The 230,686-nt window shown below is 39.6% G+C and carries 179 protein-coding genes, 8 tRNA genes, 3 rRNA genes, 2 other RNA genes and 47 pseudogenes (2 of these 239 running past the window's edge); 136 read left to right on the plus strand and 103 right to left on the minus strand.

Annotated elements, in window-relative coordinates; all coding sequences use genetic code 11:
- On the plus strand, positions 1-465 hold the 3' portion of the coding sequence (gene ruvA / locus E3U36_RS03435) for a Holliday junction branch migration protein RuvA (RefSeq protein ID WP_180817110.1). Its footprint begins 150 nt before the window's first position; only the last 465 of its 615 coding nucleotides appear in the window; its start codon lies off the left edge, out of view; the stop codon is at positions 463-465.
- Between the two features lie 22 nt (positions 466-487).
- Positions 488-1,504, plus strand: coding sequence for a Holliday junction branch migration DNA helicase RuvB (gene ruvB / locus E3U36_RS03440; RefSeq protein WP_180817111.1), 1,017 nt, complete (start codon positions 488-490; stop codon positions 1,502-1,504).
- A gap of 520 nt (positions 1,505-2,024) precedes the next feature.
- Here ruvB and E3U36_RS03445 read toward each other — a convergent pair.
- Complete coding sequence (locus E3U36_RS03445; RefSeq protein WP_180817112.1) at positions 2,025-2,948, minus strand: IS5 family transposase; 924 nt, start codon at positions 2,946-2,948, stop codon at positions 2,025-2,027.
- A 159-nt stretch (positions 2,949-3,107) separates the two neighbouring features.
- On the minus strand, positions 3,108-3,212 hold the full coding sequence (gene kdpF, locus E3U36_RS13160; RefSeq protein ID WP_148305596.1) for a K(+)-transporting ATPase subunit F: 105 nt from the start codon (positions 3,210-3,212) through the stop codon (positions 3,108-3,110).
- A 359-nt stretch (positions 3,213-3,571) separates the two neighbouring features.
- Here kdpF and E3U36_RS03455 point away from each other — a divergent pair, with 359 nt between their 5' ends.
- Positions 3,572-3,775 carry a YbfA family protein gene (locus E3U36_RS03455; protein ID WP_180817113.1) on the plus strand — a complete coding sequence of 68 codons (204 nt, stop codon included), beginning with the start codon at positions 3,572-3,574 and terminating at the stop codon, positions 3,773-3,775.
- 132 nt (positions 3,776-3,907) lie between these two features.
- Positions 3,908-4,651 (plus strand): type 2 GTP cyclohydrolase I, encoded by a 744-nt coding sequence (locus E3U36_RS03460; protein ID WP_180817114.1) that lies wholly within the window; start codon positions 3,908-3,910, stop codon positions 4,649-4,651.
- Positions 4,652-4,791: 140 nt separating this feature from the next.
- On the opposite strand, the pseudogene E3U36_RS03465 reads toward E3U36_RS03460, so the two are convergent.
- A pseudogene (locus E3U36_RS03465) lies at positions 4,792-6,075 on the minus strand (citrate synthase).
- 648 nt (positions 6,076-6,723) lie between these two features.
- On the opposite strand from E3U36_RS03465, the gene sdhC reads away from it, so the two are divergent.
- The 25 genes and pseudogenes from sdhC (at position 6,724) to aroG (ending at position 30,256) form a co-directional block, all read left to right on the plus strand.
- The gene (gene sdhC / locus E3U36_RS03470; protein ID WP_238337501.1) at positions 6,724-7,071 is read left to right on the plus strand and encodes a succinate dehydrogenase cytochrome b556 subunit; all 348 of its coding nucleotides are present in this window, start codon (positions 6,724-6,726) and stop codon (positions 7,069-7,071) included.
- Entirely contained in the window at positions 7,065-7,409 is a 345-nt protein-coding gene (gene sdhD / locus E3U36_RS03475) for a succinate dehydrogenase, hydrophobic membrane anchor protein (RefSeq protein ID WP_180817115.1), read from the plus strand. The genes sdhC and sdhD overlap by 7 nt, the downstream gene beginning before the upstream one ends.
- A pseudogene (gene sdhA / locus E3U36_RS03480) lies at positions 7,410-9,177 on the plus strand (succinate dehydrogenase flavoprotein subunit). It abuts the gene before it with no gap.
- Between the two features lie 36 nt (positions 9,178-9,213).
- Positions 9,214-9,930 carry a succinate dehydrogenase iron-sulfur subunit gene (locus E3U36_RS03485; RefSeq protein WP_180817116.1) on the plus strand — a complete coding sequence of 239 codons (717 nt, stop codon included), beginning with the start codon at positions 9,214-9,216 and terminating at the stop codon, positions 9,928-9,930.
- A 282-nt stretch (positions 9,931-10,212) separates the two neighbouring features.
- The gene (sucA, locus tag E3U36_RS03490) at positions 10,213-13,041 is read left to right on the plus strand and encodes a 2-oxoglutarate dehydrogenase E1 component (protein WP_180817117.1); all 2,829 of its coding nucleotides are present in this window, start codon (positions 10,213-10,215) and stop codon (positions 13,039-13,041) included.
- Positions 13,038-14,267 (plus strand): 2-oxoglutarate dehydrogenase complex dihydrolipoyllysine-residue succinyltransferase, encoded by a 1,230-nt coding sequence (gene odhB, locus E3U36_RS03495; RefSeq protein WP_180817118.1) that lies wholly within the window; start codon positions 13,038-13,040, stop codon positions 14,265-14,267. Before sucA ends, odhB begins: the two co-directional genes overlap by 4 nt.
- Before the next feature lie 133 nt (positions 14,268-14,400).
- Positions 14,401-15,567 carry an ADP-forming succinate--CoA ligase subunit beta gene (gene sucC / locus E3U36_RS03500; RefSeq protein ID WP_180817119.1) on the plus strand — a complete coding sequence of 389 codons (1,167 nt, stop codon included), beginning with the start codon at positions 14,401-14,403 and terminating at the stop codon, positions 15,565-15,567.
- 3 nt (positions 15,568-15,570) lie between these two features.
- Complete coding sequence (sucD, locus tag E3U36_RS03505; RefSeq protein WP_180817120.1) at positions 15,571-16,446, plus strand: succinate--CoA ligase subunit alpha; 876 nt, start codon at positions 15,571-15,573, stop codon at positions 16,444-16,446.
- 585 nt (positions 16,447-17,031) lie between these two features.
- The gene (gene cydA / locus E3U36_RS03510) at positions 17,032-18,597 is read left to right on the plus strand and encodes a cytochrome ubiquinol oxidase subunit I (protein WP_180817121.1); all 1,566 of its coding nucleotides are present in this window, start codon (positions 17,032-17,034) and stop codon (positions 18,595-18,597) included.
- Positions 18,598-18,614: 17 nt separating this feature from the next.
- Positions 18,615-19,754 carry a cytochrome d ubiquinol oxidase subunit II gene (cydB, locus tag E3U36_RS03515; RefSeq protein ID WP_180817122.1) on the plus strand — a complete coding sequence of 380 codons (1,140 nt, stop codon included), beginning with the start codon at positions 18,615-18,617 and terminating at the stop codon, positions 19,752-19,754.
- Positions 19,755-19,766: 12 nt separating this feature from the next.
- The gene (cydX, locus tag E3U36_RS03520) at positions 19,767-19,886 is read left to right on the plus strand and encodes a cytochrome bd-I oxidase subunit CydX (RefSeq protein ID WP_180817123.1); all 120 of its coding nucleotides are present in this window, start codon (positions 19,767-19,769) and stop codon (positions 19,884-19,886) included.
- 5 nt (positions 19,887-19,891) lie between these two features.
- Complete coding sequence (gene ybgE, locus E3U36_RS03525) at positions 19,892-20,191, plus strand: cyd operon protein YbgE (RefSeq protein WP_180817124.1); 300 nt, start codon at positions 19,892-19,894, stop codon at positions 20,189-20,191.
- Between the two features lie 112 nt (positions 20,192-20,303).
- Positions 20,304-20,700: pseudogene (gene ybgC, locus E3U36_RS03530) on the plus strand (tol-pal system-associated acyl-CoA thioesterase).
- Positions 20,697-21,383 carry a Tol-Pal system protein TolQ gene (gene tolQ, locus E3U36_RS03535; RefSeq protein WP_180817125.1) on the plus strand — a complete coding sequence of 229 codons (687 nt, stop codon included), beginning with the start codon at positions 20,697-20,699 and terminating at the stop codon, positions 21,381-21,383. The pseudogene ybgC and the gene tolQ overlap by 4 nt, the downstream one beginning before the upstream one ends.
- 17 nt (positions 21,384-21,400) lie before the next feature.
- The gene (tolR, locus tag E3U36_RS03540) at positions 21,401-21,823 is read left to right on the plus strand and encodes a colicin uptake protein TolR (protein ID WP_180817126.1); all 423 of its coding nucleotides are present in this window, start codon (positions 21,401-21,403) and stop codon (positions 21,821-21,823) included.
- 34 nt (positions 21,824-21,857) lie between these two features.
- Complete coding sequence (gene tolA, locus E3U36_RS03545) at positions 21,858-22,913, plus strand: cell envelope integrity protein TolA (RefSeq protein ID WP_180817127.1); 1,056 nt, start codon at positions 21,858-21,860, stop codon at positions 22,911-22,913.
- 13 nt (positions 22,914-22,926) lie between these two features.
- Positions 22,927-24,219, plus strand: a complete 1,293-nt coding sequence (gene tolB, locus E3U36_RS03550; protein WP_180817128.1) for a Tol-Pal system beta propeller repeat protein TolB — start codon at positions 22,927-22,929, stop codon at positions 24,217-24,219.
- A 45-nt stretch (positions 24,220-24,264) separates the two neighbouring features.
- On the plus strand, positions 24,265-24,762 hold the full coding sequence (pal, locus tag E3U36_RS03555) for a peptidoglycan-associated lipoprotein Pal (RefSeq protein ID WP_180817129.1): 498 nt from the start codon (positions 24,265-24,267) through the stop codon (positions 24,760-24,762).
- Between the two features lie 9 nt (positions 24,763-24,771).
- On the plus strand, positions 24,772-25,533 hold the full coding sequence (gene ybgF, locus E3U36_RS03560; protein ID WP_180817130.1) for a tol-pal system protein YbgF: 762 nt from the start codon (positions 24,772-24,774) through the stop codon (positions 25,531-25,533).
- Positions 25,534-25,678: 145 nt separating this feature from the next.
- Positions 25,679-25,754, plus strand: a tRNA-Lys gene (locus E3U36_RS03565).
- Positions 25,755-25,795: 41 nt separating this feature from the next.
- A non-coding RNA gene (locus E3U36_RS03570) (RtT sRNA) lies at positions 25,796-25,923 on the plus strand.
- Between the two features lie 276 nt (positions 25,924-26,199).
- Positions 26,200-27,239: pseudogene (gene nadA, locus E3U36_RS03575) on the plus strand (quinolinate synthase NadA).
- Positions 27,240-27,270: 31 nt separating this feature from the next.
- Positions 27,271-27,990 (plus strand): nicotinamide riboside transporter PnuC, encoded by a 720-nt coding sequence (pnuC, locus tag E3U36_RS03580; protein ID WP_180817131.1) that lies wholly within the window; start codon positions 27,271-27,273, stop codon positions 27,988-27,990.
- Positions 27,991-28,178: 188 nt separating this feature from the next.
- Positions 28,179-29,031: pseudogene (locus E3U36_RS03585) on the plus strand (IS5 family transposase).
- Between the two features lie 147 nt (positions 29,032-29,178).
- Positions 29,179-30,256: pseudogene (aroG, locus tag E3U36_RS03590) on the plus strand (3-deoxy-7-phosphoheptulonate synthase AroG).
- A gap of 7 nt (positions 30,257-30,263) precedes the next feature.
- Here the strand turns inward: aroG and gpmA are convergent.
- Both gpmA and E3U36_RS03600 read right to left on the minus strand, forming a co-directional pair.
- The gene (gpmA, locus tag E3U36_RS03595) at positions 30,264-31,061 is read right to left on the minus strand and encodes a 2,3-diphosphoglycerate-dependent phosphoglycerate mutase (protein WP_180817132.1); all 798 of its coding nucleotides are present in this window, start codon (positions 31,059-31,061) and stop codon (positions 30,264-30,266) included.
- Positions 31,062-31,422: 361 nt separating this feature from the next.
- Positions 31,423-32,346 (minus strand): annotated as a pseudogene (locus E3U36_RS03600) (IS5 family transposase).
- A 1,403-nt stretch (positions 32,347-33,749) separates the two neighbouring features.
- On the opposite strand from E3U36_RS03600, the gene E3U36_RS03605 reads away from it, so the two are divergent.
- Entirely contained in the window at positions 33,750-34,673 is a 924-nt protein-coding gene (locus tag E3U36_RS03605) for an IS5 family transposase (protein ID WP_180817133.1), read from the plus strand.
- Positions 34,674-35,056: 383 nt separating this feature from the next.
- Here the strand turns inward: E3U36_RS03605 and E3U36_RS03610 are convergent, their stop codons facing one another.
- Positions 35,057-35,230: a hypothetical protein gene (locus tag E3U36_RS03610; RefSeq protein WP_180817134.1), complete on the minus strand. Its 174-nt coding sequence runs from the start codon at positions 35,228-35,230 to the stop codon at positions 35,057-35,059.
- Here E3U36_RS03610 and E3U36_RS03615 point away from each other — a divergent pair.
- Positions 35,224-36,147, plus strand: a complete 924-nt coding sequence (locus tag E3U36_RS03615; RefSeq protein WP_180817135.1) for an IS5 family transposase — start codon at positions 35,224-35,226, stop codon at positions 36,145-36,147. The genes E3U36_RS03610 and E3U36_RS03615 overlap by 7 nt on opposite strands.
- Before the next feature lie 45 nt (positions 36,148-36,192).
- Here E3U36_RS03615 and E3U36_RS03620 read toward each other — a convergent pair whose 3' ends face one another.
- The 7 genes from E3U36_RS03620 to E3U36_RS12480 form a co-directional block, all read right to left on the minus strand.
- Entirely contained in the window at positions 36,193-36,384 is a 192-nt protein-coding gene (locus E3U36_RS03620; RefSeq protein ID WP_180817136.1) for a hypothetical protein, read from the minus strand.
- A 437-nt stretch (positions 36,385-36,821) separates the two neighbouring features.
- The gene (dolP, locus tag E3U36_RS03625; RefSeq protein WP_180817137.1) at positions 36,822-37,397 is read right to left on the minus strand and encodes a division/outer membrane stress-associated lipid-binding lipoprotein; all 576 of its coding nucleotides are present in this window, start codon (positions 37,395-37,397) and stop codon (positions 36,822-36,824) included.
- A 19-nt stretch (positions 37,398-37,416) separates the two neighbouring features.
- Complete coding sequence (gene diaA / locus E3U36_RS03630; protein WP_180817138.1) at positions 37,417-38,007, minus strand: DnaA initiator-associating protein DiaA; 591 nt, start codon at positions 38,005-38,007, stop codon at positions 37,417-37,419.
- Between the two features lie 22 nt (positions 38,008-38,029).
- Positions 38,030-38,410 (minus strand): YraN family protein, encoded by a 381-nt coding sequence (locus E3U36_RS03635; protein ID WP_032115682.1) that lies wholly within the window; start codon positions 38,408-38,410, stop codon positions 38,030-38,032.
- A gap of 297 nt (positions 38,411-38,707) precedes the next feature.
- Complete coding sequence (locus E3U36_RS12470) at positions 38,708-39,682, minus strand: penicillin-binding protein activator (protein WP_439647276.1); 975 nt, start codon at positions 39,680-39,682, stop codon at positions 38,708-38,710.
- A complete protein-coding gene (locus E3U36_RS12475) occupies positions 39,673-40,002 on the minus strand; it encodes a penicillin-binding protein activator (protein WP_369412964.1) in 330 nt (109 codons plus the stop codon). Before E3U36_RS12475 ends, E3U36_RS12470 begins: the two co-directional genes overlap by 10 nt.
- Positions 39,981-40,205, minus strand: coding sequence for a hypothetical protein (locus tag E3U36_RS12480; RefSeq protein ID WP_238337502.1), 225 nt, complete (start codon positions 40,203-40,205; stop codon positions 39,981-39,983). Before E3U36_RS12480 ends, E3U36_RS12475 begins: the two co-directional genes overlap by 22 nt.
- A 59-nt stretch (positions 40,206-40,264) precedes the next feature.
- On the opposite strand from E3U36_RS12480, the gene rsmI reads away from it, so the two are divergent.
- Both rsmI and rnpB read left to right on the plus strand, forming a co-directional pair.
- Positions 40,265-41,161, plus strand: coding sequence for a 16S rRNA (cytidine(1402)-2'-O)-methyltransferase (gene rsmI / locus E3U36_RS03645; protein ID WP_439647289.1), 897 nt, complete (start codon positions 40,265-40,267; stop codon positions 41,159-41,161).
- 67 nt (positions 41,162-41,228) lie between these two features.
- An RNA gene (gene rnpB / locus E3U36_RS03650) (RNase P RNA component class A) lies at positions 41,229-41,602 on the plus strand.
- A gap of 102 nt (positions 41,603-41,704) precedes the next feature.
- Here the strand turns inward: rnpB and dagF are convergent.
- The 13 genes and pseudogenes from dagF to E3U36_RS03700 all read right to left on the minus strand — a co-directional run bounded on the left by dagF (position 41,705) and on the right by E3U36_RS03700 (position 50,499).
- Positions 41,705-42,448, minus strand: a pseudogene (dagF, locus tag E3U36_RS03655) (2-dehydro-3-deoxy-phosphogluconate aldolase).
- Positions 42,448-43,551: pseudogene (locus tag E3U36_RS03660) on the minus strand (DgaE family pyridoxal phosphate-dependent ammonia lyase). Before E3U36_RS03660 ends, dagF begins: the two co-directional pseudogenes overlap by 1 nt.
- Positions 43,535-44,673, minus strand: a pseudogene (locus E3U36_RS03665) (amidohydrolase/deacetylase family metallohydrolase). Before E3U36_RS03665 ends, E3U36_RS03660 begins: the two co-directional pseudogenes overlap by 17 nt.
- A 27-nt stretch (positions 44,674-44,700) precedes the next feature.
- Positions 44,701-45,351 (minus strand): DUF4310 family protein, encoded by a 651-nt coding sequence (locus E3U36_RS03670; RefSeq protein ID WP_180817517.1) that lies wholly within the window; start codon positions 45,349-45,351, stop codon positions 44,701-44,703.
- Between the two features lie 2 nt (positions 45,352-45,353).
- Positions 45,354-46,142 (minus strand): DUF4311 domain-containing protein, encoded by a 789-nt coding sequence (locus E3U36_RS03675; protein ID WP_180817140.1) that lies wholly within the window; start codon positions 46,140-46,142, stop codon positions 45,354-45,356.
- Positions 46,143-46,229: 87 nt separating this feature from the next.
- A complete protein-coding gene (locus E3U36_RS03680; protein WP_238337503.1) occupies positions 46,230-46,469 on the minus strand; it encodes a DUF4312 family protein in 240 nt (79 codons plus the stop codon).
- On the minus strand, positions 46,466-46,831 hold the full coding sequence (locus E3U36_RS03685) for an SFCGS family glycine-rich protein (protein WP_180817142.1): 366 nt from the start codon (positions 46,829-46,831) through the stop codon (positions 46,466-46,468). Before E3U36_RS03685 ends, E3U36_RS03680 begins: the two co-directional genes overlap by 4 nt.
- Before the next feature lie 20 nt (positions 46,832-46,851).
- A complete protein-coding gene (locus tag E3U36_RS03690; RefSeq protein ID WP_180817143.1) occupies positions 46,852-47,190 on the minus strand; it encodes a transcriptional antiterminator in 339 nt (112 codons plus the stop codon).
- A gap of 372 nt (positions 47,191-47,562) precedes the next feature.
- A complete protein-coding gene (locus E3U36_RS12485) occupies positions 47,563-47,733 on the minus strand; it encodes a hypothetical protein (RefSeq protein WP_238337504.1) in 171 nt (56 codons plus the stop codon).
- A 16-nt stretch (positions 47,734-47,749) separates the two neighbouring features.
- Complete coding sequence (locus E3U36_RS12490) at positions 47,750-48,286, minus strand: PTS sugar transporter subunit IIA (RefSeq protein ID WP_238337505.1); 537 nt, start codon at positions 48,284-48,286, stop codon at positions 47,750-47,752.
- Between the two features lie 17 nt (positions 48,287-48,303).
- The gene (locus tag E3U36_RS12495; protein WP_238337506.1) at positions 48,304-48,585 is read right to left on the minus strand and encodes a hypothetical protein; all 282 of its coding nucleotides are present in this window, start codon (positions 48,583-48,585) and stop codon (positions 48,304-48,306) included.
- Positions 48,551-49,717 (minus strand): BglG family transcription antiterminator, encoded by a 1,167-nt coding sequence (locus E3U36_RS12500; RefSeq protein ID WP_238337507.1) that lies wholly within the window; start codon positions 49,715-49,717, stop codon positions 48,551-48,553. Before E3U36_RS12500 ends, E3U36_RS12495 begins: the two co-directional genes overlap by 35 nt.
- A gap of 197 nt (positions 49,718-49,914) precedes the next feature.
- Positions 49,915-50,499 (minus strand): pirin family protein, encoded by a 585-nt coding sequence (locus E3U36_RS03700; RefSeq protein WP_238337508.1) that lies wholly within the window; start codon positions 50,497-50,499, stop codon positions 49,915-49,917.
- A 229-nt stretch (positions 50,500-50,728) separates the two neighbouring features.
- Here E3U36_RS03700 and E3U36_RS03705 point away from each other — a divergent pair.
- Positions 50,729-51,646 (plus strand): annotated as a pseudogene (locus E3U36_RS03705) (LysR family transcriptional regulator).
- A 60-nt stretch (positions 51,647-51,706) separates the two neighbouring features.
- Here the strand turns inward: E3U36_RS03705 and E3U36_RS03710 are convergent.
- From E3U36_RS03710 to E3U36_RS03730, 5 genes and pseudogenes are all read right to left on the minus strand, one after another.
- Positions 51,707-52,102, minus strand: a complete 396-nt coding sequence (locus tag E3U36_RS03710; RefSeq protein ID WP_180817144.1) for a DoxX family protein — start codon at positions 52,100-52,102, stop codon at positions 51,707-51,709.
- A 229-nt stretch (positions 52,103-52,331) separates the two neighbouring features.
- Entirely contained in the window at positions 52,332-52,583 is a 252-nt protein-coding gene (locus tag E3U36_RS03715; RefSeq protein WP_180817145.1) for a YqjK-like family protein, read from the minus strand.
- Positions 52,584-52,746: 163 nt separating this feature from the next.
- Positions 52,747-53,022, minus strand: coding sequence for a phage holin family protein (locus E3U36_RS03720; protein ID WP_439647277.1), 276 nt, complete (start codon positions 53,020-53,022; stop codon positions 52,747-52,749).
- A gap of 1 nt (position 53,023) precedes the next feature.
- Positions 53,024-53,314: pseudogene (locus E3U36_RS03725) on the minus strand (ElaB/YgaM/YqjD family protein).
- A 223-nt stretch (positions 53,315-53,537) separates the two neighbouring features.
- Positions 53,538-54,203, minus strand: coding sequence for a DedA family protein (locus E3U36_RS03730; protein WP_180817518.1), 666 nt, complete (start codon positions 54,201-54,203; stop codon positions 53,538-53,540).
- A 532-nt stretch (positions 54,204-54,735) separates the two neighbouring features.
- On the opposite strand from E3U36_RS03730, the gene E3U36_RS03735 reads away from it, so the two are divergent.
- Together E3U36_RS03735 and E3U36_RS03740 are read left to right on the plus strand one after the other, a co-directional pair.
- A complete protein-coding gene (locus tag E3U36_RS03735; protein WP_180817146.1) occupies positions 54,736-55,692 on the plus strand; it encodes a TerC family protein in 957 nt (318 codons plus the stop codon).
- Between the two features lie 29 nt (positions 55,693-55,721).
- Positions 55,722-56,378: pseudogene (locus E3U36_RS03740) on the plus strand (site-specific integrase); the annotation flags it as partial.
- 31 nt (positions 56,379-56,409) lie between these two features.
- Here the strand turns inward: E3U36_RS03740 and E3U36_RS03745 are convergent.
- Positions 56,410-56,486: transfer RNA gene (locus E3U36_RS03745), tRNA-Arg, on the minus strand.
- Positions 56,487-56,673: 187 nt separating this feature from the next.
- Between E3U36_RS03745 and folD the strand changes: the two genes are divergently transcribed.
- Positions 56,674-57,546 carry a bifunctional methylenetetrahydrofolate dehydrogenase/methenyltetrahydrofolate cyclohydrolase FolD gene (folD, locus tag E3U36_RS03750; RefSeq protein WP_180817147.1) on the plus strand — a complete coding sequence of 291 codons (873 nt, stop codon included), beginning with the start codon at positions 56,674-56,676 and terminating at the stop codon, positions 57,544-57,546.
- A gap of 8 nt (positions 57,547-57,554) precedes the next feature.
- Positions 57,555-57,768, plus strand: a pseudogene (locus tag E3U36_RS03755) (RNA-binding S4 domain-containing protein).
- 135 nt (positions 57,769-57,903) lie between these two features.
- On the opposite strand, the pseudogene E3U36_RS13385 reads toward E3U36_RS03755, so the two are convergent.
- Positions 57,904-58,091: pseudogene (locus E3U36_RS13385) on the minus strand (ogr/Delta-like zinc finger family protein).
- Between the two features lie 372 nt (positions 58,092-58,463).
- Here E3U36_RS13385 and E3U36_RS03765 point away from each other — a divergent pair.
- The 4 genes and pseudogenes from E3U36_RS03765 to E3U36_RS13165 all read left to right on the plus strand — a co-directional run bounded on the left by E3U36_RS03765 (position 58,464) and on the right by E3U36_RS13165 (position 61,519).
- A pseudogene (locus tag E3U36_RS03765) lies at positions 58,464-59,711 on the plus strand (glycoside hydrolase family 68 protein).
- A gap of 200 nt (positions 59,712-59,911) precedes the next feature.
- Entirely contained in the window at positions 59,912-60,118 is a 207-nt protein-coding gene (locus E3U36_RS03770) for a hypothetical protein (RefSeq protein ID WP_180817148.1), read from the plus strand.
- A 64-nt stretch (positions 60,119-60,182) separates the two neighbouring features.
- On the plus strand, positions 60,183-61,106 hold the full coding sequence (locus E3U36_RS03775) for an IS5 family transposase (RefSeq protein ID WP_180817149.1): 924 nt from the start codon (positions 60,183-60,185) through the stop codon (positions 61,104-61,106).
- 161 nt (positions 61,107-61,267) lie between these two features.
- Complete coding sequence (locus E3U36_RS13165) at positions 61,268-61,519, plus strand: peptide deformylase (protein WP_369412965.1); 252 nt, start codon at positions 61,268-61,270, stop codon at positions 61,517-61,519.
- Here the strand turns inward: E3U36_RS13165 and E3U36_RS12915 are convergent.
- Positions 61,468-61,590: a hypothetical protein gene (locus E3U36_RS12915; RefSeq protein WP_255479089.1), complete on the minus strand. Its 123-nt coding sequence runs from the start codon at positions 61,588-61,590 to the stop codon at positions 61,468-61,470. The genes E3U36_RS13165 and E3U36_RS12915 overlap by 52 nt on opposite strands.
- Between E3U36_RS12915 and E3U36_RS03785 the strand changes: the two genes are divergently transcribed.
- The gene (locus E3U36_RS03785) at positions 61,584-62,507 is read left to right on the plus strand and encodes an IS5 family transposase (protein WP_180817150.1); all 924 of its coding nucleotides are present in this window, start codon (positions 61,584-61,586) and stop codon (positions 62,505-62,507) included. The two genes, E3U36_RS12915 and E3U36_RS03785, sit on opposite strands and share 7 nt — an antisense overlap.
- Before the next feature lie 652 nt (positions 62,508-63,159).
- Here the strand turns inward: E3U36_RS03785 and cysS are convergent.
- Positions 63,160-64,551, minus strand: a complete 1,392-nt coding sequence (gene cysS, locus E3U36_RS03790; protein WP_180817520.1) for a cysteine--tRNA ligase — start codon at positions 64,549-64,551, stop codon at positions 63,160-63,162.
- A 270-nt stretch (positions 64,552-64,821) separates the two neighbouring features.
- Here cysS and ppiB point away from each other — a divergent pair, with 270 nt between their 5' ends.
- The 9 genes and pseudogenes from ppiB to E3U36_RS03835 all read left to right on the plus strand — a co-directional run bounded on the left by ppiB (position 64,822) and on the right by E3U36_RS03835 (position 72,405).
- Positions 64,822-65,316 carry a peptidylprolyl isomerase B gene (gene ppiB / locus E3U36_RS03795; protein WP_180817151.1) on the plus strand — a complete coding sequence of 165 codons (495 nt, stop codon included), beginning with the start codon at positions 64,822-64,824 and terminating at the stop codon, positions 65,314-65,316.
- 9 nt (positions 65,317-65,325) lie between these two features.
- Entirely contained in the window at positions 65,326-66,051 is a 726-nt protein-coding gene (locus tag E3U36_RS03800) for a UDP-2,3-diacylglucosamine diphosphatase (RefSeq protein WP_180817152.1), read from the plus strand.
- Between the two features lie 127 nt (positions 66,052-66,178).
- Positions 66,179-66,707, plus strand: a pseudogene (gene purE / locus E3U36_RS03805) (5-(carboxyamino)imidazole ribonucleotide mutase).
- Positions 66,704-67,792 (plus strand): annotated as a pseudogene (gene purK, locus E3U36_RS03810) (5-(carboxyamino)imidazole ribonucleotide synthase). Before purE ends, purK begins: the two co-directional pseudogenes overlap by 4 nt.
- Positions 67,793-67,878: 86 nt before the next feature.
- Positions 67,879-69,140: pseudogene (locus E3U36_RS03815) on the plus strand (MFS transporter).
- Between the two features lie 98 nt (positions 69,141-69,238).
- Positions 69,239-70,006, plus strand: a pseudogene (locus E3U36_RS03820) (SDR family oxidoreductase).
- Positions 70,007-70,086: 80 nt separating this feature from the next.
- Entirely contained in the window at positions 70,087-70,944 is an 858-nt protein-coding gene (locus tag E3U36_RS03825) for a co-chaperone YbbN (protein ID WP_180817154.1), read from the plus strand.
- A gap of 20 nt (positions 70,945-70,964) precedes the next feature.
- Positions 70,965-71,906: pseudogene (locus E3U36_RS03830) on the plus strand (SPFH domain-containing protein).
- A 16-nt stretch (positions 71,907-71,922) separates the two neighbouring features.
- Positions 71,923-72,405, plus strand: a pseudogene (locus E3U36_RS03835) (NfeD family protein).
- Here E3U36_RS03835 and cueR read toward each other — a convergent pair.
- Positions 72,371-72,769, minus strand: coding sequence for a Cu(I)-responsive transcriptional regulator (gene cueR, locus E3U36_RS03840; RefSeq protein ID WP_032115154.1), 399 nt, complete (start codon positions 72,767-72,769; stop codon positions 72,371-72,373). The pseudogene E3U36_RS03835 and the gene cueR overlap by 35 nt on opposite strands.
- A gap of 130 nt (positions 72,770-72,899) precedes the next feature.
- Between cueR and copA the strand changes: the two genes are divergently transcribed.
- The 3 genes from copA (at position 72,900) to ybaK (ending at position 77,158) form a co-directional block, all read left to right on the plus strand.
- Positions 72,900-75,617 (plus strand): copper-exporting P-type ATPase CopA, encoded by a 2,718-nt coding sequence (gene copA, locus E3U36_RS03845; RefSeq protein WP_180817521.1) that lies wholly within the window; start codon positions 72,900-72,902, stop codon positions 75,615-75,617.
- 148 nt (positions 75,618-75,765) lie between these two features.
- Positions 75,766-76,581, plus strand: coding sequence for a TraB/GumN family protein (locus E3U36_RS03850; RefSeq protein WP_180817155.1), 816 nt, complete (start codon positions 75,766-75,768; stop codon positions 76,579-76,581).
- A gap of 97 nt (positions 76,582-76,678) precedes the next feature.
- On the plus strand, positions 76,679-77,158 hold the full coding sequence (gene ybaK, locus E3U36_RS03855) for a Cys-tRNA(Pro)/Cys-tRNA(Cys) deacylase YbaK (protein ID WP_180817156.1): 480 nt from the start codon (positions 76,679-76,681) through the stop codon (positions 77,156-77,158).
- An 11-nt stretch (positions 77,159-77,169) separates the two neighbouring features.
- Here the strand turns inward: ybaK and ushA are convergent.
- The 5 genes and pseudogenes from ushA to aspA all read right to left on the minus strand — a co-directional run bounded on the left by ushA (position 77,170) and on the right by aspA (position 83,876).
- Positions 77,170-78,833 (minus strand): annotated as a pseudogene (ushA, locus tag E3U36_RS03860) (bifunctional UDP-sugar hydrolase/5'-nucleotidase UshA).
- 502 nt (positions 78,834-79,335) lie between these two features.
- Positions 79,336-80,259: pseudogene (locus E3U36_RS03865) on the minus strand (IS5 family transposase).
- Positions 80,260-80,323: 64 nt separating this feature from the next.
- Complete coding sequence (locus tag E3U36_RS03870) at positions 80,324-80,845, minus strand: protein-disulfide reductase DsbD domain-containing protein (RefSeq protein ID WP_180817157.1); 522 nt, start codon at positions 80,843-80,845, stop codon at positions 80,324-80,326.
- Positions 80,846-81,009: 164 nt separating this feature from the next.
- Entirely contained in the window at positions 81,010-82,317 is a 1,308-nt protein-coding gene (locus E3U36_RS03875; RefSeq protein ID WP_180817158.1) for an anaerobic C4-dicarboxylate transporter, read from the minus strand.
- Between the two features lie 134 nt (positions 82,318-82,451).
- Entirely contained in the window at positions 82,452-83,876 is a 1,425-nt protein-coding gene (gene aspA, locus E3U36_RS03880) for an aspartate ammonia-lyase (protein ID WP_180817159.1), read from the minus strand.
- A 383-nt stretch (positions 83,877-84,259) separates the two neighbouring features.
- Between aspA and E3U36_RS03885 the strand changes: the two genes are divergently transcribed.
- The 4 genes and pseudogenes from E3U36_RS03885 (at position 84,260) to E3U36_RS03900 (ending at position 87,644) form a co-directional block, all read left to right on the plus strand.
- Positions 84,260-84,745 (plus strand): FxsA family protein, encoded by a 486-nt coding sequence (locus E3U36_RS03885; RefSeq protein WP_180817160.1) that lies wholly within the window; start codon positions 84,260-84,262, stop codon positions 84,743-84,745.
- Between the two features lie 188 nt (positions 84,746-84,933).
- On the plus strand, positions 84,934-85,227 hold the full coding sequence (locus E3U36_RS03890) for a co-chaperone GroES (protein ID WP_032116137.1): 294 nt from the start codon (positions 84,934-84,936) through the stop codon (positions 85,225-85,227).
- Between the two features lie 47 nt (positions 85,228-85,274).
- On the plus strand, positions 85,275-86,930 hold the full coding sequence (groL, locus tag E3U36_RS03895; RefSeq protein ID WP_180817161.1) for a chaperonin GroEL: 1,656 nt from the start codon (positions 85,275-85,277) through the stop codon (positions 86,928-86,930).
- Positions 86,931-87,301: 371 nt separating this feature from the next.
- Positions 87,302-87,644: pseudogene (locus E3U36_RS03900) on the plus strand (DUF4156 domain-containing protein).
- Between the two features lie 61 nt (positions 87,645-87,705).
- On the opposite strand, the gene epmB reads toward E3U36_RS03900, so the two are convergent.
- Positions 87,706-88,728, minus strand: coding sequence for an EF-P beta-lysylation protein EpmB (gene epmB / locus E3U36_RS03905; RefSeq protein ID WP_180817162.1), 1,023 nt, complete (start codon positions 88,726-88,728; stop codon positions 87,706-87,708).
- 44 nt (positions 88,729-88,772) lie between these two features.
- On the opposite strand from epmB, the gene efp reads away from it, so the two are divergent.
- On the plus strand, positions 88,773-89,339 hold the full coding sequence (gene efp / locus E3U36_RS03910) for an elongation factor P (RefSeq protein WP_180817163.1): 567 nt from the start codon (positions 88,773-88,775) through the stop codon (positions 89,337-89,339).
- 184 nt (positions 89,340-89,523) lie between these two features.
- Here the strand turns inward: efp and cstA are convergent.
- Positions 89,524-91,634, minus strand: a pseudogene (gene cstA / locus E3U36_RS03915) (pyruvate/proton symporter CstA).
- 390 nt (positions 91,635-92,024) lie between these two features.
- Between cstA and E3U36_RS03920 the strand changes: the two are divergent.
- The 5 genes and pseudogenes from E3U36_RS03920 to E3U36_RS03935 all read left to right on the plus strand — a co-directional run bounded on the left by E3U36_RS03920 (position 92,025) and on the right by E3U36_RS03935 (position 95,279).
- Positions 92,025-92,420, plus strand: coding sequence for a CesT family type III secretion system chaperone (locus E3U36_RS03920; protein WP_180817164.1), 396 nt, complete (start codon positions 92,025-92,027; stop codon positions 92,418-92,420).
- A gap of 62 nt (positions 92,421-92,482) precedes the next feature.
- A complete protein-coding gene (locus E3U36_RS03925) occupies positions 92,483-93,004 on the plus strand; it encodes a hypothetical protein (RefSeq protein ID WP_180817165.1) in 522 nt (173 codons plus the stop codon).
- 18 nt (positions 93,005-93,022) lie between these two features.
- Positions 93,023-93,484: pseudogene (locus E3U36_RS13525) on the plus strand (protein-tyrosine phosphatase family protein); the annotation flags it as partial.
- 249 nt (positions 93,485-93,733) lie between these two features.
- A complete protein-coding gene (locus E3U36_RS13530) occupies positions 93,734-94,291 on the plus strand; it encodes a protein-tyrosine phosphatase family protein (RefSeq protein ID WP_255479099.1) in 558 nt (185 codons plus the stop codon).
- Between the two features lie 64 nt (positions 94,292-94,355).
- Complete coding sequence (locus E3U36_RS03935; protein ID WP_180816040.1) at positions 94,356-95,279, plus strand: IS5 family transposase; 924 nt, start codon at positions 94,356-94,358, stop codon at positions 95,277-95,279.
- 541 nt (positions 95,280-95,820) lie between these two features.
- Here the strand turns inward: E3U36_RS03935 and E3U36_RS03940 are convergent.
- Entirely contained in the window at positions 95,821-96,744 is a 924-nt protein-coding gene (locus E3U36_RS03940) for an IS5 family transposase (RefSeq protein WP_180817167.1), read from the minus strand.
- A 79-nt stretch (positions 96,745-96,823) separates the two neighbouring features.
- On the opposite strand from E3U36_RS03940, the pseudogene E3U36_RS03945 reads away from it, so the two are divergent.
- A pseudogene (locus E3U36_RS03945) lies at positions 96,824-97,165 on the plus strand (TIGR00645 family protein); the annotation flags it as partial.
- 340 nt (positions 97,166-97,505) lie between these two features.
- Here E3U36_RS03945 and mnmE read toward each other — a convergent pair.
- From mnmE to rpmH, 5 genes are all read right to left on the minus strand, one after another.
- Positions 97,506-98,870: a tRNA uridine-5-carboxymethylaminomethyl(34) synthesis GTPase MnmE gene (gene mnmE, locus E3U36_RS03950; protein ID WP_180817522.1), complete on the minus strand. Its 1,365-nt coding sequence runs from the start codon at positions 98,868-98,870 to the stop codon at positions 97,506-97,508.
- A 113-nt stretch (positions 98,871-98,983) separates the two neighbouring features.
- Positions 98,984-100,621: a membrane protein insertase YidC gene (gene yidC, locus E3U36_RS03955; protein WP_180817168.1), complete on the minus strand. Its 1,638-nt coding sequence runs from the start codon at positions 100,619-100,621 to the stop codon at positions 98,984-98,986.
- A gap of 2 nt (positions 100,622-100,623) precedes the next feature.
- A complete protein-coding gene (yidD, locus tag E3U36_RS03960) occupies positions 100,624-100,884 on the minus strand; it encodes a membrane protein insertion efficiency factor YidD (protein WP_180817169.1) in 261 nt (86 codons plus the stop codon).
- Positions 100,848-101,207, minus strand: a complete 360-nt coding sequence (gene rnpA, locus E3U36_RS03965; RefSeq protein WP_180817170.1) for a ribonuclease P protein component — start codon at positions 101,205-101,207, stop codon at positions 100,848-100,850. The genes yidD and rnpA overlap by 37 nt, the downstream gene beginning before the upstream one ends.
- A 13-nt stretch (positions 101,208-101,220) precedes the next feature.
- Positions 101,221-101,364 (minus strand): 50S ribosomal protein L34, encoded by a 144-nt coding sequence (rpmH, locus tag E3U36_RS03970; protein WP_180817171.1) that lies wholly within the window; start codon positions 101,362-101,364, stop codon positions 101,221-101,223.
- Positions 101,365-102,050: 686 nt separating this feature from the next.
- Between rpmH and dnaA the strand changes: the two genes are divergently transcribed.
- The 4 genes and pseudogenes from dnaA (at position 102,051) to gyrB (ending at position 108,088) form a co-directional block, all read left to right on the plus strand.
- Positions 102,051-103,436, plus strand: coding sequence for a chromosomal replication initiator protein DnaA (gene dnaA, locus E3U36_RS03975; protein WP_180817172.1), 1,386 nt, complete (start codon positions 102,051-102,053; stop codon positions 103,434-103,436).
- 4 nt (positions 103,437-103,440) lie between these two features.
- On the plus strand, positions 103,441-104,547 hold the full coding sequence (gene dnaN / locus E3U36_RS03980) for a DNA polymerase III subunit beta (protein ID WP_180817173.1): 1,107 nt from the start codon (positions 103,441-103,443) through the stop codon (positions 104,545-104,547).
- 12 nt (positions 104,548-104,559) lie between these two features.
- Positions 104,560-105,648, plus strand: a pseudogene (gene recF, locus E3U36_RS03985) (DNA replication/repair protein RecF).
- A 25-nt stretch (positions 105,649-105,673) separates the two neighbouring features.
- Positions 105,674-108,088, plus strand: a complete 2,415-nt coding sequence (gene gyrB / locus E3U36_RS03990; RefSeq protein WP_180817523.1) for a DNA topoisomerase (ATP-hydrolyzing) subunit B — start codon at positions 105,674-105,676, stop codon at positions 108,086-108,088.
- A 47-nt stretch (positions 108,089-108,135) separates the two neighbouring features.
- Here the strand turns inward: gyrB and asd are convergent, their stop codons facing one another.
- The 15 genes and pseudogenes from asd to E3U36_RS04065 all read right to left on the minus strand — a co-directional run bounded on the left by asd (position 108,136) and on the right by E3U36_RS04065 (position 123,527).
- The gene (gene asd, locus E3U36_RS03995) at positions 108,136-109,251 is read right to left on the minus strand and encodes an aspartate-semialdehyde dehydrogenase (protein WP_180817174.1); all 1,116 of its coding nucleotides are present in this window, start codon (positions 109,249-109,251) and stop codon (positions 108,136-108,138) included.
- A gap of 189 nt (positions 109,252-109,440) precedes the next feature.
- On the minus strand, positions 109,441-110,733 hold the full coding sequence (locus tag E3U36_RS04000) for a glycoside hydrolase family 10-like protein (protein WP_180817175.1): 1,293 nt from the start codon (positions 110,731-110,733) through the stop codon (positions 109,441-109,443).
- Positions 110,734-111,045: 312 nt separating this feature from the next.
- The gene (gene glmS, locus E3U36_RS04005; protein ID WP_180817176.1) at positions 111,046-112,878 is read right to left on the minus strand and encodes a glutamine--fructose-6-phosphate transaminase (isomerizing); all 1,833 of its coding nucleotides are present in this window, start codon (positions 112,876-112,878) and stop codon (positions 111,046-111,048) included.
- A 147-nt stretch (positions 112,879-113,025) separates the two neighbouring features.
- Entirely contained in the window at positions 113,026-114,396 is a 1,371-nt protein-coding gene (glmU, locus tag E3U36_RS04010; protein ID WP_180817524.1) for a bifunctional UDP-N-acetylglucosamine diphosphorylase/glucosamine-1-phosphate N-acetyltransferase GlmU, read from the minus strand.
- Between the two features lie 197 nt (positions 114,397-114,593).
- On the minus strand, positions 114,594-115,010 hold the full coding sequence (locus E3U36_RS04015) for a F0F1 ATP synthase subunit epsilon (RefSeq protein WP_032115578.1): 417 nt from the start codon (positions 115,008-115,010) through the stop codon (positions 114,594-114,596).
- A 21-nt stretch (positions 115,011-115,031) separates the two neighbouring features.
- The gene (gene atpD / locus E3U36_RS04020; RefSeq protein ID WP_180817177.1) at positions 115,032-116,414 is read right to left on the minus strand and encodes a F0F1 ATP synthase subunit beta; all 1,383 of its coding nucleotides are present in this window, start codon (positions 116,412-116,414) and stop codon (positions 115,032-115,034) included.
- Positions 116,415-116,448: 34 nt separating this feature from the next.
- On the minus strand, positions 116,449-117,312 hold the full coding sequence (gene atpG, locus E3U36_RS04025; RefSeq protein WP_180817178.1) for a F0F1 ATP synthase subunit gamma: 864 nt from the start codon (positions 117,310-117,312) through the stop codon (positions 116,449-116,451).
- A 49-nt stretch (positions 117,313-117,361) separates the two neighbouring features.
- The gene (gene atpA, locus E3U36_RS04030; protein WP_180817179.1) at positions 117,362-118,903 is read right to left on the minus strand and encodes a F0F1 ATP synthase subunit alpha; all 1,542 of its coding nucleotides are present in this window, start codon (positions 118,901-118,903) and stop codon (positions 117,362-117,364) included.
- A gap of 14 nt (positions 118,904-118,917) precedes the next feature.
- Positions 118,918-119,451: a F0F1 ATP synthase subunit delta gene (gene atpH, locus E3U36_RS04035; protein WP_180817180.1), complete on the minus strand. Its 534-nt coding sequence runs from the start codon at positions 119,449-119,451 to the stop codon at positions 118,918-118,920.
- A 14-nt stretch (positions 119,452-119,465) separates the two neighbouring features.
- On the minus strand, positions 119,466-119,936 hold the full coding sequence (gene atpF / locus E3U36_RS04040) for a F0F1 ATP synthase subunit B (RefSeq protein ID WP_180817181.1): 471 nt from the start codon (positions 119,934-119,936) through the stop codon (positions 119,466-119,468).
- A gap of 59 nt (positions 119,937-119,995) precedes the next feature.
- On the minus strand, positions 119,996-120,235 hold the full coding sequence (atpE, locus tag E3U36_RS04045) for a F0F1 ATP synthase subunit C (RefSeq protein WP_000429386.1): 240 nt from the start codon (positions 120,233-120,235) through the stop codon (positions 119,996-119,998).
- 51 nt (positions 120,236-120,286) lie between these two features.
- Positions 120,287-121,111, minus strand: coding sequence for a F0F1 ATP synthase subunit A (atpB, locus tag E3U36_RS04050; protein WP_180817182.1), 825 nt, complete (start codon positions 121,109-121,111; stop codon positions 120,287-120,289).
- Between the two features lie 36 nt (positions 121,112-121,147).
- Positions 121,148-121,522, minus strand: coding sequence for a F0F1 ATP synthase subunit I (gene atpI / locus E3U36_RS04055; RefSeq protein ID WP_180817183.1), 375 nt, complete (start codon positions 121,520-121,522; stop codon positions 121,148-121,150).
- A gap of 564 nt (positions 121,523-122,086) precedes the next feature.
- Positions 122,087-122,607: pseudogene (rsmG, locus tag E3U36_RS04060) on the minus strand (16S rRNA (guanine(527)-N(7))-methyltransferase RsmG).
- Positions 122,604-123,527: pseudogene (locus E3U36_RS04065) on the minus strand (IS5 family transposase). Before E3U36_RS04065 ends, rsmG begins: the two co-directional pseudogenes overlap by 4 nt.
- Here E3U36_RS04065 and E3U36_RS12930 point away from each other — a divergent pair.
- The gene (locus tag E3U36_RS12930; protein WP_255479090.1) at positions 123,521-123,643 is read left to right on the plus strand and encodes a hypothetical protein; all 123 of its coding nucleotides are present in this window, start codon (positions 123,521-123,523) and stop codon (positions 123,641-123,643) included. The pseudogene E3U36_RS04065 and the gene E3U36_RS12930 overlap by 7 nt on opposite strands.
- On the opposite strand, the gene E3U36_RS04070 is transcribed toward E3U36_RS12930, so the two are convergent.
- The gene (locus tag E3U36_RS04070; protein ID WP_439647278.1) at positions 123,588-123,848 is read right to left on the minus strand and encodes an RsmG family class I SAM-dependent methyltransferase; all 261 of its coding nucleotides are present in this window, start codon (positions 123,846-123,848) and stop codon (positions 123,588-123,590) included. The genes E3U36_RS12930 and E3U36_RS04070 overlap by 56 nt on opposite strands.
- Here E3U36_RS04070 and E3U36_RS04075 point away from each other — a divergent pair.
- Complete coding sequence (locus E3U36_RS04075) at positions 123,842-124,765, plus strand: IS5 family transposase (RefSeq protein WP_180817184.1); 924 nt, start codon at positions 123,842-123,844, stop codon at positions 124,763-124,765. The two genes, E3U36_RS04070 and E3U36_RS04075, sit on opposite strands and share 7 nt — an antisense overlap.
- A 76-nt stretch (positions 124,766-124,841) precedes the next feature.
- Here the strand turns inward: E3U36_RS04075 and mnmG are convergent, their stop codons facing one another.
- From mnmG to asnC, 3 genes are all read right to left on the minus strand, one after another.
- On the minus strand, positions 124,842-126,731 hold the full coding sequence (gene mnmG, locus E3U36_RS04080; protein WP_180817185.1) for a tRNA uridine-5-carboxymethylaminomethyl(34) synthesis enzyme MnmG: 1,890 nt from the start codon (positions 126,729-126,731) through the stop codon (positions 124,842-124,844).
- A gap of 350 nt (positions 126,732-127,081) precedes the next feature.
- The gene (gene mioC / locus E3U36_RS04085) at positions 127,082-127,537 is read right to left on the minus strand and encodes an FMN-binding protein MioC (protein WP_180817186.1); all 456 of its coding nucleotides are present in this window, start codon (positions 127,535-127,537) and stop codon (positions 127,082-127,084) included.
- Positions 127,538-127,622: 85 nt separating this feature from the next.
- The gene (asnC, locus tag E3U36_RS04090; RefSeq protein WP_180817187.1) at positions 127,623-128,084 is read right to left on the minus strand and encodes a transcriptional regulator AsnC; all 462 of its coding nucleotides are present in this window, start codon (positions 128,082-128,084) and stop codon (positions 127,623-127,625) included.
- A gap of 163 nt (positions 128,085-128,247) precedes the next feature.
- On the opposite strand from asnC, the gene asnA reads away from it, so the two are divergent.
- Complete coding sequence (gene asnA, locus E3U36_RS04095) at positions 128,248-129,240, plus strand: aspartate--ammonia ligase (protein WP_180817526.1); 993 nt, start codon at positions 128,248-128,250, stop codon at positions 129,238-129,240.
- Here the strand turns inward: asnA and viaA are convergent.
- Positions 129,241-130,380 (minus strand): annotated as a pseudogene (gene viaA / locus E3U36_RS04100) (ATPase RavA stimulator ViaA); the annotation flags it as partial. It lies immediately after the preceding gene.
- A gap of 71 nt (positions 130,381-130,451) precedes the next feature.
- Between viaA and E3U36_RS04105 the strand changes: the two are divergent.
- Positions 130,452-131,375, plus strand: a complete 924-nt coding sequence (locus E3U36_RS04105) for an IS5 family transposase (RefSeq protein ID WP_180817188.1) — start codon at positions 130,452-130,454, stop codon at positions 131,373-131,375.
- Here the strand turns inward: E3U36_RS04105 and E3U36_RS04110 are convergent.
- Positions 131,362-132,369 (minus strand): annotated as a pseudogene (locus tag E3U36_RS04110) (IS1595 family transposase). The gene E3U36_RS04105 and the pseudogene E3U36_RS04110 sit on opposite strands and share 14 nt — an antisense overlap.
- A 529-nt stretch (positions 132,370-132,898) precedes the next feature.
- Here E3U36_RS04110 and E3U36_RS04115 point away from each other — a divergent pair.
- From E3U36_RS04115 to E3U36_RS04135, 5 genes are all read left to right on the plus strand, one after another.
- A 16S ribosomal RNA gene (locus tag E3U36_RS04115) occupies positions 132,899-134,443 on the plus strand.
- 87 nt (positions 134,444-134,530) lie between these two features.
- Positions 134,531-134,606: transfer RNA gene (locus tag E3U36_RS04120), tRNA-Glu, on the plus strand.
- A gap of 373 nt (positions 134,607-134,979) precedes the next feature.
- Positions 134,980-137,883: ribosomal RNA gene (locus E3U36_RS04125) — 23S ribosomal RNA — on the plus strand.
- Positions 137,884-138,037: 154 nt separating this feature from the next.
- Positions 138,038-138,153: ribosomal RNA gene (gene rrf / locus E3U36_RS04130) — 5S ribosomal RNA — on the plus strand.
- The 16S, 23S and 5S rRNA genes sit together here with 2 tRNA genes alongside, the layout of an rRNA operon.
- A 129-nt stretch (positions 138,154-138,282) precedes the next feature.
- Positions 138,283-138,358: transfer RNA gene (locus E3U36_RS04135), tRNA-Trp, on the plus strand.
- A gap of 250 nt (positions 138,359-138,608) precedes the next feature.
- On the opposite strand, the gene hdfR is transcribed toward E3U36_RS04135, so the two are convergent.
- Positions 138,609-139,427, minus strand: a complete 819-nt coding sequence (hdfR, locus tag E3U36_RS04140; RefSeq protein WP_180817189.1) for an HTH-type transcriptional regulator HdfR — start codon at positions 139,425-139,427, stop codon at positions 138,609-138,611.
- A gap of 118 nt (positions 139,428-139,545) precedes the next feature.
- On the opposite strand from hdfR, the gene E3U36_RS04145 reads away from it, so the two are divergent.
- Positions 139,546-139,884 carry a MaoP family protein gene (locus E3U36_RS04145; protein ID WP_032114311.1) on the plus strand — a complete coding sequence of 113 codons (339 nt, stop codon included), beginning with the start codon at positions 139,546-139,548 and terminating at the stop codon, positions 139,882-139,884.
- 45 nt (positions 139,885-139,929) lie between these two features.
- Here E3U36_RS04145 and E3U36_RS04150 read toward each other — a convergent pair.
- Positions 139,930-141,376 (minus strand): annotated as a pseudogene (locus tag E3U36_RS04150) (YifB family Mg chelatase-like AAA ATPase); the annotation flags it as partial.
- A 442-nt stretch (positions 141,377-141,818) separates the two neighbouring features.
- Here E3U36_RS04150 and E3U36_RS04155 point away from each other — a divergent pair.
- From E3U36_RS04155 to ilvA, 6 genes and pseudogenes are all read left to right on the plus strand, one after another.
- Positions 141,819-141,920, plus strand: a complete 102-nt coding sequence (locus tag E3U36_RS04155) for an IlvGEDA operon leader peptide (protein ID WP_129109149.1) — start codon at positions 141,819-141,821, stop codon at positions 141,918-141,920.
- A 121-nt stretch (positions 141,921-142,041) separates the two neighbouring features.
- On the plus strand, positions 142,042-143,685 hold the full coding sequence (gene ilvG / locus E3U36_RS04160; protein ID WP_180817190.1) for an acetolactate synthase 2 catalytic subunit: 1,644 nt from the start codon (positions 142,042-142,044) through the stop codon (positions 143,683-143,685).
- On the plus strand, positions 143,685-143,945 hold the full coding sequence (ilvM, locus tag E3U36_RS04165) for an acetolactate synthase 2 small subunit (protein ID WP_180817191.1): 261 nt from the start codon (positions 143,685-143,687) through the stop codon (positions 143,943-143,945). The genes ilvG and ilvM overlap by 1 nt, the downstream gene beginning before the upstream one ends.
- Before the next feature lie 48 nt (positions 143,946-143,993).
- Positions 143,994-144,881 (plus strand): branched-chain-amino-acid transaminase, encoded by an 888-nt coding sequence (gene ilvE, locus E3U36_RS04170; RefSeq protein WP_238337510.1) that lies wholly within the window; start codon positions 143,994-143,996, stop codon positions 144,879-144,881.
- A 63-nt stretch (positions 144,882-144,944) separates the two neighbouring features.
- A pseudogene (gene ilvD, locus E3U36_RS04175) lies at positions 144,945-146,485 on the plus strand (dihydroxy-acid dehydratase).
- 1 nt (position 146,486) lies between these two features.
- Positions 146,487-148,095 (plus strand): annotated as a pseudogene (gene ilvA / locus E3U36_RS04180) (threonine ammonia-lyase, biosynthetic).
- Here ilvA and ilvY read toward each other — a convergent pair.
- Positions 148,042-148,947 (minus strand): annotated as a pseudogene (gene ilvY / locus E3U36_RS04185) (HTH-type transcriptional activator IlvY). The pseudogenes ilvA and ilvY overlap by 54 nt on opposite strands.
- A gap of 191 nt (positions 148,948-149,138) precedes the next feature.
- Here ilvY and ilvC point away from each other — a divergent pair.
- The gene (gene ilvC / locus E3U36_RS04190) at positions 149,139-150,614 is read left to right on the plus strand and encodes a ketol-acid reductoisomerase (RefSeq protein ID WP_180817192.1); all 1,476 of its coding nucleotides are present in this window, start codon (positions 149,139-149,141) and stop codon (positions 150,612-150,614) included.
- Between the two features lie 421 nt (positions 150,615-151,035).
- On the opposite strand, the pseudogene E3U36_RS04195 reads toward ilvC, so the two are convergent.
- From E3U36_RS04195 to E3U36_RS04200, 3 genes and pseudogenes are all read right to left on the minus strand, one after another.
- Positions 151,036-151,428, minus strand: a pseudogene (locus tag E3U36_RS04195) (M10 family metallopeptidase C-terminal domain-containing protein); the annotation flags it as partial.
- Between the two features lie 12 nt (positions 151,429-151,440).
- Positions 151,441-151,491: pseudogene (locus E3U36_RS13170) on the minus strand (hypothetical protein); the annotation flags it as partial.
- Positions 151,492-151,494: 3 nt separating this feature from the next.
- Positions 151,495-151,677 (minus strand): calcium-binding protein, encoded by a 183-nt coding sequence (locus tag E3U36_RS04200; RefSeq protein ID WP_180817193.1) that lies wholly within the window; start codon positions 151,675-151,677, stop codon positions 151,495-151,497.
- Between the two features lie 471 nt (positions 151,678-152,148).
- On the opposite strand from E3U36_RS04200, the gene rep reads away from it, so the two are divergent.
- Positions 152,149-154,167, plus strand: a complete 2,019-nt coding sequence (gene rep, locus E3U36_RS04205; protein WP_180817194.1) for a DNA helicase Rep — start codon at positions 152,149-152,151, stop codon at positions 154,165-154,167.
- Positions 154,168-154,193: 26 nt separating this feature from the next.
- Here the strand turns inward: rep and gppA are convergent, their stop codons facing one another.
- Positions 154,194-155,699, minus strand: a complete 1,506-nt coding sequence (gene gppA / locus E3U36_RS04210) for a guanosine-5'-triphosphate,3'-diphosphate diphosphatase (RefSeq protein WP_180817195.1) — start codon at positions 155,697-155,699, stop codon at positions 154,194-154,196.
- A gap of 8 nt (positions 155,700-155,707) precedes the next feature.
- A complete protein-coding gene (gene rhlB / locus E3U36_RS04215; protein ID WP_180817196.1) occupies positions 155,708-156,994 on the minus strand; it encodes an ATP-dependent RNA helicase RhlB in 1,287 nt (428 codons plus the stop codon).
- 121 nt (positions 156,995-157,115) lie between these two features.
- Between rhlB and trxA the strand changes: the two genes are divergently transcribed.
- The 19 genes from trxA (at position 157,116) to E3U36_RS04310 (ending at position 174,682) form a co-directional block, all read left to right on the plus strand.
- A complete protein-coding gene (gene trxA, locus E3U36_RS04220) occupies positions 157,116-157,442 on the plus strand; it encodes a thioredoxin TrxA (protein WP_032114322.1) in 327 nt (108 codons plus the stop codon).
- 579 nt (positions 157,443-158,021) lie between these two features.
- Positions 158,022-159,281 carry a transcription termination factor Rho gene (gene rho / locus E3U36_RS04225; RefSeq protein ID WP_180817197.1) on the plus strand — a complete coding sequence of 420 codons (1,260 nt, stop codon included), beginning with the start codon at positions 158,022-158,024 and terminating at the stop codon, positions 159,279-159,281.
- A gap of 241 nt (positions 159,282-159,522) precedes the next feature.
- On the plus strand, positions 159,523-160,605 hold the full coding sequence (gene wecA / locus E3U36_RS04230; protein WP_180817198.1) for a UDP-N-acetylglucosamine--undecaprenyl-phosphate N-acetylglucosaminephosphotransferase: 1,083 nt from the start codon (positions 159,523-159,525) through the stop codon (positions 160,603-160,605).
- Positions 160,606-160,636: 31 nt separating this feature from the next.
- Positions 160,637-161,695: an ECA polysaccharide chain length modulation protein gene (gene wzzE / locus E3U36_RS04235; protein WP_180817199.1), complete on the plus strand. Its 1,059-nt coding sequence runs from the start codon at positions 160,637-160,639 to the stop codon at positions 161,693-161,695.
- Between the two features lie 119 nt (positions 161,696-161,814).
- The gene (wecB, locus tag E3U36_RS04240) at positions 161,815-162,945 is read left to right on the plus strand and encodes a non-hydrolyzing UDP-N-acetylglucosamine 2-epimerase (RefSeq protein WP_180817200.1); all 1,131 of its coding nucleotides are present in this window, start codon (positions 161,815-161,817) and stop codon (positions 162,943-162,945) included.
- Positions 162,942-164,204, plus strand: coding sequence for a UDP-N-acetyl-D-mannosamine dehydrogenase (gene wecC / locus E3U36_RS04245; protein WP_180817201.1), 1,263 nt, complete (start codon positions 162,942-162,944; stop codon positions 164,202-164,204). The genes wecB and wecC overlap by 4 nt, the downstream gene beginning before the upstream one ends.
- Positions 164,195-165,271: a dTDP-glucose 4,6-dehydratase gene (rfbB, locus tag E3U36_RS04250; protein WP_180817202.1), complete on the plus strand. Its 1,077-nt coding sequence runs from the start codon at positions 164,195-164,197 to the stop codon at positions 165,269-165,271. Before wecC ends, rfbB begins: the two co-directional genes overlap by 10 nt.
- 16 nt (positions 165,272-165,287) lie before the next feature.
- Positions 165,288-166,169 (plus strand): glucose-1-phosphate thymidylyltransferase RfbA, encoded by an 882-nt coding sequence (gene rfbA / locus E3U36_RS04255; protein WP_180817203.1) that lies wholly within the window; start codon positions 165,288-165,290, stop codon positions 166,167-166,169.
- Complete coding sequence (rffC, locus tag E3U36_RS04260) at positions 166,120-166,869, plus strand: dTDP-4-amino-4,6-dideoxy-D-galactose acyltransferase (protein WP_369412953.1); 750 nt, start codon at positions 166,120-166,122, stop codon at positions 166,867-166,869. Before rfbA ends, rffC begins: the two co-directional genes overlap by 50 nt.
- The gene (gene rffA / locus E3U36_RS04265; protein WP_180817528.1) at positions 166,856-168,001 is read left to right on the plus strand and encodes a dTDP-4-amino-4,6-dideoxygalactose transaminase; all 1,146 of its coding nucleotides are present in this window, start codon (positions 166,856-166,858) and stop codon (positions 167,999-168,001) included. The genes rffC and rffA overlap by 14 nt, the downstream gene beginning before the upstream one ends.
- Positions 167,988-169,238 carry a lipid III flippase WzxE gene (gene wzxE / locus E3U36_RS04270; protein ID WP_180817204.1) on the plus strand — a complete coding sequence of 417 codons (1,251 nt, stop codon included), beginning with the start codon at positions 167,988-167,990 and terminating at the stop codon, positions 169,236-169,238. The genes rffA and wzxE overlap by 14 nt, the downstream gene beginning before the upstream one ends.
- Complete coding sequence (locus tag E3U36_RS04275) at positions 169,235-170,317, plus strand: TDP-N-acetylfucosamine:lipid II N-acetylfucosaminyltransferase (RefSeq protein WP_180817205.1); 1,083 nt, start codon at positions 169,235-169,237, stop codon at positions 170,315-170,317. The genes wzxE and E3U36_RS04275 overlap by 4 nt, the downstream gene beginning before the upstream one ends.
- Positions 170,317-171,654 (plus strand): ECA oligosaccharide polymerase, encoded by a 1,338-nt coding sequence (gene wzyE / locus E3U36_RS04280; protein ID WP_180817206.1) that lies wholly within the window; start codon positions 170,317-170,319, stop codon positions 171,652-171,654. Before E3U36_RS04275 ends, wzyE begins: the two co-directional genes overlap by 1 nt.
- A gap of 28 nt (positions 171,655-171,682) precedes the next feature.
- On the plus strand, positions 171,683-172,420 hold the full coding sequence (gene wecG / locus E3U36_RS04285; protein WP_180817207.1) for a lipopolysaccharide N-acetylmannosaminouronosyltransferase: 738 nt from the start codon (positions 171,683-171,685) through the stop codon (positions 172,418-172,420).
- A gap of 266 nt (positions 172,421-172,686) precedes the next feature.
- On the plus strand, positions 172,687-174,063 hold the full coding sequence (gene thrP, locus E3U36_RS04290; protein WP_180817208.1) for a bifunctional threonine/serine APC transporter ThrP: 1,377 nt from the start codon (positions 172,687-172,689) through the stop codon (positions 174,061-174,063).
- Positions 174,064-174,216: 153 nt separating this feature from the next.
- Positions 174,217-174,293: transfer RNA gene (locus E3U36_RS04295), tRNA-Arg, on the plus strand.
- Positions 174,294-174,366: 73 nt separating this feature from the next.
- Positions 174,367-174,442: transfer RNA gene (locus E3U36_RS04300), tRNA-His, on the plus strand.
- Between the two features lie 19 nt (positions 174,443-174,461).
- A tRNA-Leu gene (locus E3U36_RS04305) sits at positions 174,462-174,548 on the plus strand.
- Between the two features lie 57 nt (positions 174,549-174,605).
- Positions 174,606-174,682, plus strand: a tRNA-Pro gene (locus tag E3U36_RS04310).
- A gap of 1,187 nt (positions 174,683-175,869) precedes the next feature.
- On the opposite strand, the gene hemY is transcribed toward E3U36_RS04310, so the two are convergent.
- Genes hemY through hemC form a run of 4 tightly spaced genes read right to left on the minus strand, consistent with a single transcriptional unit; the run spans position 175,870 to position 180,001 of the window.
- Positions 175,870-177,063 carry a protoheme IX biogenesis protein HemY gene (gene hemY / locus E3U36_RS04315; RefSeq protein WP_180817209.1) on the minus strand — a complete coding sequence of 398 codons (1,194 nt, stop codon included), beginning with the start codon at positions 177,061-177,063 and terminating at the stop codon, positions 175,870-175,872.
- A complete protein-coding gene (hemX, locus tag E3U36_RS04320; protein WP_180817210.1) occupies positions 177,060-178,304 on the minus strand; it encodes a uroporphyrinogen-III C-methyltransferase in 1,245 nt (414 codons plus the stop codon). The genes hemY and hemX overlap by 4 nt, the downstream gene beginning before the upstream one ends.
- A gap of 21 nt (positions 178,305-178,325) precedes the next feature.
- Positions 178,326-179,063 carry a uroporphyrinogen-III synthase gene (gene hemD / locus E3U36_RS04325; RefSeq protein WP_180817211.1) on the minus strand — a complete coding sequence of 246 codons (738 nt, stop codon included), beginning with the start codon at positions 179,061-179,063 and terminating at the stop codon, positions 178,326-178,328.
- An 11-nt stretch (positions 179,064-179,074) separates the two neighbouring features.
- Complete coding sequence (hemC, locus tag E3U36_RS04330; RefSeq protein ID WP_180817212.1) at positions 179,075-180,001, minus strand: hydroxymethylbilane synthase; 927 nt, start codon at positions 179,999-180,001, stop codon at positions 179,075-179,077.
- 555 nt (positions 180,002-180,556) lie between these two features.
- On the opposite strand from hemC, the gene E3U36_RS04335 reads away from it, so the two are divergent.
- Positions 180,557-183,124, plus strand: coding sequence for a class I adenylate cyclase (locus tag E3U36_RS04335; RefSeq protein ID WP_180817213.1), 2,568 nt, complete (start codon positions 180,557-180,559; stop codon positions 183,122-183,124).
- A gap of 30 nt (positions 183,125-183,154) precedes the next feature.
- Here E3U36_RS04335 and cyaY read toward each other — a convergent pair whose 3' ends face one another.
- Complete coding sequence (gene cyaY, locus E3U36_RS04340; protein WP_180817214.1) at positions 183,155-183,478, minus strand: iron donor protein CyaY; 324 nt, start codon at positions 183,476-183,478, stop codon at positions 183,155-183,157.
- An 85-nt stretch (positions 183,479-183,563) separates the two neighbouring features.
- On the opposite strand from cyaY, the gene lptM reads away from it, so the two are divergent.
- The 7 genes and pseudogenes from lptM to corA all read left to right on the plus strand — a co-directional run.
- Positions 183,564-183,767 (plus strand): LPS translocon maturation chaperone LptM, encoded by a 204-nt coding sequence (lptM, locus tag E3U36_RS04345; RefSeq protein WP_180817215.1) that lies wholly within the window; start codon positions 183,564-183,566, stop codon positions 183,765-183,767.
- Between the two features lie 17 nt (positions 183,768-183,784).
- Complete coding sequence (dapF, locus tag E3U36_RS04350; RefSeq protein ID WP_180817216.1) at positions 183,785-184,609, plus strand: diaminopimelate epimerase; 825 nt, start codon at positions 183,785-183,787, stop codon at positions 184,607-184,609.
- A gap of 28 nt (positions 184,610-184,637) precedes the next feature.
- On the plus strand, positions 184,638-185,330 hold the full coding sequence (locus tag E3U36_RS04355) for a DUF484 domain-containing protein (protein ID WP_180817217.1): 693 nt from the start codon (positions 184,638-184,640) through the stop codon (positions 185,328-185,330).
- Positions 185,327-186,241 (plus strand): tyrosine recombinase XerC, encoded by a 915-nt coding sequence (gene xerC, locus E3U36_RS04360; protein ID WP_180817218.1) that lies wholly within the window; start codon positions 185,327-185,329, stop codon positions 186,239-186,241. Before E3U36_RS04355 ends, xerC begins: the two co-directional genes overlap by 4 nt.
- Entirely contained in the window at positions 186,242-186,958 is a 717-nt protein-coding gene (yigB, locus tag E3U36_RS04365) for a 5-amino-6-(5-phospho-D-ribitylamino)uracil phosphatase YigB (protein ID WP_180817219.1), read from the plus strand.
- A gap of 64 nt (positions 186,959-187,022) precedes the next feature.
- The gene (gene uvrD / locus E3U36_RS04370; RefSeq protein ID WP_500784358.1) at positions 187,023-189,185 is read left to right on the plus strand and encodes a DNA helicase II; all 2,163 of its coding nucleotides are present in this window, start codon (positions 187,023-187,025) and stop codon (positions 189,183-189,185) included.
- Between the two features lie 84 nt (positions 189,186-189,269).
- Positions 189,270-190,112: pseudogene (gene corA, locus E3U36_RS04375) on the plus strand (magnesium/cobalt transporter CorA); the annotation flags it as partial.
- Positions 190,113-190,168: 56 nt separating this feature from the next.
- Here corA and E3U36_RS04380 read toward each other — a convergent pair.
- Positions 190,169-191,092 carry an IS5 family transposase gene (locus tag E3U36_RS04380; protein WP_180816122.1) on the minus strand — a complete coding sequence of 308 codons (924 nt, stop codon included), beginning with the start codon at positions 191,090-191,092 and terminating at the stop codon, positions 190,169-190,171.
- 75 nt (positions 191,093-191,167) lie between these two features.
- On the opposite strand from E3U36_RS04380, the pseudogene E3U36_RS04385 reads away from it, so the two are divergent.
- Positions 191,168-191,284 (plus strand): annotated as a pseudogene (locus E3U36_RS04385) (CorA family divalent cation transporter); the annotation flags it as partial.
- Between the two features lie 120 nt (positions 191,285-191,404).
- Here the strand turns inward: E3U36_RS04385 and E3U36_RS12515 are convergent.
- A complete protein-coding gene (locus E3U36_RS12515; protein WP_238337511.1) occupies positions 191,405-191,548 on the minus strand; it encodes a hotdog family protein in 144 nt (47 codons plus the stop codon).
- Positions 191,549-192,125: 577 nt separating this feature from the next.
- Here E3U36_RS12515 and E3U36_RS04395 point away from each other — a divergent pair.
- From E3U36_RS04395 to E3U36_RS04425, 7 genes and pseudogenes are all read left to right on the plus strand, one after another.
- Positions 192,126-192,380: pseudogene (locus E3U36_RS04395) on the plus strand (DEAD/DEAH box helicase); the annotation flags it as partial.
- Positions 192,381-192,507: 127 nt separating this feature from the next.
- The gene (locus E3U36_RS04400; protein WP_180817222.1) at positions 192,508-193,431 is read left to right on the plus strand and encodes an IS5 family transposase; all 924 of its coding nucleotides are present in this window, start codon (positions 192,508-192,510) and stop codon (positions 193,429-193,431) included.
- Positions 193,432-193,483: 52 nt separating this feature from the next.
- Positions 193,484-195,022, plus strand: a pseudogene (gene recQ / locus E3U36_RS04405) (DNA helicase RecQ); the annotation flags it as partial.
- A gap of 14 nt (positions 195,023-195,036) precedes the next feature.
- Positions 195,037-196,032, plus strand: coding sequence for a lysophospholipase L2 (gene pldB / locus E3U36_RS04410; protein ID WP_180817531.1), 996 nt, complete (start codon positions 195,037-195,039; stop codon positions 196,030-196,032).
- A 17-nt stretch (positions 196,033-196,049) separates the two neighbouring features.
- Positions 196,050-196,355: pseudogene (locus tag E3U36_RS04415) on the plus strand (HAD-IIB family hydrolase); the annotation flags it as partial.
- Positions 196,356-196,430: 75 nt separating this feature from the next.
- Entirely contained in the window at positions 196,431-197,354 is a 924-nt protein-coding gene (locus tag E3U36_RS04420; protein WP_180817224.1) for an IS5 family transposase, read from the plus strand.
- A 65-nt stretch (positions 197,355-197,419) separates the two neighbouring features.
- A complete protein-coding gene (locus E3U36_RS04425; protein WP_180817225.1) occupies positions 197,420-197,815 on the plus strand; it encodes a fimbrial biogenesis chaperone in 396 nt (131 codons plus the stop codon).
- Between the two features lie 105 nt (positions 197,816-197,920).
- Here E3U36_RS04425 and E3U36_RS04430 read toward each other — a convergent pair whose 3' ends face one another.
- Complete coding sequence (locus E3U36_RS04430) at positions 197,921-198,937, minus strand: DNA-3-methyladenine glycosylase family protein (RefSeq protein ID WP_238337512.1); 1,017 nt, start codon at positions 198,935-198,937, stop codon at positions 197,921-197,923.
- A 21-nt stretch (positions 198,938-198,958) separates the two neighbouring features.
- Between E3U36_RS04430 and E3U36_RS04435 the strand changes: the two genes are divergently transcribed.
- The gene (locus tag E3U36_RS04435) at positions 198,959-200,431 is read left to right on the plus strand and encodes an Ig-like domain-containing protein (protein ID WP_238337513.1); all 1,473 of its coding nucleotides are present in this window, start codon (positions 198,959-198,961) and stop codon (positions 200,429-200,431) included.
- A 21-nt stretch (positions 200,432-200,452) separates the two neighbouring features.
- Complete coding sequence (locus tag E3U36_RS04440) at positions 200,453-202,567, plus strand: Ig-like domain-containing protein (protein ID WP_180817227.1); 2,115 nt, start codon at positions 200,453-200,455, stop codon at positions 202,565-202,567.
- 312 nt (positions 202,568-202,879) lie between these two features.
- On the opposite strand, the gene tpiA is transcribed toward E3U36_RS04440, so the two are convergent.
- The gene (tpiA, locus tag E3U36_RS04445; protein ID WP_180817228.1) at positions 202,880-203,650 is read right to left on the minus strand and encodes a triose-phosphate isomerase; all 771 of its coding nucleotides are present in this window, start codon (positions 203,648-203,650) and stop codon (positions 202,880-202,882) included.
- 115 nt (positions 203,651-203,765) lie between these two features.
- Positions 203,766-204,395 (minus strand): DUF1454 family protein, encoded by a 630-nt coding sequence (locus tag E3U36_RS04450; protein WP_238337514.1) that lies wholly within the window; start codon positions 204,393-204,395, stop codon positions 203,766-203,768.
- A gap of 52 nt (positions 204,396-204,447) precedes the next feature.
- On the opposite strand from E3U36_RS04450, the gene E3U36_RS04455 reads away from it, so the two are divergent.
- Positions 204,448-204,822, plus strand: a complete 375-nt coding sequence (locus tag E3U36_RS04455) for a DUF805 domain-containing protein (protein WP_180817229.1) — start codon at positions 204,448-204,450, stop codon at positions 204,820-204,822.
- 98 nt (positions 204,823-204,920) lie between these two features.
- Here the strand turns inward: E3U36_RS04455 and fpr are convergent, their stop codons facing one another.
- Positions 204,921-205,667: a ferredoxin--NADP(+) reductase gene (gene fpr, locus E3U36_RS04460; RefSeq protein WP_180817230.1), complete on the minus strand. Its 747-nt coding sequence runs from the start codon at positions 205,665-205,667 to the stop codon at positions 204,921-204,923.
- Between the two features lie 320 nt (positions 205,668-205,987).
- Between fpr and emrD the strand changes: the two genes are divergently transcribed.
- Positions 205,988-207,139 carry a multidrug efflux MFS transporter EmrD gene (emrD, locus tag E3U36_RS04465; protein WP_180817231.1) on the plus strand — a complete coding sequence of 384 codons (1,152 nt, stop codon included), beginning with the start codon at positions 205,988-205,990 and terminating at the stop codon, positions 207,137-207,139.
- Positions 207,140-207,262: 123 nt separating this feature from the next.
- Here emrD and E3U36_RS04470 read toward each other — a convergent pair whose 3' ends face one another.
- The 4 genes from E3U36_RS04470 to E3U36_RS04485 form a co-directional block, all read right to left on the minus strand.
- Positions 207,263-209,335 (minus strand): PA14 domain-containing protein, encoded by a 2,073-nt coding sequence (locus E3U36_RS04470; RefSeq protein WP_180817232.1) that lies wholly within the window; start codon positions 209,333-209,335, stop codon positions 207,263-207,265.
- A 45-nt stretch (positions 209,336-209,380) separates the two neighbouring features.
- Entirely contained in the window at positions 209,381-210,436 is a 1,056-nt protein-coding gene (locus E3U36_RS04475; RefSeq protein ID WP_180817233.1) for a M66 family metalloprotease, read from the minus strand.
- Positions 210,396-210,869 carry a hypothetical protein gene (locus tag E3U36_RS04480; protein ID WP_180817234.1) on the minus strand — a complete coding sequence of 158 codons (474 nt, stop codon included), beginning with the start codon at positions 210,867-210,869 and terminating at the stop codon, positions 210,396-210,398. Before E3U36_RS04480 ends, E3U36_RS04475 begins: the two co-directional genes overlap by 41 nt.
- A gap of 129 nt (positions 210,870-210,998) precedes the next feature.
- Positions 210,999-211,724, minus strand: a complete 726-nt coding sequence (locus tag E3U36_RS04485) for a hypothetical protein (RefSeq protein WP_180817235.1) — start codon at positions 211,722-211,724, stop codon at positions 210,999-211,001.
- Positions 211,725-212,051: 327 nt separating this feature from the next.
- On the opposite strand from E3U36_RS04485, the gene E3U36_RS04490 reads away from it, so the two are divergent.
- Together E3U36_RS04490 and mutM are read left to right on the plus strand one after the other, a co-directional pair.
- Positions 212,052-212,975 (plus strand): IS5 family transposase, encoded by a 924-nt coding sequence (locus E3U36_RS04490; RefSeq protein ID WP_180817236.1) that lies wholly within the window; start codon positions 212,052-212,054, stop codon positions 212,973-212,975.
- Between the two features lie 152 nt (positions 212,976-213,127).
- Positions 213,128-213,937: a bifunctional DNA-formamidopyrimidine glycosylase/DNA-(apurinic or apyrimidinic site) lyase gene (mutM, locus tag E3U36_RS04495; RefSeq protein WP_180817237.1), complete on the plus strand. Its 810-nt coding sequence runs from the start codon at positions 213,128-213,130 to the stop codon at positions 213,935-213,937.
- Positions 213,938-213,956: 19 nt separating this feature from the next.
- Here mutM and coaD read toward each other — a convergent pair whose 3' ends face one another.
- Complete coding sequence (coaD, locus tag E3U36_RS04500) at positions 213,957-214,439, minus strand: pantetheine-phosphate adenylyltransferase (RefSeq protein WP_032115794.1); 483 nt, start codon at positions 214,437-214,439, stop codon at positions 213,957-213,959.
- Positions 214,440-214,751: 312 nt separating this feature from the next.
- Here coaD and waaA point away from each other — a divergent pair, with 312 nt between their 5' ends.
- Together waaA and E3U36_RS04510 are read left to right on the plus strand one after the other, a co-directional pair.
- A complete protein-coding gene (waaA, locus tag E3U36_RS04505; protein ID WP_180817238.1) occupies positions 214,752-216,029 on the plus strand; it encodes a lipid IV(A) 3-deoxy-D-manno-octulosonic acid transferase in 1,278 nt (425 codons plus the stop codon).
- Between the two features lie 181 nt (positions 216,030-216,210).
- Positions 216,211-217,676, plus strand: a pseudogene (locus E3U36_RS04510) (glycosyltransferase family 39 protein).
- A gap of 167 nt (positions 217,677-217,843) precedes the next feature.
- Here E3U36_RS04510 and rfaC read toward each other — a convergent pair.
- The 5 genes from rfaC to envC form a co-directional block, all read right to left on the minus strand.
- A complete protein-coding gene (gene rfaC / locus E3U36_RS04515) occupies positions 217,844-218,818 on the minus strand; it encodes a lipopolysaccharide heptosyltransferase RfaC (protein ID WP_180817239.1) in 975 nt (324 codons plus the stop codon).
- Positions 218,819-218,820: 2 nt separating this feature from the next.
- Positions 218,821-219,867, minus strand: a complete 1,047-nt coding sequence (gene rfaF / locus E3U36_RS04520) for an ADP-heptose--LPS heptosyltransferase RfaF (protein ID WP_180817240.1) — start codon at positions 219,865-219,867, stop codon at positions 218,821-218,823.
- 11 nt (positions 219,868-219,878) lie between these two features.
- Positions 219,879-220,817 (minus strand): ADP-glyceromanno-heptose 6-epimerase, encoded by a 939-nt coding sequence (rfaD, locus tag E3U36_RS04525; protein WP_180817241.1) that lies wholly within the window; start codon positions 220,815-220,817, stop codon positions 219,879-219,881.
- A gap of 312 nt (positions 220,818-221,129) precedes the next feature.
- Positions 221,130-222,059, minus strand: a complete 930-nt coding sequence (locus tag E3U36_RS04530) for a divergent polysaccharide deacetylase family protein (protein ID WP_180817534.1) — start codon at positions 222,057-222,059, stop codon at positions 221,130-221,132.
- A gap of 14 nt (positions 222,060-222,073) precedes the next feature.
- Positions 222,074-223,363 (minus strand): murein hydrolase activator EnvC, encoded by a 1,290-nt coding sequence (gene envC, locus E3U36_RS04535; protein ID WP_180817242.1) that lies wholly within the window; start codon positions 223,361-223,363, stop codon positions 222,074-222,076.
- A 341-nt stretch (positions 223,364-223,704) separates the two neighbouring features.
- On the opposite strand from envC, the gene E3U36_RS04540 reads away from it, so the two are divergent.
- The 4 genes and pseudogenes from E3U36_RS04540 to cysE all read left to right on the plus strand — a co-directional run bounded on the left by E3U36_RS04540 (position 223,705) and on the right by cysE (position 226,553).
- Positions 223,705-224,142, plus strand: coding sequence for a rhodanese-like domain-containing protein (locus E3U36_RS04540; protein ID WP_180817243.1), 438 nt, complete (start codon positions 223,705-223,707; stop codon positions 224,140-224,142).
- A gap of 72 nt (positions 224,143-224,214) precedes the next feature.
- On the plus strand, positions 224,215-224,691 hold the full coding sequence (secB, locus tag E3U36_RS04545) for a protein-export chaperone SecB (RefSeq protein WP_180817244.1): 477 nt from the start codon (positions 224,215-224,217) through the stop codon (positions 224,689-224,691).
- Positions 224,691-225,713 (plus strand): NAD(P)H-dependent glycerol-3-phosphate dehydrogenase, encoded by a 1,023-nt coding sequence (gene gpsA / locus E3U36_RS04550; RefSeq protein ID WP_180817245.1) that lies wholly within the window; start codon positions 224,691-224,693, stop codon positions 225,711-225,713. Before secB ends, gpsA begins: the two co-directional genes overlap by 1 nt.
- 25 nt (positions 225,714-225,738) lie before the next feature.
- A pseudogene (cysE, locus tag E3U36_RS04555) lies at positions 225,739-226,553 on the plus strand (serine O-acetyltransferase).
- Between the two features lie 28 nt (positions 226,554-226,581).
- Here cysE and trmL read toward each other — a convergent pair.
- The 3 genes and pseudogenes from trmL to E3U36_RS04570 all read right to left on the minus strand — a co-directional run bounded on the left by trmL (position 226,582) and on the right by E3U36_RS04570 (position 228,960).
- Positions 226,582-227,085, minus strand: coding sequence for a tRNA (uridine(34)/cytosine(34)/5-carboxymethylaminomethyluridine(34)-2'-O)-methyltransferase TrmL (gene trmL / locus E3U36_RS04560; protein ID WP_180817246.1), 504 nt, complete (start codon positions 227,083-227,085; stop codon positions 226,582-226,584).
- 92 nt (positions 227,086-227,177) lie between these two features.
- Positions 227,178-227,981: pseudogene (locus E3U36_RS04565) on the minus strand (NAD-dependent epimerase/dehydratase family protein); the annotation flags it as partial.
- A gap of 55 nt (positions 227,982-228,036) precedes the next feature.
- Positions 228,037-228,960: an IS5 family transposase gene (locus E3U36_RS04570; RefSeq protein ID WP_180817247.1), complete on the minus strand. Its 924-nt coding sequence runs from the start codon at positions 228,958-228,960 to the stop codon at positions 228,037-228,039.
- Here E3U36_RS04570 and E3U36_RS04575 point away from each other — a divergent pair.
- Positions 228,954-229,139 carry a hypothetical protein gene (locus E3U36_RS04575; protein WP_180817248.1) on the plus strand — a complete coding sequence of 62 codons (186 nt, stop codon included), beginning with the start codon at positions 228,954-228,956 and terminating at the stop codon, positions 229,137-229,139. The genes E3U36_RS04570 and E3U36_RS04575 overlap by 7 nt on opposite strands.
- A gap of 262 nt (positions 229,140-229,401) precedes the next feature.
- Here E3U36_RS04575 and cpxA read toward each other — a convergent pair whose 3' ends face one another.
- A protein-coding gene (cpxA, locus tag E3U36_RS04580; protein WP_180817249.1) for an envelope stress sensor histidine kinase CpxA crosses the window boundary here: on the minus strand, positions 229,402-230,686 show its 3' portion. It continues 86 nt past the right edge of the window; 1,285 of the gene's 1,371 nt are visible here — the last part of the coding sequence; the start codon falls outside the window, past its right edge; its stop codon occupies positions 229,402-229,404.

Raw genomic sequence — 230,686 nt, forward strand, 5'->3', positions numbered from 1 at the left:
TTTATCGTGCGTGAAGATGCGCAGCTACTATATGGCTTCAATGATAAGCAAGAAAGGGCATTATTTCGTGAGTTAATTAAGGTTAATGGGGTAGGTCCTAAATTAGCGCTGGCCATTTTATCCGGTATGTCAGCTTATCAATTTGTTTCTGCGATAGAACAAGAAGCGATTTCTAGCTTGGTAAAATTACCGGGTGTTGGCAAAAAAACCGCAGAACGGCTGGTGGTTGAAATGAAAGACCGCTTTAAAGGACTTAATGGCGATCTATTTAATAATAGTGTGATAGATTTACCTGGCTCATCAGCGGCAAAACAAAATAGTCATGATATTGAAGCAGAGGCAGTTTCGGCATTAATTTCTTTAGGCTATAAACCACAAGATGCGAGCCGTATGATCGGCAGAGTTGCTAATGGAGCTACTAACTGTGAAGCATTGATCCGCGAAGCATTGCGAGCTGCATTATAAATAATAAGTAAGGACCAAACCTATGATTGAGGCTGATCGTTTAGTTTCTGCTGAGAATTTACCTGATGAAGACGTGATTGATCGCGCTATTCGACCAAAACTCCTTACTGAATATGTCGGGCAACCTCAGGTTTGCCAACAGATGGAAATCTTTATCCAGGCAGCTAAATTACGAGCTGAAGCACTTGATCACTTGCTGATTTTTGGTCCACCTGGGCTTGGTAAAACGACATTAGCGGGTATTGTGGCGAATGAATTGGGCGCAAATTTACGTACCATCTCCGGCCCAGTGTTAGAAAAGGCAGGGGATTTAGCGGCAATGCTAACTAATTTAGAACCGCATGATGTACTCTTTATTGATGAAATACATCGTTTATCGCCAGTTGTAGAAGAGATCCTTTATCCGGCAATGGAAGATTACCAACTGGATATAATGATAGGAGAAGGGCCTGCTGCGCGTTCAATTAAAATTGATCTACCTCCTTTTACTCTAGTTGGTGCAACAACCAGAGCCGGCTCACTGACATCCCCGCTTAGAGATCGTTTTGGTATTGTTCAGCGTCTTGAATTTTATAATGTCGATGATTTACAGACGATTGTATTACGTAGTGCTTACTTTATGGGGTTAGAAATTTCTGATGCCGGTGCGAGACAAATTGCGATGCGCTCACGGGGAACGCCGCGGATAACTAATCGTTTATTACGGCGAGTAAGAGATTTTGCCCAAGTTAAAGGCGATGGTATTATTGATGGCGACATCGCTTCACAGGCATTAGATATGCTTAATGTTGATTCAGCCGGTTTTGACTATCTGGATCGTAAGTTATTGATCGCTATTATTGATAAATTTATGGGGGGACCGGTAGGATTAGACAATGTGGCTGCTGCAATTGGTGAAGAAAGGGAAACCATAGAGGATGTTCTTGAACCTTTCCTGATTCAACAAGGCTTTATTCAGCGTACTCCCCGTGGTCGAATTGCGACTGATCATGCCTACCGCCATTTTGGGGTTAATAAAGATCATGATGATGCTAATTAAGTTTATTAATGGGGTTAAATTTATTGCTTGTAATTCGCTAACATAATCATGCTAATTATTTTCAATGCAGCTTAATACCGGGTTAGGTTGCTATTTATAATATATGAATAAATAATAATTTATTTATGATTCTTGTTTGTTATTTTTATTAACCATTTTTATTATCAATGAACTTCTTATTTAATTAATACATTATTATTTTTATTGATGTTTTTGCCGTGGTTAAATAATAATTTTACGGTAGTTTTCATTATGTCTACTAACTATTTTTTAATAAATAAAATTAGCTAATTACGGAATAAAATGAATGAAAATAACATTATTATTATCAATGTTATCATTAGCAATGTTAGTATTGATTAGTATTATAAGTTTTGCCAGAGCAAATACTCTCCTCAATCCTATGCATGGTTATATCGATTTTCCTACTAGTCGAGCTTATCTGTGTTCGTTAGGTAAAAATGGGCTTTGTTGAATAAATCAGAATTAGCCGCCAGGATGGCTCCCTCTGCTACAGCTGTTATCCGATCCTGACGCTGTGTGGCATACCCAACAACGTCATACGGTTCAGCGCTTTGACCATCGCCATTGCTTCACCTACCTGAGCCTCATAGTCACGCAGGCTCAGATGGCCACCCAGCAAAGTTTTTATGCGGAACATCGCTGTTTCTGCCACTGAACGCCGGTGATAACCCACTTTCTTTTTCCACATATCATTACTCCTGCTCAGACGCTGATTCGCCACCGCATGGTTACGTTCATGGTAATTGTCCGGCCAGTATTTCGCTCCGCTTCGCGGCGGGATAAGGGGCCTGACTTTCTTTCTTAGCAACGCGTCGTGGCAGTAACAGGCGTCATAAGCACCGTCTGCTGACACTTCCCTGATTTTCCGGTGGGTTTGGTTAATCAGGCCCGGCAGTGCCTGCGCATCTGTCGTTCCGCTGAGCGATAAGTCGGCACAGATAATCTCATGAGTCACACTGTCTGCTGCCAGATGAAGCTTGCGCCACACTCTTCGTCTGTCAGCCCCATGCTGCCTGACTTTCCATTCACCTTCGCCAAAGACCTTCAGACCGGTACTGTCGATGACCAGATGCGAGATTTCACCACGCGTTGGCGTTTTTATGCTGATGTTGACGCTCTTTGCTCGTCTGCTGACCAGCGAGTAGTCCGGACAGCACAGCGGCAAAGACATGAGTTTAAAAATCGAATCAACGAAGCCCTGTAATGCCCGTAGCGACAGGTTAAACACACGCTTCATCATCAGGACAGTGGTAACAGCCATATCGCTGTAGTAAAGCGGCCGGCCACGACCTTCAGGCGAAGAACTGTCAGTCCATCCAGCGATGGCCGACTCATCAAGCCAGACCGTCAGGGAACCGCGTTGTCTGAGTGCCTTGTTGTACGCGGGCCAGTTGGTAATTTTAAACTTTTGCTTTGCCATGGGGACCTGATGTTAAAACGAATTTAGCGATCAGCTCCGCCAATCACCTAAAAGTTCGATTTATTCAACAAAGCCTAAAGCGATATAATTTCCTACAAATTTAGCGATAACAAGCAGGAGAATTAAAAAACTGGCAATTAATAAAGCACTACTTACCATTTAAAAATCCTCCGCATGAGTAAGCGCATAAATCAAATAGAGAAATAATATTCCAATTAGAATGATCCCTGTGATAGAAAAGATGGACACAGTTTGTCTCCTCATGATTTTAATGTACTAAGCTTAAGTCTTTCAATGCAAAGAATCTGATAAAAAGTCTACTCATAGTGTAAAAATAGTATAAAAATACCAATATAATAGTTTGTCTGTTATTACTATTATCGCTATTTTTTGTTACAATAAATAAACCATAGTTAATATAATGTTTATTTATTGTAATAATGACTGCTTTTTTATTGTTTAATAAGCAAATAAATTACGATATAAAGACAAGTGCTGATAAAAACAGCAAAAAAGTGGTCTGATGAGTAGTAATACTGGTTTTTATCAGATAAAATTTTCATTCATTACATAATATATCTCAATTGTTTATATCAATTGATAACTTTATAAGGAGGATCTTTATGTCTGAGTATCGTCAATACCCTTGGCATCAAGTTCTCATGCGTCGTGTTGGTGTTGTATTATTAGGCATTGTGGCTTTTCCTATCATGATTTTTCGACATGATCGTAGCCGCTTTTATAGTTACCTACACCGCATGTGGCTAAAGACTAGTTATAAACCCGTTTGGTTGGCCAGCGCTGAAGATACCGAATTGATGAAGTAATTAATTGATTAAAAAATAAAACGTCCTATTACTGGTTGTGATAGGGCGTTTTTGTTTTAAGTCGTTGTGAAACATCTTTTTAAGTTTAATATTTAATAAAATAAATCAGTTTTACAAATAGGATAGTAAGTAATGCATAATATTGAATTAGAACAACTAATCAATACGCACTTGAATATTTATGAATATCAAGATTATGGGCCCAATGGGCTTCAGGTGGAAGGGCGCTCAGAGGTAAAAAAAATCGTGACCGGTGTGACTGCATCGCAAGCGTTACTTGATGAAGCGGTAAAATTAGCTGCAGATGCGATTATTGTTCATCATGGTTATTTTTGGAAAAATGAAGCCGCTATTATTCTTAATATGAAGCGTCATCGATTAAAAACATTGCTTTGCAATGATATTAACCTTTATGGTTATCATTTGCCCCTTGATGCCCATCCCATTTTGGGAAATAACGCGCAGTTGGGGAATATCATGGGGGTTCGGTTTGAAAAGCTTATTTCGCCTTTATTGCCAATGGGTAGTTTTGCTCAACCGATAACGGCTGATGATTTAATGTCGCGTTTAACCAATAAGTTAGCTCGTCAACCCTTGTATTGTGGTGATAATGGCCCAAAAGAGATCAGTACCATTGCCTGGTGTACAGGGGGCGGACAAAATTTTATTCAACAAGCCGCCGAGGCAGGTGTTGATGCTTTTGTGACAGGTGAAGTTTCTGAGCAAACGATCCATATTGCCAGAGAAATGGGGATCCATTTTTATGCCGCAGGTCATCATGCAACGGAGCGATTTGGCGTTAAACTGTTAGGTGAATGGCTGCAAAAAGATTATGGATTTGAGGTGACTTTTATCGATATAGCCAATCCTGCCTAATTTTTGTAAGGATAAACACCAAGCCAGCTAAAAAGTATTAAAACCAAGGGTTATCACCAAACTGTGTCTTGTATTCTATATGATGATTGTTTATGCAAAATAAAATAGTAAGACATAGTTTATTTATCAATAATAATTAACTATTTTTTGGTGAAATCGCTATGAAAATCTCTTTGTTTATAGCAGGTATATAATTGACGGTGACGTGCTATTTTTAATTCTTCATCATGCATTTCGTTCCAGTGAGCAATCCAACCAATTGTACGAGCAATAGCAAAAATAACCGTAAACATGGTTGTTGGGATCCCTATTGCTTTTAAAATGATGCCAGAATAGAAATCTACATTGGGATAAAGTTTTTTCTCAATAAAATATGGGTCATTTAGGGCTATATGTTCTAACTGCTTGGCGACTTCTAATATATTATCATTTAATTTAAGTTCTTTAAGTATTTCATCGCAGGTCTGTTTCATCACAGTGGCGCGGGGATCATAATTTTTATAAACCCGATGGCCAAATCCCATTAAACGGAAGGGATCATCTTTGTCTTTTGCCCGTTTGATAAATTTAGGAATATTTTCGACAGTTTGAATCTCTTCTAGCATTCGTAAACAGGCTTCATTGGCACCACCGTGAGCCGGTCCCCAAAGAGAGGCGATTCCAGCAGCAATACAAGCAAATGGAGTATCGCCAGAAGAACCAGAAGTTCTTACTGTTGAAGTTGATGCATTTTGTTCATGATCAGCATGCAGAATAAAAATGCGATCCATGGCCCGTTCTATGATTGGATTAACCTGATATTTTTCACAAGGTGTAGCAAACATCATATGAAGGAAATTCGCAGAATAAGAGAGGGAATTTTTTGGGTAAATAAAAGGTTGACCAATAGAGTATTTATAACACATTGCTGCAACGGTAGGCATTTTTGATAGTACCCTAAATGCCGCTATTTCACGATGACGCGGATTATTAACATCCAATGAGTCGTGATAGAAAGCCGCTTACACCACAAAGGATTGCCATTGGATTATAATCACGACGGAAACCTTGCAAAAGCCGAGTAATTTGATCGTGTATCATTGTATGTTCAGTGACAATTTTTTTAAAGTTGTCATAGTAGTTTTGTGAAGGTTTTTCACCGTAAAGTAGTATATAACAAACTTCTAAATAAGTAGAATTGGTAGCCAATTGATCATAGGATATCCGCGGTGCAAAAGAATACCTTTATCTCCATCTATATAGGTAATTTTAGACTCGCAGGATGCGGTTGAGGTAAAGCCAGGATCTTAGGTAAAATAACCTTTGGAGCCTAATCCTCGGACATCAATTACATCGATCCCAAGTGTAGGGTTTAGTACTTCAAGCTCTATTTTTTCTGCATCTTTATCGACTAATTCTATAGTCTTTTTTGCTTTGCCTGCCATTACGGGTCTCCTTAGCGCTAAAACGCAATTTCCGACAACCATGAAAGCATGATAAAACGCTTAGAAATTGCATGATATTTAATTTATTAAAAGGCTTGAATCATGTTTTTAACGAAGTTTTTATCTAATAAAATTTTTTATTAACAATTCATAATCTATTCTGTTCCTTATATATTTTAAATTATACCAACAATAACATTAGGTTTTTTATGGATAACAATCTAGCATGTTTATTTTACATAATTTCTTCTTTTGTGTGGCGATAATCACTAATTAATTCAACTTAATCATATGTAAGATAAATGTTTGTTTCTTGTCAAATTACATTATCAATTTAATGACCGATGTTTAAATCGTGATCACACTCACTGTTCAAGCTAAATCTCTCCAAACCTAATGTGTTGTAATTGTAATGGGCATGTGAAGGTCATATACTGCAAATGAGGTCTCCGGATTACCTTGTGGTAGGAGTACCCAGCGTTAATGAGTAACAACTTTTGCCAATATGTTAGGGATTAATTTATAAGCTGAGTTGTGCTTTGTTATCACGATCGCTGTTTGATTTCTGCTCCAGGTCCCGAGGTAGGAAAACAATAAAGAGCTGTGTGGGCATAAATTGTGAAAAAACAAAGACCTATCAATCTTTAATTGCAAACAATTCATTTTCCGATTACTGCAATAGCTTCAATTTTACATCGTGTCTCTGGCGTTATTACCTTTATTGCGGTCGGTATTTTGTTATGGCTGCTGGGATTATCGCTTTCTTCACTGGAAGGTTTTCAATATGCTACTGAAATTATGGGTAGCTTTTTTATAAAATTCATTATTTGGGGTGTCTTGACTGCACTAATATATCATATTTGTGGCGGTATTCGTCATATGCTAATGGATTTTGGTTTTATCGATGAGAGTTTGTCTGTGGGACGTATTTCAGCGATAGTTGCGTTTATTATCACCGCTATTTTGTCGATCTTAGCGGGGATTTTTGTATGGTAGTTCATGCATCAACATTAGGCCGCACTGGCACACAAGATTGGCTACTACTTCGTGCGTCTGCCATTATTATTGCCCTTTATACGTTTTATATTGTTAGTTTTATAGTCACAACTGATTTAAATTATACTGTTTGGCGGACTTTTTTTGCTTTTCCAATAACAAAAATTTTTACTATTTTAACGCTCATTTCCATATTAGTACATGCCTGGATAGGTTTATGGCAAGTATTAACCGATTATGTTAAGTCAATCGCCTTGCGATTATCATTACAACTATTTTTTATTGTTATATTAATGACTTATTTAATTTATGGAACAATAGTAGTGTGGGGAGCGTAAATGAAATCACCAGTAAGAGAGTTTGATGCCGTTGTTATTGGTGCTGGTGGCGCTGGGATGCGAGCTGCGTTGCAAATTTCTCAGTTAGGTTTGTCATGTGCATTAATTTCTAAAGTTTTCCTGACACGTTCACACACCGTATCTGCTCAGGGAGAGATCACCGTTGCGTTAGGTAATACGCATGAAGATGATTGGCAATGGCATATGTATGATACTGTCAAGGGCTCTGATTATATAGGTGATCAAAATGCCATCGAATACATGTGCAAAACCGGACCTGAGGCCATACTAGAACTTGAGCATATGGGGTTACCATTTTCACGTTTAGACGACGGTCGTATTTATCAACGTCCATTTGGTGGCCAGTCAAAAAATTTTGGTGGTGAGCAAGCCGCTCAAACCGCGGCGGCGGCAGATAGAACTGGCCATGCCCTTTTGCATACTCTTTATCAACAGAATTTAAAAAACCATACCAAGATTTTCTCCGAATGGTATTCACTTGACTTAGTTAAAAATCAGAATGGTGACATAGTCGGTTGTACCGCATTATGTATGGAATCCGGTGAGGTCGTTTACTTTAAAGCTAAAGCTACTATTCTTGCGACAGGTGGAGCGGGAAGAATTTATCAATCAACATCTAATGCCCATATTAATACCGGTGACGGTGTTGGCATGGCTGTCAGGGCAGGTGTGCCATTGCAGGATATGGAAATGTGGCAATTTCATCCAACTGGAATTGCTGGTGCGGGTGTATTAGTGACAGATGGATGTCGGGGAGAGGGCGGCTATTTACTTAATAAAGATGGCGAGCGCTTTATGGAGCCGTTATGCGCCTAATGCAAAAGATTTGGCTGGCCGCGATGTTGTTGCTCGCTCAATTATGATAGAGATCCTTGAAGGAAGGGGATGTGATGGCCCCTGGAGACCACATGTTAAATTAAAACTGGATAATTTAGGTAAAGAAGTGTTGGAATCACGATTACCCGGTATTCTCGAATTATCCAGGACTTTTGCTCATGTTGATCCGGTTAAAGAACCGATTCCTGTTATCCCTACTTGTCATTATATGATGGGTGGGATCACAACTAAAGTAACCGGACAGGCATTGATGATTAATGAAAAAGGTGAAGATGTTGTGATCCCGGGATTATTTTCTGTTGGTGAAATAGCTTGTGTTTCCGTTCATGGAGCAAACCGTTTGGGCGGAAATTCATTGCTTGATTTTGTGGTATTCGGGCGTTCTGCCGGTTTACATCTGAAAGAATCTTTACTGGAACAAGGCTCAATGCGTGATGCTAGCGAATCTGATATTGATGCGGCCTTAATGCGTTTAAATCGCTGGGATAATACACAAAGCGGTGAGGATCCGGTAGAAATTCGCAAAGCATTACAAGCCTGTATGCAACATAATTTTTCCGTTTTTCGTGAGGGCGATGCGATGGCTAAGGGCTTAGAAGAATTAAAGGTAATTCGTGAACGTTTGAAAAATGCCCGTTTGGATGATACTTCACGCGAATTTAATACCCAACGCATTGAATGTTTAGAGCTGGATAATTTGGTAGAAACAGCGTTTGCAACGGCAGAAGCGGCAAATTTTCGTACTGAAAGTCGGGGAGCACATAGTCGTTTTGACCACCCTGGTCGTGATGATACAAATTGGTTATGTCATACGCTATATTTACCACAGTCTGGAACTATGACTCGCCTAGCAGTCAATATGCAACCTGAGTTACGTGATCCCTTCCCACCTAAAATACGTACTTATTAATGCGTGGCGTTAATAGTGTTGCGGAGAAAGTAGATTATGAAAATTGAATTTTCCATTTATCGTTACAATCCAGACGTCGATAATATGCCACGTATGCAATACTACAGTTTGGAGATCGCTAAAGGGCGTGACATGATGTTGCTGGATGCTTTAATCCAACTAAAAGAAAAAGATCCTACTTTAGCATTTCGTCGTTCTTGTCGTGAAGGCGTTTGTGGTTCTGATGGATTAAATATGAATGGTAAAAATGGCTTGGCCTGCATTACTCCACTATCAGCTTTGTGTCGTGATAAAAAAAAGGTTGTTGTGCGCCAATTGCCAGGCTTACCGGTTGTTCGAGATTTAATTGTTGATATGGCTCAATTTTATACTCAATATGAAAAAATTCGGCCTTACCTTATCAATGATGGCAAGAATTCACCAGCTCGTGAGTATTTACAGACTCCTGCACAACGAGAAAAATTGGATAGCTTATATGAGTGTATTCTTTGTGCTTGCTGTTCAACCTCATGTCCATCATTTTGGTGGAATCCGGATAAATTTATTGGTCATGCCGGTTTATTAGCTGCTTATCGTTTTTTAATCGATAGTCGGGATACCGAAACCGATAACAGATTAGATAATTTAAATGACGCTTTTAGTGTATTTCGCTGTCATAGCATTATGAATTGTGTCAGTGTTTGCCCAAAAGGTTTAAATCCAACTAAAGCTATTGGGCACATTAAATCGATGTTATTAAAGCGTAGTGCATAGCTTTGGCAAAAATTACCGTAATCAAAATGTTACGGGAAATAAAAAATGGAAAACTATTATTTAAAATTGATATTTATTTTATGTGGTAAATGACAGAAGAACCTGTAAAAACCGGTTGCGGTTTTTACAGGTTCTTATAAATAAGGGGAATTTAATTAAGCGCTCCTTTATTAATAATCGTGCATAGAACACGTTCAAAGAATCTTTATTGAAACCGTCTATATAAAAAGCGGTACTGTTAACTACGACGAAAACTAAAGCCTATAAGCTTAAGGGATCACAATGCACAACGGCGTAATGAAGGACTGGCTAGATTCAAGTTTTCTAGTTGGTGCAAATCAGTCTTATATCGAACAGCTTTATGAAGACTACTTAATTGACCCTAATTCCGTTAATGCAGACTGGCGAGACTTTTTTAATAAACTACCAGGTGCAAGCTCCAACGGTGAATACTCCCATTCTCAAACACGTGAATATTTTCGTTCATTGGCGAAAGATTCTACACGTTATCAAACTTCGGTTAGTGATCCTTCTTTGGATGAGAAGCAAGTTAAAGTCCTCCAATTAATAAACGCCTTTCGTTTTAGAGGACATCAAAATGCCAATCTTGATCCATTAGAGCTTTGGAAACAAGAAACTGTACCTGATTTAGATCCTTCATTTCATGATTTAATCAATGCTGATTTTGAAAAAACGTTCAATGTTGGTTCTTTTGCTATTTGCCAGGAAACAATGAAATTAAGTGAGCTGTATACTGCACTGAAGCGTATTTATTGCACTTCAATTGGTGCCGAATACATGCATATTACTAATACTGAAGAAAAACGTTGGATCCAACAGCACCTAGAACTGGCAACGCCAGTTAGTCAACAATTTAGCAAACAAGAAAAGATCCGCTTCTTATCAGAATTAACTTCAGCTGAAGGATTAGAGCGCTATCTTGGGGCAAAATTTCCTGGCGCAAAACGTTTTTCCCTTGAAGGGGGTGATTCTCTCATTCCCATGTTAAAAGATTTGATCCGTTATGCAGGTCATCAGGATACGCGTGAAGTCGTATTGGGAATGGCGCATCGTGGGCGATTAAATGTTTTAGTTAACATTTTAGGTAAGCAACCAAAAGAGCTGTTTGATGAGTTTGCAGGTAAGCATAAAGATCATTTAGGTACTGGTGATGTTAAATATCATCAGGGCTTTTCTGCTGATTTTAAAACAGAAGGTGCTTTGGTTCATTTAGCCTTGGCTTTTAATCCATCACATTTAGAAATAGTTAGTCCAGTAGTCATCGGTTCTGTTCGTGCTCGTCGTGATCGTTTAGATGAAGTTCGTAGTAATATGGTACTGCCCATTACTATCCATGGTGATGCAGCGGTAACAGGCCAGGGAGTTGTTCAGGAAATGCTGAACATGTCTCAGGCTCGTGGTTATGAGGTTGGCGGTACATTGCGGATCGTGGTTAATAATCAGATAGGTTTTACCACATCCAATCCGAAAGATGCACGTTCAACACAATATTGCACTGATATCATGAAAATGGTGCAAGCACCTATTTTTCATGTTAATGCCGATGATCCAGAAGCGGGTGCTTTTGTTACTCGATTGGCATTAGATTTTCGCAATAAATTTAAACGCGATGTGGTCATTGATTTAGTTTGCTATCGTCGCCATGGTCATAATGAGGCGGATGAGCCGAGTGCTACCCAACCAATAATGTATCAAAAAATTAAAAAACATGCGACACCGCGTAAAATTTATGCGGATAAATTGATAGCGGAAAAGACAGTTACTAGCGACGAAGTAACAGAAATGGTTAATCTTTACCGTGATAAGTTAGATCACGGTGATTGTGTTGTTGATGAATGGCGTCCAATGGGAACTGACTATTCGGTCTGGAAACCCTATTTAAATCATGAATGGAATGATGCTTACCCTGCTAAAGTTAAGAAGAAACGACTACAAGACTTAGCTAAACGTTTAAGTACTATTCCGGCAGAGATTGTCATGCATCCTCGGGTTGAAAAAATTTACAGTGATCGCCTGGCAATGGCGAACGGTAAAAAATTGCTCGATTGGGGAGCAGCAGAAACTTTGGCTTATGCAACATTAGTTGATGAAGGGATACAAGTTCGTTTATCAGGTGAAGATGCCGGCCGAGGTACTTTTTTTCATCGTCATGCCGTTATTCATAATCAAACTAATGGTTCAGTTTACGTCCCTCTGGCTAATATACGTGAAAATCAAGGAATATTTGACGTCTGGGATTCCGTGTTGTCTGAAGAAGCGGTACTTGCTTTTGAATATGGTTATGCATCAGCCGAGCCACAGGTTTTGACTATTTGGGAAGCTCAGTTTGGTGATTTTGCTAATGTAGCGCAAGTAGTTATCGATCAGTTTATTAGTTCTGGTGAACAGAAATGGGGGCGATTGTGTGGATTGGTGATGCTGTTACCCCATGGTTATGAAGGACAAGGTCCGGAGCACTCCTCAGCCCGTTTAGAGCGTTATTTACAATTATGTGCGGAACAAAATATGCAAGTCTGTGTTCCGTCTACTCCAGCTCAGGTCTATCATATGCTCCGTCGTCAGATACTTAGTAATATGCGACGTCCATTGATTGTTATGTCACCCAAATCATTACTGCGTCATCCTCTTGCGGTTTCTAGTTTGGAAGAGTTAGCAAATGGTGAATTCCAGCCGATAATTAATGAAATTGATCCCATAGATGCGAAAAAGGTCAAACGTGTCGTTTTATGTTCAGGTAAAGTTTATTATGATCTACTTGAACAACGTCGTGAAAACAAACAAAAAAATATCGCTATCGTTCGTATTGAACAATTATATCCATTTCCCCATAAAGATTTAGAAACTACGCTCAAGCCTTATGCGCATGTTCGCGATTTTGTCTGGTGTCAAGAGGAACCTCTCAATCAGGGGGCATGGTACTGTAGTCAGCATAATATTCGGGAAGCAATTCCAAAAGGTTCATTATTAAGTTATGCGGGAAGATCCGCATCTGCTTCACCAGCCGTAGGCTACGCGTCTGTTCATCAAGAACAGCAAAAAGCATTGGTTGATGATGCACTAAAAATAAATAAATTAAAGGATAGAAAATGAGTAACATAGAAATTCTTGTTCCTGATCTTCCTGAATCTGTTGCAGATGCTACAGTTGCACCTTGGCACAAGAAACCAGGTGATCGGGTAGAGCGTGATGAAGTGTTAGTGGAAATTGAAACGGATAAAGTTGTACTTGAAGTACCAGCAGCAGATTCAGGTATTCTGGAATCAATTTTAGAAGAAGAGGGAGCTACTGTTTTATCAAAACAGCTATTGGGTCGCATACATCTTAGTGATAGTACCGGGATTCCGGCTGAGGTAAAAGAGACTACTGAGTCGGCACCAGCCAAACGCCAGACTGCTAGCCTTGAGGAAGAGAGTCATAGTGCACTAACACCGGCTGTCCGTCGTTTAATTGCAGAACATGATTTAAACCCGAGCAATATCAAAGGTAGCGGCGTAGGTGGGCGTATAACGCGTGATGATGTTGAGAAATATATTCAAAACCAATCAACAGCAAGCGAAAATAGACCGATTAAGCAACAGAATGACGCATCTACAACGCCATCATCAACTTCTTCTCATCGAAGTAAAAAACGGGTACCAATGACGCGTTTGCGTAAGCGTATAGCAGAGCGTTTACTGGAGTCAAAAAATAATGCTGCCATGTTGACTACCTTTAATGAAGTTAACATGAAGCCTGTTTTTGATTTGCGTAAACATTATGGTGAAAGCTTTGAAAAGCGGCATGGTGTGCGTTTGGGTTTTATGTCTTTCTATGTGAAAGCAGTTGTTGAAGTCTTAAAGCGTTATCCTGAAGTGAACGCATCGATTGATGGTTCAGATGTGCTTTATCATAGTTATTTTGACATTAGTATTGCTGTTTCCACACCTAGGGGTTTAGTTACACCAGTATTACGTGATGCAGATGCGCTTAGCATGGCAGAAATTGAAAAGCGTATTAAAGAGTTGGCAGTTAAGGGGCGTGACGGCAAATTAACGGTTGAAGAATTGACCGGTGGAAACTTCACTATTACTAACGGTGGTGTTTTTGGCTCTTTAATGTCAACTCCGATCATTAATCCGCCGCAAAGTGCAATTTTAGGTATGCACGCAATCAAAGATCGGCCGATGGCAGTTGATGGTAAAATCGAAATCTTGCCAATGATGTATTTAGCACTTTCTTATGATCACCGTTTAATTGATGGACGTGAGTCTGTTAGCTTCTTGGTGACAATAAAGGACATGTTGGAAGATCCGGCTCGTTTATTGTTAGACGTCTAGATAACCAATTTAGAGTGAAGTTATTTACTCAGTCTGGAGCAAAGCTTGGTTAATTTTTTATTGACCAATGTTTAAATAAAAATATATAGAGAATTGTGAACTCTCTGTCAGGCTAAATTATGGATAGTGCATCATGAACTTACACGAATATCAGGCAAAACAACTGCTTGCGCATTATGGTTTGCCAGTACCGACAGGTTATGCTTGTGAAACAGCAAAAGAGGCAGAAGAAGCAACAACAAAATTGGGTAATAGTCCTTGGGTTGTAAAGTGCCAGGTACATGCTGGTGGTCGAGGCAAAGCGGGTGGCGTAAAAGTTGTTAATAATCGCGACGAAATCAGGTTATTTGCTGAAAAGTGGTTAGGAAAACGCTTAGTGACTTACCAAACCGATTCCCATGGACAGCCCGTTAATCAAATTTTGGGAGAAGAAGCAACGGATATTGATAAAGAGCTTTATTTAGGTGCGGTGATAGATCGCGCCTCTAGTCGAATTGTCTTTATGGCATCGACTGAAGGTGGGGTCGAAATTGAAAAAGTTGCAGCAGAGACACCAGAACTTATTCATAAGGCTATTATTGATCCATTAACCGGCCCTATGCCTTATCAAGGACGCGAGCTTGCTTTTAAGCTAGGTTTGAGCGGCAAACAAGTCCAGCAGTTTACCCAAATATTTATCGGATTAGCGACAATTTTTCTCGAGCGTGATCTGGCTTTAATCGAGATTAATCCTCTCGTGATAACTAAGCAAGGGGATTTAATCTGTCTGGATGGCAAGCTTAGTGTGGATAGCAATGCACTATATCGCCAAGTAGAATTAAAGGAGATGCGTGATATTTCTCAGGAAGATCCCCGTGAAGCCCATGCGTCGGAGTGGGAATTAAACTATGTTGCTTTAGATGGCAATATTGGTTGTATGGTTAATGGTGCCGGTTTAGCTATGGGAACCATGGACATTGTGAAGTTACATGGCGGTTCTCCAGCTAATTTTCTTGATGTGGGTGGTGGTGCAACTAAAGAACGTGTAGCAGAAGCATTTAAAATTATCTTATCTGATGAAAATGTTAAAGCTGTTTTGGTCAATATTTTTGGTGGTATTGTTCGCTGCGATTTGATTGCTGAAGGTATTATTGGAGCAGTTAAAGAAATTGGGGTAACAGTCCCGGTCATTGTTCGTCTTGAAGGCAATAATGCTGAGCTTGGTGCGCAAAAGTTAGCGGATAGTGGCCTAAAAATTACTGCTGCAACCAGCTTGACCGATGCGGCAGAAAAAGCAGTAGCAGCAGCGGAGGCGAAATAAGTAATGTCTATTTTAATTGATAAAAATACTAAAGTTATCTGCCAGGGATTTACAGGTATCCAAGGAACTTTTCATTCAGAGCAGGCAATTGCTTATGGGACAAAAATGGTCGGTGGTGTAACGCCAGGTAAAGGTGGAACAACACATTTAGGATTACCTGTTTTCAATACAGTCCGTGAAGCTGTACAAGCAACAGGTGCAACCGCATCGGTTATTTATGTTCCTGCTCCATTTTGTAAAGATTCGATTCTTGAAGCTATCAATAGTGGTATCAAACTGATTATTACCATTACCGAAGGGATCCCCACGTTAGATATGCTAACGGTGAAAGCAAAGCTAGATGAAACTGGGGTAAAAATGATAGGACCGAACTGTCCAGGTATTATTACCCCGGGTGAATGTAAGATTGGTATCCAACCTGGACATATTCATAAACCGGGTAAAGTAGGTATTGTATCGCGCTCTGGTACATTAACTTATGAAGCCGTTAAGCAGACAACTGATGCAGGATTAGGGCAATCTACTTGTGTTGGTATTGGTGGTGATCCTATTCCGGGTTCAAATTTTATTGATATATTGAAACTATTCCAGGCAGATCCCCAAACTGAAGCTATCGTTATGATTGGTGAAATTGGTGGTACAGCGGAGGAAGAAGCGGCCACTTATATTAAACAACATATAACAAAACCAGTTGTTGCTTATATTGCCGGCGTAACAGCACCAAAAGGTAAGCGTATGGGGCATGCTGGCGCCATCATTGCTGGTGGCAAAGGTACTGCGGATGAAAAGTTTGATGCATTAGAAGCAGCAAGTGTAAAAACTGTTCGTAGCTTAGCTGAGATTGGTGAAGCTATTAAGCAATTAGTGACTAGTAAATAACCTGATTTCGACTATGATTAGTAAAATCCACTCATAGATAGTGGCTTTTTTTATGTTTAGGCAGTGAGTAATGCTGGTAAACTTGATTTTTTCGATATTAAAAGTGGCATTATGTGGATTAAAAATATCCTGTTGATGGTTTTTTTAATAGCGTTTTGGCGAGTTTTCCCAAGTCAACAACAAGTACATGGTTAAAATGAATTATTGCCTATTTTCTTGGCATGAACAAAACAATAAACAGCTATTTAATATATTGATGACTTTAATAAAAATTGATTTAAATCAAACAATAAAATAGGTTTTATTTATTTTTTCGATGAAATTGATCGTTGAGCAAATTTAGTCAGTATTTAAATGTAGCGGTATGTTGATTTAATTGCAAAATTTCAATCTTAATCGTATTAAATCTATTTATTATAAGTGTATATAAGCGTACTATTATTAAGATGTTTGTTGTATTTTGATAAATTTTTTATCGTTATTTTAAGATGTATAAAGCTGGTAGTTATGAGGCTTTCATCTTTTGCATTATGAAAGTCAGGTCGCCGCAAGTCGGTGTCTTCCTGCTAGGAGCAAGGAGTCAAGATGTTTGATATTGTCGAACTGTCCCGGTTACAGTTTGCCTTAACTGCAATGTATCATTTCCTGTTTGTACCATTAACACTTGGTATGTCGTTTTTACTAGCGATAATGGAAACGGTGTATGTCATTTCAGGTAAACAGATATATAAAGATATGACAAAATTCTGGGGTAAGTTATTTGCTATTAACTTTGCCTTAGGTGTTGCAACGGGTTTGACCATGGAGTTCCAATTCGGGACTAACTGGTCATATTATTCACATTATGTTGGTGATATTTTTGGTGCGCCATTGGCAATTGAAGGATTAATGGCGTTCTTCCTGGAGTCAACATTTGTTGGTTTATTTCTTTTTGGCTGGGATCGTTTCAGTAAAACCCAACATTTAGCTAGCACATGGTTGGTTGCGTTAGGTTCTAATTTCTCTGCGCTGTGGATCTTAGTTGCTAATGGTTGGATGCAAAACCCGATTGCGTCTGATTTTAACTTTGAAAGCATGCGGATGGAAATGCTCAGTTTTTCAGAATTAGTTTTAAATCCCGTGGCACAAGTTAAATTTGTTCATACTGTTGCCGCTGGCTATTGTACAGGTGCCATGTTCGTCTTAGGTATCAGTGCTTATTACTTACTTAGAGGCCGTGATCGACCTTTTGCTAAACGCTCTTTCGCAATAGCGGCAAGCTTTGGTATTGCTTCAGTACTATCTGTTATTGTTTTGGGTGATGAATCTGGCTATGAAATGGGTGATGTTCAGAAGACCAAGTTAGCCGCCATTGAAGCTGAATGGAAAACCCAACCGCCGCCGGCTTCATTTAATCTTATTGCTGTGCCAAATATCGAAAAAATGAAAAATGAATTCGCAGTAGAAATTCCATGGTTAATGGGAATTATCACTACCCGTTCTATTGATACCCCGGTTTTGGGTTTAAAAGATTTAATGGCGCAACATGAAGTTAGTATCCGCAATGGTATGAATGCCTATGCTCTGTTAAAAAAATTACAAGCTGGTGATAATGATCCTGCTATACGAAAAGCATTTGATGCGAATAAAAAAGATCTTGGTTATGGATTGTTGTTAAAACGCTATACACCTAATGTTATTGATGCCAGCGAAGAACATATTAAAGCGGCCGCTAAAGATAGTATTCCTAAAGTCTGGCCTCTATTCTGGGCATTTCGCATTATGGTGGCTTGCGGTTTATTAATGTTACTTATTTTTGCTTTATCATTCTGGTCTGTTATTCGTAACCGCATTGGTGAGAAAAAATGGCTTTTACGTTTAGCCATGTTTGGTATTCCATTACCATGGATTGCCGTTGAAGCAGGTTGGTTTGTTGCTGAATATGGTCGTCAACCGTGGGCAATTGGTGAAATTTTACCGACAGCGGTTGCACATTCATCATTAAGTAGTGCAGATCTACTTTTCTCGATGGGGCTAATATGTGGTCTGTATACTTTGTTCTTGGTTATTGAATTGTTCCTAATGTTCAAATTTGCACGTAAAGGGCCGAGTAGTCTTAAAACAGGTCGTTATCATTATGAGCAACAAAATATTTCAGCCCAAGACGCTTAGTAAACAGGAGTCCATTCATGTTTGATTATGAAGTTCTAAGATTTATATGGTGGCTACTGATTGGTGTGTTGCTGATCGGTTTTGCCGTGACCGATGGTTTTGATATGGGTGTTGGTATCTTATTGCCATTTATGGGAAAAACTGATACTGAGCGTCGGATCATGATCAATTCAATCGCACCTCATTGGGATGGTAATCAGGTTTGGTTAGTAACTGCTGGTGGTGCACTATTTGCGGCTTGGCCGATGGTTTACGCTGCGGCATTCTCAGGTTTTTATGTTGCCATGATATTAGTCTTGGCTGCACTATTTTTCAGACCGGTAGGTTTTGATTATCGTTCTAAGCTTGAAAATTCCAAATGGCGCAATATGTGGGATCGTGGCATATTTATTGGTAGCTTTGTTCCTCCGTTGATCATTGGTGTTGCTTTTGGTAATTTGCTACAGGGCGTTCCTTTTACAGTTAATGACCTATTGTATTTGAATTATACCGGGACTTTCTTTGGTTTACTCAATCTTTATGGCTTATTAGCAGGCATTATTTCTATTATGATGATAATCACCCAGGGCACGACTTATCTCCAAATGCGCACGCTAGGTGAATTACATCTACGTTCACGTAATATCACTTATATCACCGCCTTTTTCACATTAATTACTTTTGCTGGAGCTGGTTTTTGGTTGATATATGGAATTGATGGTTATGCGATTAAAAGTACAATCGATACCTACGCTGTTTCTAATCAGTTACACAAAGAAGTAGCAAAAGAAGCAGGGGCATGGTTGGTTAATTTTAATAATAATCCAGGACTATGGTCATTACCGGCACTTGGCTTATTTTTTCCAATACTGACTATCCTATTCACCAAGCTTGATAAAGCAGGATGGGCATTTTTATTTTCATCACTGACAATTGCTTGTATTATTTTAACTTTCGGTATTAGTATGTTCCCATTCATTATGCCTTCAAATATACAGCCTAATGCCAGTTTGACTATTTGGGATGCCACGTCGAGCTTATTTACATTGCAAGTGATGACAGTTGTTGCTATCATTTTTGTGCCAATTATATTGGTGTATACTACCTGGTGTTATTACAAAATGTTTGGTCGAATTGACAAAGCGCATATTGAAAATAACAAACATTCATTATATTAAGGAGCGAATGGCATGTGGTATTTTGCTTGGATTTTAGGAACGCTTCTTGCCTGTAGTTTCGCTGTCATTGCAGCTCTGGCTATCGAACAGGTTGAGGCTAATGCGGCCAACAAAGCTAAACATACTGGATAATGATAATGGTAGATAAAATCTACTCATCAATGCATAAGGGTCCGTTTCGGATCCTTATTCTCTTTATGGCATTTGCCATGGCTTTTTGTGTGATCTGGGATCCAACCTTATTTGCCTCAAATACCAGTTCTATTGCTATATGGCAGGGGTTATTGCTTATTTTGGCAACATGTAGTGGGATAATTTTTGGTATTGGGTTTTTACCTAAAAATGCGTTTTGGCGTTATCTTTTTCATCCTTTACCTGCTGTTTTAATCCTAGCTTGTGGACTATTTTATTTCTTTCGTATTAGTTTCATTTCATAAGATAAGTTTATATTTCACTATTTTTTTGTAACTTTATTTATAAATCATTCCAATAGATGATTCACTTAAGTATAGTGACGGGTAATTTATTGATAGCAAGGGGAGTAAAAATATGCTGTTTTGCTGGCCTATCCGTATTTATTATGAGGATACTGATGCGGGAGGTGTAGTTTATCATGCTCGTTATGCGCATTTTTTTGAACGTGCGAGAACGGAAATGTTGCGAGAAAAAGGATTTAAACAGCAGAAATTACGAAAAGAAAATTTAGCTTTTGTCTTACGTAAAATGACAATTGACTATTTACACCCCGCTAAATTGGATAATTTATTGACCGTTGAAACCACAATTAGCTATGTTCAACTTACATCATTGGCTTTTTTTCAACGGTTAATTAATCAGCAAGGGAAAGAAATTTGCACAGCAGAAATAGTTATTGTTTCAATTGATACATTTAAAATGAAGCCAACTAGGCTTCCTGGAGTCTATTGTCGCGGAGTTTAAGCAGTGACTGACATGAATATATTAGATTTATTCTTAAAAGCGAGTTTTTTGGTTCAACTTATCATGTTGATTCTAATAGGATTCTCTATTGCTTCTTGGGCAATTATTATTCAACGAAGCAAAATTTTAAATGCCGCAACCCGAGAAACGGAAGCTTTTGAGGATCGTTTTTGGTCTGGTATTGAGCTATCGCGTCTCTATAAAGAATGTCAGGATCGGCGTGATGCATTAACTGGAGCAGAACAGATTTTCTATTCTGGATTTAAAGAGTTTGCTCGTTTACGTCAAGCCAATCTTCATACACCAGAAGCGGTAATGAATGGTGCTTCTAGAGCTATGCGAATATCGATGAATCGTGAGTTAGAATCATTAGAGACGCATATTCCCTTGTTAGGTACTGTAGGATCAATAAGCCCCTATATTGGATTATTTGGTACCGTTTGGGGAATTATGCATGCTTTCATTGCATTAGTAGGCTCGGTTAAACAGGCAACATTACAAATGGTAGCCCCGGGTATTGCTGAAGCGTTAATTGCAACGTCAATCGGCTTGTTTGCTGCAATTCCAGCTGTGATGGCATATAACCGACTAAACCAGCGGGTCAATAAATTGGATCAAAGTTATGACAATTTTATGGAAGAATTTTTAGCCATCCTGCATCGTCAAGCTTTTGCTTCTGAAAAGCAATAAATACGGAGAACAGAAAGATGGCACGGACTCGACATAGGCGTGAACTGAAATCTGAAATTAACATCGTTCCTTTATTGGATGTACTGTTAGTATTGTTATTGATTTTTATGGTAACGGCGCCGATTATCTCACAAAGTGTGAAAGTGGAATTACCCGATGCGACTCAATCAAAAATTGTGTCAGGTAGTGATAATCCACCGATTATTCTTGAAGTCTCTGGAGTAGGGCAATACAGTGTCATTATTGATGGTCATCGAGAAGAGCTTTTACCGCCAGAACAGATTGCAGCAATAACAAAAGCCGCATTGGCAAAAAATCCGCAGGCCATTTTTGTAATTGGTGGCGCTAAAGATGTACCATACGAAGAAGTTATTAAAGCGCTGAATATACTTCATCAAGCTGGCATCAAATCGGTTGGTTTTATGACTCAGCCTATTTGATGTAATTGCATAATTACGTGTTTGGAAATCTGTTGTGATAAAGACAAAAGAGCAAAAAAATAAATTGAGTTGCTCTGTGGTACTCTCTATTATATTCCACGTTTTGTTATTTGGTTTTATTATTTTGGGTTCATTGGATGAAATTATTAAGCTTGGTGGCGGTGGTCAAGGCGGTGAAGTGGTTGATGCGATCATGGTTGATCCCAGCGTAGTAATAGAACAGTATAACCAGCTACAACGGCAGCAAAATAGTGCCAAACACGCCGATACTGAGCGAAAAAAACGTCTTCAACAGCAAGAAGAAGAACTCCGAAAACAGCAGGAAGAAGAACAAAAACGCTTAAAAATGGTTGAAGAGGAGCGTATAAAAATAGCAAGAGAAGCCGAGCAGCAACGCAAGCAAGCAGAAGACGCGGCGCAGAAAGCCAAGAAGCAACAGAAAATTGCTGAAGAAGCGGCGGCTAAAGCTAAAGCAGAACAAGAACGGCTAATAAAAGAGCAGGCAGAGGCAAAAGAAAAAGCCGAAAAAGCCGCTAAGGCGCTGGCAGCTAAGAAAAAAGCAGATGCGGCTAAACAGGCTGCTACGGTTGACTCTCTGCTTGGTGGATTAACTGCCCAACAACCAACTCAGCAAATGGGAGGTGCAGCAGCAGCGGGTCAAGGAGGAAATAGAAAAAGCGGGGCATCCAGTTCGGATGTGGCTAATTATGCAGGTAAGATCAAAGCCGCAATTGAAAGCAAATTTTATGATGCTGATATTTATCGTGGTAAAACATGCGAATTAAGCATAAAACTCGCTCCTGACGGCATGTTAATTAGTATTGCAGCTAAAAGTAATACAGCAAATGATCAACCACTCTGTGAAGCAGCGATACGTGCAGCCAAAACAGCGACAATGCCTAAACCGCCTAGTCGTAGTATTTATGATGCATTTAATGAACAGGGAAGTACTTTAGTATTCCAGCCTTCGTTAATGAATGTTATGAATAGCATAAGGCTAGTAAAATTAACAAAAGTTTTTCAGTTATCTGGTTTTGTGCATTCACCTTTGTTAATATTCAAATTAATTATTACGGACGTGAATACGTGATAAGGGAGAAAAAATGAAGCAGGCATTTAAATTATTGTTAGGCTTTCTAATATTATGGGCGGTATCTGCTCAGGCAGAAATTCGGATTGAAATTACCCGAGGTATCAATACTGCACAGCCTATTGCTATTGTGCCTTTTAAATGGACTGGAACTGGTACTTTACCAGATGATGTAGGACAAATTGTTGCTGCAGATTTACGCAATAGCGGTAAATTTAATCCTATTGATCCCAGTCATATGCCTCAACAACCAACTACCGCATCGGAAGTCACACCGAATGTTTGGACGGCATTAGGTATTAATGCAGTTGTTGTTGGTCAGTTACAACCGGCTGCTGATGGTCAGTACATTATTAGTTATCAACTGGTTGATGTGGTGAATTCTCCTGGCGCAGTATTGACGCAAAACCAATTAAAAGTGGCATCCACATGGCTACGCTATGCGGCACATACTATTAGTGATGAAGTCTTTGCCAAATTAACCGGTATTCGAGGTGCATTTCGTACACGTATCGCTTACGTGGTTAAAACTAATGGTGGAAAGTTTCCTTATGAATTAAGGGTATCAGATTATGATGGTTATAATCAATTCACTGTCCACCGCTCGCCTGAACCGCTGATGTCGCCAGCTTGGTCGGCTAATGGTGAAAAATTAGCTTATGTAACCTTTGAAAGTGGTAGTTCAGCATTAGTTATGCAAACGTTAGCGACAGGCGAAGTCCGCCAGATTGCTGCTTTCCCGCGTCATAATGGTGCTCCTACCTTTTCCCCCGATGGAAGTAAGCTTGCTTTTGCCCTGTCAAAGAGCGGAAGTTTAAATCTTTATGTAATGGACTTGGCCAGTGGTCAAACTCGCCAAATAACAGATGGTCGTAGTAACAATACTGAACCTAGTTGGATGCCAGACAGCCAAACACTGATTTATACTTCTGATCAAGCCGGGCGTCCACAAATATACAAACTAAATATTCATGGTGGTGTGCCAGAGCGTATTACTTGGGAAGGCAACCAAAACCAGGATCCAAGCGTCAGCCCTGATGGTAAATTTATGGTAATGGTCAACTCTAGTAATGGTAAACAGCACATTGCTAAACAGGATCTGGCAACGGGTAACGTTGAATATTTGACGGATACGTTTCTAGATGAAACGCCGAGTATCGCACTTAATGGTACTATGGTAATTTATAGTGCCTCACAAGGGTTAGGTACTGTATTACACTTGGTGTCAACGGATGGGCGTTTCAAAGCGCGTTTGCCGGAGACTAATGGAAAGGTTAAATTTCCTGCCTGGTCGCCGTATTTGTGATGCATAATAATCAGTATGGCAATAATAATTAAAGGATCGAACAAGATGCAATTGAATACAGTGCTTAAAGGGCTAATGTTAGTGTTACCTATGATAGCTGTTGCAGCATGTAGCTCAAAAAAGGGCAATGACAAAACGGGTGCTGAAAACAATGTAGCATATAGCAATTCTAGCTTGAGAGCTGAGCAACTTGCTAGTCAGCAAATGCAAGAATTGCAAAGTAACAACATTGTTTACTTTGGTTTTGATAAGTATGATGTTACCCCAGAATATGCACAGCTGTTAGATCAACATGCAACATTCCTACGCGGTAACCCTTCAGTGAAGATTACTGTGGAAGGGCATACCGATGAAAAGGGTACACCAGAGTATAATATTGCACTTGGTGAGCGCCGTGCTAATGCTGTGAAAATATATTTGCAGAGTAAAGGCGTAAACGGTGAGCAAATTGCTATCGTATCTTATGGTAAGGAAAAAACGGCTATACAAGGTAATGACGAATCGGCATATGCCAAAAACCGTCGTGCGATACTTGTGTATTAAGAGTATTATATGAACAGTAACTTCAGACATCTTTATTTGAGTCTGTCGTTCTTGGTTGGCGTAGCGGCTCCAGTAGTCGCTACCGCCCAAGCGCCAATCATTAATGTCGGCTCAGGCTCTACAAGTGATCGTCTAATGCAAATTGAGACAGCGGTCAATTCTCAAGGGCAGTTATTATATCAAATTCAGCAGCAGTTATCTGATGCTCAGCGTGACATTGATACATTGCGTGGTCAAATTCAGGAAAACCAATATCAATTAAGTCAAGTTATTGAGCGGCAAAAAGATCTCTATACGCAGTTGGATGCATTGACGACTGGTGCAAATAAAGTCAAGGCAAGTACAGACAGTAGTAATAGTAATAATGCTGTTGTCACTGCTAAACCAGCAAATGAAAAAGCTGAGTATGATGAAGCCGTTGCGCTTGCAATAAAGAGCAAATCTAAACAGCAGATTGCACAGGCAATTAGTTCTTTTCAGCATTTTATCAAAACTGACCCTAAATCTAATTATCAGCCTAATGCGAATTATTGGCTTGGACAATTAAATTATAATCAGGGAAACAAAGATGATGCGGTTTTTTATTTTGCTACCGTTGTTAAAAATTACCCTAATTCAGCCAAAGGGGCAGAATCCCTTTATAAAGTAGGGTTACTGATGCAAGAAAAAGGGCAAAATGATACAGCACGTGTTGTTTATCAACAGGTGATTAAAGCGTATCCTAGTAGCCCTAGCGCGAAATTGGCAGAAAAGAAATTAGCGTCACTCTAATGAATAACCACGAAGTATTTATTACTATCTATTTCGGGGATAATTGTATGATTAATAAACATTTAAATGCTTTCGGTAAAAAAAACATTGCACCCTTAGCAAAAATAAGTAATATACTCCGCCATCACCTCAGGTAACTTCAGATGGGTCGTTAGCTCAGTCGGTAGAGCAGTTGACTTTTAATCAATTGGTCACAGGTTCGAATCCTGTACGACCCACCATCTAACAATATCTTGTTACTTTCCAAAGAAACAGAAATAACATATAGCACTGTGAGTACAGGATGAGAAGCTGTGTAGGTTCGAGCCGAGCGAAGCGAGACAGCGTTGTGCTAAGTACAACGACCCACATGGCGAGGCCGTAGGCCGAGTTATTCTGTACGACCCACCATCGAAAGATATTTGGACTATTTCTGTCAAAAGCTAATTTCATGTTATCTGTCTTATTTTACTGTACATACAGAATATAGATGAAAAATAGTATTCTTCTTTATTACAACCAAATGGAAAAATAGGTTATTGAGAACAATTTGATAGTAAAAATTAAGCGACAAAATTTTAAATATTGATTATCTTGTTTAGTATGCGAAACAAAATTAGCAAATACATAGTTGTTTTGCTAAAAAATATCATTTAAAACATTAAATACTAAACATAAGAGTGCAAAATGCCTAATTTTATCGATTTCAATTTAGCTAGCTACTCATTTCCTGTTAAATCAGTGCCTTTGACGGATAATGAAAAAAACATTGTAAACGGTCTATTAAGCTATTGTTGGAAAAAAGAAATGCGGTTATAGTCGCGCATTATTATACCGATCCTGATGTTCAAGCTCTGGCCGAAGAAACTGGTGGGTGTGTAGCAGATTCACTGGAAATGGCACGTTTTGGCTCACGACATTCTGCATCGACTTTAATTGTCGCTGGCGTTAGATTTATGGGTGAAACGGCTAAGATCTTAAATCCTGAAAAGACAATATTAATGCCTACATTGAAAGCGGAGTGCTCATTAGACTTAGGTTGTCCTGCAAAGCCTTTTGCTGAATTTTGTGATCAACACCCAGAGCGAACGGTGGTTGTTTATGCCAATACTTATGCGGCGGTTAAGGCTAGAGCTGACTGGGTTGTAACTTCCAGTATTGCAGTTGAATTAATTGACTATTTAGATAGTCAATGGCAAAAAATTATCTGGGCGCCGGATCGTCATTTAGGTAATTATGTACAAAGAAAAACCGGGGCAGATATGCTTTGCTGGCAAGCTGCTTGTATTGTACATGATGAATTAAAAATTCAAGCCTTGCAGAAAATGAAAATGTTGTATCCTAATGCGGCAATATTAGCGCATCCAGAATCCCCTGCAGCGGTTGTTGATTTAGCGGATGCAGTTGGCTCAACCGGTCAATTGATTCAAGCTGCACAAAACTTGCCTAATCAGCAAATAATTGTGGCAACGGATAAAAGTATTTTTTATAAAATGCAGCAAGCATGTCCAGAGAAATCATTTTATATTGCACCAATGGCAGGTGAAGGTGCGTCCTGCCGGACTTGTGCACATTGTCCTTGGATGGCAATGAATAGCTTAAAAACTATAGAACAAGGACTAAAAAAAGAGGGTAAATTACATGAAATATCGATTAATGATGAATTAAGAGAGAGAGCATTAAAGCCTTTAGAGCGGATGTTGTCGTTTGCTGCTAACATTAAGTAGCTGAATTATAAGTGTTAATAGGGTAATAGGAATGGACTTTTTCAATACTAGTAATACTATGGTACATATTGCTCTTGGCAGCAATGGTTATAATTTATCTTATATTGAAGCCGTGGCAACAGTAGCTGGATTTTTATGTATCTGGCTTGCCAGTCAGGAAAAAATTATCAATTATCTTTTTGGTCTAATAAACGTTACATTATTTGCGGTTATCTTTTTTCAAATACAATTGTATGCAAGCTTGTTGTTACAAATTTTCTTTTTCGCAGCGAATACCTATGGTTGGTACGCTTGGAGTCGAGTAGATGCTTATCATGAAGCAAGTCTTAAGATCCGCTGGATGAGTTTTTCTAAAGTAGTGGTAACTCTATTTATCGCCATTATTTTAACGCTGCTATTAAGTTTTAACATTGATAAAGTGTTTATTTTTCTTGCCCACGTCACTTGGGACATTGCTCATTTATTAGGTTTTTATCTTGAACCTGTACAAATAGAACCCAATGCATTCCCTTTTTGGGATTCAACCATGATGGTATTATCAAGTATGTCGATGATATTAATGACACGAAAGTATGCTGAAAGCTGGTTACTGTGGATTATTATCAATGTTATTAGTGTTGTTATTTTCTACTTACAAGGTGTTTTAGCAATGTCATTTGAATATTTGATGCTACTTGGTATTTCAATCAATGGTTTTCGCCTTTGGGCTCGGTCAGCTAAAGAAAATGGTTCAATATTTTTAGCAGGTTAATAGTTATTTACATTGGTGTAACAGTATGATTTTAAAAATATTAACAATTTTTATATCATATTATATATTGCCATTAAATATTTATAATATAAGTATGAGTACATATTTACACTGGCTTTGTTGAATAAATCGAACTTTTAGGTGATTGGCGGAGCTGATCGCTAAATTCTTTTCAACATCAGGTCCCCATGGCAAAGCAAAAGTTTAAAATTACCAACTGGCCAGCGTACAACAAGGCACTCAGACAACGCGGTTCCCTGACGGTCTGGCTTGATGAGTCGGCCATCGCTGGATGGACTGACAGTTCTTCGCCTGAAGGTCGTGGCCGGCCGCTTTACTACAGCGATATGGCTGTTACCACTGTCCTGATGATGAAGCGTGTGTTTAACCTGTCGCTCCGGGCATTACAGGGCTTCGTTGATTCGATTTTTAAACTCATGTCTTTGCCGCTGTGCTGTCCGGACTACTCGCTGGTCAGCAGACGAGCAAAGAGCGTCAACATCAGCATAAAAACGCCAACGCGTGGTGAAATCTCGCATCTGGTCATCGACAGTACCGGTCTGAAGGTCTTTGGCGAAGGTGAATGGAAAGTCAGGCAGCATGGGGCTGACAGACGAAGAGTGTGGCGCAAGCTTCATCTGGCAGCAGACAGTGTGACTCATGAGATTATCTGTGCCGACTTATCGCTCAGCGGAACGACAGATGCGCAGGCACTGCCGGGCCTGATTAACCAAACCCACTGGAAAATCAGGCCTTATCCCGCCGCGAAGCGGAGCGAAATACTGGCCGGACAAGTACCATGAACGTAACCATGCGGTGGCGAATCAGCGTCTGAGCAGGAGTGATGATATGTGGAAAAAGAAAGTGGGTTATCACGGGCGTTCAGTGGCAGAAACAGCGATGTTCCGCATAAAAACTTTGCTGGGTGGCCATCTGAGGCTGCGTGACTATGAGGCTCAGGTAGGTGAAGCAATGGCGATGGTCAAAGCGCTGAACCGTATGACGTTGTTGGGTATGCCACACAGCGTCAGGATCGGATAACAGCTGTAGCAGAGGGAGCCATCCTGGCGGCTAATTCTGATTTATTCAACAAAGCCATTTACACTTTTATCACTAGAGGTTAAATTGAGTTCATCTTTTATTTTTAGAGAATATACTGGCTAAAGAGCTATACATTGAGTAGAAAAGATGACTTATAAGAATGATGACATCAGAATTAAACAGATTAAAGAGTTATTACCTCCAGTTGCCTTATTAGAAAAATTTCCGGCAACAGATAAAGCCGCTTTGACAGTTCAAACAGCTCGTGAATCAATACATCAAATTCTAACTGGTAAGGATGATAGACTTTTGGTCGTTATTGGCCCATGTTCAATTCATGACCATAAAGCAGCCATTGAATATGCCCAAAAACTAAAAAAAATTCATGATGAATTGAAGAATGAGTTAGAAATTGTCATGCGTGTTTATTTTGAAAAACCGCGTACTACTGTTGGCTGGAAAGGTTTAATTAATGATCCTTTTATGGATAACAGTTTTGATATTAATCAAGGATTGCGTATTGCACGTAATTTATTGGTAACTATTAATGATTTAGCTTTACCAACTGCCGGTGAATTTCTTGATATGATCACTCCGCAATATGTTGCAGATCTTACTAGTTGGGGAGCAATTGGTGCACGTACTACTGAATCTCAGGTACATCGTGAATTAGCATCTGGTCTTTCTTGCCCGGTAGGTTTTAAAAATGGTACCGACGGAACAATAAAAGTGGCTATTGATGCAATTAATGCTGCTAAAGCTGCTCACTGTTTTTTATCGGTTACCAAATGGGGCAAATGGGGCAAATGGGGCATTCAGCAATTGTAAATACTACCGGTAATGACGATTGCCATATTATTTTGCGCGGCGGTAAAAAGCCTAACTATAGTGAATCAGATATACAAGACGTTAAAGATAATTTGCAAAAATCAGGCTTATCAGCCCAAATTATGATTGATTTTAGTCATGCAAATTGTTGTAAGCAATATAAAAAGCAGCTTGAAGTGGCTGAAAATGTTGCTAATCAAATACTTCAAGGTGAAAAAGCAATCATTGGAGTGATGATTGAAAGTCATCTTTTAGAGGAAATCAAGATATAACTACCGATAAACCGCTAGCGTATGGCAAAAGTGTGACAGACGCTTGTATTGGTTGGCAAGATAGTGAAAAATTATTATATCATTTAGCAGACGCGGTTCGGATCCGTCGTGAAAAGAGCAACTAATTAATGCTTAATAAGGCCACAAAGTGGCCTTATACTTATAAAGTTTAATTTGATTATTTCGTTGACATTGATTAGCAACCGCGGCTGCTTTAGCGGCTATTTCAGCTTGATCACCAAGATAGTAATGCTTAATCGGTTGCATATTTTCATCAAATTCATAGACCAATGGAACGGCGGTTGGAATATTAAGTTCAAGGATCTCGTCTGCACTCATCTTGTCCAGATGTTTGACTAATGCTCGTAATGAGTTACCGTGAGCAGCAATGATGACTTTTTCACCTTTAGCAACTCTTGGTTTAATCACCTCTTCCCAATAGGGGACAACACGTTCAATTGTGGTAGAGAGACTTTCAGTGACAGGGAGCTCTGAAGGGTTCAAATTTGCATAACGAGGATCATTACCGGGGTAACGAGGGTCATCTTTGGTTAATTCTGGTGGTGTAATTTCAAAACCACGGCGCCATAGTTTAACTTGATCGTCACCATATTTTGCTGCAGTTTCTGCTTTATCTAAACCTTGCAGAGCACCATAATGACGTTCATTGAGCCGCCAATTTTTTTCGACGGTTAGCCATTGTTGATCTATTTGGTCTAGAATATTCCACAAGGTGTGAATAGCGCGTTTTAAAACGGATGTATAAGCATAATCAAAAACAAAACCTTCTTTTTTTAATAGCTGGCCTGCATCTGTTGCTTCTTCGCGGCCCTTATCGGAAAGTTCAACATCAGTCCAACCAGTGAATCGGTTTTCTTTATTCCATTCGCTTTCGCCGTGTCTTACTAGAACCAGCTTAGTTACTGCCATAGTTTAAACTCCTATTAGTACATTCATTAAAATCGATCTGAATTATTATATTATCCGTGCAACTGAATACCAATACAACTGATGGTAGTTTTTAAATTGCTGGGTAAGATCTATACTGATTTAACCTGTCTGTCATTAGATTAGCGGCTTAACACCGCAAAATAGCCTATTTTGCTATTATATAAATAAACATTATTTAAGTATCTTGATATTCAACTAATATTAGCTGGATAATTTTGAAATTAAAGAATGAATGCTAATTACATAGGTAAATAATAGAATTGTCTTGATATTAAGGTTTCTTAGGCTTTGTTGAATAAATCAGAATTAGCCGCCAGGATGGCTCCCTCTGCTACAGCTGTTATCCGATCCTGACGCTGTGTGGCATACCCAACAACGTCATACGGTTCAGCGCTTTGACCATCGCCATTGCTTCACCTACCTGAGCCTCATAGTCACGCAGCCTCAGATGGCCACCCAGCAAAGTTTTTATGCGGAACATCGCTGTTTCTGCCACTGAACGCCGGTGATAACCCACTTTCTTTTTCCACATATCATTACTCCTGCTCAGACGCTGATTCGCCACCGCATGGTTACGTTCATGGTACTTGTCCGGCTAGTATTTCGCTCCGCTTCGCGGCGGGATAAGGGGCCTGATTTTCTTTCTTAGCAACGCATCGTGGCAGTAACAGGCGTCATAAGCACCGTCTGCTGACACTTCCCTGATTTTCCGGTGGGTTTGGTTAATCAGGCCCGGCAGTGCCTGCGCATCTGTCGTTCCGCTGAGCGATAAGTCGGCACAGATAATCTCATGAGTCACACTGTCTGCTGCCAGATGAAGCTTGCGCCACACTCTTCGTCTGTCAGCCCCATGCTGCCTGACTTTCCATTCACCTTCGCCAAAGACCTTCAGACCGGTACTGTCGATGACCAGATGCGAGATTTCACCACGCGTTGGCGTTTTTATGCTGATGTTGACGCTCTTTGCTCGTCTGCTGACCAGCGAGTAGTCCGGACAGCACAGCGGCTAAGACATGAGTTTAAAAATCGAATCAACGAAGCCCTGTAATGCCCGGAGCGACAGGTTAAACACACGCTTCATCATCAGGACAGTGGTAACAGCCATATCGCTGTAGTAAAGCGGCCGGCCACGACCTTCAGGCGAAGAACTGTCAGTCCATCCAGCGATGGCCGACTCATCAAGCCAGACCGTCAGGGAACCGCGTTGTCTGAGTGCCTTGTTGTACGCGGGCCAGTTGGTAATTTTAAACTTTTGCTTTGACATGGGGACCTGATGTTGAAACGAATTTAGCGATCAGCTCCGCCAATCACCTAAAAGTTCGATTTATTCAACAAAGCCGAAAAAAGTAGTACTAGTTTTTTAATAAAAAAAGATAATCGTTTCGACATATAAAAGTGAATCCTTAACATTGTATTAATAATAAAGTTAAGTAAAAATGTTCACTTTTAATAAAGTAAAATATCGAATAACTATTAGCCATAGATAAACTATATTTATAAATAATATGACAGTGGTTAAATTACATTCAAATACAAATTATTTAAAAGTTCCAACAACAAGTATTCTCATCATATAGATGATTAGATTAAAGTATGAACTAAAACAAAAAAAAGAATAAATTCTATAAGTTAAGCTTGTAGTGAGTGAAATGATATATATAAATATTAAAACAGCAAATCGTTTCAACCGATCATAAATCAAACATTAATAGATATTGGCTATCAATTATCAACTTATGATCGTTTTCTCCAATGAATTAAATTAATAAAAATCAATGAGATATAAAAAATGAAAACATTTAGATACATATTTAATTATAGTTTAACTATACAGAGATTATAAAATTACATATTATGTGCTTTAAAACTAATATAGAAAATAAAATTAAATGATATTGCAAAATAACTCATTATAAATACAAACAAATAAAAACAACTTAATAACAAATTGACTTTGAATATTCTCTACAGCTAGCAGATATTGAATATAAAGATTTACACTCTAAACCTTGATAATTGTTAAACGAATATTCGATTTAATTGATTTGGAAACATACTTAATATATGGAAATATAACATATCAATTGGTATTTCTTATTATACTAATTGCTTTATTCTATTTTGTGCCTGAAACTAACGGAGAAGTTTCTCTTATAAAAGGAAAATTGGAGCCAAATGGCTCCATTTTTTTATCTATTGTTACAAATATAAATATACCCACATAATTTAAAAATAGTTATATATTATTCCTGGAATCTATTATTAATAATTTATTTACCTCTATATTTATATATAAACCACCAAATTAAATAATTGATTTATTTACGTTCATCTTTTTTATTAATTAATTATATAAATAATTAACATATATTTTACTTATTTTACTTATTTTACTTATTTTACTTATTTTACTTATTTTACTTATTTTACTTATTTTACTTATTTTACTTATTTTACTTATTTTACTTATTTTACTTATTTTACTTATTTTACTTATTTTACCAAATAATTTTATTTTAACGAAAAGTAATAATTATTATAACTTAATATTTTGTCATCATAGATAAAAAACAATTTCTTTAATAAGAAACCGGCTTTGTTGAATAAATCGAACTTTTAGGTGATTGGCGGATCTGATCGCTAAATTCGTTTCAACATCAGGTCCCCATGTCAAAGCAAAAGTTTAAAATTACCAACTGGCCCGCGTACAACAAGGCACTCAGACAACGCGGTTCCCTGACGGTCTGGCTTGATGAGTCGGCCATCGCTGGATGGACTGACAGTTCTTCGCCTGAAGGTCGTGGCCGGCCGCTTTACTACAGCGATATGGCTGTTACCACTGTCCTGATGATGAAGCGTGTGTTTAACCTGTCGCTCCGGGCATTACAGGGCTTCGTTGATTCGATTTTTAAACTCATGTCTTTGCCGCTGTGCTGTCCGGACTACTCGCTGGTCAGCAGACGAGCAAAGAGCGTCAACATCAGCATAAAAACGCCAACGCGTGGTGAAATCTCGCATCTGGTCATCGACAGTACCGGTCTGAAGGTCTTTGGCGAAGGTGAAAGGAAAGTCAGGCAGCATGGGGCTGACAGACGAAGAGTGTGGAGCAAGCTTCATCTGGCAGCAGACAGTGTGACTCATGAGATTATCTGTGCCGACTTATCGCTCAGCGGAACGACAGATGCGCAGGCACTGCCGGGCCTGATTAACCAAACCCACCGGAAAATCAGGGAAGTGTCAGCAGACGGTGCTTATGACGCCTGTTACTGCCACGACGCGTTGCTAAGAAAGAAAATCAGGCCCCTTATCCCGCCGCGAAGCGGAGCGAAATACTGGCCGGACAAGTACCATGAACGTAACCATGCGGTGGCGAATCAGCGTCTGAGCAGGAGTAATGATATGTGGAAAAAGAAAGTGGGTTATCACCGGCGTTCAGTGGCAGAAACAGCGATGTTCCGCATAAAAACTTTGCTGGGTGGCCATCTGAGGCTGCGTGACTATGAGGCTCAGGTAGGTGAAGTAATGGCGATGGTCAAAGCGCTGAACCGTATGACGTTGTTGGGTATGCCACACAGCGTCAGGATCGGATAACAGCTGTAGCAGAGGGAGCCATCCTGTCGGCTAATTCTGATTTATTCAACAAAGCCGAATAATACTACTAAATATTCTAACTATTTATTCAATCAACATATTGATATCAAAGAAACTGTATTAATTAAATTTTTTTAATTATTTTAGATATTTTGAAAAATTAAGGATATTTTTAATATCAACTCTATCAATCGTTTTCACTGAAAACCATTAATGTTATTTATAATAAAATTGTTATGTTCTTAACTGTTAGATTGAATATTAATTCATTTATATTGATTAATAATTTAATTAAAGGTAAATAGTAACGTTTCAGTTGATTAATTATATGTATAAAAAAATTAACATCGTTGCTAAAAACAAATTAAAACTATCATTTATTTTTAATTTTTAAAAATCTTTATCAAAAAATGCGACTTTCTTAAGGTTAAATATAAGCTCTTATGGACAGTTGGTGAATACTTTGTTACTTTATGGCTTTGTTGAATAAATCGAACTTTTAGGTGATTGGCGGAGCTGATCGCTAAATTCGTTTCAACATCAGGTCCCCATGTCAAAGCAAAAGTTTAAAATTACCAACTGGCCCGCGTACAACAAGGCACTCAGACAACGCGGTTTCCTGACGGTCTGGCTTGATGAGTCGGCCATCGTTGGATGGACTGACAGTTCTTCGCCTGAAGGTCGTGGCCGGCCGCTTTACTACAGCGATATGGCTGTTACCACTGTCCTGATGATGAAGCGTGTGTTTAACCTGTCGCTACGGGCATTACAGGGCTTCGTTGATTCGATTTTTAAACTCATGTCTTTGCCGCTGTGCTGTCCGGACTACTCGCTGGTCAGCAGACAAGCAAAGAGCGTCAACATCAGCATAAAAACGCCAACGCGTGGTGAAATCTCGCATCTGGTCATCGACAGTACCGGTCTGAAGGTCTTTGGCGAAGGTGAATGGAAAGTCAGGCAGCATGGGGCTGACAGACGAAGAGTGTGGCGCAAGCTTCATCTGGCAGCAGACAGTGTGACTCATGAGATTATCTGTGCCGACTTATCGCTCAGCGGAACGACAGATGCGCAGGCACTGCCGGGCCTGATTAACCAAACCCACCGGAAAATCAGGGAAGTGTCAGCAGACGGTGCTTATGACGCCTGTTACTGCCACGATGCGTTGCTAAGAAAGAAAATCAGGCCCCTTATCCCGCCGCGAAGCGGAGCGAAATACTGGCCGGACAAGTACCATGAACGTAACCATACGGTGGCGAATCATCGTCTGAGCAGGAGTAATGATATGTGGAAAAAGAAAGTGGGTTATCACCGGCGTTCAGTGGCAGAAACAGCGATGTTCCGCATAAAAACTTTGCTGGGTGGCCATCTGAGGCTGCGTGACTATGAGGCTCAGGTAGGTGAAGCAATGGCGATGGTCAAAGCGCTGAACCGTATGACGTTGTTGGGTATGCCACACAGCGTCAGGATCGGATAACAGCTGTAGCAGAGGGAGCCATCCTGTCGGCTAATTCTGATTTATTCAACAAAGCCTACTTTTTATTAATAAACCATGCGCATTATATTGATGACGGGTAATGCGTTCATTAGTGATATTGGGGCTATCTGGATGGCGATGATAATCGATTTCTCTTACGGTTAAACCTCGGTTATCAACTATTTTAATGGTCGGCTTTCCTTTCAATAATGACGATGATTGCATATTTTTCTCCATGTTTATTCACTATTATTTAGTTGCAAAAGAGAAATAAATTTTTCAGATACTTTTGTGATTAATAATCGATTGTTGTATAACAGGTTATATTTTCAGCAAATAGCGATTTAATATTATTAAGTTAACAAATATTATTTAATGGAATTATTATTTGGATGTAAAGTAATTGTTTTTGTCAATATATTAACTTCAGGTAATAACACAAGCGATTAAATCTCGAAGAAAGTTGCTTAATTGGTTGATGTAGGTTTTTTAGGATTGGGCTATTTTAGAAAATAGTACTAAAAATATTTTATTTTCGTTAAAGATAGCAAAGGTTATTGAGCGTCGTGAAATATAGCAGCTAAAGTGCGTACCCTAAAATTAGCTACCCGGCCTTGTGGCTGCCGGGTAACAAATTAGAAAGATAATTACTTTTTATATTGAATGAGAAAATATTAATTAAGGTAGTTAAATGCGGTAGTTACGCGTTTAACGCCATCTGTCTCACTGGCAATTTGCGCTGCAGCAGCTCCTTCCTGTTGAGTTAGAATACCAAGTAAAAATACCTCTCCACCTTCGGTAATAACTTTGACGGTTGATGATTTAACCGAATCACTGGTAAGAATTTGTGATTTTATTTTGGTGGTTATCCAGGTATCTTTAGAAGCCGTACCAAGATCAACCGGTGTTGCCTGACGGATCTCATTATAAACTGCTTCAACACCTTCTACTTTGGTTGCTATCTGTTTTGCTCTTTCAGCTAATGCAATATCGTGCGCTTGGCCGGTAAGCAGTATCTTACCTTCATAAGCTGTAGTAATAACACGTGCATTGCGGGTAATTTCTTGATCTTTGCTAATAGCAGCACTAACGCGGGCTTCTAATATTCCATCATCGACCTGGCGACCGACACTTCTTGGATCCGTCGCACTTTTTGTGGCGACCGCCGCTGAGCCTATTACAGCAGCCCCAATGCATCCTTGTAATAAAAGGGTACTGCATATTATGGTAATTAGAGGAAATAGTCTCATTATTACTCCTTATTACTCCTTAGTCATCTTGATGCGGAAAAAGTGTATTATCGATTAGATCACATAAACAGTTAACTGTTAATAGGTGAACTTCTTGAATTCTGATGCTTCTTTGCGAAGGTATTCGAATTTCTACATCCTGTGTGCCTAATAAACCGGCTAATTCTCCGCCATCATGGCCGGTTAAGGCCACAATCGTCATATCACGAGCGAGTGAATCTTCAACCGCTTTTATCACAAAACGACTATTGCCTTTGGTGGCAATTGTAAGAAGTACGTCACCAGATTGGCCTAATGCATGCACTTGTTTTGCATATACCTCTTCGGGTTTTTGGCCATTAGCGATCGAGATTATAATCGCATTGTCTGTGTTAAGACATAAAGCGGGCAGACTCGGACGTTCCGCTTCAAATTGATTGATCATACTGGTCGCAAAGCGTTGTGCAATAACTGCTGATCCGCCACTGCCGCAACATAAGATTTTATTACCATTTAGCAAGTCGTGAACGATCATAATCGCTGCACGAGAAATAGCATCGGGTAATGCTTCAGCAGCGGCAATTTGTGTTTGAATACTTTCGGTAAAACAGGCTTTAATTTTCTCCAACACGTTAAGACCTACTTACATATAATTAGTGGATGGCATCATAGTCACTAAAGGCATTTGGTAACCATTCAAATTGATTGCCGGTAGTAGCACAAATATCAAAACGACATAAAGCGGTTTCTATGTTTTCATTTTGTTTAAGCAGCCATAATTTTGCGGCTGCAAGTAATTTTTTTCGTTTGTTTAAAGTTACTGACATCAATGCATTACCGAAGTTATCATGGCGGCGAAAGCGTACTTCAACAAACACCCAAGTGTTTTGATCTTTCATAACTAAATCAATTTCTCCAACCGGGAAACTCACATTGCGGCTAATAAATTGCAGTCCTTGTTGTTGTAAGAATTGTTTGGCTTTATATTCGAAGTGACGTCCTTGTATCCAAGATAAATTTGGCGATTTTAGCATAGCGGATATACTTATCTATAAGCTGATGGTGTCGTTAAAATGACACTTTAGTCACTATTTTACTCTATTTTTATCTATTGGCTGATAAATTTTACTTTTAACTTACAATTTATTAAATCAATTGAACTTTGCCTTGTTTAAATTTCAACCACGGTAGGGTACGAAAAATTACGCAATTGTTACTATTTACACTTAGTTTGCTGTGGCTCCATTTAGTTCTATCTCATGTTGTTGTAATTGATTGAAATAATTGGCTAATAACCAGGCATCAATTCCCATAGCGTAAAGACGAATTAGCTAGTAATCAGCAGAGAGTCGTTGATTAGCTTGAGTTAGTAAAGTGGAATTAGCGCCGGCCAGTAAAGGGATTTCACTAAATTGTAAGCCTTCCATTTCCAGATAATAATCGGTGCTTAAATCTGTTTGATGACTACGAGAACTGGCATAAAGCGTTGGACATGTGCGACTGTCGGTTGCGATATCTATCATCGGTTTAATCAATGACAATTCATCACTTGTGGCGACAATATACACCGCATCAATCGCCTCTGCCGTATCGTTGGTATTTTGTTGTTCGGCAATTACTATTGGCGTGCCTATCATCTGTATTCCAGTACTTTGAGCAGTTCTAGCTTTTAGGCTATCAATATTACCAAAACTTTGTTTACGTACTGGGGTTTGTTTCAATTTTTGCCACTCTTGTGCAAATATATTTGCGATACGTTCCTCAAAAGGAGAAGAAGGGATCAGGATCAAGGGTACTTGTTTGCCCTCTTTTGCTATATGGCGAGCCGCATTAACCGCTTCATCTTCAGGCGACAGCGAAAAGTAACAGACATTATTTTTAAGCGGCATTTTATCATTATCTAATTCATGTAATGTCAAAAGATTTAATGGAGTATTTATTTGAATGGCTTTAAGTACATCCGGTTTTAAAAGTGGCCCGACGACTAAGGTAATGCCGTCCTGTTCAGCTTGTTGCAAGAGTGACTCAATTGACTTAGTATTGGTATCGTATACTTTAACCTGTTGATTATTAATAGGTGCATTGTCAATAACAAGCGATGGGGTTTGTGGATTGTTTTCCTGCGTGACATTATTGCTACTGCTAGTAATTGAATCAATAATACTTTGAACGGGATCACTATTTAGGCTATTTTGCTCGGATGAGCTGGTTGCGGTTGTCGGATCGATGGGTAAACCTTTTTGGGCATCAAGGAAACCTTGTAAAATCGCTTCAGCAAATATTTTACCGTTATTACTTAAAGGCAAGAATAGACCAATTTTAGGGTTGCTACTGATTGAAGATTGATGAATGATTTGTATGAGTGCTGTTGGGGAAGTTTTAACACCCGGATTGGCTGGATAGCGTATTTTCCAGTCAATTTAAATGCATTTTGTAATGCCGCCGGATCTTGGTAGTTATTATGGTATAAATCAAGCAGATCAATCCAACCTTGTAAAACATTTTCATCTGCCCTAACAGCTAATTTTTGAACTTGTTCAGCAGGCAAACTGATTAACATTTGCCAAAAATAATCAATATTTTTCTGGTGATTAACCTTATCTTTTAATAGGGGTTCTTGCTCGATATAGGCGCCAAAGCTTCAGCAGATGGTGTACCATTAGCGGCATCAATAATTGATTGATAATGGCTGATTTCAGAGCTTGCTTGTATGGTTGCATCGGCAGTTTGTTTACTTTGATCTAGTGAGGAATGACATCCTACTAACAAAAGAGAGGATAGTATCGCTATACATATCAAGCCTTTTTTAAAAAAAATTGAAGAACGCATACTTTGTCCAGTGATGTAATTATTATTGCTCAATTTTAATTGGTTATTCGGAATAAACAATAAATGAACCTAATCAAGATATAGAGGTAGAGATGGTATCAACACTATATATTGTACCAACTCCTATTGGTAATTTGGATGATATCACTCTGCGTGCATTGCAGATCCTTAAGCAGGTAGATCTTATTGCAGCGGAAGATACCCGGCGTACGGGTTTATTATTGCAGCACTTTGCTATCAATACCCGCATGATTTCCTTACATGATCATAATGAACAACAGAAAACAGATCAATTAATTCCTCAATTAAAACAGGGACTAAGTATAGCGTTAGTTTCTGATGCAGGCACACCGCTAATTAATGATCCTGGTTATCATTTGGTAAAATCTTGTCGCCAAGCAGGTATTCTGGTAGTTCCTTTGCCAGGGCCATGCGCAGCAATTACGGCCCTTTCCGCTGCCGGTATCGCCTCAGATCGCTGTTGTTATGAGGGTTTTTTGCCAGCAAAACGCAAGAGTCGACAAGAGGTATTGCAAGCGTTAACGGAGGAGTCGAGAACACTTATTTTTTATGAATCACCACATCGTTTGTTAGACACATTAGCAGATATGGTCGCTATTTGGGGCGCTGAGCGTTATGTTGTCTTAGCTCGCGAATTAACAAAAACCTGGGAATCTATTCATGGTTTGCCGGTTGGAGAACTACTTGATTGGGTAAAAGTTGATGAAAATCGTTCTCGTGGCGAAATGGTATTGGTGGTTCAGGGATATAGAACACCACAGGAGGGTGAAGTGGTTATTTCCTCAGAGGTGAAAAAAACGTTAGCGTTACTACAGCAATCATTGCCGTTAAAGAAGGCGGCGGCTATTACGGCAGAAATTTATGGTTTAAAGAAGAATGCACTATATAAATATAGTCTTGAACAGCAAGTTAGTGCTGATAGTGCAATCAAGTAGATTATCTGTTGGCCAGTTGTGATAAATAACTATACAAATTCATGTTAAATCCCTATAATTCGGCGTTAGAGTTAGCCAGACAACCGCTGCTTTATTGTTGATTACCCTAGGTAATTGTTAATAAAGGGGAGGAAAGTCCGGGCTCCATAGGGCAGGGTGCCAGATAACGTCTGGGAGGCGAAAGCCTACGACTAGTGCAACAGAGAGCAAACCGCCGATGGCTATTAAGCACAGGTAAGGGTGAAAGGGTGCGGTAAGAGCGCACCGCGCAACTGGCAACAGTTTGTGGCACGGTAAACTCCACCCGGAGCAAGGCCAAATAGGGGTTCACTACATGCGGCCCGCATCGAACCCGGGTAGGCTGCTTGAGTCAGTGCGCAAGTGCTGGCCTAGATGAATGGTTGTCCACGACAGAACCCGGCTTATCGGCTGACTCTAACACATTAAAAACCCCATTGTGAGTAAAATTACAATGGGGTTTTACTTTTAGGCTACTTAGAGTGCAATAAAATTGATAAACCGATTATTTATTATCAATAGCGTCTATAAACATTGCTTAGTCATTTCACGTGATTTTTTAACGTCATCAGGACTGGTATTACCGGTTGCTTTATCGATGATAGAGCTATAAATATGAGGAATAATTTTCTTTACACCAGCATTTAATGCAATTTTGAGAATTTCGGTGTAATTGTTTAAGTCGATACCGCCAGTTGGTTCAAGATAAAAATCAAAGCTAGCACAATCTTCTGCAACAACTTGATATTATTCGCGATATTTTAACCCTTCCATATTAAAAAATTTTACAGACCTTGCGCCCATATCTTTTAACATTGCACTTGCCGTTTCAACAGGAACAATGGCGTCTGGATAATTTGAACTTAGCGGCCCGGTAGAAATTTTTACTTTAACCACTTCACCAGTTGGCGAAATAAGCGCATTAACAATAGTCTGATCTTGCCCTAATAATGCACGACTGGTTGCGGCACCAGTAAATACCTGGTTTACATGTTGCGGCTGAATGACTTTAGCAATCTGCGAAACCATATTAGATTGATTAGGATCGCCTGTACCTAAACCGACAGACAGTGCATTATCAATTTCATCAGCATATTTAGCCATATCGTCAATAGCACTATTTAAGTCAGCATAGTTTTTTGACAGCACGCCAACCACGACATAAGTTTCAGCGGCTTGATAAATCTCTTTAGCATTTTGGTGAGAGCCTGCCAGAACATTCAGACAAACACGATCATGATAGAAATTAGGGGTTAATTGTTTTTCCATTATTTGACTCCAGTAACAACTTGGCGTATGCGTGATACAATTGTTTTCAGTTGTTCGTTAGTAACACTGCGGATATCAGCTTCAACTTTTCCTTCGTTGGCTTTATATTCGCGAAAATAGATAGCGGTATCGCCCTGTTTCAATTCTGCCATCATGGCATAAGTAGTTTTACCAATGGCTTTCTGATCGAAGCTGATTTCTGCCCGAGCAATATCACGGCCAGCGGCATCCCAAACGATTTGGGCTTTGACGCCTTTGATTTTGTTAAGATCATCGATAAACTAAGACATCCTCTCAACCATTTGTGTGCCGGTCTCTTTTTTGGCAGTTAGGTAGAGTTCAATCGCTAATGTTAGACCTAAAATACCCTCTTTACCGACTTTCATCGCACGACCAATGCCGCTACTTTGTTGTTTAACCCATTCAACGTATTGATGTTTGCCAATAACTAGTCCGCTAGTTGGGCCTTCAATCGCTTTCGCGCCACTGTAGATCACTAGATCAGCGCCATCTTGATAATAAGTCACTAAATCTTCTTCTGCAGCTGCATCGACTATTAAAGGGATTTGATGTTTTTTAGCAACCTGTGCCGCTTCTTTTACCGTTAGCATACTTTTTTGTACGCAGTGATGCGATTTAACATAAAGAATAGCTGCGGTTTGGTCAGTAATTTTGGCTGCACTACACTCATTAGCATAACCGGCTTCGACGATTTCACCGCCACCAAGTGTAACCATGGTGTAAACTGGTGCACCAAAATTAACGTTATGTCCTTTTGGCATGACAATTTCACGGGCTACAGGTTGAGGTGAAGTGTGAAGGTTATAAAGTAAATCAGCATTGTCTTTTACTATCACAGCAGCGACGGATTGCGCAATGCCGGCTGATGCGCAAGAAACAACCACTGCATTTTCTACCTTCAGTAGCTTGGCAATATACTGGCCGGTTTTATTTACCAGATCTTTAATTTCAAAGTAATAATTAAGTCCATAGCCGACACGCTCTGTAACTTCAGCTTTAGGCGTTGAAACGCCCAGCATTGTCATGCGCCCGGAGGCATTAATTACATTTTTGAGTTGATATGTTTCATAAATCGCTTGCATATTCAGACTCACTTTCTGTGGAAACAATTGCTTTGCCGCCAACAATGGCAACAACAGGCACACACTTATGGCTACCAAAGCGTACTTCACCTTCTGCATCAGAGAGTTCAGTACGCTCTTCTTTGAGATCAAAGATAGTGAAGTCTGTGTCCATACCGACATCCAGATAGCCTTTACCTTTTCAATGCAGTAGGTCGGCAGCTTTTTTAGTGACACAATCTATTATTTGTTGTATTGAGAATCCCATACAAAGAAATTTGGTCATCACGAAAGCCAGGCTATAAACTGGGCCATTGATACGGTTTTTATGGTAGATATCGGAACTGATGATATCGGGATAAGTACCAATACGCATAGCTTGTTCCGCGACTTTAAAGCTGAAACTTTCACCACCGTGCCCCACATCCAGGATCACCCCACGAGCAAGAGCTCGTTGAATCGATGGTTTTAAATTGCCGTTATCGTCCAGAATGCGATTAGGCTTACCATTAAAACAGTGGGTAATGATGTCGCCCTTGGTTAACAAATCTGCAATATCATCAAGATTAGGGGGATTGTTACCAATATGTACCATTAAGGGTAGCCCACTTTTTTTCTGCATTTCTTTTGCTTTGACAAGCGGGGTTATACCATTTTCACCAACCACGCTTTTACTCATGCGTGCTTTTATTCCAACAACAAACTCTGGATGATCAGCGATAGCTTTTTGTAAACTAGCTTCGTCAATTTGCTGCATGTCGGCTAATTCATTTTGGGCAATAATACCTGTTTTAGCAATATTAAGCAGTGAATAAACATTGGTTTTGACTTTACGTGTAATGGCAAAAAAGTGATCAATATCCTCAGCCCCAACACTGCCAGCATCTACTAGTGTGGTAACCCCGCAAGATGCGCCGGCTAGTTCAGGTTCATCGAAGTAAAGAGGCGATTCTGGATAGCAATGGGTATGGGCATCGATCCAACCAGCACTAATGTAAAGTTGGCATTTTAGGCAATCGTTTTAGTTGCTTGTTGTTCTTTGGCCGCATCTGGGCCAATGGCAACAATTTTGCTATCACGTACTAAGATATCAACGATCTGGCCGTTGATAAGTTTCCCTTGTTTGATAATGAGATCGTTCATAATAGCCTTCTTTATTTTCTTGCTAATTTAAGCGGCGATAGGGAAGAAATAGCTCAGAACCATCGCGCCGAGTATTGCTCCACCGGCAATCGGTTTTTTCCAAATATAAAAAAGTAGTGAACCAATAAGTGAGCCAATACCAATTGGAATCGAAGCTGCCATGGCGGCTAAGATGATCAATGGGCCTAAAAACCGACCAGAGGTATTACCTGCACCCATCATGACATCAGCACCGAAGGTCGAATTAGTTTGTCCAACGGTAAATTTGCGGGCGAAGATAATGATACAACCAATAACGATACCTAATACTAAGCCGGTCATCAGTGATGCCCAGAAATTGGTGACTAAAAAGTCCATACCACTAGCAAGTAATAGCGCCGGTACGCCTAAACCGAGCCCAGTTTGCAACGCGCCACCAATATCCAGGATCCCTACCAGTGAGCCTTCAATGATACGAGCAAATAGAAAACTAGCACCAAATGCAGCTACTGCACCAAAAACACCGGTATCGAGACCAGAACGTAGCATCGCCACGAAGGCAACTTCATTGAAAGCACCGAAGCCATAAACGACATACATATGGGTTCCGGCAAAGATGCCGGCGGACAGTAGTCCAACAAACAGAGGAAATGACCACTCTGCATACCAAAAGTCTTTTTTATTGATTTCCGTTGTCATCATTATTCTCCACTCATGATTTGGTGGATATGTGGCAGCCAGTTTGGTGCACCAAGATGGAAAGATTCGAGTATTTTGACATCAAATCCGCGGAAGAAGGCGCTGAGTACGAACAATAAAATCACTGCTGCCATCATAGTGCGGGTAATTTTTGTCCAGCCACTATCGTCGACCCCTTTACCAATTAAGATCCCAAGTACCAGACCTGGAATGGCATTGCCCATAATAAGTTGTGCACAACCAAACAGTGTTGCCCAGAAACCAGAACGGCGACCAGCATCCATGGCGGCTAGCCAGAAGATAACCGGCATGACGATTTCGACTAATAAATTTGCTGCTGGAACTAAGACATGAATTGCCGTAGTTTGTAGTGCAGATTGAACGGCAGAAGCGGTTGTGTTCAAAAAGGCAACTACCAAGGCACCGATAATGCCACAGGCAATGGCCATTTTCTTTGGGTTATGCATCGTTTCTGCGATATTGCGGTTTTTGATGATTAAAACGGCGGTACCCCAGTTGGGTATGATTCGGTGATCAACATCTTGGGTAAATGCACCAGCAGCAACGGATGATGCCCAAGCGTTGAAGAAAAAACCTAAGCCCAATGAAAAGTGAGAAGCAGGATCGCTTTCACAGGAATTTAATTCACCTAATGTACGGAAAGCCCCCATACCTTGGACAGTGGGTGCGTGAAACATACGCGCAGCACCTGCACCGAGGCCAAAACCACATAAGCCACCGATAATTAGGTATATGCCGAGTATTTCTAACAAAGACGTTGTCTCGCCCATGACATTTTCTCCAAATCAAGATACCGATTATTTAGCGGTAAATATGATTTCTTTAACATTTAGCAAGGTGATATCTAATGAGACATCTCACACAACAGAGAAATATTCACGCTTGCGGGGTAAGAATAAGAAAAGGAATCTTTCTGTTGTTGTTTTTACTTTAGCACTGATAACGGTGATGTATTTCGGTTCGATACGTAACAGAATGTTATCAGTGTTTTTTAGTACGGTACGTTGAATTGAACTTAGTGCATCAGCAAGTGCTTTTTGGCGGGAATTCCCTTGACTATTAACACGTACAGATGTTTCCATTTTCTGTTTCATCATGCATTGCCATATCTCTTATTGAATGCTTTAACTAAACGTTCGCCCAACTCCTCTTTGTCCATAAAACCAAATCCGAGGACAATACAGCCATCTGCAATCGCTGTTTCGCCTTCTTCAATAGAACGCATCCCATAACGTGCTTTATAACCATACTTAGTCTGTGCAGTAATGGCACAGGCACCGCCACTAACACAAAATGAGATCCCTAAGTCTGCATTATGCTCTTTCATTACGTCGCCTAACTTCATATCAGCAGCAACACCGGGAATGACGGTTGCTTTACCACCGGCAGTTTCAACACCGGCAGCTACTTTTTGTCCTTTGCCTAAACGGTCACCAATAACGACATGGATCTGTTTCATATTTAATTCTCCTATTATCTTTATGAGTTAGAACGTGCTACTTCAAAATGAACTGACAGCAGATAAGCCTCTTCGTAAGCTAAACCTGGCAAGGTATTAACAACTTTCTCGGCCAAGGCAATTGATTCAGGGGATATTTCCTCAAATAGTGAGACATCCACTTCAGGTAAAGACTCACCTGTTTTGGCTCTTTCTACCATTGCTTTAACGTGAGAACGTAGCATCTGTTGTTGAACATCAGTTGTATGGGCCCCTTTAGCTTTTAGCCAGCCATCAATAATAGAAATTAATTTATTGGTGACAGTCTCTACATCCAGGTTATCTTTTGCGACATTAAAAACAATTGAGGATTGACTCATAAACTTTCGCTATCCCATTTGGAAATTAATATAAAACTGGTTTTTTGCTATTGTTAATAACTTTAGTTCTTTCCAGTATGGTTTTGGAGAGGAAACATTTCCACTTTAAACTGGCAAATATCTGGAAAAATAAAGATAAAAATAGCGAATTAATTTTAATCAAACTGGAAGTTTAACTAAATCAAAGGCTAATTTTTTATTATTTATGTTGTTATTCAACGCGTTGGAATATTATTATTTTTGTTTTATATCAGTAGATTAGGCAATGTAAAGTTGATTAATTATTTGTTTATTTAGTGAGATCGTTAAGTGGAAATAGCCTACGGAATAATAATAGATTTCTGGAAATTTGGCTTGCCAGTTTAAAGTAAACTAAAAATAAGTGACTAGCAAAAAGATAAAAAAGTTACCTGTCTTATGATAATGATCACTAAAAATCACACTTTTATTTCCACTTTTCCACTTTTCCACTTTTCCACTTTTCCACTTTTCCACTTTTCCACTTTTCCACTTTTCCACTTTTCCACTTTTCCACTTTTCCACTATTAAGTGGAAATGATTAATTAATACGACTCAAACTATCTTTAGCAATAACCTGAAAAGCATTGAAATTTCTACTATTAATTAATCTTTTAGTGGCTTTTTCGTTGACGAAAGTTACAAATAACTCATAAATAGCGATAGCTTCTTCATAGTCAGCTTTACTAATCGCCAACAGAAAAATGACATTAGCAACTTCCTTGGTTTCTGCATTCCATTTGATCCATTGAGGTGAAATAATCGTAACCACCACTGTTTTATTCGCTAATAAACCTAATGCGTGAGGTAAGGCAATTCCTTCACCCAGTAGAGTAGAGACAATTGATTCTCGTTCGAGCAGTGATGGGTAAAAATCGCTAGTGACATAACCATCGGCTTGCAGTTTTTTACAGATTTTCTTAAAAAGTGCTTCTTGGCTAATTTTTTCATTAAGTATGATGAAATAACGTTCATCAAAGAATCGTTCAATAATATAAGGTTTGGTTTGGTTGATCATCGCTAAACGCCCGACTTGCTCCAGTTGATAGGGAGTAGGAAAGGGAGCGATTTTCACCACCGGTTTATTTTTTTCTGCTATCGAATGGTGGTGATGACAAAATCTTCATCGATGTTTTCTAAGGTTTCATATTCTTGTAACGACAGCGCACGATTAAATTTTAGTTGCGGAAATTCACGCATAATTTTGGTTTCTATCACACGTACTGTTGAGTTGCCTGAATCAGTAACGATTAAAACCTGTGTTGGCCGATGATGGCTGGTACCATAATTACATTCCAAACTTACCCCAATATGAACTGCAAGATAACCAAGTTCGTCTTCACTAATTGGGCAGGGTACTGGCACTGCGTAGGGCATCGAGGGTGACATCATAAGCAAAAGGATAATATTGTTTGATATCGTCAAGTAAAGGATTTGGTGTATTAATATTAAATTGTAAACGAGTTAATAACGTGGCGAGATGGGTTGTCAAATCACGTTTTAGTTTTTCATCATTACGTAAATAGTAATTATATGAGTCGTTTATATATTGCAAAATATGAGCAAGTAGTTTGGTATGTAAGCCCGTTTTTTGATTGGGCTGTTCGTTACCAATAATACGTTGTGCTGCAAGTTGCGTACATAAGTAAGCTTGTTCTGCTTTTGATAGTGCACCACCAAGAAAGTAAATCAGCCCGTTTGAAATTTCTTTGACCGCATTTCGAATAACAGGATCCATTTCATTATTGATAAAAGTGGTTAATTCACGGCCACGAGTAATACGTAAGATAGTGGTAGCACAATTGAAAATGAGATATTGGTGGCCTTCGTTAGTCAGTAGAATATCAAAACGGCTAAGACTATTTTGCAATACTTTATCAATATAGGTTAAATCAATATTATCAAGATAAGTCAGGCTAAATTTAGCGATATCTTTATTTATGTCCTGTGAGAAACGGTGCCATAATATTTCGGTAATACAAGTACGAATCGTCCATTCATTGCCACTTAATTTTATTCTTTGATGGGGGATACCTTCGATCTGGATGTCATGTTTATGCAAATATTCTCTAACGATACTCATGTCCTGTTGTATGGTACCGCGACTAATAAACCATTTTTCAGCGATATCATCTAACTTAACTGGTAATGGTAATGGTAATGGTAATGGTAATGGTAATGGTAATGGTAATGGTAGCATTAATAGCTTTAATAATAACGCATCAACCAGATCTCTGGCTGTTCGCTGAATATTTTCATCATCGGCTATTTTTTCCGTTTTGATGGTAGCAAAAAGAGCTTCGTTATTAATTTTTAAATGATAGCCATTACCACGCTCATAAACGATGCACGCATCATAGTCTTGCAAATATTCATTTAATTCGTTGATGTCTGAACGTATGGTGCGCGTTGAAACACCAAAACGTTTAGCAAGCTCACCTTGCGATACAATTTCGCTCTGAATATTAGTAAAAATCTGGTGGATACGTTGATTTGTAAAAACCGCCACGAGTAATACCTTTCAATTAATAAAATAGAAAAGTTGTCTGTGATTGAATATGATATCCTAGTTATAAATTTGATAAAAAGGCTATCACTGACATTCAAATAAATTATATCTATTAAAACAACTGTATTTATTCTATCACTTTTATTGGCTGTCGATCTTTTTATTAAATATTTTATTGAAAGTTATCAATTTTATATTTAGTTTAAATAAATCAATATGCCACGAAAATCTGTTTGGGCAGTTAATTTTACCTTTTGTTCATGCATGAAAAATGCACCATCACTACAGTGAATATAAGCTATCTTGTGATTGTTGTTTGCTAATTTTACTATTCCTGTAATGGAATATAGATAACTATTTTTTCCTTTCAGACTAAGCGTCATACTTTGTTCTGTTTTTAAATAAATATGACTAATCCAAGTTTGTTGGCGGATTTTTAAGCTATTTTCCGAACCATTTGGTGAAGCAAGTAATGTCAACGCATCATTATTAGCGAGTTTACGTTTTTGTGGCGGGTGGCAGAAATATTCAACGCAGGCATTTATCCATAGTTGTAATTGTATTAACGGTTTTTCGTGACTAACATTGTGTTCGCTATAACTTATATGAGGTATCTGAGATAAAAGTAAACACTCATTTTCAGATTGATGAATGCGATTTCCTTCGCTATCGTGGAATTCAGCGTCGCCTTGTAAAACAAGATTAATGATATCGATATTGGGATAGGTTTTGGCCTGACAAGCGGCTTTTGGCGCAATAGTTTCTCGATTTAATACTCGCAAAGCGCCTTAATGGGTAAAATCAGGATTAAAATAGTGGCCAAAAGAGAAGGTATATTGTACTTGTAGCCAAACAAAATCAGCATGACCACACTGTTTTTGTATTCTAGGAATTATCATAGTAATTTTACCGTTCAGATAATTTATGATTAAAAATAATAATTAACTAGACGTAAAATTGTTAGCTAGTTAATCTGAGTTAAACATTCAAATTTCTTGATTGAGATCCTTTATGAGTAAAGAGCGGGCACTAATATTAGATGCATTACGCGTAATGAATGCCATTGATCGACGCGGAAGTTTTGCAGCCGCAGCTGATGAATTGGGTAAAGTTCCTTCTGCATTAAGTGATACGATGCAAAAATTAGAAGAAGAGCTTGATGTGGTGCTTTTTGATCGCTCTGGCCATCGAACACGTTTTACTGACGTTGGTCGGATGTTGTTGGAACGAGGGCGGCTATTGTTAGAAGCAGCAGATAAACTTGTTGTTGATGCTGAAGCATTGGCGCGCGGTTGGGAACCTTATCTTACCATCGTTTGTGAAGTATTGATCCCCGTCTCAACGCTTTTTCCTTTAGTTGATAAATTGGCACAAAAATCTGAAACTCAACTCTCTTTATTGACTGAAGTATTAGCGGGTGCATGGTAGTGTTTAGAAACAGGTAAAGCAGATATTGTTATTGCGCCTGATTTGCATTTTCGCTCTTCACCTGAAATTAATAGTCGTCTACTTGGTACTATTAATAATGTTTATGTTGCCAGTCCAGAGCATCCTATTCATCAAGAGCCAGAGCCACTTTCCGACATGACTCGGATCAAATATCGTAGGATTGCCATTTCAGATACCGCTAAACAACGGCCAGTCTTAACGGTACAGTTGTTAGATAAACAGCAGAGATTAACAGTAAGTTCAATCGATGAAAAACGTCGCGCTTTATTAGCGGGCTTAGGTGTTGCAACCATGCCATATACGTTGGTTGAAAAATATATTAAAGCAGGACGATTAATGGTCGTAGGATCAGAGTATAGTCAAGAGACTAATATTATTATGGCCTGGCATCGTGGCAAAATTGGTGAAGCTAAATTTTGGTGCTTACGCCAGATCCCCCAATTGTTTAATAGTGATCACTATTCTTTTCAGTTATCGTAAAAATATTCGGTTAAATTTTACTTATGGGCGATGGTAAAATGATCGCCCAAGCTTTAACTATTACCATTTTTTATTTAACCAGTGATCAATACTAAATTTGCCTGGTCCGAGAATGGCTAATAGCATATAGCCGCCAGCAATAGAAAGATCTTTTAAAAACATTAATTGGTTATCGCCTTCGGCAAATTTGAAGTGAAAAATAAAAGCGGTTAATAGACTAAAAGCAACGGTAAAAATAGCTATGGTTCGGGTTAAAAAAACCAATAGTATGGCAATCACACCGCTAAACTCTAATATAATAGTCAATGGTAGTAAAAATGCATGGACCCCCATCGCATGCATATATTGCTGAGTTTCGATATAGCCGTTACAAAGCTTACCATATCCGGCAAAAATAAATAACAGTGGCATCAGAATACGCGCCACTAGGATAGTGATATTATCTATGTTTTTCATATTCATCTCTCTTAAAGCATCATATTTAAAGTAATAGTTTTTAATCTGTAGTGGGCAGTTTGACTGCTAGGCAAGAGTAGTTAATTGCTGTTTTATTTATAGTAAAGCCTACATTATTAAAAATACTAGCTAAGAAAATTCAATCTATTATGCAAAAAAATTGAATGAATTAATCGAGAATAGTTTTTGTCTAAAAGGAGTGAATTGTTATTATCAATTCGTAAATGGATTATGCTTTTTTGGCTATAAATGTTTGTATGGTTTTTGATATCCCCCAAACACCGATAGCTCGTCGACTGAGTCGATAAAGTTTTTTAGGATGACGGATATTATAGAGTGCAATTAAGGAGAAACTAGCAATGAGCAGTGGTTTGAAAACTAACATTTTTTGCCAGGTACGATCATAAGATGCAGTAATTGTTAACCAAGGTTCAGACGTAGCTGATAACGCATTACGCTGCTGCTGAACCTTGGTTAACAATTACTGCTTTTTTAATACCAGTTGTTTACGTTTACTCAGTTTCATCTTCATTCTGTTTTAACTGTTTGATATCCTGTTTTAATTGTTCACGGGTTGCCGCTAATAGAATCTTGCTAAGGGCTATTTTTAATGTCCAGCAAGTACCTAATAACGCTAGGATAAGTCAAACAGCGGTTGTAATCGCAACGACTTGTATACTATAGGCTGGATCAACCATGAGAAAAATTAATACCAGCAAACTCATAAGGCCAAATGCGATCAATAGTAATATGGTGTCGGCTAATAAAATCAGTTGGACAAAGGTCTGCTTTTCTTGTTCGAGTTCGACGGCAACAAGTTGCAACCTTGTCTCAACCATATTAATAAGAATAGAACCTATCCGTTGTAAGGTGCTTAGCAAGCCTTTAGCCGGTCCATCTGGATGTTGATTTTCTCGCATATTAACGTTTAGCCAGTAAAATGCCTAATACCAGCCAGACAGCGGCACCAACACCTGTCCATGGATTTTAATGTACATAATCATCAGCACGGCCAGCAACTTCCTTAGTTTGATGAATAATTTTACCGCTTAGATCACTCAGTTTTTGGCGAGAATCATCTAACGCTTTTTCTGCTTTACGGCGAATTTTGTAAATTTCTGCTTTGGATTTATTTTCTGTATTGTGCAAAACTTCTTCCAAAGAATCCGCTAATGATTTTAATTCTGTACGCAGGTTTTCGTTATTTTTCATAATGTTAACCTCTCTCAATAAATAATGTTAATTTTTATCACTCTTATTCTTTGAGAATAGTAAAAGAACCAATAAAATCAATCTATATCTCATTTAAGGTAATTTAAAATTTGTTATATTGAAATATAAAAATAATTATACTGGTATGAAAATTTGATAAATGGTTTGACCGAAAGCTATGCTGTTACCAGGAAAGTAGGCAACAGCATAAGTTAGCTTGGATTTAGGGATTACGGCGCTTAAATTTTTTCTTTAGTACTACGGCTATACTGCCTATTAGGCCAATAAAAAGCAAAACAAGCGGGATCAGCATCACAATACTCATGATTTGGTGTTCGTAGTATTGAAAGAGTGGGCTTTTACCGAATACATAACCAATAGTAGTTAAAATCAATACCCAAAGTAATCCACTAAGCCAATTAAAAAACTGGAAGCGTTTATCAGGTAAACCGGATAGGCCGGCGATGGTAGGTAGGATGGTCCTGATAAAAGCAAGAAAGCGGCCAATAAGCAGCGCTGCCAAGCCATGGCGATAAAACAGGCCATAAGCACTTTGGTGATAATGTTCAGGGAAATGAGAAAGCCAGCTTTGCACAATTTTATTATTTCCTAGCCATTTACCCTGAAGATAGCCTACCCAGCAACCCAAACTGGCACCTGCGGTTAAGATAATAACTGTCAATGGATAATTGATAGTGTCTTTAGCTATTAGGACGCCTACTAGAATGAGTAAACTGTCACCGGGTAAAAAAGCGGCAGGTAATATTCCATTTTCCAAAAATAATATTATAAATAATATAATGTAGATAGCCCATACTAATGAAGGATTCATTAGCATATTGTAATCTTGATGCCAGAGTGCAAAAAAAAGTTCTTTAACTAATTCCATCAAGAGTTTCCTAAATACCGTGATCTTTAAACCTAATTGGTAGTTATTACCTATTATCCCTTATTAGAGATAATGTGAACCTAGTTAAAAGGGTTGTAGCATAAGCCTAAATATTAAATTCAGATATAAGCATAATATATTAGACTAGTGTAATACTCTAACAAAATCATAAATAACTAAATAGCAAATTTTTCGTTGCAATTGACTCTCTATGTAATATTTTATTTTTTTACAATTCATGAAGTACATTTACCTATATCTTGTATTTTGCTAGCAGATCTTTTATTGTAATAGCTAGTAAAGGGGAGTAACTTCTTTAGCCGGTCTATCGTCATTACGGTGTTATGCACCCGGTAACCGGGCATCACAGGTGGATATCAAAGTAGCTTTTGTGTTGTAAGTGAGACCTTGCCAGCGGGCAAGGTTTACTTATAATTTAAATTAGTGGAATAGAAACCTATGAAGACTAAAATGGATTATAACGGCTGAGCCTTCTGTAGGAATCGGCCGTTTTTCGTTTCTAGGAGCTAAAATGCATTCTGTTGGTACTCCCGTATTATGGGCAATCTTTACTGTTGTTATTGCGATTATGTTACTTATTGATATTTCTTTACAGGGTAAGCATCCGGGAAGAGAAATAACAGTAAGACAGGCTGTTGTATGGAGTTTTATTTGGATTAGTTTGGCATTATTGTTTGCCTTAGGTTTATGGTTTTATTTTAAACAGACAACTAGCCTAACGATTGCTAATCGCCAAACAATGGCTTTTTTGACCGGTTATTTACTGGAAAAAGCGTTAGCTGTTGATAATGTATTTGTTTGGTTAATGTTATTTAATTATTTTTCAATCCCAGTCAATTTACAGCGCCGAGTTCTTATCTATGGTGTCTTGGGTGCGATAGTATTGCGTACTATCATGATCTTTACAGGTAGTTGGCTAGTCTCTCAGTTTCACTGGGTTTTGTATCTCTTTGGCATTTTTCTATTATTTACTGGTATAAAAATGTTTTTTGTTAAAGAAAATGATCAATCGATTGATAAAAAACCACTAGTAAAATGGGTCGGTTCTCATTTACGCATGACAGATACTTTACATGGCGAGCGTTTTTTTATTTGTCAACAAGGTATTTTATTTGCTACTCCGTTGATTATTATATTAATTTTAGTTGAGATTAGTGACATTATTTTCGCCGTCGATAGCATTCCTGCCATTTTTGCAGTAACCACGGATCCTTTTATTGTCTTGATTTCAAATCTATTTGCGATTTTAGGTTTGCGAGCGATGTATTTTGTTTTATCAGGTATTGCTGAAAAATTCTCTATGCTAAAGTACGGGCTATCTATTATCTTAATTTTCATTGGTATAAAAATGTTATTAATGGATATTTTTCATATTCCAACCGCTGTATCCCTAAGTATTGTTGCGGGGATTTTAACATTAACGATGTTCATTAATCATATTGTTAATAAATGCAAAAAAATCATTTAATTACTAAATAAATATATTTAAATATTATATGGAAGTGGATTGAAAAAGCACCTGTGGTCAAAGTCAGGAAACCCGTTAGTCGGCGGATCCGCTGGTTAACACAAGATGAGGCATCTACATTGATTAAATGTATGCCTGAAAGTTTTCGACACATCGTCATCTTCGCGCTGGCCACAGGGCTACGCCGCTCAAATATCATCGATCTTGAGTGGTCACAAGTGGACATGCAACGGAAGGTTGCCTGGATATACCCGGAAAATGCCAAAGCCGGAAGAGCGATAGGCGTTGCACTCAATGATACTGCTTGTAAGGTTTTGAGAGACCAGATAGGCCGCCACAACCGTTATGTCTTTGTCCATACTAAAGCGAAACATACAGCAGGAGGAGGAAAAACACCCGAAGTCAGGAAACTGCGCGTAGATGATAATTCAGCGTGGAAGACCGGCCTAAAGCGCTCAGGTATAAAAGATTTCAGATTTCATGATCTACGTCACACATGGGCAAGCTGGTTAGTACAGGCAGGCGTACCCTTGTCCGCTTTACAAGAAATGGGTGGCTGGGAATCTATCGAAATGGTACGTCGTTACGCACACCTTTCGCCCAGCCACCTGACTGAGCATGCCAAGAAAATTGACGAGGCGTTGGCAAACGATGTCACTAATCTGGCACTTTTAAATAATTCCTAAGAGACAAAGCCACGTAACCTATTGATTTTATTGGTGCGCCCTGTAGGATTCGAACCTACGACCTACGGCTTAGAAGGCCGTTGCTCTATCCAGCTGAGCTAAGGGCGCTTAGAAAAACGCTTATTCAATAATAAAATAATGTCGTTGGATTATACGGTTGCTGAGCACTGAGTCAACGTCTTTTCAATGACAAATTATCTATCTGCTCATTTTCTGACTACTAATAAAACTGACAGCATCGCTTTCTTCTGACAAAATAGCAGTATCACAATGTTTTTATGGATTAATGAAATAAATGTCAGCAAAAATTATTGACGGAAAAATGATTTCCGAAACAATCAAACAGGAAATTGCCGAAAAAGTTAAATTGAGACTTTCACTAGGCAAGCGAGCTCCCGGACTTGCAGTCATTTTAGTAGGTAATGATCCGGCTTCACAGATCTACGTAAACAGTAAACGTCGTACTTGTGAAGCAGTTGGTTTTGTTTCTCGCTCATATGATTTAGCGGAAAAAACCACTGAGTCTGAACTTTTACAATTAATTGATCAACTTAATAATGACAAGGCAATTGATGGCATCCTGGTTCAATTACCACTGCCCAGAACTATTGACTATATCAAGATACTAGCGCATATACATCCAGAAAAAGATGTTGACGGTTTTCATCCTTATAACATAGGCCGTCTTTGCCAACGAGCCCCAAGACTACGCCCTTGTACACCTCGCGGCATTATTACCTTACTTGAGCGCTACCAAATTAATCTACTTGGTTTAAATGCAGTTATTGTTGGTGCTTCAAATATCGTAGGTCTCCCAATGAGCCTGGAATTGTTACTTGCTGGTTGTACAACTACTGTCACCCACCGCTTTACTACTAATTTACGTCAACATATAGAGCAGGCTGATTTATTAGTTGTCGCTGTTGGTAAACCAAATTTTATTCCCGGTGAATGGATAAAACCTGGTGCCATTATTATGGATGTGGGAATTAATCGGCTTGAAAATGGCACAGTTACTGGCGATGTCTGCTATCAAGAAGCACAACAACGCGCTAGCTGGATCACTCCTGTGCCTGGTGGCGTTGGCCAAATGACAGTGGCAACACTTATGCAAAATACCTTACAAGCTTGTGAAGAATATCATGATATTCAAAATACTAACCAGTAGGCGATAAAATGGAAACCTTTCATCTAAATGGGCAGCCTTATATTCAATTATGTGATTTATTGAAATTGCAAGGTTGGGTGGATAGGCGGCGCCGCAGCCAAAGCACTTATCGCCCAAGGTGATGTAAAAGTTGATGGTGAAATTGAAACCAGTAAACGCTGTAAAATTAACAAAAATAATATTGTCACTTTAATTAATAACAGCGTAATAGTTAAAGAGTAATCATCAATTATAAAAAAATATTTAACAATGCCACTTATAACGGGGGCTAAGCTTCTGCTTAATTTTTACTCATTTTTAAGTAATGATTTATAGCTTTTAAAGCTAATGAGTGAATATTTCATAATATTATTCTTATCAGGTAACAATAGTAAAATTTTCTTCTGTCTCTGGAGCAGAAATTATTCTGGCTAACTTTCTAATATTTTAAAGGTACAAGAACATCTTATATTTTGACATTGATAATAAGATTACTTAGTTTTGTTAGTTCAGTAACGGCTCGTTCTAGTATGAGCGGTATTTTTACAAACAGGGCAACAAATCATATACACCTCCTAAAACTTAAGATTGAGTAATTTATATAGAGGTAAAATGATCTGTTTTCGTTATAAATCTCTACCTTGTACTTCAGTACTAGCGCTATTTAAATCAATATCCATTGAAAATGGAACATCAACTCGTTATACCAAGGTTAGATAGCAACAACCATCTATTTTTTGTTATTTTTTGTTGATTATTTGATATTTAAATATATTTACCACTACCTACATCACCACTCGCTTTTCTTTTTTAAGCCGCAACGCGTCGTTTTATCCTTTTTGTTGTGTGGTTGACGACAGATTTTTGTAACGTTAAAAATTTGTTTTTTTATTGTTAGATTAAAGATTCCTATAAAGATAAGGAGATTAACTTAAATCATGGACATACTAAGAGACAGAGTTATTACTAGTTGTTGGACGCTAGCTGATGCACTTAAGGTTCATTTCGATGATCCAACAACAACGCAACCCAAGGTCAATATTGACTTCCCCGTTATGAGTGAAAAGTTGTTTATCTGGGATACCATGCCATTACGAGATCTTGAAGGCAATATTGTATCAGTGGATGGTTGGTCGATTATTTTTACTCTCACGGCAGTGAAACAACCCGACCGATTTAAAGACAAAAATGGTAATTACGATATTGTTAAAGACTGGAATGATCGACATGGCCGAGCCCGCATGTGCTTTTGGTACGCCAGAAATAGTAAGAGTTGGCAATACGGTGGCCGAGTAATGAATGATGGCGTATCACCAACAGAACGTGAGTGAGCCGGTACTCCTATTTTACTAAATGATAACGGTGACATTGATCTTTATTATACCTGTGTTACACCTGGCGCTACTATCGCTAAAGTTAGTGGTAAAGTGCAAACTGACAATAATAGTGTAAAACTAAGTGGCTTTGACAAGGTTATCCCACTTTTCTCTGCCGATGGCGTTTATTATCAGACAGAAGAACAGAATGAGTATTGGAATTTCCGCGATCCTTACCCTTTCATTGATCCCAATGATGGCAATCTTTATATGGTCTTTGAGGGTAATGTTGCCGGTGATAGAGGCTCTCATATTATTTCTAGCGCGGATATGGGCGATGTGCCGCCAGGTTTTGAGGATGTGGGCGGCGCTAAGTATAAAGTTGGTTGTATTGGTTTTGCAGTGGCAAGATACAGCACGGGAAATAATTGGGAAATACTTCCTCCATTGCTCACCGCCGTAGGTGTAAATGATCAAACAGAGCGTCCACATTTTGTATTTAAAGATGGTAAATATTATCTTTTTACCATTAGTCATCAATACACTTATGCCGATGGTTTGAAAGGCCCAGATGGTGTTTATGGTTTTGTCAGCGATTCATTATTCGGCCCTTATACACCACTTAACGGTTCTGGTTTAGTGTTAAGCAACCCATCTTCCCAACCGTTTCAGGCTTACTCACATTCTGTTATGCCTAACGGTCTTGTCACTTCATTCATCTATAACGTTCCTGGTCGTGGTGACAAGTTTCGTATCGGTGGCACCGAAGCACCGACTGTGCAAATTAAAATTGTTGGTAATAGAACTTTTGTCGTCAAACAGTTTGATTACGGCTTTATTCCACCGCTAAAAAACATAGTTGTCAGATAAATAAATTATCTTGATATAATGAAAAGTAAAAAATACGCTTGATTATTCAATTCAAATGTCAATCAATATTCTGAGTGACACCTATATAAACTAAAAGAATATTAGCAATTATGAAGAAAATATTTTTGTATGTGATTCTAATATTCCTTTATAAAATCGGTTTCTGTTATGCATTAACAAATAGTAATAAAGGTAATAATATGAAAGATACAGTACAATTAGTTACTATTGAAGAAGACGATCATAATATATTACTCAAGTCAGCAACATCTGTAGTATTCCCGCTAAATAGCAAGCAAAAAAAATTTATTTCTACTTTGCAAAAATTTTTCCATAATTTAAAAAGTCCTTTAGGAAAACCAGCCGGTTTAGCAACACCTCAAATTGGTTATCCATGGCTTTGTTGAATAAATCGAACTTTTAGGTGATTGGCGGAGCTGATCGCTAAATTCGTTTCAACATCAGGTCCCCATGGCAAAGCAAAAGTTTAAAATTACCAACTGGCCCGCGTACAACAAGGCACTCAGACAACGCGGTTCCCTGACGGTCTGGCTTGATGAGTCGGCCATCGCTGGATGGACTGACTGTTCTTCGCCTGAAGGTCGTGGCCGGCCGCTTTACTACAGCGATATGGCTGTTACCACTGTCCTGATGATGAAGCGTGTGTTTAACCTGTCGCTCCGGGCATTACAGGGCTTCGTTGATTCGATTTTTAAACTCATGTCTTTGCCGCTGTGCTGTCCGGACTACTCGCTGGTCAGCAGACGAGCAAAGAGCGTCAACATCAGCATAAAAACGCCAACGCGTGGTGAAATCTCGCATCTGGTCATCGACAGTACCGGTCTGAAGGTCTTTGGCGAAGGTGAATGGAAAGTCAGGCAGCATGGGGCTGACAGACGAAGAGTGTGGCGCAAGCTTCATCTGGCAGCAGACAGTGTGACTCATGAGATTATCTGTGCCGACTTATCGCTCAGCGGAACGACAGATGCGCAGGCACTGCCGGGCCTGATTAACCAAACCCACCGGAAAATCACGGAAGTGTCAGCAGACGGTGCTTATGACGCCTGTTACTGCCACGATGCGTTGCTAAGAAAGAAAATCAGGCCCCTTATCCCGCCGCGAAGCGGAGCGAAATACTGGCCGGACAAGTACCATGAACGTAACCATGCGGTGGCGAATCAGCGTCTGAGCAGGAGTAATGATATGTGGAAAAAGAAAGTGGGTTATCACCGGCGTTCAGTGGCAGAAACAGCGATGTTCCGCATAAAAACTTTGCTGGGTGGCCATCTGAGCCTGCGTGACTATGAGGCTCAGGTAGGTGAAGCAATGGCGATGGTCAAAGCGCTGAACCGTATGACGTTGTTGGGTATGCCACACAGCGTCAGGATCGGATAACAGCTGTAGCAGAGGGAGCCATCCTGGCGGCTAATTCTGATTTATTCAACAAAGCCGTTATCCATTTAAAATCGTAATTATTCAGATACCTCCAGAGGCAACGTAAATATGTTTATGATACTTTATCACCGACGATACTAATAAATCCGGTTTATACCACTATATTAAATGCCGGTCAAATTAAAGATTGGGAAGGTTGTTTTTCAGTACCAAATAAGATCGGCGAAGTTTATCGCTATAATGAAATACATTATGAGGCTTATACACTAGAAGATAAGAAAATAAGTGTTCACGCAAAAGGATTTTTGGATAGGCTTATTCAGCATGAAATAGATCATTTAAATGGTAAATTATATATTGATTATTTATGTAATGATTGCCGATTTGTTTCAACCTCCGACGGGCTTTGTTGAATAAATCGAACTTTTAGGTGATTGTCGGATCTGATCGCTAAATTCGTTTCAACATCAGGTCCCCATGGCAAAGCAAAAGTTTAAAATTACCAACTGGCCCGCGTACAACAAGGCACTCAGACAACGCGGTTCCCTGACGGTCTGGCTTGATGAGTCGGCCATCGCTGGATGGACTGACAGTTCTTCGCCTGAAGGTCGTGGCCGGCCGCTTTACTACAGCGATATGGCTGTTACCACTGTCCTGATGATGAAGCGTGTGTTTAACCTGTCGCTACGGGCATTACAGGGCTTCGTTGATTCGATTTTTAAACTCATGTCTTTGCCGCTGTGCTGTCCGGACTACTCGCTGGTCAGCAGACGAGCAAAGAGCGTCAACATCAGCATAAAAACGCCAACGCGTGGTGAAATCTCGCATCTGGTCATCGACAGTACCGGTCTGAAGGTCTTTGGCGAAGGTGAATGGAAAGTCAGGCAGCATGGGGCTGACAGACGAAGAGTGTGGCGCAAGCTTCATCTGGCAGCAGACAGTGTGACTCATGAGATTATCTGTGCCGACTTATCGCTCAGCGGAACGACAGATGCGCAGGCACTGCCGGGCCTTATTAACCAAACCCACCGGAAAATCAGGGAAGTGTCAGCAGACGGTGCTTATGACGCCTGTTACTGCCACGACGCGTTGCTAAGAAAGAAAATCAGGCCCCTTATCCCGCCGCGAAGCGGAGCGAAATACTGGCCGGACAAGTACCATGAACGTAACCATGCGGTGGCGAATCAGCGTCTGAGCAGGAGTAATGATATGTGGAAAAAGAAAGTGGGTTATCACCGGCGTTCAGTGGCAGAAACAGCGATGTTCCGCATAAAAACTTTACTGGGTAGCCATCTGAGCCTGCGTGACTATGAGGCTCAGGTAGGTGAAGCAATGGCGATGGTCAAAGCGCTGAACCTTATGACGTTGTTGGGTATGCCACACAGCGTCAGGATCGGATAACAGGTGTAGCAGAGGGAGCCATCCTGTCGGCTAATTCTGATTTATTCAACAAAGCCCCTCCGACGCTTTAAACATAATGAAAATAGAAAAATAAAGGTAATGTCGTATTAACAGGAAAAGCTTTGGCAAAACATGAGGCTATTTAGAAATAATTCACGCTCAATCAAATTCACTTATTAATGAAAACATGACGAATTATCAAAGCAATATTTGTTTTTAACACATTAATAATAAATTAAGCTTATAAGTTACCAAACTTAAAGAATCTCTTAAGTACCAGTGTAAATAAATTAGAATCGATACCAACTGGAATATGGGCTGATCATTCACTTGCTGCTTTACTGGATATTCAACAAACAGCCTTACGATCACAAACGAGTGTATTAATCACATAATAATATCATTAGGTAAAGAGGAGCCTATATGGATTAATAATAGAGAAATATAGTTGGCAAAACTGCCGGCTTGTAAAATTACTGGTACAGCCGGCGCTGGCGATCTCATGGTGGCTGAATTGATTTATAGTTCACTGACGAAATAAATCCTATAAAGAAACATTCCGTTTAACCACGCTATTTACACAACAAACCAAAACTTAGCTAAAAACAATCAATCTAACAACCATATATAGACTAAAATTTGAACCTGTTTTTTACTTACGACGCCATACGGTTCCTTGCGAACTATCCTCTAATATAATGCCCATTTTAGTCAGTTCATCACGCGCTGAATCAGCCTGCTCCCATAATTTGTTTTCGCGTGCATCATTACGTTGCTTAATTAATGCCTCAATTTTTTCTATGTCAGCACTGTGAGAAACTTGTGCTCGACTTTGTAAGAATTGTTCAGGATCCTGTGTTAATAACCCCAAGATATTGGCTAATTGGCGTAATTGTACTGCTAATCTATTCGCCATTGCCATATCATCGACTTTCAGTCGATTAATTTCTCTTGCCAAATCAAATAGAACTGAATAAGCCTCCGGCGTATTAAAATCATCGTTCATTGCTTGCATAAAACGCCGCTTAAATATTTCATTATCAGTAGATATAAAATTATTAGTATCAGTATCTCGTAAAGCGGTATACAGACGATCAAGCGCGGTGCGAGCCTGCTTTAAATTTTCTTCGGTAAAATTTAATTGACTACGATAATGCCCTGATAATAAGAAATAACGCACTGTTTCGGCATCATAATGTGTCAATACATCACGAATGGTAAAGAAATTATTTAATGATTTTGACATTTTCTCCCGATCTACCATAACCATTCCAGTATGCATCCAATAGTTTACATAGGGGCCATTATGGGCACAGGATGATTGAGCTATTTCATTTTCATGATGAGGAAACATCAAATCTGCCCCACCACCATGGATATCAAAATGTTCACCCAGTTGTTTACCATTCATGGCTGAACACTCTATATGCCAACCTGGTCGCCCATCTCCCCAAGGAGAAGACCAACTGGGCTCATTCGGTTTAGACATTTTCCATAGCACAAAATCTAATGGGTTACGCTTGGCATCCGTGACTTCACCCCGCGCTCCAGCTTGTAATTGCTCGAGATCTTGGCGGGATAATAGTCCATAATCAGGATCGCTATTAATAGCGAACATGATATCACCATTGTCTGCAATATAAGCATGGCCACGCTCAATTAGGCGCGCAGTCAAATCAATAATTTCTTTAATATGGTCAGTTGCTCTTGGTTCAAAATCTGGGCGCAAAATATTTAACGCATCAAAATCCTTATACATTTCAGCCAACATGCGTGATGTCAAAGCGTCGCATGTTTCATTATTTGCAGCTGCCCGTTTGATGATCTTATCATCCACATCAGTAATATTACGCACATAAGTCAGGTCATAACCAAGATAAAGCAAATAACGGCTAATCACATCAAAAGCGACAAAAGTTCTGCCATGACCAATATGACATAAATCATAAATAGTAACACCACACACGTACATGCCAATTTTGCCTGGGGTAAGTGGTCTAAACTCTTCTTTTTGACGACTTAGTGTATTATAAATTTTTAACATTGAGACTTTTTCCATCATCAGCCGGTACATGCGGTAAATGGTTTATTTTAATTACAAGATTATGCAAGAGGCCATTGCTACCAATAAACACAACTATTGGAGCCCTATATTCTGAGTTATGAAACTACAAGGCGCAAGGAAATTATTCAATATTCCACAAATACTGACGCAATTAGCCCAATATGGTATAAAATAGTTGATCTACTTTAAATTGATTACTTTGCTTTTTGATTTTTACATTACTTATAACGATTTATCAGGATAGTGATTATGGTAACTTTTCACACCAATTTAGGCGATATTGTCATTAAAACTTTTGATGAGAAATCGCCCATAACTGTAAAAAATTTTTTAAACTATTGTCGTGATGGATTTTACGATAACACGATTTTTCATCGCGTTATTAATGGATTTATGATCCAAGGTGGCGGTTTTGAACCCGGAATGCAGCAAAAAGCGACCAAGGATCCAATCAAAAATGAAGCGAATAACGGATTAAAAAATAACCGTGGTACGCTCGCGATGGCTAGAACCAATGATCCACATTCAGCCACAGCACAATTCTTTATTAATGTTGTCGACAACGACTTTCTAAATTTCCGTTCAGAACAGCAAAATGGCTGGGGTTACTGTGTTTTTGGCGAAGTAGTTGAAGGAAGGGATATTGTTGATAAAATTAAAGGAGTCGAAACAGGTCGTAGTGGCTTACATCAAGATGTACCAGTTGAAGATGTTATCATCAAACGCATAACGGTTAACGAATAATTACAAACTATGGCAATCTTATTTATTGCTGACTTACATTTAAGTGAAAAAGAGCCGGCGATCACTGCCGGTTTTCTTCATTTCTTACGCGAACAGGCGAGCCAAGCTAAGGCTTTGTACATTTTAGGTGATTTTTTTGATTATTGGATCGGTGATGATGATCCCAGCCTGCTACATGAAGCTATAGCGCAAGAACTTAAGGACCTGCAAAGTAAAGTTGTTCCCTGCTACTTTATTCATGGTAATCGTGATTTTTTACTGGGTAAGAAATTTGCTAAAGCAAGTGGCATGATTTTATTACCAGCAGAGAAAGTATTAACGCTACATGGCCATAATATCCTCATTTTACACGGTGATACACTTTGTACTGATGATATTTCCTATCAGCGTTATCGAAAACGAGTATATAATCGCTGGTTGCAACGGCTATTTCTAGGGCTTCCATTATCTACCCGCCACCGCATCGCTGAAAGAATGCGTAAGAATAGCCAATCGGCCACCCGACTTAAGCCAGAGTATATTACCGATGTTAATGAACAAACAGTAATCGAAAAATTTCTAAAATATCAAGTCGATTGGATGATCCACGGCCATACGCATCGACCTGCTATCCATGAAATTAATGTTAATGGTAAAATATTACACCGAGCGGTGTTAGGTGCCTGGGATCAAAATGGTTCAGTGATCAAAATAACGCCTAAAACTATCGAGATGCTTCATTTTCCTTTTTATTAACGTTTCCCATCTCAGCTTAATCCTGTGATGAAAAATTTAGACAAACGTTTTCCTTCTTTATCGGCCATGATATGATCTCTTTTAATTTGCCATCAATAAATGACTTAAATCCAGGAGCAACAAATTAATGATCGCTCAATTTGATGCACAGAAACCGTCACATTCTAACGCCAAAATTGCCATAGTAATTGGCTCCAAAAGCGACTGGAGCACGATGAAATATGCAGCCGACATACTTTGAACTAGAACTACCCTATCAAGTAGAAATTGTTTCTGCTCATCGCACGCCAGATAAACTCTTCACCTTTGCTGAACCAGCAAAAGAAAAAGGATTGCAAATTATCATTGCCGGTGCTGTTGGAGCCGCACATTTACCCGGTATGCTAGCAGCTAAAACGTTAGTTCCTGTTTTTGGCGTTCCCGTTGTAACAGCGACACTTAATGGTATTGATAGCCTTTATTCGATTGTTCAAATGCCAAAGGGCATTCCGGTGGCTACCTTCGCAATTGGTAAAGCTGGGGCAGCCAATGCAGCATTACTGGCAGCCCAATTTCTTGCTGGTACAGATAATGAACTTTATGAGCGTTTATCAATCTGGCGTTTAAAACAAACTAATGACGTCTTAAGCAATCCCGATCCACTGGAGGTGGAATGAAATCGATTTGCGTCCTTGGTAATGGCCAGTTAGGCCGCATGTTACGCCAAGCAGGCGAGCCGTTAGGTATTAGTGTCTATCCTATCGGTATCGATGATAAATTAGAAACTATCCCCTATCAACACAGCATCATAACAACCGAAATTGAACGCTGGCCAGAAACGCCGCTTACCAGTGAATTAGCTCACCAAGCTAGCTTTATTAATCGCGATATCTTTCCGCCACTGGCCGACCGGTTGCCACAAAAGCAATTGCTAGATTCTTTAGCCTTAACGACGGCTCCCTGGCAACCTCTTACCAATCAAACACAATGGCCACAATTATTTACCGAGTTAGGCGATTTTGTTATTGTTAAATGTCGTACTGGTGGTTATGACGGCCGTGGACAATGGCGTATCACACCGGATAACCTATCAATACTGCCAGCTGAGATTTATGGCCAAGCAATTGTTGAAAAAGCCATTCCTTTTTTAGGAGAAGTTTCACTCGTCGGTGCACGTAATATAAATGGCCAATGTGTTTTTTACCCGCTAACATACAATCTGCATCAAGAGGGCATACTACGGGCAAGTATCGCTTTTCCTCAGCCAGACAAAAAATTGCAAACTCAGGCAGAATTGATGCTGTCGACCATTATGACAAAATTAAATTATGTGGGTGTGATGGCAATGGAATGTTTTATTTTAAATGATAAACTGCTAATTAACGAATGAGCGCCACGTGTTCATAATAGCTGTCACTGGACGCAAAATGGCGCATCTATTAGTCAATTTGAACTCCATCTGCGAGCCATTTCAAATCTACCAATTCCTACCCCTAATATAGACACTACGGCAGTCATGATTAATTTGATAGGTACAGCATTAAATTCTGCATGGTTGTCATTACCTTTAGTTCACCTACATTGGTATGAAAAAGACGTCCTTCCAGCGCGCAAAGTAGGCCATCTAAATTTGTGTAGTAACAATCGGCAAGCGATAAAAAACTCATTAAATACAATACAAACCTTACTTCCTAGTGAATATAACGATAGTATTGGATGGCTAAACACAAAATTAATGCATTCCCCACGACACGATGAGTGAAAATAAAAACAACTACCATGTTGAATAAGCCAGTTTATTGTTAAGCGTACTGTTTTCATGCAATAGTTGTCTGCTTAGGAGTCATAATGCCTGCACAACAACAAATATTTGGTCCTATTTACCCATGGTATATGTTAGTTTTATTGGGATTAATTTACTTCTTATCAACATCCACCACTTTCACTTCTCTAGGTGTCGTACTACCTAGCATGATTAATGAATTCAATTGGAACTGGGCAGAAGCAGTACTGGGGTTCACAATATTAGGATTAACCTGTGGTTTATCAAGCTATCTACCCACCTTAATGATCCGTAAACTGGGTCTTCGAATAACATTATTATTCGGCCTTACTATTTTTATCATTGGCTTTATATTGCCTCTATTCTACCGCCAGTTTATTTGATTACTTTTCTGGTACTGCCTTGTTAGGCATTGGCTTTACTTTTTTAGCAACGGTACCAGGTACTTATGTTATTTCGCGATTGTTTGAAAAACAATCACTCGCTTTTGGCTTCTACTTCACTATTGGTGGCTGAGGCGGTGTGGTAGGCCCTTGGATCTATTTCCTGGCAACACGTGTCTGGGGTTCAGGGCGCATACACTGGGTCATTTCAGCGCTTTGTTTGGCCATTGTTGTTTTTATTACACTATTAACCTTACGCGAAGGCCAACGTGAAATTTCACATGCCAAAACGATCGCTGACAAATTGACACAACACTCTTCAGAAACAATTTACAAAACGAAAGAAATATGGACTACCAGTGGTGACCTACGCACCTGGCAATTTTATATCATTGCCGCTAGCTATACCGCCTTTCTTTGGTGCGGTATTACCGTTAATAGCTTTGCCGTTGCCCACATTATAGAACAATGTTTTAGCGAAACAATTGCCGCAGGTTCCTTAAGTGCAATGGCGTTTATCAAAGCCTTCTCTCGCCTGGCTAGCGGTGCAGTCGGCGAGCAGCTAGAGCCAAAAAAAATTATTAATAATCAGTCTAATAATTATTATTTGTGGACTTATTGCCCTCAGTTTTGCCACAACCTGGCTGTGGCTAATCTTATTTACTATTGGTGTTGGAGTCGGTTATGGCATGACCTTTCTAGCCTCAAGTGTTTTACTGGCTAATTATTTTGGTCGAGATCCATACCTGGAGCTTTTTTCTGTAATGAACTTACTCTCTACTTGCGCCTGCTTTGCCCCATTCTTCGGCGGAATAATAAAAGATTATACAGCGAGTTTTACTCCGGCATTTTTAATTATTACTATTCCTGTTTTCATCATTTTATCACTAACATTATTCATAAAACCGCCAGTACAGCGATTACCTCAAAATTACAAATTGTAATTAAAAACAGACTTATTTTACTTATTTAGCGCTTTATCTATTGGCATGAAGAATCAATATTAATACGTAGAATGATAATTTTATTGAGATCAAAAACTATGAAAAGAGTGATTTTTATTACCGGAACCTCAAGTAGTATTGGATTATGCGCTGCCAAAATTTTGCTAACCAAAGGTTATCGAATATTAGCGGGTTGTCGTAAAGAAGACGATTTAATTACCATGAAAACACTAGGCTTTGAACCGATTAAAATCGATATGGATAATGCAGAAAGTGTAAAACAAGCAGCCCAACAAGTTATCGAATTAACTAATGGCCGATTATATGCCTTATTTAACAATGCCGGCTATGGTGTCTATGGCTCACTGAATACCATCAGTCGACAACAACTAGAGCAGCAGTTTTCCACTAATTTTTTTAGTATCCATCAGCTCACCACTCTATTGCTACCGGCCATGCTACCATATAACGAAGGGCGTATCATTCAGACCAGCTATGTGTTAGGAATTGTCTCTTCTGCTGGTCGTGGAGCCTACTCGGCCAGTAAACATGCTTTAGAGGCTTGGTCAGATGCACTTCGTCTTGAACTAAAAGGATCGGGTATAAAAGTTTGTATTATCGAACCGGGCCCAATTAAGACACGTTTTACTGACAACGTCGATCAAACCAACAAAGATAATCCGGTTGAAAATCCAACTATCACTGCAATGCTTGCATTAACGCCAGAACACGTTGTCAAACGACTACTCCATGCATTAGAGAGTCCCAAGCCTAAAATTCGCTACCCAGTAACACTATGAACTTACGCTATTGCCTTTATGAAACGTCTATTACCTGATCGGTTAATGGATAAATTTTTAACATAACAAATATCTTTTTCCCCTTGAAATAACCAAGTTTGAGCTTATTTTATAGGGATAACTGAACATAATTTAAGAGAAACATCATGCTAGCAGCTGCTTATGCCATCGACGTAAACGAATCTAATCTGCAACAAGTCATCGAACAATCAATGACGCAACCGGTTGTTTTCTATTTTTGGTCACCACAAAGCCCTCATTGCCAAACCTTAGGTACCACGCTGGATAAATTAGCGGCTGAATATGCTGGCCAATTAACGCTAGCAAAAGTCAATTGTGACACCGAGCAAATGGTTGCCGCTCAGTTTGGATTACGAGCCATTCCAACTGTCTATTTATTACAGCAAGGTCAACCGATTGATGGCTTTCAAGGACCTCAATCTGAAGAATTTATCCGCGAAATGTTAACGCATGTCCTACCAACAGCAGAAGAATTAAAAATTGCTCAAGCGACTGAATTAATGGCCGCTGGAAAAACCGCCGAAGCTTTGCCCTTGTTAAAAGAAGCCCATCAACTAGCGCCTAAAAATAGTGACATTAGCCTAACTTATGCAGAAGCATTAATTACCCTCAATCAGTTAGATGAAAGCCCGAAAATTTTGAACACCATTGCTATTCAAGATCAAGATAGCCGTTATCAAGGTTTATTAGCCCAAATTGAACTACAAAAGAAAGCCGCAGATACACCGGAAATTCAGCAACTACAAGAAACCTTCGCTCAACAGCCAGAAAATGCCGAACTAGCGGTACAACTGGCACTTAAACTACATGAAGTAAATAGAAATGAAGAAGCATTAGAAATTTTGCTAACATTTCTTAAGAAAGATTTGTCGGCAGGAGACGGTTCTGTGAAAAAAACGATGATGGATATTTTATCTGCCTTAGGCTCTAGTGATCCCTTAACAAATCGCTACCGTCATAAAATTTACTCACTACTTTACTAACATCAAACAGGAAAAACGCGATGGACTTATTTTCTTTTGGTGCCATACCCATCATTATTTTTGTTGCTATTGTCATTGTTTTAACTTGTGTGAAAACCGTGCCACAAGGTTTTCAATGGACGGTTGAACGTTTTGGCCGCTACACCCGTACACTACTACCAGGTTTACATTTCATTGTTCAGTTCATGGATAACATTGGAAGAAAAATCAACATGATGGAGCGCGTTTTCGATATTCCATCGCAAGAAGTTATTTCTAAAGATAATGCCAATGTCACTATTGATGCCGTTTGCTTTATTCAAGTTGTTGATCCCGTTCGTGCCGCATACGAAGTTAATAACCTTGAATTATCTGTAATTAATCTCACCATGACCAATATTCGTACGGTATTAGGTGCGATGGAACTAGATGAAATTTTGTCTCAACGAGATGTAATCAATGGTCGTTTACTGCATATTGTCGATGAAGCTACCAATACCTGGGGGCTTAAAATCACCCGGATTGAAATCCGTGATGTGCGGCCACCGAAAGAATTAATTAATGCCATGAATGCGTAAATGAAAGCAGAGCGAACTAAGCGCGCTGACATTCTTGAGGCTGAAGGGATACGCCAGGCAGCTATTCTAAAAGCTGAAGTTGAAAAACAGTCACAAATTTTAAAAGCAGAAGGTGAACGTCAATCAGCATTGCTACATGCTGAAGTGAGAGAGCGCGCGGCAGAAGCCGAAGCCAAAGCAACCCAAATGGTCTCTAATGCCATTGCCAATGGTGATATGCAGGCGATAAACTATTTTATTGCACAAAAATATACCGAGGCGCTAACCAATATTGGTAAAGCTGATAACAGCAAAGTGATTATGATGCCGCTTGAAGCAAGTAATTTAATGGGTGCTATTGGTGGCATCAGTGAACTATTTCAAGACAACAAAAAACGCGATAGCCAAAAAAGCAATCAAACATAACTAGCGGTATTAAACGATGCTTGAGCAAATAATTGCGCAACCAGCCTGGTTTTGGCTCTGTTTAGGTGGATTACTGTTAATTGCTGAGCTACTCGGTGCCGGCGGTTATCTACTCTGGTCTGGTGTTGCTGCCGTTATCATGGCGCTTATTACCTGGCTTATACCTGAAATGAGTTGGGATTGGCAAGGTCTATTATTTGCCATTATGATCATTCTTTCTATATTTGGTTGGCGTAAATGGCTTAGCATACGTAATAAATAAATTCCCGATGAACCTAATCAAAAGCAACATCAATTAATTGGCACACAAGCACGTTTAATCTCAGATACCAATAATGGCTATAGCAGAATACGACTGGCTGATGGTAGCTGGCGGGTTTATTGTTCTCAGCAATTATTAGCTAACACTGAAGTCGAAGTGATTGATGTCGATGGTATTACGCTAACCGTCAAACCGGTTTGGTCTAATCAACATGATGACCAACCAGATGATCAATAATCGGGCATTTTGCATTGTCATCCCCTGGACACGATGCAACCAATGAAAGCAAGCTATCACGGATCAAATTAAGTTCGGTAATGGTTTTTTCAATTTCACTAATTTTATTTAACGTCGCCGCTTTTATATCCGCACTGTGGCGACGTGGATTACGGAAAAGTTCAAGTAATTTACGACACTCTTTTAACGTAAATCCAACCTCTCTGGCTTGCTTTAATAATGTTAATTCTTCCAAGTGAGCAGGTTGATAATGGCGATAGCCATTTTCACTTCTCGCTGGCGGAGTAATTAATGACTTTTCCTCATAAAACCGAATTGTCTTGGCACTTAATCCCGTTTTCTCTGCAACTTGAGTAATATTCATTATTTCTCCTTGACCTTACCCTTACTAGAAGGTTTAACCTTTATCATAATCCAGGTTATTTCAGCCATAATGTTAGGACGTAATTAGCATTATACCAATTAATTTATTGTATGCATTAGGAGTGTCAATCATGCCTAATATCACCATTCTAGCGCTACAAGGACTGACTTGCTCCAATTGTATTAGCAAGCTAACTAAAGCGCTGGAAGCACTGCCAGACATACAACAAGTTGCCGTTACACTTAATTATGCCACAGTTACCGGTTCTGCTTCAGTACAAGATATAATTAAAACCATCGAACAAGCCGGTTACCAAGGGAAAGTGGCAACACAACCTGATATTAAACTACAGCTTACAGGGCTCAATTGCCGCAACTGTGTCAATAAAACACAACAAACATTGGAAAATATCAGTGGTGTTGCCGCAGCCATAGTAACCACTCAAACAGCTCAAATTTTTGGTACTGCCAAGCCCACAGAGCTAATTGCGGCGGTTAAATCGGCCGGCTACCAAGCGACATTGGAAACAGCAAGCAATCCTTCCATTCGCCAACAATCAGCCACACTATCACCCGAGACAACCCAAACAGTTAGCAAACAAACTGCATCAGATAGACTTGAGAAAGTAAATCTTGATAGTGAGACAATACAATTACTCATCAATGGTATGACATGTGCCAGCTGCGTTAATAAAGTACAAAAAGCGTTACTTAGTATTCCAGGCGTACAAAACGCTCAGGTTAATTTAGCCGAACGCAGTGCTCTAATCACCGGACAAGCTAAACATCACGCATTAATTCAAGCGGTGCAAAAAGCAGGTTATGACGCCGAAATCATTGACAATGAAATGGAACATCGAGAAAAACAACAGCAGCTAACCAAGGACATTATACGCAAATTTCGTTGGCAAGCCGCTTTAGCACTACTAATTGGTATCGCTGTTATGATTTGGGGCATGATTGGCAACCATATGATGTTAAGTGAAGAAAATCAATTTAGCTGGCTGCTTATTGGTATGCTCACTCTGATTATCATGGTTTTAACTGGTGGCCATTTTTATTATAACGCCTGGAGAAGTCTAAAAAATGGCAGTGCAACAATGGACACCCTGGTCGCACTTGGAACCGGTGCCGCCTGGCTATATTCAATTAGCGTTAATTTGTGGCCAGATAAATTTCCTTTCCAGGCTCGTCATCTTTATTATGAAGCCAGTCTAATGATCATTGGTTTAATTAATCTTGGCCATGCATTAGAACAAGGTGCCCGTCAAAGTTCATCAAATGCGCTAAGGCGATTACTTGATCTCACACCACCCACTGCACTGGTTATTAGTGAAAAGGGCGAAAATAGAGTGCCACTGTCACAAGTTGAACAAGGTATGGTATTACGTCTAACTACCGGTGATCGCGTTCCCGTTGACGATGAGCTGACTAGCGGTGAAATTTGGCTAGATGAATCAATGTTAACTGGGGAGGTTATTGCACAATATAGGACCGTAGGTGAAAAAGTACATGCAGGAACAGTGGTACAAGATGGTACTGCATTATTGCGGGTTTCGGCAGTCGGCCAATATACCACCTTAGCACGCATTATTAAATTAGTGCGCCAAGCACAAAGCAGTAAACCAGCAATAGGACTACTGGCTGATAAAATCGCCGCTATTTTCGTCCCTACTGTGATCATAATTGCCTTAATTGCCGGAACTATCTGGTATTTTTTTGGACCATCACCTCAAATCAGCTATGCATTAATAGTTACCACCAGCGTACTCATCATCGCCTGCCCATGTGCACTTGGTCTAGCAACGCCAATGTCAATTATTGCGGGTGTTGCTCGCGCAGCAGAATATGGCGCTCTAATACTCGATGCCGAAGCATTACAACAAGCTAGCAACCTAGACACCTTTGTTTTCGATAAAACCGGAACATTAACGCTAGGTAAACCTGAAGTCACAGAAATTCATACTTTTAATCAATTTGAACAATCCCAAGTACTAGCCATTGCTGGCGCCCTTGAGCAAGGTGCTAATCATCCATTAGCGAATGCGATTTTAGCGAAAAGCGTTGGGTTATCGTTACCAGAGGTACATCAGTTCCGCACTTTAGCCGGCGCCGGAGTGAAAGGTGAAATCGACAATAAAACAATTTTGTTAGGCACCCAGGCCCTGATGTCACAATACTCGATTAGCAGCCAACAAGTTGATCAATTAATTGCTAAACAAGCCAGTAATGGGATCACTCCGGTCTTACTGGCCATTGATAATCAATTAGCTGCATTATTTTCAATTCGAGATCCACTACGAGAAACCGCCATTAGCGCTTTACAGCGGCTACATAAGCAAAAATATCAATTGATCATGTTAACCGGTGATAATCCAATCACTGCCAATGCCATTGCTAAAGAATTGGGAATCGATCAAGTGTTTGCCGGTGTATTGCCCGATAAAAAAGCAGCCGTCATCGCACAACTACAAAAGAGTGGTCATAAAGTTGCCATGATTGGTGATGGCATTAATGACGCCCCTGCTCTAGCTCGTGCTGATGTTGGTATTGCCATTGGGAGCGGTAGTGATATTGCAATTGAAACAGCCGCTATCACATTAATTAATAATAACTTACATAGTGTTGCTGATGCGGTGCAAAGTGCCCAAGGGACTTTGCGTAATATGAAACAAAATCTGTTTGGTGCGTTTATTTACAACACACTGGGCATCCCCATCGCAGCAGGTCTATTTTATCCATTTACTGGAACCTTACTTAATCCGGTTATTGCTAGTGTCGCTATGGCATTGTCATCAATTACTGTCGTTAGTAATGCAAATCGTTTATTGCGATTTAAACCTAAGTAATAAATTATCATCCACCAGTTAACAAAACGGTGACTAAAATTCAGTTACCGTTTTTTATAAAGCATAGAAAATCTTGTACTCAATGATTAAAAACAGCTAACCTATTAAACTGGCAATGAGCAATTTTTGTGTTAAGGGAAAATGAAGAATGGTAGAGCCTGTATTATCTAGGCTAAAAAAATATTTGATTGCCAATAAGACTAAACATTATCCTTATCCTGCTTATGATGTTAGCCTGGCCGAAAATATTCATCTGCATCTCGTTGGTAGTATTCATATGGCCAGCAAAAATATGTTCCCGCTACCTCAAACTCTAATAAACAAACTCAATCAATCCGATGCTTTGATTGTTGAAGCCTACATTACTGATACCGTGCCTCCCTTAACTAACAATCCTGATATCCCTTGCCCACCGGTCAAACAACGGCTTTCACCTTTACTATATCTGAAATTTAAACATTATTGCCAAGAAATCAAACTGCACTACGAACAATTAGATGCTCTTGCTGCCTGGCAAATTGCGTTGTTCTTACAAGCCAATCAAGCGCAGAGCCTAGGATTATTTCCTCAATACGGGATAGATTATCAACTGCTGCAAGTTGCACAGCAACAGCAGAAACCGATCATTGAACTAGAAGGTGCCGCCTCCCAAATCGAGCTCCTCATGAATTTACCCAATAATGGACAATCTTTATTGGAAGATACCTTGACATATTGGCGCTCTAATGCTCGTTCGCTACAGATAATGTTGAGTTGGTGGATAAACTTCAAACCTGAGCTGAATTTAAAATTACCGAGAACATTTCGTGATGATGTTTATCAGTTATTAATGCAAGAACGTAATTTATTATGGTATCAAAAGTTAAAAAAATTGTCAGCGGGTCATTATGTAGTGGCCGTTGGCGCTTTACATTTATATGGCGACAACAACCTTGCTAACTTATTTAAACAACAAATCGATTAATTCAATTCCAGTTTTTATTTAAGCGATATTGCCAATCAAAATAATAAAATGGCAATTTAACCACCCGCTATAACATTACATAAAATAAGGTTTTTATATGACCCCCGCTATTAACTTATTGCAAAAAAAAGGAATCAAATATGTGCTACATAGCTATAAACATGATGCTCATCTACATCATTTCGGTCAAGAGGCGGTGGAAAAATTGGCGCTTGATGCCAGGCAAGTATTTAAAACGCTACTGGTAGCGTTAAATGGAAATAGCAAACAGCTCATCGTTGCTATCACAACGGTATCTGGACAACTTAATTTGAAACGCGTTGCCAGCACATTTAACGCCAAAAAAGCAGAAATGGTTGATCCTCAAATCGCCCAAAAAATAACAGGCTATTTATTAGGCGGAATTAGCCCATTAGGACAAAAAAAATGTCTGCCCACTATTATTGATGAACAAGCCAAGCAATTTGCCACTATTTATATTTCAGGTGGAAAAAGAGGACTTGAGATTGAACTTGATCCCAACGATTTAGCTCATTTATTAAATGCAATTTTTGCCAATATAAAAAGTGATAAATAATACCGAATTAATCAATGATTAATAATTTCTTTACCGGGCGCATAATCATTAACTTTTAACGGCGCATGTTTTTCAATAAAATGCTTTAATACCTCAGTGTCCACCAATCCGGAATTGACATAATTTGGATGATGGCTAATTTTCGGGTAACCATCACCACCAAAAGCAATAAAATCTAGTGTTGCCATCCGATAATGCTTTTTAATATCTAGTGGCTGACCGGCTATTTTAATATCTGTAATCGTGCCATCTTTATGACGAATTAAACTGATATTATAGAATTGGGCATAAGCCCCAGAACCGGGCGTCATACTAGCAACGGCTGCCAAATAATTGTTCACTTCCTGACCATTAAAATCAACATAGGCTACATGATTAGCAAAAGGTAAAACCTTAAATATTTGTCGATAACTGATCTCACCTCGTTCAATAGAATTACGGATCATGCCACTGCTCATAATGGCAAAGTCGGCATTTACACGTTCCACTCGCGACGCTAAAATAAGCCGTGCCAAATTAGTTTGCTCAAAACGTATTTTGTTGCGGGAACCTTGTAATCTACCATCAACAAAACCTAATTTCATATCTAATTGTTGACGGCCTTTTGTCTGAAACGGAGAAAGTAATTTTACCATATCAACATCTGGCGGAATTTCTCGTGTATAAAGAGTTAACTCTGTAGAACCATCTTCATTAAGCCGTTTCTTTTTTAAATTAATAGGAATAAGTCGATAACGGGTTAAAATAAATTTGCCATTTTTAAATTCAAAATCAGCCCGCCCAACATATTTTCCCCATTCATGAGCCTGCACAATCCAAGTTCCATTTTGACGATCTGGGATACATAATGTACCAGGCACATAATCAACTTGTTTGTAATTTGTCCTGCTGACGGACATACAAAAGGGATCTTGAGAATGACCGCCCACTATCATATCCAAATATCCAGTAGGTACACTACGCGCCATTTCAACATCACCAGGAGCATTAGAACCATGTTCACCATTGTTATAATGTCCCATATGCGTCGCTGCAATAACGATATCAGGTTTTTAATTAGCACGTAAAGATTGGATCACCGTTTTTGCTTCATTGATAGGAGAACGGAATTCTATATCGGAAAATATCCCTGGGTTACCTAACTTAACAGTATCGTCGGTAGTTAAACCAATAACGGCAATTTTAATGCCCTGTTTATTAAAAATAAGATAGGGTTTGAATAATCTCTGGCGAGTACTGGTTTGATAAATATTGGCTGACAAAAAAGGAAAAGTTGCCCATTGTTGTTGTTTGCGTAAGAGCGCCAAAGGTTTATCAAACTCATGATTACCAATTGCCATTGCGTCATAACCAATCATATTCATGCCTTTAATATCTGGTTTAGCATCTTGCAAATCGGATTCAGGCACACCTGTGTTAATATCTCCACCGGAAAGCAGTAAAACAATTCCCCTTTTTTTGCAACTTCATGGCGAATTTATGCAACTAATGTTTTTTGCGCTGCTAACCCATATTCTCCGTTTTGGTTATGCCAAAAATGACCATGATGATCATTGGTATGTAATATTGTGATAGAGTAAGTTTTATCTTTTTGCCATGCAATTGCGGTTGGACTTAATAACAACCATAAAAATAACATTATCCCACCCAGGGAATTCTTAAGTGACAATCGCATATCTGTCTCCACACTATTAAAAATTTATACCCTCTGTATTTCGTCAAATAATTTATTTTATATCCTATAAAAATAAGTCTCTATTGCTAAAGGAATAGTGGATAATGATTATTTTAATTCAGTTAATTGACTGAAAAACTTAATAAAACCATATGAAAAACATTAGATGATCGTTGGTATTGTTAGCCTAAATGGCAATAAAAATGCTCAGTCAAAAAATAATCTATCAATTCATTTTGATTTTTGCAAATTTTTTTATTTTATTAGCATAAATAACTACTATACTTGTTATTTGATACATCATTATTGCTAATTATATCCAAAATGTAAAAGTATCAACCTAATGATTCTATTGCTGAGATGATTGATAAATACCCTTTGCATTAACCTTTCGAGACAATTGACATCGTTTCAGCAGTTAAATTTATATTACACAGAAAGTGTATGGCTTTGTTGAATAAATCAGAATTAGCCGCCAGGATGGCTCCCTCTGCTACAGCTGTTATCCGATCCTGACGCTGTGTGGCATACCCAACAACGTCATACGGTTCAGCGCTTTGACCATCGCCATTGCTTCACCTACCTGAACCTCCTAGTCACGCAGGCTCAGATGGCCACCCAGCAAAGTTTTTATGCGGAACATCGCTGTTTCTGCCACTGAACGCCGGTGATAACCCACTTTCTTTTTCCACATATCATTACTCCTGCTCAGACGCTGATTCGCCACCGCATGGTTACGTTCATGGTACTTGTCCGGCCAGTATTTCGCTCCGCTTCGCGGCGGGATAAGGGGCCTGATTTTCTTTCTTAGCAACGCGTCGTGGCAGTAACAGGCGTCATAAGCACCGTCTGCTAACACTTCCCTGATTTTCCGGTGGGTTTGGTTAATCAGGCCCGGCAGTGCCTGCGCATCTGTCGTTCCGCTGAGCGATAAGTCGGCACAGATAATCTCATGAGTCACACTGTCTGCTGCCAGATGAAGCTTGCGCCACACTCTTCGTCTGTCAGCCCCATGCTGCCTGACTTTCCTTTCACCTTCGCCAAAGACCTTCAGACCGGTACTGTCGATGACCAGATGCGAGATTTCACCACGCGTTGGCGTTTTTATGCTGATGTTGACGCTCTTTGCTCGTCTGCTGACCAGCGAGTAGTCCGGACAGCACAGCGGCAAAGACATGAGTTTAAAAATCGAATCAACGAAGCCCTGTAATGCCCGGAGCGACAGGTTAAACACACGCTTCATCATCAGGACAGTGGTAACAGCCATATCGCTGTAGTAAAGCGGCCGGCCACGACCTTCAGGCGAAGAACTGTCAGTCCATCCAGCGATGGCCGACTCATCAAGCCAGACCGTCAGGGAACCGCGTTGTCTGAGTGCCTTGTTGTACGCGGGCCAGTTGGTAATTTTAAACTTTTGCTTTGCCATGGGGACCTGATGTTGAAACGAATTTAGCGATCAGCTCCGCCAATCACCTAAAAGTTCGATTTATTCAACAAAGCCCTTTTTTCGCTGACGAGTTAGCGTTTGGTTGAACAAATTTACTGGTGGCTAGCGATTGTTTGGTGGCAATGACGGAGCTAAGTGGAATAATTTTTGTTTCTGGTGGATAACAGTAGCCGGCAGCTGCACACCCTTGATATCTCACTTCAATATTGGCTTGGTCTGTGGCACTGATAATAGGAATATTAATAACTAAATTATTAAAATAAACAACTGTTTTACCAAAAAATTCATCTTCATGATATTTTCCTTTTGGTAATTGATATTTACTGAGCTTGGCATGATTGGGAAGGAATTTTGTCTGTTTTTGATAGAGATAATAGCCGGGCTGTATTTGCCAGTTCACTATCAATTTGTTGTCTTTTTGTTCAAAATCAAACACGAAGGCTTGATCAGCAGAGAGCAATTGATTCATTCCTCCTTTTTCAAAAATAGCATATGCTGCGGTTGATAAAAGGAATGTCCAACACAGTATTAGTAATAAGCTTAAAACATAAACACGTCTCTGCATAATAGATTTAAAAATAGCTGTTAAGTTTAAAATAAGATAATTATTTAACTATAACCTACTGTTTATCGATTGGAAAAGTTTTAGTGGCTAATTTGTTTAAAGAATATTGATTGTTACGATAAAAATTCAAGGACTTTAGGTCCTTGAATCAGATTTTTCTAACATTAAAGGATGATGCTACCAAACAAAAAACCGAAAAGGACAGATAGGCAAACACCAATAGTGCCAGGAATAAAAAATGGATGATTAAACACAAAGCGACAAATGCGAGTCTTACGGGTGTCATCCATTTGAACAGCGGCAACTAATGTTGGATAGGTTGGTAAAACGAAGAGACCCGAAACTGCAGCAAAAGAGGCAATGGCGGTTAATCGACTGACGTTTAAAGCAAGCGCCATTGGCATTAGCGCCTTAGCCGTTGCAGCCTGAGAGTAGAGTAGTGCAGAACAGATGAAAAATATCACCGCTAGCATCCATGAATGATCATGAATAAGTTGACCGGCAGTGGCTTTTATCCACTCCATATTAGTCTGTACAAAAGTATCTCCTAACCATGCTACGCCTAAAATACAGATACAGGCACTCATACCTGCTTTAAAGGTACTAGAATTTAAGATAGCATCTGTTTTAACATGGCAACTTAGTGTAATGAAGGTCGCTACACTTAACATAATAATCAAAATTGCATTGGTCGTATTCATTAGTGGTGTTTCAATTAGACCAAGACTGGGGCTATTAATCATGGCATAAATAACCACACATATGACACCTAGCAGAAAAAATAACACTGACTTTTTCGGGCCAGCTTTAATTTTTTTAGACTGACAACCTCTTAATTCAATTAATCCGGCGGCTAAACGTTGTTGATAAATGCGATCATTAGCCAGTTTAGAATCAAAGCACCAAGAAATAATGAATGACATAAGTAAAATAGCTAAAAAAGTTGCCGGTAAGAGAATCGCTAGTAAGCTAATGGGTTTACTAACCATAGCAGGATTTTCCATAACCGAAGCAATATAGACCACAGCAGCTGAAATCGGTGATGCAGTGATGCCGATTTGTGCCGCAACAACAGCTGTTGATAAGGGCCGGCAGGGTTTAATACCATTTTCTTTAGCAACTTCTGCAATAACCGGTAAAGTTGCCAATGAAATATTACCTGTACCTGCAAATAAAGTCAGAAAATAGGTAACGATCGGCGCTAAGATGGTAATGTATTTAGGATTTTTACGAAGTAATTTTTCTGTTTGATCAATCAAATAATCTAATCCACCGGCAATTTGCATGGCCGAGATAGCGGCGATAACAGCCATAATAATGGAAATAACATCATAGTGTATTGTTCCTGGTTTAACCCCTAAAATTGCCAGCATCAAGAAGCCAAGACCGCCAGCAAAGCCTATACCGATACTTCCTAGTCGTGCTCCCAGAAAGATGGCCAGCAGAACAATAATAAATTCTACGGCTAACATAATGTTTACTCCTTAAAGTAATTGATAATATTTTGTTTGTTTTTTGTATATGCATAAAGTAAAAGTCACGCTTCTTTGCAGAGAGCGTGCCTTAAAAATTAAGACGAATTAATTTTTATTGTTAACATGCTAATTTAGTCATCAAAGCGTTTCGCTTTATACTGAGGATTTTTTAGATTTGCAACAGAAAAAATATCGTCTAATTGTTCTTCTGTTAGTAAACCTCGCTCTAATACTACTTCTCTAACATTTTTACCTGTTTCAGCGCATATTTTACCGACGATATCGCCATTATGATGACCGATAAATGGATTAAGATAAGTGACAATGCCAATCGAATTAAAAACATATTTTTCGCATATTTCTTTATTGACGGTAATACCGTTAATACATTTTTCCAGTAAATTACGGCAAGAATTCTTCATTAATGAAATAGATTCAAAAATTGCCTGGCCGATTGCCGGCTCCATCACATTTAATTGCAATTGTCCTGCTTCCGCTGCGATAGTAACACAAGTATCGTTGCCAATAACTTTGAAGCATGCTTGATTAACCACTTCAGGGATAACAGGATTGACTTTAGCAGGCATAATAGATGAACCCGCTTGTAGTTCGGGTAGATTGATTTCTTGTAAACCAGCACGAGGGCCGGAAGAGAGTAGGCGAAGATCATTACAGATTTTTGATAGTTTAACGGCTAAGCGTTTTAAGCCTGCATGTACTGTAATATAAGCACCACAGTCGGAAGTTGCTTCAATTAAATCTTCTGCCGGAATGCAGGGCAATCCTGTTACTTCAGCTAATTTTTTTACCACCAATTCTTGATAACCGGCAGCGGTATTGACTCGGGTTCCGATTGCGGTTGCACCAAGATTGACTTCAAGTAATAATTCACTAGCGCGGTGTAAATTTTTTATTTCTTCTTTTAATAATGTAGCAAATGCATGAAATTCTTGCCCTACTGTCATAGGAACCGCATCTTGTAATTGGGTGCGACCCATTTTAAGAATATCTTTAAATTGGTTGGTTTTTTGTTCAAAACCTTCTTGAAGTAGGGTAATTGATTTAATGAGGTTAGTACTAGAGTTATAAACCGCAATTCGAAAGCCGGTTGGATAGGCATCATTAGTTGATTGACTCTTATTTAAATGGTCATTGGGATCTAAATATTGGTATTCACCTTTTTTATGTCCCATTAATTCAAGACCAATGTTAGCCAGGACTTCGTTAGTATTCATATTTAATGATGTACCGGCTCCCCCTTGAAAGACATCTACTGGAAACTGATCCATGCACTTGCCTTTATCTAAAATTTGGTCACAGGCATTAATAATCGCATCTGCTTGTTTTTGTGGAATGGTTTTTAGTTCTTTATTTGCCATTGCCGCTGCTTTTTTTACCATTACCATTCCGCGAATAAATTCGGGTACATGATTAATAGTTCGGTCGCTAATATAGAAATTCTCGATCGCACGCAATGTATGAATACCATAATAGGCTTCAGCAGGTACATCTCGTTTACCTAATAGGTCTTCTTCAGAACGGATACTTTTAGACATACAAACCTTCCTAAAATTAAATAGCGATTTACTAACTGAATATGTAATATAATAGTAAAAATTGATTATATTAACGTCAGATTTGAAATTAATAACTAAGATTTTAATTATAACCGTGATATATATTCCGAAATAGTGGTATTGTCATAAATATGGAATACTATATATGCATTTTAGTGGATTAAATATGATATGTGTGATCACATTCACATAACCCATTAAAAAAACTAAAATTTTTTATCATTAAAAAATGTATGATAGATCTGCATCATATGGGTATTATCGGCTTATAAAGCAAATATTGTGATATTCATTTTTTTGAGAAAATTTATCTTGCTAAGTCAAGAGGCTAGCGTTTTATTAGCAAATATTAGGAGAATTGTATGCGTTGGTTTCCATTCATACTTTTATGCCTGTTAATTTATATCGAAGCAGTTATTTTTGTTAGAGTTGCTGAGAGCATAGGTGTATTAACCACTTTAATATTGGTCGTTTTAACTTCATGCCTTGGAATTTCTTTAGTAAAAAGTCAGGGAATTAAGAACTTATTGTTAATCCGTCAAAAATTAGCTGACGGTGAAAATCCGGCCGAGGAGATGATGAAGAATGTGGCCTTAGTGATTGCAGGTATTCTGTTAATCATACCCGGTTTTTTTACGGATTTTTTAGGTTTGTTACTACTATTTTCTCCGATCCAAAAACTGATAGTCGTGAAGCTTATGCCGCATATTCATTTTTATTCTGCCGGGGCAGATAACGATAATTTTAACCGTTCTTCAAAAGGGCATACCTATGAAGGCGCATTTGATAGAAAATCTGATTCTCCATCAAACAGCATTAAACATGAAGACAAATTTTCTAAAAAATAAGATCATGATGATAAATAATACTAACGATTTTGTTTTTAAGTAGAAAGAAAAAATGAAAAATTTTTTGTATACCCCCTTGAACTGATTTTAATTGACCCCATTTCGTCAAAGAGGGTACTGGTGTAATAAGACATACTAGTATCATCCTTATTTACCTTATATGGATTTTATTTATAGGAGATCTATTAATGAAGATACGTCCATTGCATGATAGGGTTATCATCAAGCGCGAAGAAGTTGAAGCTAAATCTGCTGGAGGAATTGTTTTGACGGGCTCTGCTGCTGGTAAGTCAACTCGAGGCAAAGTGCTAGCTGTTGGTAACGGTCGCATTTTAGAAAATGGTGAAAATAAACCGTTAGATGTGAAAGTTGGCGATACTGTTATTTTTAACGACGGCTATGGCGTGAAGACAGAAAAGATTGATAACGACGAAGTATTGATTATGTCAGAAAGCGATATTCTGGCAATTGTTGAAAAATAATTTCTCGCTTAGATCTTCAGAATGAATGAATTTAAAGGAAAGAAACAATGGCAGCTAAAGACGTAAAATTTGGGATTGACGCCCGTGCAAAAATGCTTCGTGGAGTGAGTATTCTTGCTGATGCAGTTAAAGTTACTTTAGGTCCGAAAGGCCGTAATGTAATTCTGGATAAATCTTTCGGAGCACCTTCAATTACTAAAGATGGTGTGTCTGTTGCGCGTGAAATCGAATTAGAAGATAAATTCGAAAATATGGGTGCCCAGATGGTAAAAGAAGTTGCATCTAAGGCGAATGATGCAGCAGGCGATGGCACAACCACAGCAACAGTACTCGCTCAATCGATTGTTAGCGAAGGTTTAAAAGCGGTTGCTGCCGGCATGAACCCAATGGATTTAAAACGAGGTATTGATAAAGCGGTTTCTGCGGCAGTTGAAGAATTGAAAAAATTATCTAAACCGTGTGCTGATAATAAAGAGATTGAACAAGTCGGTACGATTTCGGCTAACTCTGATAAAACCGTCGGTGAATTAATTGCTAAAGCAATGAAAGCAGTTGGCAAAGAAGGCGTTATTACCGTTGAAGAAGGTTCCGGTTTAGAAGATGAACTAGCTACTGTTGAAGGTATGCAATTTGATCGCGGTTATTTGTCTCCTTATTTTATTAATAAGCCAGATGCGGGCTCTGTCGAATTAGAAAATGCCTATATCTTGTTAGTAGATAAAAAAGTTTCTAATATTCGTGAATTGTTACCTGCATTGGAAGCTGTCGCTAAAGCAGGCAAATCGTTGTTGATTATTGCTGAAGATGTTGAAGGTGAAGCCCTGGCGACATTGGTGGTAAACAACTTACGTGGTATTGTAAAAGTTGCTGCGGTAAAAGCCCCTGGTTTTGGTGATCGCCGTAAAGCCATGTTGCAGGATATTGCTATTCTAACCAAAGGTGCTGTTATCTCTGAAGAGATCGGTATGGAGTTGGAGAAAGCGACGCTAGAAGATTTAGGTCAAGCGAAACGTATCGTTATTAACAAAGATAACACCACTATTATTGATGGTATCGGTGAAAAAAGCACGATTAAAAGCCGTATCGAACAAATTAAGCAACAACGTGATGAAGCAACCTCCGATTATGATCGTGAAAAATTACAAGAGCGTATTGCCAAGTTATCAGGTGGTGTTGCGGTGATTAAAGTAGGTGCTGCGACTGAAGTTGAAATGAAAGAGAAACGTGCCCGTGTTGATGATGCGTTGCATGCAACTCGTGCAGCCGTAGAGGAAGGTATTGTTGCTGGCGGCGGTGTTGCTCTAGTTCGTGTTGCAGCTGCATTAGATAAGTTGAAAGGTGACAACGAAGATCAAAAAGTTGGTATTGATATCGCCCTTCGCGCGATGGAATCACCTATGCGCCAAATTGTTGAGAATGCGGGCGAAGAATCAGCTGTAGTTGTTAACAATGTTAAACAAGGTAAAGGCAACTACGGTTATAACGCTTTAACTGAAGAGTATGGCGACATGCTTGACATGGGTATTCTGGATCCAACTAAGGTTACTCGTTCGGCTTTACAATTTGCTGGCTCAATCGCCGGTCTTATGATCACAACTGAAGCTATGGTAACTGATTTACCAAAAGAAGATAAAGCTGATCTAGGTGCTGCTGCTGGTATGGGTGGTATGGGTGGTATGGGTGGTATGGGTGGTATGATGTAAGGTATTAAAATCCTAACATCGTTATCCTTATCACGAAAAGAACCCTGAGTTTAACTTTTGACTCGGGGTTTTTTATTATCAAATTTTTATCTGTTTGCAATTTGGTTTCATTAAGGGTTTGCTAGCGGCTGGTTATTGGCTTTAAGTCTATTTTTTCACATAAGATGATTTAATTTTGCGATAATATGATTTAACCGAGTATATTTACTAGAATAGGGTAAAATGTTGTTAACACGCTGGTATAAAAGATTGATGGCCAAACTATTTGGCTGGATATTATGTTGTTATTGATAATAAGCTTAATTTGGCAAAAAAATTCGGTAATGTAAGCGTTGATATTAATGTATAGCTAAAAGTAACTGAGGAACAACATGCGAATTAAAGTATTGCTTGGTGCCACACTATTTGTCTTGGCTGGCTGTTCAACAACCAATAAAATTACTACCGCGGGTGAAAAAGTTCTTTTCGTTAATGCCCAGCATGGAAGTGAATGTCGGCATTTAGGGTCGATTACCGGCGCCCAAAGTAATTGGCTTAGTGGCGTAAATAATGAGTCTAGTTCACTGCGTGGCGCAGCAAATGATTTACGCAATAAAGCTGCTGAGATGGGAGGTAATGTTATTTATGGCGCTAATAGCCCAACGGAAACGTTACTCTCGAGTTTTATTCCTACTTACAGTAAAAATGATAGGACAAGTTTATAAGTGTCCATAACGCATGCTAAGCATGATCCTGAATAATATAGGATCATGCGTTTTATCATGTAGCTAAATTGTTATTGTAATTGTAAGTCAATCGGTGTTTTACTCAATTTTCCACCTATTTCTCTGGTTAATCTCGGTACCAGATAGCCTGAGATACGGGTAAGCAGTTCTTTCATTATGATGCGAGCCTCTTCATCCGTTACCATAAAATGGGCGACACCTTGGACTTTATCTAATAGATGTAAATAATAAGGTAGTATGCCGTTTTCAAACAGTTTATTACTTAATTTAGCGAGACAGTCAGCATTATCATTCACACCGCGCAAAAGTACACTTTGATTTAATAAGGTAACACTTACCTGTTTTAACTGTTCCATCGCGCGACTAAACTCACTGTCAATTTCGTTGGCATGATTGATATGAGTCACCATAATAATCTGTAATCGAGAAATATTGAAACGTTGGCAAAGTGTTGTGGTAATGCGAGCAGGAATAACCACCGGTAATCGGCTATGGATCCTAAGACGTTTGATATGAGGGATAGTTTCTAACTGTGACATCAGCCAATCTAACTCATGATCTTTTGCCATCAAAGGATCGCCGCCTGAAAAAATAACTTCATTAAGCTCAGTATGGCGTTGAATATAATTTAATGCAGTCTGCCAATTTTGTTTGTTGCCTTTGTGTTCTTCATACGGAAAGTGACGCCGGAAGCAGTAGCGGCAATTAACGGCACAACCTCCTTTCACTAATAGTAGGACGCGATCCTGATATTTATGTAATAATCCTGGAATTGGACTATTTTGCTCATTTAACGGGTCAGTCGAAAATGTTGGCGTAAGATTAAATTCAGATTTTAGCGTATTAACTTGCCGTAAAAGGGGATCATTGGCATCACCGATCCGCATTTTTGCAATAAAAGGGTGAGGTACGCGCAGCGGAAATAAAGCACGAGCAGCACTTCCAGCACGCAATTCCGGATCATTTTGTAGTGACAGTAATCGTCGCAATTCGTCAGGATCAGTGACAGCTTCTGCAAGTTGTTGTAGCCAGACTTCTTTGGCAGGGCTTTTTTGAGTTACAATATTAAACATTTTTTGGCTATGCCATTTTTACTTAAAAAATTTAGAGGATTTCTATGGCTACCTATAGTACCAATGAATTTCGCTCAGGTCTTAAAATCACGTTAGATGGCGAGCCTTGTGCAATTGTGGAAAGCGAATTTGTCAAACCAGGCAAAGGGCAAGCGTTTGCTCGCGTACGGATCCGTAAATTAATTTCTAATAAGTTATTAGAAAAAACATTTAAGTCAACTGATTCTGTCGAAAGTGCTGATGTTATGGATCTGAACTTGACCTATCTATATAGTGATGGTGAGTTTTGGCATTTTATGAATAATGAGACTTTTGAGCAACTAGCTGCTGATGAAAAAGCGGTCGGTGATAATGCAAAATGGTTAATCGATCAAGCTGATTGCATTGTTACATTATGGAATGGACAGCCTATTGCTATCACGCCACCGAATTTTGTTGAACTGGCAGTGGTTGATACCGATCCGGGTTTAAAGGGGGATACCGCAGGTACGGGCGGAAAACCGGCAACATTAAGTACCGGTGCGGTGGTAAAAGTTCCGCTATTCGTTCAAATTGGTGAGGTAATTAAAGTTGATACCCGCTCCGGTGAATATGTTTCTCGGGTGAAATAATATTTAGCTAATCTATCGCTTTTAATTAAAGGTTGTTTGTTAACAATGAATGGAGTGATAGGAGCATTATTTTTTATTGCTAATAATAGCCTGAAAATTTCAGGCTATTATTGTTTCCGCAATATTTTCTATTATCTTAGCTATTGATTTATCTGTTTTCTATTAGCCATTAGTGATTTAGGACTTAAGTATTAATAATTCGCTGTGGATTCACAATAATGTTCTTATCATTTGCCGCTATTGCTAAGCAGGGTGTTTCACGGCTGGTTGGAGTGGCTGATTTGAGCGCGCTTCAAATCGTTCTGATTGAAAACAATGCTAAAATCACTAGCGTGATCATAAAAAAACTGGTCAATCCTGCATCGACACGATTATTAAAAACTAATTGCACTAACTGAGATTGGCTATATTGTGGCGGAATATTACCGCTGTTAATCAGCGACTGAAATTTGGTGGCAATGGCCAAAAAACCGATACTACTATTTTTACTAAATACTTTCTCCCAAGCCGCTGTCATCGTACAAATGATCAGCCAACAGGTAGGTAATAGGGTTACCTAAGCATAAATATGTCGTTTTATTTTGAATAAAACGACGGTGCAAAGCATTAACGCCATACTTGCTAGCATCTGATTGGCAATACCGAACAGTGGCCATAATGTATTGATACCGCCTAATGGATCTACTATACCTTGATAAAGAAAATATCCCCACGCTAACACACAAAGTATTGTGGCAATAACATTGGCAAGTAATGAATCGGTTCTTTTTAGCGGTGGTGATATAACATCTAATAAATCTTGCAACATAAAGCGTGCAGCTCTTGTTCCAGTATCGACAGCGGTTAAAATGAATAACGCTTCGAACAAGATCGCGAAATGGTACCAGAAAGAGACATTGAGTAAGCCGCTAAATGCACTATGTAGTAGATAAGCCATCCCAACAGCCAGGGTTGGTGCCCCACCGGCTCTTGAAATAATAGATTGTTCTCCAACTTCGTTAGCAATGTTGATTAGGGTTTCTGGTGTAATATGAAATCCCCAGCTACTGATTATTTGCGCCGCGGAAGCCACCACGTCAGAGGTTCCAACCGGCGCTAACATTGACATTGGGCTATTCATTGCAAAATAGACCGCTGGAGCGATGATGCAAGCCGCAATTAATGCCATGATAGCGACAAACGACTCTATTAGCATGCCACCGTAACCAATCAAACAGGCCTGATTTTCATTTGCTAACATTTTTGGTGTTGTACCTGATGCAATCAAAGCATGAAAGCTCGAAACGGCACCACAGGCGATGATAATAAAGAGGAAAGGAAATAGTTCACCAGACCATACTGGTCCGCTACCATCAATAAATTGGGTCAGTGCTGGCATTTGTAACGTAGGACGAGTAATGATAATGCTGATAGCCAGTCCGATAATGGTACCAATTTTTAAGAAAGTTGATAGATAATCTCGTGGCGCCAATAGTAACCATACAGGCAGCACTGCAGCGATAAAGCCATAAATGATCAGTAGCCAGGTTAGCTGAATACCATCGAAATCGAAATAATAGGCCCAACTTTCATTTTTGCTAACCCATTCACCTGAAACGATAGCAAAGATTAAGAAAGTAAAACCAATAATTGAAATTTCACCAATTTGGCCAGGACGAATATAACGGATGTACACCCCCATAAAAATGGCTAGTGGGATGGTAAAGGCTACCGTGTAAGTTCCCCAAGGGCTATGCGTTAAGGCTTTTACGACAATCATGGCCAAAACAGCAAGAATAATCACCATAATCATAAAGCAAGCAATAAGGATCGTGATCCCTGCGATATTTCCCATTTCGGTTTTTACCAATTCACCAAGTAAACGTCCATCACGGCGAACAGATACAAACAGCACCATCAGATATTGCACTGCACCAGCAAAAACAACTCCCTCTAATATCCACAGTATACCAGGCAAATAGCCCATTTGTGCAGCAAGCACTGGCCCAACTAAAGGACCCGCTCCGGCAATGTCAGAGAAATGATGACCAAATAGGATTTTTTTATTGGTTAGTACATAATCTAAGCCATCATTATAGCGAAGAGCGGGAGTCATGTGAGTCGGATCGATAGCAAGAACCTGATTGGCGATATAGCGCCCATAGTAACGATAGGCAATGAGTAGATACAAACTGCCGCAACAACAATCCATAATGCGTTAATTTGTTCACCTCGATTGAGGGCAATATAACCCAATGAAAAGGCACCTAGCAGAGCAAAAATAACCCAGCTCATAGGTTTAATAACGTTATTCATATTAGCTCCATCTAATGTTGTTATTAGTAAAAAAGTGATGATCTCCATTCTTATAATCTATTTTGCTTAAAGCTCAACTAGCTGAAACGTGCTAACCGATGAGATGTAAAAATTATTTTGCATAATTGTTAATTAGGTCACTTTCCTATTTGCTGTGAAACAGGCTAGTTGTATCGTTTTTTATTTGTAACTAATAATTATTTTCTGTAAAAGAGCATGATTAGAAATAATTAATTTTTCTATGTTTAAATGGACTATTAATTCTGTTTTATTAATTTAGTTTGAGCTGGATTAAATAGCATTTTTTATTTTTTTTTAATAAATAATAAGAATAACGCCAAATACAAGCAGTAAGCACAGAAGTTATTTTTTAATAAGAGGTATTGTTTAGTGCATCAACTTGCTATTTTTCACCAAAAAGTATCATTACTTTTTAATCATATTGGTCTTGAACCAATAGAAAAAACATCCAAACAGGAAGCTTTCAGTTTAACTATCGATAATAAATTTTACTTTTATTTGGGGTTAATTGATCAGTTTGATTGGTATATTTTTACTGATTTAGGTCATGTAAATGAGTTAACGCAAAAAAATATTACTATTTTATCTTTATTGCATTTTAATAATTTGACCCAGCTACGTTGGCAACCAATTGCCGCACTTAATGAAGAACAACATCTTATATTATGGGTGAAATTGCCTTTATATGAGATCAACACATATGAAATTATTGATACTTTTGAATTATTGCTTGAAAAATCAGAACAATGTGTAGCTGAAAAGTAATAGATTAACTTAAAAATAAGGGGTTTTATGATGCCTAATATCTTACCGATTTATAATAATTAATGCCTAATACCAATTATGCCTCAGATGAGGCATCTGGCGGCCAAAATGGGGCACAAAAAACTGAGTATCAAGGGCGTAATATTATCAAGAATAGCGAATCAGCGTCCATTTTGTTACGGCACAAACCCCATTTAGATACTGAAACGGATCTAGACAGTAATCAAACGCGGCGTCATGCTGGTATGAATTTTGAGATTGATGTAACGCCACCGGAAATTCCAGCAAAACCTACTGTGGCGGAAAAAAAGTTAACCAACCCACCGCTGCTTCCTCCTAAGCCAAAGTTAGGTGCGACAGAAACCCTGAATATACCATCAGAAAAAGCGGTTGCTGGTGCAGTATCGAGTGCGGCAAGCATAATTGGCGATGATGGTATCCTTCTCAGTAACCAACGAAATAATAAGCTTTTGCTGGCTAAGGCAACTTTAGTTAAAGCGCCGGATGGTAAGTTATTACCCGCAAATCACGTGCAAATTGCGGATCGGAATGTGGCAATGATCAGTGAGTATCCTAAAACATAATATTTAGAAAGTTATTTTAAAATGCTATCTGATAATCAAACGCCACTTCTGGTTGTCTTGGCATCAAATAAGGACATTGAGACTGGAGGCTTACCTGAATATTTTAAGCAAAGTGGAAAGTATGGGAGTGTGTCAGTTAAGGTTGAAAAGAGTGTGGAAAACAGATCTGCTGGCAAATTTAACTATGACGAGTATCAAATAGAAATTAAGGAAGGTAAGCAGTCATATCAAGTGCCTGTTATTCATATTAATAATTGGCTAGGAAAAAATAACATCAATAATGAAGGGTTAAAGGCTATCACTGATCGTATTAATCTGGCAAGCCATGATCATTCGACTGAGCTTTACCAAAAAAATAGTAAAACAGTACATGATCTCAATAAAGTATTACCAGTAATACATGGTAGTAAAGGATATGACCGCTCTGCTTTTCTGGTTGCGGCAACTCAAGTATCTAAACCTAGTAATAAATTGAGTGCTGAAAAAATTATTAACGAAATAAAAAATTCCACTAGCGCAAAAATATTAGATAAAACATCACAGCTGGACTTACTTAAGCAATTTGAAGAAACGAAGGGTAATTACATTAGTGATAAAAGATCATCCGCTAAGATGGATGAAGGTACGACTAAATTAGAAAATGCTACTGATACAGATATGCTTCCAACAAAATTAAAGAGAATGTTAAGTGATCCAGAGGTACCCGCACCGCCATTACCGCCACGTAGAATGTCAGCAGAAGACCAACAACAAACCGTTCTACTAGCTAAAGATCTATTTCAACGGTTAGCGGACAACTTTAGCGATGTCAACATAGACAAATCACAATATATTGAGAAAGTTGAGAATCAACGGTTTGGCAATATCTGGACTGCAAAAGCAACGGCTGTGACAGCCCCGAATGGTCAGCCTTTACCCGCTAATCGGGTACAAATTGCTGGTCAGAATGTCGCTAGTGCTTGCCAATATCCAAAACCAAAATCAATGGAAGATTACTTTAAGATGTTGGTGGCTAATCGTACACCTGCGCTGGTTGTATTGGCATCAGAAAAAGATATTAATCCAGAATTTGGCGAAAAATTGCCTGAATATTTTAGAAAAAGCAATCAATATGGTGATATTTCAGTCACTGCAAAGGGTACCGGTGAGGGTAAATTAGCTGACGGATTGGATTATCAGCAATATTTATTGCAAGTCACCGAAAAAGGTCAAGATGCTAAAGTTACCATACCTGTTATTCATGTTCCTAATTGGCCGGATCGAACTGCCTCTGGTAGGCTTTGTTGAATAAATCGAACTTTTAGGTGATTGGCGGAGCTGATCGCTAAATTCGTTTCAACATCAGGTCCCCATGGCAAAGCAAAAGTTTAAAATTACCAACTGGCCCGCGTACAACAAGGCACTCAGACAACGCGGTTCCCTGACGGTCTGGCTTGATGAGTCGGCCATCGCTGGATGGACTGACAGTTCTTCGCCTGAAGGTCGTGGCCGGCCGCTTTACTACAGCGATATGGCTGTTACCACTGTCCTGATGATGAAGCGTGTGTTTAACCTGTCGCTCCGGGCATTACAGGGCTTCGTTGATTCGATTTTTAAACTCATGTCTTTGCCGCTGTGCTGTCCGGACTACTCGCTGGTCAGCAGACGAGCAAAGAGCGTCAACATCAGCATAAAAACGCCAACGCGTGGTGAAATCTCGCATCTGGTCATCGACAGTACCGGTCTGAAGGTCTTTGGCGAAGGTGAATGGAAAGTCAGGCAGCATGGGGCTGACAGACGAAGAGTGTGGCGCAAGCTTCATCTGGCAGCAGACAGTGTGACTCATGAGATTATCTGTGCCGACTTATCGCTCAGCGGAACGACAGATGCGCAGGCACTGCCGGGCCTGATTAACCAAACCCACCGGAAAATCAGGGAAGTGTCAGCAGACGGTGCTTATGACGCCTGTTACTGCCACGATGCGTTGCTAAGAAAGAAAATCAGGCCCCTTATCCCGCCGCGAAGCGGAGCGAAATACTGGCCGGACAAGTACCATGAACGTAACCATGCGGTGGCGAATCAGCGTCTGAGCAGGAGTAATGATATGTGGAAAAAGAAAGTGGGTTATCACCGGCGTTCAGTGGCAGAAACAGCGATGTTCCGCATAAAAACTTTGCTGGGTGGCCATCTGAGGCTGCGTGACTATGAGGCTCAGGTAGGTGAAGCAATGGCGATGGTCAAAGCGCTGAACCGTATGACGTTGTTGGGTATGCCACACAGCGTCAGGATCGGATAACAGCTGTAGCAGAGGGAGCCATCCTGGCGGCTAATTCTGATTTATTCAACAAAGCCTATTGTCATAAAAACCTCGATAAAATTAATTAATAATAAGATTCTTATTATTAATTAATCTTATCTTTTTTATGATGTGAAAATGATATTTACCAAATTTAGTAAAAAAATAAATAATATTTTCTAAATAGTTTATTAATTTATTTTATTCTGCTTATATTTCCAATTTGCCATGTCGATTTTTTGCATAAAACACCACTAGCACCAATATATAAATAAACTAAATTCACTTATTATACATACAAATTTTACTTATGATTAGCGGAATTCAGTACTAAATTAATCAGGGCATGAATAAATATCCATGCCCCGTATTAAATATGCCATGACAAAATAAATATTTGGCTATAATAAATAACTTTAAAATTAATGTACCAGTTTTAGCCCAATAATCCCAGTAAAAATTAGCCCCAGGCTTAATAAGCGGAAGGCTTTGTTGAATAAATCAGAATTAGCCGCCAGGATGGCTCCCTCTGCTACAGCTGTTATCCGATCCTGACGCTGTGTGGCATACCCAACAACGTCATACGGTTCAGCGCTTTGACCATCGCCATTGCTTCACCTACCTGAGCCTCATAGTCACGCAGCCTCAGATGGCCACCCAGCAAAGTTTTTATGCGGAACATCGCTGTTTCTGCCACTGAACGCCGGTGATAACCCACTTTCTTTTTCCACATATCATTACTCCTGCTCAGACGATGATTCGCCACCGCATGGTTACGTTCATGGTACTTGTCCGGCCAGTATTTCGCTCCGCTTCGCGGCGGGATAAGGGGCCTGATTTTCTTTCTTAGCAACGCATCGTGGCAGTAACAGGCGTCATAAGCACCGTCTGCTGACACTTCCCTGATTTTCCGGTGGGTTTGGTTAATCAGGCCCGGCAGTGCCTGCGCATCTGTCGTTCCGCTGAGCGATAAGTCGGCACAGATAATCTCATGAGTCACACTGTCTGCTGCCAGATGAAGCTTGCGCCACACTCTTCGTCTGTCAGCCCCATGCTGCCTGACTTTCCATTCACCTTCGCCAAAGACCTTCAGACCGGTACTGTCGATGACCAGATGCGAGATTTCACCACGCGTTGGCGTTTTTATGCTGATGTTGACGCTCTTTGCTCGTCTGCTGACCAGCGAGTAGTCCGGACAGCACAGCGGCAAAGACATGAGTTTAAAAATCGAATCAACGAAGCCCTGTAATGCCCGGAGCGACAGGTTAAACACAAGCTTCATCATCAGGACAGTGGTAACAGCCATATCGCTGTAGTAAAGCGGCCGGCCACGACCTTCAGGCGAAGAACTGTCAGTCCATCCAGCGATGGCCGACTCATCAAGCCATACCGTCAGGGAACCGCGTTGTCTGAGTGCCTTGTTGTACGCGGGCCAGTTGGTAATTTTAAACTTTTGCTTTGCCATGGGGACCTGATGTTGAAACGAATTTAGCGATCAGCTCCGCCAATCACCTAAAAGTTCGATTTATTCAACAAAGCCGTGATTAATATTAACGGTTTTATCACTGGTTGATATTGCACTGGTTGGTGGGCTTTTAGTTATGGTGATGTTTTCAGGTTACGAAAACTTTATTTTAAAAATGACCGTTGATGATAAACATCAAAAATTAAGCTGGATGGGCAAAATGGATGTCAATTCCATTAAAAATAAAGTTGCCTCATCAATTGTTGCTATTTCTTCGGTTCATCTTTTACGACTGTTTATGGAAGCTGAAAAAGTAGCCGATAATACAATAATGTGGAGTGTAATTATCCATTTGGCTTTTGTTTTATCTGCCTTTGGCATGGCTTATATTGATAGAATGAGTAAAAATACCAAAAGCTAATAAATCGAGTTAAATCATTCTCCCCAGTGCTATATAACAATAGGGAAAAATTATCTCCTTTACGCCAGGGTTAGATAAACATATTCCGATAAATTACACTAAAAAATGGTCAGTTAATTTGCGTTATTTAATAATATTTAAAGCCGTTGAAATATTAAACTACTTAAAGCAAAACATTTTAATCGAAAATAGAGCCAACTAAAGAACAATTTGTGATCCAGAAACAGTAACAACTCTCGACCTTTAGGCCGAGAGGATATCAATGTAGCTTAAAATTTAACAAGTCATTGCCTGAAATAGATCTGCCTGCTGATGTGGAGTGATTGTTTTTGTTTACATGCTATTTTCCAATACAGAAGCTGGAAAAAATACGACCTAATAAGTCATCGGAGCTAAATTCCCCTGTAATTTCACTTAATGCCTGTTGAGCCAAACGAAGTTCTTCTGCTAATAACTCACCAGAGTGAGCAACCACTAACTGTTGATAACCTTGCTGTAAATGCTCTGCGGCAATATTAAGTGCTTGAATATGACGTCGTCTGGCTAAGAATACGCCTTCTATATGATGATTCAATCCAATGCTTTCTTTCAAATGTTGACGTAATAAATCAATACCTTCTTTGCGATAGGCTGACAGGCGAATAAGTGAGTAATTGCTAACTTTTGTTATTGTTACTGGTTCATTAGTAATATCGACTTTATTTCTAATCACCGTAATAGGTAAAGATTTCGGCAATCGCGCCATAAATTCCGGCCAAATCTGCTCAGGTTCAGTTGCTTCTGTAGTGGTGCTATCCACCATAAATAATATATGATCTGCTTGCTCTATTTCTTGCCAGGTTCGCTCAATACCTATTCTCTCAACTTCATCTGTCGCTTCACGTAAGCCTGCCGTGTCAATAATATGCAGAGGCATACCATCAATATGAATATGTTCACGTAATACATCTCTGGTTGTGCCAGCAACATCCGTTACAATCGCCGTTTCACGGCCAGATAGCGCGTTTAATAAGCTAGATTTCCCTGCATTCGGTCGTCCTGCAATCACAACCTTCATGCCTTCTCGTAATAAGCTACCTTGATAAGCTTGTAAACGCACACTATCCAAATGGGCTATTACCTGATTCAATTTTGTTTCTATCTTACCATCAGATAAAAAATCAATTTCTTCATCTGGAAAATCAATTGCAGCTTCAACGTAAATACGCAAGTTAGTAAGCGCTTCCACCATTTCATAAATCTGCTGTGAGAAAACACCCTGTAACGAATTTACCGCTGAACGAGCAGCCTGCTCAGTACTTGCATCGATTAGATCAGCAATAGCTTCCGCCTGAGCTAAATCCATTTTGTCATTAAGAAAGGCGCGCTCAGAAAATTCACCTGGATTAGCAATCCGGATCTCATTGATAGCTAAAATCCGTTTAAGTAATAAATCAATAATGATAGGCCCACCATGCACTTGCAATTCAAGAACATCTTCACCAGTAAATGAGTTGGGGGCAGGAAAATAGAGGGCAATTCCCTGATCTAACACTTTGCCATTGTTATCATAGAAAGGCAGGTAATCCGCATAGCGAGGTCGAGGTATTTTACCTAAAGCAATGCTGGCAACTTCAACAACTTTTGGCCCTGATATTCGCAAAATACCAACACCACCACGTCCAGGAGGGGTTGTCTGCGCAATAATTGTATCATTGGTATATATACTCATTTTACTCTCAATTCTTACCATAAATATGATTAAGGCGGTCTAATGACCGCCTTAATAAATTTTCTATTTTGTTATTTCTTTAATTGCAAATAACAAAATGCCAAAACTTATTTTTTATCGCGACTATGTAGGCCACGCTTTTCTAATCCACGATAAATAATTTGTTGCTGGATAATCGTCACCAGGTTACTAACGATATAGTATAAAACCAAACCAGAAGGAAACCACAAGAAAAATACCGTAAAAATAACCGGCATATAGGTCATAATCTTCTGTTGCATAGGATCAGTTACTGTCGTTGGCGACATTTTCTGAATAATATACATCGTCAAACCCATTAACAACGGTAGAATATAGTATGGATCCTGAGCTGATAGATCTTGGATCCAACCAATAAAGGGAGCATGGCGCAGCTCGACAGAACCCATCAACATATAATATAAAGCTAGGAAAATAGGCATCTGAATCAATAAAGGCAGACAACCACCTAACGGATTGACTTTTTCTGCTTTATAGAGAGCCATCATTTCTTGGCTCATACGTTGCTTATCATCACCAATACGTTCTTTCATCGCCGCAAGTTTGGGCTGCAACAAACGCATTTTTGCCATTGAAGTATATTGTGCTTTAGTTAATGGATACATAATCCCGCGCACAATAAAAGTAATAACAATGATGGAAAAGCCCCAGTTACCTATAAAACCATGAATAAATTTCAATAATTTAAATAACGGTTGAGAAATAAACCACAGCCAACCATAGTCCACAGTTAAATCTAAATGTGGTGCAACTGCTGCCATTTCCGATTGTAATTCAGGACCTACCCACAAGGTTGAGGTGTAATTTCCTTTACTATTAGCCGCAACTGTTATTGGCGAACTCTTATAGCCAATAATAGCAATGTCTTTATCTAAATCGATTGTATAAAAAGCGTTTTGGTTCTGATAGCCAGGTATCCATGCTGTAGCAAAATATTGCTGCAACATTGCGACCCAACCACCTTTAGTATTAACGTTTAAACTATTATCAGTAATATCACTGAAACTATATTTTTTATAATTTGTTTCATCGGAAGAATATGCTGCGCCACGATAAGTATGTAAGGCAAAATTATTACTTCCTGTATCACGCTCTTTTGGTAGTTCTGCAGTCTGTTTTAACTGACCAAAAAAAGCTGGCGTCAATGGTTTGGCACTATTATTGTCAATATTATACTCAACAGAAATATTATATTTACCACGTTTTAATAGATAGACTTTCTGATAAACCACTCCATATTTACCAGTAAAGGTAAGAGGAACACGCAGTTCATCTTGGCCATCTTGCAACACATAACTGGTTGCATTTGAGAAATATAAAGGACGCAATCCATTATTGTAGCCAGGGTTATCGGGACCATCCTGACCGATCAAGCCGCTCTGTGCTTGATAAATAAAATCTTTACTGGTTTCCAATAAACGAAACGGATCAGATGAATGTAATTCCTTAGGGTAAAGCAACAGCTCAGCCTGATCAATATCGCCGCCACGGGTATTGATGCGTAATTCAAGCACATCAGTTTTTACTGTGATAAATTTAGCTTGCTCATTACCTAGATTAGCTTGGTTATCATGACTTGGCATATCCATTTGTTTTACGATTTGGTCAGTCTTTATAGGTTGTGTTTTATCACTTTCCCATGTCTGCCAAATTAAAAACGAAACAAATAGCAAAGCGATGAATAAAAGATTTCGTTGCGAATCCATCGTTAATGTTCTCTATTATGGTCATTCTGTCTAGGTGGAACAGGATCGTTACCACCTCTATGTAAAGGATGGCATTTTAATACGCGTTTCATCATTAACCAACCACCTTTTCTCAATCCAAATCGATATAGTGCTTCGATCCCATATTGGGAACAGCTAGGGTTGAAATGGCATCGCGGCCCTAACAATGGACTTACTATCAATTGATAACCTCTTATTATCGAGATTAAGAACCGCGAGCCAAACGACAGTGACGACGCCATAATTTGCCTAATGTTTCGGTGATTTCTTGATTATCCAAATCAGCAACCCCCTTTCTTACTAATATCACAAAATCCATCGAAGGCAACTCATGATGATGTAAACGAAAATATTCTCTCATTAATCGCTTAATTCGATTGCGTTCATGTGCCCGTTTAACATTTTTTTTTGCGATAGTAAGACCTATGCGCGTGTATCCCAGCTCATTGAGGCGGCCAAGAATGGTGATTTCTGGAGAACTCGCCCGTTGTGGCTGCTGAAAGACATAATCAAAATGCCTGGGAGTTAATAATCTTAACTCCCTAGGAAAAGCAAGCATAACCACTTCGATAGGGTTATTACTTTGAAGAAACGGTCAGACGAACGCGGCCTTTAGCACGACGACGAGCCAAAACCTGACGACCATTTTTAGTGGCCATACGAGCACGGAAACCGTGAGAACGGTTACGTTTTAGTACGGACGGTTGAAAAGTGCGTTTCATAGCGGTTTCTACCTAACTTAACAAAATAGTTATTATTAATTCAGTAAATTCGTGGGTTACCAGTGGAACAAACAATACTGATATATCCAATCGTAACAACACCAATATAGCAAAGAGGCAGGATTGTAATAAAATATCTAGCATTACGCAATGCGGGAGAAAAATTCAACGCTTTTCTCCACCATTAGCTACGATAAAACTTAAACAAATACCCTACTTTTCTTTCTTACCAAGCACTGCCAGAAAACTGGAAAAATGATGATATCACACAAAAGGTACAAAATTATACGGCTTCTCATGGAAATCTCAAGGATCATTAAAAGATCAAAAAATTATTTGGCTCAAAATAGAGACTAATCGTCTAGTTTGATCTAAAGTTATCTGTTACTAGGTGTTATGTATATCTAATATATGTGCTAGTATTCTTTTTACTTCCTTATTCATTTTATACATCTTGATCCTAAATTTAATCCTGTGGATAAAAAGTGCTAAAACTGTGTAAAAGAGTGAGGATCTTATTCAAATTTTGCGTTATGATCTATTATAGTGTACTTAGATCATAGCTTGTACAAGATGATTTTGTTTATCACGCAAATTTTCGGTAAATCTTTTCTGGGGTATTAACAATTTTTATTACCTATTAAATTTAATAATTTTCCATTGGTCTTGTTTTAGGGGAGTCCGTCGTGTCATTTTCACTTTGGCAGCAATGTCTTGCCCGATTGCAGGATGAGTTACCTGCCACAGAATTCAGTATGTGGATACGCCCTCTCCAGGCAGAATTGAGTGATAATACATTAGCACTCTATGCTCCTAACCGTTTTGTATTAGATTGGGTAAGAGATAAATACATCAATAATATTAATGAATTGTTGAGTGATTTTTGTGGTTCTGATGTGCCTGCATTGAAATTTGAAATGGGTAATAAACCGCAAATAACCGCAAGCGGTACCTCAACGCATACCGTAGCAAATAAAACTATTTCGACGCCAATAAATTCAACAGTACGCCCTAGTTGGGATAAAACACAAGTTCAACCTGAAATCGCCTATCGTTCAAATGTGAACCCTAAGCATACATTTAATAACTTTGTCGAAGGTAAATCAAACCAACTTGCTCGTGCCGCTGCCAGCCAAGTAGCCGACAATCCTGGCGGAGCTTATAACCCGCTTTTTCTTTATGGTGGTACAGGATTAGGTAAAACTCACCTGCTTCATGCTGTAGGTAATAACATCATGGCGCATAAAGCGAATGCAAAAGTGGTTTATATGCATTCTGAGCGTTTTGTCCAAGATATGGTAAAAGCATTACAAAATAATGCGATTGAAGATTTTAAACGTTATTATCGCTCGGTAGATGCATTATTAATTGATGACATTCAGTTTTTTGCTAATAAAGAGCGCTCTCAAGAAGAATTTTTTCATACCTTTAATGCGTTACTCGAAGGTAACCAGCAAATCATTCTGACCTCAGATCGCTATTCTAAAGAAATTAATGGAGTTGAAGATCGACTAAAATCTCGTTTTGGTTGGGGATTGACGGTTGCGATTGAACCACCAGAATTGGAAACCCGTGTTGCTATTTTGATGAAAAAAGCGGACGAAAATCAGATGCAACTACCTGATGAAGTCGCTTTCTTTATTGCCAAACGCTTGCGTTCAAATGTTAGAGAGCTGGAAGGGGCGTTGAATCGGGTTATCGCCAATGCTAACTTTACTGGTCGCGCAATTACCATTGATTTTGTTCGTGAAGCATTACACGATCTACTCGCATTACAAGAAAAACTGGTCACTATTGATAATATTCAAAAAACCGTTGCTGAATATTATAAAATTAAAGTTGCTGACTTGTTATCCAAGCGCCGTTCCCGTTCTGTGGCGCGCCCGAGGCAAATGGCAATGGCATTAGCAAAAGAGCTGACAAACCATAGTTTGCCTGAAATTGGCGATGCTTTTGGTGGACGAGATCATACAACCGTAGTCCATGCTTGTCGAAAAATCGAGCAATTACGGGAGGAAAGTCACAACATCAAAGAGGATTTTTCTAACTTAATCAGAACATTATCATCCTAATGCTATGAAATTTACTATTGAACGTGAACAATTACTCAAACCACTACAACAAGTTAGTGGTCCACTTGGTGGGCGGCCTACATTACCTATTTTAGGTAATTTATTACTGCAAGTCAGTGAAAAAACACTTTCATTAACAGGTACCGATCTAGAAGTAGAAATGGTCGCAAAAGTGACACTAACACAACCAGGTGAAAATGGTTCAATCACGGTACCTGCCCGTAAATTTTTCGATATCTGGCGTGGGTTACCCGATGGCTCAGAAATCAAAGTTACTCTTGAAGGAGAGCGTCTACTGGTGCGTTCCGGTCGTAGCCGTTTTTCGCTTTCGACTCTGCCTGCCACTGATTTTCCAAACCTAGACGATTGGCAAAGTGAAGTCGAATTTGAACTCCCTCAAACGACGTTAAAACGCCTAATTGAAGCTACCCAGTTTTCAATGGCACACCAAGATGTACGCTATTATCTTAATGGCATGCTATTTGAAACTGAAGGTAAAGAATTACGCACTGTCGCTACCGATGGCCATCGTTTAGCGGTCTGTTCACTCAATATTAATATTGATGAGAATTTACCAACTCATGCAGTAATTGTTCCTCGCAAAGGGGTATTAGAATTTATGCGATTACTGGATAGTAGCGACGAGTCACTTAAGTTACAGATTGGTAGTAATAATATCCGAGCTCATGTTGGTGATTTTATTTTCACCTCAAAACTAGTTGATGGTCGTTTTCCTGATTACCGACGTGTTCTACCCAAAAATCCAGATAAAACATTGACCGCGGATTGTAATAAACTTAAACAAGCATTTTCACGAGCTGCAATTTTATCAAATGAAAAATTTCGCGGTGTACGCCTCTATATCAGCGAAAATCAACTTAAAATTACCGCAAACAATCCAGAACAGGAAGAATCAGAAGAAATTGTTGATGTTAATTATAAAAGCTCGATGATAGAAATTGGTTTTAACGTCAGTTATATCCTCGATGTTTTAAATACACTAAAATGTGAACAGGTTAATTTGTTGTTGACTGATTCAAATTCAAGCGTACAAATTGAAGATATAGCTAGTAATGCGGCAGCTTATGTTGTTATGCCAATGCGTCTGTAATATCTAAATTCTATGATGCTTTCGCGTTTACTTATCCGCGACTTTCGTAATATAGAAAGTGCGGATCTACCATTAGCAACCGGTTTTAATTTTTTAATTGGGCCAAATGGCAGCGGAAAAACAAGTATTCTTGAAGCGATCTATACATTAGGACATGGTAGGGCTTTTCGTAGCATTCAAGTAGCACGTGTCATTCGTCATCAACAACATAATTTTGTTTTACATGGTCGTCTTGTTCATATAGAGCCATAATCACGTGAACTGACTTTGGGATTAAGTAAAGATCGTAACGGTGAAAGTAAAGTTCGCATTGATGGCAATGATGGGCATAAAATTGCTGAATTAGCTAAATTATTACCAATGCAACTAATAACTCCTGAAGGTTTTACCTTATTAAATGGTGGCCCTAAATATCGTCGAGCTTTTCTTGATTGGGGATGTTTCCACAATGAACCTCAGTTTTTTGCTGCCTGGTCTGATTTAAAACGGCTATTAAAGCAACGTAATGCAGCATTACGCCAAGTAACAAGTTATAATGAGCTGCGTCATTGGGATTATGAACTGATCCCTCTGGCCCATAAAATAAGTGAATGGCGAGCCAGCTATATTGCAGGAATTACGAAAGATATTGAAAACACCTGTAAACAGTTCTTATCTGAATTTTCACTTAGCATCTCATTTCAGCGAGGATGGGATAAAGAAACCGATTATTCAGATATATTAGTAAGGCAATTTGAACGTGACCTAATGCTTACCTATACCGCATTAGGGCCACATAAAGCTGACTTACGGATCCGCGTAGAAGGAATTGCCGTTGAAGATATCCTATCGCGCGGGCAGTTAAAATTATTAATTTGCGCATTAAAATTAGCACAAGGTGAATATTTCACCCGACAGAGTGGGCAAAGATGCTTATATCTGTTAGACGATTTTGCTTATGAGTTAGATAAGGATCGCCGTCACTTATTAGCCAAACGGCTTAAAGCGACGCAAGCTCAGGTCTTTGTTAGCGCGATTACCATCGCGCAAGTTAAAGATATGTTAGATGGAAATAGCAGGATGTTTTGCGTAAAACATGGCAAAATAGAAGTTCAACCATAGGATCAGAAATTAGCGAGAAACGTTGATGTCGAATACATATGACTCCTCAAGTATCAAGGTATTAAAAGGGCTAGACGCGGTGCGTAAGCGCCCAGGCATGTATATCGGTGATACCGACGATGGTACAGGCCTTCATCACATGGTCTTCGAGGTTGTCGACAACGCTATCGACGAAGCCTTGGCAGGGTATTGTAGCGATATTATTGTAACCATACATACCGATAACTCCATCTCTGTTATCGATAATGGACGTGGTATTCCAACCGATATTCATGAAGAAGAAGGTGTATCTGCCGCAGAAGTCATCATGACCGTTCTTCATGCTGGCGGCAAATTTGACGATAATTCCTATAAAGTTTCCGGTGGCTTACATGGGGTCGGTGTTTCTGTTGTTAATGCCTTATCAGAAAAATTAGAGCTAGCTATCCGTCGCGAGGGAAAAGTACATGAACAGACTTACCAATTAGGTGTTCCACAAGCACCTTTATCGATTGTCGGAGAAACTGATGAGCGGGGAACCTATATCCGTTTCTGGCCAAGTTTGGACACATTTAAAACCGTTACCGAATTTGAATACGATATTTTGGCAAAACGGTTACTGGAGCTCTCTTTTCTTAATTCAGGTATATCCATTCGTTTAATTGATAAACGTGATAATAAAGAAGATCATTTTCATTATGAAGGTGGAATTAAAGCTTTTGTAGAATACTTAAGTCGGAATAAAACCCCAATCCATCCGAGTGTTTTCTATTTTTCGGCGGACAAAGAGGGTATTAATGTAGAAATATCCATGCAATGGAATGACGGTTTCCAAGAAAATGTTTATTGTTTCACCAACAACATTCCTCAACGTGATGGAGGAACCCATCTGGTTGGTTTCCGTACCGCCATGACACGTACACTGAACAATTACATGGATAAAGAAGGTTATCAGAAAAAATCCAAAGTTAGTGCTACTGGTGATGATGCCCGTGAAGGTTTAATTGCTGTCGTTTCTGTTAAAGTTCCCGATCCAAAATTTTCGTCACAAACAAAAGATAAGCTAGTTTCTTCCGAAGTAAAAACCGTTGTTGAAACTTTAATGAATGAGAAACTGGTCGAATATCTATTAGAAAATCCTAATGACGCCAAAATCGTTGTTAGCAAAATCATTGACGCCGCCCGTGCCCGCGAGGCTGCCCGTAAAGCACGCGAAATGACGCGCCGTAAAGGTGCCCTTGATTTAGCAGGATTACCCGGTAAATTAGCAGACTGCCAGGAGCGTGATCCGGCTTTATCAGAACTTTATTTAGTGGAGGGTGATTCCGCAGGCGGCTCTGCCAAACAGGGGCGTAACCGAAAAAATCAGGCAATTTTACCGTTAAAAGGTAAAATTCTTAATGTTGAAAAAGCGCGTTTCGACAAAATGCTCTCCTCACAGGAAGTAGCCACCTTAATAACTGCTTTAGGTTGTGGTATTGGCCGTGATGAATATGATCCTGATAAATTACGTTATCATAGCATTATTATCATGACCGATGCCGATGTCGACGGCTCCCATATACGGACATTGTTATTAACTTTCTTCTATCGTCAGATGCCAGAAATTATTGAACGAGGCCATGTCTATATTGCTCAGCCACCTTTATATAAAGTAAAAAAAGGTAAGCAAGAACAATATATTAAAGATGATGAGGCGATGAACGAATATTTCATTTCAATCGCATTAGACAACACCTCGCTCTATACTAGCCCTCATGCCCCGGCATTGAAAGGTGAGCCATTGGAGAAGTTAATCATTGAATATAATGCTGCTCAAAAAATTATCAAACGTTTAGAGCGTGTCTATCCACTAGCTTTATTAAATAATCTTATTTATCAGCCTACCTTGGTAGAAGATGACTTGAAAGATAAATCCAAGATAGAAAATTGGATCAACATGCTAGTTAAGCGCCTAACCGATAATGAAGAACATGGTAGTACTTATAGCTATCATATTAATGAAAATAGTGAACGCCAATTATTTGAACCGGTTTTACGTATAAGAACCCATGGCGTTGATACCGATTACAATCTAGATTTCGATTTCATTCATGGTATTGAATATACACGCATAACTAAAATTGGTCAGCTAATAGGAGATCTGATTGAGGATGGTGCGTATGTGGAAAGAGGAGAGCGTCGCCAGACTATTTCTTTCTTTGAAGATGCATTGAACTGGTTATCAAAAGAATCACTCCGTGGCTTGATGGTACAACGCTATAAAGGATTAGGCGAAATGAATCCAGAGCAATTATGGGAAACAACGATGAACCCAGATACCCGCCGTATGATGCGTGTTACCGTTAAAGATGCCATCGCAACTGACCAACTGTTTACCACACTAATGGGTGATGCGGTTGAACCACGTAGAGCTTTTATTGAAGAAAACGCATTAAAAGCAGAAAATATAGACATTTAATGTCAAATGGCAAAACAAAAGCCCCATATCTAAATTGGGGCTTTTTATTATAGATAACTATATAATATTTTTAACATACGGCGTAAAGGCTCTGCAGCTCCCCATAATAGCTGATCACCAATCGTAAAAGCGGATAAATATTCTGGCCCCATATTTAATGTACGCAAGCGTCCAACCGGAACATTTAAGGTGCCTGTTACTGCCGCAGGCGTTAACTCTTGAATAGTTAATTCACGCTCATTAGGAATAACGCGAACCCAATCATTATGTGCGGACAAAATTTGCTCAACATCCTCAATCGCAACATTTTTTTGCAATTTTATGGTAAATGCCTGGCTATGGCAGCGTAATGCTCCAATACGAACACATAAACCATCGACAGGAATAACATGACTAGAGTTATTTAAAATTTTATTAGTTTCAGCCTGCCCTTTCCATTCCTCACGACTTTGACCATTGGGCAATTGTTTATCTATCCAGGGGATCAAACTACCGGCCAATGGCGCGCCAAAGGCTTCTGGGCTCATCTTTCCACTACGGGTGAAGTCAGTTACTTTTTTCTCAATCGATAAAATAGCCGCCGCGGGATTTTGCAGTTCATTAGCAACCTGTGCATGTAACTCACCCATTTGCACTAATAATTCACGCATATTACGCGCACCTGCGCCAGAAGCCGCCTGATAGGTTGCGACCGAAACCCACTCAATCAGGTTCTCAGCAAATAAGCCAGCTAAAGCCATTAGCATCAAACTGACCGTGCAATTGCCACCAACAAAGGTTTTTATCCCTTCATTTAAACACTGATCAATATATTGACGATTAACAGGATCAAGAATAATAATGCTATCCTCTTTCATCCGTAAGGAAGAGGCGGCATCTATCCAGTAACCTGACCAACCAGTCGCACGCAGTTTAGGGTAAATTTGATCGGTATAATCTCCACCCTGACAGCTAATTATTACCTCTAATTCCTTTAATCCATCAAGATCAAAAGCATCTAGCAGTGTTGATTGATGTTGACCATATTTTGGTGCCAATTCACCATGTTGAGAGGTAGTAAAAAAAACAGGATTGATATTATTAAAATCACCTTCTTCCACCATTCGTTGCAGCAGTACAGAACCAACCATACCTCGCCAACCAATAAATCCGACATTTTTCATTTTTGTTATATCCAATCTTAATGTTGTTGCTAAGTAAAGTCGTCGCCATTTATAAACAATAATCGCAAATTGAAATCATTTATGCCATTTTTTAAAGCTGATTATTTAATAAATAAAAATCTATTTATAACTGATAAAACAAAACACCCAATATTAAGGGTGTTTTACTTAAAATAACGGTCAATAACTTTACTGCGCTGATCTATTCCAACGGGATTTAAGATATTTTACTGCCTCTGCCGTTTGCGGAGACTGAAGGAGCCCCTCTCTAAATAGGATCTCACCTTTTATTTCAGGTAATTCATCATTAAGATCGAGTTGTCTTTTTAGCTCCGGGACACCGCCGTCAAGAGACCAATCAGGCTCTGTTTGAGATGGCACTCCAACTTTATATAATGCCACCCCAATATACAATTTAGTGTTAGTCGATCTCACCACATCAGCCCACCATTTTGCAATCACATCATATTTGACAATTTCGCGGGCAAAAGGCCAGTAAATTTGCGGGGCTATATAATCTAATAAACCTTCTTTTACCCATAATCCGGTATCAGCATAGGCTCTGTCATAAGTAGGCCCACCAGCTTTAGTATCCGAGCCTCGTGGATCATCGGAAATATTTCGCCATACACCGCCTGGACTGATGCCAAATTCAATAGTGGGTTTTAACGAACGGATTTTTGAAGAAACCTCTCGAATCAACAACAAGGTATTATTTCTTCTCCAACTGGCTTTATCTAAAAATCCCTGACCGTATCGTTGAAACGTTGCCTCATCATTGAGTTTGGAGGAAGGAGTTTCATAATAGAAATAATCATCAAACTGTATGCCATCAATATCATAGTTTTTAACTAATTCAGCAACAATACTGGTGATCCAATTACGAACTTCTGGTAAGCCTGGATCAAGTACAAAACGGTCGTAGGCAGTTCGTATCCAATCTTTATGTAAAACATAAACGCTAGTAGGCGGAGAATTAAGTGTCTTTTGCAGTGAAGTAATGGTTTCTGGTTGCGTATCCATTGAAACCCGGTAGGGATTTAGCCAAGCATGTATTTTTAAATTTCTTTTGTGCGCCTCAGCAATAATAAACGCCAACGGATCATAACCTGGGTCTTTACCGACTACACCGGTAAGCACGTCAGACCAAGGGAGAATATGAGAATGATAAAGCACAGTACCATCTGGTTTTACCTGAAAAAAAATGGTGTTAATGCCTAGCTTCACCAAATTATCCAGTTTATCCGTTAACTCTTTTTTCTGTACTTCAATTCTGAGCTTTTCTGAATCAAGGTTAACTGAAGAAAGAGAAGGCCAATCAAGCCGAGATACGGTCGTTAACCATACACCACGTACTGGTATATCTTGTTTAATCGTGGCCTTTTGCTCATCAGCTACTTTTTTATTATTACAACCAACAACTAAAAACAAGCAAAATAACGAAGTAATAAACCACTTTCTCCCCTTTAATTGCAATAGCATCCTTGATTCCTTATTTTGTTTACAGTTAGGGATTGATAAGCTGTGATTATTGTTTAATTGATGGTGTTATATTAATCAATTTATTAAATATTAAAATATTTATTTTTCAGGTAATCAATTACCAAAATAACTTAACTGAATAATCAATTTTTAGCTTGCTATCCTTTAATATTATTAAAAAAATACGCTAGAATGGAGCGTATTTTTTAGCATAGCAATATGTAATCAAAGGTAAAAATAAAAAAGCTATCTTAGTCTATTATATACAATAATTTATTGACAATAGCCTAAATATCACGCTTTATACAGACCTCACTCGACGGTCACAGATTTAGCTAAATTTCTTGGTTGATCAACATCCGTGCCTTTTATTAGCGCAACATGATAAGATAATAATTGTAGTGGAACGGTATAAAAAATCGGGGCAATTAGCTCTTCAACATGTGGTAATGGAATAATTTTCATATTTTCACTGTCAATAAAACCCGCGTCTTTATCAGCAAAAACATAAAGTAAGCCGCCACGAGCACGGACTTCTTCAATATTGGATTTTAGCTTGTCGAGTAATTCATTATTTGGCGCAATAATAATTACTGGCATATCGGCATCAATCAGTGCTAATGGGCCATGCTTCAACTCACCCGCTGCATAAGCTTCGGCATGAATATAAGAAATCTCTTTTAGCTTTAATGCACCTTCAACAGCTATCGGAAATTGATCACCTCGGCCAAGAAAAAGAGCATGATTTTTATCAGAAAAATCCTCTGCTAAATCTTCAATCATTTTTTCTTGCGATAACATACTGTCAATACGAGCAGGTAATGCATGTAATGCCTGAACAATGTCTTTCTCAAGAGTAATGTTTTTATCCTGCAAGCGAATCAGATAAGCAACTAATAATAATAAAACCGTCAATTGGGTAGTAAACGCTTTGGTGGATGCTACGCCAATTTCTGCACCAGCTTTTGTCATTAATGCAAAATCTGATTCACGGACTAAAGATGAGCCTAAAACATTACATATTGCCAACGATGCCAGATAACCAAGCTGTTTCGATAATCTTAATGCTGCTAAGGTATCCGCTGTTTCACCCGATTGAGAAAGGGTGATCAATAAGCTATTTTTACGTCTCGCTGGTTTGCGATAACGGAATTCAGAAGCAATTTCCACATCACATGGTATACCTGCTAAAGATTCAAGCCAGTAACGGGCAACCATTCCGGCATTATATGAAGTCCCACAAGCAACAATTTGAATATGTTCAACCTGAGATAATAGATTTTGGGCTTTTTTATCTAATTCACTAAAAATAACACTATCATGCTGATCAACGCTCCCTTCGAGGGTATTTTTTATTGCTAAAGGCTGCTCATAGATCTCTTTTTGCATATAGTGGCGATAAATTCCTTTTTCACCAGCATCATACTGAATATTGGATTCTATTTGTTCTCGTTCAACTTCTGAGCCTTGTTGATCAAAAATACGCACTGTCCGACGAGTCACTTCAGCAATATCACCTTCCTCTAAATAGATAAAGCGACGTGTAACCGGCAAAAGCGCTAATTGATCGGATGCTAGAAAATTTTCACCAACACCTAAACCTATAATTAATGGGCTACCCGAACGCGCAGCCACTAGCAATCCAGGAGTACGGCTATCCATAATAACGGTACCGTAAGCGCCTTTTAATTGGGGGATAACACGCTGTACCACTTCTAGCAAGGTACCACCTTTTTGTAATTCCCAATGTGTTAAATGGGCTATAACTTCGGTGTCAGTTTCTGAAGTAAAAACATATTTTTGCTTTTTAAGTTGTTCACGTAGTTGTTGATAATTTTCAATAATCCCATTATGAACGACCGCAATATATTCAGATGTATGCGGATGGGCATTTTTTTTGCTTGGCTGACCATGCGTCGCCCAACGAGTATGCGCAATGCCTGTGCCACCAATTACAGCATGTTTTTCCACTTCATCTGCCAGGATCTGAACTTTACCCGTTTCACGTAATCGTGTCAGATTGGTTTTATCATCAACCACGGCTAAACCGGCAGAGTCATAACCCCGGTACTCCAGTCGACGAAGCCCTTCAATAAGAATTTCAGCTATATCGCGTTGTGCTACTGCACCAACAATTCCACACATCGGTTTTCATTCCAAAATAGAAGAGCATACAGCTCTTATGCTGTCGTAACCTGATTAATATATTCGGTTTTACCGTTCCCAAAGCCTGTAGATATTGGGTTTATTATTTATAAAATAGATGATTAATCATCACTATTTATTTTGCGACTATTTTTTCTTTATTGGACGCTGCCAATTGACAATATGCCGCTGTTTAACACGGCTAATAACAAGTTCATTTTCCTTAACATCATTAGTAAGCGTAGTTCCAGCACCAATAGTTGCCCCGTTAGCAATGGTAACCGGTGCAATTATTTGCGTATCTGAGCCAACAAAAACATTATCACCAATGATTGTTTTAAATTTATTAGCCCCATCATAATTACAAGTTATTGTTCCTGCGCCAATATTAACATCTCCACCAATTTCGGCGTCACCTAGATAACTTAAATGCCCTGCTTTAGAACCCGCACCTAAAGCGGTGTTTTTAACCTCAACAAAATTACCAATATGCACTTTATCTGCCAGTCTAGTCCCTGGACGTAAACGAGCAAAAGGGCCAATTGTACAGGCGGTAGATAATTCTGAATCTTCTATAACTGAATAAGCACTAATAATTGAATTATCATCTATCGTACAATTTTTTAATATACATCCGGCATGAATATGCACATTATTACCCAGTACAACATCCCCTTCAATAATAACATTAGTATCAATAATTACATTACGCCCGTACTTTAATGTACCACGCAAATCAAAACGAGCAGGGTCAATAATCATAACACCTGCCAATAATAATTTTTCTGCCTGTTCTTGTTGATAAATACGTTCAAGCGCCGAAAGCTGTAAACAGTTATTCACCCCTTCCATTTCACTCAATTTGGTAGGATGAACTGCATTTATTTTACAGCCTTCTTCATGCGCCAATGAAATGATATCGGTAACATAATATTCATTTTGAGCATTGTTATTATTAAGTTTTTTCAGCCATCGCTTTAAATCAGCACCATTAGCAACTAGTATACCGGTATTAATTTCGTTAATTTTAGCTTGATTTTCCGTTGTATCTTTTTGCTCAACAATGCCAATTACTTCACCTTTTTGACGAATAATACGCCCGTAACCTGTCGGTTCATTAACGATTGCCGTCAATAACCCTATTCCTCCGTCAGGCTTAGCTTCTAATAATCGTTCAAGTGTTTCTTTTGTGATCAGTGTAGAATCACCATAAAGCATCAGGATATCTTCATCATCAGCAAAATAAGGTGCTGCTTGCTGCATTGCATGTCCTGTTCCTAATTGCTCTGCCTGTAAGATCCAATTAATAGGTTGATTAGCTAAAACTAATTTAATTAAATCAGCACCATGACCATAAACTAAATGAATATTAGATGCCCCAAGTGATAATGATGTGTCGATAACATGCTGCACCATTGGTTTTCCTGCCAGTGGATGTAAAACTTTTGGTAAGTCAGAATACATGCGGGTACCTTTACCCGCCGCGAGGATCACAACACTTTTTGCGTTCATAGACATAAAACCTAATAACTCCATCAGTTAGGTAAAAGTAAAACTATTTATTGAACAAATTACTACATATTTCGTTCAAATAAAAAAGCTTACTATCTATATAAAAGAAAAGGAGCGAAACATAAATAAATTGTCTCACTCCCTGTATTTACCTAATTTTTATAAAAATAGCTGTAAAGTTTAAATAAATTCTTAGGATTATATCATTTTTTCATCAGCTCGATGACACGTAATTTAGCAATTGCCTTCGCTAACTCTGCTGATGCTTGAGCATAATCGACATCACCATGTGCTTTACGAATATGCTCTTCCGCTTTATGCTTAGATTCTAATGCCTTAGCTTCATCCAAATCCTTGCCACGGATTGCTGTATCAGCCAATACGATAACACCATTTGGTTGAACTTCAAGAATACCACCAGAAAGATAGATTAGTTCTTCTTCACCAAACTGTTTGGTAATACGTATCATGCCAGGCTTAATGGCAGTTAGCAGCGGTGTATGTTGAGGATAAATCCCCAGCTCCCCTTCGCTGCCTGTCACCTGGATTTTCTGGACAAGGCCGTCAAACATCTGCTTTTCAGCACTTACCACAACCAGATGGTATGTCATTGCAGCCATATCAACCTCCCATCAGCGACATTATAAATTTTTCGCTTTTTCTACCGCTTCTTCGATAGTACCTACCATATAAAACGCTTGCTCAGGCAGATGATCATAATCACCATTCAAAATACCTTTAAAGCCACGGATAGTATCTTTTAAAGCAACAAATTTTCCCGGTGAACCAGTAAAAACTTCAGCCACAAAGAATGGTTGAGATAGGAAACGCTGGATTTTACGAGCGCGCGCAACAACCAATTTATCTTCTTCAGACAGCTCATCCATTCCCAGAATAGCAATGATATCTTTCAATTCTTGATAACGCTGCAAAATAGACTGAACACAACGTGCTACGTCGTAGTGCTCTTGCCCTACAACTAATGGATCAAGCTGACGACTAGTTGAATCCAATGGATCAACAGCAGGATAAATACCTAATGACGCAATTTGACGACTAAGAACGACCGTTGCATCCAAATGAGCAAAAGTAGTTGCTGGAGAGGGATCCGTCAAATCATCGGCAGGAACATATACCGCCTGAACTGACGTTATTGAACCAGCTTTAGTTGATGTAATACGCTCCTGCAATACACCCATTTCTTCCGCTAAGGTCGGTTGATAACCCACTGCCGAAGGCATACGACCAAGCAGGGCCGAAACTTCTGTTCCTGCTAATGTATAGCGATAGATGTTATCGATAAATAACAATACATCTCGCCCTTCATCACGAAACTTCTCTGCAATTGTCAATCCTGTTAAAGCAACACGTAGACGGTTTCCTGGCGGTTCATTCATTTGACCATAAACCAGAGAAACTTTATCCAATACATTTGAATCTGTCATTTCGTGATAGAAATCATTACCTTCACGAGTCCGCTCGCCGACGCCTGCAAAGACCGAATAACCAGAATGCTCAATCGCAATATTACGAATAAGCTCCATCATGTTTACTGTTTTACCAACACCAGCACCACCAAATAATCCTACTTTCCCAGCTTTAGCAAATGGGCAAATAAGATCCATAACTTTGATACCAGTTTCGAGCAATTCTGTTGAATTAGATAACTCTTCATAACTAGGGGCGGCACGATGAATAGCCCAACGTTCTTCTTCACCGATCTCACCTTTCATATCGATAGTATCACCTAATACATTCATGATGCGCCCTAATGTCGCTTTACCGACTGGCACTTCAATTGGGTGAGCTAAATCAACAGCGTCTAAACCACGTTTTAAACCATCAGAAGTCCCCATCGCGATGCAGCGAACAACTCCGCCACCCAACTGCTGCTGAACTTCTAAAATTAGTTTTTCTTTACCATTCATTACCTCAAGCGCGTCGTACACTTTGGGTACCGCATCTTGAGGAAATTCGACATCCACTACGGCGCCGATTACCTGGATAATCTTTCCAGTAGCCATCTTGAATCCTCTACGTAATTCGTAAACCTAGCCATTAAACTGCGGCAGCTCCCGAAACTATTTCGGTAAGTTCCTGAGTAATGCTGGCTTGACGAGCCTTATTGTAAACCAACTGCAACTCCTTGATCAGGTTACCACCATTATCAGTAGCTGCTTTCATTGCTACCATTCGAGCAGCCTGTTCACTAGCTAAGTTTTCAACGACGCTCTGATAAACCTGTGATTCGATATAACGACGCAACAGGGTATCCAGTAGTATCTTGGGATCAGGTTCATACAAATAATCCCAAGATTTCTTTTTCAATGTTTCATCATCACCCGCAGGTAGAGGCAATAATTGAGTAATCGTTGGTACTTGAGTCATGGTATTAACAAATTTGTTAGTTACAACATACAACTTATCTAGACGCCCTTCATCATATGCTTCTAACATAATTTTCACGGGTCCAATAAGATCAGACAGAGAAGGATCATCTCCCATCCCGGTTACCTGAGCAACAATATTACCACCAACCGAATTAAAGAATGAAACTGCTTTAGAACCAATTAATGCCAGATCAATCTGGACACTTTTATCAGTCCATGTTTTCATTTCTGTCAGTAATTTTTTAAATAAATTAATATTTAAGCCACCACATAAACCACGGTCAGTTGAAACAATTAAATAACCAATACGTTTAACATGACGCTCTTTAAGATATGGATGTTTATATTCCAAATTACCTAATGCTAAGTGACCAATTACACTACGCATAGTTTCTGCATAAGGACGACTAGCTGCCATACGCTCTTGTGTTTTGCGCATTTTGGATGCAGCAACCATCTCCATCGCTTTAGTGATCTTTTGTGTATTTTGAACACTACCGATCTTAGAACGTATCTCTTTTGCACCCGCCATTTCAGCTCCTCCTTATTAACCAAACGGTCTCAATAAAGGCCGAATAGAATTACCAGGATTGAGTTGCTTTAAAAGAATCGAGCAAGGCATTTAACTTAGCTTCGATTTCATCGTTATATTTACCTGTCTGATCAATTTCTTTCAGCAAGATAGAATGCTCACGAGTAGCATAAGCCAGCAATGACGTCTCAAAATCACCAATTTTTGCTAATTCAACATCTTCCAGATAACCACGTTCAGCAGCAAATAAAGATAACGCCTGCTGCGCAACTGACATTGGTGCATACTGTTTCTGTTTCAACAATTCAGTAACTTTCTGTCCATGATTAAGCTGCTTACGTGTCGCATCATCTAAATCAGAAGCAAATTGTGAAAATGCAGCTAACTCGCGATACTGCGCCAATGCGGTACGAATGCCCCCAGATAATTTCTTGATAATCTTAGTCTGAGCCGCACCACCTACACGTGATACTGATATTCCTGGGTTAACTGCCGGGCGAATACCCGCATTAAATAAGTTAGATTCCAAGAAAATTTGTCCATCAGTGATTGAAATTACATTAGTAGGTACAAATGCAGAGACATCACCAGCTTGCGTTTCAATAATCGGTAATGCTGTTAATGAACCCGTTTTACCTTTGATTTCTCCACTAGTAAATTTTTCAACATATTCAGCATTAACACGGGCAGCACGCTCAAGTAAACGAGAATGAAGATAAAAAACATCACCTGGATAGGCTTCACGTCCAGGAGGACGCCGTAACAATAGCGAAATTTGTCGATAAGCAACCGCTTGTTTAGAGATATCATCATAAATAATTAGCGCATCTTCGCCACGATCTCTAAAATATTCACCCAATGCACAGCCAGCATAAGGCGCAAGGTATTGCAATGCAGCAGATTCAGATGCAGTAGCAACAACAACTATCGTATTTTCGAGTGCTCCATGCTCTTCAAGCTTGCGAACCACATTAGCAATAGTTGAGGCTTTTTGCCCAATTGCTACATAAATACATTTTATTTCCGAATCACGCTGATTAATAATGGCATCAACAGCTAATGCGGTTTTACCGGTTTGGCGATCACCGATGATTAACTCACGTTGACCACGCCCAATAGGGATCATAGCATCAACGGATTTGTATCCTGTTTGTACAGGTTGATCAACTGATTGACGATCAATAACGCCAGGGGCGATAACTTCAACGGCAGAGAAACCATCATGATCAACAGGCCCTTTACCATCAATTGGCTCACCAAAGGTATTAACAACTCGCCCAAGTAATCCTCTACCTACTGGTACTTCAAGAATACGACCTGTACACTTTACTTTCATACCTTCGGCTAAGTCGGCATATGGTCCCATGACAACGGCACCAACTGAGTCACGCTCTAAATTGAGCGCAATAGCATAACGATTACCAGGTAGTGCTATCATCTCACCTTGCATAACTTCAGCTAAACCGTGAATACGAATGATCCCATCATTAACAGAAACAATTGTACCTTCATTGTGAGCTTCACTCACTACATCAAACTGAGCAATACGTTGCTTGATCAGTTCACTGATTTCGGTGGAATTCAGTTGCATATGCTCCAATCCCCTTAAGACTGCAATACGTCAGTTAAACGCTCAATACGACCACGCACGCTACCATCAATAACCAGGTCTCCGGCGCGGATAATGACTCCTGCGATAACAGACTTATCAATTTTGCAATTCAGCTTAACTTTACGTGACAGACGTTTTTCCATCGCTGCAGAAATTTTAAATTGCTGTTTTTCATTTAGCTCAGTGGCAGAAATGACCTCAATATCAACGGTTGACTCCAGAAAAGCGCGTAATTGTATGAATTGCTTCAAAACTTCTGGTAACGTACTTAGACGCCCGTTTTCAGCCATAATGCGAATTAGATGTCTAACATGTTCATCGATTTCATCACCACAAATAGTGATAAATGTTTTCGCTAATGTTTCTGGTGCTATTGAACCAGAAAGCAGCTCACCTATTTGTTGATTACTGGTAGCTTCAGCAATAAAACTGAGCATATTTTGCCATTTATCAACAAGTTGGTTTTCTACAGCAAAATCAAAAGCTGCTTTGGCATAGGGGCGAGCAACCGTAGTAATTTCAGACATGCCCCTTTCCTCCTTTACAGTTCGTTGACCAATTTATCAACGATGTCGCTATTAGCAGCTACATCAACGGAACGTTCAATTATTTTTTCTGCACCTGAAATTGCTAACATAGCAACTTGTTTACGCAACTCTTCACGTGCACGCTTACGCTCAGCATCAATTTCGATTTGCGCTTGAGCAACGATCTTGTTACGTTCAGCTTCAGCCTCTACTTTTGCTTCTTCAATCATTTGAACTCGTTGTTTATTAGCTTGTTCAATAATGATTTGTGCTTCTGCTTTTGCTTTTCTCAGTCTTTCGGTCGCATCAGCTTTCGCCAAGTCCAAGTTTTTTTTAGCTCGTTCTGCAGAAGATAAACCGTCAGCAATTTCTGTTTGACGTTTTTCAATCGCCGCCATAATTGGAGGCCATACATACTTCATACAAAACAAAACAAACAGGACAAATGCAATAGCCTGGCCTAGGATTGTCGCATTAAGATTCATCGCACAATACCTCTTTAAAAATTAACATATTAATGTTCTTTCCCATTTGGCTTGTGTTATCAAGCAACTGCAAACATCACATATAGCCCCAGACCAACAGCAATCATCGGAATGGCATCAACTAAGCCCATAACAATAAAGAACTGCGTACGTAATAGAGGAATCAAATCTGGCTGACGAGCTGCGCCTTCTAAGAATTTTCCCCCTAGGATGCCAATACCAATTGCAGCACCAATTGCTGCTAATCCCATCATTACAGCGGCAGCCATGTACAGCAGATCCATATTTAGGTTTTCCATGACAGTCTCCAGTTTGTTTCAGTTAAATAAAAATTTATTAATAAGTTGAAATTAATGTTCTTCTGACGCCATCGATAAATAAACGATAGTTAGAACCATAAAAATAAAGGCTTGCAACGTAATAATCAGTATATCGAAAATCGCCCAGGATAGGTTAAGTATCCACTGTGACCACCAAGGTAACAAAGCCGCAATAAGAATGAAGATCAATTCACCTGCATACATATTACCGAATAACCGTAAACCTAGAGATACCGGTTTAGACAGCAGGCTAACACCTTCTAGAATCAAATTAATGGGAATAAAAATAGGATGATTGAATGGTTGTAAAGTTAATTCTTTCGTAAACCCACTTAATCCTTTCATTTTGATACTGTAGAAAATGATCAAGATAAATACACCAATCGCCATTGACATAGTAATGCTTACATCTGCGGTTGGAACAACACGCAATGCTGGCAATCCCAGGTAATGTTCTCCAATATAGGGAAGTAAATCTATTGGTAACAAATCCATGGTATTCATTAATAACACCCAAACAAACACCGTAAAAGCTAAAGGTGCAATGAATTTGCTCTTACCATGATACATATCACGAACGGTATCATCGACAAAACCGATGACCATTTCTATTGCAGTTTGTAACTTACCAGGTACGCCGCTGGTTGCATTAACAGCAATTTTTCTAAAGAGCCACAAAAAAATAATTCCAAGGACAACTGAGAAAAAAAGCGAGTCAATATTTAACGTCCAAAACGTCGGATCATTGTTATTATGGGGATCAACTAATTTGAAGGTACGCAGGTCCAACTGAAGATTATTTAGATGGTGTCCTATGTAACTTCCCGCAGTCATCACTTCTCCTGATGCAGACATTATGTCTTTTACCCTTTTGTTGTTTAAAAATGCTCACTATCTAATTACAGCTGGTGTAATGATGTGAATAATCAACATAGCTAAATAGGTCAAACCTAATGGTACAAATGCTGCTTTAAATATACCTAAAGCAATTACCAATACAGTTATTGCTATAATAACTTTTACTCCCTCACCAATGGTAAAAAACCATGCAATGTTAATAGGAACAGCTTTTTTAACTGCCTTTTGATAACGTATTAACAGCATAAATAAAGCATTAGGTAACCAACATGCGAATCCACCCGCAAAAGCAGATAAGCCCCATTCTACACTATTCATGTAGAAAGCTATACTGAGGACCACAAGCTCCATTAACTGAAATAACAACAGTTTTAAAGCAATTTTACCGTTGTAGAGGGAAACAGACATGACTCTTATATTCTCCCAGTATTTTAAACCTTAAATTGCTGAGTGCGTATAAAACTGCCTTTGCGCGAGAGAGTGTCAAGAGACAAAAACTTGCAAATTATACGACCCCTAAAAATGAATTCAATCAATAAGTAGCGAAAACGTGAACAAATATTTAAAATTTTCGATCCAACACAAAAATAAACAAAATAATGTCAATTTAATTACTATTATTTAATTATATTAAATTTTAAAATATGATCTTTGTCACCTTTTAATATGGTTATTAATTTACTTAAAAAGAAATAAGTAAAAAAAATTGAAAAATCAAAGATAAAAAATCAAAGATAAAATATTAATTATTTCTTTATTAAAAATAAAGAGGAGAAATACTTGTAGATAATCTTATATAACTAATTAATAATATAATATATCAATAAATTTATTATCGTTTTTTTGTTATTTAAATGTAACAATAAAGTTAATATACTTTCTGTTTAAAATTTTGATATAAAAATAATGGTAACATTTGAAAATTTATTTTTTATGACTAAAAAATGTCACTTTTTTTGATCAAAAACAATATTAGTTGAATCCTAAAATCACTAAATATCGCTGTTCATCGAGTTCTGGTACATCCAACGAAATAATTTTATTTATCTTAAAATTAGAAGAAAAAGTTAATATTTCATTTGCAGAAAGTATACCTTTAAGTGCGTAAAACTGTCCTCCATTTTTCTTCGGAAGATGTTGACACCATGAAAGCATATTCTGTAATGAAGCAAATGCTCGGCTAATTATGCCATCAAATTTTTCTACTGGTTGGTACTGTTCAACTCGTTTTTGAATAGCTCGATGTTATTAAGCATCAATTCATGTTGTATTTGTCGCAAAAAAATAACCCGTTTTCCTAAACTATCTAATAGTGTGAAATGATCATTGGGGCGAACAATAGCAAGGGGTATACCAGGTAATCCTGGGCCTGTACCCACATCAATAAATCGTTTACCGATAAGATATTTGTCAACAATAATACTATCTAAAATGGCTTTGTTGAATAAATCAGAATTAGCCGACAGGATGGCTCCCTCTGCTACAGCTGTTATCCGATCCTGACGCTGTGTGGCATACCCAACAACGTCATACGGTTCAGCGCTTTGACCATCGCCATTGCTTCACCTACCTGAGCCTCATAGTCACGCAGCCTCAGATGGCCACCCAGCAAAGTTTTTATGCGGAACATCGCTGTTTCTGCCACTGAACGCCGGTGATAACCCACTTTCTTTTTCCACATATCATTACTCCTGCTCAGACGCTGATTCGCCACCGCATGGTTACGTTCATGGTACTTGTCCGGCCAGTATTTCGCTCCGCTTCGCGGCGGGATAAGGGGCCTGATTTTCTTTCTTAGCAACGCGTCGTGGCAGTAACAGGCGTCATAAGCACCGTCTGCTAACACTTCCCTGATTTTCCGGTGGGTTTGGTTAATCAGGCCCGGCAGTGCCTGCGCATCTGTCGTTCCGCTGAGCGATAAGTCGGCACAGATAATCTCATGAGTCACACTGTCTGCTGCCAGATGAAGCTTGCGCCACACTCTTCGTCTGTCAGCCCCATGCTGCCTGACTTTCCTTTCACCTTCGCCAAAGACCTTCAGACCGGTACTGTCGATGACCAGATGCGAGATTTCACCACGCGTTGGCGTTTTTATGCTGATGTTGACGCTCTTTGCTCGTCTGCTGACCAGCGAGTAGTCCGGACAGCACAGCGGCTAAGACATGAGTTTAAAAATCGAATCAACGAAGCCCTGTAATGCCAGGAGCGACAGGTTAAACACACGCTTCATCATCAGGACAGTGGTAACAGCCATATCGCTGTAGTAAAGCGGCCGGCCACGACCTTCAGGCGAAGAACTGTCAGTCCATCCAGCGATGGCCGACTCATCAAGCCAGACCGTCAGGGAACCGCGTTGTCTGAGTGCCTTGTTGTACGCGGGCCAGTTGGTAATTTTAAACTTTTGCTTTGCCATGGGGACCTGATGTTGAAACGAATTTAGCGATCAGCTCCGCCAATCACCTAAAAGTTCGATTTATTCAACAAAGCCACCTAAAATATGACGAACAACCATTTGTTCTGGTGATCTAACTGATGTTAAATTATATATTTTATTCCATTTATTTAATAACTCAATATAGACAATTAGCTGTTGTATTTGTTGATCGGTCAAAATAATATCTGTTTTATCTAATAAATTTTTAAAATAGGTTAGGCTTTGTTGAATAAATCGAACTTTTAGGTGATTGGCGGAGCTGATCGCTAAATTCGTTTCAACATCAGGTCCCCATGGCAAAGCAAAAGTTTAAAATTACCAACTGGCCCGCGTACAACAAGGCACTCAGACAACGCGGTTCCCTGACGGTCTGGCTTGATGAGTCGGCCATCGCTGGATGGACTGACAGTTCTTCGCCTGAAGGTCGTGGCCGGCCGCTTTACTACAGCGATATGGCTGTTACCACTGTCCTGATGATGAAGCGTGTGTTTAACCTGTCGCTCCGGGCATTACAGGGCTTCGTTGATTCGATTTTTAAACTCATGTCTTTGCCGCTGTGCTGTCCGGACTACTCGCTGGTCAGCAGACGAGCAAAGAGCGTCAACATCAGCATAAAAACGCCAACGCGTGGTGAAATCTCGCATCTGGTCATCGACAGTACCGGTCTGAAGGTCTTTGGCGAAGGTGAATGGAAAGTCAGGCAGCATGGGGCTGACAGACGAAGAGTGTGGCGCAAGCTTCATCTGGCAGCAGACAGTGTGACTCATGAGATTATCTGTGCCGACTTATCGCTCAGCGGAACGACAGATGCGCAGGCACTGCCGGGCCTGATTAACCAAACCCACCGGAAAATCAGGGAAGTGTCAGCAGACGGTGCTTATGACGCCTGTTACCGCCACGATGCGTTGCTAAGAAAGAAAATCAGGCCCCTTATCCCGCCGCGAAGCGGAGCGAAATACTGGCCGGACAAGTACCATGAACGTAACCATACGGTGGCGAATCAGCGTCTGAGCAGGAGTAATGATATGTGGAAAAAGAAAGTGGGTTATCACCGGCGTTCAGTGGCAGAAACAGCGATGTTCCGCATAAAAACTTTGCTGGGTGGCCATCTGAGGCTGCGTGACTATGAGGCTCAGGTAGGTGAAGCAATGGCGATGGTCAAAGCGCTGAACCGTATGACGTTGTTGGGTATGCCACACAGCGTCAGGATCGGATAACAGCTGTAGCAGAGGGAGCCATCCTGGCGGCTAATTCTGATTTATTCAACAAAGCCAATAGGTTATTAAGTTCATTTTAAGCACTCCGACGTAATAAACCTTGTTTTTTTAACCAGACTAATAATATTGATATTGCGGCTGGCGTAATACCTGATATACGCGACGCTTGGCCAATAGAACTAGGTTTATGATCATTAAGCTTTGCAATAACCTCATTAGAAAGACCGGTTATTTGCTTGTAATCTAAATTGGTCGGTAAAGCAGTATATTCATTACGCAGCTGTCTCTCTATTTCTTCTTGTTGACGAGTAATATAACCTTCATACTTTACTTGAATTTCAACTTGACTTGTGACTTGCGGATCATCAATTGCAGGTGAAAAATAGTTTAACGAAGTAAGTAATTTATAACTCATTTCTGGGCGACGAAGTAAATCTTCGCCGTTCGCTTCTTTTGAAAGCGGAACAGTTAATATCTCATTAAGATCACCAATTTTATCTGAATTAGGATGTAACCAAAGGTTACGTAACCTTTGACGTTCTTGTTCAATTAATTCAACTTTATGACAAAATTTTTGCCAACGGTTTTCATCGATTAAACCAAGTTCGTACCCTTTTTCGGTTAAACGAAGATCAGCGTTGTCTTCTCGTAGCATAAGGCGATATTCTGCTCGTGAAGTAAACATTCGATAGGGTTCTTTAGTGCCTAAGGTACAAAGATCATCAACTAAAACACCAATGTAGGCTTGATCACGACGAGGGAACCATCCCTCTTGTTCAAAAGCATAACGAGCTGCGTTAAGTCCAGCTAGTAGACCTTGAGCTGCTGCTTCTTCATAACCAGTTGTTCCATTAATCTGACCTGCAAAACATAGCCCTTTGATACATTTGCTTTCTAAAGTTGGCTTTAAATCTCGGGGATCAAAGAAATCGTATTCAATCGCATATCCGGGTCGAATAATACGCGCATTTTCTAGACCTTTCATCGAATGTATAATTTGCATTTGTACATCAAAAGGTAAACTAGTAGAAATTCCATTAGGATAAATTTCATTACTGGTTAGCCCTTCTGGTTCAAGGAAGATTTGATGTGCAGAACGATCTGCAAACCGCATAACTTTATCTTCAATAGAGGGACAGTATCGGGGACCTATTCCTTCAATAATTCCTCCATACATAGGACTACGATCTAAATTATCGCGGATCACTTGGTGAGTTTTTTCATTCGTATAAGTGATGTAGCAAGGTAATTGTTGAGGATGTTGTTCAGCTGATCCGACAAAAGAGAAAACAGGGGTGGGATCATCACCAAATTGTGGTGCTAATTGGGAAAAATCGATAGTTCTTGCGTCAATTCTAGGGGGTGTACCTGTTTTAAGTCGATCTACTCGTAAAGGTAGTTCTCTTAATCTATGTGATAGGCTAATAGCAGGAGGATCACCAGCCCTACCACCACTATAATTTTCTAATCCTATGTGAATTTTACCGTCAAGAAAGGTACCTACGGTCAATACGACAGACTTTGCGTGAAATTTTAATCCCATTTTGGTTATCACGCCAATAACTTGATCGTTTTTTACGATCAGGTCTTCAACAGCTTGTTGAAAGATCATTAAGTTATTTTGATTTTCTAGCGCAGTCCTAATCGCTTGCTTATAAAGTACTCGATCAGTTTGAACTCTGGTTGCTTGTACTGCTGGACCTTTACTTGCATTAAGCGTTCTAAATTGGATCCCGGCATTATCTGTTGCAATAGCCATAATACCACCTAAGGCATCAATTTCTTTAACCAGATGTCCTTTACCTATTCCACCGATAGCTGGATTGCATGACAGTTGGCCCAACGTATCAATATTATGGGTTAGAAGTAAAGTTTGACGTCCCATACGAGCAGCAGCCATAGCTGCTTCAGTACCAGCGTGGCCTCCACCAATAATAATGACATCAAATTGTTCTGGGTAAAACATGTATAAACCTTAGTATTAAGTATGACTTGTGAAGTGAATTTTACTCGAGTTTTGCTAAGAGGCAAGTTATATGATCTTTGCCTAATATAAATAAGATTTTTTTATTTAAAGATCTCTTTATTAGATCTTTTATTATGATCGCGATCTTCTGTGGATAAGTGCAAATACCGTAAGAAGATCATTATCTTGTGTATGATCTTTAGCTGTGAATGATAAGTGATCCTACTCCGTATAAGCTGGGATTAACATGGCTAGTTATCCACAACCAAGTTTGCCATTCAAGCTTATTCTATGGATAACTACGGGTTATTCCCTGCTTTTTCGCAAAGTTATCCACATTCATTTGGCTTTTATTTATCCAAATCGATAATTTTATCTTTCCACTTTTCGATCCAAATTTCTGCAAGATCTTCTGGCACTTCATGTTCCAAAATATCAATCTCCAATGTTTCTACAACTCGTTTTGCATTATGATCCTTTAGCAGTTGATCTAATTTATGGATTGCACAACAAAAAGTATCATATTCTTTGCTACATATCCCAATCGCACCATAATTAAGCTGGCTAAGATCAGTTTTTTCTTCGCTGATCTCTTTTGCTAGAGGTTGTATATTTTCAGGCAAATCACCTGTTCCATTGGTAGAGCATACAATTAACCAAATACCTTTTGTTGGTAGCTTTTTTAACGATGGGCCGTATGTGACTTCAGTGTCAAAGCCATATTTCTCCAATATTTCAGCGATATGCTCAGCAACATATTCAGCGCTGCCCATAGTGCTACCTGTAATCAATGTTACTTTTGTCATGATGAAACCCATTATTTAAAACAATGCCTATTGTATGCTGTGAATGAGTTGGGATCTACCTGTGGATAATATGGTTATTCCATTTTTATGGATTGATAGTACGCATTATTGGATTTTGTAAAGAGATCAAGGTTTCAGTAGATTGGATCTCATCAATTGTCTGTATCTTATTAATAAGTATGTCTTGTAATGCATCAATGGATCGACACATTACCTTGATAAATATACTATATTGTCCAGTTGTATAGTAAACTTCGACCACCTCGTCTAATTCATCAAGTTTTTTCAGCGCAGTATGGTAGTCTTTCGCGCTTTTTAAAATAATGCCAATAAAGCAACAGACATCAAAACCTAGTTGCTTCACATTAATATCTACATGTGTCCCTACAATAATCCCAGCTTGTTTCATTTTTTCGATTCGGACATGTATTGTACCATGACTTACGGCAAATTTTTTAGCTATTTCAGCGTAGGGGATCCGTGCATTTCTCAGTAATTCATTAAGTATGTCACGATCCAGATTATCGATTTGATAATTTTCAACCATTTTAAAACACCATTTTTAACGATTATTTATTTTTAAAGGCTTTATTTTGAATATTATAAATCATAATGACTTTTTTTTATTAAGTATATTGAATTTATGACCAGTTTTATTGCTTAATCTATATAACAAAGCAAATAATGCTACAGATTATGGGGTAAAAAAAATGGAAAAGTCATTCATCGAAAAACAACAACAAATTAGTTTTGTTAAATCTTATTTTTCGCGTTTATTAGAAAAAGAATTAGCTTTAATTGAAGTTCAAGCACCTATCTTAAGTCGTCTCGGTGATGGGATTCAAGATAACCTGTCAGGCCATGAAAAAGCAGTACAAGTCAAAGTAAAATCGATGCCAGATTCTGTTTTTGAAGTTGTACATTCATTGGCTAAATGGAAACGTAAAACGTTAGGTCGTTTTGATTTTAAACCCGGACAAGGGCTTTATACCCATATGAAAGCATTGCGTCCTGATGAAGATCGTCTGACACCTATTCATTCTGTATTTGTAGATCAGTGGGATTGGGAAAAAGTAATACTTAAGGATGAGTGCTCTCTTGATTATTTAAAACAGACAGTCATTAAAATTTATCAAGCAATAAAAGAAACAGAAAAAGCGGTTAGTACAGAATGTGGTTTAGCACCATTTTTACCTGAGCAAATTCATTTTGTTCATAGTGAAGAATTATTACAACGCTACCCTGATCTTGATGCTAAAGGAAGAGAACGTGAAATAGCTAAAGAATTAGGTGCAGTTTTTCTTATTGGTATTGGCGGAAAACTATCGCATGGCCTTGCTCACGATGTACGTGCTCCTGATTATGATGATTGGACAACACCTAACAGTGAGGGTTATGCCGGTTTAAACGGTGATATTATTGTTTGGAACCCTATATTGCAGGATGCATTTGAAATTTCTTCTATGGGCATCCGTGTTGATACAGAAGCGCTTACAAACCAATTAGCAATTACCGGTGATGAAGATAGAATGTCTTTTGAATGGCATCAAGCATTGGTAAAAGATCAAATGCCACAAACAATAGGTGGTGGGATTGGACAATCTCGTTTAGTGATGTTATTACTTCAGAAAAAGCATATTGGCCAAGTTCAATGTAGTGTATGGTCGCCGGAAAGCCATGCAGTTATTGCGGATATGTTGTAATTAGTTCCAATAGCGTAATAATCGACTTTTTAGCCCGGTATCAAAGTGCCAGATATAATCGAAAATATTTAGGATACCTGGTTTTCCATATTTAGATAATGTAACAGCGTGAAAACGATGCTGTTGCGTTTGATGAACTTTTATTATTTTTACTAAATTATCAGGTAACCGTTGAGCAATAAAATCTGAAATCACAACCACATCTGAATATTTCCATTGCTGTTGTTGCATTTTTTCTAAACATTTATTTAAACAGGCAGCCAAATCGGTTCCCCCACTAAATGTTTGATTAAGAAATTGCATTAATTGCTCTAATCCATCATTGCTTAATAAATCATAATCAATAACTTCCATTGAAAATAAAATAATGTGATACTGACGGTTGTCAATCATGGCTATTTTCATTAAAGCGAGGCAGAAAGCTTTAGCACAATTTTCATTAAATTTTCCCATTGAACCTGAAGTGTCTATACATACAATAAATGGCCCTTTTGGTTGTTGTTCATCGTGATGTTTGACAGTTGGACGTAATATTTTTCGTTGCTGCCAATTATCGCCTTGTAACCGGTAGGTAAGTAACTGTTTTTTGACTAATTTACGATAAAATTCAAATTCGAGTTCTTCTAATCCCAGCAATGCTAATTCACTAGGTAGAAGACGTAAAATATCATTACCGTGGTTTATCCCTCTAATTTGCTCGGTTAATTGGTCAGGGATTTTTTCCAATGAGATTATTGATTCTAATATTTGCTGCTGTTTTTTTTGAGATTTCAACGAATTGCTTCTGCCTAAAAGTTCTGCTAATTTTTCTAATTCAGGTTGTTGTTGTAAAAAATGGCTATACTGAATTAATCATTGAATATTATTGCAGGATTGGGTTAAAGCGCCTTTACTCATATCCCATAATTTACCAGCAGACTGATTATTTTGATTAAACGTTTCTGTTAAATTTCAAGTTAATTTCAATCGTTGCTCTAATTCAGCCAATAACTGTTCTTTTTCTTGCTCTAATAATAATTTATTAAACGTTGTTACTTCAAAAATAAGATTAAGGCGCCAGCGTTAAATAAATAGAGATTGTCCAGCGTAATCATGAGATATTTTTCCCAGTAAATAATGCGCTTCTTGCTCAAAAGGGCTTTGTTGAATAAATCTAACTTTTAGGTGATTGGCGGAGCTGATCGCTAAATTCGTTTCAACATCAGGTCCCCATGGCAAAGCAAAAGTTTAAAATTACCAACTGGCCCGCGTACAACAAGGCACTCAGACAACGCGGTTCCCTGACGGTCTGGCTTGATGAGTCGGCCATCGCTGGATGGACTGACAGTTCTTCGCCTGAAGGTCGTGGCCGGCCGCTTTACTACAGCGATATGGCTGTTACCACTGTCCTGATGATGAAGCTTGTGTTTAACCTGTCGCTCCGGGCATTACAGGGCTTCGTTGATTCGATTTTTAAACTCATGTCTTTGCCGCTGTGCTGTCCGGACTACTCGCTGGTCAGCAGACGAGCAAAGAGCGTCAACATCAGCATAAAAACGCCAACGCGTGGTGAAATCTCGCATCTGGTCATCGACAGTACCGGTCTGAAGGTCTTTGGCGAAGGTGAATGGAAAGTCAGGCAGCATGGGGCTGACAGACGAAGAGTGTGGCGCAAGCTTCATCTGGCAGCAGACAGTGTGACTCATGAGATTATCTGTGCCGACTTATCGCTCAGCGGAACGACAGATGCGCAGGCACTGCCGGGCCTGATTAACCAAACCCACCGGAAAATCAGGGAAGTGTCAGCAGACGGTGCTTATGACGCCTGTTACTGCCACGATGCGTTGCTAAGAAAGAAAATCAGGCCCCTTATCCCGCCGCGAAGCGGAGCGAAATACTGGCCGGACAAGTACCATGAACGTAACCATGCGGTGGCGAATCAGCGTCTGAGCAGGAGTAATGATATGTGGAAAAAGAAAGTGGGTTATCACCGGCGTTCAGTGGCAGAAACAGCGATGTTCCGCATAAAAACTTTGCTGGGTGGCCATCTGAGGCTGCGTGACTATGAGGCTCAGGTAGGTGAAGCAATGGTGATGGTCAAAGCGCTGAACCGTATGACGTTGTTGGGTATGCCACACAGCGTCAGGATCGGATAACAGCTGTAGCAGAGGGAGCCATCCTGGCGGCTAATTCTGATTTATTCAACAAAGCCTGTTGTACATCGAACAGGCCCAAGGCTTCTTGCAGTAAAATCACAGGATTGATTAGGATTTTATGGCGCTCAAGTATGCGTCTCCAGCCCAGATAATGCGTAAGGTACCTGGTGGCGACCCCATGAAACGAGCGCATCCAGTTTTTCAGTCTGCTGTCGTAGGCGTTAACATTCTGAATATGAAAAGGTCCATTGACCCTGCGCGTCTGCCTGAGGTTTACCGGGCAATGTGGTATTCCCTGTTCCCGGGCCACGTGGGCATAGATCTTCGTACTGTCGGTGCAAAGAATCGCATCCGCGTCGATCAAGGGCGCTAACCGCTCTCCGACATGCCGAATGTCAAGTTTATCCAGCTGGAAGTCGGCATGTTGACCGCTACGATCCTGAACCACCAGTACGGGGATCTGCTCGGCGGATATCCCACGCAACCTGGCTTTTCCTCCCCGTTTTCGCGGAGGTCGTGGAAGTCCCCTCTTCCCTTTGAACGACTCAAGGAAGAAGGTTTCATCAGCTTCGACGATACCGGACGCATGAACTGCCTGATGTCCGGCAATCTGCTTCAGAAATCAGTGTCGCCAGCGGAACGCCGTATCCTTGTTTATGCCACAGCCTGTTGCGGCCTTGCGTACACTCAGACTCTGAATCAACATATCAGCATAATCCAGCCAAAGATGCCGCTTTCGTAACCGGGCCATTGGCGTACCTGTCAGTGGATTACAGGTTTTACCACAGTATTTGCAGCGATAGCGGGGAAGACCACTACTGAATCCCCACGGTCGTAATGCCCACAGATGGCAATGTGGGCAGTTATTCGGTGTAGTTCTCAACACATCCGGGAGAGGTTTGTCTACTGAAAGAGAGGCTTTCACCTGCTCCCGCTGCTCATTATTAAGGCTGGAAAGCTTGGAAATCCAGCGATCAAACTGAATCGCGTCCATGATGTATACCTATCGTCGGAAGAAATCATGATCAGTTTAGCCCACAACCACACTTTACGCAGACATAGCCTTAACAATTGCTATTTTTTCTGCTTTTTGTAGAAAAAAAGAGCAAACGACTAAAGTTTACAAATTATTGCTTGCTAGCTGCGTAAAACTGCCTATAATGCGCCCCCACTGAGTCAGTATAGAACGAATCAATTGAATTAAATTTTCTTGACGCATGGTAAAGAAAAGTAGAAATAACTACTTGACTTTACAGGTGAAAAGCGTAATATACGCCACCTCGCGGCCTAGGTCGCACGCTCTTTAACAATTAATCAGACAATCTGTGTGGGCACTCGCAAGACATCATCAAAAAATATTTGATTTTAAAGTCTTGAAGAGTGACAAACAGTTAATTCATATATGAACTAATATGCAGTAACGTTATTTTGGACGGCAGCGGCGAAGGTGGTCAAACATCGGCAAAGCGGGTTGAACAAAAGGGCGTTACGGTCAGTAAAACATTCTTTGAGCATCAAGCTTTTAATTGAAGAGTTTGATCATGGCTCAGATTGAACGCTGGCGGCAGGCCTAACACATGCAAGTCGAGCGGCAGCGGAAGGAAGCTTGCTTCCTTGCCGGCGAGCGGCGGACGGGTGAGTAAGGTATGGGGATCTGGCCGAAGGCGGGGGATAACCACTGGAAACGGTGGCTAATACCGCATAATCTCTAAGGAGCAAAGTGGGGGACCGTTCTGGCCTCACACCTGCGGATGAACCCATATGAGATTAGCTAGTAGGTGGGGTAATGGCTCACCTAGGCGACGATCTCTAGCTGGTCTGAGAGGATGATCAGCCACACTGGGACTGAGACACGGCCCAGACTCCTACGGGAGGCAGCAGTGGGGAATATTGCACAATGGGCGCAAGCCTGATGCAGCCATGCCGCGTGTATGAAGAAGGCCTTCGGGTTGTAAAGTACTTTCAGTCGTGAGGAAGGTGTTAAGGTTAATAACCTTAGCAATTGACGTTAGCGACAGAAGAAGCACCGGCTAACTCCGTGCCAGCAGCCGCGGTAATACGGAGGGTGCGAGCGTTAATCGGAATTACTGGGCGTAAAGGGCACGCAGGCGGTTAATTAAGTTGGATGTGAAATCCCCGGGCTTAACCTGGGAATGGCATTCAAGACTGGTTAGCTAGAGTCGTGTAGAGGGGGGTAGAATTCCATGTGTAGCGGTGAAATGCGTAGAGATGTGGAGGAATACCGGTGGCGAAGGCGGCCCCCTGGACAAAGACTGACGCTCATGTGCGAAAGCGTGGGGAGCAAACAGGATTAGATACCCTGGTAGTCCACGCTGTAAACGATGTCGATTTGGAGGTTGTGGTCATAAACTGTGGCCTCCGGAGCTAACGCGTTAAATCGACCGCCTGGGGAGTACGGCCGCAAGGTTAAAACTCAAATGAATTGACGGGGGCCCGCACAAGCGGTGGAGCATGTGGTTTAATTCGATGCAACGCGAAGAACCTTACCTACTCTTGACATCCAGCGAATCCTTTAGAGATAGAGGAGTGCCTTCGGGAACGCTGAGACAGGTGCTGCATGGCTGTCGTCAGCTCGTGTTGTGAAATGTTGGGTTAAGTCCCGCAACGAGCGCAACCCTTATCCTTTGTTGCCAGCGAGTAGTGTCGGGAACTCAAAGGAGACTGCCGGTGATAAACCGGAGGAAGGTTGGGATGACGTCAAGTCATCATGGCCCTTACGAGTAGGGCTACACACGTGCTACAATGGCGTATACAGAGAGAGGCGAGCCAGCGATGGGAAGCGGAACTCAGAAAGTACGTCGAAGTCCGGATTGGAGTCTGCAACTCGACTCCATGAAGTCGGAATCGCTAGTAATCGCGGATCAGCATGTCGCGGTGAATACGTTCCCGGGCCTTGTACACACCGCCCGTCACACCATGGGAGTGGGTTGCAAAAGAAGTAGGTAGCTTAACCTTTTTGGATGGCGCTTACCACTTTGTGATTCATGACTGGGGTGAAGTCGTAACAAGGTAACCGTAGGGGAACCTGCGGTTGGATCACCTCCTTACCTAGATAGATGGAATGTGAGTGTTCACACAGATTGTCTGATGAAATAGCGCGTAAAGCCAATCTAAGATTGACTGAAGAGCTTGAAGTCCCCTTCGTCTAGAGGCCTAGGACATCGCCCTTTCACGGCGGTAACAGGGGTTCGAATCCCCTAGGGGACGCCACTTTAGTGATTTAGAAAGGCGGTGCATCACACTTTTAGTTTTGTGTACTTTTTGTGCTTTACGCAATAATGATTAAACCAATTTAGTGAGTTGGTTTACCAATTATGCTCTTTAACAATCTGGAACAAGCTGAAAATTGAAACACACATTATTAAAAAAATAGTGTGGAGAACTCTCAAAACTCCAATCAGTTGGGTTTTTGTTGTCATGATGAAGAGTTATGAGCGAGCAGTCAGCAATTCGAGGCGGCCAGCGCACAGCAAGCGCAGCGTACTAAAGTACGTGAGCATTGCGCGCAATGCCCAACACAGAATTGGTGGACGCTCATCCATAACCCAACAAAAAGACAGTAGAAGACCCCTTCGGGTTGTGAGGTTAAGCGAATGAAGCGTACACGGTGGATGCCTAGGCAGTCAGAGGCGATGAAGGACGTGCTAATCTGCGAAAAGCGTCGGTAAGCTGATATGAAGCGTATTAGCCGGCGATGTCCGAATGGGGAAACCCAGTGCATTAATGCACTATCGTTTGATGAATTCATAGTCAAACGAGGCGAACCGGGGGAACTGAAACATCTCAGTATCCCGAGGAAAAGAAATCAACCGAGATTCCCCCAGTAGCGGCGAGCGAACGGGGAGCAGCCCAGAGTCAACATCAATATTTACCGCAGGAGAAGGGTCTGGAAAGGCCAGCAATAAAGGGTGATAGCCCCGTATCTGAAACGGTAAGTGTTGTGAACTCGAAGAGTAAGGCGGGACACGTGTTATCCTGTCTGAATATGGGGGGACCATCCTCCAAGGCTAAATACTACTGACTGACCGATAGTAAACCAGTACCGTGAGGGAAAGGCGAAAAGAACCCCGGCGAGGGGAGTGAAATAGAACCTGAAACCGTGTACGTACAAGCAGTGGGAGCACCCGACAGGGTGTGACTGCGTACCTTTTGTATAATGGGTCAGCGACTTATATTCTGTAGCAAGGTTAACCGTATAGGGGAGCCGTAGGGAAACCGAGTCTGAACTGGGCGTTAAGTTGCAGGGTATAGACCCGAAACCCGGTGATCTAGCCATGGGCAGGTTGAAGGTTGGGTAACACTAACTGGAGGACCGAACCGACTAATGTTGAAAAATTAGCGGATGACTTGTGGCTGGGGGTGAAAGGCCAATCAAACCGGGAGATAGCTGGTTCTCCCCGAAAGCTATTTAGGTAGCGCCTCGTGCATTCATCTTCGGGGGTAGAGCACTGTTTCGGCTAGGGGGTCATCCCGACTTACCAACCCGATGCAAACTACGAATACCGAAGAATGTTATCACGGGAGACATACGGCGGGTGCTAACGTCCGTCGTGAAGAGGGAAACAACCCAGACCGCCAGCTAAGGTCCCGAAGTCATGGTTAAGTGGGAAACGAAGTGGGAAGGCTTAGACAGCCAGGATGTTGGCTTAGAAGCAGCCATCATTTAAAGAAAGCGTAATAGCTCACTGGTCGAGTCGGCCTGCACGGAAGATGTAACGGGGCTAAACCATGCACCGAAGCTGCGGCAGCGACATTTAGATGTTGTTGGGTAGGGGAGCGTTCTGTAAGCCGTAGAAGGTGGACTGAGAGGTCTGCTGGAGGTATCAGAAGTGCGAATGCTGACATAAGTAACGATAAAGCGGGTAAAAAACCCGCTCGCCGAAAGACCAAGGTTTCCTGTCCAACGTTAATCGGGGCAGGGTAAGTCGACCCCTAAGGCGAGGCTGAAAAGCGTAGTCGATGGGAAACGGGTTAATATTCCCGTACTAATGGTTACTGCGAAGGGGGGACGGAGAAGGCTAGGCTATCCGGGCGACGGTTGTCCCGGTTTAAGCGAGTAGGTGGGTAGTGCAGGCAAATCCGCACTGCTACAACACTGAGACGTGATGACGAGCCACCAAGGTGGTGAAGTAGTTGATGCCCAGCTTCCAGGAAAAGCCTCTAAGCGATAGGTAATCATTAATCGTACCCAAAACCGACACAGGTGGTTAGGTAGAGAATACTCAGGCGCTTGAGAGAACTCGGGTGAAGGAACTAGGCAAAATGGTGCCGTAACTTCGGGAGAAGGCACGCTGGCATTAGGTGAAGGGTCTAGCATCCGGAGCTGAAGCCAGTCGAAGATACCAGCTGGCTGCAACTGTTTATTAAAAACACAGCACTGTGCAAACACGAAAGTGGACGTATACGGTGTGACGCCTGCCCGGTGCTGGAAGGTTAATTGATGGGGTAAGCAGTAAGGCGAAGCTCTTGATCGAAGCCCCAGTAAACGGCGGCCGTAACTATAACGGTCCTAAGGTAGCGAAATTCCTTGTCGGGTAAGTTCCGACCTGCACGAATGGCGTAATGATGGCCAGGCTGTCTCCACCCGAGACTCAGTGAAATTGAACTCGCTGTGAAGATGCAGTGTACCCGCGGCAAGACGGAAAGACCCCGTGAACCTTTACTATAGCTTGACACTGAACATTGAGCCTTGATGTGTAGGATAGGTGGGAGGCTTTGAAGTGTGGACGGCAGTCTGCATGGAGCCAACGTTGAAATACCACCCTTTAATGTTTGATGTTCTAACTTAGGCCCGTAATCCGGGCTGAGGACAGTGTCTGGTGGGTAGTTTGACTGGGGCGGTCTCCTCCCAAAGCGTAACGGAGGAGCACGAAGGTTGGCTAATCACGGTCGGACATCGTGAGGTTAGTGCAAAGGCATAAGCCAGCTTGACTGCGAGCGTGACGGCGCGAGCAGGTACGAAAGTAGGTCTTAGTGATCCGGTGGTTCTGAATGGAAGGGCCATCGCTCAACGGATAAAAGGTACTCCGGGGATAACAGGCTGATACCGCCCAAGAGTTCATATCGACGGCGGTGTTTGGCACCTCGATGTCGGCTCATCACATCCTGGGGCTGAAGTAGGTCCCAAGGGTATGGCTGTTCGCCATTTAAAGTGGTACGCGAGCTGGGTTTAGAACGTCGTGAGACAGTTCGGTCCCTATCTGTCGTGGGCGAAGGAAGATTGAGGGGGGCTGCTCCTAGTACGAGAGGACCGGAGTGGACGCACCACTGGTGTACAGGTTGTCATGCCAATGGCATCGCCTGGTAGCTAAGTGCGGAAGAGATAACCGCTGAAAGCATCTAAGCGGGAAACTGGCCTCAAGATGAGTCTTCCCTGACAGTAATGTCCTATAAGGGGTGTTCGAGACGAGGACGTAGATAGGCTGGATGTGTAAGCGTAGCGATACGTTGAGCTAACCAGTACTAATGACCCGAGAGGCTTAACCTGACAACACCGAAGGTGTTTTGAGAGAGAGAATTTTAGCTTGTTTTGAGATTGAATCTGGTCGGATTTTGCTGAAGGCCGAGGTATGTTCGCTACTGAGGTAGGTGAGCAGACTATAAGGCAGCGAAATAAGACGGGATAAATAGAACAGAATTTGCCTGGCGGCACTAGCGCGGTGGTCCCACCTGACCCCATGCCGAACTCAGAAGTGAAACGCCGTAGCGCCGATGGTAGTGTGGGGTATCCCCATGTGAGAGTAGGGAGCTGCCAGACTTTAATTTAATAATAATGGGAAAGACCGTTAGTGAAATGAATCGGGTGGTGCGGTAGTTCAGTTGGTTAGAATACCGGCCTGTCACGCAGGGGGCGCGGGTTCGAGCACCGTCAGCACCGCCACCTATTAGGGGCGTAGTTCAATTGGTAGAGCACCGGTCTCCAAAACCGGGTGTTGGGAGTTCGAGTCTCTCCGCCCCTGCCATTTACGGCTTTATAGATAATATTATTAAATATTAAAAACCCAGTTTAACAGACTGGGTTTTTTTATAAGCCGCCCAAAGCCATTTTAATTTCTAGTTATTAAAATTGATGTATTTCTGTCCTATCATATTATTTTTGGTAAATATTAGATATAAAAAGACCAGGATCGTTTTTGTACTTTTAGCCATAATAGATATTTTTTGTTACTGATAGGTCATGTTACTAAAAGTTTATATTTTACTTATTCATAATTAGTTATTCTTAATAGGTATTTTTGCTAATTTATCAATAAACGTCTCTTTTCCATTATTTTGTAACCAAATAGCATAAATTGGTTTGCTATAGACAACTTTCGATAGTGTTTTTAATTCATGATATTGATTAAGCCAATGAATTGGTAAAACAGAGGCAGATTTTGTTGGGTATAATAGCTCCCGCGCAAGATTAGCCGATGTTGTAAGTAGTGTTGGCGAATTTTCAACTAAAGATGATTTTTCAGTGGTATTGAAATCAGGACTCCATTCAAGTTTGATGTAATTGAATCTCGACAGAGTTAAATTTTTTTTATGTGTCATTAATTGTAATTTTATTTCACCAATAATGGTGCTTGCAAATTCATCCATTTTTGGCGGTTCGATTGCAATAAGTAAATCAAGTTCGCGTGAATGAAGCTGTTTTACTAAAGATTGTCGCGTGGATATTCTGCATTCAAGATGAAGCTCTTTGTGTTTTTGATAGATAAGTTGTATCCAATTTGTTAAGCATCCTTCCCATAGAGATATTGTTGAGCCTATTGAAAATTCTGTGTGTAATGATTGATGAGAAATTTCTTTTTTAGCTTGTAGCCAGGTATTTATTAACGATTCAGCGTAGGGAATCAAACGTTCGCCTGCGGCAGTTAAACGAATATTATTGCGATGACGGGCAAATAAAATAGTACCTAATTGCGTTTCTAATTGACGTATTCGAAAACTTACCGCTGATTGTGTAAGGTATAATGATTCGGCTGCTCGACCAAAATGTCGGGTTTTACTAACTTCTAAAAAAGTTTTTAATAATTCAGTATCCACAGCAAACTCCAAAATTTTTAATCTTAAAGATTTAAATGTTTTGTTTTACAGAATGCAATTGCTAACTAATACTCCGCGCCATAATGAGTGTGACATTAGAGAGGTAGGAGTGTGTTAGATGGCAGAAAGCTTTATCACGACTAATCGTTTTTTTGATAATAAAAATTATCCTCGAGGTTTTTCTCGTCATGGTGATTTCACCATTAAAGAAGCTCAGTTGTTAGAATGTTGCGGTCAAGCTTTCAATGAACTTGATTTAGGTAAGCGTCAACCTCAGACAGAAGAAGAAAAACTTTTTGTTGCTATGTGTCGCGGTGAACGCGAACCTGTAACACCAGAAGAAAAAGTATGGTCTAAGTATATGACTCGTATTAGCCGACCTAAGCGTTTTCATACCTTATCTGGAGGTAAACCACAACTGGATCCCTCAGAAGACTATACCGATACTGATGATTAATATCATCATAGTTCTAAAAAAAGGGGTTTTAATACCCCTTAATTATTCAATTTGTTTTTGATGTTTTAAATCGGCAATGGTCCGTGAGACCTTCAGTATACGATGCCAAGCTCTGATTGAGAGGCCAAGTTTATTTAATGTTGTTTCTAAAAAAAGGGTGTCATTTGGTTTTAGTTTACAAAAAAGTGCGGCTTCTTTGCTATTTAGTTTTGCATTAATTTTACCTGAACGTTCAATTTGTTGCTTTCTTGCCTGTATTACACGTTGTTTTATATCGAAACTGGTTTTATTTGTAGGTGTAGAGTGGCTTAAAGTACCTAGCGGTAACAGAGGTACCTCTATAGAGAGATCAAAACGATCTAAGAATGGTCCAGACATCTTTGCTAAATAACGGAGGATCTGTTTTGGGCTGGCTTGGTTATATATGCCTTTATAGTGGCCCATAGCGATGGGATTTAAGGCGGCAATAAGTTGAATATTGGCTTGGAAATTAACTTTAGCTTTTGCACGTGAAATTATTATTTCTCCAGACTCTAGCGGTTCCCTAAGTGAGTCGAGCACTTTTCGTTCAAATTTGGCGAGTTCATCAAGAAATAAAATGCCATTATCGGCTAAGGATATTTCTCCCGGTTTGGGTAAGCTTCCTCCACCAATTAATTCTGCCATAGAAGCACTGTGATGAGGTGCTCTAAATGGCCGTGTAAGCCATTTTTCGTTATCAAATGAGAATCACATAAACTTTTTATTGACGCTACCTCTAGCGCTTCTTGATTAGTGAGATCAGGCAGGATAGTAATAAGGCGGTTGGCAAGCATGGTTTTACCTGTGCCTGGTGGGCCAAGTAGTAAAAGGTTATGTCCTCCTGCGGCGGTTATCTCTAATGCGCGCTTGGCATGTTGTTGGCCAATAATATCATTGATATCTGTTATATTAGAGTGTTATGGTTGGTGATAGGTGTTTCTTGATTGTGAGATAAAGTATTTTGATCATGTAAGAAATGACAAACAGCTAATAGATGTTCACACAAATAGACACTTTCTGTTGGTAACAAATTTAATTCATTTGTGTTTTCTAGGGAAGTGATCAATTTACGCTGATTTTTTAATGCTGCTTGTGCCGCTGTTATTACCCCTGTTATTCGACGAATTTGACTAGAAAGTGCTAATTAGCCAAGGAATTCGAATTGATTTAATTGTATTTATGTAATTTGTTCCGATGCCGCTAAGATGGAGAGTGCGATAGCTAGATCATAACGTCCGCCTTCTTTTGGCAAATCGGCAGGCGCTAAATTGATAGTTATTCTTTTAGATGGATACTGAAAACCACTATTAATTAAAGCACTTCTGACACGATCACTCGCTTCTTAGACGGCTGTTTCTGGCAACCCTACTAGGGTGAGTCCAAGTAGCCCATTACTAATATGTGCCTCAACTGTTACCCGTGGGGCATTCATACCGATTGAAGCTCTGGTGTAAATAACCGCTAGTGCCATATTTACTCCCTAAAATGTCATGTCACTATTTTCTTAGTTAGTAAATTAGGTAAAACTAGCTTTTGGTGAATATGGGAAGGTTGTTAGAAAAGTAGCCGAAATTTTTACTTTTGTGGTAATTTTTTAGGACAGCGCTGCCATTTTTGATGATGAAAATTGGCCATTAATTGTCTGTATTACAATTTCTGACATTAATTAATAATCTGTGGTTTATCATTTTATAATTAGATGGCTTTTTGGTTAAATTTTTTGTATTAACTGCATTTAATGGTTCTTTATTTCAATTATTTTCTGTTTTTAATGGAATTATTTTATGCTGAGGTTTACTTATTGATTTTAATCGTAATTTTTTATTTTTCGATAAAAAAATAAAATAAGTATTGTCAAATAAGTGTCAACGTGTTAATTCTAAATAAATTATCAAGATCAAAGAACGGATATTATGACGAAGGTGTTTGCCCTAATAATTAACCTAATTATTGTGAGCGTGGTGGTGATTATCCCACCGTGCGGGGCAGCACTTGGAAGAAGAAAGGCAGAATAACTAGCCAGATTTCACAAGAACCCCGCGCCTTTCGGTGCGGGGTTTTTTTTAGCTTTAAATTTTAGTTGTCGATGAGAGTTTAGAAAAATAAACCAATAAATTAGGTTGCTGGAGTAGAACAATGAATGGAGCACAATGGTTAGTTCATGCATTAATTACCCAAGGGGTTGAACAGATTTTTGGTTATCCAGAGGGGGCCATTATGCCTGTTTATGACGCTTTGTATGATAGTGATTTAGAACATCGCTTATGTCGCCATGAGCAAGGTGCTGTTATGGCTGCTATTGGTTATGCAAGAGCAACGAATAAACCAGGAGTCTGTATTGCAACATCAGGGCCAGGAGCAACCAATTTGATCACTGGTTTAGCCGATGCATTATTAGATTCAGTGCCTATCGTTGCCATAACAGGACAGGTTGCTTTGGAGCTTATTGGCACAGATGCCTTTCAGGAAGTTGATGTTTTAAGTCTTTCTTTAGCTTTTACAAAACACAGTTTCTTAGTTGATTCTGTTGATATGTTGCCACAGGTTATTACTGGGGCTGTCAGTATTGCAACAACGGGTCGTCCAAGCCCAGTTTTTATTGATATTCCCAAAGATATACAGTTGCAGACAACTCATTCGCTGCCTTATTTGATGCCAGTTGAACAAAAACCATTTTATTCTGCTTATCAATTAGCTACTGCATGTGAAATTATGGAGCAAGCGAAACCACCTATTTTGTATGTGGGTGTAGGTGTTGGTATGTCAGGGGCGGTCGCTGAGTTGAGTGATTTTATTGCTATCTCAGGATTACCTACAGTTTCTACATTAAAGGGGCTCGGTGCTGTCACAGCAGATGATCCGCAGTATTTGGGAATGTTGGGTATGCATGGCAGTAAAGCGGCAAATTTTGCTGTGCAGGAATGTGATCTATTGTTGGCGGTTGGCGCCAGGTTTGATGATCGTGTGACTGGTAAATTGAATACATTTGCCCCTAATGCCAAAGTCATCCATTTAGATATAGATCATGCTGAATTGAATAAATTGCGTCAGGCGCATGTTTGTTTGCTCGGTGATGCAAAACTATTATTACCGCGATTAGCTAGACCATTAAATATTGCCTCATGGCAAGCCAAAGTCAGCGCGTTGAAAAAAGAGTATGAATGGAATTATAACCATACAGGGGATGCTATCGATGCCCCTGCTATGTTAAAACAAATCTCAGAACGTATGCATGTTGACACCATTGTTACAACAGATGTTGGGCAACATCAGATGTGGACGGCACAGCATATGGCATTTCGAGCTCCAGAGAATTTTATTACCTCAAGTGGATTAGGTTCAATGGGATTTGGTATTCCAGCTGCAATCGGCGCTCAGTTAGCCCTCCCTAATGCAGCGGTTATTTGTATTTCAGGTGATGGTTCTTTTATGATGAATATTCAGGAATTAGCCACCATAAAACGCAAACAATTACCGATCAAAATTGTGCTTATCGATAACCAACGTTTGGGCATGGTACGTCAGTGGCAAGAGTTATTTTTTCAACAACGCTACAGTGAAACTCAGTTAACGGATAATCCAGATTTTATCGCATTAGCCGCATCATTCGATATTGCCGGTCAGCGTATTACGCATACTTCAGAAATTAATGACGCACTTGATAGATTATTCAGTCATGCAGGCCCCTATTTGCTACAAGTATCTGTTGATGAATTAGAAAATGTTTGGCCATTGGTTCCTCCTGGTGCCAGCAATGAAAAAATGATGGAGAAACCCTGATGAGAGAATATCAATTAAATATTGAAGCGCGCTTTCGGCCAGAGGTCTTAGAGCGCATTTTGCGGGTGACCCGTCATCGCGGTTTTCAGGTTAATGCAATAAGCATGAGTCAGGTATTAGGTGGAAATAACGTCAGCATTGAAATAACGGTTAATAGTCAGCGTCCACTAAACCTACTTTGTTCCCAGTTAATTAAATTGGCAAATGTTTTTGATATTGAAATCAAGCAACAAGCTGCCAAACAATCAATCGTAATATAAGGTAAAAAAATGACAAAAAAAGCAGATTATATTTGGTTTAATGGATAAATGGTGCCCTGGGCGGAGGCAAAGATACATGTCATGTCTCACTCTTTACATTATGGTACTTCGGTTTTTGAAGGTATTCGCTGTTATCACTCTCATCAAGGGCCAGTAATTTTTCGCCATCGTGAGCATATGCAGCGTTTACATGATTCAGCCAAAATTTATCGCATGCCTTTAAGCCAAAGTGTTGATGAGTTGATGGCAGCTTGTCGCGAAACGATTGGTAAAAATAAGTTGGTTAGTGCCTATATTAGACCACTTGTTTTTATTGGTGATGTTGGTATGGGAGTTAATCCGCCACCAGGTTACAAAACGGATGTCATTATTTCGGCTTTTCCTTGGGGAACTTATCTCGGTGAAAAAGCACTCGAACAAGGTATTGATGCGATGGTTTCGTCCTGGCATCGCGCCGCACCCAATACCATCCCGACTGCGGCTAAAGCCGGTGGTAATTATCTATCCTCTTTACTGGTAGGTAGTGAAGCTCGACGCCATGGCTATCAGGAAGGAATAGCGTTAGATGTTAGTGGTTATATTTCCGAAGGGGCGAGTGAGAACCTATTTGAAGTTAAAAATAACGTACTTTTTACACCGCCATTTACCTCATCGGCACTACCCGGCATCACACGTGATGCGATTATTAAGTTGGCCACTGAATTGGGATTTGAAGTCCGTGAACAGATGTTATCACGTGAATCGTTGTATCTGGCTGATGAAATTTTTATGACCGGCACAGCGGCTGAAATTACGCCAGTTCGTAGCGTTGATGGAATACAAGTCGGAGCCGGTCATTGTGGCCCAGTAACCAAGCGTATCCAGCAGGCTTTTTTCGGTTTATTTGATGGTTCGACAAAAGACAAATGTGATTGGTTAGAGCCTGTCAATAGTTAGTTCAAATTAATAGATGTTGATTGGCGGCTAGTTATCGTCAATTTTTATACCAAGGGAGCAAAAATGCCAGAATATCGTTCTGCTACAACGGTCAATGGTCGTAATATGGCCGGTGCAAGGGCACTTTGGCGGGCAACAGGAATGACTGACTCTGATTTTGGTAAGCCAATTATTGCTGTTGTCAATTCATTTACTCAATTTGTCCCCGGTCATGTGCATCTGCGTGATCTTGGTCAGTTAGTGGCTAAACAAATAGAAGCCGTTGGTGGTGTGGCAAAAGAGTTTAATACCATCGCTGTTGATGATGGTATTGCTATGGGGCATGGTTGTATGCTGTATTCGTTGCCCTCCCGCGAGCTTATTGCTGATTACGTTGAATATATGGTTAATGATCATTGTGCCGATGCGATGGTTTGTATTTCTAATTGTGACAAAATCACACCAGGAATGCTGATGGCCGCGTTGCGTTTAAATATTCCGGTTGTTTTTGTATCGGGTGGTCCGATGGAGGCAGGCAAAACCAAACTTTCTGCTCAAATTATTAAACTAGATTTGGTCGATGCTATGATCAAAAGTGCAGATCCGGCTGTCAGTGATAAAGAAAGCGAACAAATTGAACGTTCAGCCTGCCCGACTTGCGGTTCATGTTCAGGCATGTTTACCGCTAATTCAATGAACTGTTTGACGGAGGTATTAGGATTATCTTTGCCTGGCAATGGTTCTTTACTGGCAACGCATCGCGATCGTACACAGTTATTCTTGGCCGCGGGTAAACGTATTGTTGAGATCACGAAAAAATATTATGAACAGGATGATGACAGTGTTTTACCACGCAATATTGCCAGCAAAGCTGCATTTGAAAATGCGATGACCCTTGATATTGCCATGGGCGGATCGACTAATACGGTATTACATCTATTAGCAGCAGCGCAGGAAGCCGAGGTTGATTTCACTATGGCAGACATTGATCGGTTATCACGTAAAGTACCGCATTTGTGTAAAGTAACACCGAGCATTGCCAAATATCATATGGAAGATGTTCATCGAGCCGGTGGGGTGATCGCTATTTTAGGTGAATTAGATCGCGCACAATTACTTAATCGTCAGGTAAAAAATATTCTTGGTTTGAACGTCACTCAAATGTTAGCGCATTATGATGTCATATTGACGCAAGATGATGCGGTGAAACAGATGTATGCCGCAGGGGCGGCTGGTATTCGCACTACTCAAGCATTTTCACAAACATGTCGTTGGCCATCTTTAGAGCTCGATCGTCAAACAGGTTGTATTCGCAATTTAGCCCATGCATATAGTCAGGATGGAGGGCTGGCGGTTTTATTTGTCAACCTGGCTGAAGATGGTTGTATTGTCAAAACCGCAGGTGTTGATGAAAATTGTCTGATATTCCTGCTCGCAAGATTGCCTTAAATATCGATAGGGAAATATTGCATCAACGTAAGCAATCTGAATTACAGCGTGGTGAAAAAGCATGGACGCCACGCAAGCGTGAACGTAAAGTTTCTTTTGCTCTACGCGCTTATGCTGCATTAGCAACAAGTGCAGATAAGGGGGCGGTGCGTGATAAAGCGAAGCTGGGGGAATAAAATGGCGCTTTCTTCTTTGACAAGTTCACCATCGGCAGAGGATTATTTAACTGCGGCGTTAAAAGCGCCAGTTTATCAAGTAGCACAAATCACCCCATTACAGGAGATGAAAAAAATTTCCGAACGGTTTGATAATGTCATTTTGGTTAAGCGTGAAGATCTTCAATTAATGCATAGTTTTAAGCTACGTGGTGCTTATAACATGATTGCGGGTTTGTCAGCACAGCAGCGAGCTAATGGTGTCATTACCGCTTCGGCCGGTAATCATGCTCAAGGTGTTGCGTTATCGGCTAGTCGGATAGGGATCCCGGCATTAATTGTGATGCCATTAGCCACTGCTGATATTAAAGTTGATGCTGTTCGGCGGTTGCAGGCTGAAGTGCTGTTATATGGGGTAAATTTTGAGGAGGCGAAAGCTAAAGCGATTGAAATTGCTCATCAGGAGGGATACACCTATGTGCCACCTTTTGATCATCCGGCAGTGATCGCGGGTCAAGCAACAATAGCGATGGACTTGCTACAACAAGCTCCTCACCTTGATCGTATTTTTGTGCCGGTTGGTGGAGGAGGATTGATTGCCGGTGTAGCGATCTTGATCAAACAATTAATGCCTGAAATTAAAATTATTGCTGTTGAGGCAGAAGATGCCGCTTGTCTTAAGGCCGCTTTAGCCGCCGGGTATCCGGTAGATTTACCCAGTGTTGGCTTATTTGCTAAGGGGGTGGCCGTTAAGCGGATTGGCGATGAAAGTTTTCGGCTGTGTCAAAAATATGTCGATGATATTATTACGGTCAATAGTGATAATATTTGTGCTGCGATTAAAGATTTATTCGAAGAGGTTCGTGCTATCGCCGAGCCAGCAGGGGCAGTGGCATTAGCCGGTTTAAAGAAATATGTTGAGCAGCATGACATAAAAGGTGAACGTTTAGCGCATATTTTAACGGGTGCTAATATCAATTTTCATGGTTTACGTTATGTTTCAGAGCGTTGTGAATTAGGCGAACAACGAGAAGCATTATTCGCTGTCACCCTCCCTGAGCAACAAGGGAGTTTTTTGCGTTTCTGCCAAGTATTGGGTAAGCGTAGTGTTACTGAATTTAATTATCGCTATAGCGACATAAATTCAGAGCAAGCGCGTATTTTTGTTGGTGTCCGGTTGAGTTATGGGGTTGACGAATCTGCTGATATTGTTGCTGACTTACAACAAGCGGATTATGACGTTACCGATCTTTCCAATGATGAAATGGCTAGGCTCCATGTGCGTTATATGGTGGGTGGACGTCCGTCAAAGCCACTGAATGAACGGCTATTAAGTTTTGTCTTTCCAGAGTCACCTGGCGCGCTACTTAAGTTTTTGCAAACATTAGGTAGCTATTGGAATATTACCCTTTTCCATTATCGCAGTCATGGCACTGATTATTGGCGTGTTTTAGCGGCATTTGAACTATCCGGTTCTGAAGCCCTTTTTTGAGAAACATCTCGCTGCATTGGGTTATGAATATTATGATGAAACCAATAATCCTTCATTCCAATTCTTTTTAGCGCCGCATAGTCAGTTATTGACTGCGCATATTGGCAACAGTCAGCAACTGCCAGAATGCTCGAATTAATGGTTCATTAAGACGTTTATTTAAAACACAAACGCCAAAATCAAAAGGTTCAACGGGCAAAATAGGGTCAAGTTGTAGAATACGATGGCGGATCGATTCTGGGCTATTATCGACCACAACCTTTGGTATTAATGCAATACCACAACCTAGCGCAACCATTGATACTATAGCTTCATGGCCTTACACGGTAGCATAAATTAACGGATTATTAATAGCTTGGTGTTGAAACCAAAGTGCAATTCTTTGGCGGGCAGGTCCGTGCTCTGGCAAGATAAAGGGAATTTGTTGCCAGTTCGGCTGTGGTTGCGTAATTTGTTGACGGATCGTTCCAGCTAATGATGGGGCAATTAAAACCAACGGAATTTCACCTAATTTGTTAAATAAAATATTATCAGGTAGTTTTTCAGGTTTACCGGCAATCGCCAAATCGGCAGCTTGGCTGGCAACTTTATTGACTGCATCCGCGGCGTTGCCAGTGGTTAATTGAATTTCGATTAAAGGATTTTCTAATCTAAAGTTATCCAGGAGCTTAGGTAAGTGACTATAGGCGGCAGTGATTGAGCAAAATAGGCGTAATTCACCGGTCAATAAGGCACTCTGTTGGTTAAGTGAATGACGAAGTTGCTGATATTCAAACAGTGTTTGCTGGGCAAATGGTTTAAATTGTTTTCCTGCTTCGGTGAGGCGTACGGTTCTATTATCACGCATAAATAAAATGTGACCAAAACTTTCTTCCAGACGTTGTATTTGGCGAGATAATGTAGATGGACTGATATGCATTGCATTAGCAGTGCGTCCGAAGTGACAGCTATCAGCTAGATGTAAAAATAACTTTAGATCGCGAATCTTCATCACGCCTTCTGTGATAAAAAGTGACACACTGATGTTGCAACTTTTGCAATATAATATTTTAAATATATCAATTTACGCAATGTTTTTGATCGAATATAGTGATCATATAAACGCTTCTTTGTTAAATAATCTGAGAATAAAAAAATAGAAAATGTACAATAAATTACTGAAATTATGAAGAAAATTAATCGATGGCTAATTATTTTAATACCTTAGATCTGCGCCAACAATTATTGCAATTAAGTAAGTGTCGTTTTATGGCCCGTGATGAATTTGTTGATGGAACCAGTTATTTAAAAGATAAAAAAATTGTGATTGTTGGCTGTGGTGCGCAAGGTCTAAACCAGGGATTGAATATGCGTGATTCAGGTCTGGATATTGCCTATGCATTGCGCAAAGAAGAGATTGAAGAAAAGAGCCTTTCATGGTGTCAGGCGGTAGAAAATGGTTTTACTGTTGGTAGTTACGAAACATTAATTCCACAAGCGGATTTAGTCATTAATTTAACCACAGATAAACAACATTCTGCTGTGATACAAGCCATTCAACCATTAATGAAACCAGGTGCAGCATTAGGTTACTCACATGGTTTCAATATCGTTGAGGTAGGTGAACAGATCCGCCAGGATATTACCGTTATTATGGTTGCGCCGAAATGCCTGGGAACCGAAGTACGTGAAGAGTATCTGCGTGGTTTTGGCGTACCAACGTTGATTGCCGTTCATCCGGAAAATGATCCGCAAGGTGAAGGAATAGCCATTGCGAAAGCATGGGCTGCTGCGACAGGAGGTCATCGCGCGGGTGTTCTGGAATCCTCTTTTGTTGCCGAAGTAAAATCAGATCTGATGGGTGAACAAACCATCTTGTGTGGCATGCTTCAGGCTGTCTCCTTGCTTTGTTATGACAAAATGGTTGCAGACGGTATTGAGCCGGGTTATGCAGGAAAATTATTACAATATGGTTGGGAAACGATCACCGAAGCCTTAAAGCACGGCGGTATTACACTGATGATGGATCGTTTATCTAATTCAGCTAAATTGCGGGCATTTGCATTATCTGAACAGCTAAAAGAAATCATGGCGCCATTATTTCAACTACATATGGACGACATTATGTCCGGCAAATTTTCATCTACCATGATGGCAGATTGGAATAATAATGATAAAAATTTACTGTCTTGGCGGGCAGAAACCAGGAAAACAGAGTTTGAAAATTATCCAGAATATAATGGGAAAATTTTAGAGCAGGATTATTTTGACCATGGTCTTTTATTAGTTGCGATGACTAAAGCCGGGGTTGAATTAGCCTATGAAACTATGCTGCAAGCCGGTATTATTGCGGAGTCTGCTTATTATGAATCATTACATGAATTACCATTGATTGCGAATACCATTGCGCGGAAACGTTTATATGAGATGAATGTCGTGATTTCCGATACTGCAGAATATGGTAATTATCTATTCTCTTTTGCTGCAATACCTTTACTCAAGGATTTTATGGCAACTTTACAGCCAGGTGACTTAGCGAAAAATATGGCCGCTAGCCACATTGATAATAGGCAATTGCGGGATATCAATGCAGCGATCCGTAGTCATCCCATTGAGGTCATAGGTAATAAACTGCGTAATTATATGACTGATATGAAAGGTATTGCTTCTGTTGCATAATGTAAACGGTAAATTTTATCTACCGCGCTATTGATAGGCTAAAAATATAGCTACGCAATTTTTAAGTTTCTCCATTATACGATTGAAGTTAGAGAGCACATACTAAGTTAGAGTGTAATTCAAACGGACACAGATTTTTCGCGTGCCATAATAATGCAAACCACTATCGGGTATTGCTATATACCCGTATTTGGTGGGAGTTTCAAACCGAAATATCTGCCGATAGAGTCAGTACTCGAGTGGAAAGGGAATATAAAGCGATATGATACAATATTCACTGCCTATGATTAATGCATTAATCATTAACACCATGAACAGTAAAAAAATAACGACATTAGCATTAACGATGGAGCAATAAATAGTAGAAAGTAAAAAAGAGAAGAACAAGATAGACAAACTTTTATCTAGGCCGGTAAATTATTTACATAAGTAATTTAATGTTAGTTATATCATTCATCTTTCCTATGATGTTGATTTGGAATTCATCGACTCCATCACCATCATGATCCAACATTAATTTTGTTAGATTTTCTTGTTCACTGTAACTAAATAACATTTCATTTTTTCTATGAGTAAAATGATCGACTAATTGAATAGCAACAAAATTATCATCAGAGTCTATGTTAAGTGTGGAAATATCAATTTTGTCTTTACCCATCTCAAAATCAGTAATGGTATCTGTCGATTCAGACAAAGAATCATCTAGTGACAAGTAGTTAAAAGTATCATTACCCTCACCACCAGTTAATCTATCAGCGCCTTTATCGCCGTATAAATTATCATTACCACTATCTCCAAATAGGTGATCGTTACCACTACCACCAAATCATTGGTCATCACCACTATCTCCAAATAGGTGATCGTTACCACTACCACCAAATCATTGGTCATCACCACTACCTCCGGATAGGTGATCATTGCCACAACCGCCGAATAAAATATCGTTCCCCTTACCACCGGATAATTTATCATCGCCGTTATTACCAAATAACGTATCGTTACTATCACTACCGTATAGATCATCGTTTTTGTCAGTACCATAGCACATTGAATTATTTGGCATATAAGAATTTCCTTTATTTAGTTGTATCTGATTAGATTAGAAATTTAGGCTAAAAGTACTCATAGCTTTTACTGCATTTGTGCAGATTTTTGAAATTTTTGATTTTTTTAAAAGATGGTTAGTGGGTAGTTGTCATAAATACTCCCATTTTTAAGCAGTAACTACAATGATAGTTGTGCACTCATAGTTAGTTCAAATATACTAGAGAGTTTAGCCTGGAGTAAATCAACGACAATCAAACCCTAACTAATTGTTTTAAAGTTTTTTTATTAACGTTATGAAATAGCTTTGGAAAAGTTACCCTAATTCGTCATGATTCGAGGGTAGAACAACTTTATCTCTGATATGGGTTTTCAGCAATTATATTTTTATCACCCAATAGCGGGTTTTTTTATGACATTTTTCACTGATTTTCTTTCTGATACAATTTTAGCTTATGATGAATAATGACAAATACTCAGTTAATACGCTATGCGATTAAATTACAATCAACAACAAGCGGTTGAATATGTTGACGGTTCCTGTTTAGTGGTGGCTGGCGCGGGCTCAGGAAAAACTCGCGTTATTACCAATAAAATAGCCTACTTAATTCGTCATCGTGGATATTTACCACGTCAGGTAATGGCAGTCACTTTTACCAATAAAGCCGCCAGAGAGATGAAAGAACGGGTAGGACAAACGCTAGGAAAAAAAGAAACCAGAGGATTAATTATTTCAACTTTTCATACCCTAGGATTGGAAATTATTAAACGGGAACATAGTGCATTAGGCATAAAAGCCAATTTTTCATTGTTTGATGAACACGATCAAATGGCCTTGCTAAAAGAGCTAACCTTTGATTTATTAGCAGATGATAAAGATCTGTTACGCCAATTAGCGTCAACAATTTCTAACTGGAAAAGTGATTTATTAACTGCCAGACAAGTTATGGCGCAGGTAAAATCGGAAAAAGATCAGCTGTTTGCTGAATGTTATCAGCGCTATGAATTACATTTATCGAGCTGCAATGTGCTGGATTTTGATGATTTAATTACTAAACCAACTCGCTTGCTCGATGAGAATGAAGAAGTGCGTTCGCGTTGGCAGCAAAAGATCCGTTATATGCTTGTGGATGAATATCAAGATACCAATACTAGCCAATATCAACTGGTTAAATTGTTAGTGGGTAAACGTGGACGTTTTACCGTTGTTGGTGATGATGATCAATCTATTTATTCCTGGCGTGGTGCTCAACCACAAAATTTAGCGTTACTAAAAAACGACTTCCCTCAGCTTAATGTGATCAAACTGGAGCAAAATTATCGCTCTTCTGGCCGGATTTTGAAAGCCGCTAATATATTGATTGCTAATAATCCACATGTTTTTGATAAAAAGTTATTTTCTGAATTGGGTTATGGTGAAGCGCTAAAAGTTATCACGGCTAACAATGAAGATCATGAGGCAGAACGTGTGATCGGCGAATTGGTTGCCCACCATTTTATCAATAAAACCCAATATAAAGATTATGCTATTTTATATCGTGGTAACCACCAATCACGACTATTTGAAAAATTATTGTTACAAAATCGTATTCCTTACCGTATTTCAGGTGGCACTTCATTTTTTTCACGGGCAGAAATTAAAGATATATTGGCTTATTTGCGGATCCTCACTAATCCAGATGATGATAGTGCATTTCTCCGTATTGTTAATACACCGAAACGTGAAATTGGGCCAAAAACCATCCAAAAATTGGGTGAATGGGCAATTTTGCGCCAAAAAAGCCTGTTTAATGCTAGCTTTGATGTCGGCCTTGAACAAACTTTAACCGGTCGTGGTTTGACAGCATTGCAACATTTTACCCATTGGTTAGCCAATATTGCCAAACGTGCTGAACGCGAGCCACTACTTGCCGTCAGAGATCTACTGCATGACATTGATTATGAAAGCTGGTTATACGAGACATCAACTAGTAGCAAAGCGGCTGAGATGCGGATGAAAAATGTTAACCAACTGTTTGGTTGGATGGATGAAATGGTTAATGGCAACGATATCGATGAGGCGATGACCTTATCGCAGGTTGTCTCGCGCTTTACATTGAGGGATATGATGGAGCGTGGAGAAACGACAGAAGATTTAGATCAGGTACAATTAATGACTCTGCATGCCTCAAAAGGACTAGAGTTTCCTTACGTTTTTTTAGTTGGTATGGAAGAGGGGTTGTTACCCCATCAAACCAGTATTGATGAAGATAATATCTATGAAGAACGCCGTCTTGCTTATGTAGGGATAACCCGTGCTCAACGAGCGTTATTTTTTACTCATTGTCGGGAGCGACGTCAATATGGTGAACTTATTCGACCAGAAATTAGTCGTTTTTTACATGAGTTACCTCAAGATGATTTGCTCTGGGAACAAAATAAAAAGATAGTTACTGCAGAACAGCGAATGGAAAAAGGACAGTCTGCGATTGCTGATATCAGAGCGAGATTGGGGTTAAATAAAAAATAAATTTTACTAACTAAAAAAGATTGAGTTTATTGAGTTAATTCAGTTTGTCCTTCTAGTATCAAAGGCCAATTGATATTACTTTGCCATTGAATTTCTTGCTGTAAATTTTCATAACAAAGTGGATGTTCCAATAACCATTGATGAGGTAATGTTAGGATCAGGGTTTCTTTATTTGCTCTAAGCCTTAATAACGGTATGGTATTGTAACGACTAGGAAGAGTAAAAATAATCGCTAGTCTCAAAAGGCGACAAAGAAGAATAGCATGTTGGAGGGGAATCGCGTTTTGTTGAGTCAATTCCGCTAACTCAATTGGGCCAGTTTGATTTTTTAGCAACGCCGCTAACAAGCGTTTTTGCGTAAGCGTATAACCTGGCATATCAAGATGGCTGATCAGATAATGGGCATGGTTAGTAGCATGACGAGCGTAAATACTTAAGCCAATTTCATTTAGAGCGCTGGCACCTTTTAATAGCTCATCAACTTGGTGATTATCACGATAAAAGTTTTTCTTTAATTGTGAATAAAAATATTCGGTTAGCCTTTTTACTCGATTAGCCTGCTCAATATCAACTTGAAAACGATTTTGAATATTAGCGAGTGTAACTACACGTATATTCTGTTTTGCAGGCAGATCAAGCATGTTATAGATTAATCCTTCACGCAATGCTCCACCTGCTAATATCATATGATCGATTTTTAATTCTACAAATATGGCGATTAGAATAGCTAAACCACTGGGAAAAACTAGCGCACTTTCTAGTGTTAACCCCTTGATTTCCAACTCTTCTAATTTTCCTGAGGTGATTGCCACTTTTTTTAATAATTGTAATTTATCTAGCGTAATACGTTCATCCATGCCAGCGGCCTGCATAATTTCTTGAATCGCCTGTATTGTACCTGAAGCGCCGACACAAATTTGCCAACTTTGCTCAATAAGTTGGTTCGCGATAGGTTTAATGATCTTATGCGCGGTAGTTTCAGCTTGCGCAAAATTTTCTTCGGTTAGATTACGATCTTTAAAATAGTGTTCAAGCCAGGTAACGCAACCCATATTAAGGCTAACAAGTTGATTATGTTTAACATTGGTACCGGTAATGATTTCAGTACTACCACCCCCAATATCTATCACTAGTCGTTTATCTGAACCGCCAGTGGTATATGCTACTCCCTGATAAATGAGTTGAGCTTCTTCTTCTCCAGTAATGATTCTGATGGGATGCCCTAGAATATTTTCTCCTTGATTAATAAAGAGGTCGGCATTCTTAGCTAGACGAAGTGTTGCTGTAGCAACAATTTGTACTTGTTCAGTAGGAATATCTTGTAAATACTCGGAAAAAAGATGCAGACATTGCCAGCCACGATCCATGGCTTGTTGAGATAAATAGTTATTTTCATCGAGACCCGCGGCCAGTCTGACTTTACGATTGATGCGAGCAAGGGTCTGTACATAACCAGAAATTTCTCGTACTACTAACATATGAAAGCTGTTAGAACCAAGATCGATTGCTGCATAAAGCGATGATTTTAACATAATATTTATTAGCTCGGACGTTTACGATTGTTGCGTGAATTATTCTGTCGGCTTTGGCTATTATTGTTACGACGTGTTCCATTAGTACGTGAACGACGACGTGGTTTTGGTGTAGGTAAATCTTGTAATAATGCTTCACTGTTGTATTTGCTGACAGGGATTTGATGCTGAATATACTCCTCAATAGCAGGTAGATTTAAAGAATACTCTTCACAAGCCAGACTAATTGAATGACCACTCTCACCGGCGCGGCCGGTACGACCAATACGATGAACATAATCTTCACAATCATCAGGTAGATCATAATTAAATACATGAGTGACAGATGGGATATGTAAACCTCTGGCGGCAACATCTGTTGCAACTAAGATATCTAAATGGCCTTGAGTAAACTGTTCAAGAATGTGTAGCCGTTTTTTTTGTGCTACATCGCCAGTTAATAAGCCAACGCGGTGACCATCAGCAGCAAGATGAGCCCAGATATCTTCACAGCGATGTTTGGTATTAGCAAAAATTATACATCTTTCGGGCCACTCTTCCTCGATTAACGTTTGTAACAGACGCATTTTTTCTTCGTTAGAAGGATAGAAAAGTTCTTCTTTAATGCGATGACCTGTTTTTTGTTGAGGTTCTACCTCAATATATGCGGGTTGATTCATTTGTTCAAATGCCAGTTCTTGAACACGATAAGAAAGTGTTGCGGAAAATAGTAAATTCAAGCGTTGAGTGGCGGGTGGCATTCGACGAAATAGCCAACTAATATCTTTAATAAAACCAAGATCATACATACGGTCAGCTTCATCAAGTACAACCACTTGAATGAGACCTAAATGAACGTGGCCTTGTTTGGTATAATCGATTAAACGCCCGGTCGTACCGATAAGAATATCTACACCCGACTGGAGCACATGCAGTTGTTCGTCGTAGCCATCACCACCATAAGCTAAACCCATTTTTAAGCCCGTTATAGCGGCTAATTCTTTTGCATCAGTATATATCTGAACCGCTAATTCTCGTGTAGGAGCCATAATTAGCGCTCTGGGTTGGTTAACCTGTCGTTCTGAATTTGTTGGATGTGTTAGTAAATAATGAAATGTTGAGGTAAGAAAAGCCAATGTCTTACCCGTTCCTGTTTGTGCCTGCCCCGCAACATCACGGCCTTCGACAGTAAAAGACAATGTTGACGCTTGTATCGGCGTACAGTTATGAAAGCCATTTTTATTAAGGGCTTCAATAACTTTAGGGTGTAAGGCGAAGTCTATAAACTTCTTGTCTGTCAAATGTGTTTTACTCATAGTGTGTTAGAATATCAGTTAACGGTTGCTTTATGAAAGAAGATTGTTTGAAATAAAGCAAACATGGTTAAATTAATGTTAGACTGAAACAGCATAAAAATTTTATCCTTGGAGTATCGCAATGAGCGACAAAATTATTCATCTATCTGATGGAGATTTTAATACAAAAGCCCTAGGGGCAGCAAAGCCAGTATTAGTTGATTTTTGGGCAGAATGGTGTGGCCCTTGTAAAATGATTGCTCCCATTTTAGACGAAATTGCTGATGAATATGCAGCTAAATTGATTATTGGAAAATTGAATGTTGACGATAATCCTGAAACAGCGACTAAATATGGTATTCGTAGCATTCCTACTTTAGCACTTTTTAAAGACGGTGAGCTGATTAATAAGCAAGTTGGTCTTTTGTCTAAAACTCAATTAAAAGAATTTTTAGACAAAAATATCTAATTTCCCGTAAAATATTAACAACAGACGTTTAGTAGGCTCATATTTTTCTCAATTTGCTATTAGACGTCTGCTTTTTATACAATTCATAGCTAGACGTCTGCTTTGAAGCATGGTAATTTAGCGTCACTACTTAATATGATACGCGTTTTTATCTTAATGTGTACATATTGAATATGTTATTGTATAGACATATTTGTTATCTCTGGATAATCTATATCCTACAATGGTTTGAATTCCATTGACTCTCATAGAAATAATTCTTTTAGACAGACATGTTCCATTTGTTATTTGCTTGGTGCTGTTGTGTAGGGCCTAAGAAGTAAAAAGTAAGATTTTCTCATCAACTTTGAGATGAATTCTTATAGTCTTATTCTGTCTTTGCTGTATAAAGAATGTTATCTAAGGTAGTAAATTAACAAATTACTGCGACTACATGAATTTATATCCTAATGAAATTGATATATTCATCAAGAATGGTTAAGGTTTTTGTATTTTTATTTAAATAGGCACTTAGAGATTGCTATACTATTTATTGTTCATAGTTCAAAAAATATACCCCGAGTTTAAGAACCCACCATTATGAATCTTACCGAATTAAAAAATACGCCGGTATCTGAATTGATTACTCTTGGCGAAAGTATGTGGCTAGAGAACCTAGCCCGCATGAGAAAACAGGATATTATTTTCTCGATTTTGAAGCAGCATGCGAAAAGTGGAGAGGATATTTTTGGTGATGGCGTGCTAGAAATTTTGCAGGATGGATTTGGATTCCTTCGTTCTGCTGACAGCTCTTATCTAGCAGGTCCTGATGATATTTATGTTTCTCCTAGTCAGATTCGTCGCTTTAATCTACGAACCGGAGATACCATATCAGGAAAAATTCGTCCTCCTAAGGAAGGCGAACGCTATTTTGCCCTACTAAAAGTTAATGAAGTCAATTTTGATAAACCTGAAAACGCCCGTAGTAAAATCCTGTTTGAAAACCTAACACCGCTGCATGCTAATAACCGTCTACGTATGGAGCGAGGCAATGGTTCAACAGAAGATTTGACTGCTCGTGTTCTGGATTTGGCCGCACCGATTGGGCGTGGGCAGCGTGGTTTAATTGTTGCTCCACCAAAAGCAGGTAAAACCATGTTATTGCAGAATATTGCAGCTAATATTGCCAATAATTATCCAGACTGTGTTTTGATGGTGTTGCTAATTGATGAGCGACCAGAAGAAGTGACCGAAATGCAGCGCCTGGTTAAAGGTGAGGTCATTGCATCAACCTTTGATGAACCTGCATCTCGTCATGTTCAGGTTGCTGAAATGGTAATAGAAAAAGCTAAGCGCTTAGTTGAACACAAAAAAGATGTCATCATTCTTTTAGATTCGATTACGCGTCTTGCTCGTGCTTACAACACAGTGGTTCCTTCCTCTGGAAAAGTATTGACTGGTGGGGTGGATGCAAATGCTTTGCACCGTCCGAAACGTTTTTTTGGTGCTGCACGTCATGTAGAAGAAGGTGGAAGCCTAACGATAATTGCTACAGCATTAGTTGATACCGGTTCCAAAATGGATGAAGTAATCTACGAGGAGTTTAAAGGCACCGGCAATATGGAGCTACATTTGTCGCGGAAAATAGCGGAAAAACGTGTTTTCCCGGCGATTGATTATAATCGTTCTGGTACTCGTAAGGAAGAATTATTGACCTTACCGGATGAGTTACAGAAGATGTGGATATTGCGTAAAATTATTCATCCTATGGGTGAAATTGATGCAATGGAATTTTTAATTAATAAATTAGCAATGACGAAAACGAACGATGAATTTTTCGATTTTATGAAGCGTTCTTAAATTGCTGTTTGTTTAATGAGTTATTGAAAAGCGCCACTTTTATGTGGCGTTTTATTTTGTGCGTTTTTGTTATCCAATAGCATCTGTTTTGGTATAAATTTTGCTTACTAATAAGCAGTGCAAGATGATGGAAATGTTTCGTTATTGTTACATATACGCTAACTTAAAGTACATTTATAGTCTATACATGGAAATGGGTGCAGTGGATGATTTCTAAAAAAATTATAAGAGAGTAAATATTGTGCACACACTAAATTTACTAATCGACGTTTTTTGGGTTTTCTTGTTTTCTCTGATTTTCATATTTATAGCGAGAAAAGTGGCAAAAAGATTTGGTCTAGTAGATGAACCTAATCATCGAAAAAAACACCAAGGAGAAATTCCTTTGGTTGGTGGTATTGCGGTTTTTTTTGGTATCGGTTTGGCATTCATGATTACGCCCGAATATATTCCTCATAAATGGTTGTATTTGATTTGTGCTGGGGTTTTGGTATTTGTTGGAGTATTGGATGATCGCTTTGATATTAGTGTTAAAATTCGAGCAACTATTCAAGCTATTGTTGCGTTGGTCATGATTTATTTTGCTGGTCTAAAGTTAGATAATTTAGGTTATGCTTTTGGGCCATGGCATGTAACGTTGGGGCCTTTAAGCTATTTAATGACATTATTTGCTGTTTGGGGCGCAGTCAATGCTTTTAACATGGTTGATGGTATTGATGGTCTGCTTGGTGGGCTTTCTTGTGTCTCCTTTGCTGCATTAGGCATTTTGCTTTATCAAAATGGCAATATGGCATTAGCTTTTTGGTGTTTTGCTGTTATTGGTGCCATTCTCCCTTATATATTCCTGAATTTAGGTTTATTAGGAAAGCGTTATAAAGTTTTTATGGGGGATGCGGGTAGTACATTAATTGGTTTTACTATTCTTTGGTTGCTGTTGATTTCGACACAAGGTGAGCAACCGTCGATTAAACCAGTGACTGCCCTTTGGATTATTGCTATTCCTCTGATGGATATGATTGCCATTATGTATCGGCGTCTACGTAAAGGAATGAGTCCTTTTTCACCAGATAGACAACATATTCATCATTTAATTATGCGTTCAGGTTTTACCTCAAGTCAGGCTTTTATCTTGATTACAGTGTCGGCAGCTATTTTAGCAGAGGTAGGTATGATCGGTGAACGTTCAAATTTTATTCCTGAATGGGTGATATTGGCATTATTTTTGCTTATATTTGCTATCTATGGCTACTGTATTAAAGGTGCTTGGAAAGTGGCGCGTTTTGTGAAACGTGTTAAACGTCGGATGCAACGTATAGCAAAATAAATAAACAAATGTTTAAAGGAGTTTCATACCAGTGACAAAATCAGAAACACAACCCCAACATAATTCTCACTCACAGTCTCTTGAATATGAGCTAGATATTAGAAGTTTATTTTATGCGCTATGGCAAGGAAAAATATGGATTATCTCTTTAGCATTTATTTTTGCAGCTGTTGCATTGATCGTTTCTTACATGATGCAACAAAAATGGAGTGCTAATGCTGTCACTGATTTACCTACAATTAGTAATTTAGGTGCATATTATTCCCAGCAGCAATTTTTGCGAAATTTGGATTCGCATATTAATGAAACACAGGATAATCAGTTGCCAACAATTTCGAATCAGGTTTATCAAGAATTTACTACTCAAGTAGGTTCTTATGATACCAGGCGAGAGTTTTGGTTAAATAGTGATTACTATAAAACCCGCATGGAAGGAAATGCTAAGGCTGATGATGCATTACTTGATGAATTAATTGATGATATTCAATTCACTCCCCAAGATGATAATAAGATACTTCATGATAATGTAAAATTAGTTGCTGAAACGGCTACTGATGCAAACAGGTTACTACGTGAATATATTTCTTTTGCCAACAAACGAGCTAGTTTTAATCTTAATGAACAGATTAAAGGCGCGTGGGCAGCAAAGGCACAGTCTTTAAAAGCATTAATTAAACGCCAGGAAATGGTCGCAAAGGCAAATTATGAACGGCGTTTAAATAACCTAAAGCAATCTTTCAAAGTTGCGCAAAAGCAAGGTATTTCACGTAACAAAGTTGATGTCCCCATCGATCAGCTGCCTGATTCAGAAATGTTTCTATTAGGTACTTCATTATTACAATCACAAATTGAGACATTACAGGCAACAGGGCCTAATTATGATGAAAGCTATGATCAAAATATAGCGATGTTAACGACATTAAATGTAGAACCAGCTCTTGAGAATAATTTTCAAACTTATCGCTATTTAAGAACACCAGAAGATCCCGTTAAACGTGATAGCCCTCGTCGAGCATTAATTATGGTCATTTGGGGAATGATTGGTGCCTTAAGTGGAATAGGTATTGTGTTGTTAAGGCGTAATACCTAATTATTTGCTAAACATATTGCAATAGATGACTTCAACAAACTATTGATATGTTGAAGGTAAAATCATTATTGATGATACATCTCATTAGTAGATGAGGTTAAAATAAAAAGAGAGTCACTGTGAAAGTGTTGACTGTGTTTGGTACTCGTCCTGAAGCCATAAAAATGGCTCCACTGGTACATGCTTTGACAAACGATAAGGCTTTTGAGTCGAAAGTTTGCGTAACTGCTCAACATAGAGAAATGTTGGATCAGGTATTGCATCTTTTTGAGATAACACCTGATTATGATTTAGATATTATGACACCGGGACAAGATTTAACGGATATTACCTGTCGTATTCTTGAAGGAATAAAACCCGTATTGTTATCTTTTAAACCCGATGTGGTATTGGTTCATGGTGATACTGCTACCACGATGGCAACCAGCCTGGCTGCTTTTTATCAGCGTATTCTGGTTGGTCATGTTGAAGCAGGATTGCGTACTGGTAACTTATATTCTCCCTGGCCGGAAGAAGCCAATCGTAAAATTGCCAGCCATCTGGCAACGTATCACTTTGCGCCTACCGAGTATTCACGAAAAAATTTACAGCATGAATCGATCCCTGCTAATCGTATTTTTGTTACTGGTAACACTGTAATCGATGCGTTGTTTTGGGTGCGTGATAAAGTTATCAATGATGCCACAATACGAACAAGCCTTGCCGCGCAATACCCTTTTCTTGACCAAAATAAAAAGATGCTACTGGTTACAGGGCATAGGCGGGAAAGTTTTGGTAGCGGATTTGAACGTATTTGTCATGCATTAGCTGAAATTGCCAAAAATCATGCTGATGTTCAAGTTGTCTATCCGGTTCATCTTAATCCTAATGTCAGTGAACCAGTGCAACGCATTTTGCAGGGTATTAATAATATAAACCTGATTGATCCACAGGATTATTTACCTTTTATTTATTTAATGAATAACGCTTATTTGATCCTGACAGATTCAGGGGGTATTCAAGAAGAGGGGCCAGCTTTAGGTAAGCCAGTATTAGTGATGCGTGATACTACTGAGCGAACTGAAGCGGTTGAAGCTGGTACGGTACGTTTAGTGGGTACGCAAACAGAAAATATTGTTCAAGCGGTAACACAATTACTTACGGATGACCATGCTTATCAGAAAATGAGCCGGGCGCATAATCCTTATGGTGATGGTAAAGCATGCCAGCGAATTCTTGAAGCGTTGAAGACAAATCAGGTGACATTATGAGTTTTGAAACTATTTCTGTTATTGGTTTAGGTTATATCGGTTTACCGACTGCTGCCGCTTTCGCTGCTCGGCAGAAAAAAGTAATTGGGGTTGATGTTAATCAACATGCGGTCGATACGATTAATCAAGGTAAAATTCATATTGTTGAACCCGATTTAGATAAAACGGTAAAAACAGACGTAGAAGCTGGCTATTTAAAAGCGTTTACTACACCGCAAAGGGCAGATGCGTTTTTAATTGCGGTTCCTACACCGTTTAAAGATGATCATCAGCCTGATCTCTCTTATGTCATGGCAGCGGCAGAATCAATAGCGCCATTATTGAAAAAAGGCGATTTGATTATTCTAGAGTCTACCTCTCCAACTGGAGCGACTGAGCAAATGGCACAGCGGCTAGCAGCTATGCGAGCTGATCTGACATTTCCACAGCAACAGGGTGAAAACTCAGATATTGATATTGCTTATTGCCCTGAGCGGGTTTTACCGGGCAAAGTCATGGTTGAGCTGATCAAAAATGATCGGGTAATCGGCGGCATGACGATGAAATCATCCCAACGGGCCAGTGAGTTATATCGTATTTTCCTTACCGGTGAATGTGTGATCACCAATGCCAAAACGGCAGAAATGTGTAAATTGACAGAAAATAGTTTTCGCGATGTAAATATTGCTTTTGCCAATGAACTCTCTTTTATTTGCGCAGAACAAGGGATTAATGTTTGGGAGTTGATTAATTTGGCCAATCGTCACCCGCGGGTCAATATTTTACAGCCAGGTCCAGGTGTTGGAGGCCATTGTATTGCCGTCGATCCTTGGTTCATTGTTGCTCAGAATCCAAAGCAATCTCGTTTGATCCAGACAGCCCGTTTGGTTAATGACAGCAAGCCAATTTGGGTGGTCGATCAGGTCAAGAAAGTATTAGCTGATTGTTTAACCGAAACAGGCAAACGGGCAAATGAAATTAAAATTTCCTGCTTCGGTTTAACCTTTAAACCTGATATTGATGATTTACGAGAAAGCCCCGCTATGCAAATCACTAAAATGATTGCAGATTGGCATACTGGTACCACTTATGTAGTAGAACCTAATATTAATGAATTGCCAAATGTACTGAAAGGTCTTTGTCAATTGATCTCTACTGAAGTTGCCGCTGCTAATGCAGATATTATTTTGTTACTGGTTGATCATAAACAATTTAAGGCGATTAAGGGTGAACAAATCCGACAAAAATGGGTAGTTGATACCAAAGGAGTTTGGCGTTGAAACGTATTTTAATTACTGGTGGGGCTGGATTTATTGGTTCGGCAGTTGTTCGTTATATCATTGAGCATACTAACGATAGTGTGCTAGTGGTTGATAATTTGACTTATGCTGGTAATCTGGAATCGTTAGCGTCAGTGAGAGAAAGTACTCGCTATGCTTTTGCCCAAATAAATATTTGTGATCGATCGGCAATTGATGAAATTTTTCAGCGATATCAACCTGATGCCATTATGCATTTAGCGGCAGAAAGTCATGTTGATCGCTCGATCGATGGGCCAGCCGCCTTTATCGAAACCAATATTGTCGGTACTTATCTTTTATTGGAGGCTGCTCGCAATTATTGGAATCATTTGAACTCACAGAAAAAACAGTCATTTCGTTTCCATCATATTTCTACCGATGAAGTTTATGGCGATCTGCATACCACTGAGGGGCTATTTACCGAAACAACCCCTTATGCACCGAGTAGCCCTTACTCAGCTTCGAAGGCTTCCAGTGACCATTTAGTTAGAGCCTGGCAGCGTACTTATGGCTTACCGACCTTGGTGACCAATTGCTCAAATAATTATGGCCCTTATCACTTTCCTGAAAAATTAATTCCTTTGATGATCTTGAACGCAATAGCTGGTAAATCATTGCCTGTTTATGGTCAAGGTGAACAGATACGTGATTGGCTGTATGTTGAAGATCATGCCCGTGCATTACACTTAGTCATTAGTCAAGCCGATGCAGGTAAAACTTATAATATTGGTGGCCATAATGAACGTAACAATATTGATGTAGTAAAGACAATTTGCTGCTTGCTGGAAGAGTTACGTCCGGTTAAGCCTGAAGGCGTGACTCACTATTGTGATTTAATTACCTATGTCGCGGATCGTCCAGGCCATGATGTCCGTTATGCCATTGATGCTAGCAAGATAGAACAAGAGTTAGGATGGAAGCCACAAGAGACCTTTGAATCAGGTATTCGTAAAACCATTGAATGGTATTTGAACAATGAAACCTGGGGGCGCCATGTGCAAGACGGTTCATATGCAGGTGAACGTCTAGGCATCGCGACAAAATAGGAAACGAGGAGAGGTGATGAAAGGCATTGTTTTGGCTGGTGGCTCAGGAACCCGTTTGTACCCTATTACACGAGGAGTTTCTAAACAACTGTTACCTATTTATGATAAGCCGATGATTTACTATCCGCTTTCGGTACTGATGTTGGCAGGTATCCGAGCAATATTGATTATTTCCACGCCTGAAGATCTGCCTAATTATCCAAGGTTACTTGGCGATGGTGATGCCTTCGGTGTTCATTTCAGTTATGCCGCACAACCTTCGCCGGACGGATTAGCGCAGGCGTTTTTGATCGGTGAAAGTTTTATAGGTGATGATGCTTGCTGTTTGATATTAGGTGACAATATTTATTTTGGGCAGGCTTTTAGCGATAAATTGCAATCTGTGGTGGCTCGTCAGTCGAGAGCAACAATTTTTGCGTATCAGGTGATTGATCCTGAACGTTTTGGCGTAGTTGAATTTGATGAAAAGTTCAAAGTACTGTCTATTGAAGAAAAACCTCAGCAACCTAAATCTAACTGGGCGGTTACTGGCCTTTATTTTTATGATAATCAAGTAATTGACTTTGCTAAAAAAATTAAACCTTCGCTACGTGGAGAACTTGAGATCACCTGTCTGAATCAAATGTATCTTGAGCGTGGAGAACTAAATGTTGAGCTGTTAGGCCGCGGATTTGCCTGGTTAGATACTGGCACCCATGACAGTTTGATTGAAGCGAGTATGTTTGTGCAAACCGTTGAGAAAAGGCAGGGATTTAAAATCGCTTGTCTGGAAGAAATAGCATGGCGTAACGGTTGGTTGACGAATGAACAGGTTAGAAAATCAGCGGAAAAACTGGCGAAAACCGGGTATGGGCAATATTTACAGGATTTGCTGCATGTCTATCCACGCCAATATTGAAATACTCAGTTGGGAAAGTGCTTGCTTTAAGCGTAAAACGGCCAAGTTACATTTTGCATCCGATGCGCCAATTGTCTCATTAGATCAACTAGCTGACTACGATATTGTGCAAGCTAAAATTGCTACCGCTGATACTAAACTGATTGATGCAATATTGGCGATGGGTTTTTGGCTGGTAGAAAGTGAAATCGATTTTTGTCTAAATATTGCTAGTAGGGCAAAAAAGCATAGTTTAGATCTAGCTGTGGCGACGGAACAGGATATTGAAATATTGAAAAGTATTGCGGCTAAGGCTTTTTCATATAGTCGTTTTCGCCCGCCCTGGTATCGATTAACAGATAATGCCCGTTTTTATTCTGTTTGGCTTGAAAAAGCAGTTAAGGGTACTTTTGATGATCTTTGTTTATTAGTTAATGATAAGCAAGGAAATATTCAAGGCTTTGTCACCATAAGGAAACTGCCAACTGAAAAAGAGGCGCGTATTGGTTTATTAGCCACCGCTCCAGCCCATCAGGGCAAAGGGGTTGGTAAACAATTACTAGCAGCCGCCTGTCAATGGTGTGAGCAGCAAGGGGTAGAGCGATTAAGGATAGCGACTCAAATCAGCAATATTTTTGCTATGCGTCTCTATTCACAAATGGGTGCACAAATTGAAAGCACAGCTTATTGGTTATATCGAGGACGACATGATCCCATTTAATAAACCACCGGTTATTGGTACTGAATTAAGTTACATGCAAGAAGCCATGCAGAGTGGCAAATTATGTGGTTATGGGCACTTTACTCAGCGTTGTGAAGAGTGGATGGAAAAGCATTTCCACTGTCCGAAAGTGCTGTTGACACCTTCTTGTACCGCCTCTTTGGAAATGTCGGCGATTTTGCTTGATATTAAACCTGGTGATGAAGTCATTATGCCAAGTTTTACCTTTGTTTCTACTGCTAATGCTTTTGTGCTAAGTGGCGCCACGATTGTCTTTATCGATATACGGCCTGATACCATGAATATGGATGAGACTAAAATTGAAGCGGCGATCACGGCCAAAACTCGCGCTATTGTCCCTGTTCACTATGCTGGTGTGGCTTGTGAGATGGATACCATTATGGCATTGGCAGAAAAACACCATATCTATGTTGTTGAAGACGCGGCTCAAGGTGTTATGTCCACTTATAAGGGGAAAGCGCTTGGAACGATAGGGCATATTGGTTGTTATAGTTTTCATGAAACAAAAAATTACTCTTCCGGTGGTGAGGGGGGAACGATACTGATTAATGAACCGTCACTTATCGAGCGAGCAGAAATTGTGCGGGAAAAAGGCACGGATCGTAGTCAATTTTTCCGTGGCCAAGTTGATAAATATACTTGGCGAGACATTGGTTCTAGTTACTTAATGTCAGATCTACAAGCGGCTTATTTATGGGCGCAATTGGAGCAAGCGAATAAAATTAATCAGCGTAGGCTAGCTTTATGGAAAAACTATTATCAGGCGCTTAAACCTTTCGCTGAAGTAGGTAAATTAGATTTGTCGGTTATACCGGCAGATCTAGAACATAATGCCCATATGTTCTATATCAAATTAAAAGATATTGAACAAAGAACCGCGTTTAATAAGCATATGCAAGCAGCAAATATTTTGTCAGTATTTCATTATGTTGCTTTACACTCTAGTCCAGCAGGTCATAAATTTGGCCGTTTTCATGGTGATGATTGTTATACGACGAAGGAAAGTGATCGTTTAGTTCGTTTACCGATGTTTTATAATCTTACCGATGAAGAGCAGCAACAAGTGATAAATCAAATCCAATGTTTTTTTGCTGAATATGTCATTAGCTAAAGCGTCTGTTTGGACAGCTATTTCAACCTTAATAAAAATTGGGGCTGGGTTAGTGGTTATCAAATTATTGGCAGTCACTTTTGGTACAAGCGGTGTTGGTCAGGCGGGAAATTTCCGTCAACTAATTACTGTACTTGGTGTTTTATCTGGTGCAGGGATCTTCAATGGCGTAACTAAATATGTCGCTGAATATCATCAGACACCAACAAAACTAGGTGCTGTATTAGGTACCTCATCATTAATTATTTTGGGTTTTTCAACCCTATTAGCGTTTATTTTTTTACTATTTAGCTCATTTATCAGTCTGGCGCTATTTGGTCATACCCATTATCAAATGGTTATTTGTGCCTTAGGATTGATACAAATGGGGATCGCTTATGCGAATTACTTTTTGGCGATACTAAAAGGTTACCGTGATGCGAAAGGTAATGCACTATCGATTATCGTTGGTAGCTTAGCAGGTGTGATTGCTTACTATTTTTGTTTTAGATTAAATGGTTATCACGGGGCGCTAATAGGATTGGCTTTAGTTCCTGCATTAATTGTTGTACCAGCCGCGATCATGATCTTACGTCATAAACAGCTGAATTGGTCATATTTTAAACCAAGGTGGAATAGTACCATTGGTCATCACTTAGCTAAATTCACCTTAATGGCGTTAATAACCTCAGTCACGTTGCCGGTTGCTTATATTATGATGAGAAATTTATTGGCTAAGCGTTATAGTTGGGATGAAGTGGGCATTTGGCAGGCAGTGAGTAGTATTTCAGATGCCTATTTACAGTTTATTACCGCATCTTTTACCGTTTATTTATTGCCAACTTTAGCTAAATTGCATCATAGAGATGAGATTAGTGCAGAAATTTTTAAAGCTTTGAAGTTTGTTTTACCGGCGGTTGCGTTAGCCAGTTTTACCGTATGGCTATTACGAGATCTGGCAATTTGGCTGCTTTTTTCCGATAAGTTTATTGCAATGCGCGATCTCTTTGCTTGGCAGTTGATTGGTGATGTATTGAAAGTAGGCGCTTATGTATTTGGTTATTTAGTTATTGCTAAGGCCGCATTACGGTTTTACATTTTAACGGAGGTGACTCAATTTGCGCTGTTAACAGGGTTTGCTTATTGGTTAATACCAGCTTACGGCGCGTTAGGTGCTGCCCAGGCTTATATGGCAACTTATATTGTTTATTTTATGCTTTGTAGTGGCATATTCTATCTTTACAGCAGGCGCACATGAAAACCTTAATCCATGTATTAGGCTCTGATATCCCACATCATAACCAGACAGTGTTAGCATTTTTTAATGATGTTTTATTTTCGTCAATACCATCACCAGAAAAAAGACAGTTTATGGTTGTTAGCCGTGACATCAATCTAGCATCACGCTATCCACGACTACACATTAACCAATTTGATAATAAAAAAGCGATTGCTAAAGTTATCGCTATACAAGCAAAAGCAGATAGAAATTGCCAATTCTTTTTTCATGGTCAATTTAATGTATCAATTTGGTTGGCATTATTGTTTGGCAAGATACGTCGACAACAATTTTTATGGCATATTTGGGGAGCTGATCTCTATGAAGACTCAGCTGCATTGAAATTTAAATTATTTTATTATTTTCGGCGGCTGGCATTTAAACGGGTAGGGCATGTTTTTGCTACCCGAGGGGACTTAAATTATTTTTCTCAGTTAAATCCAGCTATACCAACATCACTACTCTATTTTCCAACCAAAATGGATCCAGCCTTAACCGTCTATGAAAAATCTATTAATCAAACGGATAAAGTGACAATTTTGGTTGGTAACTCAGGTGATAAATCCAATCGACATATTGAAGCTTTGCAGGCTATTAAAAAGCAGTTTGCTTTTCAGCCGGTCGAAATTTTTTTTCCTATGGGATATCCCGCTAATAATCAAGTATATATTGCCGAAGTGGCCCAAGCGGCCGAAAATTATTTTCCTAATGGAGAAGTGACAATTATTAAGGAAAAAATGGCTTTTGATGATTATCTCACTTTACTGCGTTGTTGTGATTTAGGTTACTTTATTTTCAAACGACAGCAAGGTATAGGCACATTGTGCTTATTAATTCAGTTTGGCATTCCTTTTATTATTAGCCGGCAAAATTACTTTTGGCAGGATCTTATTGAGCAGTCTGTACCTTTTCTATTTTATGATGATCAATTAGATGAACTGCAACTGGATACCCTGCGACAGAAAATGATGTTAACGGATAGAAGCCAAATGGCTTTTTTCAACCCTAATTTTATTAAAGGATGGCAAGCTGCATTAACATTGATAGGAGAGCAGTAATGACTATGATGGAATTTGGTGGCCTATCGATTGTCTATTTTATCTCTCTGATATTAATTTTGGCACTAACATATCGTGAATTTCGACGAGTACGCTTCAATTTTAATATCTTTTTCTCTCTACTTTATTTATTAACATTCTACTTTGGTTTTCCATTAACGGGATTACTTGTTTTTCAATTTGATGTTAATGTGGTATCAACCAATGCATTATTGAATGCGCTGCTATCATCCATCAGGTTTTATATTGTTTATTATATCGCTTACAAAACCCGCTTGCGAACGGGTGTCCAACAATCTGAACAGTCGTTATTCACTATGAATGGGGTAGAAACGCGGCTAACTTGTCTCTTGTTGATGCTCATTGCTATAGTGACAGTAGCAATATTTTTCTTACAAAATGGTTTTTTACTGTTTCGTTTACAGTCTTATAGTCAGATTTTTTCTAGTGGAGTTTCAAGTGTAGCATTAAAACGTTTTTTTTATTTGTTCATTCCGGCAATGTTAATTGTCTATTTTTTAAAGCCGACCCAGTACCGCTGGTTATTTTTTCTCTTTAGCACAGTTGCTTTTGGGGTACTCACTTATCTGGTTGTCGGTGGAACACGGGCTAATATTATTATCGCCTTTGCGCTTTTCCTATTTATCGGTATCGTCCGTGGCTGGATTAATTTATGGATGCTAATTATCGCTGGTGTTATTAGCATTATTGGTATGTTTTGGTTAGCATTAAAGCGTTATGGATTAGATGTTAGTGGTGCGGAAGCTTTTTATACTTTTCTCTATTTAACGCGTGATACCTTTTCGCCATGGGAAAATTTGGCTCTGTTACTTGATAACTATGACAAAATCGAATTCCAAGGATTAGCGCCTATTGTACGTGATTTTTATGTTTTTATTCCCACTTGGATATGGCCTGAACGACCTGATACGGTATTGAATTCAGCCAATTATTTTACCTGGCAAGTGCTTAATAATCACTCTGGTTTAGCTATATCGCCCACATTAATTGGTTCTTTAGTGGTTATGGGTGGGGTTATTTTTATTCCTATCGGTGCAATTGGCGTTGGCTTGATTATTAAATGGTTTGATTGTCTTTATGAAAAAAGTAAGATTGAAATTAATCATTATAAAGCCGTTATTCTGCAAGTTTTCTGTTTTGGCGCTATTTTTAATATTATTGTCCTGGTTCGTGAAGGTATAGACTCTTTTGTATCGCGGGTGGTGTTTTTTGGCTTGGTATTTGTGCTTTGTTTGTTTGTTGCCAAACTGGTTTATTGGTTATTTGCCAAAGCCGGTTTAATTCGCATATATACCACGAATGATTGTAAAAAATAAGCTAAATAATAGCTTACTGGAGTAATGTATGAAGCAACAAGTGATCCTGAAATATGATATTCGAGGTCATCTTATTTGGGGTTTTCATGATATAACCCATTTCATTAATTACCTATTTTCAGATCAAGAAGTTAAGCATGGAACATTGGTAGCTATCAATGCGGAAAAAGTCCTAACTGCAGAGCAAGAACGTGATTTAAATGCGTTGCTAGCTGAAGCAGAATATCTCTATGCTGATGGAATCAGTATTGTCAGAGCGATTCGTCGTAAATACCCACAAGCAAAAGTTTCACGTATTGCGGGTGCTGATTTGTGGGAAGCATTGATGGCAATTGCAGGTCAAAAAGCTGTACCTGTGTTTTTGCTTGGTGGAAAAGCGGAAATTCTTAAACAGACTGAAAATAAGCTTCGTACTCAGTGGCAGGTGAATATTGTTGATAGCCAGGAAGGTTATTTTAAGCCGGAACAACGTGAAATATTATTTGAGCGCATCAAGGCTAGTGGAGCAAAAATTGTTACGGTAGCAATGGGTTCACCAAGGCAAGAAATTTTTATCCGGGATTGCCGGCAAGTATATCCAGATGCACTTTATATGGGAATAGGTGGTACTTACGATGTTTTTACCGGACATGTAAAACGAGCACCTAAATTATGGCAACAATTAGGATTGGAATGGTTATATAGATTGCTTTCTCAACCGAGTCGTATCAAACGACAGATAAAATTATTACGCTTTCTGGGTTACTATTATAGTGGCAAGCTGTAGTTTTTTATTTGTTTATTATTTCTATCGTAAAGGTTCGTTTTGACAGTAGTAAATTTCAATTCCATCTGCTATGCCTTCTTTTAAATAGGGTTTTGGGCTGACAACTGTTTTTTCATTGTTGAGCAATTAACACTATTTTGATTACATTTATAAATTTTTATTTCGTTATTATTAAAAACATGTTTTCATTACGGCACTATTATCTGTCATTTTGACCATGAAGGTCATATGGTATTAAGTGATTATTGAAAGGGCAGGAAATTGCTATGGGGAAACCGGAACAAGGTCTCAGTCGTGGCCTTGAAGCGATGCATATTGAACTTATTGCATTAGGTGGAACAATTGGTGTTGGTTTATTTATGGGTTCTGCCAGTACGTTAAAGTGGGCAGGACCTTCTGTATTACTGGCTTATATTGTTGCTGGATTATTTGTTTTTTTTATTATGCGTTCAATGGGAGAAATGCTGTTTCTTGAACCTGTTACTGGCGCTTTTGCCTCGTTTGGTTATAAATATTTGAGCCCTTATTGGGGATGTTTAACGGCATGGGGTTATTGGTTCATGTGTGTCGCTGTTGGTATATCAGAGATCACAGCGATTGGTGTCTACGCGGAATTCTGGTTTCCTGAGGTTCCACAATGGATTGTTGCGTTGATTGCAGTTGTACTTGTTGCATTAGCTAATCTGGCCGCAGTACGTTTGTACGGTGAATTGGAATTCTGGTTTGCTATGATTAAGGTTACCACGATTATTGTGATGATCTTGATTGGATTAGGGTTGATTTTTGTTGGTATTGGCAATAACTTTGAACCGATTGGTTTAGCCAATTTGACTGAGCATGGTGGGTTTTTTGCCGGTGGCTGGCAAGGCTTTTTATTTGCGCTGTGTATTGTTGTTGCCTCTTATCAAGGCGTTGAATTAGTTGGTATTACTGCGGGAGAAGCAAAAAATCCGCAGGTCACATTAAAGAAAGCTATTAATAATATTTTATGGCGAATTTTGATTTTTTATGTCGGTGCTATTTTTATTGTTGTAACGTTATTTCCTTGGACAGAGATTGGTCAAAATGGTAGTCCATTTGTGCTAATGTTTGCAAAAGTAGGTATTGTATCGGCAGCTGCGGTAATTAATTTTGTGGTACTTACAGCGGCATTATCAGGCTGTAATAGTGGCATGTATAGTGGCGGGCGTATGATTTATGCTTTAGCACAGAATGGTCAACTGCCAAAATCTTTACTGAAAGTGACCGCAAATGGTGTGCCTGCACGATGTCTTATGCTAACAATTTTATGCCTTATTGTTGGCTCAGGTCTCAACTATATTATCCCTGATCCACAAGCGGTTTTTGTATATGTTTATAGTGCAAGTGTATTACCTGGAATGATACCCTGGTTTGTTATTTTATTGAGTCAATTGCGTTTTCGGCAAGTGCATCAACAGCAATTAGCCCAACATACTTTCAAATCAGTATTATTTCCTTACGTGAATTATTTGACCCTGTTTTTTTTGGCATGTGTACTTGTTGGCATGGCAATTAATCCAGATACGCGTTTATCATTAATTGTTGGCGGCGTGTTTTTATTGATTGTTTCTGTGATCTATTTTTTGAATCGTCTTTTCCGTCATAAAACAATGAAAAAATGATTAGCAATAACCTGTTTTACTGATTGAAAAATGATGGTAAGGTTAATTTTATGATTGAAATGGATAAAGCATAAGCAAATAATCTTTTTATTTCAAAAATCACTGGACAGCATGCTATTAAATCCGTACTATCCTCACCCGCAACGGCGTTAAGCGCCCGTAGCTCAGCTGGATAGAGCGCTGCCCTCCGGAGGCAGAGGTCTCAGGTTCGAATCCTGTCGGGCGCGCCATTTAATGCGTGCTCTGCTACGGTGTAGTAGATTAATATTGTATACAATGAATTTAATTTTTAAAGATTTTATGGTGGCTATAGCTCAGTTGGTAGAGCACCGGATTGTGATTCCGGTTGTCGTGGGTTCGAATCCCATTAGTCACCCCATATATGTTTTATGCTGTTTGCGAGGGTGTCGGAATTGGTAGACGCGCTAGCTTCAGGTGTTAGTATCCTTACGGATGTGGGGGTTCAAGTCCCCCCTTTCGCACCATAATATAAATAAGTTTTAAAAATTACATAAAAAACATCGTTAAATAGAGATTTTTTTCGGCGAGTAGCGCAGCCTGGTAGCGCAACTGGTTTGGGACCAGTGGGTCGGAGGTTCGAATCCTCTCTCGCCGACCAAATTTTAAAGAAACCCTGCAATTTATAGCAGGGTTTTTTCTTTTGTGTGCCCAGTATGGGCGCATTCCTGCGAGTGAAAGTTTTGTCATAAGCGTATCATAGCAAATTAAGTGAAGTGCAATTACATGCCAGCGACCAAATATGGGAGTAAGCGTGTAGCGTAAGTCATGAGCTCATGCATAGCAGGCGCAGCCAAGCAAGCGGAATGGACTAAAAACTACAAGACTTTCATTATCAAGGCGAAATAGTATAAATGCGGTGATTGTGTGATGAAGAATAATGCGTTTTTACTTGGTGGAGATTTCACCTAACGCCTCAAAGGGTGGCAAGTCGGAGTGAGAAGCCAGTAGAGAGCGTAATAAGCGGCTAATAAAGCGCTATGCTAATTATACCATTATATTTAGTAAACAAATAAGTGTGAATAAGTTAGTTTATACGCGTTATCTGTCAACATCGGCTTCCCCATTTTTATAGCGAAAAAATAGCATAATTGTATTTAAGATTTTGTTTTTTATCTATTTTTAAAAGTTTGGCGTGTTTTAACAACAAAGCTAGTAATCAATGTCTCAATATAGAGACATTTTATTTCATGAAAAATAAAGAAAAAATATAAATATTGCTATAACGTCTCTAATAAGAGACAGTTTGATAATGTGTATCGTGAATTGTGGCAATTAAAGTAAATAAAATTATTTTGTTAAAAGGCAAACAATAGTTAATTGGTGAATATTTATTCAATAATGGGCGCAAAAATATTATCTTTGAGTAAAAAGTAATATTTGGCATGAATTATGCTCTAAGATAGAGTGTAGATGCTCATCCTGCTTCTTGTGATAGCTTTCAGCTTCATAACCTATTGGATGACGCAGAGCCAATTTGATGTGCCTATTGTCCACGTTATCGATGCATAATATCATATCCATCACCAACCGGCCGCAACGTTGAGTGAGGCACAATCCGTCTGTAGATCTGATTGTATTTTGACACCTATCTTTTGATAGGTGTTTTTTGATTTTGTTAATTATTTAGCAAAGCTAAAATTTTATTCAACAGGTAATTATTAAATAGTATTATTGATGCTATTTGATCCAAATGTTTTACGTTAAAAATGTCAAATCAATCGATAAAGGTAAAAAAAGCCTCCATAAGTTAGAGGCGGAATCCAAACAATAGAGAATAGGGAGTCATCAATTTTCATGCTTTAATGAAAAAAATAAGCCATGTTGGCGAATTTGTGCTGCTTCTTCCACTTTATGTTGTTTATCTAAAGCATCAGCAAGCCAAGCAAAGTCGTGAGCATCATGACGTTGTGCTAAAGCAGACTTAAAATATTTTTCCGCTTCTTGCCATTCGCCATGCTGTAATGCAAGTTGACCTAATGTACTATTTAGTAAGGGAGTGGCACCACCTGACTGTTTTATTAGATTGGTCAGGATTTTATTCATTGCTTTGCTATCGCTAATTTGTAAACGAGGAACCAGCAATAAAAGATGCTCATCATATTGTTGTTTTAAGCCTGTAATAATAATTTTTTCTGCTGCTTCGCTATCGTCGCATTCAATAAGGCGAGCAGCAACGATCGATTGTAGTACCGGATCATGACGTATTTTACGTCCTTGAGACTGCCACCAATCTTTTAAATTTTCGCTGCCACCTTCAGCCATATATTGATTAATCAAACCTTTATAGGCGTCTTTACTTAATTTATCGATCTCTTCTGCACTATATAACTTTTCTTTTTGCATAATAGGCACAAGTTCAATAAGCGCTTGATAAGCTCCTGAACGTTGATAGGCTTGTTCTGCCATTCTTAAGACTTCAGGGTGTCGTGGTGCCTGATCCAGTAATTTATCAACACCGTGGCGTGCTGCATGAATTTTACCTTCAGCAAGTTGTATACGCAAGCGTGTAATATCAACAGGAAGTTGATGGTTACCCGCGACTTCTGCTGCGCGCTCAAGATATTGATTGGTACGATACTCATCACCACGTTGTTGAGCGGCTTCTGCTGCCAGCAGATAGTTAACAACCGGTTGTTCTGCATAGTCAGCATGACCTGTCAGTAGTTTTTCGACTTGTGAAAAATCACCTTCCGCTAATTTTAGTAATGCTTTTTGTGTTTGACTGTGCGCTTTATGATATTTACGGCCTTTTAGCCAATTATGGGTAAATGATGAGGTACCGCGAATACGACGATAGCACCAGCCAAGCAAACAGAAAATAAATTGTAAAATAATAAAACAGATGACTAAACCGGTTACACTGGTTTCAATATCGTAGTTGTTGGTTTGGATCAGTACATAACCTTGGTGCCCGGCGACAATGGGACCAATAATGATGCCAGCAATCAGTACAATAAACAGGATCAGTACTTTTATCATGCCGTTCCCTCCTGGGCGGTTTTATTGCTAGGTTTTACCGCTTCTTCTGTTGTAGCAGGGGGAACTATTTTTATGTCATGATTTGTTCTCTTTTCGTTGGTTGGTTGCGTTTTTTGCGGTTTCGGTGTTGGAGAAGAAGGGATTTGCCCTTGAATACGTTTTTGCAACGCTTTATCGAGTAGTAGTAAACTTTTTAACTCGCTGGGAATATCCATTGTAATCGGTTGATCAATCAGTTTATCGACTTCGGTAAGGAAGGCTTTTGTTGCCGCGTCGTTGGTATTAAAGTAAATTCGAATCCAGGTTGAAACTGGCTCTAAAGATTGTTTATAAATTTGCGCTTGATGACGAGGTACGGCTTGGGCGGCAATAAGTAGTTGTGCTCGAATATTGGCGCGTAGGTAAATGTCCTGATTTGGTGCAATTAAAGGAGTTTCATGAGAATCCCTACGACGAATAGTAATAAAATTTTTACTAAAACTTTTCCAACTTTGACTAAGATTTTGTTTCCAATCAGCAATATTATTGGAAAGTTCCGTGCTATCCTCATCCATGGGGTTACCATCTGGAGCACTATCATTTATGCGTAAATTATCGATATCACTGCTCAGTTGATTAAGCTTTAAAATAATTCCGTCATAATCAATTTGGGTAATGGCTGATAGCCCACTGATATCATTATTAAGCGTTTTTCGGATCTCAATTAAATTAGGATCATTCATTTCTGCTAGACTTGCATCAGCACTTTTTAATAAGGCAATCGCAGTAACGGGATCATAGTCATTCCAAAGTTTTCGGCCAGCCATTTTGGCTAAGAAATCAGCTTGGGCAAGTAACCAGCGTTTCACATCTGTACTTGAAAGTGTTGTGATTTGTGCTTGTAATTCTTCGACGCGTTGTTCAAGTTGTTGCTCATATTCTTTTTTATCTAACTGGCTAATACGCTGGGATTCAACCAATTGGTTAATTTGCTGTTTTTCTGTTTCTTGTTGACGTAGTAATTCATTTATTTGTTGTTGTAATTCACTGCTTTCATTGACTATTTGTTGATGTTTTAGATGAAGATAATAATAGAAGCCACCACCGAGTATGATAATAAGAACGATAGTAATTATACTACCAAACAGACCAGAACGCTTTTGCCTATGGGGGTTACCATTTTTGGCGGTAGATTGCGTTGCTGTTTTTGAGGCATTTGATGGGTTTTCATTCACCTCATTCGGTTTATTCTGTTCCGTCATAATTAATATCTCAATATCGGTTTACATTAATGCCTGAATTAAAGCATCATTATTAGCACTTTTGGCTACTTTGACTGATTGCCATCCTAATTGGTAAGCAGTACTGGCCAAACGTTCACTGACAATAATCAAGTGGCGAGAAAGCAACCAAGGTTTAACATCATCTGTAATTAAGTTAAATAATAAATGTAACATTTCGCCACTGGTAACAATAATTGTTTTAATATTTGCCTGCCGCCATTGAAACTGGAAAGTTTGTCGATCATATTTTATTGGTTGACGTTGATAACACTCACAATAATCAATATGACTTCCGCGCGATTTTAACGTTGCGGCGAGTAGTTCACGTCCACCGTTACCCCGCAATAACAAAGATTTTTTGCCTAATATTGATTGTAAATCAGGTAATCCAATTAATGTCTCACTAGTTTCACCAGCTTGAGATAGTTGAATAGGCAAATTAGTTAATCGGTGAAAAGTCGATGCTGTTGAGTGCCCTATACCATAATAGGATAGCGTATCAGGCCATTTTCGTCCTGCTAAATAAAGTGCTGAATTAGCATGCCATACCGCATTTGGCGATAAGAAAAAAACCTGATCACCATTAGTTAGCCTGGCTAATTTAGTCGGCAGAAGGGCTAGTTCATTACCTGGCATAATTTCAATCAGAGGAGCATGAAATGCCATTTTTCCTAATGACCTAATACGTTGAACAAGTTTTTCACCGCTGGGGTTTGGTCTGGTGACCAATATACTCATCGAGAAAATGCTCATGGCGAAATTTTGTTAAGAATTCGTTTGGCACCTTTATTGAGTAACTCCTCCGCAAGTTCAATACTCGCTTGTTGAGCGTCTTCAGGGGTAAAATATCTTTCTGCACGAATAATTTGACTACCATCGGGTGCACCAACTAGCGCTCTAAGCCAAATTTGTTTATTTTGCCAAATAGCATAACTACCTATTGGGACTTGGCAGCCACCTTCCAATCGATTGTTGACGGCTCGTTCTGCTTGAATACAGATAGCAGTATCATGATGATGTAATGACGCTAGAAAATGTTGTGTGTGATAGTCATCTAGACGGCATTCAATACCAATTGCGCCTTGCCCAACTGCTGGTAATGACTGCTCTGGTGGCAGTGGCATACGTATGCGTGTTTCTAAACTTAGACGTTTTAAGCCAGCTGCAGCAAGAATAATACCATCGTATTCACCATTATCTAATTTACTCAACCGTGTTCCGACATTACCACGCAGATCTCGAATAACCAAGTGGGGATAAGTATGACGTAGTTGGCATTGGCGGCGTAGGCTTGATGTTCCTATAATACTCCCAGCTGGAAGCGCATCAAGGGAATCGTACTGATTGGATACAAAAGCATCACGAGGATCTCCTCTCTGGCAAATAGCCATTAATCCTAAGTTATTAGGAAAAGTTGCGTGAATATCTTTTATAGAATGAACAGCAATATCAGCTCGGTTTTTTAGTAGTGCATTTTCTAATTCTTTGACAAAAAGTCCTTTGCCACCAATTTTAGCCAAGGGAGTATCAAGTAGGATATCACCTTGAGTACTCATGGGAATAAGTTCAATCGTTAGTGTTGGATGATGCTTTTCTAATTGTGTTTTTATGAAAATCGCTTGCCACATTGCTAATGGACTTTTCCTTGTTGCGATACGCAGTGTTTGTGTTGACATATTTTTATTTTTCTTAGGTAATTAGATTATGAGTGAATTATAAAGGAAAGGTAGACAGTTTTAACATTTTGGTAAGTGTTTTTCCAGTTGTAGTTGAACACTTAATAAATATAGCTAATGCATAGTTCAATTTGTAAACAGGAAAAAGTGGTTTACAACAGTTGCAACGTGATTTTTTGTTATTGGATTAAAGCAAATAAATACATATTCAATTAATTTTTTTATATTTATCTGAATATTTATTAATGGAGGTAATTATAAAAGTTTGATAAGAAAATTTAACCAATTGTTTCCTTTTTTTATACAGATCATCTATTTGAAATTCTTAGAAACGAAAAAGATTTTTTAGGTAAAAGAATGGAAAGCATATAGTGTGAAAAATAAACAGTTAATGTAGGTGTAATGTACTTTACCCTTTTGGTACAAAATGTTAAATTGATCACGTTTCTAGCAACCTATTCAAAAAGCTTATCGCTGTTATCGTTCCCCAATACCCAAGGAACCAATGGCTGAGTTAAGGTTATTTATTTTTTAAAGTTAATTCAGGCAAAACTTTTGTATCTTTATATTGAGACACTAAAGCAAAGATTGGATGCAATCAATCAATTACGACTGGAACGAGCATCATCTTCTATGAATGAAGCGTTCAAGCATGTATATGGATTGCTGCCAGTTTTATTAAATTATCATCATCCCATGTTACCTGGTTATATAGAAGGTAATGTACCTGCTGGTGTCTGTTTTTTTGCGCCTGATGCTCAGCAAATTAATTGGTTAAAGCATTTTGAGGCATATCTTTTTTGTGAACTATCTTCACAACAAACCAATGGTGAATTGCCTATTACAGGTATTTATTCCATGGGAAGTACATCATCAATCGGGCAAAGTGATGTTTCTGATTTAGATATTTGGGTATGTCATCAATCATGGTTAGATCAAGAAGAAAGACAACTGCTACAAAAAAAATGTACGTTAATTGAGCAATGGGCGTCCTCGCTTGGTATAGATGTTACTTTCTTTTTAATTGATGAAAATCGTTTTCGCCACCATACGAGTGGTAGTTTGAGCGATGAAGATTGCGGAACAACACAACATATATTGCTATTGGATGAATTTTATCGTACAGCGGTTCGTATGGCTGGGAAACGTTTGCTATGGATGATGGTACCCGCAGAAGAAGAAGCCAATTATGATGAATATGTTTTATTTTTGTACGCGCGGGGAGTATTAACGCCAAATGAGTGGTTGGATTTAGGCGGCTTAGGTGAATTATCGGCTGAAGAGTATTTTGGTGCTAGCTTGTGGCAATTGTATAAAAGTGTTGATTCTCCTTATAAAGCGGTGCTGAAAAGTATTTTACTGGAAGCTTATTCCTGGAATTATCCGCATGGTATGTTGCTGGCAATGGAATTTAAGAAACGTTTGCATGCCGGGGAAATTGTTTCCTATGGTCTGGATGCCTATTGTTTAATGTTAGAACGCGTTACCCGTTATTTAATGAAAATCGGTGATTTTAAACGCCTTGATTTGATTCGTCGCTGTTTTTACCTCAAAGTTTGTGAAAAATTGTCTGATGAAAATAGTACCTCGGTGAGTGGTATTTGGCGCAGGCAGGTGTTATCACAGCTTGTTACTTCATGGGAGTGGAATACAGAGCGATTAAACTTCCTCGACAAACGAAATTATTGGAAAATAGCGCAGGTTCGAGATGCACATAATGAATTACTTGACACCATGATGCAAAGTTATCGTAATCTTATTCGCTTTGCTCGTCGTAATAATTTACGGATTAGTGCAAGCCCACAAGATATTGGTGTGTTGACGAGGAAATTGTATGCCGCCTTTGAAGTATTACCTGGCAAAGTCACTTTAGTTAATCCGCAAATTTCACCAGATCTATCTGAAAGTCATCTCACTTTTATTTATGTTCCTGCTGGGCGCGCCAATCGCAGTGGTTGGTACTTATATAATAAGGCGCCAACTATTGATTCTATCATTGGACACCAACCTTTAGAATATAACCGTTATCTTAGTAAATTAGTGGCATGGACTTACTTCAATGGTTTATTGACAGAACAATCCCATATTTATATTCATAATGGTGGTTCACAATGTGATGAGAATAAATTACATCAATTTATTAATGATATAACCACAAATTTTCCTATTCGATTACTAGCACCCACACCAAAAGCTTTATATAGTCCCTGTGAAATTCGCCATTTAGCCATTATTGTTAATTTAGAGACAGATCCGACAGCGGTGTTTTCTGATCAAATTATTCATTTTGATTTACGTAAATTAGACATATTCAGTTTTGGTGATCCACCGCAATGCTTAGTGAGTAGTATTGATCTACTGTATCGTAACTCTTGGAATGAGGTAAGAACACTGCATTTCTCCGGTGAGCAATCTATGTTGGAAGCATTAAAAACGATCCTGGGCAAAATGCATCAAGATGCTGAACTGCCAGATGTGGTTGAAGTTTTCTGCTATAGCCAACATATGAGAGGGTTGATCTGTACACGTGTTCAACAGCTGGTTTCAGAATGTATTGAATTACGTCTATCAAGCAGTTGTAATGACTCAGGACGTTTTAAGGCACTACGTATTGCAGGTAAGACTTGGGGATTATTTTTTGAGCGTTTGAATGTTTCAGTGCAGAAATTGGAAAATGCAGTCGAATTTTATGGTGCAATCTCTAATAATAAATTACATGGTTTGCCGATAAAATTGGATATCAAAGAAACTTATCATTTACCTTTAGTTGTTGATGGTTATGCCAGTGAAGGGATTGTACAATTCTTCTTTGAGGATACAGAAGAGAATCATGGTTTTAATATCTATATTTTAGATGAAAAAAACCGGGTGGAAATTTATTCACACTGTGAAGGAAACAAAGAAGAACTTGTTAGGGATGTTAGCCGTTTTTACTCATCCTCACATTATCGTTCTACCTACCGTGCAAGTTTAGTCAATTTCAATTTACCGCAATTTTATCAGATAATAAAAGTAGAAGATAAAAATCAAGTCATTCCTTATTTGTCTGGCTCATTTTCAAACTCACCGTTCAATGAGAATGTCTGTCGAGAAGAATCAGGTATTAGTTTTTCTATACATTAATAATAAAGAATGATATTTGTTTTTTCGCAGTTAGAGATCCAATGAAAATGGTTCACCACTTTGTTCACTAATAGCATAGGCTAATATTTGGATAAAATTTTTATTACTGCAAGTACAATACCAATTGTCTGTTTTATAGTTAAAGTGGTAACCACCTGACCGTGTAGCTAGCCATATTTGATGGAGTGGTTCTTGGCGGTTGATAATAATTTTACTATCATTTTCGAAGGTTAGTGTCATAATACCGCCATGGGTTTCGCAATCGATATCATTATTACCATCATACTGATCAAGTTGTTCTTCTATTTTATTCATCACTTTATCAACCAGTTGATGAAATTCTGTGTCTGTCATCGTCAATTTCCTATTTGCTTTTCTACGCCTAACTGCGATTATAGATTATAAAGGATAATGATTTAAACATGCAGGCGTTAACATAATGAAAAAATTACTTTGGCTATTTATGACATCGATATTTTTAACCTTACTTTCTGCTTGTGGTTTGAAAGGGCCACTCTATTTTCCAGCAAAAGCAACAGCGGAGCAAAAGACTGAAAGTACGATATCGTCTAAAGAGACAGAACATCAATCGATACAGACCGAAACATTGCAAAAATCGAGTAATGATAAAATAGCCAATTGATTAAGATGGAGTAGAAAATGCAATTCTCCAAAATGCATGGTTTGGGTAACGATTTTATGGTGGTAGATGCCGTTACTCAGAATGTTTATTTTTCTCCTGAACTTATTTGTCGTTTATCAGATCGACATAAGGGAATTGGATTTGATCAGCTTTTAGTTGTTGAAGCACCTTATGATCCCGATCTTGATTTTCATTATCGTATTTTTAATGCCGATGGTAGTGAAGTGGCTCAATGTGGTAATGGTGCCCGTTGTTTTGCTCGTTTTGTTCGCCTTAAAAAACTGACCAATAAACGCGATATCAAGGTAAGTACTCAATCTGGCAGGTTGACATTATCAGTAGCAGAAAATGAAGATGTTTGTGTCAATATGGGAGTTCCTGAGTTTGAGCCAAATAAAGTACCATTTAAAGCGCAAAAAGCTGAGAAAACTTATATAATTAGAACTCAGCAACAAACAATATTATGTGGCGTGGTTTCTATCGGCAACCCTCATTGTGTATTACAGGTTGAAAATATTGACACGGCTGAAGTTGCTTTATTAGGGTCGATGCTTGAAAAGCATGAACGTTTTCCTGAGCGAGCTAATATAGGATTTATGCAGGTTATTGATCATGAACACATTCGATTACGTGTACATGAACGTGGTGTAGGAGAAACACAGGCTTGTGGAAGTGGTGCCTGTGCTGCTGTTGCTATAGGTATTCAGCAGGGTTTATTAAAAAAAAATGTCCTTGTTGATTTACCTGGTGGCATGCTAAAAATTCGTTGGAATGGACTTGGTAATCCACTGTTGATGACAGGCCCTGCGACACATGTTTATGATGGTGTTATTCATTTCTAAGTTTTGTTTGGTTAAGAGGTCTTTTATTATGGATAAAAAAGAAGCAGCAGTTGATCCTCAACCTCTGTTAGATGATCAGACAGTCGTAAAATATCTAAACAGCAATCCTCATTTTTTTATTCGCAATGCTGCTGCTGTTGAACAGATACGGGTTCCTCATCCGGTTTCATTAGTTGAATGGTCGATGAAACGTCAACGAGTTTATATCCAAAATCTGGAACAGGATATGCAACTATTGGTTGAGCAGGCGCGCAATAATGAAATACTATTTAATCGACTGTTAAAATTGGTTATTCAGCTATCAACGGCAGATGATTTTGCCGATTTTCAGCGACATTTATATGCCTGGTCAAGAAGTTTTGGTTTGAGCGGTGCTTATATTCGCTTGTTTAGTGATTGTTGGCAGCTAGGCATACCAATGGATGCGCAAAAAGTTATGATTTCTCGTCAGGCATTTGAGCCTGTTCGTATTCATCGATTTGGTGAAAAAAATCATTATCTTGGTACGTTAAATAATCCAGAAATATTATTATTAATGCCAGATGCAAATCATGTCGGTTCGGTGGCTATTTCTTTATTAGGTCTTTATGGTAATTTAGGGATGGTGATTTTTAGTAGCCGCGATACTCAGCATTATCAAAAAGGGATGGGAACGACAATGCTTGACCACTTAGCCAAATTATTGCCCGATTTGCTGTTACGCTGGGTAACTCGTGCATGAATTCAACACGGCAAAGCTTGCAGCAGCGAATTGACGACTTTTTGCGTTACTTACGTGTAGAACGGCAGCTAAGCCCCGTGACGGTTATTCATTATCAACGCCAATTAGTCATGTTAATGGACATGGCTATAAATATGAACATCAATGATTGGACGCAATTAGAAACATCACATGTTCGTATGATGGTTGCAAAATGTCGCCGACAAGGATCACAGGCAGCGACTCTCGCTTTACGTCTTTCGTCATTAAGAAGTTTTTTAAATTGGTTAGTTGAGCAGGGCATATTAACCGCTAATCCAGCTAAAACCGTTAGAACGCCGAAAAATAAACTCCATTTACCAAAAAATATCGATGTAGATGAAGTCAATCAGTTGTTAAATATTGATTTAGCAGATCCGCTATCCGTACGTGATAGAACTATGTTGGAAGTGATGTATGGCGCAGGATTGCGTTTATCGGAACTGGTTAATTTGAATTGCCAACATCTGGATTTACCTAATGGTGAAGTTTGGGTTATGGGAAAAGGTAGTAAAGAACGGAAGATACCATTAGGACGTATTGCTGTAGAATGGTTAATCCGTTGGCTTGAGATGCGCCAGCAATATGTTAAGCAAGACAAAGCTGTTTTTATCTCAATCCAAAGAGGACAACGTATTTCCGCTCGGAATGTACAAAAGCGTTTTGCATTATGGGGAATTCGTCAGAAGGTTAGAAGTCATATTCATCCTCATAAACTTCGTCACTCTTTTGCCACTCATATCCTGGAATCAAGTGGCGATTTAAGGGCAGTTCAAGAGTTACTAGGACATGCTAATCTTTCTACCACTCAAGTTTATACTCAACTAGATTTTCAGCAGTTAGCCAAGGTTTATGATGTGGCTCATCCAAGGGCAAAAAGGGAGAAACCTTGAATGCATGTTTATCGGCAATTAACTTCTATTGCAGCGATTACCTTTGATTTGGATGATACACTGTATGATAATCGCCCTGTTATTGCTAAAACTGAACAGGAATTATTAAATTTTATTCGTTGCTATGACGATCGCTTTAATAAACTTCAATTTGCCGATTTGAAAAACTATCAAACGTTAATTGTTAATCAATATCCTAAAATTTATCATGATGTTACACAGTGGCGTTGGTTAGCAGTCAAGGCGTTACTTTGTCAGTATGGTTACGATCTAGAAGGATCTGCTGGTGGTGCTGACGATATAATGGCACACTTTTCTTATTGGCGTAGTCAAATCCTAGTCCCAGACGTGACCCATAAAATCTTGTCTACCTTAGCCGAAAAATTCCCACTAGCGGTTATTACTAATGGCAATGCAGATCCGTATGCTTGTGGATTAGGCGATTATTTTCAATTTTTTTTAAAAGCGGGACCAGATGGACGCGCTAAACCGTTTAGTGATATGTATTATCTTGCTGCGCAGAAATTTAATATTGTAGTGGATAAAGTTTTACATGTCGGTGATGATTTAACAACCGATATTCAAGGTGCTTTACACAGTGGCATGCAAGCTTGTTGGATCAATACTAATAGTAGCAACTTACTAGCCACCAATGAGAATGACATATTACCTCATATTGAGATCACCGGTTTAGCTTCACTCATTGCGCTGATATAATCTTCTCATCTGGTTAAAAACACAGTAGTGATTTATTGACTGCTCTCTTAATTTAATGGTAACCATGAACGCCTCATATTTACTTGAAAACTTAAATAATAAGCAACGAGAAGCTGTTGCTGATCCTCGAACGAATATGTTAATACTTGCTGGCGCAGGTAGTGGTAAAACACGGGTACTGGTTCATCGAATTGCCTGGTTACTGACGTTTGATAAGGTTTCGCCTTTCTCGATTATGGCGGTGACATTTACCAATAAAGCAGCGGCTGAAATGCGTCATCGTATTAATGCGTTATTAGGTAGCGATCAAGGCGGTATGTGGGTAGGAACTTTTCATGGCCTGGCGCATCGTATATTGCGGGCTCACTATTTGGATGCCAATTTACCGCAAGATTTCCAAATCTTAGATAGTGATGATCAATATCGTTTATTGCGTAGAATTATCAAGGCCATCAATCTGGATGAGAGTAAGTGGCCACCACGTCAGGCTATGTGGTACATCAATGCAAAAAAAGATGAAGGCTTGCGGCCACAGCATATTGAAAGTTATGGCAATCCAACAGAGGCGACGTGGCTGCGAGTTTATCAGGCTTATCAGGAAGCGTGTGATCGGGCTGGATTAGTTGATTTTGCTGAACTTTTATTGCGTGCCCATGAAATGTGGCTGAAGAAACCGCATATACTACAACATTATCGTGAAAGTTTTACCAATATTCTGGTTGATGAATTTCAAGATACCAACAGTATCCAGTATGCCTGGATACGTATTTTGGCCGGTGATACTGGCAAGGTGATGATTGTTGGTGATGACGATCAGTCAATTTATGGTTGGCGTGGCGCACAGGTAGAAAATATTCAACGTTTCTTGCAAGATTTTCCGGCGGCGGAAACTATTCGGCTAGAACAGAATTATCGTTCGACTAACAATATTTTGCAGTCGGCTAATGCACTGATTGCCAATAATAATAACCGGTTAGGAAAAAATCTCTGGACAGAAGGGGCTGATGGTGAACCTATTTCGCTTTATTGTGGCTTCAACGAGTTAGATGAAGCGCGTTATGTTGTTAGTCGCATTAAACAATTGCATGAGAAAGGTGGCTCTTTAAAGCAGTGCGCAATTCTTTATCGCAGCAATGCACAATCACGAGTGCTTGAAGAAGCCTTATTACAGTCTTCAATGCCTTATCGTATTTATGGTGGCCAACGCTTTTTTGAGCGACAGGAAATTAAAGATGCGCTCTCTTATTTACGTTTGGTTGCTAACCGTAATGATGATGCATCATTTGAGCGAGTTGTTAATACACCAACTCGAGGTATCGGCGAACGAACTTTAGACACTGTTCGTCAGGCCGCGCGTGAAAAACAACTCACGCTTTGGGAAAGTTGTGAATATTTATTAGCTGAAAAAGTACTTGGAGGTCGGGCGGCCGGGGCGATTGAACGGTTTCTTGAGCTAATTGATGCATTAGCTAAAGAAACGACGGATATGCCGTTACATGTTCAAACTGATCGCGTGATCCGCGACTCAGGTCTGCGGTCGATGTACCAGCAAGAAAAAGGCGAAAAAGCGCAAGCGCGGATTGAAAACCTTGAGGAGTTAGTCACTGCTACTCGTCAATTTAGTTATCAAGAAGAAGATCAAGATTTAATGCCACTGCAAGCATTTTTGTCTCATGCTGCGTTGGAATCCGGTGAAGGGCAGGCGGAGTTACATCAAGATGCCGTTCAGTTAATGACTCTACATTCGGCAAAAGGTTTAGAATTTCCATTGGTTTTTATTGTTGGTATGGAAGAAGGTATGTTTCCAAGCCAAAGGAGTGCGGAAGATAGCGGAGGGCTGGCAGAAGAAAGGCGATTGGCTTATGTTGGATTGACACGAGCGATGGAGAAATTGACGCTGACTTATGCGGAAAGCCGTCGATTATATGGTAAAGAAGTCTACCATCGTCCTTCGCGTTTTATTTCCGAATTACCGACTGAATGTATTGAAGAAGTCCGTTTGCGTGCAACGGTTTCTCGCCCTATTAGTCATCAGCGACTTGGTACCCCAATTAATCGAAATGATAGTGGCTATGCATTAGGCCAACGGGTTCGTCATCCTAAGTTTGGTGAAGGAACTATTATTAATTTGGAAGGTGATGGTGAGCGTTGCCGCTTGCAGATAGCTTTTCAGGGCGAAGGGATCAAATGGTTGGTTGCAGCTTATGCTAAATTAGAGTTGCAATAAAGAATGCTTGAAGTATGGGAATTTTTGTTACTAATTAACTGGCTATTATTTTGCTATTTGGGGTTCTGAAGGAGGCGCCATAATATGCTGCTGGCATTTAAATTAGACAACCACCGTTTGTCTCGCCTTGAGCTTGATGAAGGTGAAAAACTAACCGATGCGGTATGGGTTGATTTAATGGAGCCTGATGAAAAAGAACGGCAAACAGTGCAAACTGAATTGAAACAATTATTAGTAACCTCATTTTAATTAACCGATATTGAAGCATCGGCTCGTTTTTTTGAGGATGAGGATGGTTTACATATTCATTCATTTTTTTATTATCAAGATAGTGATGAACATGTTAGTAATTCGACGGTTGCTTTCACTTTTCGTGATGGCCGTTTATATACCTTACGGGAGAGTGATCTGCCGGCTTTTCGTTTGTATCGTATGCGTTCAAGAAGTCAAAAGCTGATCGATGCTAATGCTTATGAATTATTTTTAGATTTATTTGAAACCAAAATTGAACAACTTGCTGATGTAATAGAAAATATTTATAGCGTATTGGAATCGTTAAGCAGGATTATTTTGGAAGGCAAACAAGGTGATGAACTCGATAGCGCACTTTCTAATTTAGCGGAATAAGAAGATATTGGCTGGAAAGTGCGGTTGTGTTTGATGGATAGTCAACGAGCATTAAATTTTTTGATCCGCCGAGCAAGATTGCCGGCAGGTCAATTAGAGCAAGCGAGAGACATTTTACGTGATATTGAATCACTGCTACCTCATAATGAATCACTATTTCAAAAAGTAAATTTTCTTATGCAAGCGGCAATGGGTTTTATTAATATTGAGCAGAGTCGAATTATTAAAATTTTCTCCGTTGTTTCTGTGGTCTTTTTACCGCCGACGCTGGTGGCGTCCAGTTACGGTATGAATTTTGAAGGCTTTGTTGAATAAATCAGAATTAGCCGCCAGGATGGCTCCCTCTGCTACAGCTGTTATCCGATCCTGACGCTGTGTGGCATACCCAACAACGTCATACGGTTCAGCGCTTTGACCATCGCCATTGCTTCACCTACCTGAGCCTCATAGTCACGCAGCCTCAGATGGCCACCCAGCAAAGTTTTTATGCGGAACATCGCTGTTTCTGCCACTGAACGCCGGTGATAACCCACTTTCTTTTTCCACATATCATTACTCCTGCTCAGACGCTGATTCGCCACCGCATGGTTACGTTCATGGTACTTGTCCGGCCAGTATTTCGCTCCGCTTCGCGGCGGGATAAGGGGCCTGATTTTCTTTCTTAGCAACGCGTCGTGGCAGTAACAGGCGTCATAAGCACCGTCTGCTGACACTTCCCTGATTTTCCGGTGGGTTTGGTTAATCAGGCCCGGCAGTGCCTGCGCATCTGTCGTTCCGCTGAGCGATAAGTCGGCACAGATAATCTCATGATTCACACTGTCTGCTGCCAGATGAAGCTTGCGCCACACTCTTCGTCTGTCAGCCCCATGCTGCCTGACTTTCCATTCACCTTCGCCAAAGACCTTCAGACCGGTACTGTCGATGACCAGATGCGAGATTTCACCACGCGTTGGCGTTTTTATGCTGATGTTGACGCTCTTTGCTCGTCTGCTGACCAGCGAGTAGTCCGGACAGCACAGCGGCAAAGACATGAGTTTAAAAATCGAATCAACGAAGCCCTGTAATGCCCGTAGCGACAGGTTAAACACACGCTTCATCATCAGGACAGTGGTAACAGCCATATCGCTGTAGTAAAGCGGCCGGCCACGACCTTCAGGCGAAGAACTGTCAGTCCATCCAGCGATGGCCGACTCATCAAGCCATACCGTCAGGGAACCGCGTTGTCTGAGTGCCTTGTTGTACGCGGGCCAGTTGGTAATTTTAAACTTTTGCTTTGCCATGGGGACCTGATGTTGAAACGAATTTAGCGATCAGCTCCGCCAATCACCTAAAAGTTCGATTTATTCAACAAAGCCAATTTTGAATTTATGCCTGAATTAGGCTGGCGTTTTGGCTATCCGGCAGCAATTATATTGATGATTATTGCCGGGCTGGCACCTTATCTTTATTTTAAACGTAAGAATTGGCTTTGAATTTATCAGATAAATAAAGATAACTTGAGTAAAGTAGAAAGGCCAGCTTAATAACATAAGCTTCATATAGCGTTTATTTAAAATAGATTTTTATTATGGTCTTAGCTTGATTATTTATATTTAACCCATGAAACAAGTGGCTATGCCTGTTGCGATATGTTTATTTTCGTTATTATGCAATTCGGCCCGGTCAACAGAAATCTTATTACCAGTGCGAATGATTTTTCCATTTGCAATAAATTTTTTACCACGACCTGGACGCAAGTAATTATATTTAAATTGATGGTCGCAAAGGCTGATAAACGGTATTTGAGCGCTTCTTTTGACAATGAAGTTATTCGACTTAATGCATTACAAAAGCAAATTACACTGCTAGCAACATCTAACACTTCAGCAATTGCACCACCATGTAGGATTTGTTGTTCAAAGTTTCCTATCAATTGTGAGTTGTTGTTAAAAATTAACTTGATCTGGGTGTTATCAAAGAATAACAACTCAAGACCTAATAATTGGTTGAATTGCATTTGAAGATATTTTCCAATTATAGTTTCTGTGCATCGTCCAATGTAAGGGCAGGCTTATTCATAAATATTCTCTTAATTATTAGATATTATGTTAATCAACGATTGTTATTATGCAAAGGTTGGCAATTTTTCTATGATTATGCTTTATGAATAGGTAAAAATAAATGGTTATTTGGCATAATAAATAGTGACTTTTTTCTTCTAACCTCTTTATTTTATAGCGGAAATTAATAGGATGCTGTAATTCTTATCAGAGTCAGGTAGCATATATTTATTTACCGCTTTTTATCAAAATTGATTAGTCACGTTTATTAAGGATACCAGTGTCTACTGCGGAAATTATCAATATTACATCCCCGGCTCGGCAAGTGTTACAGCAGATTTTTGGTTATCAGCAATTTCGGCCAGGCCAAGAACAAATTATTAATACTATACTTACAAATCAAGATTGTTTGGTCGTTATGCCAACCGGCGGAGGAAAATCTCTCTGTTATCAAATACCCGCTTTAATTTTACCTGGCTTAACCATAGTAGTGTCTCCACTGATTTCATTAATGAAAGATCAAGTTGATTAGCTTTCTCAGTATGGTATTGAAGCCAGTTATCTTAATTCAAGCCAAACCGGGCTTTGTTGAATAAATCGAACTTTTAGGTGATTGGCGAAGCTGATCGCTAAATTCGTTTCAACATCAGGTCCCCATGGCAAAGCAAAAGTTTAAAATTACCAACTGGCCCGCGTACAACAAGGCACTCAGACAACGCGGTTCCCTGACGGTCTGGCTTGATGAGTCGGCCATCGCTGGATGGACTGACAGTTCTTCGCCTGAAGGTCGTGGCCGGCCGCTTTACTACAGCGATATGGCTGTTACCACTGTCCTGATGATGAAGCGTGTGTTTAACCTGTCGCTCCGGGCATTACAGGGCTTCGTTGATTCGATTTTTAAACTCATGTCTTTGCCGCTGTGCTGTCCGGACTACTCGCTGGTCAGCAGACGAGCAAAGAGCGTCAACATCAGCATAAAAACGCCAACGCGTGGTGAAATCTCGCATCTGGTCATCGACAGTACCGGTCTGAAGGTCTTTGGCGAAGGTGAATGGAAAGTCAGGCAGCATGGGGCTGACAGACGAAGAGTGTGGCGCAAGCTTCATCTGGCAGCAGACAGTGTGAATCATGAGATTATCTGTGCCGACTTATCGCTCAGCGGAACGACAGATGCGCAGGCACTGCCGGGCCTGATTAACCAAAACCACCGGAAAATCAGGGAAGTGTCAGCAGACGGTGCTTATGACGCCTATTACTGCCAAGATGCGTTGCTAAGAAAGAAAATCAGGCCCCTTATCCCGCCGCGAAGCGGAGCGAAATACTGGCCGGACAAGTACCATGAACGTAACCATGCGGTGGCGAATCAGCGTCTGAGCAGGAGTAATGATATGTGGAAAAAGAAAGTGGGTTATCAACGGCGTTCAGTGGCAGAAACAGCGATGTTCCGCATAAAAACTTTGCTGGGTGGCCATCTGAGGCTGCGTGACTATGAGGCTCAGGTAGGTGAAGCAATGGCGATGGTCAAAGCGCTGAACCGTATGACGTTGTTGGGTATGCCACACAGCGTCAGGATCGGATAACAGCTGTAGCAGAGGGAGCCATCCTGGCGGCTAATTCTGATTTATTCAACAAAGCCGCCAAACCGGGCAACAGCAAAAGCAGGTAATTGAGCATTGTCGGCAAGGCAACATAAAATTACTTTATATTGCCCCAGAGCGGTTGGTTATGGATAATTTTCTTGATCAATTGTCGAAATTAAATCCGGTTTTATTGGCTGTCGATGAAGCTTATTGTATTTCACAGTGGGGACATGATTTTCGCCCTGAATATCGAGTATTAGGGCAATTGCGGCGTCGTTTTCCAAAGTTACCAGTTATTGCCTTAACGGCTACTGCCGATCAAACAACGCGTAATGATATTATTGACGGGCTTGAACTGTGTGAACCACTTGTCCATATCAGTAGCTTCGATCGACCTAATATTCGTTATACTTTAGTAGAAAAATACAAGCCTCTTGATCAGCTTTGGTTTTTTATTAAAGGACAAAAGGGTAACAGCGGTATTGTTTATTGCAATAGCCGTAGTAAAGTTGAAGAGACAGCTGAGCGATTGTATAAACGGGGTTTGAGTGCGGCGGCCTATCATGCGGGTCTTGATAATACACAACGCGCAAAAGTACAGGATGCTTTTCAAAAAGATGACTTTCAAGTGGTGGTTGCAACGGTGGCATTTGGTATGGGAATTAATAAATCTAATGTCCGTTTTGTCGTCCATTTTGATATTACCCGTAATATAGAATCTTATTATCAAGAAACCGGTAGAGCTGGACGCGATGGCTTAGCTGCAGAAGCCATTTTATTTTATGATCCCGCTGATTTATCTTGGTTGCGTCGTTGTTTGGCGGAAAAGCCTGCCGGAAAATTACAAGAGATTGAGCGGCATAAAATAAATGCCATGAGTGCTTTTGCCGAGACACAAACCTGTCGCAGTCTAGTATTGTTAAATTATTTTGGTGAAAATCGGCAGCAACCTGGTGGTAACTGCGATATCTGTTTAGATCCACCGAAACGGTATGATGGCCTAATTGATGCTCAGAAAGTACTTTCTTGTATTTATCTGACAGGGCAGCGTTTTGGTATCGGCTATATTGTTGACATTTTGCGCGGCGCAAATCATCAACGTATACGTGAATTTGATCATGATAAGTTGCCAGTTTATGGCTTGGGTAAAGAACAGAGTCATGAGCATTTGGTGAGTGTGTGTCGGCAACTTATTCATATGGGTTTAGTGAACCAAAATATTGCTCATTTTTCAGCATTACAATTGACAGAAGCAGCTAGGCCGATATTGCGATGCGAGGTACCATTACAATTGGCTGTTGCTAGAGTTTTATCGAAAAAAAGCCGTAATCAGCAAAATAAAAACTACCAAGGTCATTATGATAAAAAATTATTTGCTAAATTACGTCAATTAAGAAAAGTGATTGCTAATGAAGAAAATATTCCACCTTTTGTGGTTTTTAACGATGCCACTTTAATAGAGATGGCGGAGCGATGCCCTGTCGGGCCGAATGAACTACTGTTGATTAATGGTGTAGGTCAAAGAAAATTAGCACGATTTGGTGAGGCATTTATGACATTGATTCGCGATCATCTGGCAGATTTTGAATGAGTTTAGGAGTAATTATGACGCCTGACATGCTAAAAGCGAGTTGGCTGACACGTGAATCTCAGTTTTTAGCGTTTGCTAATGGTCCGCTTTTAGATTTTTGGAAGATGCATGATGAAGCAGAATTTATTGGCGTTGATAATATTCCTATTCGTTATGTAAAAATTTGTTCTGCTCAGCATGATAAAGCGATTGTTATTTTGCCAGGGCGTAGTGAAAGCTATGTAAAATATCCTGAAGTCGCTTATGATCTTTATCATCTTGGTTATGATATTTTTATCATAGATCATCGTGGACAAGGCCTTTCGGGAAGAATGTTGGCCGATCCGCAAAAGGGGCACGTCGAAAAATTTACTGATTATATTGATGATTTTGAATCTTTTATTTCTCTTGAGATCAAGTCACGACACTATTCACGTTGTTATGCACTATCCCATTCAATGGGAGGGGCTATTCTTGCGGGTTATTTGCTGAGAGATAGTCTGACATTTAATGCTGCGGTTTTATGTGCTCCAATGATAGGCATTAATTTACCGGTTTCACGTTGGTTGGCACATTTTATCATTCAATGTGCTGAGGCGAGATCCAACACCCGTGATGATTATGCAGTATCAACCGGTAAATGGCAGCCATTACCCTTTATTATTAATGTATTGACCCATAGTTATGAACGTTATCGGCGTTATTTACGTTATTATGCCGATTATCCTGAATTACGTCTTGGTGGTCCAACTTATCATTGGATTGGGGAGAGTCTGCAGTTTGGTGATAGCTTAATTGAAAAAGCGGCAGATATTGCGGTTCCGCTGATGGTATTAGAAGCGAGTGAAGATAAGGTCGTTAGTAATCGGGACATCCAGAGATTTTGTGTCGCTCGGCAAAAAATGCAGATGGGAAGAGAGGAAAAGCTACCTTTAATTATTGAAGGAGCAGACCATGAAATATTATTTGAAAACGATGCATTACGTGCTATGGCACTTAATGCAATTTTTGATTTTTTTGATCAACATTGATTAACCAAGGAAAAACAATGACGTATTCTGTTGTTGCTTCAGATTTAGATGGTACTTTACTGTCTCCTGACCACACTTTACCCCTTTATACAAAAGAAACGTTAAAATTATTAGCAGAAAAAAATATTCATTTCATTTTTGCTACGGGTCGCCACTATATTGATGTTGATCAGATCCGTAATGGGTTAGGGATTAATGCTTATATGATTACATCTAATGGCGCTAGGGTACATAACACCAATGGAGAGCTGATTTTAACGCATAATCTTGATCCTGATATTGTTCATGAGCTCTGTTTAATGGAGTTTGATCATCCAAATATTGGCTTTGTTGAATAAATCGAACTTTTAGGTGATTGGCGGAGCTGATCGCTAAATTCGTTTCAACATCAGGTCCCCATGGCAAAGCAAAAGTTTAAAATTACCAACTGGCCCGCGTACAACAAGGCACTCAGACAACGCGGTTCCCTGACGGTCTGGCTTGATGAGTCGGCCATCGCTGGATGGACTGACAGTTCTTCGCCTGAAGGTCGTGGCCGGCCGCTTTACTACAGCGATATGGCTGTTACCACTGTCCTGATGATGAAGCGTGTGTTTAACCTGTCGCTCCGGGCATTACAGGGCTTCGTTGATTCGATTTTTAAACTCATGTCTTTGCCGCTGTGCTGTCCGGACTACTCGCTGGTCAGCAGACGAGCAAAGAGCGTCAACATCAGCATAAAAACGCCAACGCGTGGTGAAATCTCGCATCTGGTCATCGACAGTACCGGTCTGAAGGTCTTTGGCGAAGGTGAATGGAAAGTCAGGCAGCATGGGGCTGACAGACGAAGAGTGTGGCGCAAGCTTCATCTGGCAGCAGACAGTGTGACTCATGAGATTATCTGTGCCGACTTATCGCTCAGCGGAACGACAGATGCGCAGGCACTGCCGGGCCTGATTAACCAAACCCACCGGAAAATCAGGGAAGTGTTAGCAGACGGTGCTTATGACGCCTGTTACTGCCAAGACGCGTTGCTAAGAAAGAAAATCAGGCCCCTTATCCCGCCGCGAAGCGGAGCGAAATACTGGCCGGACAAGTACCATGAACGTAACCATGCGGTGGCGAATCAGCGTCTGAGCAGGAGTAATGATATGTGGAAAAAGAAAGTGGGTTATCACCGGCGTTCAGTGGCAGAAACAGCGATGTTCCGCATAAAAACTTTGCTGGGTGGCCATCTGAGGCTGCGTGACTATGAGGCTCAGGTAGGTGAAGCAATGGCGATGGTCAAAGCGCTGAACCGTATGACGTTGTTGGGTATGCCACACAGCGTCAGGATCGGATAACAGCTGTAGCAGAGGGAGCCATCCTGTCGGCTAATTCTGATTTATTCAACAAAGCCTATTTTCTTATGACTAAATTTTATCTTAATGTGCTGGATATTGCGCCAAAACCCGATAGTTTAAAAACGGATAATATTTTACAGTTAGCACTAAGAACACGAATTAAACTGTTTTATCGACCACAAAATATTAGCCAAACGTCACAGAGTGTCATTGAGCATATAAAAATAAGTAAGGCTGGAGGATCAGTTGTTATTGATAACCCAACCGGCCATTTTTTTACTCTGGCTGCATTTTATAACCCGACAAATAAAAATAATATTTTATCTAAAACTGTTATGCTCTCACCTTTCTCACAACAAACCGTGGAAAATAAAAGTCATACTATTTTAGGTAATGAGATTTTGTTGGAATATATTAATGATGAGGGTAAATTTGTTAATCAAGTGAAAAAAATCAAATAATATTAAACGGCTGGTATTTCGTTATTTAAGCTAACTACTGCTAAATGCGATTATCGAATGTCAGCATATTTTCTATGTTGGTTTTGATTAATATAATTTGTCTGTTTAATAGCTAGCGTTAGATTGTTGTTGCCAGAGATGGGCAGCAACGAGCGCTTTCCAGGGAGAATATTGTGCTAACCATTTTTCTGTCTCTTTTGCACTTATTCTCTCACTGCAATTTAATAAATACTGAAGATTACGTTGGACGGCGACATCACCATGTAGAGAACCGTTCAAATCATTGAAGCCGCGCAGCAAGGAATAACTGATTGTCCATGGACCAATTCCTTTTATTTCACTCAAATTTTGCGTCCATGTTGCCAGATTATTTTCATCTACTGGAAGATTTAATAGGTGATGGTTATTTTTTAACATATTGCATAATGCAATAAGGGTTTTTGCTTTACCGATAGAGAATCCACATATTCTTAGTTTCTGTTCATCATCAGCATGGATCGCATAAAAAGAAGGAAAACACCAAATTCCTGACGAGTGTTGTTTACCAAAAGCATGAATAAATCGACGGCGAATAGCAATTGCAGCAGCGATGCTAATTTGTTGCCCTATAATTGCCCAAGTAATTGCTTCAAATGCTGTTGCTACTTGATAAACCCTTAAACCTTGTTGACGAGAAATTAAATTACCAATAACTGGATGGTTATGGTATTTATCTTCAAAAAGCTCAACGGGTTGATATAAACCTAGCATATTTTTTGCTAGTTTTTCGAGCTGCTGCTCAGTGATAATGGCAGCTGGATTATCCGTTTGCAGAGAAACCAAAATGCTATTTTTATTTAATATAAACGTTAACTCAGTCGGCTGGCCACAGCATGTAATTCCTTTTCTTAATTGGTTATTGGTAATAATTTCTGCCACATTTTGCTTATCTCGTGAGTGATAGGCAAGAAAGTCTTGGTAATGATAATTGTTTGGTAAATGAATAATGGTTTTTTTGTCTAGCATTTTGTTATGGTTATTTAATTTTAAACTTAGTGAACAGTTGGCGTTTAATTTGATAAAAAATAGTAACATAAAAGCTAGTACATTAAAGGCAAGAATTTCCGTATCTAATTCTGTCATCAGCGAGCTGAAAACTAAAAATTGACCTTTAAAACCCAAATTTCGCGGGGCGATACTAAGGAAAGTAGCATTGGGATGGAATTGGCCTATCGGTTCGGTGTATTGCTGGCTGAACAGCGTGATCCCGATAATGTTGATTTAATGCGTAGTTTGGCGGGTAACCGTTACGATTTTGTCGATCGTAATTACAATATTGTTATGCAATATCGCAAGCAAGAACTGTTATCCATTTCTTTGCCAGAAAGTACTGATGGCGAAGCAGCGCAGACCATGCCGGTCACGGTTAATAAAGCCAAATCTGGCTTAAAACAAGTTAGCTGGCAAGCGCCAGAATTAGTTGCTAAAGGAGGTAACATTCAAATTGTGTCACCGACTTCAATTAACTTAACCTTGCCAGCTTATATTTTCCAAAAACAGGCAAAAATCGCTCAATCTTACCGCGTCTCAGCAGTGGCTGTTGATAATGAAGGTAATCAATCTAATACCGCAGTTATGATGATCAATGTCTCGCCATCACAAGATACCATTCGAGCAATGACATTAACGCCAAATAATACCCAGGTAGCCAATAATAGTGATACTTATGTTGCCACTGCATTATTACAGAATAAAAAACATCAAGCACTCCCCGGTAGAGCCATTACTTTTACCATTGATGGATTCAAATCTAGTGGGGTAACACTGTTTGATATGGATGGCAATCAAGGTAATAGTTTGACGGTGATAACTGATAGCAAAGGTAAGGCTAATGTTCATATTAAGAGTAAGGTGGTTGGCACCGGAACATTAACGGCGGCGATGAAAAATGGCAATAGAAATACTATTCCTGTTAGTTTTGCGCCTGATATCGCCACCGCCAAAGTTGAAAGTGTTACATTAATTGGTAATGAAACGAATAAAGCGGCTGATGGTATAAGTCTGTTTACTTTCGAGGCATTAGTGACCGTTCAATTCAATAATCCGGTACCCAATGTTAATGTTAATTGGGCATATGATAGAGGTAATACCGCTATCTTATCGGCAGAGCAGAGCCAAACTAATGAGAATGGACGAGCGATGATTACTATGACCAGTAGGGTTGTGGTGGATAATGTTACGGTTAGTGCTCATTATAATAATCCCGCTAACAAAATAGCGGCGAATAAAGCGGTAAACTTTATTTACATTTTGGATACCGCTAAGGTCGGTAGCGTTACCTTAGAAGATAGTGAAACACAAAAAATAGCTGATAATAATAGCTTCTTTACCTTTACCGCCCAATTGATTGATGGTAACGATAATCCGATTAAGCAAAAAGGTTTAGATGTTAATTGGTCACATAATAAAGATAATGAAGTTAAATTAGCGGCAAAAAGTCAAACCGATGAAAACGGGCGAGCTTCTGTTGTGTTGTATAGTACGACAGCAGCAATAAAAGGCGTAGTTGTTAGTGCAAGATTTGGTTCAACCAAAAGAGTCGATGCTGATCGGGAAGTGGCCTTTATTGCTGATTAAAATTCAATCAGAGTAAAGAGTGTGACACTCAATGATCAAAGCGATAGTAAATTAGCTAATGGTCATAACAAATTCACATTTACTGCTTTGGTATTATACGGCAATGATAATCCAGCTAGACAACGGACGGTGAAATGGGCGCATAATAAGAATGACGAAGTAACACTGTCGGCAACAACCAGTGAAACAGATGAAAATGGTCGCACGACGATTATGTTACACAGCACCAACACTGCGGTGAATAATATTATTGTCAATGCAAGCTATGGCACTTCTGCACCAATAAATGCGCAACCAGTTGAGTTTTATGCTGATACCAATACCGCTCAAGTGGGTAGTGTCACATTAGTCGATAGTGAAGTTAACAAAGTCGCTGATGGCAACAATTACTTTACCTTTGATGCTCAATTAGTCGACAAATATGGTCATCCGCTTAAAAAAGCGGGTCTGAATATCGAATGGTCACACAATAAAGAGCAACAAATCACTTTATCCGCTGCATCAACCACGACCAATGATAGTGGAATTGCCTCGGTTACTTTGAAAAGTAGTAAGATTGCGGTAGATGATATCATAGTTTATGCCAAATATAGGGTACCTCCATTAAAACCAGCTGATAAGAAAGTGAATTTTGTTGGTGATATTAAAACCGCTAAAGTGGGCAAGATCATATTAAATGATGCTGACAATAATAAGATCGCTGATGGTAAGAATGGCTTTGAGTTTAGCACTCAACTAGTTGACCATAATGGTAACCCGGTTAAGCAAGCAGGATTAGTCATTAAATGGCGAAAAGAAAAGGGTACTATCGTTAGCTTGCCTGCAAGCAGTGAAACAGATAGTGATGGGCGTGCGACTATTACGCTTAAAAGTAGCAAAAAAGCAGTGAATGATGTGGTGATCTATGCGCAATATGCAACAAGTGGTGAAGAAAAATCCGAAGCGGTGAATTTTATTGCTAATATTAACACCGCTAAAATAAAAGCAGTCATATTAGATGACAAGGTAATTGATAAAGAGGCAGATGGCCTCAATGATTTTACCTTTAAGGCACAACTGGTTGATGAATTTGATAATCCTATTAAGGTGGCGGATCTGGATATCAGCTGGTTGCTGGATGATGATAAAGCTGAAGATGCTCATTTATCGGCAGCATCAAGTCAAACAGATAAAAACGGCTTTGCCAGTATAAAACTCAAAAGCACTACTAAAGCAGTGGATAATGTGGTCGTCAGCGCCCAATATGGTACTGCGGCTAAAATAAATGCAAACACAACCTTTAACTTTATAGCCGATATTGCTACGGCTAGAGTTGGTAGTGTGACATTAGTCGATGATATCGTTCGTAAGGTTGCCGATGGTAAAAACCATTTTACCTTTAAAGCGCAGCTGGTTGATCAACATGAAAACCCGGTTAAAGTGCCAAATTTAGATGTTAACTGGCAGCATGACATGAATGGTAATTATGTTATCTTACCGGCTAGCAGTAAAACTAATAGTTATGGGCAAGCAACGATAGAACTAAAAAGTACCAAGACAGCAGTAAATAATATTACAGTCAGTGCACGGTATGATTCCAGTGAGAAAAAAGATGCCGATAAGCTAGTTAATTTTATCCAGGTTTCTTTTAAACAGCTTACAATTAATGGCACATATTTTGACCTGAATGCAGGAATTCCGACTATTGGCTTCCAGGGTGCGACATTTGACATCATTACTAATGGTGCACCTGTTAATGAATTCAATTGGCAGAGTAGTGAAAGTTGGGTTTCCGTTAAAAATGGAAAAATAACTTTTAGTGGCGATGCTAGCAATAATTCAAAAACAGTCATTATCACGGCAACCCATAGTTCTGGTGGTGAGCCAGTTCAATATGAATTTACACTTAAAAAATGGCATTTATATAGCCAACAAGAGATGAATTGGAATGATGCTAAAGACTGGTGTGCTAATAATGGATTGACACTGACCAACTGTTGCACAACTCAGTGCTGGTACAGTTTGTACGAGGTATTGATTCACTTTGGAGTGAATGGGGTGACGTACGTTTATATAATTGGAATTATCATATGTACTGGACATCTGAAACATCAGGTAACAATGTTAAAGCGGCTGGTATGGTCAGTGGTTATATAAATAACAGTGGTGAAGGTAAGAACAATCGATTCTTTTTTACCTGTGTTCTCCATCTTTGATGAACGTTAATTAAACGCTGATCCCATTTAGCGAATATTAAGTTACTGCTAATAGAGGTTTATGTGCTGAGTGTATTGGTACATAAAGCTCTTAATTATTAGAACCATCATGGTGTTGGCCAGACAAGATAAATTTAAGCGAGTGGGTTTTTGATAAGTCGATTGAAAGGGACTTTAATTCGTCATCATCTATGACTGACCCGATCCTGCTGATGACTAGCTAGAACCGGGTTTGAATTACGGCAAGTAAAAATTAGCTGGCTTTTTTCGCTGCCGCAGCGGCGTTGACAATAGTAGCAAAAGCATCGGCTTTCAGCGATGCGCCGCCAACTAATGCGCCATCAATATCGGGTTGACTGAAAAGCTCGGCAGCATTGCTGGCATTCACTGAGCCGCCATACTGAATAATCACTTGTTCGGCAATGGCCGGATCTTGTTTGGCAATATGGTCACGAATAAATTTATGTACCGCTTGCGCCTGGGCGGGAGTGGCTGATTTACCGGTGCCAATTGCCCAAATCGGTTCATAAGCGATAACACTATTTTCAAATGCGCTGGCACCTAAGCTATTTAATACCGCCTCGATTTGACGGGCGCAGACTTGTTCAGTTTTGCCGGCGCTATTTTCTTCTTCAGATTCACCAATACAAAGTACTGGTGTTAGTCCTTGCGATTTTAACACGGCAAATTTGCGAGCGATAAATTCATCGCTTTCTTGATGATAAGTTCTACGTTCAGAGTGACCGATAATAATATATTTTGCGCCAATATCTTTTAGCATTTCCGCTGAGGTATCACCGGTAAAAGCGCCAGACAGATTGACATCAACATCTTGTGCGCCAAGTGCTATCTTGCTACCGGTTAAAGCTTGTTTTGCTTGCGCCAGGTAAAGCGCTGGTGGGGCAATTGAGACATCACAGCCTGTGACATTATTTAATTCGTTACGCAAATTTCCAATCAGTTCTTCAACCATTTTTGTACTGCCATTGAGTTTCCAGTTCCCCATGACTAATGGATGCCGCATGTTTTCCTCCAACTAAAAATATTTATTAATAAATGAGATAAAGACAATTGATCATTATTCAGTTTATGCAAAAGGATAGTATAAAGATGCTATGACTAAATCACTTTGTTTTTCGTCATTCATGTGTGATGTTATCATCATTTAGTGAAAGCTTAACCGGTTCAATAGCGAAAGTAATCATGTTATCTTTACTTTTTACTAAAATATAACGGATAGCGCCTACTATCGTTTCATCACTCTGCACTTGGTTATGTTGTTCTAACATACTATCTAATACCGCGGTTAATTGATGTGTGTTATTAATTGAAGTGGGTTTTTCGAAGTGATTAATAATTGCCATAATATAACGTTCGAATAATTGTCGATTAATTTTATAGCTGTTTGCCTCTTTTGGTGGCAGTAATGTTAGCTGTAAACTTTTAATTTTTTCACTTCCTCGTTCAAGTACAGCGGAGGAGTAAATTTTGCTGTTAATTCGACTGGCTGCACGCATATAAGGTAAGCTAATATCCTTGCTTTTGATCACTTTAAATTCATGTATTGGATAGCTGGGATTATCCTGATTATATTTTTGCCGAAATACGGGAATAGTTTCATTGAATAAGGCTGCATCGGGCGATAAATAAGCAACCGAAACCTCTGTTTCAGGCATAATTGGTAATTCTTTTGCCAGCATCGGCAACAGTGGCAATAATGCAATAAATAGTAATACTAACTCAAATTTGCGATTGTAAATTTTCATCATCGTTACTCGTCAGTATGAATTTTTTCATAAAGGATCCATTAGGATAAGATAAATGACATTACAACAATGGGCACTCTCATTTAAAGGACTAATTGGTCGAAAACCATTTTGGCTTGGTATGGTTATTTTGTTTTTATTAATGGTCATGATATTTAGTTTGCAAACTTTTTTGTTATTTTCTCCTTATATTTTACTGTTATTAGTCATTTTGTTGCTCTACCCATTGGCGACAATTTTTACTAAACGTCTACATGATCGTGGTAAATCTGGTGGCTGGTTGTTGTTATTATTAAATCTGGTGGCTGGTTGTTGTTATTATTGTTGGCTTTTGTGCTATTTTCTATTGACGTTAGTTTATTCACACCTTTTTGGCAGTGGGGGATTGGACGATTTCTACCTTTATTTATTGTTACCATATTATTTTTAGATTGTGGTAGTTTTAAAGGTCAGGATAAAGCAAATCGTTATGGTAAAAAAACTGAACAAGTTGACTATCTCAGCTGATTAATTTTTATTTACCTCGGCTTACCAATATTGTTCACTGGTAATGTGCCCCGCTTTACGGCGTAAGTGTTTATCCATCCCTCTTTGTATTTTTAGTAGTTGTTGGGTATTTTTAACCATTTGTGGATTACCGCAAAGCATAACATGGCTCGTTGTGGGATCAATTTTTGCCTTTACTGCTTGTTCTAGCTGTCCGCTTTCAATTAGTGCTGGAATACGGCCGGTGAGTGAGCCAGTTTTGTTTTCGCGACTGACAATAGTTTGGATCTTCAATTTTCCATGATATTTTTTCTCAAGAGCTTTCATTAATGGTAAGTAACTCAGATCTTCCGCGTAACGTACCGCATGTACCAGGATAATTTGTTTAAATCGGGCTAAATTTTCGCCAAATTGCAAAATGGATAAAAAAGGCCCAATAGCGTTACCTGTTGATAGCATCCAAAGCGTTTCACAATCAGGTAGTTCTTCTAACACAAAAAAACCTGCTGCCTCTTCAGTGACATAGATAGGATCACCGGGTTTCAATGCTGCAAGGTGTGGGCTGAGTTTTCCTTCCGGTACGGTGACTAGATAGAATTCTAATTGATTATCATTGGGTGCGTTAACATAAGAATAGGCGCGTTGGATACGCTGGCCATTGATTTCTAGCGCAAGTTTAGCATATTGCCCCGCAATAAACGGTTTAATTGGCGCTTCGAGGATCAAACTAAATAAGGCATCTGTCCATTTATGGTTTTTAATAATTTTTCCTGTTACCCAATTCGCCATACTACTGGCCTCCCCATGTGTCAAATAAAGCGTTAATGTTTGGTCATATTATGTCAAATCTAGGCAAAACCATTATCGATAATGTGTTTTAACTATTCAGTTAAATTATGACTCTTTCATTATTATATAAAATTGTACAGTTATGTTTACAAAATCAGTCAATTAGATTCGGTTAGTGGAAAAAATAATTTAATCGGTTAACTCGAATTTTTTTTATAATTTGTTAGATTAATTGATATTAACATACAGATTTGATGTGGCTGTTTTTCTTTAAGCCTAAGATATTGTAACCTTTTTTAATACATTGATTATTAGATAAAATGAGAAAATTAGAACACTTCAATTTGCTATTAATGCTCATTGTTTTAATTGCTGTCGGGCAGATGACGCAGACAATTTATGTCCCCGTTATTGCAGAAATTGCTGCCTATTTCGCTGAACCTGATGTTGCGGTGCAAAGCGTAATGGCAGCGTATCTGCTATTTTATGGGCCTATATCCGATCATGTCGGTCGTCGCCCGGTTATTTTAGTCGGTTTAATTATTTATTTGATCGCAACCATAATCGCAATTTCCGCACCTTCATTAAAGATCTTGATTATTGCCAGTGCACTGCAAGGTTTAGGTGTCGGTGTTGCCGGCGTGATGGCAAGAACTATGCCGCGTGATCTCTATATCGGAACCGTATTGCGTTATGCCAATAGCATATTGAATATGGGAATATTAGTTAGTCCGTTACTGGCACCGATGATTGGCGGTGGTATTGCCTATTTTTTCGGCTGGCATGCAACTTATATTTTCCTGTTTTTATTGGGTAGTTTTGTCTTGATCAGTATGTGGAAATGGTTGCCTGAAACTTGCCCGCCCGCATCTGAAAAAATAAATATGCTTTCTGCTTATTATTCGTTGCTATCAAATCCTACCTTTGATGCTTACCTAGTCATATTAATTGGTGGACTGGCGGGTGTTGTGGTATTTGAATCAAGTAGTGGTGTATTGTTGGGGGGAGTATTAGGTTTAAATAGTATTACCGTCAGTATTCTATTTATTTTGCCTATTCCTGCGGCATTTTTGGGTGCTTGGTATGCCGGGCGCGAAGGAAAAACTTTTTATCAGTTAATGTGGCATGCCGTTTTTTGTTGTGTTTCTGCGGCTATTATCATGTGGTTACCAGGTTGGTTTGGATTTATGAATGTGTGGTCACTGTTGATCCCTGCCGGACTTTTTTTCTTTGGGGCAGGTATGTTATTTCCATTAGCTACCACCGGAGCAATGGAGCCTTTCCCTTATTTAGCGGGTGCCGCCGGTGCACTGGTTGGCGGTTTGCAAAATGTAGGTTCAGGTGTGGCGGCTTGGTTGTCAGACCATTTACCCCAAACTGGACAATTCAGTTTGGGGATGTTGATGTTTGCTATGTCTATACTTATTTTATTATGCTGGTTACCTCTGGCATATAAAATGGATAAAAATTAACACCTATTTAATAAATATATTTAGATAATAAAATTAGCTGAATATGGGTTTTGTTACGCAATCGCTATATGATTTTTGTTGGTGAGACAAGCGCTCTTCAAGCAATCTAGAGGTGATTATTCCTTATATACTGTGAGAAAAACGCTGATCTGTCAGTAATTCAGCTAATATAAGGTTGCCCTTTTCTGCTATGTCGCTTGATTTTGATGCTTTGTTATTTCTGCTGTCAGCGACTTGTTCCCTAATTGATGGTGTGACCATTATAGGCTCTTGGTTATTGGTCATATTTGCCAGCTCTGTTTCACTATTTTCACAGTTATAAAGGATCTGTTCTTCGATATCTACAATCAAATGATTGGGATTGATTAATTGGATTGGCGTAAAACTGTCGGATGGTTTGGTTACAGTTGCTGCTGGATCCTTTGTTAACTGTAAGGGCTTAGGTAACAATGCGATGGGGTAGCTTTCTGACGAATTAATCGGCATGGCAATTAAATTTTCTTTTGCTATCGGCTGATAATTTTCTTGCCCTACTGGGCGCCAGGTTAATTCTATAGTGTCCCAATATTGATCACCAACCGCGTGGCTATTGGTGCTCCAGAACAGCCAAATAGGAGAATGTTTACCTGCTTCCAGATAGATTGTTTGATTATCACGATAGTCTAGCGTGTGAAATCGGTTTTTGTGTTGGATATAAACCCGTCCCATATCATCGGCTTTAAATTTTAACTGATAATGATTGGTTTCAGTTGGTGCCAGAAAGCCAGAAAAAATCCACAACGTGGGTTTCAATTTTTTGCCGTTTAACACGTTAGACTTAAAATCAGCATCAAATTGGCCAAATTTTTCTTTTCCCATCCAATAATTAGGAGAATCTCCTTGCCACCGTTTGGCATAAAGAGGAGCGTTATTTAACCACTGTTTTTTATTTAGTAGTGTATTAAATTGAGATTGCGTCAGACTTCTGTTGCCTAAATCTAGCTGACTGAGATCATAAATGCTTAAATTTAATCCACCATGTTGCGACCGATCGGGAACCTGATAATGGTGTTGAAAAGTTTGGCTTGATCCTGATGGGTAATTTATGGTTGCGGAAAAGATTGTTGCGCCATGGCCGATTAATTGGCCGCGATGATTAATAACTTTCGGATCAGAGGAATGCCAGTTAATCGTCCCTTGTTGAAAAGATTGAGGTAGTGCTAATGATTCTGTTGCAAGGGTTTTTGTCTGTTGATAAGGGGTAGTAAATAGGTGTGAATAGGCAATATCTTCTTGGGGAAGAGATAGCGGAAAAATTTGCTTTTTGAGTACTTTTCCGTCTAACCATTCGGCTTTTAATGCACTGGCGGGGTGATATTTTGTCAGTGTGGCTGTGCCATTTGCATAAATTAATGAGTCCCCTTCTGTAATTGACCAGCGAATTGCTTTACCTTGCCAATAGTTCACTAAACGTAGTGGGTGTGAAATGCTAAATTCGCTAAGCTGATCAAATAGTGTGTTAGCAAGCGCATCAGGATTAGTATAACGATAAACAGAACGATTACTTAATTGACCTGAGGGGGCTTCAAGGATCTCGAAACGTACCAGTTCACCTTTGTTAGCACTATGCAAACTTAGCGATTGTACTGAGGTTGCCGGTATTTGCAGCAACTCGGTCAAAAATCCTTGCTCTGGGGCGTCAGTTATTTTCAATGCATATGGGTAATGTTTCTGTAATGGGCGCCCTTTTGCAGTGAGAAAATTGTGGTAAGGCTGAGGGAGGTTACCCTGGGTTGTAAAAACCTTTAGCTGATTCTGTGGATGGGGTTCGGTATTCGGTTTCAGTGTTTGGCCGTTATGTTGAACCAGATGGCCGGTGATCCAGTAAACAGGTTTATTATGCTGGTAAGCGAGGCTTTCTTCTTCGATATTATACTGTTGATGATTATTCTTTGTCACTGTAACCCACTGCTGAAGAGTTTTATCCCATACTTGATAGAAACCGTCTACGGCAAAGCCACCATCTTCGCTATCTACACCCGTTATCTGATTGGGATACCATTGATATTGCTGTTCGACAAATTGATAATTTTTCGCAGTATTATGATCAGAAAAAAATGAAAACACCTGTCCAGGTAATAGTGAACCGTTACCACCGTGCATCGGATCGGTATTAGGATAGTAATTATTGTTATTATCAATAGAAAAGTTTGGCAAATATTGTTGAGTAACTTGATCATAACCCCAACTTGCCTGATAGCCTCATTTATAAGGATAGTTGGGATCGTTTATGCTATTAGGGCGGCCTATAGCGTGGCCGATTTCATGAATAAAAATACCAGCGCTCGCGCTACCACCACCTTGCTGTCCGCCACCTAGACCACCATAGTGATTAGGAAAAAAGGCGACATAGCTTATTTCGTTATCACCGATATTAGCTTGCCGTAAATGTTTAGCTGAATTATAGCTGGTTGCAATAGCACCTTTAAATCCGCCATTATCGGCGTGAGGATCACTGCCTGGCTCGTTTTTGTTGCCAGTATAAACAGCAGGAAATCCATCTTCAAAAGAAGAAAACTGTTCAAATGCGACACTAGGGTAAGAATAAAGAGTGAGTTTTTTAATGGGCAATTTAGCCACTATTTCATTACCCCATTGATCTATGTTGTCGTTAATAACCCCATCATTGCCGGTATGATGAGCTATTCGCATGATACGCAGAGTTAAATTTAGATCAGCTCCAACTTTAGGTCGAAATGCAAATGTTTTTTCTTGATAATGAGGTAAATCAAGCGGTTTGCCATTGGCTGTCAAAGTAATCGAAATCCCCGGTTTTATCCATTCTTCTTTGAGTGGTGCTATATAACTATCTTGATCGTTATGACTCCTTTGGCTAGCAAGATTATCCTGACTGGGTAAATCAAGTGATGTGGGTAGCTTTTTATCACCGGTTAATAGAATACGACCTAATTCATAACCATCAGCATCATGAACGATTGCGGTAAAATCTGGTGCCGGCGCGCCAGAGATGCTACTGGCATTAAGTTTAATTAATGCCCAGCGATTCTGGACAAGTTGTAAATAAGGATCTTTAGGACGAAACACATGGGTTTGAGCAATAAAAACATCATGTAACTTAAAATCAGCAGGAATAGGCTGGTGATTAGCAATAGGTTCCTGATAATCAGGTGTTTTGAGCGTGAAGGTTTTAACGGTTGGAAAAAAAGGAATGGGTGCCTGATCATGTTGCAAAATGACGGCAATAGGACGACTGATATTACCAGCCCGATCGATTGCTTGAAGATGAAATTGATCCATAACCTCGAAAACTATCATCGTAGGCTGGATGATATTCCCATTGCCCAGTTGTGCTATCTATTTGTGATGTGCCGAAATGCGGGACTGCCAGTAATTGCCATGACCATCCTTGATGTGCGATTGACTGTGGTAATTGACCACGGATAACGCCAAGTTTGGCTTGGGTAGGATAGTTATTAGGTGTGGCAATGCCTGACATTTTTATTAACTGATCATAACTGAGATGGGTTTGTAACACAAACTCAGTTATCGGGCGACCTTGATGATCATTGATTACCAGCTGTTGATAGTCGCTATCCCATTTAATCTGGATATCATCATTACCCATTAATTTATTAAGTCTATTTTCTAATATTTTTACTAACTGTTGATTATCAAATTTAGAAGGGAGTGCTAAGTTAATATCGGTATAAAAAAGAGGTGCATTTTTCATTGTTCCATTTAAGGCAAAAGAAAAATGGGTTATGCGATAGCGTTGTGAAGCATCGTAAGAAAGGTGATAATCAGTGTGGCCAAAGGGTGATAGCGTTTGCGATAAAATAATTGGCGTGATAGCGGCGGTTTAACCTAGCACTAGTGTTTCGACTGTTCTTTTGTGTGGATCGGTAATAATCAGCTGGCGATCATAGTAAATCACTTGCACACCCTTGTGTTCAGGTAAATTACGATTGATGTGCTCCTCCATTGCAGCAGCAAGTGTAGTACCTGAGGTGATATTTTCCAGTAGCATATAGGCAATATCTAAGACCAGATGACCAGCACTATCTTGCATGCGGATAGAAAAGACCTTGGCTTGACTTGCTACTTGATCGGTAAAATTGAGCATTTGATAAGCAAAAATTATTTTTTGTTGGCCAAAATGCCACTTTTGGTTAGTAAGATTATTTAATGATATTGGTGGCTCTTCAGATGGAGTGGCAGAAGACGTTGTTTGATGTTTTTTAACCAGATTTTGCTTGTCAATGAGCTCAGCTACAGTGAGCTTCTGCTGCCATAGAGGATCATCTCCTTCACCATATATCGTTATTTCAATTGAATTATATGGATTAATTTCGTTTGTGATAGGCAGATTTAATTGCCAATTACCTTGCTCATCATATTTGGCGTGATAATATTGATTACAATATTTGATCTGAATAAAAACTAGATTAGTTTGTGTGTTTATAGGTAATGCTCGATCGGTGGATATTTCACTTTCTAATGTAGTGGAGGTTATATTTTTACATTGATTGTGATTGTTATTAAATTTTTCAAATGAAGTCTGGCAAACTAAAATATTACCCGACAAATTTATATATTGATTTTTTTATACAATAATAAGTTTTTTATATTTACATGTAATTTATTATGGTTTTTTGAAGTAATAAAAGAATTGTTAGTCATAATTTATTTTTTTCTGTTATTTAATTAATAATCAATCTGACACATCGAAAATTGATATTCATCAATATATTGCAAAATTTCCTTAATGGCTAACGGTAAAATAGAAAAAATTAAAGAGAAAATTAATAGCTTAGTCATGTGCTCTTTCTTTTCTCGAGGCTTTGTTGAATAAATCGAACTTTTAGGTGATTGGCGGAGCTGATCGCTAAATTCGTTTCAACATCAGGTCCCCATGGCAAAGCAAAAGTTTAAAATTACCAACTGGCCCGCGTACAACAAGGCACTCAGACAACGCGGTTCCCTGACGGTCTGGCTTGATGAGTCGGCCATCGCTGGATGGACTGACAGTTCTTCGCCTGAAGGTCGTGGCCGGCCGCTTTACTACAGCGATATGGCTGTTACCACTGTCCTGATGATGAAGCGTGTGTTTAACCTGTCGCTCCTGGCATTACAGGGCTTCGTTGATTCGATTTTTAAACTCATGTCTTTGCCGCTGTGCTGTCCGGACTACTCGCTGGTCAGCAGACGAGCAAAGAGCGTCAACATCAGCATAAAAACGCCAACGCGTGGTGAAATCTCGCATCTGGTCATCGACAGTACCGGTCTGAAGGTCTTTGGCGAAGGTGAATGGAAAGTCAGGCAGCATGGGGCTGACAGACGAAGAGTGTGGCGCAAGCTTCATCTGGCAGCAGACAGTGTGACTCATGAGATTATCTGTGCCGACTTATCGCTCAGCGGAACGACAGATGCGCAGTCACTGCCGGGCCTGATTAACCAAACCCACCGGAAAATCAGGGAAGTGTCAGCAGACGGTGCTTATGACGCCTGTTACTGCCACGACGCGTTGCTAAGAAAGAAAATCAGGCCCCTTATCCCGCCGCGAAGCGGAGCGAAATACTGGCCGGACAAGTACCATGAACGTAACCATGCGGTGGCGAATCAGCGTCTGAGCAGGAGTAATGATATGTGGAAAAAGAAAGTGGGTTATCACCGGCGTTCAGTGGCAGAAACAGCGATGTTCCGCATAAAAACTTTGCTGGGTGGCCATCTGAGGCTGCGTGACTATGAGGCTCAGGTAGGTGAAGCAATGGCGATGGTCAAAGCGCTGAACCGTATGACGTTGTTGGGTATGCCACACAGCGTCAGGATCGGATAACAGCTGTAGCAGAGGGAGCCATCCTGTCGGCTAATTCTGATTTATTCAACAAAGCCGATAACATATTAACGCACTCTATTCTATCGACTAACCAACACAAGATACAGTAGTATATATTAACATTAACGACTAGTTACATAATTAAGGGATCTATGCCAGAACTACCTGAAGTTGAAACCAGCCGACGTGGAATTGAACCCTACTTGGTTGGTAATAAAATACAATATAGCATAGTACGGAATAGTAAATTACGCTGGCCGGTAGCGACAGAAATTGTATATATCGCCAATGAATCAGTAATCAGTGTTAAACGGCGCGCTAAATATTTACTCATTCATCTCCAGCATGGTTGGATAATCATTCACTTGGGTATGTCAGGTAGTATACGCATCTTAACCAAGCAACAATTAGCCGAAAAACACGATCATATCGACTTGATTCTAGCCGATGGCAAAATATTGCGTTATACCGATCCCAGACGTTTTGGTGCCTGGTTATGGACTAATGACCTGGCTAATTGCTCTGTACTTTCCCATCTAGGGCCGGAACCACTTTCTATCGATTTTAGCGCCGATTATCTTTATCAACGAGCAAAAAATAAAAAAACCGCCATCAAACCTTGGTTAATGGATAATAAAGTCGTCGTCGGTGTAGGCAATATTTATGCTAATGAGGCACTATTTGCTGCCAAAATTCTGCCAACCAGAGCTGCACATTCATTGACAAAAAAAGAGATCAGCAATTTAGTTATTCAAATTAAACAAGTTCTTCAACGTTCAATAGAACAGGGTGGAACAACATTGAAAGATTTTTTACAGTCAGATGGCAAACCGGGTTACTTTGCTCAACAACTGTTTGTTTATGGTAAAAAAGATCAAGCTTGTACCCATTGCGGTCAACTGATTGAATCAATAAAACTAGGGCAACGCAGTACTTTTTTCTGTCATAGTTGCCAAAAATAAACTGAAGTATAACTAGTTTTTATTGTTCAATTTTTTGCAACATTGCTTTAGCTATTGGTTCTGGTATAAAAGATGAAATATCACCGCCATGGCGGGCAACATCTTTAATCAAAGAAGAAGAAACAAACGACAACTTCGGAGAAGGTAATAAAAAGATGGTTTCTAGATCAGCCATTAGATGACTATTCATATTAGCCAACTGACATTCATATTCAAAATCTGACACGGTTCGCACACCTCTAATCAAAATATTAGCTTGGTGTTTTTGCGCAAAATTTACCGTGAGCCCACAAAACCCGATTACTTCAACGTTAGTTAAATGTTTTGTCTGTTCTTTAGCAAACAAAATACGTTCATCGAGGGTAAACATCGGATTTTTACGCGAACTATCAGCAATAGCCAATATTAGCTGTTCAAATATTAAGGCAGCGCGCTCTATAATATCCAAGTGGCCGTAAGTTATAGGATCAAAAGTACCAGGGTAAATTGCTTTTTTTTTCATAAAGTTATTTTCACTAATAACGAACAACTGAACACATATTATCGTATTGTTTAAGCATATTGAACAATTATGTTGACAAAATAAATCTCTATCATTGATAAGAATAGCTACAATGTATGATCTTTTAAAAATAAATGATAATTACTATCATATTTTTAGTTAATCACTAGTTTAATTTTAATTAACGGACAAAATATTAAAAAATTTTATCTTTAATGATGAATAAAAACGCTATTTAAATACATATTCATTGCACTTTCTTATGTGCAATATGCTACTATATTGCTAATCTCAACCAGTCAATGTGATAGAATGTTATTACGTCTATATCAAATACTTATTTACCTTATTCAACCTATTATTTGGTTACGTTTATTGTGGCGTAGTCACAAATCTCCCGCTTATCGCAAACGTTGGGGTGAACGATATGGTTTTTGTAATGGTAAGGTAATTCCCGGCGGGATATTATTACATTCTGTTTCAGTAGGCGAAACCTTAGCCGCGGTTCCATTAGTTAGAGCATTGCGCCATCACTATCCAACACTACCAATTACCGTTACTACCATGACCCCAACTGGTTCGGAGCGTGTTTTATCTGCATTTGGTGATGATGTTCAGCATGTCTATTTACCCTACGATTTGGCAGGATCTGTACGCCGTTTCCTTAATCATGCGGATCCTAAATTAACCATAATTATGGAAACAGAACTTTGGCCAAATCTTATTATTCAATTAAGACAACGTAAAATCCCATTAGTTATTGCTAACGCCCGTCTGTCTGAACGATCAGCGGCACGTTATCAAAAATTAGCTTATTTTATCAAAAAGTTATTGCAAAAAATTACCTTAATCGCAGCACAAAACCAAGAAGATGGCGAACGTTTTATTAAATTGGGTTTAGCAAGAAAAAAATTGAATGTTACAGGTAGTCTAAAGTTTGATATTTCTGTCACCCCTGAATTGGCTGTAAAAGCCATAACATTACGTCGACAATGGGCTCCGCACCGCCCGGTTTGGATTGCTACCAGTACCCATGAAGGAGAAGAGTCAATTATTTTACAGGCTCATACTAAACTATTAAAACAATTTCCCGACTTATTGCTGATCCTTGTTCCTCGCCACCCGGAACGCTTTGCACTAGCAAAAGCGTTAACCCAAAAAGCTAAACTACGCTATATTTGCCGTAGTGAAAATCGCGTTCCCAATACGGATACTCAAGTTATTATTGGTGATACCATGGGTGAACTGATGCTACTCTATGGTATTGCTGATCTGGCCTTTGTCGGCGGCAGTTTAGTTGAAAAAGGCGGGCATAATCCTTTGGAAGCAGCAGCACATGCCCTGCCTGTTTTAATGGGGCCTTATACTTTCAATTTCAAAGATATTTGTACCAAACTAAAACAAGCCGATGGTCTTATTCCGGTTAATGATAGTAAATCCTTAACCGTTACTGTTTCCCATTTGCTTAAAGATGAAGATTATCGTCTATACCATGGTCGTCAAGCAGCAGAAGTTTTACATGAGAATCAAGGGGCATTGCAAAAATTACTAAAGCTACTGGAACCCTACCTGCCACCAGTAACACACTAAATACGAATATTATTGAATATCGCTAAAACCCATAGCGAAATAGCACTTATGATAATTCACTAAACAATATAACTTAACAAATACTACATATTTTGTCTTTTCTTCATTATAGTGTTACTGGTTTAATTCAAATAAATGGGATCCTTACCCTCCAATTTTATAACTAACGATGAAAAATAATATGCCTTTATCTAGCTCAAATTCAAAAATATTGCTCTATCTGTGGGTATCGATTTATGCAATTTTATGGAGTTGTGGAAGTTATTTTTTAGATCCAACCGTACCTTACGATGCTGTTGAAGCAGTTAACTGTGGAATGAACGGTGAATGTGGCTCCCCAAAAACCCTTGGTTTGTTGGTGCCGTTATGTGGCCCGCCATCTACTTAAACCTTTCCTACAGTTTTTATTGGTATTTTATTCACTTTGTTGGTATAGCCATTGGTATGATAGGGGTATGGCAACTGGCTTACCGCCTCAGTCACAAAATTGAATTGGCTTGGTTTGCATTATTGATACTAAATTTATCAGGCATCATTAATTTTGATATCATTCCTTATAATGATAACTATATTTTGGTCACTCTATGGCCATGGGTGCTACTCTTTTTCCTGCGTGCTGTTTATGATCATCCTAAATGGTGGCTTGCTTTTGTACTGGTATCTGGCTTGGCAACCATGGGTAAGTATTCAACATTGGCCCTGGTTGGCACGGTTTTTTTATTAACCCTTTTCGTGCCTAAGGTGCGCAAAAGTTATCAACAACCCCTTTTTTATATTGCAATTGCACTTTGGTTTGCATTGATCTTGCCTAATTTGTTCTGGCTATTAGAAAATGATTTTTCTGCCTTTAAATGGGTTGATTCACAAATCGAACAAGGCTTTAACCTGCATGTGGTCAGCTCAATATTATCTGTTTTCTACCCGTTAGTTATTGCTACCATAATTCTCTATCTATTAGGTGGTAAAATAGGCTGGCCTAAAGAGCAACCCACTCAATTAGTTAATTTTATTTTACTCCTTCCCTTGGCCGTAATTTTTGGTTGGTTTTTGTTTCATGATGGAGGGCGGATGACCTAATGGTTACAACCATTTATGATGATTGCGGCGCCATTATTTATTGGCTCTATCTCCATTTCGCCCAAGAAATCTCTACGAAAGACATTTTTTGGTTTAATTATCATTGGCGGCCTGATCTTTTTAGGTTACTGCCTGGTATTAAATTATAATATCCGTGGCGCTGGCCAGAAAATGATCGGTATTAAAGCACTCACGGCATAAGGACAACAGCGCTGGCGGCAAAAATATGGTCAACCATTAAAATATGTTGGTGGCGAAGATAACCTTTATCAATGGTTTATTATCTATGCTTCTGATAGGCCACACACTATCCAGCCTGGGGATAGCAGTGAAGATCAGCCACCGAATGTTTATTATCGCGATATTACGGCAGAAACACTTAAAAAACATGGTGCTTTATTATTAGGGCGAAAAGGTAAAGATTGCAGCCAAGAAAATTTTACTCGGATGTCAAAACATTGGCCACAATTTACCATTAAAAAAGAAGCCATTATTTACCAATCAGAACCCAACGCTGATCCGCAATCAATGTTCTTGGGATTTATTGCGCCAGAAAAAAATTATCATTAGAAATAGAGTGACAATGAAATAGGAAGAAAATTTTCATTGTCACAAAATTGATACCTATATTTGTATCAACCTGACAATTTTACTAAAGCTAACTTAAGTTTAACGGAGTAAATTGCCTTGCTCGGTTGTGCCTTATCTGTCAACAAATAGATAGATAAAAATTTTCACTATTTATTGTCTATTATTAAAACTAATCGTTGGTAGATTTCATTCGGTTTAATTGTCGCCATATTGCCATCAGCTGAAACAATTGCTTCTTGTGCTTCACCATAACCGCCAATTAATCCCGGATCGGTAGGGCCATAGAGGGTAATATTCGGTTTGCTCAGTGCAGCGGTTAAATGGCTTAATCCTGTATCAACAGAGACGACTGCTTTGGCTGCGACAATTTGTTGAGCTAATTTGTCTAATGACAGCTTAGGCAATACCTCAACATGCTTAACACCAGCGGCCAGCCTCAGGGCACGTTGATGTTCCAGATTGGTTCCCCACGGTAATTTAACTGTTAAGCCTTTAGCTGCTACAGCGGTGATCAATTGTCGCCAATGGGACTCAGGCCAATGTTTCTCATCCCGTGTGGTGGCATGGAAAACAATAATATAAGGATCGTTTTCTTTTGCCAAAGCCGGTGGCGAAAAAGAGGCTGCAATACCATAATCACCGACAATAGTCGGTTTACTATAATGTAAACTATCAGCAAATAATTGTCGGATACGTTCAACCGCATGCAGCTGTTTATTGACACTATAGCGACAATCATAAAATAGGCTTGCTATAAGCTCGCGAGCACTTTTCCAATCATAACCATGACTTACACCACTAGCTAACCGTGTGATCAAAAAAGCACTTTTCAATAATCCTTGTGCATCGATCACAGCATCATATTCTTGCTGTTGCAATTGGGCACGAAAAACGGCTCTTTGCTGCCTGACAGATTTTGCCAACCAGTTTTTTCGCCAGCGTCGAATAGCTACCGGAATAACTCGCTTAACAGCATGATGCCAGCGTGGAATTTCGACAAAATTGTCTTCAACAACCCAATCAAACTGAATATCAGGATAGAGCATAACTGCATCAGTCAGTGCAGGTAAAGTATGCAATACATCACCCATCGATGAGGTTTTAACAATCAACACTTTCATGGCTATTGGCTCTCCGCCAATAACTGAGTTAATGCGGTGAACACGCATTCGGGTTTTATATCAATCAAACTTTGATGATAGCCACTTTCTGTACTACCTTTCCTCACCTTATGATAACCGGTTATTAAACGGATAATTTCTACTCGATTTGACAATGGTGGCGTAAAATCAGGACTACTTGGCCCATAAAGTGCTACCAAAGGCCGATTTAATGCTGCCGCAATATGCATTAACCCGGAATCATTGGTCACCACAGCTCGACAAGATGCCAGTAGATTAACTGCCTGCTCAAGGGTTGTTTTACCTGCCAGATTAAAACAATGCTGCCGACAATCTGCAGAAAGTGACTGTCGAATATCTTCACCGATACGACTATCTTTTTGCGAGCCAAAGATTAAAATTTTATAACCATGGGCAGCAAATAATAATTGCGCCAACTCAGCATAATGATAAGCTGGCCAGCGTTTAGCTGGGCTAAATTCTGCACCTGGACAAAAACCGATAATCGGTAACTGTTCTGGAATATGAAAAATGCGTTTACTCTGGACAATCTCTGTTTCTGTCACCGCAAGTTGCGGCCATAAAATAGGCTTGGGGATCTCATCGGCGTTGTTAACAGTGCCTTTTTGATAAGCTAAAGCCACATAACGCTGAACCATTTGTGGAAAAGCGGCTTTATCTAATAGGCGAATATCATTCAGCAACCAATAACGCATCTCACCGCGCCATCCTGTCCGTATTGGTATTTTGGCAAAAAAAGGCACCAGCGCAGATTTAAAAGAGTTGGGTAAAATATAGGCTTGATTATAACTCTGAGTACGTAAATGAATACCAAGCTGACGACGTACACTTATAGCTAAACGACCATGGCCCAAAGGCATCGATATGGCCTGCCTGACTTCAGGCATTTTGTTTAATAGTGGCCGACACCAATCAGGTGCCATAACATCAATTTCTGCGTCTGGGTGTAGGGTCTTCAAAGTACGGTAAAGACTCTGCGACATCATCATATCGCCTACCCATGACGGGCCAACTACCAGTATCTTCATACTATTTCCATTTAATCATTGCCATTTAACCATTGCATATAGTCAGCAACCCCTTCCGCCACAGTTTTGAACGGTTTATCGTAACCCGTATCACGTAATTTGGTGAGATCTGCTTCGGTAAATGCCTGATAACAACCTTTCAATTTATCAGGAAAGGCAATATATTCCACTGCCAGTTTTTTTTCCTGATGAAAAGCGATTACCGCATCAGCTACCGCCTGAAAAGAGTCCGCCTTACCGGTACCGCAGTTAAATATGCCGGAGATTTTATTTTGCCAACACCATAAATTAACCACAGCAACATCACTGACATGAATAAAATCACGTTTGAATTTTTCACTACCGGCAAAAAGTTTTGGCCTTTGCCCTTGATTGATTTGGCTATTTAAATGGAAAGCGACACTGGCCATGCTCCCCTTATGCCACTCACGCGGACCATAAACATTAAAATAACGGAAGCCACAAACTTGTGAAGTAATTTGTGGTAAAAGCCCACGAACATATTGATCAAATAAAAACTTGGAATAACCATATACATTTAATGGTTTTTCATATTGCCGCTCTTCAATAAAATGATCACTGCGCCCACCATAAGTTGCAGCCGAAGAAGCATACAAAAACGCAATATCTCGTTCAATACAGTAATGAAGTAACTCTTTCGAATATTCATAGTTATTATTCATCATATACTGACCATTCCACTCAGTGGTAGATGAACAAGCGCCTTCATGAAAAACTGCGTCAACTTCACCAATATTATCACCAGCCATTATACTGGCAATAAAATCTTCTTTGTCGATATAATCTGCAATATCTAAATCGACTAAATTAACAAATTTAGCGCCATTTTTAAGATTATCGACCACCAGAATGTCGCTACGCCCTATATCATTCAGTGCTTTAACAATATTGCTGCCAATAAAACCAGCCCCACCCGTGACTATGATCATTGGATTTACCTCTACTCAATCGATCTAATCGTTGCTTATATTATGTGATAATAACATTTATCCCACGTTAACCACAGTAACTCATCTAATTTATCCAAATAGAATAACTAACCAGAAGCAACAAAACGGTTGCACTCCTCAATCTATTCGTCAATTAACTACTCTATTAAAATAAATTACAGCAGAACGTGTCAGCACAATTTTCACTTAATTTATTAAAGATATAGAAAAAAATATTATGACGAATTTTTTCACATGAACAAAATAATGTGTCATTGTCGTCAGCTATTATTTTATTAGGATGATGAAAATTTAGCCAAACAGTGGCTTTCTCTGTTCAGTAAATAGTTTTTTTAAGTCAGGATCATGATACATCGCATCGACAAAATATATCATTAAATCAATACCCGATAATGCTTTTGTGACTGATGATATTTCGCAGTAACCGCTGACAACTTTCGGCAATGCCAAGGGTCGCACCGGAACTTTCTCTGGATTTTGTCTAATCGTTTGACTTGCCAATTTATCTTTTATGTTATTGTTAAGTAGAGTACTAACCGCCACGAGTTCAATATCATCAGGTAACTTAAATAATGTTTGTTGTAACACATCAATGGTAGCAGGATAAGGGTGACCAATAACAATACTGCTACCATGCTTACGGACAAATGAAATGGCATGGGCAAACTGTTTACGAATTTGTACTTCTGTTTTTATATCATCTAAAAAAACGTTGCGACGTAAGGTTGGCAACGTAAAAACTTTAGCCGCTTCATTGACCCTAGTGTTTGCTATCGTCACACTATCGAGAAAATAGAGATCATAATGCGAAAGCACGCGCATAACATTTATCATAGCCGCTAAATCAGCCGTCATCGCACTGCCCATATGATTATTCATACCTTTGGCGTGAGGTACTCGCTTAATCGCAACAACGAGATGCTGCTCTATTTCACTGGCACTCATCTCAGGCGTTAAGGTATTTTTTTCCAGTGGTTGATGGCTAATCGGCTTCATCGGCATGTGAATTAAAATTTCTCGCCCTTGTTGATAAGCTTTTTCGGCCATTTCTCTGCCATAAGGGGAGTCTGGTAAAATGGCAATCGAAAGTGCCACCGGCAAAGCTAATACCTGATTGTCTTCCGTTTTACGATAACCAATATCATCAATCACAATGGCTAATTTGCCAGCATTGACTTGTCCGCTTACAAGTAACAATAGAAGCATGATTATCAAAACCATCCGCTGTTGCACTGTTATCTCCCTAACCAAGGCTGTGGATTTAAGGTTTTACCTTGACGACGGATCTCAAAATAGAGTGAGGAACGTTGCTGTCCACCACTACTACCCACTAACGCAACAGGCTGACCTGAACGAACCTGTTGACCAACATTCACCAATGCACTCTGGGTATAACCATATAAACTCATATCTCCCTGACCATGATCAATAACCACCACCAAACCATAGCCTTGTAGCCAATCAGTCAGTAAAACACGGCCGGCAGAAATGGCTTTAACCTCTGTTCCTTCAGCGGCATTGATTACCATACCCTTCCAGCGTAATTCATCGGAAATACTGTCACCATAGTGATGAAGGATCTGGCCATGAACCGGCCACTGAGCCTGACCAACAGGACGGCCTAAACCGCCAGTACGCGCCATCAGAGCCCGCTCATCTTCAGTTGGACGATAAGTGGTTCCTTTTTGCTGTGCCTGCCGTTGTTTTGCTCGTATACGTGCCGCCTCTTTCGCTTCCCTTTCCGCTCTAACTTTTGCCTCTCGTTCAGCTCTGGCAATTTTACTACACAACAGTGTTTCGTTACGTTTCATCACCGCCAAACTTTTTTGCTCCGCTTTTAAAGTCGATTCCAACGATATCAGAGTTTTCTTTCTAGCATCCTGCGCCGAATCTAGCGTTTTCTTTTCTTGATCTTGTTTGGCTAAGTTTTTTTTCTGTGCCAATTGCGTTTGCTGCTTTTGTTGTTTCTGCTCAGCAAGTAAGGTCGTTGTTTGCTGCAATTTAATAATCGTTTGCTCTCTGGCTGCATTTAAGTAGCTATAATAGGCTAAAATACGCTCTTCTCTTTGTCCTTGTTCACCTTTAAATAACAATTCAATCCCTTTTTGCTGGCCTAATCGAAACGCGGCATCGAGCTGCTTAGCTAATAATGTTTCATGGAGCTGTTTTTGCTGTTGTAAACTGCTAATATTTTCATTTAATTGCGTTAGTTCTTTTGCTAACTGCGAAAGTTTTTTCCGTGTTTCATGTAATGCTCGTCCAGCAGCAGCAATATTTTTTTCCTGATTTTTCAATTGATCAAGTAAATGATTTCTTTCAGCTTGCTGCTGTTTAACACTTTTCTCTTTTTCTGCAATATTTGATAACAGATCTTTCAGTTTTACTTTATTGTCACTGATGGGATTGGCTGTGGTAATCCATGGCCAGATAAGAAATAGCGAGACACAGAGTAACGACTTAACCACTACTCTCTTTAGTAGAGCCAAAAGGATTAGGATTAAACCATATCGGCTGGTATTGTTCATCTTAGTTCAGCATCCTGAAACAATATCACTTAAAATTATTGGCAATTAATATAATTAGTAAACATTTCTGCTTCTTTTAGGATAATACTGAAAAAACTTAATTTCTTCATTTATACAACAAATTATAAAATAACTATAGGTTATTATTAATATTACTTTCATTCAGCTACTTTTTAAGTGGTATCAATATCACTGATATCGCTGGCAAATATCGCCGGTATGAACACTAATTTGCAAAAAAACCTAGTCATTTTTGCAAATTGGCTGTAATTGCGCAGCGACAAAGGTATACTTTGCAACCTAGATCTATCTATTACTAACTACGGGAGTAATTACCCCACATGATGCAAGAAATCATGCAATTTATTAGCCTACATCCAATACTCAGTCTGGCCTGTATCGCTTTGCTGATCGCTGTAATTATCTTAACCTTTAAGGGTTTGTTTGCTAAAACAAAAAATATCACCCGTGCCCAAGCGATACAATTGATTAATAAAGAAGAAGCGATCAGTATTGATTTACGTTCCCGTGACGATTTTCGTAAAGGACACATTATTGATTCAATTAACCTGACGCCATCAGAGATTAAAGACAATAATATCGGAGAATTGGAAAAACATAAGCAAAAACCCATTATTGTTGTCTCAGCAAATGGCATGGAAGCATCTAAACCAGCTGAACAACTGGTGCAATATGGTTTTGAACGTGTCTTTATTCTAAAAGAAGGAATTACCGGCTGGTCTAGCGAAAATTTACCTCTAGCCCGCGGCAAAAAGTAATTCATCGGACACATCAGCAATTATGTTTATACAATTCAATATCATAAGGAAATTTAAAAGGTAATTAACATTATGTCAGAACAAAGTCATGAAGAGATGGTATTCCAGATCCAACGAATTTATACTAAAGATATCTCATTTGAAACACCAAGTGCCCCCAATATTTTTCAGCAAGAGTGGCAACCAGAAGTCAAATTAGATTTAGACACCTCGTCTAGTGAATTAGCTGAACATGTTTATGAAGTTATCTTACGGGTCACGGTTACCGCCAGCGTCGCTGAAGAAACCGCTTTCCTGTGCGAAGTGCAACAAGCCGGCATTTTCTCTATTGATGGTATCGAAGAAAGCCAAAGGGCGCATTGTTTAGGCGCTTATTGCCCAAATATTTTATTGCCCTATGCGCGTGAATGTATTACCAATTTAGTTAGCCGTGGAACTTTTCCTCAACTAAACTTAGCGCCTGTTAACTTTGATGCATTGTTTATGAACTATCTACAACAACAGCATACTGCCGAAACTGAAAATTCGGCAGATCATCAGGAAGCTTAATGAACACTGTTGCGATGACAGTTATCGGTGCCGGCTCTTATGGCACCGCATTAGCCATTACACTTGCCCGTAATGGCCACCACGTTTTGCTTTGGGGACATGATCCTCAGCACATTAAAAAATTACAACAAGAGCGCTGCAACCAAGAATTTTTACCCGACGTTCCATTCCCAGACAATTTGTTACCTGAAGTTTCCCTGAAGACGGCAATAACCGCAAGCCACAATATATTGATCGTCGTTCCAAGCCATGCATTTAATCAAGTTTTACAAAATATCCAACCTTACTTAACGCAACATTCACGCATTATTTGGGCAACAAAAGGGCTCGAACACGGGACTGGACGCCTGTTACAAGACGTTGCCCGCGAAACGTTCGGAGATAAAATTCAGCTAGCTGTTCTTTCCGGCCCAACTTTTGCCAAAGAACTGGCTGCCGGCTTACCAACTGCTATTGCGGTAGCCGCTTCTAATGCAGAATTTAGTGAAGAGCTACAGCAACTTTTCCATTGCGGTAAGAGTTTTCGAGTGTATAAAAATCCAGATATGATCGGTGTGCAGTTAGGTGGTACGGTCAAAAATGTCATTGCGATTGGTGCCGGCATGTCCGATGGTATCGGATTTGGCGCCAATGCTCGCACAGCGTTGATCACCCGAGGATTAGCTGAAATCAGCCGCTTAGGCATCGCTATGGGTGCTCAATCCTCTACATTTATGGGAATGGCTGGTTTAGGTGATTTGGTTTTGACTTGTACCGACAACCAATCGCGTAATCGTCGCTTTGGCATGTTGCTCGGCCAAGGCATGCAGACTAAAGAAGCTGAAAAGCAGATTGGTCAGGTGGTTGAAGGTTACTTAAATACCAAAGAAGTCCGTGCATTAGCGCAACGTGTTGGTGTAGATATGCCAATTACCGAGCAAATATATCAGGTTCTGTACGGTAATAAAAATGTACTCGAAGCGGCAAATACATTACTTAGCCGCGCAACCAAAGACGAAACTAATGATACACGTGCTTCTTGATCATTAAAAATAGTAGAGTGTGAATATGTCTCGACAGCAACTTGAGGAAATTTGGACGATAATAAAGCAAGAGGGTGAAATTTTAGCCAACTGTGAACCAATATTAGCCAGCTTTTTTCATGCGACATTACTTAAACATGATAATCTTGGTAATGCGTTAAGTTATATCCTAGCAAACAAGTTAGCTACCCCGATTATGCCAGCGATTGCCGTTCGAGAGATTATTCAAGATGCTTATAAAAATGATAAACAAATGATCGCTTATGCCGCTCGTGATCTAAAAGCCATCGTGCAAGGTTATCCGGTAGTCGACAAATATTCAATCCCGTTATTATATTTCAAGGGCTTTCATGCTTTACAGGCTTATCGTATCGGCCACTGGTTATGGAAAGTGGATCGCACGACATTAGCAACTTATCTGCAAAGCCAAATCTCTGTCTCTTTTGGGGTTGATATCCATCCCGCGGCTAGTATTGGTTACGGTATTATGCTTGATCACGCAACAGGTATCGTTATAGGCGAAACGGCGGTAGTTGAAAATGACGTTTCGATACTGCAATCAGTCACCCTTGGTGGAACCGGCAAAACAGGTGGAGATCGTCATCCTAAAGTTCGTGAAGGGGTGATGATCGGGGCGGTAGCAAAAATTTTAGGCAATATAGACATTGGCAAGGGCGCTAAAATTGGCGCGGGTTCAGTAGTGCTACACCATGTACCACCTCATACTACCGTGGCAGGAGTACCAGAGCGCAAAGTGGGAACACCGACAGCAAAAAACCTTCACTAGATATGGATCAAAACTTTAGCAACTCAATCCATGGTTTTGGTGAGGGTATCTAACCATGCCATCAACCGGTGGTTAATAAAATTACTCACGCAACAGTGCACCGGAGTAATCCAACTGGCGCCATGCTTCCAATACCACCACTGCAACAGAATTGGACAAATTCATACTGCGGCTATCTGCTAACATTGGGATACGGATCTTTTGACTAGTTGGTAATTCATCAAGAACATATGCAGGTAAACCGCGGGTCTCCGGCCCAAACATTAAATAATCCCCCGGCCGATACGTTACGCTGCTATGGCTTGGCTTTCCTTTGGTTGTCAAAGCAAATAAACGGTTAGCAGATGCTGTCTGACAATGCGCGTTGGACAAAGCAATACTAGTTAGAAAAGCAAAATAATCATGATGACGCTGAATATCGGCAAACTCATGATAATCTAACCCTGCCCGCCGTAACCGTTTATCGTCCCAGGTAAAACCCAATGGTTCAATGAGATGTAACTGACAGCCAGTATTCGCGCATAGACGAATAATATTACCGGTATTCGGTGGAATTGCAGGTTCAAATAAAACGATGTTTAACATACAGCCCTCAACAATAAGTACTGTATTCTAACACAATCATTGTCACTGTTAACGCTTTCAATTGTGCCAAATTAAGCAAACAGAATTTTTTATTAATCTAATGATTTTTTAAACTCAAACTGAACGGTATTTTCTATCCCCTTTGCCAAGGTTACCGGCGGTTCAAATCCCGTATCAGCGATGTTATTAGATTTAAATTGAGTGCGAGCACAGAATGTTTTAACCCGAATACTGCTTATAGGAAAATTTTTACCCGTTATTTTAGCGAGCAAATCAAAACAATAACCCGCCAAAAGGCCCAACGAATAAGGAATACGGAGATTGGATTTCTGTTTTTGCAATGCCAGACAAATAATTTCGGTTAACTGATCCATGGTGAAAGCAGGTTTATCAACATAATTAAAGATATGACGGCCAGCTTTTAATTTAGTAACAAAATATAAAAAGGCAGCAACATTTTCCACATACGCCATCGATTTCTGATTATTGCCAGAACCAATCATCAAAAACTGCCCGGCAGCAATTTGTCTAAAAAGGTTATAAACATTACCGCGATTACCCTCACCGAAAACTACTGTCGGTCGAATAGCCACTAATGTCCGTTGGCTATCTTTAGCATGCCAGTCATCATAGACACCTTCCGCCGCCAACTTCGATTTACCATAATCATTAAAAGGCTGAAATTTACCATCTTCACCAGTTTCCTGCTCAACAAAACCCTAAACCGCCACCGAAGAAGTAAAAATAATATGTTTAATATCTAGCTGCTCAGCAACCTGACAAACATTTTTCGCGCCATCCACATTAACTTCATAATAGAGACTGATAGGATGCACATTATCCTGATGTTGCGCCGCTAGATTAATAATAATGGAAGTGTCTTTTAATGGCTCCAGGCTTTGTTGAATAAATCAGAATTAGCCGCCAGGATGGCTCCCTCTGCTACACCTGTTATCCGATCCTGACGCTGTGTGGCATACCCAACAACGTCATACGGTTCAGCGCTTTGACCATCGCCATTACTTCACCTACCTGAGCCTCATAGTCACGCCGGCTCAGATGGCCACCCAGCAAAGTTTTTATGCGGAACATCGCTGTTTCTGCCACTGAACGCCGTTGATAACCCACTTTCTTTTTCCACATATCATTACTCCTGCTCAGACGCTGATTCGCCACCGCATGGTTACGTTCATGGTGCTTGTCCGGCCAGTATTTCGCTCCGCTTCGCGGCGGGATAAGGGGCCTGATTTTCTTTCTTAGCAACGCATCGTGGCAGTAACAGGCGTCATAAGCACCGTCTGCTGACACTTCCCTGATTTTCCGGTGGGTTTGGTTAATCAGGCCCGGCAGTGCCTGCGCATCTGTCGTTCCGCTGAGCGATAAGTCGGCACAGATAATCTCATGAGTCACACTGTCTGCTGCCAGATGAAGCTTGCGCCACACTCTTCGTCTGTCAGCCCCATGCTGCCTGACTTTCCTTTCACCTTCGCCAAAGACCTTCAGACCGGTACTGTCGATGACCAGATGCGAGATTTCACCACGCGTTGGCGTTTTTATGCTGATGTTGACGCTCTTTGCTCGTCTGCTGACCAGCGAGTAGTCCGGACAGCACAGCGGCAAAGACATGAGTTTAAAAATCGAATCAACGAAGCCCTGTAATGCCCGGAGCGACAGGTTAAACACACGCTTCATCATCAGGACAGTGGTAACAGCCATATCGCTGTAGTAAAGCGGCCGGCCACGACCTTCAGGCGAAGAACTGTCAGTCCATCCAGCGATGGCCGACTCATCAAGCCAGACCGTCAGGGAACCGCGTTGTCTGAGTGCCTTGTTGTACGCGGGCCAGTTGGTAATTTTAAACTTTTGCTTTGCCATGGGGACCTGATGTTGAAACGAATTTAGCGATCAGCTCCGCCAATCACCTAAAAGTTCGATTTATTCAACAAAGCCATGGCTCCAATAAAGTTTCTACTTTAGTGGCATCACCAAATAGCCATTTGTCTGGATGTTCCTGGCTTTTATTAATATCAACGATTTTACACTCAATTTATTGAGCTTTTAATTGATTAGCAAGACGGGTACCGATAAAACCGGAGCCACCGAGGATTGTTAGCATAAATATCCTTCTACTTTCTTAATCTTTTATATATTTTGGACAAAATAAAGGTTGGTAGTAGTCTACAATAAGAAGCCTAATTTTCATAAAAAACATAACTTTTAGTTGTTAAGCATATCAATATAATTCTAAGTAGTTATAAATCCAATATCGTTGAAAACATCAATTAATGTAATTACAAAACTTTTTACTTAAAGCAATTAACGTCCATGAAGCGATAACCATAATTGCAATCTTAGTCCGCCTAATGGGCTATCAGAAGCTTTTACCCACCCTTTATGGTGAAAAACCGCTGTTGCGACAATAGCTAGCCCTAAACCTGTACCGCCTGATTGCCTATCTCGCGCTTCATCAGTTCGATAGAAGGGACGAAAGATTTTTTCCCGATCCTCCTTTGATACGCCTGGGCCATCATCATCTACCGTGATCAAAATACCTTGATTTTCTTCTTTAAATGCAACTTCAATACGATTATGGGAATACCGTAAGGCATTACGAACAATATTTTCTAACGCGCTACCCAATGCAGGAGGATTACAATAAATTGTCCAAGTACCAGGAGAAGCCGTTACATTAAGTGTTTTATTCATCTGTTCAGCTTCAAACGTAGCATTGTCCAAAATATCATTCCAAAGATCGGTAACTTTAATATTTTGTCTCAATATTTCATTCTTATGTTGGCTATGAGACAGTACCAACAAATCATTAATCATACCATCAAGGCGCAATGTTTCAGTTTCAATCCGTTCTAATTCTTTGCTCTCCCCATGTCGGCGGCGTAATAATGCGGTGGCTAATTGAAGACGTGTTAACGGGGTGCGTAACTCATGGGAAATATCAGAAATCATCCGTTGTTGCGCACTAACCATTCCTTCTAGCGCACTAATCATCTGATTAAAGCTGTTTCCTACCGCCAAAAACTCCTGCGGACCAGATTCCAATTCAGGGTGTTGACGTAAATTACCATTAGCAACATCATCTGCTGCCATTTTCAATTTTCTGGCAGGTTTTGCTAAACTCCATGCTAACCATAATAACAAGGGAGCACTAATTAGCATTGTTGCAACTAACAACAAAAAAGGCCTATCAAAAAGCAAGCTAATAAAATCAGATTGTGGACTACTGGCTGGACGAACCAAATAAAGTTGGTAATGATCTTCCCCATCACGAATAGAAAATGGCCCTAACATTTCGACTCGACCATATTTTTTCTTTTTCGGCTGATCAGCATTATCTGATTGCCCAATAAAATTACGAATTACCTGCATTTCATTGGGCATAGCGCCAATAACCCGTCCTTCACTGGTTACCATGATAAGATGCTGATCTGGCGGAGCCAACTTTTGAATGGCGTTAGAAAGCCGGCGCCACCACATAAGATCATTAATTGGGTCGCCAGCTAATTCAGCTTCTATGTGCTGTTCTAACATAAGACCTTGACGGTACTCGCTTTTCAACAGCGGTGTAATTTGCCTTGAATCAAGC

The sequence above is a fragment of the Arsenophonus endosymbiont of Aphis craccivora genome (assembly GCF_013460135.1).
In the GTDB taxonomy this organism is placed as follows: Bacteria; Pseudomonadota; Gammaproteobacteria; order Enterobacterales; family Enterobacteriaceae; genus Arsenophonus; species Arsenophonus nilaparvatae.

Coding starts and splice junctions, on each gene's coding strand:
- ruvB (WP_180817111.1), top strand. CDS start 488: ATGATTGAGGCTGATCGTTTAGTTTCTGCTGAGAATTTACCTGATGAA.
- E3U36_RS03445 (WP_180817112.1), bottom strand. CDS start 2,948: ATGGCAAAGCAAAAGTTTAAAATTACCAACTGGCCCGCGTACAACAAG.
- kdpF (WP_148305596.1), bottom strand. CDS start 3,212: ATGAGGAGACAAACTGTGTCCATCTTTTCTATCACAGGGATCATTCTA.
- E3U36_RS03455 (WP_180817113.1), top strand. CDS start 3,572: ATGTCTGAGTATCGTCAATACCCTTGGCATCAAGTTCTCATGCGTCGT.
- E3U36_RS03460 (WP_180817114.1), top strand. CDS start 3,908: ATGCATAATATTGAATTAGAACAACTAATCAATACGCACTTGAATATT.
- sdhD (WP_180817115.1), top strand. CDS start 7,065: ATGGTAGTTCATGCATCAACATTAGGCCGCACTGGCACACAAGATTGG.
- E3U36_RS03485 (WP_180817116.1), top strand. CDS start 9,214: ATGAAAATTGAATTTTCCATTTATCGTTACAATCCAGACGTCGATAAT.
- sucA (WP_180817117.1), top strand. CDS start 10,213: ATGCACAACGGCGTAATGAAGGACTGGCTAGATTCAAGTTTTCTAGTT.
- odhB (WP_180817118.1), top strand. CDS start 13,038: ATGAGTAACATAGAAATTCTTGTTCCTGATCTTCCTGAATCTGTTGCA.
- sucC (WP_180817119.1), top strand. CDS start 14,401: ATGAACTTACACGAATATCAGGCAAAACAACTGCTTGCGCATTATGGT.
- sucD (WP_180817120.1), top strand. CDS start 15,571: ATGTCTATTTTAATTGATAAAAATACTAAAGTTATCTGCCAGGGATTT.
- cydA (WP_180817121.1), top strand. CDS start 17,032: ATGTTTGATATTGTCGAACTGTCCCGGTTACAGTTTGCCTTAACTGCA.
- cydB (WP_180817122.1), top strand. CDS start 18,615: ATGTTTGATTATGAAGTTCTAAGATTTATATGGTGGCTACTGATTGGT.
- cydX (WP_180817123.1), top strand. CDS start 19,767: ATGTGGTATTTTGCTTGGATTTTAGGAACGCTTCTTGCCTGTAGTTTC.
- ybgE (WP_180817124.1), top strand. CDS start 19,892: ATGGTAGATAAAATCTACTCATCAATGCATAAGGGTCCGTTTCGGATC.
- tolR (WP_180817126.1), top strand. CDS start 21,401: ATGGCACGGACTCGACATAGGCGTGAACTGAAATCTGAAATTAACATC.
- tolB (WP_180817128.1), top strand. CDS start 22,927: ATGAAGCAGGCATTTAAATTATTGTTAGGCTTTCTAATATTATGGGCG.
- pal (WP_180817129.1), top strand. CDS start 24,265: ATGCAATTGAATACAGTGCTTAAAGGGCTAATGTTAGTGTTACCTATG.
- ybgF (WP_180817130.1), top strand. CDS start 24,772: ATGAACAGTAACTTCAGACATCTTTATTTGAGTCTGTCGTTCTTGGTT.
- pnuC (WP_180817131.1), top strand. CDS start 27,271: ATGGACTTTTTCAATACTAGTAATACTATGGTACATATTGCTCTTGGC.
- gpmA (WP_180817132.1), bottom strand. CDS start 31,061: ATGGCAGTAACTAAGCTGGTTCTAGTAAGACACGGCGAAAGCGAATGG.
- E3U36_RS03605 (WP_180817133.1), top strand. CDS start 33,750: ATGTCAAAGCAAAAGTTTAAAATTACCAACTGGCCCGCGTACAACAAG.
- E3U36_RS03615 (WP_180817135.1), top strand. CDS start 35,224: ATGTCAAAGCAAAAGTTTAAAATTACCAACTGGCCCGCGTACAACAAG.
- E3U36_RS03620 (WP_180817136.1), bottom strand. CDS start 36,384: ATGGAGAAAAATATGCAATCATCGTCATTATTGAAAGGAAAGCCGACC.
- dolP (WP_180817137.1), bottom strand. CDS start 37,397: ATGAGACTATTTCCTCTAATTACCATAATATGCAGTACCCTTTTATTA.
- E3U36_RS03635 (WP_032115682.1), bottom strand. CDS start 38,410: ATGCTAAAATCGCCAAATTTATCTTGGATACAAGGACGTCACTTCGAA.
- E3U36_RS12480 (WP_238337502.1), bottom strand. CDS start 40,205: ATGCGTTCTTCAATTTTTTTTAAAAAAGGCTTGATATGTATAGCGATA.
- E3U36_RS03670 (WP_180817517.1), bottom strand. CDS start 45,351: ATGACAACGGAAATCAATAAAAAAGACTTTTGGTATGCAGAGTGGTCA.
- E3U36_RS03675 (WP_180817140.1), bottom strand. CDS start 46,142: ATGGGCGAGACAACGTCTTTGTTAGAAATACTCGGCATATACCTAATT.
- E3U36_RS03680 (WP_238337503.1), bottom strand. CDS start 46,469: ATGATGAAACAGAAAATGGAAACATCTGTACGTGTTAATAGTCAAGGG.
- E3U36_RS03685 (WP_180817142.1), bottom strand. CDS start 46,831: ATGAAACAGATCCATGTCGTTATTGGTGACCGTTTAGGCAAAGGACAA.
- E3U36_RS03690 (WP_180817143.1), bottom strand. CDS start 47,190: ATGAGTCAATCCTCAATTGTTTTTAATGTCGCAAAAGATAACCTGGAT.
- E3U36_RS12495 (WP_238337506.1), bottom strand. CDS start 48,585: ATGCCCTACGCAGTGCCAGTACCCTGCCCAATTAGTGAAGACGAACTT.
- E3U36_RS03710 (WP_180817144.1), bottom strand. CDS start 52,102: ATGAAAAACATAGATAATATCACTATCCTAGTGGCGCGTATTCTGATG.
- E3U36_RS03720 (WP_439647277.1), bottom strand. CDS start 53,022: ATGCGAGAAAATCAACATCCAGATGGACCGGCTAAAGGCTTGCTAAGC.
- E3U36_RS03730 (WP_180817518.1), bottom strand. CDS start 54,203: ATGGAATTAGTTAAAGAACTTTTTTTTGCACTCTGGCATCAAGATTAC.
- E3U36_RS03735 (WP_180817146.1), top strand. CDS start 54,736: ATGCATTCTGTTGGTACTCCCGTATTATGGGCAATCTTTACTGTTGTT.
- folD (WP_180817147.1), top strand. CDS start 56,674: ATGTCAGCAAAAATTATTGACGGAAAAATGATTTCCGAAACAATCAAA.
- E3U36_RS03770 (WP_180817148.1), top strand. CDS start 59,912: ATGAAAGATACAGTACAATTAGTTACTATTGAAGAAGACGATCATAAT.
- E3U36_RS03775 (WP_180817149.1), top strand. CDS start 60,183: ATGGCAAAGCAAAAGTTTAAAATTACCAACTGGCCCGCGTACAACAAG.
- E3U36_RS03785 (WP_180817150.1), top strand. CDS start 61,584: ATGGCAAAGCAAAAGTTTAAAATTACCAACTGGCCCGCGTACAACAAG.
- cysS (WP_180817520.1), bottom strand. CDS start 64,551: ATGTTAAAAATTTATAATACACTAAGTCGTCAAAAAGAAGAGTTTAGA.
- ppiB (WP_180817151.1), top strand. CDS start 64,822: ATGGTAACTTTTCACACCAATTTAGGCGATATTGTCATTAAAACTTTT.
- E3U36_RS03800 (WP_180817152.1), top strand. CDS start 65,326: ATGGCAATCTTATTTATTGCTGACTTACATTTAAGTGAAAAAGAGCCG.
- E3U36_RS03825 (WP_180817154.1), top strand. CDS start 70,087: ATGCTAGCAGCTGCTTATGCCATCGACGTAAACGAATCTAATCTGCAA.
- cueR (WP_032115154.1), bottom strand. CDS start 72,769: ATGAATATTACTCAAGTTGCAGAGAAAACGGGATTAAGTGCCAAGACA.
- copA (WP_180817521.1), top strand. CDS start 72,900: ATGCCTAATATCACCATTCTAGCGCTACAAGGACTGACTTGCTCCAAT.
- E3U36_RS03850 (WP_180817155.1), top strand. CDS start 75,766: ATGGTAGAGCCTGTATTATCTAGGCTAAAAAAATATTTGATTGCCAAT.
- ybaK (WP_180817156.1), top strand. CDS start 76,679: ATGACCCCCGCTATTAACTTATTGCAAAAAAAAGGAATCAAATATGTG.
- E3U36_RS03870 (WP_180817157.1), bottom strand. CDS start 80,845: ATGCAGAGACGTGTTTATGTTTTAAGCTTATTACTAATACTGTGTTGG.
- E3U36_RS03875 (WP_180817158.1), bottom strand. CDS start 82,317: ATGTTAGCCGTAGAATTTATTATTGTTCTGCTGGCCATCTTTCTGGGA.
- aspA (WP_180817159.1), bottom strand. CDS start 83,876: ATGTCTAAAAGTATCCGTTCTGAAGAAGACCTATTAGGTAAACGAGAT.
- E3U36_RS03885 (WP_180817160.1), top strand. CDS start 84,260: ATGCGTTGGTTTCCATTCATACTTTTATGCCTGTTAATTTATATCGAA.
- E3U36_RS03890 (WP_032116137.1), top strand. CDS start 84,934: ATGAAGATACGTCCATTGCATGATAGGGTTATCATCAAGCGCGAAGAA.
- groL (WP_180817161.1), top strand. CDS start 85,275: ATGGCAGCTAAAGACGTAAAATTTGGGATTGACGCCCGTGCAAAAATG.
- epmB (WP_180817162.1), bottom strand. CDS start 88,728: ATGTTTAATATTGTAACTCAAAAAAGCCCTGCCAAAGAAGTCTGGCTA.
- efp (WP_180817163.1), top strand. CDS start 88,773: ATGGCTACCTATAGTACCAATGAATTTCGCTCAGGTCTTAAAATCACG.
- E3U36_RS03925 (WP_180817165.1), top strand. CDS start 92,483: ATGCCTAATACCAATTATGCCTCAGATGAGGCATCTGGCGGCCAAAAT.
- E3U36_RS13530 (WP_255479099.1), top strand. CDS start 93,734: ATGTCAGCAGAAGACCAACAACAAACCGTTCTACTAGCTAAAGATCTA.
- E3U36_RS03935 (WP_180816040.1), top strand. CDS start 94,356: ATGGCAAAGCAAAAGTTTAAAATTACCAACTGGCCCGCGTACAACAAG.
- E3U36_RS03940 (WP_180817167.1), bottom strand. CDS start 96,744: ATGGCAAAGCAAAAGTTTAAAATTACCAACTGGCCCGCGTACAACAAG.
- yidC (WP_180817168.1), bottom strand. CDS start 100,621: ATGGATTCGCAACGAAATCTTTTATTCATCGCTTTGCTATTTGTTTCG.
- yidD (WP_180817169.1), bottom strand. CDS start 100,884: ATGGCGTCGTCACTGTCGTTTGGCTCGCGGTTCTTAATCTCGATAATA.
- rpmH (WP_180817171.1), bottom strand. CDS start 101,364: ATGAAACGCACTTTTCAACCGTCCGTACTAAAACGTAACCGTTCTCAC.
- dnaN (WP_180817173.1), top strand. CDS start 103,441: ATGAAATTTACTATTGAACGTGAACAATTACTCAAACCACTACAACAA.
- gyrB (WP_180817523.1), top strand. CDS start 105,674: ATGTCGAATACATATGACTCCTCAAGTATCAAGGTATTAAAAGGGCTA.
- asd (WP_180817174.1), bottom strand. CDS start 109,251: ATGAAAAATGTCGGATTTATTGGTTGGCGAGGTATGGTTGGTTCTGTA.
- E3U36_RS04000 (WP_180817175.1), bottom strand. CDS start 110,733: ATGCTATTGCAATTAAAGGGGAGAAAGTGGTTTATTACTTCGTTATTT.
- glmS (WP_180817176.1), bottom strand. CDS start 112,878: ATGTGTGGAATTGTTGGTGCAGTAGCACAACGCGATATAGCTGAAATT.
- glmU (WP_180817524.1), bottom strand. CDS start 114,396: ATGTCTATGAACGCAAAAAGTGTTGTGATCCTCGCGGCGGGTAAAGGT.
- E3U36_RS04015 (WP_032115578.1), bottom strand. CDS start 115,010: ATGGCTGCAATGACATACCATCTGGTTGTGGTAAGTGCTGAAAAGCAG.
- atpD (WP_180817177.1), bottom strand. CDS start 116,414: ATGGCTACTGGAAAGATTATCCAGGTAATCGGCGCCGTAGTGGATGTC.
- atpG (WP_180817178.1), bottom strand. CDS start 117,312: ATGGCGGGTGCAAAAGAGATACGTTCTAAGATCGGTAGTGTTCAAAAT.
- atpA (WP_180817179.1), bottom strand. CDS start 118,903: ATGCAACTGAATTCCACCGAAATCAGTGAACTGATCAAGCAACGTATT.
- atpH (WP_180817180.1), bottom strand. CDS start 119,451: ATGTCTGAAATTACTACGGTTGCTCGCCCCTATGCCAAAGCAGCTTTT.
- atpF (WP_180817181.1), bottom strand. CDS start 119,936: ATGAATCTTAATGCGACAATCCTAGGCCAGGCTATTGCATTTGTCCTG.
- atpE (WP_000429386.1), bottom strand. CDS start 120,235: ATGGAAAACCTAAATATGGATCTGCTGTACATGGCTGCCGCTGTAATG.
- atpB (WP_180817182.1), bottom strand. CDS start 121,111: ATGTCTGCATCAGGAGAAGTGATGACTGCGGGAAGTTACATAGGACAC.
- atpI (WP_180817183.1), bottom strand. CDS start 121,522: ATGTCTGTTTCCCTCTACAACGGTAAAATTGCTTTAAAACTGTTGTTA.
- E3U36_RS04075 (WP_180817184.1), top strand. CDS start 123,842: ATGGCAAAGCAAAAGTTTAAAATTACCAACTGGCCCGCGTACAACAAG.
- mnmG (WP_180817185.1), bottom strand. CDS start 126,731: ATGTTTTACCCAGAACAATTTGATGTCATTATTATTGGTGGAGGCCAC.
- mioC (WP_180817186.1), bottom strand. CDS start 127,537: ATGACAAAAGTAACATTGATTACAGGTAGCACTATGGGCAGCGCTGAA.
- asnC (WP_180817187.1), bottom strand. CDS start 128,084: ATGGTTGAAAATTATCAAATCGATAATCTGGATCGTGACATACTTAAT.
- asnA (WP_180817526.1), top strand. CDS start 128,248: ATGGAAAAGTCATTCATCGAAAAACAACAACAAATTAGTTTTGTTAAA.
- E3U36_RS04105 (WP_180817188.1), top strand. CDS start 130,452: ATGGCAAAGCAAAAGTTTAAAATTACCAACTGGCCCGCGTACAACAAG.
- E3U36_RS04145 (WP_032114311.1), top strand. CDS start 139,546: ATGGCAGAAAGCTTTATCACGACTAATCGTTTTTTTGATAATAAAAAT.
- E3U36_RS04155 (WP_129109149.1), top strand. CDS start 141,819: ATGACGAAGGTGTTTGCCCTAATAATTAACCTAATTATTGTGAGCGTG.
- ilvG (WP_180817190.1), top strand. CDS start 142,042: ATGAATGGAGCACAATGGTTAGTTCATGCATTAATTACCCAAGGGGTT.
- ilvM (WP_180817191.1), top strand. CDS start 143,685: ATGAGAGAATATCAATTAAATATTGAAGCGCGCTTTCGGCCAGAGGTC.
- ilvE (WP_238337510.1), top strand. CDS start 143,994: ATGGTGCCCTGGGCGGAGGCAAAGATACATGTCATGTCTCACTCTTTA.
- ilvC (WP_180817192.1), top strand. CDS start 149,139: ATGGCTAATTATTTTAATACCTTAGATCTGCGCCAACAATTATTGCAA.
- E3U36_RS04200 (WP_180817193.1), bottom strand. CDS start 151,677: ATGCCAAATAATTCAATGTGCTATGGTACTGACAAAAACGATGATCTA.
- rep (WP_180817194.1), top strand. CDS start 152,149: ATGCGATTAAATTACAATCAACAACAAGCGGTTGAATATGTTGACGGT.
- gppA (WP_180817195.1), bottom strand. CDS start 155,699: ATGTTAAAATCATCGCTTTATGCAGCAATCGATCTTGGTTCTAACAGC.
- rhlB (WP_180817196.1), bottom strand. CDS start 156,994: ATGAGTAAAACACATTTGACAGACAAGAAGTTTATAGACTTCGCCTTA.
- trxA (WP_032114322.1), top strand. CDS start 157,116: ATGAGCGACAAAATTATTCATCTATCTGATGGAGATTTTAATACAAAA.
- rho (WP_180817197.1), top strand. CDS start 158,022: ATGAATCTTACCGAATTAAAAAATACGCCGGTATCTGAATTGATTACT.
- wecC (WP_180817201.1), top strand. CDS start 162,942: ATGAGTTTTGAAACTATTTCTGTTATTGGTTTAGGTTATATCGGTTTA.
- rfbA (WP_180817203.1), top strand. CDS start 165,288: ATGAAAGGCATTGTTTTGGCTGGTGGCTCAGGAACCCGTTTGTACCCT.
- rffC (WP_369412953.1), top strand. CDS start 166,120: ATGGGCAATATTTACAGGATTTGCTGCATGTCTATCCACGCCAATATT.
- rffA (WP_180817528.1), top strand. CDS start 166,856: ATGATCCCATTTAATAAACCACCGGTTATTGGTACTGAATTAAGTTAC.
- wzxE (WP_180817204.1), top strand. CDS start 167,988: ATGTCATTAGCTAAAGCGTCTGTTTGGACAGCTATTTCAACCTTAATA.
- E3U36_RS04275 (WP_180817205.1), top strand. CDS start 169,235: ATGAAAACCTTAATCCATGTATTAGGCTCTGATATCCCACATCATAAC.
- wzyE (WP_180817206.1), top strand. CDS start 170,317: ATGACTATGATGGAATTTGGTGGCCTATCGATTGTCTATTTTATCTCT.
- wecG (WP_180817207.1), top strand. CDS start 171,683: ATGAAGCAACAAGTGATCCTGAAATATGATATTCGAGGTCATCTTATT.
- thrP (WP_180817208.1), top strand. CDS start 172,687: ATGGGGAAACCGGAACAAGGTCTCAGTCGTGGCCTTGAAGCGATGCAT.
- hemY (WP_180817209.1), bottom strand. CDS start 177,063: ATGATAAAAGTACTGATCCTGTTTATTGTACTGATTGCTGGCATCATT.
- hemX (WP_180817210.1), bottom strand. CDS start 178,304: ATGACGGAACAGAATAAACCGAATGAGGTGAATGAAAACCCATCAAAT.
- hemD (WP_180817211.1), bottom strand. CDS start 179,063: ATGAGTATATTGGTCACCAGACCAAACCCCAGCGGTGAAAAACTTGTT.
- hemC (WP_180817212.1), bottom strand. CDS start 180,001: ATGTCAACACAAACACTGCGTATCGCAACAAGGAAAAGTCCATTAGCA.
- cyaY (WP_180817214.1), bottom strand. CDS start 183,478: ATGACAGACACAGAATTTCATCAACTGGTTGATAAAGTGATGAATAAA.
- lptM (WP_180817215.1), top strand. CDS start 183,564: ATGAAAAAATTACTTTGGCTATTTATGACATCGATATTTTTAACCTTA.
- dapF (WP_180817216.1), top strand. CDS start 183,785: ATGCAATTCTCCAAAATGCATGGTTTGGGTAACGATTTTATGGTGGTA.
- E3U36_RS04355 (WP_180817217.1), top strand. CDS start 184,638: ATGGATAAAAAAGAAGCAGCAGTTGATCCTCAACCTCTGTTAGATGAT.
- xerC (WP_180817218.1), top strand. CDS start 185,327: ATGAATTCAACACGGCAAAGCTTGCAGCAGCGAATTGACGACTTTTTG.
- yigB (WP_180817219.1), top strand. CDS start 186,242: ATGCATGTTTATCGGCAATTAACTTCTATTGCAGCGATTACCTTTGAT.
- uvrD (WP_500784358.1), top strand. CDS start 187,023: ATGAACGCCTCATATTTACTTGAAAACTTAAATAATAAGCAACGAGAA.
- E3U36_RS04380 (WP_180816122.1), bottom strand. CDS start 191,092: ATGGCAAAGCAAAAGTTTAAAATTACCAACTGGCCCGCGTACAACAAG.
- E3U36_RS04400 (WP_180817222.1), top strand. CDS start 192,508: ATGGCAAAGCAAAAGTTTAAAATTACCAACTGGCCCGCGTACAACAAG.
- pldB (WP_180817531.1), top strand. CDS start 195,037: ATGACGCCTGACATGCTAAAAGCGAGTTGGCTGACACGTGAATCTCAG.
- E3U36_RS04420 (WP_180817224.1), top strand. CDS start 196,431: ATGGCAAAGCAAAAGTTTAAAATTACCAACTGGCCCGCGTACAACAAG.
- E3U36_RS04425 (WP_180817225.1), top strand. CDS start 197,420: ATGACTAAATTTTATCTTAATGTGCTGGATATTGCGCCAAAACCCGAT.
- E3U36_RS04430 (WP_238337512.1), bottom strand. CDS start 198,937: ATGACAGAATTAGATACGGAAATTCTTGCCTTTAATGTACTAGCTTTT.
- tpiA (WP_180817228.1), bottom strand. CDS start 203,650: ATGCGGCATCCATTAGTCATGGGGAACTGGAAACTCAATGGCAGTACA.
- E3U36_RS04450 (WP_238337514.1), bottom strand. CDS start 204,395: ATGATGAAAATTTACAATCGCAAATTTGAGTTAGTATTACTATTTATT.
- E3U36_RS04455 (WP_180817229.1), top strand. CDS start 204,448: ATGACATTACAACAATGGGCACTCTCATTTAAAGGACTAATTGGTCGA.
- fpr (WP_180817230.1), bottom strand. CDS start 205,667: ATGGCGAATTGGGTAACAGGAAAAATTATTAAAAACCATAAATGGACA.
- emrD (WP_180817231.1), top strand. CDS start 205,988: ATGAGAAAATTAGAACACTTCAATTTGCTATTAATGCTCATTGTTTTA.
- E3U36_RS04475 (WP_180817233.1), bottom strand. CDS start 210,436: ATGGATCAATTTCATCTTCAAGCAATCGATCGGGCTGGTAATATCAGT.
- E3U36_RS04480 (WP_180817234.1), bottom strand. CDS start 210,869: ATGAAAAATGCACCTCTTTTTTATACCGATATTAACTTAGCACTCCCT.
- E3U36_RS04490 (WP_180817236.1), top strand. CDS start 212,052: ATGGCAAAGCAAAAGTTTAAAATTACCAACTGGCCCGCGTACAACAAG.
- mutM (WP_180817237.1), top strand. CDS start 213,128: ATGCCAGAACTACCTGAAGTTGAAACCAGCCGACGTGGAATTGAACCC.
- coaD (WP_032115794.1), bottom strand. CDS start 214,439: ATGAAAAAAAAAGCAATTTACCCTGGTACTTTTGATCCTATAACTTAC.
- waaA (WP_180817238.1), top strand. CDS start 214,752: ATGTTATTACGTCTATATCAAATACTTATTTACCTTATTCAACCTATT.
- rfaC (WP_180817239.1), bottom strand. CDS start 218,818: ATGAAAGTGTTGATTGTTAAAACCTCATCGATGGGTGATGTATTGCAT.
- rfaF (WP_180817240.1), bottom strand. CDS start 219,867: ATGAAGATACTGGTAGTTGGCCCGTCATGGGTAGGCGATATGATGATG.
- rfaD (WP_180817241.1), bottom strand. CDS start 220,817: ATGATCATAGTCACGGGTGGGGCTGGTTTTATTGGCAGCAATATTGTT.
- E3U36_RS04530 (WP_180817534.1), bottom strand. CDS start 222,059: ATGGTTTTGATAATCATGCTTCTATTGTTACTTGTAAGCGGACAAGTC.
- envC (WP_180817242.1), bottom strand. CDS start 223,363: ATGAACAATACCAGCCGATATGGTTTAATCCTAATCCTTTTGGCTCTA.
- E3U36_RS04540 (WP_180817243.1), top strand. CDS start 223,705: ATGATGCAAGAAATCATGCAATTTATTAGCCTACATCCAATACTCAGT.
- secB (WP_180817244.1), top strand. CDS start 224,215: ATGTCAGAACAAAGTCATGAAGAGATGGTATTCCAGATCCAACGAATT.
- gpsA (WP_180817245.1), top strand. CDS start 224,691: ATGAACACTGTTGCGATGACAGTTATCGGTGCCGGCTCTTATGGCACC.
- trmL (WP_180817246.1), bottom strand. CDS start 227,085: ATGTTAAACATCGTTTTATTTGAACCTGCAATTCCACCGAATACCGGT.
- E3U36_RS04570 (WP_180817247.1), bottom strand. CDS start 228,960: ATGGCAAAGCAAAAGTTTAAAATTACCAACTGGCCCGCGTACAACAAG.